Here is a 230,686-nt window from a genome sequence, read left to right on the forward strand (position 1 = left end):
CGAGAAGTATACCGATACCCCGGCGGGCGCTGCGCTGGTGAGCGCGGGTCCGAAGCTGTAGGTAAAAGCAAAAAGGCAACGAAAGTTGCCTTTTTTAATGTTTCCTCCCTCTCCCCGTGGGTGTACAGTCCGGGGACATGGTAGACAGGTGTTCGGGGACATGGTGAACACTTTTTAACATCCTTTACCCATGGTGATCGACTTTTTCTTCAGGTCGATCACCCCCACTTTCGTGCTGTACCACCACACTTCATAGCAGCCGTCATCCTGCGTCTCCCTCAGCCCGACCCGTTCTCCCCTGAACGCCTTGCCTGCGCTCAGACTGACACCCTGTATGCTCAGCTTTCCGCTGACATCCACTTTCCTGACCTTCACCCCTTCATCGTATTCAGGTGGCGTTACGCTGCCGCTGTACTTCCGGGCAGACGGCTGATAACGCGAGGCCGGTACCGCCATATCCAGCGCCTCGTGCGGGCGTTCAAGGTTGTACACCGTGCGCCAGTGATCGAAAGCGCGCTGCAGCTCTCCGCTGTCCGCGAACCATTTTCCCTGCAGCACTTCCGCCTTCAGGCTGCGGTGAAAACGCTCCAGCTTGCCCTGCGTCTGCGGATGATAAGGCCGGGAGTGCCCCACCCGGATACCGTGGCGCATCAGCCACAGCTCCAGCGCCGTCCAGGTGCCGGTGGTGTCGCCCCACGGTGAGCCGTTGTCCATCGTCATCCTGTCCGGCAGGCCGTAGCGTTCAAACGCGCTGACCAGCTGCTGCTGCACGGTCTCGCGCCGTTCATCGGTACAGTGCGCCAGGCACAGGGAAAAACGGGAGTGGTCGTCCAGCAGGGTGAGCGGATGGCAGCGGCCACCGCCAAAGGGAAAGTGGCCCTTAAAATCCATCTGCCAGAGCCGGTTCGGCGCGTCATGTTCGAAGCGTCCCGTAGCCGGAACGCCCGGTGATGCGCCCGGCAGCAGACCGTGACGGGCCATCAGATTATGGACGGTGCTGAAGGCGGGCATACGGTGCCCCTGGTCTTCAAGCCAGCGCTTAATCTTGCGGGCGCCCCAGCGTTGATGACGGTCATGCGCCATGCGCAGCAGGGCCGTGATGTCGTCAGATGAGCGGTTCGGGGAATGATGAGGTGCGCGGGAGCGGTCCTGAAGACCGGAGGCACCTTCCTCAGCCCAGCGCTGAAGCCACTTGTAGCCGGTGGCAGGAGAAATGCCGAACTGACGGCAGAGGAAACGGATGTTCGCCCCGTCCTGCGAGGCGAACAGTACAAACTCGGTACGTAATGACATGGTATCTCTCGCATCCCAGGGCATAAGTGACTCCATAAACGGGTTCTTATGCCTCAGTTGTAAGTGTCTACCATGTCCCCGAACAAGTGTTCACTATGTCCCCGGACCGTACAGTGGGAGAGGGCCGGGGTGAGGGCATCAGACCGCACTATCCCTCTTTCACCTGCCCCCGCGTCACCGGAACCGGCAACCAGGCGCGAATGCTCAACCCGCCTCGCTCGCTGGTACCAATCTCCAGCAACCCATTATGGTTATCCACAATACGCTGCACAATCGCCAGGCCTAAGCCCGTACCGCTGGTGCTGCGCGCGCTATCGCCGCGTACAAATGGCTGGAACAGATGCTTACGCTGCTCGGGCTTAATGCCCGGGCCGTCGTCTTCCACCTGGAACCAGGCGCGGTTGAGTTCAGACCCGCTGCTAACCTTAATCCAGCCGTTACCGTAGCGCGCCGCGTTAACCACCATATTGGCCACCGCACGCTTAATGGAAAGCGGGTGCATACGAACCTGAATTTCACCGTCCTGAAGGTCAGTATCAATTTCACGCTCATAACCACTTTCTGCGGCCACCACTTCGCCCAGCACCGCGTTCAGATCGGCCATTTCCATCGGCATCTCCTGACCGGTGCGCAGGTAGTCGATGAACTGCTCGATGATGGCGTTACACTCTTCGATGTCCTTGTTAATAGACTCGGCGAGATAACCGTCCTCTTCACCCATCATCTCCGTCGCCAGACGAATACGCGTTAGCGGAGTGCGCAGGTCATGACTGACGCCGGCCATCAGCAGCGTACGGTCATCCGCCAGCTGCTTAACGCCTGCCGCCATATGATTAAACGCGCGCGTTACTGAACGCACTTCAGAGGCACCATATTCACGCAGTGGAGGAGGAATAATGCCTTTACCGACCTGCAGCGCCGCGTGCTCCAGGTCGACCAGCGGTCGGTTCTGGATACGGATAAACAGCCACGCGCCGCCTATCGCCAGCAGCATAATGGCAAGGGTGTAGCGGAACAGCGGCGAGAAATCGCCCTGATGGATTTCAGTCAGCGGAACGCGTACCCAGATATTGGGTGACAGCCAGGTTTTCAGCCAGACGACGGGCGAGCTTTTGTTGACCTCGACGCGCACTTCCGTCGGGCCACCCAGCTGCTGCGCCATCTGCTGGCTGAGGAATTCATAGTGCTGCGCCCAGCGCAGGCCAGCATCTTCCGCCGCTTCATTGGAGTAAAGCGAAATGCCCAGTTCACGGTAGATTTCACGGCGAAATGCCGGGGGAACAACCAGCTGCGTGCCGTCCTCCAGCTGCAGCTTATCGGTCATCAGCATACGCACTTCGTAGGCCAGGACCTTATTAAACTGCTGGAGGCTCGGCAGAATCGCAAAGTTCAACACCACCAGGTAGGTCGTCACCAGGCTGACGAACAGCAGGGTGACGATCAGTAAGAGGGTGCGGGCAAACGAGCTTCGCGGCGAGAAGCGCATTCGCCTCATGCTTTAGAGCCGTCCGGAACGAACACGTAGCCCAGACCCCATACGGTCTGAATATAACGAGGATGCGCCGGATCTTCTTCCACCATGCGGCGCAGGCGGGAGATCTGCACGTCGATGGAGCGTTCCATTGCGGAGTATTCGCGACCGCGAGCCAGGTTCATCAGCTTGTCGCGGGAAAGCGGCTCGCGCGGATGGCTGACCAGCGCTTTCAGTACGGCAAACTCGCCGCTGGTGAGCGGCATTGGCTCATCTTCACGGAACATCTCGCGCGTGCCGAGGTTCAGCTTGAACTTGCCGAAGGCAATCACCGCCTCTTCCTGGGACGGCGCGCCCGGCAGTTCATTCGCCTGACGGCGCAGCACGGCACGAATACGCGCCAGCAGCTCGCGCGGGTTAAACGGTTTTGGAATGTAGTCATCAGCGCCGATTTCGAGGCCCACGATACGGTCAACTTCTTCGCCCTTCGCCGTCACCATAATGATCGGCATCGGGTTGCTCTGGCTGCGCAGACGGCGGCAGATAGAAAGCCCGTCTTCACCCGGCAGCATCAGGTCGAGAACCATCAGATGGAAAGATTCGCGGGTCAGCAGACGGTCCATCTGCTCAGCGTTCGCGACGCTACGAACCTGGAAGCCCTGCTCGGTCAGATAACGCTCAAGCAGCGCGCGCAGGCGCATGTCGTCATCCACGACCAGAATTTTGTAGTTTTCTTGCATTGTGTGTACTCCCAAAGGTTCGGATAGTCTTTGTAACAGCGTATTCTAAAAAAGTGCACGTATTCGACCAGTTAATTCTGGTATAAATTCTAGTCGAAATTGTTACAAAGCATATTTAACAGCAGCTTATCTGTTCATTTCATCACATAAATCATTATTAATCTTGTCTGTTACACTGTGCGCTACGTATTGTGCGCAAAGACAGTTAACCGGCATTAAAGGCTGCACCATGAAAACGCCCCTGATCACCCGCGAAGGGTACGAGAAGCTCAAAAAAGAGATGGATTACCTGTGGCGCGAAGAGCGTCCTGAAGTGACCAAAAAGGTGACCTGGGCCGCCAGCCTGGGCGATCGCAGCGAGAACGCGGACTACCAGTACAACAAAAAGCGGCTGCGCGAAATTGACCGCCGGGTACGCTATCTGACGAAGTGTCTTGAGAATCTAAAAATCGTCGATTACTCCCCGCAGCAGGAGGGCAAAGTGTTCTTCGGCGCGTGGGTGGAGATTGAAAACGACGATGGTGACACCCTGCGTTTTCGCATCGTCGGTTACGATGAAATTTTTGGTCGTAAAGATTACATTTCTATCGACTCCCCGATGGCTCGCGCGCTGCTGAAAAAGGAAGTGGGCGATTTAGCCGTCGTGCAGACCCCAGCCGGTGAAGCCAGCTGGTACGTCAATGAGATCGTCTACGTAAAATAGTCCGAGAGCGCCCTCCCCGGCTGGCATTTTGCCGTGTCAGCCCGTATAACTATCCCCTGATTTTTGACCCACAAGATGATAAAGCCATGATGAAAGATTCGCTCTGCCGCATTATTGCGGGTGAACTTCAGGCCAGAGCCGAACAGGTAGAAGCTGCCGTTCGCCTGCTTGATGAAGGGAACACCGTGCCGTTTATTGCACGTTATCGTAAGGAAGTCACAGGCGGTCTGGATGACACGCAGCTGCGTAACCTGGAGACCCGCCTGGGCTATCTGCGCGAGCTGGAAGAACGTCGTCAGGCGATCCTCAAATCCATCGGCGAACAGGGCAAGCTGACCAGCGAGCTGGAAAGCGCCATTAACGGCACCCTGAGCAAAACCGAACTCGAAGATCTCTATCTGCCGTATAAACCGAAGCGCCGTACCCGCGGGCAGATTGCGATTGAGGCGGGGCTTGAGCCGCTGGCAGAGCTGCTGTGGAATGAGCCATCTCACGACCCGGAAACCGAAGCGGCGAAATTCGTCGACGCCGACAAAGGTGTCGCTGACACCAAGGCCGCTCTGGACGGCGCGCGCTACATCCTGATGGAGCGCTTCGCGGAAGACGCCGCCCTGCTGGCCAAAGTGCGTGATTATCTGTGGAAGAACGCCCACATCGTCTCTACCGTCGTCGCGGGCAAAGAGGAAGAAGGCGCGAAGTTCCGCGACTACTTCGATCACCACGAACCGATTTCCACCACCCCTTCCCACCGCGTGCTGGCAATGTTCCGCGGCCGCAACGAAGGCGTGCTGCAGCTCTCCCTGAACGCCGACCCGCAGTTTGACGAGCCGCCGAAAGAGAGCCACTGCGAGCAGATTATCATCGACCATCTCGGCCTGCGCCTGAACAACGCCCCGGCGGACAGCTGGCGTAAAGGCGTGGTGAGCTGGACGTGGCGCATCAAGGTGCTGATGCACCTGGAAACCGAGCTGATGGGCACCGTGCGCGAGCGTGCCGAAGACGAAGCGATCAACGTCTTCGCCCGTAACCTGCACGACCTGCTGATGGCTGCCCCTGCCGGCCTACGCGCGACCATGGGTCTCGATCCGGGTCTGCGTACCGGCGTGAAGGTGGCGGTCGTTGACGGCACCGGCAAGCTGGTCGCCACTGATACCATTTACCCGCACACCGGCCAGGCAGCGAAAGCCGCCGTCGTGGTGGCGGCGCTGTGCGAGAAGTACAACGTGGAGCTGGTTGCCATCGGTAACGGCACCGCATCACGCGAAACCGAGCGTTTCTACCTCGACGTGCAGAAGCAGTTCCCGAAAGTGACGGCACAGAAAGTGATCGTCAGCGAAGCGGGCGCATCGGTCTATTCCGCCTCTGAGCTGGCGGCGCAGGAATTCCCTGACCTGGACGTTTCCCTGCGCGGCGCGGTCTCCATCGCCCGTCGTCTGCAGGATCCGCTGGCGGAGCTGGTGAAGATCGATCCGAAATCCATTGGCGTGGGCCAGTATCAGCACGACGTGAGCCAGACGCAGCTGGCGCGCAAGCTGGACGCGGTTGTGGAAGACTGCGTAAACGCCGTCGGCGTGGACCTGAACACCGCCTCCGTTCCCCTGCTGACCCGCGTGGCGGGCTTAACCCGCATGATGGCACAGAACATCGTCGCCTGGCGCGATGAGAACGGCCAGTTCCAGAACCGTCAGCAGCTGCTTAAAGTGAGCCGTCTGGGGCCGAAAGCGTTTGAGCAGTGCGCGGGCTTCCTGCGCATCAACCACGGCGATAACCCGTTGGATGCCTCTACCGTTCACCCGGAAGCGTATCCAGTGGTGGAACGCATCCTGGCCGCCACCCAGCAGGCGCTGAAGGATCTCATGGGCGACAGCAGCGCTCTGCGTAACCTGAAAGCCGTTGATTTCACCGACGACAAATTTGGTGTACCAACCGTTACCGACATTATCAAAGAGCTGGAAAAACCGGGCCGCGATCCGCGTCCTGAGTTCAAAACGGCGACCTTTGCTGACGGCATCGAGACCATGAACGATCTGCTGCCGGGCATGGTGCTGGAAGGCGCGGTGACCAACGTCACCAACTTCGGCGCGTTTGTGGATATCGGCGTGCACCAGGACGGTCTGGTGCATATCTCTTCCCTTGCCGACAAGTTCGTTGAAGACCCGCACACCGTGGTCAAAGCGGGCGACATCGTGAAGGTGAAAGTGCTGGAGGTGGATCTGCAGCGCAAGCGTATCGCCCTGACCATGCGTCTGGATGAGCAGCCGGGCGACACCAGCGCGCGCCGTGGCGGCAACGGCGGAGGCCGCGAGCAGCAGCGTCCGGCCACGAAAGCCACAAAACCGCGCGGGCGTGACGCGCAACCTGCGGGCAACAGCGCGATGATGGACGCGCTGGCGGCGGCGATGGGTAAGAAACGCTAAGGTAACCCCCCTCACCCTCTCCCCAAAGGGGAGAGGGTGAGGGGAATAAAATCATCTCGAAATATATGAAACCGATTGCACACCCATATTTAAACCGCTATTTATCACTCCATTAACAAATACGCTTTTTATTCCTTCCCGGGTAATTCTGCAAATATTGAGCAAGGTCAATCAGACCGCAAATTAATACGATTAACAACATCCCGTCACATTTTTATTATTGCTGATAAAAACTATTCTCATTATCATCGCAGTGTAGATTATTTAACCTCTCGTGGAATCAGGCATTATGCAATTCACTCCAGACAGTGCATGGAAAATTACCGGTTTTACCCGCGAAATTAGCCCGGCCTATCGACAGAAGCTGCTGTCACTTGGCATGCTGCCCGGCTCATCATTCCAGGTCGTGCGTGTGGCGCCGTTGGGCGATCCTGTTCATATCGAAACCCGGCGCGTAAATCTGGTTCTGCGCAAAAAAGACCTCGCATTAATTGAAGTTGAATCTTTATCCCGTTAACAAGCCAGCGGTTTCGGTGGGTCTAATACAATGAAAAAATTAACTATTGGCTTAATTGGCAATCCTAATTCCGGCAAGACAACCTTATTTAATCAGTTAACCGGCGCGCGCCAGCGCGTGGGAAATTGGGCAGGCGTAACGGTTGAACGTAAAGAAGGCCAGTTCGCGACAACGGACAATCAGGTTACCCTGGTTGACCTTCCCGGAACCTACTCCTTAACCACGATTTCATCCCAGACTTCGCTCGATGAGCAAATTGCCTGCCACTACATTCTAGGCGGCGACGCGGATCTGCTGATCAACGTGGTCGACGCTTCGAACCTCGAGCGAAACCTTTACCTGACGCTACAGCTGCTGGAGCTGGGGATCCCCTGCATCGTGGCGCTCAACATGCTCGACATTGCGGAAAAACAAAAGCTGCGCATCGACGTCGATGCGCTCTCCGCGCGCCTGGGCTGTCCGGTGGTTCCGCTGGTTTCGACCCGCGCTCGCGGTATCGACGCCCTGAAGCTGGCGATTGACCGCCACGCGGGAAACCGCGACGTTGAGCTGGTGCACTACGCCCAGCCGCTGCTGCGCGAAGCCGAACGGCTGGCGCAGGAGATGGACAGCAGCATGCCTGCAAAACAGCGCCTGTGGCTCGGCCTGCAGATGCTGGAAGGGGATATCTACAGCCGCGCCTATGCCGGACATGCGGCGGATAAACTGGACGTGGCCCTCGCCCGTCTCAGCGACGAGCTGGACGATCCGGCGCTGCACATCGCCGATGCGCGTTATCAGGCCATTGCGTCAATTTGCGACGTGGTCAGCAACGCCCTTACCGCAGAGCCCAGCCGCTTTACGGCGGCGGTGGATAAGATTGTGCTCAACCGCTTCCTCGGTTTGCCCATCTTCCTGCTGGTGATGTACGTGATGTTCCTGCTCGCGATTAACATCGGTGGCGCGCTGCAGCCGATTTTTGACGCCGGTTCTGTCGCGGTCTTCGTACACGGTATTCAGTGGGTAGGTTACACCCTGCACTTCCCGGAATGGCTGACCATCTTCCTTGCCCAGGGGATTGGCGGCGGTATCAACACCGTGCTGCCGCTGGTACCGCAGATCGGCATGATGTATCTGTTCCTCTCGTTCCTCGAAGATTCCGGCTACATGGCGCGCGCCGCCTTCGTGATGGACCGCCTGATGCAGGCGCTGGGGCTGCCGGGCAAATCGTTCGTTCCGCTGATCGTCGGCTTCGGCTGTAACGTGCCGTCGGTAATGGGCGCGCGCACCCTGGATGCACCGCGTGAACGACTGATGACCATTATGATGGCGCCGTTTATGTCCTGCGGCGCGCGTCTGGCAATCTTTGCCGTCTTCGCGGCAGCCTTCTTTGGCCAGCAGGGCGCGCTGGCGGTCTTCTCGCTGTACGTGCTGGGCATCGTGATGGCGATCCTGACCGGCTTAATGCTCAAGCACACCATCATGCGCGGTGAAGCGTCACCGTTTGTAATGGAGCTTCCGGTCTATCACGTCCCGCATCTGAAAAGCCTGGCGATCCAGACCTGGCAGCGCCTGAAAGGCTTTGTGCTGCGCGCCGGTAAGGTGATTGTTATTGTCAGTATTTTCCTGAGCGCGCTGAACAGCTTCACCCTCACCGGTCAGGCGGCAGATAACATCAACGACTCTGCCCTCGCCTCCGTCAGCCGCGTCATCACGCCGGTCTTCAAACCGATTGGCGTGCAGGAGGATAACTGGCAGGCGACCGTGGGCCTGTTCACCGGTGCGATGGCGAAAGAGGTGGTCGTCGGGACCCTGAACACGCTCTACACCGCAGAGAACATTCAGGAGCAGGAATTTAACCCGGCGGAGTTCCACCTCGGTGACGAACTGCTGGGGGCCGTAGAGGAGACCTGGCAGAGCCTGAAAGACACCTTCAGCCTGAGCGTGCTGGCTAACCCGATTGAGGCCAGCAAAGGCGATGGCGAAATGGCGACCGGTGCCATGGGCGTGATGGGCGAGAAGTTTGGCAGCGCGTCAGCGGCCTACAGCTATCTCATCTTCGTTCTGCTCTATATTCCGTGCATCTCGGTGATGGGGGCGATTGCCCGTGAGTCCAGCCGCGGCTGGATGGGCTTCTCCATTCTGTGGGGGCTGAATATCGCCTACTCGCTGGCGACGCTGTTTTACCAGACCGTTAACTTCAGCCAGCACCCGCGCTACAGCCTGGTCTGCATCCTGGCGGTCATCCTGTTTAACGTGATTGTGATTGGCCTGCTGCGCCGGGCGCGAAGCCGCGTTGATATCAACCTGCTGGCGACGCGTAAAACCCCGGCCACCTGCTGCAACAGCCCGGCTGGCGACTGTCACTAAGGGAAAAAACAGATGGCATCGTTGATTCAGGTTCGTAACTTACTGGCATTGCAGGGACGCATGGAGGCAAAACAGCTCAGCCTTAGCCTGCATACCCCGCAGCCGATGATCGATGCCATGCTGGAGCGCCTGGAAGCCATGGGTAAAGCCGTGCGGATTCAGGAAGAAGCAGAGGGTTGCCTCTCCGGCAGTTGTAAAAGCTGTCCGGAAGGAAAGGCCTGTCTCAGGGAGTGGTGGGCACTGCGCTAATAAAGCCGGGCATTGGTGCCCGGCTTTATCGTATTACTTATAGACGTCCGCAGTAGCGCGTACGTTTTTGGTATATTTCTCAGCGCTGGTAATCACGTAGTAAGTGCCGCCAAGCTCATCCGCTTTCTTAGACAGCTCACGTTTCGCGTCCATCGGCGCAGTGGTGTCAGACGTAGAAATCTCACCAATTTTCGTCAGATTCATCCCGGCAACCTTATCTTTTTCCAGCTCTTTTGCCGCAAAGGCGCCAAATGACAATGACCCAATAACCAGAGAAGTGACAATACCCGTAACAAGTTTCATAGCCTGACTCTCCATAGGATTGTTGTTTTGATTATCGTAGGCAGAACAACCGCAACGACATCTGGAGTATGGTTGCGGTGTGTAACTTTTTCCAGGCAGGATAGAAAATAATCAGTCTAAACGTTGACTTAACGCAACCAACGCTGAACAAAATTCCGTCGGATGAGAGATAAACGGCGCATGCGCGGCTTTTGCTATGACATGTGATTCGCTGTCCGGCCAGAGGGAATCCAGAAGTGGGATCACTTTGCGCGGCACCAGCCCGTCGAGATAGCCATAGATGCGCAGGTGCGGCATGCTCAGCCCGGCCAGCGGCTCGCGCAGATCGGCCGTTTTCAGGATCTCAAGACCGCCGTTAAGCACCTCGACGTCCGGCATCGGCAGGGAGAGCACCACCTGCTTTAACGCTCTGGCATCCTGACGCGCGGTTTCGGTGCCCATCGTCTGCAAGGCGAGGAATCGCTCGACGGTCCGCTGGAAATCGTCGCTCAGCTGCTGCTGGAAGCCCGCCAGAACGTCAGGTTTGATGCCGGGCCACGCCTCTTGCGCGCTAAAGCATGGCGACGAGGCCACGGTGACCAGCGCCCTAACGCGCTCGGGCCAGGAGAGCGCAATCTGGCTTGCCACCAGCCCGCCCAGACTCCAGCCCAGCCAGATGGCATTTTGCGGCGCGGCGTCTACAACGTGCTGCGCCATTTCATCAAGCGACATCGCGCCAAAGCCACGGCTGCGACCATAGCCCGGCAGATCAACCAGATGTAACGTAAATTGCGAGGCAAGTTCCTCGCTTATGCAATGCCACACTTCCGCATTCAGGCCCCATCCGTGCAGCAGCACAAGATGGCAATTTCCTGTCCCTACGGTCTGCCACCACAGCGTCTTCATCAGTTACTGTTCTCTTTTTTCACATGGAGGTTGCACATGCTAACAGTGCCTGGCTTGTGCTGGCTATGCAAAATGCCGCTTGCCCTCAGCGTGTGGGGCGTCTGTTCCGTCTGCACGCGTTCGCTGGAAAGGCGTATCACAACCTGCCCGCAATGTGGTTTACCGGCGGCGAACCGCGATTTGCCCTGCGGCCGCTGCCTGAAAAAATCCCCGCCGTGGAGCGCGCTGGTGACCGTGGATGATTATGTTCCGCCGCTGAGCGGGCTTATTCACGCCCTGAAGTTTTCCGGCCAGAGTTCGCTGGCGCAGCCCCTTGCCCGCCTGCTTTTACTGGCCGTTTTACAGGCGCGACGAACCCGCGCTTTGCCGAAAATCGACATGGTGATGAATGTCCCCTTATACCGACGCCGGCACTGGCGGCGCGGCTATAATCAAAGCGACCTGCTCTGCCGACCGCTCGCCCGGTGGCTGGGTTGTCGCTACGATGCCAGCGCGATTACCCGCGTTCATGCCACCGCCATCCAGCATCAGCTCAACGCCAGGCTTCGCAAAAGGAACCTGAAAAACGCCTTTCGCCTTGAATTGCCGGTCCACGGCCTCCATATCGCCATCGTGGATGACGTCGTCACCACAGGCAGTACCGTTGCTGAACTTTCCCGACTGCTTTTGCAAAGCGGCGCCGCGTCGGTTCAGGTATGGTGTCTGTGCCGTACCTTGTAGCCCTTCTTCAATGGGCGTATGATTATACCCAGGTAATTTAGTCAACTATTAGGCCAAAGCTATGATCCGTATTTCCGATTCTGCACAAGCGCACTTTGCCAAACTGCTGGCAAATCAGGAAGAAGGGACGCAGATCCGCGTGTTTGTGATCAATCCAGGCACTCCGAATGCAGAATGTGGTGTCTCTTATTGTCCTCCGGACGCTGTGGAAGCAACTGACACTGCCCTTAAATTTGAACAGCTCACCGCTTACGTCGATGAACTGAGCGCGCCGTATCTTGAAGATGCGGAAATCGACTTTGTCACCGACCAGCTGGGTTCTCAGCTGACCCTGAAAGCGCCAAACGCCAAAATGCGTAAAGTCTCTGACGATGCGCCGCTGATGGAGCGCGTCGAGTATCTGCTGCAGTCCCAGATCAACCCACAACTGGCCGGCCACGGCGGTCGCGTTTCTCTGATGGAAATCACGGAAGACGGCCTGGCGATCCTGCAGTTTGGCGGCGGCTGTAACGGTTGCTCCATGGTCGACGTGACCCTGAAAGAAGGGATCGAGAAGCAGCTGCTGAACGAATTCCCGGAACTGAAAGGCGTGCGCGACCTGACAGAGCACCAGCGCGGCGAGCACTCTTACTACTAATTCAGTACCCGTCTGTATTGCCCGGTGGCGCTGCGCTTACCGGGCCTGACTCCCTTGCCTTCCCCCCTCTATATGTTGACCTGCGTCTCATAATTCAAATTTTGCCTCACCGGGTGATTCTCAACCACGATATGTTACCCGTATCATTCTCGTGGGCACTCAACACCCTTATAACAGCCGACTAAACTTAACTGTTTCGCAGGCATCAGTATGAGTGCCGTTAACCACTCTGTTCCCAGTTGGGACAACCGGAATTTGTCGTTGAAACAATGACGTTACCCATAACAATTCAAAGGCCAGGTAAATCATGCCATTAGTCATCGTTGCTATCGGTGTTGTGTTATTACTGCTCTTGATGATCCGCTTCAAAATGAACGGATTTATCGCTCTGGTTCTGGTGGCACTTGCAGTCGGTCTGATGCAGGGGATGCCGCTGGTTAAAGTTATCAACTCTATCAAAGCCGGTGTCGGCGGCACGCTCGGCAGCCTGGCGCTGATCATGGGCTTCGGCGCCATGCTCGGTAAAATGCTGGCGGACTGCGGGGGCGCGCAGCGTATTGCCACCACCCTGATTGCCAAATTCGGTAAACAGCACATCCAGTGGGCGGTGGTGTTAACCGGTTTTACCGTCGGTTTCGCGCTGTTCTATGAAGTGGGCTTCGTGCTGATGCTGCCGTTGGTGTTCACCATCGCCGCCGCGGCCAACATCCCGCTGCTGTTCGTGGGTGTGCCAATGGCTGCTGCGCTGTCCGTGACCCACGGCTTCCTGCCACCGCACCCGGGTCCAACCGCCATCGCCACCATCTTCCACGCCGATATGGGTAAAACCCTGCTGTTCGGTACGATTCTGGCGATCCCGACCGTAATTCTGGCAGGCCCGGTGTATGCCCGTTTCCTGAAAGGCATTGATAAGCCTATTCCGGAAGGTCTGTACAGCGCCAAAACCTTCACTGAAGAAGAGATGCCAGGCTTTGGCGTCAGCGTCTGGACCTCGCTGGTACCGGTGATCCTGATGGCAATGCGCGCCGTGGCGGAGATGATCCTGCCGAAAGGCCACGCTTTCCTGGCCGTTGCCGAGTTCCTCGGCGACCCGGTGATGGCAACGCTGATTGCGGTATTGATTGCGATGTTCACCTTCGGCCTGAACCGTGGCCGCTCCATGGATCAGATCAACGACACGCTGACCTCGTCCATCAAAATCATTGCCATGATGCTGCTGATTATCGGTGGTGGCGGTGCGTTCAAGCAGGTGCTGGTCGACAGCGGCGTGGACAAATACATCGCTTCCATGATGCATGAAACCAATATCTCTCCAATCCTGATGGCGTGGTCTATTGCTGCCGTGCTGCGTATCGCGCTGGGTTCTGCAACCGTTGCGGCGATTACAGCGGGCGGTATCGTTGCGCCGCTGATTGCCACCACGGGCGTCAGCCCTGAGCTGATGGTTATTGCGGTAGGCTCCGGCAGCGTGATTTTCTCTCACGTGAACGATCCGGGCTTCTGGCTGTTCAAGGAGTACTTCAACCTGACCATCGGTGAGACCATCAAGTCCTGGTCAATGCTGGAAACCATTATTTCGGTCTGCGGCCTGGTAGGGTGTCTGCTGTTGAATATGGCTCTCTGACTCTCCTGCTCGATCGGTTCCCTCTCCCCTTTGGGGAGAGGGCTAGGGTGAGGGGCAAATTACGACTTCTTACCCACCGCCCTTCTGCGCTTATCCAAATCTTTAATCAGCCTGTTCACTCCGCCATCGGCAAACATCGTCTCAAGCGTTGTGGACAGCTTGCGGCGCCAGTTCTTGTACTGATAGCTGGTGCCCGGAACGTTCACCGGCTCCGCCATATCAATCCAGTCTTCCGGCTGCAGGCCGAGCAAAGCGCTGTTGCTGTCGGCAATATAGCGCTGCAGGCCACGATTGAGCGTTGGGGTCATTGCCATCAGCGACGCCTTATGTCCGGCACGCTTGGGCAGACAGCCATGCTTGTGCAGCGCATCCAGCAGCCCCTGCTTCGCCAGCTCGCGGTCCTGATACAGCCCGCGCAGAACCTCTTCATCTGGATAGAGGCCCAGCGTTTTGCCGAGGGTCAGATCGCCGCTTTCCCAGTAGCCTCTGAGCGTAGGAAGATCATGCGTCGTCGCGACTGCCATTGACTGTTCAGGGTACGCTTTCGGCGCGCGGAAGGTTTTCTCATGGTCGTTTTCAAAATAGAGCACTTTGTAGGAATAAACCCCGCTGTCGCGGAGCTTGCTGACAATTTCCACCGGTACGGTACCGAGATCTTCACCGATCACCATGCACTGATGACGTTTACTCTCCAGGGCCAGGATCGACAGCAGATCGTCCACCGGATACTGCACGTACGCCCCGTGATCGGCCGTTTCACCGTACGGGATCCACCACAGGCGCAGCACGGACATCACGTGGTCGATGCGCAGCGCCCCGCAGTTCTGCATGTTCGCGCGCAGCAGGTCGATAAACGGCTCGTAGGCGCGCGCCGCCATCACGTGCGGATCCATCGGCGGCAGGCCCCAGTTCTGACCGAGCGGGCCGAGGATATCCGGCGGCGCGCCGACGGATGCTTTCAGGCAGTAAAGCTCACGGTCACACCAGGTTTCCGCGCCGCCTTCCGCCACGCCCACGGCCAGATCGCGATACAGGCCGATCGGCATCTTATAGCCCTGGCTCACCTGCCAGCAGGCGGCAAACTGGCTGTACGCCAGCCACTGCAGCCACAGGTAGAAGTCCACCTCGTCGGCATGATTTTTACAGAAGGCTTTGACTTCAGGGGTATCCACGGTCTGATACGCTTCCGGCCAGACCGGCCAGCCCCAGCGCATTTCGTCCTCTTTCACCTGATACGCGTGCAGCGCATCAAATGCCGCCTGCCAGTAGAGGCTTTCACCTTCCTGCATCACGAACTGGCGGAAGGCCGCCATCTGCTCGTCGTCGCGCTTCGCAAAGCCTTTCCACGCCAGGCGCAGAGCCGCCATCTTCAGCGCGGTCACGGAGGCATAATCTACCCAGTCCGCATCGCGGGCCTGCTTCAGCAGCTGCTGGGTGGTCTCAAGCTTCCACCACGCCTGTGCCTCTTTGCTGTTTTTGAAATCGTCTAACGCGTTAACGTCGATGTAAATCACGTTCAGCCAGCGTCGGGAAGACGGGCTGTACGGGCTCGCGCTTTCCGGGTTGGCCGGATAGAGCGCGTGGATCGGGTTGAGGCCGATAAACGCGCCGCCGCGCTCACCAACAGATGCCAGCATCTTTTTCAGATCGCCAAAATCGCCGATGCCCCAGTTGCTGTCTGAACGCAGCGTATAGAGCTGCACGCAGGCGCCCCACAGTTTTTTGCCTTCGAGCAGCGCCTGCGGCTCATAGCAGCGTTTTGGCGCGACGATCACCCGGCAGTGAAAACGCTGTTCGTCCTGGGTGAGCGTCAGGCTGTGGTAGCCCTCCGGCAGCTTTGCCGGAAGGTTTAACGTTTTGCCGCCGGTGGCGTGGCCTTTATGCTGATGCCCCTCTTCGGTGGTGAGCAGCCAGCTATACTCGCCGCGCCCCTCCACCGCCAGCGGCATCTTTTTGCCTGCGGTAAAGACCTTCACGTTTGGCACCGGAGCAACCGACGCGTTCGCGTCGGTTTTGTGCATGGCATCCAGCAAACGTCTTTTGGTGTCCGCACCAATAGACTGCGGTTTGCCGTGCGCATTGATGTAACTGAGGCTAATTCCCGCCGCCTGCGCGGCACTGTCCAGACGTTTACTCTCCATCGCGCTTCCTTAGCGTTTTGCCTGCCAGATACGGGCCTGATAATCACGGATTGAGCGGTCAGAGCTGAACATGCCGCAGCGCGCGGTGTTCAGAATGCACGCCCGGGTCCACGCTTCCTGGTCGCGGTACAGCACGTCGACCTGTTTCTGCGCTTCAACGTAGGCCGTGAAGTCCGCCATCACCAGGTACGGGTCGCCGCCGTGTTTGTCCATGCTGTGCAGCATCTGGTCAAACGCGTGCTTGTCGCCATCGCTGTATTTGCCGCTTTCCAGCTCCTTCAGCACCGCATCCAGCACTTTGTCTTTTTTACGCCATTTCACCGGGTCGTAGCCTTTGGCCTTGATGGCTTTCACTTCTTCAACAGTATGGCCGAAGATAAAGATGTTCTCTTCACCGACCTTCTCGGCGATTTCGACATTCGCACCATCCAGCGTGCCGACGGTCAGCGCGCCGTTGAGCGCCAGCTTCATGTTGCCGGTACCGGACGCTTCTTTTCCTGCGGTCGAGATCTGCTCGGAGATATCCGCCGCCGGGATCAGCATTTCCGCCGCCGAGACGCAGTAATCCGGCAGGAACACGACCTTCAGCTTGTCGCCCACTTTCGGATCGCTGTTGATCGCCGCCGCCACTTTATTGATGGCGAGGATAATGTTTTTCGCCAGGTAGTAGCCCGGCGCCGCCTTCGCACCGAACAGGAACACGCGCGGCACGCGGTCGGCCTGCGGGTTCTCGCGGATCTCTTTGTACAGCGCCAGAATATGCAGCAGGTTCAGGTGCTGACGCTTGTACTCGTGCAGGCGTTTGATCTGGATATCGAAAATGGCGTTCGGGTTGATCTCAATCCCGGTACGCATTTTCACAAACTCCGCCAGGCGAACCTTGTTCTCCAGCTTGATCGCGCGGTACTGCTCGCGGAATTTCGCATCGTCGGCGTATTTTTCCAGGTTAATCAGCTGGTCCAGATCGTTGGCCCACTCTTTCTTCAGGGTCTTATCCAGCAGGCCGGCCAGCAGCGGATTGCACTGCTTGATCCAGCGACGCGGCGTAATGCCGTTGGTCACGTTGTGGAACTTGGTCGGCCACAGCTGGTGATATTCCGGGAACAGATCTTTCACCACCAGATCGGAGTGCAGCGCCGCCACGCCGTTAACGGCAAAGCCGCTCACCACGCACATGTTCGCCATACGCACCTGTTTGTCGTGCACCACCGCCAGCTTCGCCCAGACGGCTTTGTCGGCCGGCCAGGTTTTCTCCACCAGCGTTTTGAACTGGTCGTTAATCTTGTTGATGATCTGCATGTGGCGCGGCAGCAGCGTTTTCACCAGCTTCTCATCCCAGCACTCGAGCGCTTCCGGCATCAGGGTGTGGTTGGTATAGGCGAAGGTGCGGCTGGTGATGGCCCAGGCGTCGTCCCAGCTCAGCTGATGCTCGTCAATCAGCACGCGCAGCAGTTCCGGGATGGCAATAGTCGGGTGCGTGTCGTTAAGCTGAATGACTTCGAAGTCCGGCAGCTGCGCCAGCTTGCGGCCCGCCAGGTGATGGCGACGCAGAATGTCCGCCACGGAGCAGGCGCACTGGAAGTACTGCTGCATCAGGCGCAGCTTTTTGCCCGCCAGATGGTTATCGTTCGGATAGAGGACTTTGGTCAGCTTCTCGGCGTCGATGCCCTGCTGCTCGGCACGCAGGAAATCGCCGTCGTTGAATTTGGTCAGGTTGAACGGATGCGCGTGCTTCGCCTGCCACAGGCGCAGCGGCTGCGCCACGCCGTTACGGTAGCCGAGCACCGGCAGATCCCAGGCTTCACCGGTAATAGTGAACGCCGGTTCCCAGAGCCCCTGCTTCGTCACTTTCCCGCCGATGCCGACCTGCACGTCCAGCTGCGCGTTGTGGCGGAACCACGGGTAGGTATTGCGATGCCAGTCGTCCGGCGCTTCCATCTGGTGGCCGTCGGCAAACGACTGGCGGAACAGGCCGTACTGGTAGTTCAGGCCATAGCCAATCGCCGACTGGCCGACCGTTGCCATAGAGTCAAGGAAACAGGCCGCCAGACGCCCCAGTCCGCCGTTGCCCAGCGCCGGGTCGATCTCTTCTTCCAGCAGGTCGGTCAGGTTAATGTCGTGCTCTTTCAGCACATCACCCACCTCCTGATACCAGCCAAGGTTCAGCAGGTTGTTGCCGGTCAGGCGGCCAATCAGGAACTCCATCGAGATATAGTTAACGTGACGCTGGCCTTTGACGGGCTTCGCCACGGGCTGAGCATCCAGCTGCTCTGCGAGCGCCCCGCTCACCGCCTGCCACCACTGGTGAGGCGTCATCTCGTTTGCAGCATGAAGGCCAAAACGCTGCCACTGACGCGTCAGGGCAGCCTGGAATTGAGCTTTGTTGAAGGTAGGCTGTGACATAGGGGATCGGCATCCTTTAGAAAGAAAACACAAGTTGGCGCTAGTGTGCCTGGCTCATTTCACCTCTTCCTCCTCCCGTGGGGGATTAGACAGGGAGGAGTAGCGGGGATGAGCGTAAAAGTGTGATCGAGGCCACTCTGAGAGCATAGCTGGAGTGTGCCCGGAAGATAAAAAAGTAACCGGGGAGAATGTCAAAGTAATGAAATGCGGTTTTGGATGAAATTAATTCATGCGGAAATGATTGCTTACGGAGAATAATATTTCAGCAATCGGGTCCTGCCTAAGGAGATTATTAATCTCACTCAACTTTACCCGAAGTTTATTAAATTCGATGTCATTATACCTTTCTGAAACCAGTTTCAGCCCAGCCTCGTGACATCCATACAAGCCAGCATTGACGCGGCATCAAAGCCTTTTCAAAAAAGTTCCAGTACTGACCGGAATGTTTTGTGACAGAGTGCAAATTCAGAGCCACAAAAGCCAGACATAACTTGCAATAGTTCTCTTTCTGACCGACCTTATAGCTATTAATTACGAAGCGCAAAAAAAATAAATTCTCTCGTTCCCCACAGTGAAGTGAAACCTATGTTGATTCCGTCAAAATTAAGTCGCCCGGTTCGTCTTGACCATACAGTGGTCCGCGAGCGTCTGCTGGCTAAACTTTCCGGCGCGCATAATTTCCGACTGGCGCTGGTTACGAGCCCTGCAGGTTATGGAAAAACAACGCTCATTTCACAATGGGCCGCAGGTAAGAGCGATCTTGGCTGGTACTCCCTCGACGAGGGCGATAACCAGCAAGAGCGTTTTGCCAGCTATCTGATTGCCGCTATTCAACAGGCAACTAACGGACACTGCGTCGCCAGCGAGGCGATGGTGCAAAAGCGCCAGTACGCCAGCCTGTCCTCCCTTTTCTCTCAGCTGTTTATCGAACTGGCCGAATGGCATCGCCCGCTGTACGTGGTGATTGATGACTATCATCTGATCACGAACCCGGTTATCCATGAGTCGATGCGCTTCTTCCTGCGCCACCAGCCGGAAAACCTGACCCTGGTCGTGCTGTCACGCAACCTGCCGCAGCTCGGTATTGCCAACCTGCGCGTGCGCGATCAGCTTCTGGAAGTGGGCAGCCAGCAGCTGGCCTTTACCCACCAGGAAGCGAAACAGTTCTTTGACTGCCGCCTGACCTCACCCATTGAGGCCTCCGAAAGCAGCCGCTTGTGTGATGATGTCGCGGGCTGGGCCACGGCGCTACAGCTGATTGCCCTTTCTGCCCGGCAAAACAACAGCCCGACGCACCAGTCTGCGCGCCGTCTGGCCGGCATCAACGCCAGCCATCTTTCGGATTACCTGGTGGATGAGGTGCTGAACAGCGTCGATCCCTCCACCCGCAATTTCCTGCTGAAAAGCTCCCTGCTGCGCTCCATGAACGACGCGCTGATTGTGCGCGTAACAGGCTGTGAGAACGGTCAGCTGCAGCTGGAAGAGATTGAACGTCAGGGCCTGTTCCTGACGCGCATGGACGACCCCGGCGAGTGGTTCAGCTATCACCCGCTGTTTGGCAGCTTCCTGCGCCAGCGCTGCCAGTGGGAGCTGGCAACGGAATTGCCGGAAATCCACCGCGCCGCCGCCGAAAGCTGGATGGCGCAAGGCTTCCCGAGCGAGGCCATTCACCACGCGCTTGCCGCCGGTGACGCCAGCATGCTGCGCGATATCCTGCTTAACCACGCGTGGGGGCTGTTTAACCACAGCGAACTGACGCTGCTGGAAGAGTCGTTGAAAGCCCTGCCGTGGGAGAGCCTGCTGGAGAACCCGCGCCTGGTGCTGCTCCAGGCCTGGCTGATGCAGAGCCAGCACCGCTACAGCGAAGTGAATACCCTGCTGGCGCGCGCCGAGCAGGAGATGGAAAGCGAAATGGATATCACCCTCCACGGCGAATTTAACGCCCTGCGGGCGCAGGTCGCGATTAACGACGGCGATGCGGATGAAGCGGAACGGCTGGCGATGGTCGCGCTGGATGAACTGCCGCTGGCGAATTTCTACAGCCGGATTGTGGCTACCTCGGTGCACGGCGAAGTGCTGCACTGCAAGGGCGAACTGACGCGTTCCCTTTCGCTGATGCAGCAAACCGAGCAGATGGCGCGCCGCCATGATGTGTGGCACTACGCCCTGTGGAGCCTGATCCAGCAAAGCGAGATTTTATTCGCACAGGGGTTCCTGCAGGCCGCCTGGGAAAATCAGGAAAAAGCGTTCCAGCTGATTCGTGAACAGCACCTGGAACAGCTGCCGATGCACGAGTTCCTGTTGCGTATTCGCGCTCAACTGCTGTGGGCATGGTCGCGTCTGGATGAAGCAGAAAGCTGCGCCCGTCAGGGTGTGAACGTGCTCTCTGGCTTCCAGCCTCAGCAGCAATTGCAGTGTCTGGCCCTGCTGGTGCAGTGCTCGCTGGCGCGTGGCGATCTGGATAACGCCCGCAATCACCTTAACCGTCTGGAAAACCTGCTCGGCAACGGTCAGTACCACAGCGACTGGGTATCGAACGCCGACAAGGTTCGGGTGATTTACTGGCAGATGACGGGGGACAAAAAATCCGCCGCCAACTGGCTGCGCCAGACGCCTAAACCGGAATTTGCCAATAACCACTTCCTGCAAAGCCAGTGGCGCAACATCGCCCGCGTGCAGATCCTGCTGGGTGACTTTGAGCCTGCCGAAATTGTGCTGGAAGAGTTAAACGAAAACGCCCGCAGCCTGCGTCTGATGAGCGACCTGAACCGCAACCTGCTGCTGCTCAACCAGCTTTACTGGCAGGCGGGCCGCAAAAATGACGCCCAGCGCGTGCTGCTGGAAGCCTTGCAGCTGGCGAACCGCACCGGGTTTATTAGCCACTTCGTGATTGAAGGTGAAGTGATGGCGCAGCAGCTGCGCCAGCTGATTCAGCTCAACACGCTGCCGGAGCTGGATCAGCATCGCGCCCAGCGAATCCTGCGCGAGATTAATCAGCACCATCGCCACAAGTTTGCGCATTTCGACGAGAACTTTGTTGAACGCCTGCTGAACCACCCGGAAGTGCCGGAGCTTATTCGCACCAGCCCGCTCACCCAGCGCGAATGGCAGGTGCTGGGGCTGATCTATTCAGGCTATAGCAACGAGCAGATTGCCGGTGAGCTGGCGGTGGCGGCAACCACCATCAAAACGCACATTCGCAATCTGTATCAGAAGCTGGGCGTGGCGCACCGTCAGGACGCGGTGCAGCATGCGCAGCAGCTGTTGAAGATGATGGGGTACGGAGTTTAGTTTTGTGCGGCCTGATGCCCTCACCCCGGCCCTCTCCCACAGGGAGAGGGAGAACAATTTGTAGGTCGGGTAAGCGCAGCGCCACCCGACACAGCCGCTAGCACAATTCCAGCTGCAAATTATTATCCTTAATCACCTGCATCACGCCCGCCGGTGGCATCACGTCGGTATAGACCGCATCCACCATGCTGATGCTGCCCATGTTCACCATCGCGTTACGGCCAAACTTCGAATGGTCCACCACCAGCATCACGTGGCGCGAGTTCTCAATAATCGCGCGCTTGGTGCGCACCTCGTGATAATCAAACTCCAGCAGTGAGCCGTCGGCGTCGATGCCGCTGATCCCCAGGATGCCGAAGTCGAGGCGGAACTGAGAGATAAAGTCGAGCGTCGCTTCGCCAATAATTCCGCCGTCGCGGCTGCGCAGTTCGCCGCCCGCGAGGATGATGCGGAAATCATCTTTCTGCATCAACGTGTTGGCGACGTTCAGGTTATTGGTCACCACGCGCAGGTTTTCGTGATCCAGCAGCGCATGAGCAACCGCTTCCGGCGTGGTGCCGATGTCAATAAACAGCGTCGCACCGTTCGGGATTTGGCTCGCCACTTTACGCGCAATGCGCTCTTTCTCTGCCGTCTGCGTGGCTTTACGGTCGTGCCAGGAGGTGTTGACCGAGCTGGACGGCAGCGCCGCGCCGCCGTGGTGGCGCAAAATACGGTTCTGATCGGCCAGATCGTTCAGGTCACGACGGATGGTTTGCGGGCTGACGGCAAACTGCTCGACCAGCTCTTCGGTGCTGACGTATCCCTGTTTTTTGACCAGTTCGATAATGGCGTCATGACGTTGTGTTTGTTTCATCAATTATCCCTGAGAATTATGTTCGTTTTCGCGCATGGAGCGTGTCGGCAAGCGCCATTGCAAGACCAACGGCGAGGCCGGTGACGTGCGCACCATTGGCGATAGACATACCAAACAGATCAAACCATCCGGCAATTAGCCATATTAACGCAAAGGCTATTAATCCGCGTTGTAAATAGATGCCGCTTTCCGGGTCGCGCTCCCCGCGAAGCCAGACGTAGCCCATCAAAGCGTAGACGACACCCGACAGCCCGCCGAACCACGGGCCGCTGAATTTATGCTGTACATAGCCGCTCAGCAGGGCGCTGATTACGGTGATGACAATCAGCTTGCCGCTGCCGAGCCGCTTCTCAACGATACCGCCGAGATACCACCACCACAGCAGGTTAAAGAGGATATGCATCACCGAGAAATGCATCAGCGCGTGGGTAAAGTAGCGCCAGACGTCAAAATCCAGCGACGGATCATACGGCCACGCCAGCGCGATCATCACGCTCTGGTCGCCCACCACGTTCATAATAATGAAGACGATAATGCAGGCTGCCATCAGCAGCAGCGTAAACGGGCCCGCGCGCTCGCGAATCGTGGCAAGGAAGGGAAAGCGGCTGTAATGCAGTCCGCTGCCGGTCTGCCCGGATTGCCAGCTGGCCGCCAGATAGCGCGGGTCGCCGGGGTTCTCAAGGAAACGCGCCAGCTCCTCGTTGACCCGCCCTGCCTGGCTCTCATCGGCCAGCCAGACGTCGGTCTGAGTATGTTGCTGAATGGTCAGAATAACGCCCTGCGTCGCCATATAGTCGACAAACGCCTGGGCGACGCGCGGGTTGGTAAAAGAGGTGATCATCAACATGGGCAGCGGTCGCTTATTTCCACACAAAAGGGGACAGTATAGCGGGATTAGCGCTCAAACGCGTATTCCACTTCTGCCGGGAAATGACGATGCCAGGCATCAAAGCCGCCGTCGACGCTGTATACCGCGTCATAGCCTTGCTGAATCAGATACTGCGCCGCGCCTTTGCTGCTGTTGCCGTGGTAGCACATGACCATAACGGGCGTTTCGAAGTCGTTATCGCGCATAAACGCGCCCAGCGTGTCGTTGGTCAGATGAAACGCGCCCGGCGTGTGGCCCATAGCAAAACTCTGCGGGTCGCGAATGTCCACCAGCACCGCTTTTCCCTGGTGCATCTTCTGGTGGGCTTCTTCTACGTTAATACATTCAAACTGATCCATGGTGTTCTCTTTACAGTGGTCAACGACAAGATTTTACCCCGTAGTGTACGTCCTGGCGGCGGGTAAACGCCATTATGTTATCCATATCACTCTAAATTGTTTTTTTGATGTTACCAAAAGCGCGTTCCTTTGCTATTATGAGCGATATCGAACATTTTTGAGCTTTAACGAAAGTGCATGAGGGTGTTATGGAAACCAAAGATCTGATTGTGATAGGCGGTGGCATCAACGGTGCCGGTATTGCGGTTGATGCCGCAGGACGCGGTTTATCCGTGCTGATGCTGGAAGCTAACGATCTCGCCTGCGCGACGTCGTCCGCCAGCTCCAAGCTGATCCACGGTGGCCTGCGCTACCTGGAACACTACGAATTCCGCCTGGTCAGCGAAGCGCTGGCCGAACGCGAAGTGCTGCTGAAAATGGCCCCGCATCTGGCGATCCCGATGCGCTTCCGCCTGCCGCACCGTCCGCACCTGCGTCCGGCGTGGATGATCCGCATCGGCCTGTTTATGTACGATCATCTGGGCAAACGCACCAGCCTGCCGGGTTCGAACGGTTTGCGTTTTGGCTCAGAATCGGTCCTTAAGCCGGAAATCGTGCGCGGTTTCGAATATTCAGACTGCTGGGTGGACGATGCGCGTCTGGTTCTGGCGAATGCGCAGATGGTCGAGAAGAAAGGTGGCGAGGTGAAAACCCGGACCCGCGCGACCGCCGCCCGTCGTGAAAACGGCCTGTGGATTGTGGAAGCGGAAGACGTGGATACCGGCGAGAAGTTCAGCTGGAAGGCGCGCGGCCTGGTGAACGCCACCGGCCCGTGGGTGAAGCAGTTCTTCGACGACGGCATGCACCTGCCTTCGCCGTACGGCATCCGCCTGATCAAAGGCAGCCACATTGTGGTGCCGCGCGTGCATACCCAGAAGCAGGCTTATATCCTGCAAAACGAAGATAAACGCATCGTGTTTGTGATCCCGTGGATGGACGAATTCTCCATCATCGGCACCACCGACGTGGAGTACAAGGGCGATCCGAAGAACGTCGAGATCGACGAGAGCGAAGTGAACTACCTGTTGAAAGTGTATAACGCGCACTTTAAGAAACAGCTGTCGCGCGACGACGTGGTCTGGACCTACTCTGGCGTGCGTCCGCTGTGCGATGACGAGTCTGACTCACCGCAGGCCATCACCCGCGACTACACGCTTGATATCCACGACGTAGACGGTCAGGCACCGCTGCTGTCGGTGTTTGGCGGCAAGCTGACTACCTACCGCAAGCTGGCCGAGCACGCGCTGGAAAAACTGGCGCCGTACTACAAAGGTATTGGCCCGGCGTGGACCAAAGAGGCAGTGCTGCCCGGCGGAGATATTGGCGGAAACCGCGACGATTACGCCGCGAAGCTGCGCCGTCGCTTCCCGTTCATTACCGAAGGGATGGCGCGCCACTACGCCCGCACCTACGGCAGCAATACCGAGCTGTTCCTGGGCGACGCGAAATCGCTTGCCGATCTGGGTGAACATTTCGGCCACGAGCTGTACGAGGCCGAGCTGCGCTACCTGGTTGAGCACGAGTGGGTTCGCCGCCTTGAAGATGCCATCTGGCGTCGTACCAAAGAAGGGATGTGGCTTAACGCCGAGCAGCAGTCTCGCGTGGCGCAGTGGCTGCAGCAGCATGCGGGGAAGCGTGAGCTGTCGCTGGCGTCGTGATGTAAAAAGCCCGGTGGCGCCACCGGGCTTTGTTTTTACAACCGCACCGGATCAATATGCCAGATGTTCTCGGCATACTCCTTGATGGTCCTGTCAGACGAGAAATACCCCATGTTGGCGATGTTGTGCATCGCCGCGCTGGTCCACTTCTCCTGCTGACGGTACAGCTCGTCAACTTTATCCTGGCAGTCCACGTAGCTGCGATAATCCGCCAGCACCTGATAGTGGTCGCCAAAGTTAATCAGCGAATCCACCAGATCGCGATAGCGGCCCGGCTCGTCGGGGCTGAACACACCGGTCGCAATCTGCGTCAGGACCTGACGTAGCTCTTCATCCCCTTCATAGAACTCACGCGGGGAGTAGCCTTTCCTGCGCAGCGCCTCCACTTCTTCGGTGGTATTGCCGAAGATAAAGATATTCTCTTCCCCTACGTGCTCCAGCATCTCGACGTTCGCCCCGTCCAGGGTGCCGATGGTCAGCGCGCCGTTGAGGGCAAACTTCATGTTGCTGGTGCCGGACGCTTCCGTCCCCGCCGTGGAGATCTGCTCGGAGAGATCTGCCGCCGGGATGATCAGCTGCGCTAGGCTGACGCTGTAGTTCGGGATGAATACCACCTTCAGCTTGTCGCCAATCTCCGGATCCTGGTTCACCACCTTCGCCACATCGTTGATCAGGTGAATAATGTGCTTCGCCATGTAGTAGGCGGAAGCCGCCTTACCGGCGAAGATCTTCACGCGCGGCACCCACTCTGCGGTTGGATCGGCCTTAATGCGGTTGTAGTGAGTGATCACGTGTAGCACGTTCATCAGCTGACGCTTGTACTCGTGGATGCGCTTAATCTGCACGTCAAACAGCGCTTTCGGGTTTGCGACCACGTTGAGGTGCATCGCCAGCCAGACCGCCAGACGTTTCTTGTTCAGCAGCTTGGCTTCCCGCACGGCCTTGTTCACCGTCGGGAAATCAATATGCTGCTTAAGCTCGCTCAGTTGGCTCAAATCGGTGCGCCAGGTGCGGCCGATATTCTCATCCAGCACGTCAGAGAGCGGCTGGTTGGCCAGCGCCAGCCAGCGGCGCGGCGTAACGCCGTTGGTGACGTTGCAGAAGCGCGTCGGGAAGATCTTCGCGAAGTCCGCAAACAGGGACTGCACCATCAGGTTCGAGTGCAGCTCGGACACGCCGTTGACCTTGTGGCTGATGACAACCGCCAGCCAGGCCATGCGCACGCGACGACCGTTGGATTCATCAATGATCGAGGCACGGCTCAGCAGCCCGGTATCGTTCGGGTACTGCTCCTGCAGCGTCTTGAGGAAGTAGTCGTTGATCTCGAAGATGATTTGCAGGTGGCGCGGCAGAATTTTGCCGAGCATGTCCACCGGCCAGGTCTCCAGCGCTTCGCTCATCAGGGTGTGGTTGGTGTAGGAGAACACCTGGCACGTCACCTCAAACGCGTCGTCCCAACTGAACTTGTGCTCGTCGATCAGCAGGCGCATCAGCTCGGGAATGGAGAGCACCGGATGGGTGTCGTTAAGGTGAATCGCGGTTTTCTCCGCCAGGTTGGCGTAGGTTTTGTGCAGCTGATGGTGGCGGCTGAGGATGTCCTGAATCGTCGCGGAGACGAGGAAATACTCCTGACGCAGGCGCAGCTCGCGCCCGGAGTAGGTTGAGTCATCCGGGTACAGCACGCGGGAGACGTTCTCGGAGTGGTTTTTATCTTCCACCGCCGCAAAGTAGTCGCCCTGGTTAAATTTACCGAGGTTGATTTCGCTACTCGCCTGGGCGTTCCACAGGCGCAGCGTATTGGTCGCATCGGTGTCATAGCCGGGGATGATCTGATCATAGGCCACGGCGAGGATCTCTTCGGTTTCCACCCAGCGGGACTTTTTCCCTTCCTGCTGAATGCGTCCGCCAAAGCGCACCTTGTAGCGCGTGTTGTGGCGCTTGAACTCCCACGGGTTGCCGTATTCCAGCCAGTAGTCCGGGGACTCTTTCTGGCGGCCATCAACGATGTTCTGCTTGAACATGCCGTAGTCGTAGCGAATACCGTAGCCGCGCCCCGGCAGCGCCAGCGTTGCCAGCGAGTCTAGGAAGCAGGCGGCAAGACGGCCGAGACCGCCGTTACCCAGCCCCGGGTCGTTCTCTTCGTCAATCAGCTCTTCTAAATCCAGCCCCATCTCTTCCAGCGCGGTTTTGACGTCGTCGTAGATACCGAGCGACAGCAGCGCGTTGGAGAGGGTGCGGCCAATCAAAAATTCCATCGACAGGTAGTAAACCTGCCGCGTCTCCTGCGAAAGCTGGGCGCGGTTAGAGCGCAGCCAGCGTTCGACCATGCGGTCACGCACCGCAAAAAGGGTGGCGTTCAGCCACTCGTGCTTGTTGGCGATGACCGGATCTTTCCCGATGGTAAACATCAGCTTGTAGGCGATGGAATGCTTTAACGCCTCAACGCTGAGCGTGGGGGAAGAGTAGCTAAATGGAGCGTTCATATCAGTAACTTCGCCTCGTTACATCAAGCGTTGATAAAGGTCGCGGTACGACTGCGCCGCAACGTGCCAGCTAAAGTCCATGGACATCGCCTGACGCTGTACGTAACGCCACAGGGATGGACGGGACCACAAGACGAACGCACGCCGGATCGCCCGAAGCAGCGACCAGGCATTACTGTCCTCAAAAACAAACCCGCTGGCGATGCCGTCCGCCAGGTTTTCGAGAGAGCTATCCGATACCGTATCCGCCAGCCCGCCCGTGCGGCGCACCAGCGGCAGCGTGCCGTATTTCAGGCCGTAGAGCTGCGTCAGGCCGCAGGGTTCGAAACGGCTCGGCACCAGAATCACGTCCGCGCCGCCCATAATGCGGTGCGAGAACGCTTCGTGATAGCCAATCTGCACGCCCACCTGCCCCGGATGTTCCGCGGCGGCGGCGAGGAAACCTTCCTGCAGCACCGGGTCGCCCGCGCCGAGCAGCGCCAGCTGTCCGCCCTGCTCCAGTAAACCGGGCAGCGCCTCCAGCACCAGATCCAGCCCTTTCTGGCTGGTCAGGCGGCTGACCACCGCAAACAGCGGCACCTTGTCGTTGACCTTCAGCCCCATCGCAATTTGCAGCTGGCGTTTGTTTTCGGCTTTATCTTCCACCGAGTCGCGGCCATAGCGCGCGGCCAGCAGGAGATCGGTTTCAGGGCTCCAGATCTGCTCATCCACGCCGTTCAGAATGCCCGACAGGCGGCCTTCACGATGGCGCTGCTGCAGCAGCCCTTCCAGACCGTAGCCAAACTCCGGCTGGGTAATTTCACGCGCGTAGGTGGGGCTCACCGCCGTGATGTGGTCGGCGTAGTACAGCCCGGCCTTCAGGAACGAAATTTGCCCGTTGAACTCCAGCCCGTGCATGTTATAGAACGACCATGGCAGATCGATGTCATTCATATGATGCGCATAGTACATGCCCTGATACGCCAGGTTGTGCACCGTAAACACCGATTTTGCCGGATGCCCTTTTGCCGCCAGATACGCTGGCGCCAGCCCGGCGTGCCAGTCGTGCGCGTGGACCACATCCGGACGCCAGAATGGATCCAGCCCGACGGCCATCTCCGCCCCCACCCAGCCGAGCAGCGCAAAGCGCAGCACGTTGTCGGTATAGGCGAACAGGTTGGTATCGTGATACGGGCTGCCCGGACGGTCGTACAGGTGCGGCGCGTCGATCAGGTAGATCCCTACGCCGTTGTAGTGCCCAAACAGCAGGGTGATGCGTCCGGCAAACGTTTCACGGCGGGTCACGACCTTTGCATCAGGTATGCCGCGCCGGATATCCGGGAAGGCGGGCAGCAGGACACGGGTATCGACTCCACCGGCGATTTGCGCCGCGGGTAATGCACCAAGAACATCCGCCAGGCCGCCCGTTTTTAACAACGGGAACATCTCAGAACATACGTGTAAAACCTGCATCATCGCTCCTGTTTGATCTGCAGCTTCCGCAACATTTCCCGTGTGACTAACACGATCCCCTCTTCAGAACGGTAGAAGCGACGCGCATCTTCTTCCGCGTTTTCACCAATCACCATTCCCTCAGGAATGACGCAGGCGCGGTCGATCACGCAGCGACGCAGACGACACGAACGCCCTACCCAGACATCCGGCAGCAGAACCGCCGAATCGATATTACAGAATGAGTTTATACGCACGCGCGGGAACAGCACGGACTGCACCACCACCGAACCGGAGATGATGCACCCGCCGGAGACCAGCGAGTTCAGGGTCATGCCGTGGCTGCCGGAGCGGTCCTGCACGAACTTCGCCGGCGGCAGGGATTCCATATGGGTACGAATCGGCCAGTTCTGGTCGTACATATCCAGTTCAGGCGTCACGGACGCCAGATCGAGGTTGGCTTTCCAGTACGCTTCCAGGGTTCCCACATCGCGCCAGTAAGGCTCCGCATTCGGGTCGGACTGCACGCAGGACAATGGGAAAGGATGTGCATAGGCCATGCCAGCTTTGGTAATTTTCGGGATGATGTCTTTACCGAAGTCGTGGCTGGAGCTTTCGTCTTTGTCGTCTTCTTCGAGCAGCTCATAAAGATAATCTGCATCAAAGACATAGATCCCCATGCTGGCGAGCGATTTGGTGTCATCGCCTGGCATGGTTGGCGGGTTTGCCGGTTTTTCAACGAAGTCGATAATCTTGTCGTCCGCATCCACGTGCATCACGCCAAACGCCGTCGCCTCGGCAACGGGCACCGGCAGACACGCCACGGTGCAGCGCGCCCCTTTTTCGACGTGGTCGATCAGCATGTGCGAGTAATCCTGCTTGTAGATGTGGTCACCCGCGAGGATCACGATATATTCCGCGCTGTAGCGGCGAATAATGTCGAGGTTTTGGGTCACCGCATCCGCCGTGCCGCGGTACCAGTTTTCCCCGTGAACGCGCTGCTGCGCCGGGAGCAGATCGACAAACTCGTTCATCTCTTCGCTGAAGAATGACCAGCCGCGCTGAATGTGCTGCACCAGGGTGTGCGACTGATACTGCGTAATGACGCCAATGCGGCGAATGCCCGAGTTCAGGCAGTTGGAGAGTGCAAAATCGATAATACGGAACTTACCACCAAAGTGAACGGCCGGCTTGGCGCGCTTGATGGTCAAATCTTTCAGACGGGTACCACGCCCGCCCGCAAGTATCAGGGCAACGGTTTTTAATGGTAGCTGGCGCGCCAACATTAACGGATCGTTCTTCTCTAATCTAACCATGACTAACTCCTTTTTTATCATCTTTGGAATACGCACACTCCGTGCGCAGGCCCGTGCCAGACAGCCATTACTACCGGATTATCCGCTCCGGCAAAGGGGGGAACAGCTCGCCACTCCCCGTCAGGTAAAAAAATCTCTGCGACGTCGTCCGTCGCGTTCAGCGTCACCAGCCACTTATCCGAAAGCAGGATTTGCAGGCAGGTGATGCCGTGTTGCCACTCTTGCGCGCTCAACGGCTGCGCGTCTTTATTCAGCCAGCTAACGTTGCCGTCGCCCTCTTCCCACCAGCTGTCGGCGGTAAGGGCGGGGATCTGCTGGCGAAGGTGGATCAGCGCCGCGGTGAAATGGGTCAACCCGCTGTTCGCTTCCCCCCAGTCGAGCCAGGTTAAGGTATTGTCCTGGCAATAGGCGTTGTTATTGCCGTGCTGGCTGTGGCCGTGCTCGTCGCCCGCCAGCAGCATCGGTGTGCCCTGAGACAGCAAAAGCGTCGTCAGCAGCGCATGAACGCTGGCGCGTCGCCGCTCGATCACATCCAGACTTCCGCCTAACCCTTCTATACCATGATTGAAGCTATGGTTATTGTTAGTGCCATCGCGATTCTCTTCGCCGTTGGCCTCATTGTGTTTCTGATTGAAACAAACGCAGTCGCGCAGCGTAAAACCGTCATGCGCCGTCACCAGGTTGATGGTGGCCGACGGACGTTTTCCGTCGCGCTTAAAGAGATCGCTGGAGCCGGCAAAGCGTCCGGCGAACTCGCCCAGCGACAGATCGCGCGCCAGCCAGAAGCGGCGGATGGCATCGCGGTAGTGGTCGTTCCACTCGGCAAACAGCGGCGGGAAGTTCCCCACCTGATAACCGCCTTCACCGATGTCCCACGGCTCTGCGATGAGCTTCACCGTTGAGAGCACCGGGCAGTTTTTTATCGCCTCAAACAGCGGCGCCTGCTGGCTAAATGCTGGAGTGCGCCCCATCACGGGCGCCAGGTCGAAACGAAAACCGTCCACGTGGAACGTTTCAACCCAGTATTTCAGGCACTCGTACGCGTAATGCGTGACCGCCGGATGGCTGAGGTTGAGGGTGTTACCGCACCCGGTCCAGTTCTCGTAATCGCCATCTTCCCTGATCCAATAATAGCTACGGTTATCGATTCCGCGCTGTGAGAGCGTCGGGCCGTCAAGATCGCTTTCCGCACTGTGGTTCAGCACCACGTCCAGAATGACCTCAATGCCCGCGGCGTGGAGCGCCTTCACCGCGTCGCGAAACTCGTCCCGCGCTTTCTCCGGATGCACCGCGTAGCGCGGGTCGAGAGCGAACATCGCCAGCGGGTTGTAGCCCCAGTAGTTGCTTAACCCAAGACGCTGAAGACGCGGCTCGCTGGCGAAATGCGCCACCGGAAGCAGCTCCAGCGCGGTGATGCCCAAATGCTTCAGGTAAGCGACCATGGTCGGATGCCCCAGCGCTTTGTAGGTGCCGCGCATCTCTTTGGGGATCGACGGGTGCAGGTAGGTCAGCCCTTTGACGTGCGCTTCATAGATGACGGTGTTACCCCACGGCGTGCACGGCGGGGCATCGTCTTCCCAGTCGTAGAGATCGTGCACCACCGCGCTTTTCGGCGCGACGGGCGCGCTGTCGCGGTGGTCCGGTTCGCCGTAGCCGACGTGGAACAGCGGGTCGTCTTTAAACTCGCCGTCCACGCGGCGCGCGCACGGGTCAATCAGCAGCTTCGCCGGGTTAAACCAGTGCCCCTGAGAAGGCTCCCACGGGCCGTGTACGCGAAAACCGTAGTGCATTCCCGGACGCCCGCCGGACAGGTAACCGTGCCAGATGTCTCCCGTGCGGGACGGTAAATCGTAACGGTGCTCGTTACCCTCCCCGTCAAACACGCAGAGCTCCACCCGCTCCGCGTGAGCAGAAAAGAGCGTGAAGTTCACCCCCTTTCCGTCAAAACTCGCGCCGAGCGGTTCGGGTTTACCTGCCGTAAGCTGCGTCATTCTCCCTCCCGCATCAGCCAGATGGTGCCAAGCGGCGGCAGCGTCAGGCTCAGGGAGTTTGGACGCCCGTGGCTTTCAATCGCATCGCTCTGCACCAGCCCGCCATTACCGGCGTTACTGCCGTGGTAATGCATGGAATCGGTATTCAGGATCTCGCGCCATTTGCCCGGCTGGTTAATGCCGAAGCGGTAGTGTTCGCGCGGCACCGGCGTGAAGTTGCTGGCGACGATAATCTCGTTGCCCGCTTTATCGCGACGTGCAAAGACAAACACCGAGCGCTCGTGGTCGTCCACCACCAGCCACTCAAAGCCGTACGGGTCGAAGTCCAGCTCGTGTAGCGCTTTGTGGTGGCGGTAGGTCAGGTTCAGGTCGCGCACCAGACGCTGTACGCCGTGGTGCCAGTTGTCGCCGCCCTCCAGCAGATGCCAGTCGAGGCTGGTGTCGTGGTTCCACTCGCGACCCTGGGCGAACTCATTGCCCATAAACAGCAGCTTTTTGCCCGGGAAGGCAAACATCCAGCCGTAGTAGGCGCGCAGGTTGGCAAACTTCTGCCACGCGTCGCCCGGCATGCGGTCGAGAATGGATTTTTTGCCGTGCACCACTTCATCATGCGACAGCGGCAGCATGAAGTTTTCGGTGTAGTTGTAGAGCAGCCCGAAGGTGAGCTTATCGTGGTGATACTGACGATAAACCGGGTCGAGCTTCATGTAGTCGAGCGTGTCGTGCATCCAGCCCAGGTTCCACTTGTACCAGAACCCCAGGCCGCCTGATGACGGAGGGCGGGAGACGCCCGCAAAGTCCGTCGACTCTTCCGCCATGGTCACGGCGCCTTCCACCTGCTCGCCAATGATGCGGTTGGTGTTGCGCAGAAATTCAATCGCTTCGAGGTTTTCACGGCCGCCATACTCGTTCGGGATCCACTCTCCCTCTTTGCGGCTGTAGTCGCGGTAGATCATCGAGGCCACCGCATCCACGCGCAGGGCATCAATGCCGAAGCGTTCGATCCAGTACAGCGCATTCCCCACCAGGTAATTCGACACTTCACGGCGACCGTAGTTGTAGATCAGCGTGTTCCAGTCCTGGTGATAGCCTTCGCGCGGGTCGCTGTGCTCGTACAGCTTCGTGCCGTCGAACTCTGCCAGCGCAAAATCGTCCGACGGGAAATGGCCCGGGACCCAGTCGAGGATCACATTCAGCCCGGCGGCGTGCGCGGCATCAATGAAATAGCGGAAATCATCGCGCGTGCCGAAGCGCCGCGTGGGCGCATACAGCCCGGTGGGCTGATAGCCCCAGCTGCCGTCGAACGGGTGCTCGTTAACCGGCAGCAGTTCGAGGTGGGTAAAGCCCATCCATTTGGCGTACGGCACCAGCTGGTCGGCGAGCTCCCGGTAGCTGAGCCAGAAGTTGTTATCGGTGTGGCGGCGCCAGGAGCCGAGATGCACTTCGTAAACGGAGATCGGCGCATCAAAGCGGTTGGCCTGCTTGCGCTCCTCGGTCTGAACGACCTTCTCCGGCAGGCCGCAGATCAGCGATGCGGTATCCGGGCGCATCTGCGCCTCGAAGGCGTACGGGTCGGCTTTAATGCGCAGCTTGCCGTGCGCGTCGATCATCTCAAATTTGTAGAGCTGGCCGTTATGCGCCCCGGGGATAAACAGCTCCCAGATGCCCGTCTCACGGCGCAGGCGCATCGGGTGGCGGCGACCGTCCCAGTAGTTGAACTGCCCAACGACGGAGACGCGCTGGGCGTTTGGCGCCCATACGGCAAAGCGCGTGCCGGTGATACCGTCCATGGTATCCGCATGGGCACCCAGCGTTTCGTAGGGGCGTAAATGGGTCCCTTCGGACAGCAGCCAGGCATCCATCTCTTTTAAGAGCGGCCCAAAGCTGTAGGGATCGTCAATCAGGTTTTGCTGGCCGTGCCAGATAACGGCAAGCTGATAGCGAAAGGGGTTTTTACGGCGGGGCATGACGCCCGAGAAGAAGCCGCGCGAGTCGAGGCATTCCAGATTACCCACCTTGCGGCCGGTTTTGGGTTCGATAACCCACACTTCTGTCGCATCCGGCAACAGCGCCCGAACTTCCAGTCCGGCCTCTGTACGGTGCATCCCTAGCACAGAAAAGGGGTCGGCAAAATGACCCGCAATAAGCGCATTAATCACGTCTCTCGAAATACGATCGGACATGGTATTCATCCTGTTTTTTTATGTCGCCCTTTTTACGCGCTCCGGGACGACTTTTAATGTGACCTAAACGGTGCAGTTGATCCTCTCTGCTCCGCCCTACCCTCAGGTGAGAAATAAATCTTCCTTAAAGCATAGCCAACGTCGTGGTTCCTCCTGATAAAAAATAAGACATCTGCGTTTTACTCCATGTAGTACGCAAAAAAGGGGGTGACAATCACCCCCCGTGTTTAACAAATTATTACGCCAGCTGGCGCAGCATGCGGCGCAGCGGCTCGGCGGCCCCCCACAGGAGCTGGTCGCCGACGGTGAACGCGGAGAGATACTCCGGCCCCATGTTCAGCTTGCGCAGGCGGCCAACCGGCGTGGTCAGCGTGCCGGTAACGGCAGCCGGGGTCAGTTCACGCATGGTGATATCGCGATCGTTTGGTACCACTTTCGCCCACGGGTTGTGCGCGGCCAGCAGCTCTTCCACGGTCGGAATAGACACATCTTTTTTCAGTTTAATGGTGAAGGCCTGGCTGTGGCAGCGCAGCGCGCCGATACGCACGCACAGACCGTCAACCGGAATGGTATTCGCGGTGGCGAGAATTTTGTTGGTCTCCGCCTGGCCCTTCCACTCTTCGCGGGTCTGGCCGTTATCCAGCTGTTTGTCGATCCACGGGATCAGACCGCCGGCCAGCGGTACGCCGAAGTTATCCACCGGCAGCTCGCCGCTGCGGGTCAGCTGAGTGACTTTGCGCTCGATGTCGAGGATGGCGGACGCCGGGTTTGCCAGCTCGGTCGCGACGCTTTGGTGCAGCTGGCCCATCTGGGTCAGCAGCTCGCGCATGTGGCGCGCGCCGCCGCCGGACGCGGCCTGGTAGGTCGCCACGGAGACCCACTCCACCAGGTCCTGCGCGAACAGGCCGCCGAGTGACATCAGCATCAGGCTGACGGTGCAGTTGCCGCCAACAAAGGTTTTCACGCCGTTGTTCAGGCCGTCGGTGATGACGTCCTGGTTAACCGTGTCGAGAATAATGATGGCATCGTCTTTCATGCGCAGTGAAGAGGCCGCGTCAATCCAGTAGCCCTGCCAGCCGCTTTCACGCAGCTTTGGATAGATTTCGTTGGTATAATCGCCGCCCTGGCAGGTCACAATAATGTCGAGTGCCTTCAGCGCTTCCAGATCGTAAGCGTCCTGCAACGTGCCTGTGGTACCACCAAAGGACGGAGCAGCCTGGCCGAGCTGGGAAGTGGAGAAGAAGACCGGGCGGATAGCGTCGAAATCGCGCTCTTCAACCATGCGTTGCATGAGTACAGAGCCGACCATACCGCGCCAGCCGATGAAACCAACGTTTTTCATAGCATTTTTTTCCTGCTGAGGGTGTGTGCTGATTGTGCAAGCCAGTATTGAACTGGGATATGCTTCACATTACAAAATGCTGCCAAAGTCGCAAGCGAAATTAATCGATGATTGCCCGGCAATCAGAAATACAGCTAATTATCATAATAACCATAGAGAGTTTCAGGGATAATTTACATGAGTGAAATCATTTCAGCAGCGGTTTTATTGATCCTGATAATGGATCCACTGGGCAACCTGCCCATCTTCATGTCGGTGCTGAAGCACACCGAGCCGAAGCGCCGCCGGGCGATCATGATCCGCGAGCTGCTTATTGCCCTGCTGGTGATGTTTATCTTCCTGTTTGCCGGTGAAAAAATCCTCGCGTTCCTGAACCTGCGCGCCGAAACGGTCTCTATTTCCGGCGGGATTATTCTCTTCCTGATTGCCATTAAGATGATCTTCCCGAGCGCCGAAGGCAGCAGCAGCGGCCTGCCCGCGGGCGAAGAGCCGTTTATCGTGCCGCTGGCGATTCCCCTCGTCGCGGGGCCAACCATTCTGGCGACGCTGATGCTGCTGTCGCATCAGTATCCGAATCAGATGAGCCATCTGGTGATTGCCCTGCTGATTGCCTGGGGCGGAACATTTATTATTCTGCTACAGTCGTCGCTGTTCCTGCGCCTGCTTGGTGAGAAAGGGGTGAACGCGCTGGAGCGTCTGATGGGGCTGATTCTGGTAATGATGGCGACGCAGATGTTCCTGGACGGCATCCGGGCGTGGATGAAAGGCTAGCAAGGTAAAAGCAAAATGGCCACTGCGTGGCCATTTTTAGTGTTTGCCCCCTCTCCCCGTGGGCTGAGGGTTCCCCAGTAATTTTTAAGCAGAAGCATTAACGTTGTTTCAGAACGATTTAAGGCTTTCTGCGATGCTCTGGTCCGGCTGTAAATCGCTGAGGCGTTTCCTGAAGGCCGGGGCGAGGCGCATGGATGCGCCGAGAGGGCGGGCTTTACAGGGATGTTACCTCCGCCCGTCCCCGATAAGCCGAAAGGAATTAGCCGAAGGTACCGCGTAGCGGCGATTTACCGCCGGGAGCCCGGGTAGCCAGGGCGGTGGCGATTGAGCCGCCCTGGCACGTTCACCGAAACAGCATTTACAGAGTAGCAAGGAACATAAAGTGAACGGAATGACCACCACTGCCGTATGTTCCCCTCACCCTCAACCTCTCCCCAAAGAAGTGAGGGCCACTCAGCAATGGTTAACCCTTACGAATCAAATACCGGTACGGCAGCGTTTCCGTCTGCTGTGCCACCAGTTCATGCTCCATAAAGGTACAAAAACCGGGAATATCGCGCGTGGTGGCCGGATCGTCGGCAATAATCAGCAGCGTTTCACCGGTCTGCATGTTACGCACGGTCTTACGTACCATCATTACCGGCTCCGGGCAGCGAAGGCCCTGGGCATCAAGGGTGTGGTCTGGGCTGGAAAACAGGTCGGTCATGATCTTCTCGGTCAGATAAAAACGGCAGTAGTTTACGCCCCGGCGCGGGCAATGCAAACCAGGTTAACGATTGCGCAAAAACTAACCATTGCAAAGTCCAGCCAAAGCAGTATCATGCTGCGGTTTTTATTGGGTTCCCTCACCCCAACGTATAAAAAGGTCACAATATGACGCAGTTCTCTGAATCACAGCGCGTAAAAGCGTTGTTCTGGCTTTCGCTTTTCCATTTGCTGGTGATCACCTCCAGCAACTACCTGGTGCAGCTCCCGATCTCCATTTTTGGTTTTCATACCACCTGGGGCGCATTCAGCTTTCCGTTTATTTTCCTCGCCACCGATCTGACCGTGCGTATCTTCGGCGCACCGCTGGCACGCCGCATTATCTTTGCGGTCATGCTTCCGGCGCTGTTCATCTCGTACGTGATCTCCTCCCTGTTTTACATGGGAAGCTGGCAAGGCTTTGAGGCGCTGACACACTTCAACCTGTTTGTCGCCCGTATCGCCGCGGCAAGCTTTATGGCCTACGCGCTGGGGCAGATCCTCGACGTGCACGTGTTTAACCGCCTGCGTCAGAATCACCGCTGGTGGATGGCGCCGACCGCGTCCACGCTGTTCGGCAACGTGAGCGATACGCTGGCCTTCTTCTTCATCGCCTTCTGGCGCAGCCCGGATGCCTTTATGGCCGAGCACTGGATGGAGATCGCGCTGGTGGACTACTGCTTCAAGGTGCTCATCAGCATTGTTTTCTTCCTGCCGATGTACGGCGTGCTGCTGAATATGCTGCTGAAAAGGCTGGCAGATAAATCTGAAATCACGGCATTGCAGGCTGGTTAAGGGTTCGCTTTATCAGTTGTGATAAGATGGGTGAATGAGCCGCTATGGCCGTTTATCGAAAGGAAGAAGTCAATGCGCAATCTGGTTAAATATGTCGGGATTGGCCTGCTGGTTGTGGGTCTTGCAGCCTGTGATAACAGCGACACGAAAACGCCTGCTCAGGGCGCATCCGCAGAAAGCAACGCGACCGGTCAGCCGGTGAATCTGATGGATGGCAAACTCAGTTTCTCTCTGCCAGCCGATATGACTGACCAGAGCGGCAAGCTGGGCACCCAGGCGAATAACATGCATGTTTACTCCGACGCAACCGGCCAGAAAGCGGTCATTGTGATTGTGGGCGACGACACCAGCGAAGACCTGGCCGTCCTGTCCAAACGTCTGGAAGATCAGCAGCGCGGCCGCGACCCGCAGCTGCAGGTGGTAACCAATAAATCCATCGAGCTGAAAGGCCATAAGCTGCAGCAGCTGGACAGCATCATCTCCGCAAAGGGCCAGACCGCCTGGTCTTCTGTGGTGCTGGGCAAGGTTGATAACAAACTGCTGACCCTGCAGATCACCCTGCCAGCGGAAGATCAGCAGAAAGCGCAGACGGCTGCTGAAAACATCATTAACACCATCGTGATCCAGTAACCCTTCACGACGATGACGTGGCCTCCGGTGCCTGCACCGGGGGCCATTTTTTTAGCCGCCACGTCAGCAGCAGGGCAATTATCACCAGACCCGCCGCGGCAAGATAGATCACCGGTACCCCCGCCCAGGCCATCACCAGCCCCGCCAGCGGCCCGGTTATGCCTAAAGACATATCCATAAATACCGTATAGGTCGCCAGCGCCGCCCCCTGGTTCTGCTGCGGCACCGCTTTAACCGCCACCACGCCCAGTGCCGGGAAGACCAGAGAGAAACCGGCTCCCGCCAGGAAGACGCCAATTTTCGCCATCCAGGGCGCGCTGGCGATGCCGGTTAACAGCAGCCCGACAATCTCTACCGTAAAGCAAATCATCGCCACGTTCAGCCCGCCCAGACGGTTGATACCGTTCGGGAAAAGCAGGCGTGCGCCAACAAACGCACCGCTGAAGAGGGTTAACGCAAAGGCCGCGCCCTCCCAGCCTTTGGCGTCATAAAACAGGGTAATGAAGGTCGCAATGACGCCGAAGCCGGTGGTCGCCAGGGCCAGCGCCATGCCGTACGGCCAGACGCGCCCCAGCACGGCCCGAAACGGCAGCGGCTTGCCCTTGCTGGCCTTCACCTTCGGGCGCGGCAGCGCAAACAGTATCGCCACAAGCGCGACCGTTATAATGGTCAGCGACAGTCCATACAGACCGCCAAAGGTGTAACAGGCCACGCCAAGCGGCGCGCCGAGCGCCATCGCCCCGTAGGTGACGATCCCGTTCCACGAGATAACCCGGCCAATGTGTGGTGCACCGACAACCCCCACACCCCATAGCGTCGAGCCGGTTCCTGCCAGGCTTTGCCCAATCCCGAGAATGACGCGGCCCAGGCAAAGCAGCGCCAGGCTGACCAGCGGCCAGTGGCTGGTAGCGGCAGCCAACAGGTAGCTCAGACCACTGAGGAAACAGCCGCACAATCCCACTACCACAATGCTTTTGGGACCGAACAGGTCGGCGTAGCGCCCGGCGTGCGGGCGGCTAAGGAGCGTGGCGAAATACTGGAGGCTGATGACCAGCCCCGCCCAGAACGCGCTAAAACCCATCACGTCATGGACGTAGCCCGGCAGAACCGCCAGCGGCAGGCCGATCGTTAAATAGCTGGCAAAGTTGAAGATAACGACGGAAACAATGCGCAGATTGAGGCGCAATCCGCTCAGCGCCGGTTCGGCGGCAGGTTCTGGCATGGGGTTCTACCTGAATTTTTTGCAACAGTGTTTCACTATTACCACGGAGCAATAAGAAAATCAGCCCCGACTTTCAGATTATCGGTGCCAGACGAAGCGGCCCTAAGGCACTACACTTATCGGGTCATCTTATTAAGGAACGCGCATGTTAGCTCCCCAGCCCGATAAAGCAGGACTCCACATCTTATTAAAACTCGCCTGTCTGGTGGTTATCCTTGCGGGTATACATGCTGCCGCTGACATTATCGTCCAGCTCCTGCTGGCGCTCTTTTTTGCCATTGTCCTCAATCCGCTGGTGACCTGGTTTTTACGCCGGGGCGTGAGCCGCCCGGTGGCCATCACCATCGTGGTTATCGTGATGCTGATTGGCCTGACGGCGCTCTTCGGCGTACTGGCGGCATCGCTGAGCGAATTCTCCACCATGTTGCCGCAGTACAATAAAGAGCTGACACGTAAAATCGTCGCGCTGCAGGAGATGATGCCCTTTCTTAACCTGCATATTTCGCCAGAACGGATGCTGCGCAGGATGGATTCCGAGAAGGTCATGACTTACGCCACCACGCTGATGACCGGTCTTTCCGGCGCGATGGCCAGCATTTTGCTGCTGGTCATGACGGTGGTGTTTATGCTGTTCGAAGTGCGCCATGTTCCGTATAAGCTGCGCTTTGCTTTAAATAACCCGCAAATACACATTGCCGGCCTACACCGCGCCTTAAAGGGCGTCTCCAAATATCTGGCGCTGAAAACGCTGCTAAGCGTCTGGACCGGGATTATTGTCTGGCTGGGGCTGATGCTGATGGATGTTCAGTTCGCGCTGATGTGGGGGGTGCTGGCGTTTCTGCTGAACTACGTGCCGAATATTGGCGCGGTGCTTTCCGCCGTGCCGCCGATGATTCAGGCGTTTCTGTTTAACGGTTTCTACGAATGTATGCTGGTCGGGGCGCTGTTCCTCGTCGTGCATATGGTGCTGGGCAACATTCTTGAACCGCGCATGATGGGGCATCGGCTGGGCATGTCGACGCTGGTCGTCTTTTTATCCTTACTCGTGTGGGGATGGCTGCTGGGCCCTGTCGGCATGCTGCTGTCGGTCCCGCTGACCAGCGTATGTAAAATCTGGATGGAAACCACCAAAGGGGGCAGCAAGCTGGCGATCCTGCTTGGGCCGGGGCGGCCGAAAAGCCGGTTGCCGGGGTAACGTATCTGTCTGTGTAAACGGGTTTTATACCGTCAAATACCGCGACGCTCACCGTCGCGGTATTTTTATTTGCGTTAAGGCTTATTCCTTCCGTTTTTTATCAACTCATCCAGATTTCGCTTAAATGCAACACCCCTTAAATCAAATTAAAAAAAACGGAATGATTAATTATTTTGCGTGATATTATACCCCGCCTTAGCGACGACGTAATGTAAACATTAATATTGATTAAAAACACACCTGACTTAATCCCTAAGCCTGGTGATGCTTATTTGTAAAAAACACTACCTTTAATTGTTATTATTTATATGGAGTTGTTGATGAAAAAGCTCGTTAAATGGTGCGCTGCCGCCGTATTCGTTGGCGCACTGGCTGGCTGTGCGCGTACCGCCCCTATTGCTCAGGTTCACTCTGTCGTGAGCGCGGGTCATACTGCCGATCAGGTGAAAACAGCCATTTTGAAAGCAGGCCAGAAGCGTGACTGGATCATGACGGAAGCGGGCCCGGGCGTGATTAAGGGCCGTCTGCAGGCACGCGATCACTCGGTCCAGGTGCGTATTCCCTACTCTGCGACAAGTTATTCAATTAATTACGAAAGCAGCCTGAACCTGAAAGCGGCAGACGGTAAAATTCACAAAAATTATAACCGCTGGGTGAACAACCTCGACCACGATATTCAGCTGAACCTTTCTGCGGGTGCCGCGCTGTAATATTTTTCTAAAGTCGGGCCGGACATGGCCCGATAACCTCATTTCTTACCCTGAAAGGTTACGCAACAATGTACGAAAAGGACACGCTCAGCGCGCTGGATGCCATTACCGAAGCGCAACGCATCGCTTTTGCGCCGATGTTATTTCAGACCGCGCTTTGTCTGCGTAACTCGGGCGTTCTCGCCTGGCTCGATAAACAGGGTAATAAGGGGGCGAGCCTCGACGAAATAACCGAAAACAGTACCCTGAGCAGTTATGCCGTCAGCGTATTGTTAGATATGGGATTAAGCGGGCGGATAATTACTTATAAAGAAGGTCGTTATTTCCTGGCGAAAGTGGGCCATTTCTTACTCCACGATCCCATGACCCGCGTTAATATGGATTTCACGCAGGACGTCTGTTACCAGGGGTTATTTTATCTGGCCGATGCCCTGCAGAAAGAAAAACCGACTGGATTATCCGTGTTTGGCGACTGGCCAACCATCTATCCGGCTTTATCCCAGCTTCCTGCCCCGGCAAAAGAGAGCTGGTTTGCCTTCGATCATTACTATTCCGATGCCGCTTTTGACGCTGCGTTGCCATATATATTCGCAAGCTCGCCGACAAAATTGTACGATGTGGGCGGAAATACAGGTAAATGGTCGTTACGCTGCTGCCGCTATGACGACAATGTTGCCGTGACGATCCTCGATCTCCCGCAGCAGATAGCGCTGGCGCAGGAAAACATCGAAAAAGCAGGTTTTTCTCATCGTATTGGATTCCATGCTGTCGATATGCTTAGTCCGTCGGCATTGCCGGGAGATGCCGACGTCTGGTGGATGAGCCAGTTCCTCGACTGTTTCTCTCCGGATCAGATTGTCGCCATGCTGACGCGCGTCGCAGAGGTCATGAAGCCTGGCGCACGGTTGTGCATCATGGAGCTTTTCTGGGATGCCCAGAAATATGAAGCGGCGGCTTTCAGCCTGAATGCCACCTCGCTCTATTTCACCTGTATGGCGAATGGCAATAGCCGGTTTTACAGCGTAGAGAAGTTTTATCACTACCTGGAAAGGGCGGGCTTCAGCATAGCACAGCGGCTGGATAACCTTGGGGTAGGTCATACCCTGTTAATTTGCACCAAACGTGAACAATAGCGCAGCCTGGCTGCCCTTTGAATACGGTATTCCGCGGACGCGCGTAGATGAAATTTTCACTGAACATTATTGACTGGCAGGCAAGAGCGCCAGGACTAAGCGATGCCGCAGAGTGGCAGGCGTGGTCGCGCCTGCAGTCGACCATCGACCCGACTGCTCCTTTACCCCGCCTGACCGCGTTACCCATGATGACCGCGCGCCGCCTTAACTCAGGCAGTAAGCTGGCGGTAGATATTGGTCTTGCCATGCTGCAAAGCCACGCCATAGACGCCGTCGTCTATTCCAGCCGCCACGGCGAGCTGGAGCGCAATTACCGTATTCTGCATACGCTGGCGACCGGGCAGGCCGTCTCGCCTACCGACTTCGCCATGTCCGTGCACAATTCCGCGGTGGGCAATCTCACGATCGCCGCTCGCCAGCCTGTTGTCTCATCATCCATTTCCGCCGGGCTGGACACCTTCCAGCAGGCCCTGTGTGAAGTGCTGAGCCTGCTGCATGCGGGCTACTCCCGCGTCCTGCTGGTGGATTTTGACGGCGCGCTGCCGGAATTTTACCATCCGGCGTTACCGCCGCAGATGCCTACCTGGCCGTACGCGGTGGCGCTGGTGATTGAAGCCGGCAGCGAATGGCAGTGCGAAACCCGCAGCGGCAGCACGGGCGAGGAAGCCGCCCTGCCGCAAAGCCTGATGTTCCTGCAACGCTATCTCCGCGAGGAACGGCAGTTTGTGGTGCCCGGCGAACGTTTCCTGTGGCAGTGGGCGCGCCAATGAACCGCCTGACCGCCCGGATCAACTGGCTATGGCGTCTGGTCATGACCGGATTCTGCTTCGTGCTGTTTGGCGCGGGCGGGCTGCTGTTGTCGCTGGTCTGGTTCAACCTGCTGCTGATTGCCCAGCGCGATCGCGCCAAACGCCGTCGCCTGGCGCGCCGCAGCATCGCGGCCAGCTTCCGCTTCTTCTTAACCGTTGCCCGCGGCACCGGGGTGCTGGACTATCGCATCCACAATCTTGATGCTCTGCGCGGCGATCGGGGCTGCCTGGTAGTGGCTAACCACCCTACGTTAATTGACTACGTGATTCTGGCGTCGGTAATGCCCGAAACCGACTGTCTGGTGAAAAGCGCGTTACTGCGCAATCCGTTTGTCAGCGGCGTTATCCGCGCGGCGGATTATCTAATTAACAGCGAGGCCGAGCCTCTACTCGCCGCCAGCCAGCAGCGTCTGGCCCAGGGCGACACGCTGTTAATCTTCCCGGAAGGGACGCGTACCCGCCCAGGTGAGGCAATGTCCCTCCAGCGCGGCGCGGCAAATATCGCCGTACGCTGCGGCAGCGATCTGCGGATCGTACTCATCCACTGCAGCGAGCACCTGCTGGATAAAAAAAGCCGCTGGTATGATGTACCGCCCGCAAAACCTGTCTTTACCGTCGATGTGCGCGATCGCGTGAACATCGACGAATTTTACGATGCAAGGCAACAAGAACCGGCACTGGCGGCAAGGCAGTTAAACCGGCACCTGCAGCATCGATTAACATCAGGCCTTCAATCTTTGTCAGGAATTAATGATGCAAGCGCTTTATCTTGAAATTAAGAATCTCATTATCACCACGCTGAATCTGGACGAGCTTACCGCAGAGGATATTGATACCGATGCCGCGCTGTTTGGCGACGGGCTGGGTCTCGACTCTATCGACGCGCTGGAGCTGGGTCTGGCGGTGAAAAACCAGTATGGCGTGGTGCTTTCTGCCGAAAGCGAAGAGATGCGCCAGCACTTCTTTTCCGTCGCCACCCTGGCGTCCTTTATCCACGCCCAACGCGCCTGAGATGTGAACTATGACCGAACAAGAAACCATTTATCAGGAAGTCTGCGGCCTTCTGACCAAACTCTTTGAAATCGACCCGCAGGACATTACGCCCGAAGCCCGTCTTTACGAAGACCTGGAGCTGGACAGCATTGACGCGGTGGACATGATTGTCCATCTGCAGAAGAAAACCGGTAAGAAAATCAAGCCGGAAACCTTCAAATCGGTTCGTACCGTTCAGGATGTGGTAGACGCCGTCGAACAGCTGCTGCGCGAAGAGTAAGACACCGTGCGTGGTGGACGGACGTTCCCGGTCATCCCACTTCTGACGGGGCTGATGCTGCTGGCGTGGCCCTTCCTGATTGGATTTGGGCTGACGCATAACAGCCTGCCGTGGCTGCTGCCGGTGATGGCGCTGCTGTTGCTGCTGCGGCTGCGTCAGGCGCGGCGTAACACCGGCCCGATGCGGTATGTGGTGCAGTGCGTGGCGCTGGCGGGGATCGCGCTCTGCGCGGCAAGCTACCTGCTGAAAACCCACCAGTGGCTGCTGTTTTACCCTGTGGTCGTTAATCTTGTAATGCTCGCCGTGTTCGGCGGTTCGCTCTGGACAGCGATGCCGCTGGTCGAACGCCTGGCGCGCCTGCGAGAGCCAAATTTGCCGCCGGAGGGCGTGCGCTATACCCGCAGAGTGACCCTCGTCTGGTGCGGATTTTTCATCGGCAACGGGGCGATGGCGCTGTATACCGTCCTGCACGGCGACATGCACCTGTGGACGCTGTGGAACGGTATGGTGGCTTACATCCTGATGGGGACGCTGATGGCGGCAGAGTGGCTGGTGCGCCAGCGGGTGATAAAAAAAGAGATGCAGAATGACTAACCCCCTTCCGCTGGGCCAGTGGTTAAACGCGCCCCGCCCTGACGACACGCCCGTCGCCTGGCTCGACGATCGTACCTGGACGCTGGGCCAGTTGCGCCACGACGTGACGTTACTGGTCGACACCCTGCGTCAGCAGGAAGGCGAGCGCTGGGCGCTGTGCTTTGAAAACAGCTACCTGTTTATCGTTGCGCTGCTGGCCTCGCTGCATGCTGGTAAAACGCCGGTCATTCCTGGCCATAGCCGCGTTTCGCTGCTTGAGGAGCAGCAGCCGCTGTTTAGCGGCGTCCTGAGCGATCGGTCCCTCGATATTGACGGGCAGCTGATTGTGGTAGCCTCCCGCCACCAGACGATCGCCCGCTGGGTACCCCTGCCGGAGATTAACGAAAGCCGCTTCGTCGAGCTGTTCACCTCCGGCTCCACGGGAACGCCGCGCCGGGTGGTTAAGCATATCGTCAGCCTGGATCGCGAAGCCCGCCTGCTGGCTGACCGCTTCGGCGAACGCCTGGCTGGCTGTAGCGTTGTGGCCTCCGTCGTCCCGCAACATCTCTATGGCCTGACATTTCGCATCGTACTGCCGATGGCGATGGGCCTGCCGCTGCATGCCGCGATGCTCTACTACGCAGAGCAGCTGGCCGCCCTTCCTCATGACCGGCATTACCTGTTCATCAGCAGCCCGGCGTTCCTGAAGCGCCTGGATACCGAACTGGCCGCGCCGCCCGTCAGGATGCTGATTTCCGCGGGCGGAATGCTGCCCTGGCGTGACGTCTCCACCACGGTTGGCTGGCTTAACATCTGGCCGGACGAAATTTATGGCAGCACCGAAACCGGGATCCTCGCCTGGCGCCATCGCGTGGAAGATAACCTGCCGTGGCTACCCTTCCCCGGCGTAAACTTCCATCAGGAAGATGACGCCTGCCGCGTCACTTCGCCACTTATCCATGAGGCTGAAGGACTCCAGCTGGACGATATCCTCCACTTCGACAGTGCGGGGCTGTTTAGCATCGCCGGTCGTCGCGGGCGGGTGGTCAAAATTGAAGAAAAGCGCATCTCGCTTAACGAGATCGAGCGTCGCCTGCTGGAGCTCGACGGCGTTTGCGAGGCGGCTGCGCTGCCGGTTACGCGCGGGGGCCGTCAGGGGATTGGCGTCCTGCTGGTGCTGGATGAGGCGGTTCGTCAGCGCTGGCATCTGCAGGATAAAAAAGCGCAGGAGTTCGCCTGGCGACGCGCCCTGCTGCCGTGGCTTGAGCCGGTCGCCGTTCCACGCTACTGGCGCATTGTCGATGAGATGCCGGTAAACAGTATGAACAAGCGTGTCTATGCGCAGTTAGAGGAGTTATTTCATGAAAATTCATGAAATCGAGCGCCATCAGGCACAGCCGGAGAAGCTGGAGATCGTGTTGCATCTCGACGCCTCTCTGTTCTGGTTTCAGGGCCATTTTGCCGTACAGCCGCTGCTGCCCGGCGTTGCGCAGCTTGACTGGGTGATGCACTACGCAACGACCTTACTGGCACCGGGCTACCGCTTTCACAGCATTCAAAACGTGAAGTTCCAGGCGCCTCTGCTGCCGGAAACCACGGTGACGCTGGTGCTTGAGTGGCATGCCGGGCGCAAACTGCTGACCTTCAGCTACCTGCGTCATGACGGAGCTGAACGCCATACCGCCAGCAGCGGGAAAATTCGTCTATGTCAGTAACCTTCCGCCCCTGCGTGCTGATCCCGTGCTACAACCACGGCGCCACAATGGCCAGCGTGCTGTCGCGCCTCTCGCCGTTTGGCCTGCCGTGCCTGGTGGTGGATGACGGCAGCGAAGCCGCCACCCGCCAGGAGCTTGAGCGGCTGACGGCGGAGCAGCCGCAGATGACGCTGGTCCGTCTGGCGCAAAACGCCGGCAAAGGTGCCGCGGTCATCAGGGGGCTGGAGGAGTGCGCGCGTGCGGGCTATACCCACGCCCTGCAGGTGGACGCGGACGGCCAGCACGCCATCGAAGATATTCCCAAAATGCTGGCGCTGGCGGAGCGCCACCCGGACGCGCTGATTTCCGGCCAGCCCGTTTACGATGATTCTATCCCGCGCTCGCGGCTCTACGGGCGCTGGGTCACCCACGTCTGGGTATGGATTGAGACCTTATCCCTGCAGCTTAAAGACAGTATGTGCGGCTTTCGGGTCTACCCGGTCTCGCCCACGCTGCGGCTCGCCGCGCGTGAAACGCTCGGTAAACGGATGGACTTTGACACCGAAGTAATGGTCCGTCTCTACTGGCAGGGCAACACCAGCGTCTTTCTGCCCACCCGCGTGACCTATCCGCAGGACGGGTTGTCTCACTTCGACGCGTTGAAAGATAACGTGCGGATCTCCCTGATGCATACCCGGCTGTTCTTCGGCATGCTGCCCCGCATTCCCGGCCTGCTCTTCCGTCGACGCGGCCAGCACTGGGCGCAGCAGGACGAGGTTAAAGGCCTGTGGGGCATGCGCCTGATGCTGCGCGTCTGGCAGCTGCTGGGTCGGCGGGCGTTTACCGTGCTGCTGTGGCCGGTGATCGGCGTCTACTGGCTGATCGCGCGTCCGGCGCGGCAGGCTTCGCGGCAGTGGATTGCACGCGTGAAGCAGGTGCTGATGCAGCGGAACATGCCTGTTCCAGAACAGCTCAACAGCTTTTTCCATTTCATGCGCTTCGGCAACGCGATGCTGGACAAAGTCGCCAGCTGGCGCGGCGAGCTGAAGTTTAAGCGCGACGTGGTCTTTGCTCCCGGCGCGAGCGAAACGCTTAATATCGCGGCGCCGCAGGGCAAGCTGCTGCTGGCCTCGCATCTTGGCGACGTAGAAGCCTGCCGGGCGCTGGCCCAGCTGGACGGCAGCAAAACCATCAACGCCCTGGTCTTCAGCGAGAACGCCCGGCGTTTTAAGCAAATTATGAGCGAAATGGCGCCCCAGGCCGGCGTGAATTTGATGTCGGTCACCGACATCGGCCCGGACACCGCCATTGCCATCAAAGAGAAGCTTGAGCGCGGAGAATGGGTCGCGATCGTGGGCGACCGCATCGCCGTCAACCCGCAGCGTGGCGGCGAGTGGCGGGTGATCTGGAGCCCGTTCATGGGCCAGCCCGCACCGTTCCCTCAGGGGCCGTTTATCCTGGCCTCCATCCTGCGCTGTCCGGTGGTGTTGATTTTCGCCCTGCGCCAGCAGGGTAAGCTCGTCCTGCACAGCGAGCCGTTTGCCGACCCGCTGATCCTGCCGCGCGGGGAACGCCAGCAGGCGCTGCAGGCTACCGTCGATCGCTACGCGCAGCGGCTGGAGCATTACGCCCTGATGTCGCCGCTCGACTGGTTTAATTTTTTCGATTTCTGGCATCTGCCAGAGTCCAGAGAGAAGGAGTAAAGGGTGCTGACCGATCCCCGCTTTACGACTGAAGTTGAGATCACCGTTCCGTTCCACGACGTCGATATGATGGGCGTGGTCTGGCACGGCAACTATTTCCGCTACTTTGAGATCGCCCGCGAGGCGCTGCTCAATCAGTTTGACTATGGCTATCGCCAGATGAAAGCCTCCGGCTACGTCTGGCCCGTTGTCGACACGCGGGTGAAATACCGCGATGCGGTGACCTTTGAGCAGCGCATTCGCGTTCGCGCGCAGATTGAAGAGTATGAAAACCGCCTGCGCATTGCCTATCAAATTTTCGATGCGCAAACCGGCAAACGCACCACCACCGGCTACACCATCCAGGTAGCGGTAGAAGAAGCCACCCGCGAAATGTGCTTTGTCAGTCCGGCAGTACTGTTTGAACGTATGGGAGTCACGCCATGAAATGGTTGCCTTTGCTGACGCTGCTCGTCAGCCCGCTGGTCAGCGCCGTGACGCTGGATGAACTGCAGCAGCGTTTCACCGAGCAGCCCGTGGTGCGCGCGCACTTCGAACAGGTCCGCACGATAAAAGATATGCCGCAGCCGCTGCGCTCGCAGGGCGAGATGCTGATCGCCCGCGACAGCGGCCTGCTGTGGGATCAAAAAGCGCCGTTTCCGATGACGCTGCTGCTGGACGACAAGCGGATGGTACAGGCGATCAACGGCCAGCCGCCGCAGACCATCACCGCCGACAATAATCCGCAGATGTTCCAGTTCAACCACCTGCTGCGGGCCCTGTTCCAGGCCGACCGCAAGGTGCTGGAAGAGAACTTCCGCATCGATTTTAAAGACCTGGGCGCGGGCCGCTGGTCGCTGGTGCTTACCCCAAAAACGACGCCGCTGGACAAGATTTTCGCCACCCTCGATCTGGGCGGCGCGACCTATCTTGAGACGATCCGCCTGAACGACAGGCAGGGCGACCGTACCGATATCGCCCTTTCAAACCACCAATTGACGCCCGCCAGCCTGACCGATGACGAACGCCAACGCTTTGCCGCACCGTAAATCCCTGCGCCCGGCGCTGCTGTGGGCCACGGTATGTCTGGTTATGCTGGGCGTGCTGCTGTCGCTGCTGCCCGGCGCGCGGCTGAACAGCAGCGTGCTGGCCATGCTGCCGAAGCAGACGCTGGGGGCGATCCCTCCGGCGCTCAACGACGGGTTTATGCAGCGTCTCGACCGCCAGCTGGTCTGGCTGGTCAGCCCCGGCAAAGAACCCGATCCGCGCGTGGCGCAGCAGTGGCTTGAACTGCTGCACAGCAGCGACGCGCTCCGCGAGGTCAAAGGCCCGATGGACGCCGCCGGGCAAAAGGCCTGGGGAGAGTTCTTCTGGCAGCACCGCAACGGGCTGATTGATCCGGCCACCCGCGCCCGCCTGCAAAACGGCGGAGAAGCGCAGGCGCAGTGGATTTTATCCCAGCTCTACTCCGCCTTCTCCGGCGTCAGCGGTAAAGAGCTGCAAAACGATCCGCTGATGCTGATGCGCGGCTCGCAGCTCGCCCTGGCGCAAAACGGCCAGAAGCTGCGGCTGATGGACGGCTGGCTGGTCACGCAAGATGAAGCGGGAAACTACTGGTATCTGCTGCACGGCGAACTGGCGGGCTCGTCATTTGATATGCAGCAGACCCACCGGCTCGTGACGACGCTTAATGCGCTGCAACAGACGCTGAAAGCGCGTTACCCGCAGGCGCAGCTGCTTTCGCGCGGGACGGTGTTCTACAGCGATTATGCCAGCCAGCAGGCTAAACGCGACGTCTCAACGCTGGGCATCGCCACCCTGCTTGGGGTGTTCCTGCTGATCGTGGCGGTGTTCCGCTCTCTGCGCCCGCTGCTGCTGAGCGTGCTCTCCATTGCCATCGGCGCGCTGGCGGGCACGGCGGTGACGCTGCTGCTCTTTGGCGAACTGCACCTGATGACGCTGGTGATGAGCATGAGCATCATCGGTATTTCGGCCGACTATACGCTTTACTACCTGACCGAACGGATGGTGCACGGCGCGGAGCTCTCTCCCTGGCAAAGCCTGGCCAAAGTGCGCAATGCGCTGCTGCTGGCGCTGCTGACGACCGTCGCCGCCTACCTGATTATGATGCTGGCCCCCTTCCCCGGGATCCGCCAGATGGCGGTATTTGCCGCGACGGGGCTGAGCGCCTCCTGCCTGACGGTGATTTTCTGGCATCCGTGGCTGTGCCGGGGTTTGCCGGTGCGCCCGGTTCCCTTTATGGTCCTGATGTTGCGCTGGCTGGCCGCCTGGCGACGCAGTAAAAAACTGTCCGTTGGTCTGCCCGTCGCGCTGGCGCTGCTCTCCGCCGTGGGAATGAGCACCCTGAAGGTGGACGACGACATCGCCCAGCTGCAGGCGCTGCCGAAAGATATTCTGGCGCAGGAGAAAACCATTACCGCCCTGACCGGCCAAAGCGTCGATCAGAAATGGTTTGTGGTGCACGGCGCTTCGCCCCAGCAAACGCTGGAGCGGCTGGAAGCCTTTACTCCCGCGCTGGCCGGGGCGCAAAAAGCGGGAGATCTCACCCGCTGGCGCACCCTGCCACTGAACTCGCTGGCCCGCCAGAAAAGCGACCTTGCGCTGCTGCGGGACGCCGCGCCTGCGGTGACGAACGTGCTGAAAAGCGCAGGGCTTAACGCCGTTTCCCCCAATCTGGACGCCATGCCGGTCAGCGTGGACGCGTGGCTTGAAAGTCCGGCCAGTGAGGGCTGGCGTCTGCTCTGGCTGACCCTGCCGGGCGGGGAAAGCGGCGTGCTCGTGCCGGTGGATGGCGCAAAAAACAGCGCGGCACTCGGTGAGCTGGCCGCGCGCCATGACGGCGTCGTCTGGGTGGACCGCAAGGCCAGCTTTGACAGCCTGTTTGCCCTCTACCGCACGCTGCTGACGGGGCTACTGTTTGCGGCGCTGGCGGTGATTGCCTGCGGGGCGATGCTGCGCCTCGGCTGGCGCAAAGGGCTGATAAGCCTGGTGCCGTCCGCACTGTCGCTGAGCTGCGGGCTGGCCGCGCTGGCCGCAACGGGCCACCCGGTAAATCTGTTTTCACTGCTGGCGCTGGTACTGGTGCTCGGCATTGGCATTAACTACACGCTGTTCTTCAGCAACCCGCGCGGTACGCCGCTGACTTCGATGCTGGCGATTACCCTGGCCATGATGACCACCCTGCTGACGCTGGGCATGCTCGTCTTCAGCGCCACCCAGGCCATCAGCAGCTTTGGTATTGTGCTGGTGAGCGGTATTTTCACCGCCTTCCTGCTGGCACCGCTGGCGATGCCGGATAAGAAAGAGAGAAAACGTAAATGAACGCTGTTTATCGCGCCGTCGCGCTGGCCGCGGCGCTGCTGCTGGCAGGCTGCAGCCATTCGACCGATACCAAAGAGACGCGGCCTCAGGCCTGGCTTCAGCCTGGCACCAAAGTCACTCTGCCGCCGCCCGGCATCAGCCCGGCGGTAAGCTCCCAGCAGCTGCTGACCGGCAGCTTTAACGGGCAAACGCAGTCCCTGCTGGTGATGCTCAACGCGGATGCGCATAAGGTCACGCTGGCCGGCCTCTCTTCCGTGGGCATTCGCCTGTTCCTGGCAACGTACGACGAGAGCGGTATTCATACCGAGCAGTCGATCGTCGTGCCGCAGCTGCCGCCCGCCAGCCAGGTGCTGGCCGACGTGATGCTCAGCCACTGGCCGATTAGCGCCTGGCAGCCGCAGTTGCCGAAGGGCTGGACGTTAACGGACAATGGCGATCGGCGCGAGCTGCGTAACGCCAGCGGCAAGCTGGTGACGGAGATTGTCTACCTCCAGCGCAAAGGCAAGCGCGAGCCGATCAGCATCGAGCAACACGTATTCAAATACCACATCACCATTCAATATCTGGGTGACTGAGATGATTTATATATCCGCTGTTGGCATGGTCAACGCGCTGGGCAACTCGCCTGATGAAATTGCCGCCAGCCTGGCTGCGGGCGTGGCGCCGGGCATGCACGCCCGGACCGGCTGGCTGCAGGGAATGCCCGAAGCGGTACTGGGCGGGGTGGAAGGCGAACTGCCGCTCATCCCGGACACCTTCTCTGCACACCGCACCCGCAACAACCAGCTGCTGCTGGCCGCGCTGGCGCAGATTCAGCCCGCCGTTGACGAGGCCATCGCCCGCGTTGGTCGCGACCGGGTGGCCGTGGTGCTGGGAACCAGCACCTCCGGGCTGGATGAAGGCGATGAGCACGTGCGTCTGATGACCGACGGCGAGACCAGCACGCGCTGGCAGTATCCGCAGCAGGAGCTGGGCGATCCGTCCCGCTTTCTCGCCAACTGGCTGCAGCTTGAAGGCCCGGCTTATACGATCTCCACCGCCTGCTCCTCCAGCGCGCGGGCGATGATCGGCGGCAAACGCCTGATCGAAGCCGGGCTGGTGGATATCGCCATTGTCGGCGGAGCAGACACCCTGAGCCGGATGCCCGTGAACGGCTTTAACAGTCTTGAATCCTTCTCCCCCACGCTCTGCGAGCCGTTTGGCCGGGACCGCCGGGGGATCACCATCGGTGAAGCGGCGGCGCTGATGGTATTAAGCCGGGAGCCCGCGGACGTGGCGCTGCTCGGCACGGGCGAATCCAGCGATGCGTACCATATTTCCGCCCCGCATCCGCAGGGCGACGGGGCGATAAGGGCTATCACTCAGGCGCTCAGCGAAGCGGGCATGCAGCCGGACGACATCGGCTACATCAACCTGCACGGCACCGCCACGCCGCTCAACGATCAGATTGAATCACAGGTGGTTCACGATCTCTTCGGGGAAAGCGTGCCGTGCAGTTCAACCAAACACCTTACCGGCCACACGCTGGGCGCTGCCGGCATTACCGAAGCGGCTTTGAGCTGGCTTATCCTGACGCGCGATCTGCCCTTGCCGCCGCAGGATTTTTCCCGCTACGCTCCGGACGAGACGCTGGTGTCGTGCGGCCTGCTGCACCAGCGCACCGCCCTGAAAAAGCCGGTGATTTTGTCTAACTCGTTCGCGTTTGGCGGCAATAACGCCAGCATTCTGCTGGGGAGAACGTCATGAGCTATCTATCACCCGAAGCCTATTTGCCGCACGATGCGCCCATGATGCTGCTGGGGTCCGTTGAAAATGTGACGGATGACATGGCGGTCTGCCGCGTGGCGGTTGACAGGCAAAGCGTGCTGGCGCCGTTTCTCAATGCCGATGGCGACCTGCCGGGCTGGTACGCGCTCGAGCTAATGGCGCAGACCGTTGGCGTCTGGTCGGGCTGGCATCGTCAGCAGCAGGGGCAGGGACATATCGCGCTGGGCATGGTGCTCGGCGCGCGCGAGCTGGTCTGCGCCAGCGGGCGTTTCGCCAAAGGCTTAACGCTGGACATTACCGTTAAGCTGCTGATGCAGGACGAACGCTTCGGCAGTTTTGAATGCACGATTTGCGCAGGTGAAGAGACGCTGGCCACGGGCCGGGTCAATACCTTCCAGCCGAGTGCAGAAGAATTAACATCGCTTTTTAATCAGGGATCCCACGCATGAGTCGTTCCGTACTGGTCACAGGGGCCAGCAAAGGCATTGGTCGCGCCATCGCCCGCCAGCTTGCCGCTGACGGGTTTACCGTCGGCGTGCATTACCATCGTGATGCCGCAGGCGCGCAGGAGACGCTGGACGCCATCACGCAGGCGGGCGGCAGCGGCCGTTTACTCTCGTTTGACGTAGGCAACCGCGAGCAGTGCCGTGAAGTGCTTGAGCAGGAAATTGATGCCCATGGCGCATGGTATGGCGTGGTCAGCAACGCCGGAATTACCCGCGACGGTGCCTTTCCGGCACTGAGTGAAGACGACTGGGACAGCGTGATCCACACCAATCTCGACAGTTTTTATAACGTCATACACCCCTGCATTATGCCCATGATCGGCACCCGTCAGGGCGGGCGCATTATTACCTTATCCTCCGTCTCCGGCGTGATGGGCAACCGCGGCCAGGTGAACTACAGCGCGGCCAAAGCGGGCATTATCGGTGCCACCAAAGCGCTGGCGATCGAGCTGGCAAAACGCAAAATCACCGTGAACTGCATTGCGCCAGGGCTGATTGATACCGGCATGATTGAGATGGAGGAGGCCGCGCTGAAGGAAGCGATGTCCATCATCCCAATGAAACGTATGGGCCAGGCTGAGGAGGTCGCCGGGCTGGCAAGCTATCTGATGTCGGATATCGCGGGCTATGTCACCCGCCAGGTCATTTCGATTAACGGAGGAATGCTATGACGCGTCGCGTGGTGATTACGGGCATGGGCGGCGTCACCGCCTTTGGCGAGAACTGGCAGTCCGTTTCCAGCCGGCTGCTGGCGTATGAAAACGCCGTGCGTAAAATGCCGGAATGGCAGGTTTATGATGGCCTGCACACCCTGCTGGGCGCGCCGATCGACGATTTCGCGCTGCCGGAACACTATACCCGCAAACGTATTCGCGCTATGGGCCGCGTGTCGCTGATGTCGACCCGCGCCACCGAGCTGGCGCTGGAGCAGGCGGGGCTGATTGGCGAAGCGGTGCTCACCAACGGGCAAACCGGCATCGCCTACGGTTCTTCGACAGGCAGCACCGGCCCGGTCAGCGAATTCGCGACCATGCTTACCGAAAAGCACACCAATAACATCACCGGGACAACCTACGTCCAGATGATGCCGCACACCACCGCGGTGAATACCGGCCTGTTCTTTGGACTACGTGGCCGCGTGATCCCAACGTCGAGCGCCTGTACCTCCGGCAGCCAGGCGATTGGCTACGCCTGGGAGGCAATTCGCCACGGGTATCAGACCGTGATGGTCGCGGGGGGCGCGGAAGAGCTTTGTCCGTCTGAAGCGGCGGTGTTTGACACGCTGTTTGCCACCAGCCAGCGCAACGACGAACCCAAAACCACCCCCTCGCCGTTCGATACGCAGCGCGATGGTCTGGTGATTGGGGAAGGCGCAGGCACCCTGATTCTGGAGGAGCTGGAGCACGCCAGAGCGCGCGGGGCCACCATCTACGGTGAGATCGTGGGCTTTGCCACCAACTGTGACGCGGCCCATATCACCCAGCCGCAGCGTGACACCATGCAGATATGCATGGAGCAGTCGCTGGCGATGGCGGGGTTAAGCGCCCGGGATATGGGGTATATCTCCGCGCACGGTACCGCCACCGACCGCGGCGATATCGCCGAAAGCCAGGCCACGGCCGCCATCTACGGTGACAGCGTGCCGGTTTCTTCGCTGAAGAGCTATTTTGGCCACACGCTGGGGGCCTGCGGCGCGCTGGAAGCGTGGATGAGCCTGCAGATGATGCGCGAAGGCTGGTTTGCCCCGACGCTCAATTTAACGCAGCCGGATGAGCAATGCGGGGCTTTAGATTATATTATGGGAGAAGCCCGTCAGATTGACTGCGAGTATCTGCAGAGCAATAACTTCGCGTTTGGCGGCATCAATACCTCGATTATCATTAAACGCTGGGCGTAACTATGTACCGGTTTGTACTGGGAAAAATTTCCACCCTTTGCGCGGACCCGCTGGCGTCAACGCTTGCAGATAAGGCACCTCAGGGTGCACGACAGGCCTCCTGGCTGGCTGGCCGGACGCTGCTCGCCAGAACATTATCCCCTCACCCGCTCCCCGACATCATTTACGGCGAGCAGGGGAAGCCGGCTTTTGCGAAGGGGGATCCGCTGTGGTTCAACCTGAGCCATAGCGGTGATGATATCGCCCTGCTGATGAGCGATGAAGGCGAAGTGGGCTGCGATATCGAAGTGATTCGCCCCCGCAAGAACTGGCAGGCGCTGGCCAACGCCGTTTTCAGCCTGACAGAGCATGACGAGCTGGAGCGTGAAGCGCCCGAGGAACAGCTTTCTGCCTTCTGGCGTATCTGGACGCGCAAAGAAGCGATTGTGAAACAGCGCGGCGGCAGCGCCTGGCAGATTGTCAGCATCGACAGCACGGCGCAGTCGCACTCGGTCAGCCAGCTGCAGCTCGGTTCTCTGAGCCTTGCCGTCTGTACCTCGACCCCTTACACCCTGACCGCCGAGTCGATTATTCACGTCGGGGCAGGAAAATCACCAGTACACCCAGCATAATCAACGCGACGCCCAGCAGCCCATGCCAGGAGAAGTGCTCCCCCCAGCCGGGCAGCAGGATTGCCGCGCCCCACACCAGGATATAGCTGAGGCTCAGCAAGGCATACGCTTTGCTGAGCGCCATGCGATGCAGCGCCAGATACCAGCAGCCCATGGAGGCAACGTATCCCGTTAACCCCAGCAGCAGCGCGCCCGTGCCGGACGAAACGTGCCACAGCGAGGAGATAAACGTCAGAAAATCGCTGACCGGCGGCAGAGCCTGCATGGCATCGCGCAGCAACAGCTGTGCGGCGCTGACTAACAGCACGCTGCATAACGCCCAGAACGCGCCTTTCACAGGCTTCCTCCCAGCACGATAATCCCCATGATAATGAACCCGACCCCCAGCCAGTGGTGCATAGCAACGTGCTCGCGCCAGAAGACCTTCGCCGCAAGCGTCACCCAGACAAAATTGAGGCTCAGCATAGGGTAAGCTACGCCGACGGGCAGGCGCTGCAGCACCACCAGCCAGACCAGCATTCCGCAGCCCAGCGCCAGCATCGCCAGGCCAAGCCACCGCATGATGTGCGCGCCACGCCGTCCGCCTTTCGCCGGACGGGTAGCCTGTTTCTGGCACAGCTGTCCCGCGCAGCTCAGCAGGCTTGCCAGTATGAGCCAGGTCCAGGTCATCACTTCGGCAGATACTCCAGCAGGGCCAGACGCCCCTGGATATAGAGATTGTCCGGCTGCGGTAAATTCGCCTCTGCAATATCGTCACGTTTAGACATCAGCATCACCAGCGACACGCTTCCCTGCTTACGATGCGTTGCCAGCCACTGCGCGAAGTCGTCTTCACTGACAAAGCGATCTTTCGCATCGGGATAATCCAGCCCGTAGCGCAGCTCGCCGCTCTGAGCAAACAGCGTGATGTCACTGCGCTTCAGCTCCCACGCCAGGCCCGCGGCCACGCCAACGTTATTGGTCAGCACAAAGCGGCTGCCCTGTAGCGGCTCGCGCACGGTATCAACCAGCGACTGCGGCTGTTTGGAATCCACCACCAGGTTCGGAATGGCAAAACCAATCAACAACGCCAGGCCCGCAGGACACAGCGCCGCCAGCCACCAGCGCCGCTGGCTCTGCCGCAGCGTAAACCAGCCTACCGCGCCCCAGATAAGGAACGCCACCACCGCGCAGAAGACTTTATACAGTTCGACCGACGTCCAGACCGGATGCTTAGCCAGCCCCCACGGCGAGACCACCAGCGCCGCCACCACGCCGATAGCGCCAAACGCCAGATTAATGCCGCCGTTAATGCGTAACGCTCTGGCCCCTTTTTCCGCCGCGAGGCAGGCATAGCGCGCCATCAGGATAGCCAGCGGGGCAAAACAGGGCAGGATATAGGTCGGCAGCTTGCCTTTAGCGATGCTGAAAAACAGCAGCGGCATCACCACCCAACCCAGCAGGTAGAACCCGCCGCCCGCGTTTTGTCTGTCATTCCAGCCAAGACGCAGCGCGCCTGGCAGCAGCGCCAGCCACGGCAGGCTGCCCGCGAGCAGGAACGGCAGGTAATACCAGAACGGAGCTTTATGCTGCGCGTCGCTCTGGGCAAAACGCTGAATATGCTCAACCCAGAAGAAGTAGCGCCAGAAATCAGGCTCGCGGTGCGCAATGGCCAGCCCCCACGGCAGAACAATCAGCACGCAGCTCAGGACCGCGAGCCAGCCAAAAATCAGCACCTCTTTCCAGCGCTTTTGGGCAATCACCCACGGCAGCACGCCGATCACCGGTACCGCCAGCGCCAGGAAGCCTTTGGTCATCACCCCCATCCCGCAGGCCAGCCCAAGCAGCACATAGCCGCCCGCTTTTCCGGCCACGGTGCGCGCCTGTGAGGCGAGCCAGAAGCTGCACATCGCCGCCACCAGCCAGAGGGTGACGATGGGGTCCAGCACCGCATAGGTGCCGATGCCATACACCAGGAACAGAGTCAGGAAGATCAGGCCGGAGAAAATGGCCGTACGCTTATCCCGCCAGAGTCGCCAGGCCATCCAGATCACCAGCAGCGCCGCGAGTCCGGTGGAGAAGATCGACCCGGCGCGTACGGCAAAGTTCGTGTGCCCGAACAGCCATTGTCCGATAGTGTTGATCCAGTAGCCGGCAATCGGCTTTTCAAAGTAGCGCAGCCCGAGGAAATGCGGGACAACCCAGTCACCCGATGCCAGCATTTCGCGGCTGATTTCCGCATAGCGCGTTTCATCAGGCTGCCAAAGCAGGCGAATATCGACCGGAATGAAGTAATAAACGATAAACAGTGCGAAAAGCGCTACGCCATAACGGGCTGTTTTCATGGAGCCGGACTCACGGTTTGTTGATAGGCAAGCCAGCCTTCCCGGCCAGCCAGTTCATTACGGACCACCTTGCCCACGGGCAGGGTGCTGAGGTCGTCCGGCAGCAGCTCGCTCATCGGACAGAACGCAATGCCTTCCCGGGCGGCCATGGTCAGCAGTTCGTCGAAATCATGCTGATACGCAATCCCTTCCACTTCGGCATGGATGGTATAGACCGGCGTTCCGGCGTCACGATGGATGCGGTCCAGAATGTAGCGATTAAATGCTTCCGCCTTCACCTCGCGCCCCACCACTTCATCCCACGTAGGAAGCGTGACCGGAATTTGCACCGTACCGTAGCGATTTTCGCCCAACAGCGGCAAAAATGGCCCGGTTCCACGACAGTCGCTGTTGTAGCGAAACGCGAAATGCTCTTTGGCTTTGACCACCCGCTGGTCGGCACGCCATCCCGCCACGGCGGAGCAGCGCACGGGCTGACCGATGATGGCCTCAAGTTCCAGCATTCCACGCTCGACCTCACGGGACAGGCGCGGGATATCCCAGACGCCCGCCCACGCCTGCCAGGCGTGATGATCCCAGGCATGCAGGCCGACCTCGTGTTGCTGCGCCGCCGCGCGGATAACCGCTTCATTACCCGCGCCGATGCGTCTGCCGGGCCAGGCGGTGCCGGCCAGCAAAATATCCCAGCCGTAGAGGGATGCCGCGCGCGAGCGCAGCATTTTGAACAGAAATGCCGGTTTAACCAGACGCCATAAATGGCGTCCCATGTTGTCAGGCCCCACGCTGAAGAAAATGCTGGCACGCACGCCGTGCCTTCTCAGCAGTTCCAGCAGTCTGGGCACGCCGTCACGCGTTCCCCTGAAGGTGTCGACATCAATGCGTAAACCGACTTTTTTCATGAGGCCTGTTCCGATAGCTCCACGGTGCGCAGGAAGAAGTCGAGCGTTTCATCAATGGTCTGCTCCATCTTCACCGTCGGCGTCCAGTTCAGGCAGCGCTTCGCGTTGCGGATGCTTGGCTTACGGTGCTCGACGTCCTGGTAGCCCTTACCGTAGTAGCTGCTGCTTTCCACTTCGCGGAAACCGGCAAACGGCGGGAAGCGATCGCGCAGCGGGTGGCGCTCAAAGCTGGCCAGCAGCATCTCTGCCAGCTCGCGAATGCTCGCCTCGTTTTCCGGGTTACCGATGTTAATGATCTCACCGTTGCAGCGGTTATCTTTGTTCTCAATGATGCGGAACAGGGCTTCGATACCGTCGCTGATGTCCGTAAAGCAGCGTTTCTGGCTCCCACCTTCAATCAGCTTGATAGGCGAGCCTTCGACCAGGTTCAGGATCAGCTGAGTGATCGCGCGGGAGCTGCCGATTCGCGCCGCGTTCAGGTTATCCAGACGCGGACCCATCCAGTTAAACGGACGGAACAGGGTAAAGCGCAGACCCTCTTTCTCGCCGTAGGCCCAAATCACGCGGTCCAGCAGCTGCTTGGAGACAGAGTAGATCCAGCGCTGCTTGTTGATCGGCCCGACCACCAGGCTGGAGGCATCCTCATCGAAGTTTTTGTCGGTACACATGCCGTACACTTCAGAGGTGGACGGGAAGATGATGCGCTTGTCGTATTTCACGCAGTCGCGGATGATCTTCAGGTTCTCTTCGAAATCCAGCTCGAACACGCGCAGCGGGTTACGGGTGTACTCGATTGGCGTGGCGATGGCGACCAGCGGCAGAACCACGTCGCATTTTTTAATGTGATATTCGATCCACTCGGAGTGAATGCTGATATCCCCTTCCACAAAGTGGAAGCGCGGGTTGTTGAGGAAACGGCTGATGGCGTCAGAGCCGATATCCAAACCGTAAATCTCGTAGTTATCGTCTTTGAGCAGACGTTCGGTCAGGTGGTTCCCGATAAAGCCGTTCACGCCGAGGATCAGCACGCGCGTGCGGCGCTTGATGGCAACCACCGGCGCGCTGGTGATCAGCGCCCCAGCCACCAGCCCCAGAGACTGCGCCAGCTGCGTGCCCTGAACGTACAGGCCGTTGTCGGTCTGCCCGGTGACGATCTCCAGCGCCTGCTCGCCGCAGCTCACAATCAGCGGGGAGACGGAGACGACGGTGCCCGGCTTAGCGGCCGGGATATCGTCACGCACGCGGGATTTCCAGACGATAAATTTGCTTACGCCCGCAAAGCTGTACGCGCCCGGCCACGGGTCGGTCACGGCGCGCACCAGGTTGTGCAGCTGGCGGGCGGGTTTATTCCAGTCCAGGCGACCATCTTCCGGCGCGCGGCGGCCAAAGCAGCTGGCCTTGCTTTCGTCCTGCTCGGTCTCGCTGAAGGTGCCGTTGAGGATGGCTGGCAGCGCGTCACGCAGCAGGCTTTGCGCCGCGGTGCAGAGTTTATGATGCAGCTCAAGCGCGGTTTCATCCGCGTCGATTGCCACGCGCTGCTGGGCGACGATGGCCCCGGCATCTGCGCGGCGCACCATGCGGTGCAGCGTCACGCCCGTTTCCGTTTCGCCGTTGACCAGCACCCAGTTCAGCGGCGCGCGGCCACGGTAGGCGGGCAGCAGAGAGCCGTGAAGGTTAAACGCCCCTTTTGCGGCCAGGCCTAAGATCTCGTCGCAGATCAGGTTGCGATAGTAGAACGAGAAGATGACATCAGGTGCGAGCGCGCGGATGCGATCCACCCACAGCGGGTGGTTGACGTCGTCCGGAGCATACACCGGAATACCGCGCTCGGCGGCGATACGCGCCACGGAGCCGAAGAAGTGATTCTCTCCCGCCGCGTCCGGATGGGTAAAGATTGCAGCAATGTCATAGCCCGCTTCCAGCAGGGCCAGCGTGCCCGCGCACCCCATATCGTGATAGGCAAATACAACGGCTTTCATGGGTGGTTTTCCTCTTGAGATGCTTTGTGTTCCTGACGGACAACACGTTGAATAAAGTAGCGCGGACGTGCGCGAACATCGTTATAGATACGGCCTATGTATTCACCGAGCAGGCCCATTCCGACGAACTGGGCGCCGATGAACATAAACAGCACGGCAAAAAGCATGAAGACCCCTTCCGCCGCCCACTGCGGGCCAAAGACCAGCCTCAGCACCACCAGCAGGACGGACAGCGTAAAGCCGGCCAGGGCGATGATGCTGCCGAACACGCTCAGCAGGCGCAGCGGCGTGGTGGTCAGGCAGGTGACGAGGTCGTACATCAGATTGATGAGACGCATAAAGCTGTACTTCGATTCCCCGTGCTCGCGCTCGGCGTGCAGGACCGGAATTTCCGTTGCCTTGCGGGCAAAGGTGTTGGCGAGGATCGGAATAAAGGTGCTGCGCTCATGGCAGTGCAGCATGGCGTCGACAATATGGCGGCGGTAGGCGCGCAGCATGCAGCCGTAATCGCCCATTGCTTTACCGGTGGTGCGCTGAATAAGGCGGTTGATGGTGCGTGACGCCAGCTTGCGGAACAGGCTGTCCTGGCGGTTCTGACGCACCGTGCCGACCACGTCATAGCCTTCATCGGCTTTCGCCACCAGGCGCGGGATCTCCTCCGGCGGGTTTTGCAGATCCGCGTCCAGGGTGATAATCAGATCGCCCGTAACGTGGCTGAACCCGGCCATAATGGCGGAGTGCTGGCCATAGTTACGGTTGAGCAGCACGGCGACAATATGGCTGCCTTCGGCCTGGGCGGCTTCGGTCAGCATCAGCGCGGAATCATCACTGCTGCCGTCGTCCACCAGCAGAATTTCATAGGCTTTGCCCAGCGTATCGCAGGCTGCCGTGGTGCGGCGGATCAGCTCGGGCAGGCTCTCCTGCTCGTTATAAACTGGGATGACCACAGAAACTTTTTGTACAGGCGGTGCGCTGAACATATCAATGTCCTGCAAGCTGATGGAGCGCGGTAATGACGCGGGTTGTGTCGTCATGAGTCATGTCCGGGAAAAGAGGGAGAGAACAAATACGCGCGCTGTTCCATTCCGAATTCGGAAGAGATACATCAGGAAAACGCTCGCGGTAGTATTTTTGGGTGTGCGCCGCGCGGAAATGAAGGCCGGTGCCGATGCCTTGCTCCTTCAGCGCCGCCATCAGGTTGTCGCGTGAGATCCCGCAGCGCGCTTCATCAACGCGAATAATAAACAGGTGCCAGGCGTGAACGTGCGGCCATGACGGAATGCTCAGCGGCTGGAACGGCGTATCGGCAAGCTCGCGCAGGTAGCGTTGCGCGATTGCCTCGCGGCGTAGGTTGGCCTCTTTCAGCTTGCCCAGCTGTACCAGCGCCAGCGCGGCGTTGATATCTGCGAGGTTGTACTTAAAGCCCGGGGAGATCACTTCGGCCTGCGGCGCGCGGCCGTGCGTCTGGCGGTCATAGGCATCCACGCCCAGGCCGTGGAATTTCAGGCTGCGGATCCGCGCGGCAAGCCGGGCGTTATCCGTGACGACTAAACCACCTTCCGCGCAGGTCATGTTTTTGATGGCGTGGAAGGAAAAAATCGCCGTGCCTTTCCAGCCCACGTGACGGTTCTTGTAGTACGTTCCGGCGGCATGGGCCGCGTCTTCAATCACCGGAATACCGTGACGCTCACCGACGGCATGAATGGCGTCGATATCACACGGCGCGCCGGCGTAATGCACGGGAATAATCGCTTTGGTACGCGGGGTAATGGCGGCTTCAACCGCTTCCGGCGTCACCATCAATGTCTCTTTGTCCACATCGATCATGACCGGCGTGGCGCCCAGCAGCACGATCATATTCAGCGTGGAGACCCAGGTTTGGGAGGGGGTAATGACCTCATCGCCCGGACCAATATCCAGCGCCATCAGCGTGACGTGCATGCCCGCCGTCGCCGAGCAGACGGCAATCGCGTGCTGGTTCCCCGTCAGCTGACAAAATGCCGCTTCAAGTTCCTGATTTTTAGGCCCTGTGGTGATCCAGCCGGAGGTTATAACCTCCTGCAACGCCGCTAATTCCTCACTGCCCATCGACGGGCGGGAAAAAGGCAAAAAATCACTCATCATTAATTTCCTTGCAATAAGAATGGCACGCGCTTGATATTAACCAATTACTTTTTCGTTTATTTCAACGAACCATAAACTCATATCAAGGTATCGTTCATTTCTTAGGGAAAAATTAAGATGCGTAATTAAGATGTAACTAAATCAATATTAATTCATTTATAAACAATAGCTTATGTAATTAAGAATTATTTATTTCGTGATCAAACTCAATTTTTACAAAATGTTATTTTAAACCAAACATCAACAAACAAAAAAAATCCCGGTTATTTCTTTAAAAGCAGAAATAACCGGGAACTTTTCTTTTTAGTTAATTGTCGCGCTTATTTTAAGTTATCGGGAAAGTTTTTCGGTAACTCGCTGGCCGCGCAGGCAATCACGCTTTCGTTGTTCGCACCGCAGTCGCGTACAAAGGTGATGGTGGCAAATTCGTCAATCACTTCTGTTGGATATGCCGGCCCCGCATCGCGATAGCTGTTCATCAGCGGAATATGGTCGTTCTGGAAGCAGACGGTTTTTTCCGGGTTGTTCATGACCCAACGCGGGAAGAAGATGGTGCCGTGGAACAGTTTGTCGCCCAGGTTCACAATCAGGCTAACGTCCGTACCGGTTGGCTCGGTCCAGGAGATTTTATAGATGCTCTCCCCTACCCGCACGATGTAAGCCTGCTGATCTTTAACCCAACGGTTCGCCACCAGACCGCTGTGAATACGGTAGTCGAGAGTAGTCTCGTTTTTGACGTAAATTTCGTAATTCCAGCCGTTGTCATAGGTATAAACCAGATGTTTGCCAACGAAGCCGCTTAAGTCGTGTTTGTCTAATGTGTTCATAAGATGTCTCCTTCGTTTTGATGAGACGATCTTAAGCCTTCAAAAAATGAATGAATAACGCTATGTTTTAATCAAATTCATCCAAATTTTAGATAAATTATGCACAAGACGACGCTGGAACAGTGGGCTTTACTGGAAAAAGTGGTGGATGCGGGCAGCTTTGCCAAAGCTGCGGAAGAAACCCACCGCAGTCAGTCCTCGGTGAGCTATAACCTGTCGCTGCTGCAGGAGCGGCTGGGCGTGGCGCTGCTGGCGCCGGAGGGGCGCAGGGCGGTGTTGACCCCGGCCGGTGAACTGCTTCTCGGCCAGGTGAAACCGCTGCTGAAAGCGTTTTCGTATGTCGAGACGCGCGCGGCGACCCTTCGTAACGGGATGCGCACGCGGCTGGACCTGGTGGTGGACTCGATTTTCCCACGCCGCCGCCTGTTCGCCATTCTGCGTCAGTTCCAGCAGCAGTATCCGCAAACTCAGGTCCGCCTCACGGAGGTGCTGGAAAATACCCGCGCCGATGCCATGAACAACGAGGCCGATGTGATGGTTTTAACCCGCCGCCAGGACATTACCGGGCTCGGCGAATGGCTGATGAACATTGACTTTGTCGCCGTGGCGCATCACCGGCATCCCCTCTTTAGCCTCGACGCGCCGCTGAATGATGAGATGCTGCGCCCGTGGCCGCTAATCCAGATTGCGGACAGCCAGAACGCCGCGCGGGCTGCCGGCGAGTCGTGGACGTTCTCGACCATCGACGCTGCCATAGAGGCGGTCGTCTCGCAGGTCGGCTACGGCTGGCTGCCAGAGGAACGCATTCAGCCCCAGCTGGAACAAGGCGTACTGAAACTCCTCCCGCTGAGCCACGGCGTTCGTCGGGCCACGCCGCTGCATCTGATCGTGAAGCGCACCCTCGCCCCGCTGGATGAGCAGGTTGAAACCCTGCTGCGCCTTTTTAGCCAGGAGCCCTCATCATCACCTGCTACGCTTTAAGGTCCGAACGTTAAAACGATAAGGAGCTGATGATGAAAATCGACTTTGCGGGGAAAGTGGCCTTGGTCACCGCCTCAACCGGCGGGATCGGGTTTGCCATTGCCAGAGGCCTGGCAGAAAGCGGCGCGGAAGTGATCGTTAATGGCCGCAGCACCGACTCGGTGAACAAAGGTATTCAGCAGCTACAGCAGGTTGTGCCTGGCGTGCAGGTGCGTGCCGCCATTGCCGATCTCAGCACCGCGGAAGGGGTTGAATCGCTGCTGAAGGTCGCAAGCGACGTCGATATTCTGGTGAACAACGCCGGGATTTACGGCCCGCAGGATTTCTATGGCACCGACGATGAAACCTGGGAGCGCTACTGGCAGACCAACGTGATGTCCGGCGTGCGCCTCTCCCGCGCCCTGCTGCCGGGCATGGTGAAAAAAGGCTGGGGCCGCGTGGTGTTTATCTCCTCCGAGTCAGCCTGCAATATCCCGGCAGACATGATCCACTACGGGGTGACCAAAACGGCACAGCTTTCGCTGGCGCGCGGGCTGGCGAAGTTCGTGGCGGGAAGCGGCGTGACGGTGAACAGCGTGCTGCCGGGCCCGACGATGTCCGACGGTTTCGCTGAAATGATGAAAGATGAGATCGAGAAAACCGGTAAATCGCTGGAGCAGCTGGCGAAAGAATTTGTCATGACCAACCGCCCCAGCTCGGTTATCCAGCGCGCCGCCACCGTTGAAGAGGTGGCTAATATGGTGATTTATGTCTGTTCGACGCAGGCCTCCGCCACCTCGGGCGCGGCATTGCGCGTCGATGGTGGCGTGGTGGATGACATTATTTAATGTCGTCAGGCAGCGCTGCCCGCGACACGACGGGCGGTAATGTAACGATCCTGCCAGTAGTCATCAGTCAGGGTTGATACCGTTACGCCCTGGCTGCTGGAGGCATGAATAAACTGGCTGTTACCGATATACACGCCAACGTGCCTGCGGTTCGGGCCCGTCTGGAAGAAGACCAAATCTCCCGCCTTCAGACGGTATTGCGCTACCTGTACACCGCGATGGATCTGCTCGCTCGTCGTGCGCGGCAGATAAAGATGCGCCGCATCGCTGAACAGATGCTGCATAAGCGCGGAGCAATCCACTCCGCGGTGCGTGGTGCCGCCCCACTGATAGTGAGTCCCTTTCCATTTCTGGTATTGATCCAGTATCCGGGAGCGGAGTGGGCCTGTCTCCTGGTGAAGCAGGGCCGACTTCACCGGCGATTCCGCAAATGTGCTATCGGCGGAGATCATCGATGCGGGCAACTGAAAACTCAGTGCGGAAAACGAAGCAAAACTTAACGTGAGGATTGAAATAAGCGATCTGAATGTCATATCTAAACAGGAGCTAAGAGTGAATTTATCCTTACCTGTGGGGGCCAACGTTCCCCCGAAATATCTTTCGATGTGGCGATAATATAGACTGCTCACTTTTTCACCAATCATTATTGAGGCCAAAATTGGACTCACTTTCAGATCGCAAGATTGAGAAAAAAAAGGGTGGTGATGTAAGGACTGTTCAGATAAAGCAGGTAAACTGATCGACAGAATGTGTAATTCAGCTAAGACGTATTTATGACCAATATGATTGCCGACGAGACGGTGGCGAAATCCAGCGTGCTCTCTGTCTTTGACTTTGACGGGACGCTCACGCACCACGACAGCTTTATCCCTTTCCTGCGTTTTGCCTTTGGGAAACGCTACTTTGCGGGTCGTCTGGTGCGCATGGCGCTGCCCACGCTCCACTGCGTGCGCCGCAAGCTGACGCGTGATGAGCTGAAGGAAGTGCTGATTAAAACGTTCCTGACGGGCGTGGACGAACACTGGCTACGCCAGCAGGCGGAAGGCTTTTGCGAAAAATACTGGAACAAGCTGATGCGCCCCGAAGGGGTTCTGGCGGTGGCGGCTGAGGTAAATTCCGGCGCGGAAGTGACGATCTGCTCTGCGTCGCCGGCGCTGGTGCTCCAGCCGTGGGCGGACAGGCTCGGCATTAAGCTGATTGGCACGCAGCTGGAAGTGAAGGACGGCAAGCTGACGGGACGCATTACGGGCAATAACTGCCGCTGCGCCCAGAAAGTGGCGAGGCTGGAGAAGGTGTATGGCGATCTGAACGACTATCATCTGCGAGCCTGGGGCGACACCCGCGGCGACCACGAACTGCTGGCCGCGGCGCAGGATCCACACTGGCGGCACTTCCATCACCCACGCAAGCGCCGGAATTCACCGATTAAGGGTTAGGTGCGGTCTGTTGCCCTCACCCCAGCCCTCTCCCACAGGGAGAGGGAGAAAAGCGGTGCATCAGGCCTCACGTTTCCCCGGGAACATCACGCTCGCAATAATCCCCAGCGCCAGCACACCTAACACCACAAACAGGCTGGCCGTCGCGCCAATGCTGTAACCGTGGTGCCAGAAGTGATCGGTCGCATTCAGACCCAGCTTGAACGCCACGAAGAACAGCAGCAGCACCACCGCTTTCTCCAGGTGCACTAGATACTGCTTGAGTGCTTCCAGCACAAAGTAGAGGGTACGCAGGCCGAGAATGGCGAACATCATGGCGCTGTAGATAATCAGCGGCTCGCGGCTTACCGCAATAATCGCCGGTACGGAGTCAAACGCGAACATCACGTCAGAGAGTTCCACCACCGCCACGCAGAGCAGCAGCGGCGTTGCATAGCGCTTCGCCTTCTTCACGCGGCCAACCGTTACGTCCTGGTTTTCCGGCTTTTCAAGCTCCGCATCCACCTCTTTCTGCGTCAGGATAAACGCGTTGCTGCTGATTTTGGGCCAGACGGGATAGAAGCGTTTCACCAGGCGATAGGCAAGGTGACCCGAGTAATCTTCCACTTCGTCACTCTCTTCATTGCGCTTGAGCATCATCACCGCCGTCCAGCCGACGACCAGCGCAAAAATAACCTCCACGTACGGCCCCAGGCTCAGCAGGCTGGTGCCGATCGCCACGAAAATACCGCGGAAGACAATCGCCCCCAGCACGCCCCAGTAGAGCACACGGTGACGGTACTTATCCGGCACGCCGAACCAGGCAAAGATCGCCATCATCACGAACAGGTTATCGATGGAGAGCACCTCTTCCAGCGCGTAACCGGTGAGGAACAGGCTCGCCATCTCGGCGCCGTGGTGGATGTACAGAAAACCGGCGAAGGCCATCGCCATCGAGAACCAGAAAACGGACCACATGGCCGCACTTTTCAGCGAAACAGGTTTATCGTGACGGTGCATGAAGAGGTCGATAAACATCGCCCCAACGGCCATCACCACAAAGACAACAACGGTTTCAGTCGGAAAACCGAGATGAGCAGAAGCCATGAATCTATCCTTAACCTTCATCTGCGCGCTGGCAGAGGCAACGTTTGCAACAAAAAAAAGAAAACGCCCGTATCACCGGGCAAGAGAATAATAATAACACTTCTTGACGCCAGCCCGGCAATGTAAATGTGATGTTAAAAGTGCCAGGATTTCTCTTACGTCTTCCGGGAAGGCAACGTGTTCTTCCGGAGATTATTCTTTCATTATTATGAAAGTTTTATTATCTGAGCTGAACCTGACATACGGCAAGTAGTAAATAAGCCGTAAAATTCTCACACTGAATTGCTGATAAAACCCTGATAAAAACAACCTAACTCATTGATTTTAAAACAACCAAAGACAAATCATAACGTTCTCACTTTATTTTTTTTAAACGCTTGTTAACCTGACCCAGAAAAATATTCAGACTTCTTGTGATGGAAGTTTTTCACATGGACTGGTAAGCGATGATGAATATCCACCTTAATGTTTCATATTAGCGGAATATCCACATCCCGTGACCACAACAACGCTTTCGAGTGACTAACCCGAAATAATACTGTTCTACCTTTTACACACTGAGGAATATTTTAAAAAATGAATAAATCCGTTATTACCATGGGATTTTTATTGGCTGCAATTGCCAGTCCTTCCAGCCATGCAGCGCCAGGTAAAGGCGCAGGGACCATTGAATTCACGGGTATGATTACCGCGAGCACCTGTGATGTCGATATTAACGGCCAGGGGGGGAACCCAACGATCGATATGGGTACCATCTCGTCTTCAGCATTTAAAGAAAAAGGTGACGTTGCGGGTATTCACCGTATCCAGATAGAACTGTCTAACTGCGATACCGCCGTCCTTAAATCAGCCGGAGCACGATTTGGCGGTGCCTATGATGCTAATGATAATAATCTGCTCGCGCTTAAAACCGGTGGCGACGCCGCAACGGGTTTGGGTATTGAATTCCTGAATGAAGATGGAACATCGTTAAAACTGGGCGACAACCCGAATAAATTTGTTCCTATTACCGGTGATGGCACCTCGGGGGCAGCCACCCTGCTGTATTCAGCCCGTTATAAAGCATCCCTGGATGCTGTGACCGCCGGTAAGGCAGATGCGGTTGCGGATTACACCATTATCTATAAATAAATCATTCAAATCAGTTCCGGGCAATGAATAACAGCCCGGAACGCAAGGACGTTTTATGTTAAGGAAACGCTATCTGACGCTGCTGGCTCTGCTCTTTGGCTCTTGTATGTCACACGCCAGTGTGACCTTATCTAATACGCGGGTGGTATATCATGCGGACAAGAAAGAGAGCAATATTACAGTCAGAAATAATACTGCCAGCCCGTTCCTGGTACAGAGCTGGGTACAGGGCAAAGATTCACAGGGCACCAAAGCCCCGTTTATTGTGACGCCACCGCTTTTTCGCATGGATGCAGGTAAGTCCAACGCGCTACGTATTATTTATGACGGCGCGCCTTTACCGCAGGATCGCGAGTCGCTTTTCTGGATCAACGTAAAATCGATCCCCTCCTCTTCCAGAGAGGATATTAATAAACTGCAGATAGCGGTAAATACCCGGATCAAATTATTTTATCGTCCGTCAAATTTAATGGATGAACCCACGGATATTAGTAAGAATGTGCAATGGTCTGTTAAAAATAACGAACTCATTGTACGCAACAACTCGTCTTATTACATTTCCTTTGCGGAGGTGAAGATCAATAACAAAGCATGGTCAGAGATTGACATGCTCGCGCCTAAAAGCAGCACAACATTCACGCTCAGGAACACGCTTTTGAAAAACAATGCCACCGTACAATGGAAATATATCAATGATTACGGCGGCAACAGCCAGTTAATCACACAAAAAATAGAATAACGATTTTAAAACAATAACCTCACAGGGGTATTTTTTCATGACTATATTTTGGGGCATTCGTCCAGCGCTTTGCTTTGCCTGGATATTACCCAGCGCATTATACGCCAGTGATTACTTCGACCCGGCCTTTCTGGAAACGGGTGGCGCGCCGCGTACCGCCGTCGATCTTTCTCTCTTTGAGAACAAAGAGAGCCAGACACCCGGCGTTTATCGTGTTGACCTGTTTATTAACAATAAAATGTTCGACACGCGCGATATCACGTTTCGACTCGAAGAGAACGCGCAGCATAAAAATATCCTCGCACCGTGCCTCAGCGAGGAGACGCTCCAGTCGTTTGGTGTTAAAACGGCGGCATTCCCGTTGCTCCGGGACGATACCCAGGGCTGCGCGAATCTGTCGGCGATCCCTCTCGCAAGCAGCGAATTTGACTTCAGCGAGCAGGCGTTAAGGCTCAGCATTCCCCAGGCGGCCCTGGACAGCCACGCTCACGGCTACATCGATCCTGCGCGTCGGGAACAGGGTATTCCAGGCCTGATGCTCAGCTACAACTACAGCGGCGCCACGTGGACCTCGCACAACGGGACGGGAACCGATAGCCAGTACCTCAGCCTGCGTCCGGGACTGAACGTTGGACCCTGGCGTTTACGCAATTTCTCGACCTGGAGTAACAGCCAGGGACAAGCTGGGCGCTGGGAATCGGTTTATACCTATCTGCAGCGTGATATCAGCACCCTGAATAGCCAGCTGATTGTCGGAGATAACAGTTCTACCGCAGAAGTCTTTGATAGCACCCCGTTTCGCGGCGTTCAGCTTTACTCGGATGAACAGATGCTTCCGGGCAGCCTGCGAGGCTATGCGCCGGTGATCCGCGGTATTGCTCGTACTAATGCCCAGATCACTATTTTTCAGAACGGCTACAGCATTTATCAAAGCTATGTCCCGCCCGGTGAATTTGTCATCAACGATCTTTACCTCGGCAGCAGCGGCGAGCTGAAAGTTGTGGTGAAAGAGGCGGATGGCAGCGAACAAGTCTCTTTAGTGCCTTACGCGTCGTTAGCGGTTATGCAGCGGGAAGGGCAATACAAATATGAAGTCATTAGCGGCAGCTATCGTTCCAGCAGCAGCGATGCTGAGAGTGCCCTGTTTTCACAAGGGAGCCTGATTTACGGTCTGCCGTGGGAAACCTCGATATACGGAGGCATGCAGGCCGCCAGTCAATATCAGTCCCTGCTTTTTGGCATGGGTAAAAACATGGGCGATTTTGGCGCACTGTCATTTGATATTACCCAGGCCTGGGCCACCACTAAACAGGCAGAGAAAAACCGGGGACAGTCGCTACGCCTGCGCTATAACAAAAATCTGCTGTCTACCGGCACTAACGTTGCGATTGCGGGCTATCGCTACTCGACGTCCGATTTCTACACGCTCGGTGAAACCCTGAGCAGCTATCACTCGCAACCCTCGCGCCTGGATCGACGCCGTAGCCGTACAGAACTGACGCTAAACCAAAACCTGGGAGAAAACCTCGGCTATCTCTCCGCCATGCTGGTCAGCGAGGACTACCACACGAGCCAAAAACGCACGACCTCCGCCACGCTGGGCTATGGCAACAGCTGGAACGGGATCAGCTATAGCCTGAATTACAACCACTATCTGAACGTGACAAAAGAGGATAACCAGCGTCTCTATAACCAGGACAATCTGTTCAGCCTGAGCGTGAGCGTCCCTCTGGACAAATGGCTCCGCTCCACACGTGCCGGTTACACCTTCTCTGCGGCGGAAAAACGCTCGCCAGGCCACAGTGTTTCCCTGAGCGGCAGCGCCCTTGAGGACAATAACCTGAACTGGAGCGTACAGCAGAATATTAACCCAGGGAGCCAGGCAAACAGCAGCGATGCCTCGCTTAGCTATAACGGACGCTATGCGCAGGTTGGCGCCGGGTATGGCTATAGCCGGGACGCGCAGCGGCTGAATTACAGCCTGCGCGGGGGCGTGCTGGTTCATCCTCATGGCGTCACGCTGGCGCAGTCGCTGGGTGAAACGGTCGCTCTGGTTGAAGCGCCGGATGCCGCAGGTGTCAGCGTCCGTAACCACACTGGCGTGCGCACCGACCCCTGGGGCTATGCGGTGGTGCCTTACCTGACACCTTATCAGGAGAGCAATATCCAGCTTCGTCCCGATACATTACCTGACGATGTCGAGCTGGAAAGTAACAGCCATAAAGTCGTTCCCACCCGGGGGGCTATCGTTCGGGCACGTTTCACCACGGCGGTGGGTAAACGCCTGATGATGACGCTGAAAGATGCGCAGGGCAAACCCGTTCCGTTCGGTGCCATTGTTTCTCAGAATACAACCACCAGCATTGTGGGTGATGAAGGCAGCGTATTCCTCACCGGGATGGCAGAAAAAGGGACGTTAGACGTGAGCTGGGGTAAGAAACCCGATCAGCGTTGCCAGGTTCACTATCAGCTTTCTGGCAAGGAACCCACGATTAGCGGAATTGTGCAGTTAACGCAGACCTGCAAATCATCCGTTAATAAATAAAGGAATTAAAAATGAAAAAATTAACGTTACTCGCGTGCCTGGCAGCAGGGGGATTGATGGGCGCGCCAGCTTATGCTGATGTTGTAGGAAGCTGCTGGCCGACATCAACCGTATCTGGCCAGGCGCACAAGTTTGATATTATCGAAAACCTTACTGCTGACGACGTACCCGGCACAACCCAATCCACATGGAATAATAAAGGTAATTTTAATGGTATCTGCCTCTGTCAGGACTCCAGCGTGCCAGAAAGTATCTTATTTCGATTTACCAGTACGAAACTGGGCACAGGAGGCGGCAAACGTAACGCAGACTTTATCTATTATCCTCTGGATGCGGAAAAGGGTATTAATATCGGTATAAATGTCGTTCTTGGTGGCGAGGATGAATTGCGGTATATCCCGGTTGATTTGAGTAATACCGCCGGTGTTGATAATGGACGTCCTGCGACAAATAACTGTGATGATAAAAACGACCATACTCTGTTCGCAACCGGCTCCAGCGGGACTGTCTCTCTGGAATTAACTAAACCGCTTCCTTCAGGCCGCATTGATATTCCTATGCAGGAATTAGTGACCATTTTTGCCAAAAAACAGACGGGGAGTTATGACACCTCCAGACCTTTTGTCACACTTAATTTCCAACTGTCAATTGATATTCCACCACAATGCATGATTAATGACGGGCAAACCATCAAGGTCCCGTTTGGCAGTATTACCGCGAATGAATTTAAGCCCGAGGCCACCGGTAAGCAAAAAAGCGTGGATATTCGTGTGACTTGCAAAAATCCTGAAGATGAAAGCAAGGTGAGTATTAAGTTCCGCGCGTCCGATTTTAATGGCTCTGGTTTTATCAAGACCCATAATGATGAAGGTGAGCGCAATGATTTAGGGATAAAACTTGAACACAACGGGAATAAAATTGATGGCAACAGTTCGGCCGTACCAACGCAGGAGGGGAATGTCACTATTATAGCAACACCTGTCCAACAAGGAGAAAAGTCTCCACAACCGGGAAAATTTGAAGCCACATCCACGCTGGATTTCGAGTTTAAATAAAGAAAAAACTTAATACAGCGTAGAAACCTCTTATTTCCCGGCAACACATAGCGCTATACAAATGAGTTGCCGGGTATGAAAAATGGATTTGTATAAGGATATATACTATGAAACTCAAAACGAAAACGCGTGTAGCGCTTTGCGTTGCAGCTTTATCAGGTACTGGTATCACGGCATCACAGGTTATCGCCAGCGATATCGAGCCTTATTCTGTCCCTGTATCTATTAAGGGTGAAAAAGAAAAAGACTATTTCGGTATGACGATGACCACGATCGGTAAGTTTTCCGATAAGGACAATGGTTCGCATATCGCGGGTGAAGATATTGTCATTACGGCCCCCTGGGGGGATGGCGCAAAAGGGATCGCGTACGTCATTTTCGGGACTTCCGGTGGGAAACCCATGCAGCAAGTCAATAACGTAGGTGAATTCGATCCGCAAAACGCGCTTAAAATTATCCACAGCAATAAAGCGAATAAGCCTGGCTCAGTGACGACAAAATGGATGGGCGTCGCGGTACGTAAAATAGGTGATATTAACGGCGATGGATATGATGATTTAGTCATCGCCTCCCACTGGCATGATCAGGTCTATATTATCTGGGGCGGACCGCATCACCGTACCGGCGCGCGTCTTTCTAATCAGATTGACCTCAATGATATCGACAACGGCGACGCTCGCCTGGGTATTCGCATCCGTACGGTGAATTCTTCAGGCAATGCGAATACCGGCGGCTGGTTTGGCGCCGCGGTAGGCCCAATTAAATATAAAAATTCTGCCGTGGCTAACAAGATGGTCGATCTTGCTATCGGCGATATCGAAGGCACGGGCGGACGCGGCGGCGCCATCATTATCTACGGCGCTCAAAAGCCAGGCGATCAGTGGCAAAACATTGATATTAAGCGCAACAACCTGGGCGACTGGGAGATCCCTGCCGCGACCGGTGCCTATATTCGTCCGCAGATGACCGCCACCAACGGTCCGGATAAACCCCTTAACTACAACCTTGGGCAGCAGATCAGCGATGTCGGGGATATTAACGGCGACGGCTTCAGTGATTACCTGATCGTCGACCCGGAATCGGTCAATGAAGGCCGTAAATCAGAGAACAGCGGCACTGATGGACGCGGCACGGCCTATCTCGTCTACGGCAGCAGCTTCAACCAGGGGAATCTCGACATCGCCTCGCTAAACTCGACGCAGGCAACCCGCATTCACGGTATGGGGGCGGCTTTCCTGGGTGGTCAGTCCGGCGGAGGTGAAGGAAGTAACGATCATAGCGCGTATACGCAGGATAAGCCCAATAACGGCACCATTACGCCACTAGGTAATTTCCTGAATGCTCACGCTAACGCTTTTGCGATTAGCGCCCCTGCCGACATGGGTATTGATAAAAAACGTTCCGGGCTGGTCTGGATTATTAAAGGTAAGGCCGACGGCAGTAAGCTGCCATCGTCTCTGTTCCTCGATGCGGCGCACACCCGGCTGAACTACAACAAAACATTTAGCGTACACGATGGCTATGCTATTTACGCCGACAGGCCTGGCAGCAAGCTGGCAGGGTTCGGGAACAGCATTCTCGGTAATGTGGACTTGAACGGCGACGGTAAAAAAGACCTGGTGATCGGCGATCCGAATGCGGTGAACGGCAGCGGCACGCAGGTGGGTGCCGTGTATGTCATCAACGGCGGTAAAAGCCTGGATGACTACGCTGACGATGAAGAAGGCATGATCAATATTAATACGCTGGTGAGAGAAGGCGTTGCGAAAGTCTACTGGGGTAAAAATCAGTATGAAAAATTCGGCGCGTCCATTGCGGCCGGGAGCTTCAATGGCTTCACTCAGGACAGTCTCGCCATTGGTTCTTACCGTGATAACACCTGGACGGGTAAGGTCACCTTCCGCATTGCGGATTACGCGATACCGGATTAATGCTTACATCATCTGAATGGGCAACACCGCCGGGGAGGAGACTCCCCGGCAATTTATTGCGCATTTTGCAGCGCCTGCGCGCACGCCCAGGCGCTCGACCACGCCCACTGGAAATTGTACCCGCCGAGCCAGCCGGTTACGTCCATTACTTCGCCAATAAAGTAGAGCCCCGGCACGTTGCGCGCTTCCATCGTGCGAGAGGAGAGCTCATTCGTGTCGACACCGCCCAGCGTCACTTCCGCCGTGCGATACCCCTCGGTACCGTTTGGCTGTACGCGCCAGTTCGTTAGCGTATTCACCAACGTCTCCTGCTCGCGGCTGTTAAGCTGCTTGAGCGACACGTCGGGGATCTGCCCCAGCCCCTGCAAACACTCCACCAGACGCTTCGGCAGCTGCATCGCCAGGGTATTTTTCAGGCTCTGATTCGGGTGTGCGGTGCGCTGTTCGTTGAGGAACGCGTCCAGATCGCTGTCCGGCAGCAGATTCACCGAGACAAATTCCCCCGGCTGCCAGTAGCTGGAGATTTGCAGGACCGCCGGGCCGGAGAGACCGCGGTGGGTAAAGAGCAGGTTTTCGCGGAATACCGTCCCGTCTTCGGCGGTAATGACGGAGGGAACAGAGACGCCGGACAGCGTCTGAAGCTGTTCCAGCAGCGGCTTATGCAGCGTGAACGGCACCAGCCCGGCGCGGGTTGGCAGCACCTTCAGGCCAAACTGCTCGGCAATCTTGTAGCCGAACGGTGACGCGCCCAGCCCGGGCATCGACAGACCGCCGCTGGCGATCACCAGGTTATCGGCGCTGACGGTGTCACCATTCAACTGCAGCGTGTACCCCTGCTCGTCGCGGGCCACCTCCAGCACTTCAGTGCGCAGGCGCATCACTACCCCGCCCTTTTCGCACTCGGCCACCAGCATATCGACAATCTGTTGCGCGGAGTCGTCGCAGAACAGTTGCCCGAGCGTCTTTTCATGCCACGCGATGCCATGCTTACCCACCAGGTCGATAAAGTCCCACTGGGTGTAACGCGCCAGCGCAGATTTGCAAAAATGGCGGTTCTGGCTCAAATAGGCCGCGGGTTCGACATAAAGATTGGTGAAGTTGCAGCGCCCGCCGCCTGACATCAGGATCTTGCGGCCTGGCTTTTTTCCGTTGTCCAGCAACAGCACGCGACGACCCGCCTGTCCGGCCATCGCCGCACAAAACATACCCGCCGCACCGGCGCCAATAACCACGGCATCAAACCTTTCCACGTCAAAACCCTCTTCGTTAACTGCCGCGGATTGTAAAGTTTCCTCTGTGGTCACACCAGCGTAAAAAGATATTACAAAGCCATTCCATTGAAATTTAACGATTATCCTTTCAGGCACTTTTCCCAAATCAGGTGGTATGTCAAAAAAAGTCTATATTTCACTTTGCCCGTTGCGCATTTGTCCTGGATAATGCGCCGCGTTCATGTCCTCAAAATGGCGTAACGTCCTATGCTACATTTGTTTGCCGGCCTGGATTTACATACCGGGCTTTTACTATTGCTTGCTCTGGTTTTTGTACTGTTTTACGAAGCGATCAACGGCTTCCACGACACTGCAAACGCAGTAGCAACGGTTATCTACACTCGCGCAATGCGATCGCAGCTTGCGGTTGTTATGGCGGCGGTATTTAACTTTTTTGGTGTCCTCCTGGGCGGACTGAGCGTTGCGTATGCGATCGTGCATATGCTGCCAACGGATCTGCTGCTTAACGTGAGTTCCGGTCATGGCCTCGCCATGGTGTTCTCAATGCTGCTTGCTGCCATTATCTGGAACCTCGGTACCTGGTATTTTGGCCTGCCTGCATCCAGCTCTCACACCCTCATCGGCGCGATTATCGGTATCGGGTTAACCAACGCCCTGATGACCGGGACATCGGTTGTTGATGCGCTGAATCTGCCTAAAGTACTGGGCATTTTCGCTTCTCTCATCGTCTCCCCTATCGTGGGTCTGGTGGTTGCGGGTGGATTGATTTTCATCCTGCGTCGCTACTGGAGCAACACGAAGAAACGCGCGCGTATCCACCTGACGCCAGCAGAGCGTGAGAAGAAAGACGGCAAGAAAAAGCCGCCGTTCTGGACGCGTATCGCCCTGATCATTTCTGCTATCGGCGTGGCCTTCTCTCATGGTGCCAACGACGGGCAGAAAGGCATTGGTCTGGTGATGCTGGTTCTGATCGGTGTCGCACCGGCGGGCTTCGTGGTGAATATGAACGCCTCGGGTTACGAAATCACCCGTACCCGTGATGCGGTCAACAACGTTGAAACCTATTTCCAGCAGCACCCTGAGCTGCTGAAAAAAGCGACCGGCGTTGACCAGCTGATCCCTTCTCCGGAAGCCGGTGCCACTACCGCGCCTGGCGAATTCCACTGCCATCCGGCTAACGCGATTAACGCGCTGGAACGTGCCAAAGGTATGCTGGGCAACATCGAAAGCTACGATAAACTGGCCGTTGAACAGCGTGGTCAGCTGCGTCGTATCATGCTCTGTATCTCCGACGTGACCGATAAAGTCGCGAAGCTGCCAGAGGTGAATGGTGACGACAAGCGTCTGCTGAAGAAACTGAAAAGCGATATGCTCAATACCATTGAGTACGCGCCAATCTGGATCATCATGGCCGTCGCGCTGGCGCTGGGTATCGGTACGATGATTGGCTGGCGTCGTGTGGCGACCACCATCGGCGAGAAGATCGGTAAGAAAGGCATGACCTATGCGCAGGGTATGTCCGCGCAGATGACGGCGGCAGTGTCTATCGGTCTGGCGAGCTACACCGGTATGCCGGTATCCACCACCCACGTACTCTCCTCGTCCGTGGCAGGTACCATGATTGTTGACGGCGGCGGTCTGCAGCGCAAAACCGTGACCAACATTCTGATGGCCTGGGTGTTTACGCTTCCGGCTTCTATCCTGCTGTCAGGCGGGTTGTACTGGATTTCGCTGAAGCTGATTTAATTGGCTGAAGGCGACAAAAAGCGGGTCAGGAAACTGACCCGCTTTTTTTATGCTCAGTGCCAAATCATCAACGCAATCATACTGACCACGACCAGCCCACACAGGGCGCTGGTTAAAATGAACTGACGACGCAGACGCTCGCAGCGACGGATAAACTCTTCATCGTGATGATCGCGGTAGCGCTGGTAGTAGATATACCCCACCAGACGCATCTGCTTGCTGGGCTGTCCATGCGAGGTGAAGAACCCTCCACCGTCCACATACTGATACAGCAACGGATCGCAACCACGAAGTACCACTAACAGCGCACGTAACGATGAGAAGTAGCGCGCCATATTCACTATGCAAACTACGCATAACGCCCAAAACAATGCGACGGTGCTAATCATACATCCTCCCCGGCGTCCGCCCACGAAGCAAGGCTCCTGAGCTACCGCACCCCAATGCCCTGACAGACAGTTCAGTGAAAGAATGACTAAAAGTCGATCCGGTTCGCGTTTTAATATCCGAACGGCTCATTAAATAGTGTAGGAGATCCGTTAATTTTTTTGCCACAAGGTTAATCGTTATCAACACCAAAGCTTGAAAAATATGTTTAACTGGGCCGTAATGAAAGCATCAGACGACGGCTTTCCCATTTAGTCATCGATAACTTAAGGAAGGAGTAACACTATGGCTTACAAACACATTCTTATCGCGGTAGATCTCTCCCCGGAGAGCAAAGTGCTGGTTGATAAAGCGGTATCTATGGCACGTCCCTACAACGCGAAAGTCTCCCTGATTCACGTTGATGTGAATTACTCCGACCTCTACACCGGTCTGATCGACGTCAATCTGGGCGATATGCAGAAACGCATCTCTGAAGAAACGCATCACGCGCTGAGCGAGCTCTCCACCAACGCGGGCTATCCGATCACCGAAACCCTGAGCGGCAGCGGCGACCTGGGTCAGGTGCTGGTTGATGCGATTAAGAAATACGATATGGATCTGGTGGTATGCGGTCACCATCAGGACTTCTGGAGCAAGCTGATGTCTTCAGCACGCCAGCTGATTAACACCGTTCACGTGGACATGCTGATTGTTCCGCTGCGCGACGAAGAAGACGAGTAAGTGCAAAAAAAGCGGCACTGAAAGTAGGCCGGGTAAGGCGAAGCCGCCACCCGGCTTTTTTTATTCCGGCGTACCCGAATAAATATCAAACCGATGCCCTTTCGTGGTCACCGCGTTGGTCGTAGCAACGTCCGCCAGCGGCGGCGCGTAATCCGGACGCTTCACCACCACCCGCTTCGTCGCGAGCTGACGAGCCGGCTCCAGCAGGCCGTCTGCGTCTAAATCCGGCCCCACCAGCGACTGAAATACCCGCATCTCTTTCTTCACCAGCGCGCTTTTCTGCTTATGCGGGAACATCGGGTCGAGGTAGACAACCTGCGGACGCGGGGTGATGTCCGTCAGCGCCGTCAGGCTTGACGCGTGGATAAGCTGCAAACGCTCCTGCAGCCACGGGCCGATTTCCGGGTCCGCATAGCCTCGCGTCAGCCCGTCGTCGAGCAGCGCGGCAACAACCGGATTACGCTCCAGCATCCGCACCCGGCAGCCCACCGACGCCAGCACAAACGCATCGCGTCCCAGCCCCGCCGTGGCGTCCACCACGTCCGGGAGATAGCTCCCCTTAATGCCGACCGCTTTGGCCACCGCTTCGCCGCGACCGCCGCCGAACTTACGCCGGTGCGCCATCGCGCCACCGACAAAATCGACAAAAATCCCGCCGAGCTTCGGCTCGTCGCGCTTGCGAAGCTCCAGATGTTCCGGCGTCATCACCAGCGCCATCAGGTTCTCTTCATCGTGCTCCAGTCCCCAGCGGGCCGCCAGAACAGATAAGGCGCCGTCTCCGGCGCCCGTTTCATCCACTAAGCAGATCTTCACGTAACAATCAGCCTTTGATCCCGTAATGCTCAAGCATCGCATCCAGCTGCGGCTCGCGGCCACGGAAGCGTTTGAACAGCACCATTGGCTCTTCAGAACCGCCGCGGGTCAGGATGCTGTCAAGGAACGACTGGCCGGTTTCGCGGTTGAAGATCCCCTCTTCCTCGAAGCGAGAGAAAGCATCCGCCGCCAGCACGTCGGCCCACAGGTAGCTGTAATAGCCCGCCGCGTAGCCGCCCGCGAAAATGTGGCTGAAAGCATGCGGGAAGCGGCCCCAGGTTGGTCCAGGAATAACGGCAACCTGCTTTTTAATCTCGGCCAGGGTTTCAAGGATTTTCGCACCCTGCTCCGGGCTGAACTCCGCATGCAGACGGAAGTCGAACAGGCCGAACTCCAGCTGGCGCAGAATGAACATCGCCGCCTGGTAGTTCTTCGCCGCCAGCATTTTATCCAGCAATTCTTTCGGCAGCGGTTCGCCGGTCTCATAGTGGCCGGAAATAAACGCCAGCGCGTCCGGCTCCCAGCACCAGTTTTCCATAAACTGGCTTGGCAGCTCGACCGCATCCCATGGCACCCCGCTGATACCGGCGACGCCGGCGGTTTCGATGCGGGTCAGCATGTGGTGCAGGCCGTGACCAAACTCGTGGAACAGGGTGATCACTTCGTCGTGGGTGAACAGCGCAGGTTTGCCGCTTACCGGACGGTTGAAGTTACAGGTCAGATAGGCGACCGGTTTTTGCAGGGAACCGTCTGCTTTACGCATCTGGCCCACGCAGTCGTCCATCCACGCCCCGCCGCGCTTGTTCTCACGCGCGTAGAGATCGAGGTAGAAGCTGCCGCGCAGTTCGTTTTTCTCGTCATACAGTTCGAAGAAGCGCACGTCCGGATGCCAGACGTCGATATCGGTACGCTCTTTGGCGGTGATGCCATAGATGCGCTTCACCACTTCAAACAGGCCGTTGACGGCTTTGTTTTCCGGGAAGTACGGGCGCAGCTGTTCGTCGCTGATGCTGTAGAGGTGCTGCTTCTGTTTTTCGCTGTAGTACGCGATATCCCACGGCTGCAGCTCGTCCACGCCAAACTCCGCTTTCGCGAAGGCGCGCAGCTGGGCCAGCTCTTTCTCACCCTGAGGACGGGCGCGTTTCGCCAGATCGGTCAGGAAGTCGAGCACCTGCTGCGGGTTCTCGGCCATTTTGGTGGCGAGGGATTTATCCGCGTAGCTGTCGAAGCCCAGCAACTGAGCCAGCTCGTGACGCAGGGCGAGGATTTCCGCCATCACCGGGCTGTTATCCCATTTGCCCGCGTTTGGCCCCTGATCGGAGGCGCGGGTACTGTAGGCGCGGTACATCTCTTCACGCAGGGCCTGGTTGTCGCAGTAGGTCATCACCGGCAGATAGCTCGGGATATCCAGCGTTAACAGGAAGCCTTCCTGCTCTTTCGCTTCGGCCTGGGCTTTCGCCGCCGCCAGGGCGCTTTCCGGCATACCCGCCAGCTCTGCTTCGTCGGTAATCAGCTTCGTCCAGCCCATGGTGGCGTCAAGGACGTTATTGCTGTACTGGTTACCCAGTTCGGACAGGCGCGCAGCGATTTCACCGTAGCGAACCTGCTTCTCTTTTGGCAGACCGATACCGGACAGTTCGAAATCACGCAGGGCGTTATCGACCGATTTTTTCTGCGCCGTGTTCAGTTCGGCATAATGGTCGCCGTCGCGCAGGTCGCGGTAGGCTTTGTAGAGCCCTTCGTGCTGGCCGACCCAGGTGCTGTACTCAGAGAGCAGCGGCAGGGTTTGTTCGTAGGCTTCACGCAGTTCCGGGCTGTTTTTCACCGAGTTCAGATGGCTCACCGGGGAGAAGATACGCCCCAGCACGTCGTCCACTTCGGCCAGCGGCTGACACAGATTCTCCCAGGTGTACGGCGCGCCCTGCGCAACCACGCTTTCTACCGCCGCGCGGCAGTTGTCCAGCGACTGGGTAACGGCTGGAACCACATGCTCAGGGAGGATTTTAGAAAACGGTGGCAACGAAAAAGGCGTCAGTAATGGATTGGTCATAAACGCTGTCCTGTTGAAATAGGTGAATGAAGCGCGCATCCGGCGCTGTGCATATTGTTTTCAGTAATGGGGTTAAGTGTAGAGGATTTCAATAGCTGCGCTTACCGGGCCTGCGGGTAATCTGTGCCGTTCTGCTGTAAACTGTGGCAAATCGTCAATTCAGCGGAATACCATTACCCATGCTCAGTTATCGCCACAGCTTCCACGCTGGCAACCATGCCGACGTCCTCAAACACACCGTTCAGAGCCTGATCATTGAATCGCTTAAAGAGAAAGAGAAGCCGTTTCTCTATCTGGACACCCATGCGGGCGCGGGCCGTTATCAGCTGAGCGGCGAGCATGCCGAGCGTACCGGCGAATACCTTGAGGGCATCGCCCGCATCTGGCAGCAGGACGACCTGCCCGCCGAGCTGGAGCCTTACATTGGCGTGGTGAATCACTTCAACCGCAACGGCCAGCTGCGCTACTACCCTGGTTCACCGCTGATTGCCCGCCAGCTGCTGCGCGAGCAGGACAGCCTCCAGCTGACCGAACTGCACCCGAGCGACTTCCCGCTGCTACGTTCGGAATTCCAGAAAGATAACCGCGCCCGCGTCGACAAAGCCGACGGCTACCAGCAACTGAAAGCCAAGCTGCCGCCGGTTTCCCGTCGCGGCCTGGTGCTGATCGACCCACCGTACGAAATCAAAACCGACTATCAGGCGGTAGTGACCGGCATCAACGAAGGCTACAAACGTTTTGCGACCGGAACCTATGCCCTGTGGTACCCGGTGGTGCTGCGCGCGCAGATTAAGCGCATGATCAAAGATCTGGAGGCGACCGGCATTCGTAAAATCCTGCAGATTGAGCTGGCGGTACGCCCGGACAGCGACCAGCGCGGCATGACCGCTTCCGGCATGATCGTCATTAACCCGCCGTGGAAGCTGGAAGCGCAGATGAACAACGTGCTGCCGTGGCTGCACAAAAAGCTGGTGCCAGCCGGAACGGGCCACGCCACCGTCAGTTGGATCGTGCCGGAGTAATTGCAGCCATCGGTGGAAACTATTGATTTCAGGTATACAATCGCGGCAATTCACGATTAAGGACAAAAGCTATGACTAAGCATTATGACTACATCGCAATCGGCGGCGGCAGCGGCGGCATCGCCTCCATCAACCGCGCGGCCATGTACGGCCAGAAATGTGCGCTGATTGAAGCCAAAGCGCTGGGCGGCACCTGCGTGAACGTGGGTTGTGTACCGAAAAAGGTGATGTGGCACGCGGCGCAAATTCGTGAAGCGATCCATATGTACGGTCCGGACTACGGCTTTGACACCACCATCAACAATTTCGACTGGGACAAGCTGATCGCCAGCCGTACCGCCTACATCGACCGCATTCACACCTCGTACGACAACGTGCTGGGCAAAAATAACGTCGACGTGATTCATGGCTTCGCCCGCTTTGTGGACGCGAAAACGATCGAAGTGAACGGCGAGACGATCACCGCCGATCATATCCTGATCGCCACCGGCGGCCGTCCGAGCCACCCGAATATTCCGGGCGCGGAATACGGTATCGACTCCGACGGCTTCTTCGAGCTGCCTGCCTTGCCTGAGCGCGTTGCCGTGGTGGGCGCGGGCTACATCGCGGTTGAGCTGGCTGGCGTGATTAACGGCCTGGGTGCAGAAGCGCACCTGTTCGTGCGTAAACACGCACCGCTGCGCAGCTTTGACCCGCTGATCGTCGATACGCTGGTTGAAGTGATGAACACCGAAGGCCCAACCCTGCACACCAACGCCGTGCCAAAAGCGGTCGTTAAAAACACGGACGGCAGCCTGACCCTTGAGCTGGAAGATGGCCGCAGCCAGACCGTTGATTGCCTGATCTGGGCGATTGGCCGTGAACCGGCGAACGACAGCTTTAACCTGGCGGTGACCGGCGTGAAAACCGACGAAAAAGGCTACATCGTCGTCGATAAGTTCCAGAATACCAGCGTACCGGGCATTTACGCCGTCGGTGATAACACCGGTGCGGTTGAGCTGACGCCGGTGGCCGTTGCGGCAGGCCGTCGTCTCTCCGAGCGTCTGTTCAACAACAAGCCGGACGAGCATCTGGACTACAGCAACATCCCGACCGTGGTCTTTAGTCACCCGCCAATCGGCACCGTCGGCTTAACCGAGCCGCAGGCCCGTGAGCAGTACGGCGACGACCAGGTGAAAGTGTATAAATCCGCATTCACCGCGATGTATACCGCCGTCACCTCTCACCGTCAGCCGTGCCGCATGAAGCTGGTCTGCGTGGGCCCGGAAGAGAAGATTGTCGGTATCCACGGCATCGGCTTCGGCATGGATGAGATCCTGCAGGGCTTTGCGGTGGCGCTGAAGATGGGTGCGACCAAGAAAGACTTCGACAACACCGTGGCGATCCACCCGACGGCGGCGGAAGAGTTTGTCACCATGCGATAATGCAGAAGCCCCTCTCCGGAGGGGCTTTTTTTATTCACATACATAAATCGTTGCAAAACGAATGCTCCGAAAAGAGTGATCTACCGCACATATCCCTCCACATCTACCGAAGCGAATGTCTACGCTTATAGGACGCCCGGAGAAACCTGTCTTCAGAACACATAACCGGAGGTCCCTATCACCATGTTCAACCAGAAACTACAGGCTACCGAGAACATCGAATTCGAGATTGCAGAAGAGCTGCGCTACGAGACCGATCCCTGCGAGTTAAAACTGGATGAGATGATTGAGGCGGAGCCGGAACCCGAAATGATCGAGGGTCTACCCGCCTCCGATGCCCTGACGCCCGCCGATCGCTACCTTGAACTGTTCGAACATGTCCAGTCGACGCGGCTGTTTGCGGACAGCAAAACCTTCCCCGACTGCGCGCCGAAGATGGATCCGCTGGATATTCTGATCCGCTACCGTAAGGTCAGACGGCACCGGGATTTCGACCTGCGCCAGTTCGTTGAGAACCACTTCTGGCTGCCTGAAACCTACAGCACGGAATATGTCTCCGACCCCGGACTGTCGCTGAAAGAGCACATTGATAGCCTGTGGCCCGTCCTGACGCGCGAACCGCAGGACCATATTCCCTGGTCGTCCCTGCTGGCGCTGCCGCAGGCCTATATCGTGCCCGGCGGGCGATTCAGCGAGACCTATTACTGGGATTCGTACTTCTCCATGCTGGGGCTGGCGGAAAGTGGCCGTAACGATCTGCTGAAGTGCATGGCGGATAACTTCGCGTGGCTGATCGAACGCTACGGCCATATCCCTAACGGCAACCGCACCTATTATCTCAGCCGCTCGCAGCCGCCGGTCTTTGCCCTGATGGTGGAGCTGTTTGAAGAGGACGGCGTACGCGGTGCGAAGCGCTACCTCGACCACCTCAAAATGGAGCACGCCTTCTGGATGGACGGCGCGGAGTCGCTCCTGCTTAATCAGGCCTACCGCAGCGCGGTGCGCATGCCGGACGGTTCATTGCTGAACCGCTACTGGGACGACCGTGACACCCCGCGCGACGAATCGTGGATTGAAGACGTGGAAACCGCCCGCCACTCGGGCCGTCCGCCGAATGAGGTCTATCGCGATCTGCGTGCGGGAGCAGCGTCTGGCTGGGATTACTCCTCCCGCTGGCTGCGCGATCCGGCGCGGCTCGCCAGCATTCGCACGACGCAGTTTATCCCCATCGATTTGAACGCCTTCCTGTTTAAGCTGGAGAGTGCGATTGCCAATATCTCGGCGTCGAAAGGGGATAAAGAGACGGCCGAGCTGTTCCGCCAGAAGGCCACCGATCGCCGCGCGGCGGTGAACCGCTATCTGTGGGACGAGGAGAGTGGCTGTTACCGCGATTACGACTGGCGACGCGAGCAGATGGCGCTGTTTTCTGCCGCCAGCATTGTGCCGCTGTATGTTGGAATGGCGACGCACGAGCAGGCAGAACGTTTATCTGACGCGGTAAAAGCGCGTCTGCTGACGCCGGGTGGGATTCTGGCAACCGAGTACGAAACCGGCGAGCAGTGGGATAAACCCAACGGCTGGGCGCCGCTGCAGTGGATGGCGATTCAGGGGTTCAAGCAGTACGGCAACGACTCGCTGGGGGATGAAATCGCCTGGAGCTGGCTGCATACGGTGAACCACTTCTACAAGACGCACCACAAGCTGATTGAGAAGTACCACATCGCCAGCAGTACGCCGCGCGAAGGGGGCGGCGGGGAGTATCCGCTACAGGATGGCTTCGGCTGGACGAACGGCGTGGTGCGACGGTTGATTGGCTTGTATGGGGAGCCTTGAGAGGGGTGCGATCTGGCCCCTCTCCCCTCCGGGGAGAGGGGGAAAACTTTAGCGAATCACCTCATAAATGGCGGTCTGAATAGACTGCCATTTTTTCGTGGTGGCATCCGGCTGTGACTGCGCGCGTCGCGTTGCCATCTCAAGATCGTGCTTCTGGCGCTTCACCACGGCCGGCACGGTGCAGAACGCTTTCAGATACTCTTTACGTATTGACGTCAGGGACTCGCCGTTTGACATGGCGTGGCTGAGCGTATTGATGAAACGACGACACGGCTTCTCTTCTGCCATGTTCTGCCGATAGCGCAGCATAAGCTCCAGAACGTCGTCATAGCCTGCCGACATCGCCTCTTCGGTCCATGACAGCTTCCAGTCCATCCCACCCTGCAAAAAGAGCAGCGCCACGCGGGTATCGTTGCGGTTAATCGCCGAACGGAAATTACTCTCGTCCCAGGTCACCCCCATGCGCGTCAGCGTCTCGCGCGAGGAAGGGGTTTCGCGCATCTCCTGCGGCGGAGCCGCCGCTTGCGCCGTATTTTCGGCCGCAGGCTGCGGTTTGCTGCTGGTCACCAGCCAGAAGCCGCCTACCACGATGGCAATCACCATCACGCCGACCGCTCCCCATAGCGCACCGGAGATAAGCTGCTCACGCTGTTCGGGCGTGCGCGGGGCGCGCTGGGTCGGCTTTTCAATCGTGTCGCGGACTTCAAACAGATCCCCACCGGTAACCCGATCCATTTTTTGCGCCTTTTCCCAGAACGCGTGCAGCTCGCTGGCATCCACCGCCATGAATCCGGCCGGGTTGACGCGCGTTCTCCCCTCCTCAAACGCGCGTTGAACCGGACGGGAGATCTGCATGTAGTAGTTATCCAGCAGCTGAATTTGCGCCGAACTTAACGTTTTCTGCACCGTAATGCTGTTGCGGATTTGCCGGATGTCGTCAAGGAAGGTTTGCAGCGTTTTGCGCGGCTCCACCAGGAGCGTCAGCATGGACGGGTCGTTAAACAGCGAGGCGTAATAACGGCTGAACTCTTTTTTATCCACCAGCATTTGCGCCAGTTCACTGAACATCATGCCGCTCAGGACATCGTTGATTTCGCCATGCTTCAGCCAGCGCCGTACGCGGTCAGCGTTAAATAAGGTTTTAAGATGATTATTGAGCCGCACCTGATCGGGCCAGGCCTGCTGAATGAGGCCTTTAATCATTAACTCAATTGCGCGTACCTGCTTGTGCGCCTGCTGTTGCTGGAGTTCGCTTCCCGGGGCCAGCTCGGTGCTGTAGGTCAGAAGCGGCTGCTGCAGACGAAGATGTTCCAGCGTAGTCACAAACCGCATCGCCGCAATAAGCTGGTTTTCACTGACATCCTGCCCGCTTTCGTACTGCGGGACGCGCTGCTGCAGCAGGCGCAGCTGCAGCGTAAATTCCGACATCTCGGCATCATTCAGGTTAAGCTTCTTCGCAACCGTAGCCCATCCCCCGAGCCCTAAACGCGCGCTGTCCAGCTGTTCCAGAAACCAGCGTGGATCTTTTCCCTCAGAAACATGTACATTCAGAAGAAGCAAGATTTCCACCGACGCCTGGCGAATGACCGCCAGACAGTGTTCAAACTGTTCGCGGATATGATGTGATGTGCTGAGAGTCATTGTTTTCCTTAAGCGACAGCGAAGACATCCGGAATGGGCACTAACGGCCGTTTTTCTTTTTATTTATACGCGCTTAACCATACCTGACTTTCTGTTGAAATAAAGTGACAACCCTAAAATCATTTAAAATGCTTCAGGAGAATCTTAATGCCAGTTTTAATGACCTCACGCCTGAACTGCTCACCCCTGCAGGAGCAAGACTGGCCCTTTTTTCTGGCGTTGCAGCAACACCCCGAAGTCATGCGCTTTGTGGCGGAGAACCGCCCCGTCGCAGCGATCCGGGAGGCGTTTGATTCGCGCCTGACGCCCTGGACGCCAGGCAGCGCGCACTGGCTGTGCCTCGTCGTACGTGATGCCCTCTCACAGGCCCCGCTGGGCGTTACCGGGTATATTCATCGGGAAGAAGATTGCGCCGAAGTGGGCTTTCTTTTTGCCCCCGAGGCGCAGGGCAAAGGTTACGGCTTCGAAACCCTGCAGGCGCTTTGCGATTACGCCTTTCATCAGGGCGGTATTCGTCGGCTCACCGCCACCGTCACCGCGGGAAACGTCGCCTCCAGGCGCCTGCTGGAAAAAGCCCGCTTCCAGCTGGAAGGCGAGCTACGTGAAAGCTATTACCTTTCCGGTCGCTTTCAAAATGACTGGTTATTTGGGTTATTACGGCAGGAATACCTGAACAATAATTCCTGATCAACAGCCATTTGGCGGATATTGCTCGTACCGCGATTCCTCTACAGTATCGCCATTAAGAGGAAACGAATATGAACGGTCATGCGCTAAATATATCTTCTGCCGCCATAGAATTAATAAAGAAACATCAAGGGCTTTCACTGGAGAAATATCGTGATGAAAAGGGTGTATGGGTTATCGGCTATGGGCATGTGATCCGCGAACGGGAAAATTTTCACGGCCTTATCACGCCTCTTCAGGCGGAATATTTACTCCATGAAGATATTCAGCTGTGTGAAACGCTGCTGCGGGAAAAGTGTATACATTCATTAACCCAGCAGCAGCATGACGCGCTGGTACTGATGATACTGAGTTTCGGCGTGACGTCTTCACTCCCGAAAGCGCTGCTTCAGGCCGTCGCCCGGGTGTAGTACATGGCTGCCTGGGTTCGGTTTTTTACCTCCAGCCGGCGAAAAAGCGCTTCCAGATGCGCTTTTACCGTGGCCGCACTGATGTTGAGATTGCGACCAATTTCTTTGTTTGATTCGCCCGCCGCCAGCAGCTTCAGCACCTCACGCTGACGCTCGCTTAAGGAAAGTAACGCCTGCGCTGACGATTGCTGGCTGACCCACTCAGCGGGAAAGCAGACCATCCCTCTGGACACGGAATCCAGCACGGCGGCAAACCGCTCAGGGTTAGCGTTACGGGGGATAATAGCCATCACGTTTCGCTGCATGAGTTGTTCAACCCATCGGGTCTCTTTTTTTGCCAGAACCATCATCACCCGTACCGACGGGAAGCGATGCATAATTTCATCCAGGAAAGAACTCCCCTCATCCTGAATTAAATTGCCGTCAATCATGACGATAGCAGACGGTGACGCGGATATTTGCGTCCATAAATCGTCTGCCTGACAAGCCCCCGTTATATTTATTTCAGGAATTAATTTCTGCAAACCGTGTATCGCTCCATGAATAAATATCGACTGCCTGTCAAACATGATTACTCGCATCGTATTTCTCCCTCTGAGAATAGCGAAGGGGGATTCTACATAGGCGCTATTTAAGAAAAAACTCAATGAATGGAGAGGTTACAAATCCGCCAGTGGTTTTTATATTTACCCGCATTTTGACACATTCATTTTAAGGATTTCCTTAAGGGGTTCCCTCCCCTTAACATCAGTCATCACAGGAACATACCGCCTGATACTTCAATACGTTGCGCGTTCATCCAGCCAAGCTTATCGCTAAGCAGCGCCGCAATGGCATCCCCGATATCGTCCGGCAAACCTACCCGCCCCAGCGCCGTCTGCGACGCCAGCATCTGGTTAAGCTGCGCATTGTCGCGCACGCGCCCACCGCCAAAGTCGGTTTCGATCGCGCCTGGTGCGATAATATTGACGGAGATACCGCGCGCTCCAAGCTCCTTCGCCTGATAGCGGGTAAGCACTTCCATCGCCCCTTTCATGGCCGCGTAGGTTCCTGAGCCTGGCTGGGTGAAGCGGGCCAGTCCGCTGGAGACATTGAGGATCCGCCCCCCGTCGTTAAGCAGAGGCAGCAGGCGCTGCGTCAGGAAGAAAGGCCCTTTGAAGTGAATGTTCAGCGCCTCATCAAACTGGGCTTCCGTCGTTTCGGTATAGGGTGCGTATAAACCCGTTCCGGCATTGTTCAATAAATAATCAAATGTTTCGCGCTGCCAGACGCTCTTCAGGATCTCCTGAAGCTGTTGAGCAAAATTTTCGAAACTGGCGATATCCCCGACGTTGAGCTTTAATGCCGCCGCCTTGACGCCTTTTTCCTGAATTTCGCGCACAACTTCCAGCGCTTCCTGCTGGCTACGATTGTAGGTCAGGATAATTCCCGTGCCGTCTGCAGCCAGCTTTAACGCAGCGTTTTTACCTAAGCCGCGGCTACCACCCGTCACTAATGCGATACGTTCAGTCATCATAAACCTCGTTTTGGCTGTTATGGAGATTGAGAAAGAGCTTATTAGGTGATAGAAGATCAATAAAGATGGGTAATAACGCTTCACTGTTTCAGTGCAAACAACAATGAGCTTCATCTATGGATAAAATTCACGCAATGCAGCTGTTTGTTCGCGTCGCGGAACTGGAGAGTTTTTCCCGCGCGGCAGAGACATTAACGCTGCCTAAAGGCAGCGTTTCCCGACAAATTCAGGCACTGGAAAACCGGCTTGGCACCCAGCTACTGCACCGTACCACGCGCCGCGTCAGCCTGACGCAGGACGGCATGGTCTATTACGAACGGGCAAAAGATCTGCTGGCGAACCTGGATGAGCTGGACGGTATGTTTCAGCACGATCCCTCCAGCATCAGCGGAAGGCTGCGCGTGGATATGCCCGTTGGCGTTGCTCGAAATGTCGTCATCCCCAAACTGCCTGCGTTTTTACAGCAGTATCCGGGTATCGAACTGGAGCTCAGCAGCAGCGATCGTCTGGTGGATGTGGTCCGGGAAGGGTTTGATTGCGTCGTCCGCGTGGGTTCCCTGAAGGACTCAGGGCTGATAGCCCGTCCGCTGGGCAAGCTGTCGGTGATCAACTGCGCCAGCCCGGATTATCTGGCGCGTTTTGGCTACCCTGACACGCTGGACGATTTAGGCTCGCACGCCGTGATTCATTATGCCGCGATGCTGGGAAGCCGCCCTCAGGGCTTTGAATTTTATAACGGTAGCACGACGCAGTGGATAAAAACGGGCGGGGTGCTAACCGTCAACAGCACGGAAACTTACCAGGCCGCCTGCCTTGCCGGGCTGGGGATCATTCAGGCCCCGCGCGTTGGGGTGCGTGACCTGCTGCGCGCAAAGAAACTGATTGAGATCCTCCCGCAGTATCGCGCGGAACCGATGCCTGTCTCCCTGATTTACCCCCACCGGCGCAACCTCTCTCGCCGGGTTCACCTGTTTATGGAGTGGCTAACCGAACTCACAAAAGCTTACGTGGACTAGTCGCAAGCTATAATTCAATAACATCCAGCCAAACGAAAAAGGAAAAGACGCGTGACGCCGGAAAATAACCCGCAACGACCCACCCAACATTTAGATTATGAACCCATCAAGAAGATGGAAACCGAGCCGGAAGAGGCTAAAGCCCCTGGTACAGCCAGCAAGGCGCTGGGCACCGTCACCAGCCTGGCGGAGAGAATTCAGCAGTTTCCCATGGTTGCGCATCTTATACGTGCGACCGAGCGCTTTAATGACCGCATGGGGAACCAGTTCGGTGCCGCGATCACCTATTTTTCGTTCCTGTCGATGATCCCCATCCTGATGGTGTCGTTTGCTGCGGCCGGTTTTGTACTCGCGTCACATCCAACGCTGCTGCAGGATATTTTCAATAAGATCCTGAATAACGTCAGTGACCCGACCCTCGCCACCACGCTGAAAAGCACGATTAACACCGCCGTTCAGCAGCGCACCACCGTCGGGATCGTCGGTTTGCTCATCGCCCTTTACTCCGGCGTTAACTGGATGGGCAACCTCCGCGAAGCTATTCGCGCCCAGTCGCGCGAGGTGTGGGAGCGTAAACCGCAGGATCAGGAGAAAATTTGGGTTAAATATTTCCGCGACTTTATTTCGCTGATTGGCCTGCTTATCGCGCTCGTCGTCACGCTCTCCATTACCTCCGTGGCGGGCTCCGCGCAGCAGATGATTATTTCTGCGCTCTATCTTGATTACATCGAATGGCTGAAGCCCGCCTGGCGCGGCATCGGACTGGCGATTTCTATCTTCGCCAACTACCTGCTGTTCTTCTGGATTTTCTGGCGCTTGCCTCGGCATCGTCCACGTAAGAAGGCGCTGCTCCGCGGCACATTGATTGCGGCGATCGGCTTTGAAGTGATTAAGATCGTGATGACTTACACGCTGCCGTCACTGGTGAAATCCCCGTCCGGCGCGGCATTTGGCTCGGTGCTCGGGCTGATGGCGTTCTTCTACTTCTTCGCGCGTTTAACCCTGTTCTGCGCGGCGTGGATTGCCACCGCCGAGTACAAAGGCGACACGCGAATGCCCGGAAAAATACATCGTTAATTCCGCTCTCGGGCTGATATTTCAGCCCGACTCATCATTTCAGCATATAAATCCAGTCCGTAACTTTTATTTAACCGAAAACCAGTTTTATCCACCAATATTTAAAAAACGTGAAGCATTTCATGGAAGCATTTTGGCTGGCCTGAACATTATCCGCTTTTTGTTGATTTTATAATCAGGAAGCTATTTTGTTACAGATTGAAATGTCGCTTTTGCTGTGCGTAATATGGCCTTTCGTTCGACAAAAAATAAGAAAATATTATGCAATCAACAGCCACAACACTCGACTCTGGTGCGGAAAACGTCCCGGTAAACTCGCGCAATAAAGTTGTCGTCGCATCGCTGATTGGCACCGCCATTGAGTTCTTCGACTTTTACATTTACGCCACCGCAGCGGTCATCGTTTTCCCGCATATTTTCTTCCCGCAGGGAGACCCGACGGCGGCGACGCTACAGTCTCTGGCGACCTTTGCTATTGCGTTTGTGGCGCGTCCGATTGGCTCCGCGCTGTTTGGACACTTCGGCGATCGTATTGGGCGCAAGGTCACCCTGGTGGCCTCGCTGCTGACGATGGGCATCTCCACCGTGGCGATCGGCCTGCTGCCGACCTACGAAACCATCGGCATTCTGGCGCCGGTCCTGCTGGCGCTGGCGCGTTTTGGTCAGGGTCTGGGGCTGGGCGGTGAATGGGGTGGCGCGGCGCTGCTGGCGACCGAGAACGCCCCGCCGCGTAAACGCGCGCTGTACGGTTCATTCCCGCAGCTTGGCGCGCCGATTGGCTTCTTCTTTGCCAACGGGACCTTCCTGCTGCTCTCCTGGCTGCTGACGGATGAACAGTTCATGAGCTGGGGCTGGCGTATCCCGTTTGTCTTCTCGGCCGTGCTGGTGCTGATTGGCCTGTATGTGCGTGTTTCCCTGCATGAGACGCCGGTGTTCGCAAAAGTAGCCGCGGCGAAAAAACAGGTAAAAGTGCCGCTGGGCACCCTGCTGACCAAACACGTGCGCGTGACCGTGCTGGGCACGTTTATCATGCTGGCGACCTACACGCTGTTCTACATCATGACGGTGTACTCCATGACCTACAGTACCGCCGCCGCGCCGGTTGGGCTGGGCCTGCCGCGTAACGAAGTGCTGTGGATGCTGATGATGGCGGTGATTGGGTTTGGCGTGATGGTACCGATTGCCGGCCTGCTGGCGGATAAGTTTGGTCGTCGTGCGAGCATGATTACGATCACCACGCTGATCATTCTGTTTGCTCTGTTCGTCTTCCCGCCGCTGCTGAGTTCAGGTAGCCCGGCGCTGGTGATGGCGTACCTGCTGATTGGCCTGAGCCTGATGGGGCTGACCTTCGGCCCGATGGGCGCGCTGCTGCCGGAGCTGTTCCCGACGGAAGTGCGTTATACCGGCGCGTCGTTCTCCTATAACGTCTCGTCTATTCTGGGCGCGTCCGTGGCACCGTATATCGCCACCTGGCTGCAGGCAAATTATGGTCTGTTCTACGTGGGCGTTTATCTGGCGGCCATGGCGGCGCTGACGTTGATTGCGCTGCTGCTGACGCATGAGACTAAGCATCAGGCGCTGTAAGCTAATGCCGGGTGGCGGCTACGCCTTACCCGGCAATAACAAACCGCACCTTACTTCTTCATCTGCGACAAAATCGTCCGGCATTGATTCGCCTCGCCTTCTGACGGCGAAATCAACGCCAGCAGCGCAGCGGCCGGGGTGACCAACGTCGCGAGGGCTGCGGCCACCGCGCCACGCGCAATCAGCGGCCCGGGCTTGACGCCCGCCTGCGGATTTTTGAAGGTCCCACGCACGTAAAGCGGCGAGCGCAGGGTAATAATACGAATCCCCTTACTTTCCGGATCGATGGTCAAATCCAGCTGTTCGGAGGCCATGCTGGCGGTACCGGTCACGTTAATCACCGCGTTTTCCGTGTCGAAGGCAAAAATCTGCGGACGCGCCACGCCGTTAACCAGATCCACATTCGCCGCCGCGCAGTTCACCCGCACCTCGTCATCGCCAAAGATTTGCCCGATGATAAAGTTACCGACGTTCAGCCCCAGGATCTCCATCAGGTTGCGGCTGACCAGACCGTCGTTCATTAGCAGTTTCAGGTTACCGTTGCCGCTGCCCAGCAGTGCCGCCACGGAATTCCCCACCCCGCGAATGTCCGCATCGCCGTTCATTTCACCGAGGGTTTTCTGCATCAGCTCCACGTTCGGCATCAGCTCTTTCAGCTTCAATCGACGCGCCTGGATCTCCGCCCGCCCCTGCATCGGCTTTTTATCGCCTTCCAGGTGAATGTTGGAGGAAATCGTCCCGCCCGCCATGCCAAACTTCAGCGGCTGCAGGCGCAGGTCGGCATTTTTCAGGATGATATGCGTCGAGAGATCGCTCAGCGGCAGCGTGCTGCCATGCTCAATCTTGCGCCCTTTGAAGCGCACATCTGCGTCCATCACGTCCCACTTATCGGTTTCAAAGCGATCGTAAGGCAGCACTTTTCCCGCAGGCTGAACGTCCTTTTTGACCTCTTTTGACTTTGTCCCTTTACCCGAATCCACGCCTATCAGCGGGCCAAGATCGGCCAGACGCAGCTGGCGGGATTCGACATCCCCTTCCAGTTTTGGCCGTGGTTTTCCGGTGGTGTAGGTCAGCGTGCCGTGAATATCGCTGTCGCCGATGCGGCCGTTGAAATCCCGGTAGTCAAAAACGGACGATTTTTCGGTATCAATTTTGGCAACCAAATGCCCGTCCGTTTCGAACGGCGGGGTATCCGGCAGCAGTACGCCGGTCAGTTCATACAGTTCGCCAAGCGAGTCACCGGCGAACTTGAGCTGCAGGTCGACGCCCCCCATGTTCATCGGGTCGTTGACCGTCCCCACAAACGCCACGCGCGTATTCCCCGAGCGGAAATCCGCCTGCACCGGGAATGGCGTGCCTTCGCTCCGGAGCGCCAGCATGCCGCCGATTTTCCCTTTCCCGTTAAGCGGCTGACCGTTGTAGCGCCCTTTTGCCGTCAGGCCGAAGACATAATCACCCGCTTTGGCGCTATCGCCTTTCGCTTTATTGCCCGTGACTTCGCTAAACGGCAGCGGTTTACCCAGCGGATCGACCAGGATCTCCACGTCTGCCTTGCTGACCTTATCGTCGATGGCGATCCGCCCGCGATCGAAAAGAATATTGTCCAGACGGAATGACCACGAAGAGGGCTGGGCATTCGGATCTTTTTCGCCGTCGCTGGCAAGGTTAAACGTCCAGTTATTGTTTTTTTCTGAGAGGCGGATCAGGCGCGCATCGGGCTGCTGGAGCTTGATCCACGGTAGATAGACGGTTTTGGTCAGGAGCGCTAGCGGCGCCAGCGTGGCTTCCACGCGCGGCAGATGCACCATGGTCACTTCGGGGATATCCGGCGGGTTGCCGAGAATAATGTCGTCGGCGTGGACGTGCGGCCAGGGGATCCAGCTTCGCCAGCCGGTCTCCTCTTTCTGACGTTCCCATACCACACCCAGATCGCCACGAATGGCGAAGGGACGGTTCAGCTCAGTTGAGACTTTCTGGTTGATGGTCGGCTTAAGGCGGTTCCAGTCAAACGTCGCGATAATGATGACGACGATCGCGATCAACAACAAGAAAATCCCTGTAATCCAGGAAATGACCCTGGTTGTTTTTGTCATTGTTATCCCCTTTCCTGATGACCTTTCCTGTAAAACTATAGTCCAGACAAAGGGAAACGGGGCTATCAGAGGGTCGTTCTGGCGCTTTCGAGGAGATCCATCGGCACGGGGCGAGAGAGGAAATAGCCTTGCGCCGCCGCTGCGGGAGAGTTTTGCACATCACGCCACTCTTCCAGCGTTTCCACGCCTTCAACGATCACCCCCTGGCAATAGCGATTCATCAACTGCAATAACAGCGTAAACAGATTCCGCCCTTCCGGGGTCTGGCGCAGCATGATGAACAGATCGCGAGCCACCTTGATGTAGTCATAGCGCACTTCGCTGAGGGCCGAGAAGTTCGCCATACCGGTGCCAAAGTCATCCAGCCACAGCGGGCCAAATTCACACATTGAAGCAAACGAGGAATCCTGCGGCAGGCGCACGTGCTCCACCAGCTCAAAGCGCAGCCACGGCAGGGTGGCGATCAGCTCCTGCAGCTTCGCGTTCTGACGCAGTGCCAGCAGAGTTGGGCCATCCACGTTCACCGAGGCGAGGATCGTATGCTGCTCGAAAAAGGCCTGTTTCGTCGCCAGCATACGGAGCTGCTCTTCCAGCACGTCCAGACGCTGGCGAACGGCAACTTCGGCAAAATAGCGATCCGGCGCGATGCGCTGAGTAGGGTTTGAGGGATGCGTAACGACGGTCAAAATCTCAATTGCCATCAGCCGACCGTCCGTTCGATAGATCGGCTGCCAGGTGTACGCGCGCTCACATTGCAGCCAGTAGCGATGCTCCTGCAAGTTCTCAATACTTGCCTCAGGCGTAGTGCTCAGCCGCTGGATAACCTGCTCTGACTTCATTTCAGATGTCCTGTTGTTGGGATAGCCTTTCTGGACTCGTCACAGGATTATCGGCGCGATAATTGAGAACTTTATGTTCAATTCACCGTGAAAATGAAATTAAGATGACAGAAATTTGCCGGAACACGCGCTGGCTCAAATAAAATAATGGAACACCGTTTTAATATAGTTGACCATCTAATTCACTCGGCGCACACTGCTGAAAATTCTTCTGTTCAGGTTCACGACTATGTCCAAAAAAATTGCCGTGATTGGCGAATGCATGATTGAGCTGTCACAAAAAGGCGCGGAAGTCAGCCGCGGATTTGGTGGCGATACGTTAAACACCTCGGTTTACATTGCCCGTCAGGTTGCGCCTGAGGCACTCACCGTGAACTACGTCACCGCCCTTGGTACGGACAGCTTCAGCCAGCAGATGCTGGAAGCCTGGCAAAGTGAGCATGTTGACACCTCGCTGATCCAGCGTATGGAAAACCGCCTGCCTGGACTGTACTACATCGAAACTGACAGCACCGGCGAACGCACGTTTTATTACTGGCGTAACGAAGCCGCGGCCAAATTCTGGCTGGAGAGCGACGCCGCTGCGGCCATCTGCGAAGAGCTGGCGACGTTTGACTATCTCTATCTGAGCGGCATTAGCCTGGCGATTTTAAGCCCGACCAGCCGCGAAAAGCTGCTCTCGCTGCTGCGCGAATGCCGCGCCAACGGCGGGAAGGTGATTTTTGATAACAACTACCGCCCGCGCCTGTGGGCCAGCCGCGAAGAGACGCAGCAGGTTTATCAGCAGATGCTGCAGTGCACGGACATCGCCTTCCTGACGCTCGATGATGAAGACGCCCTGTGGGGTGAAAAGCCGGTTGAGGACGTAATTGCCCGCACGCAGGCGGCCGGCGTGAGCGAAGTGGTGATTAAGCGCGGCGCGGAGTCGTGCCTGGTCGCGATTGCGGGTGAAGCGGTGGTTGAGGTCCCTGCGGTGAAGCTGGCCAAAGAGAAAGTGATTGATACCACTGCGGCGGGGGATTCCTTCAGCGCGGGCTACCTGGCGGTACGCCTGACGGGGGGAACGCCGGAAGCGGCGGCACAGCGTGGGCACCTGACGGCCAGCACCGTGATTCAGTATCGCGGGGCGATTATTCCGCGCGAGGCGATGCCTGTTTAGTTTCCCCTAACCCTCTCCCCATGTACGGTCCGGGGACATAGTGAACACTTGTTCGGGGACATGGTAGACACTTACAACTGAGGCATAAGAACCCGTTTATGGAGTCACTTATGCCCTGGGATGCGAGAGATACCATGTCATTACGTACCGAGTTTGTACTGTTCGCCTCGCAGGACGGGGCGAACATCCGTTTCCTCTGCCGTCAGTTCGGCATTTCTCCTGCCACCGGCTACAAGTGGCTTCAGCGCTGGGCTGAGGAAGGTGCCTCCGGTCTTCAGGACCGCTCCCGCGCACCTCATCATTCCCCGAACCGCTCATCTGACGACATCACGGCCCTGCTGCGCATGGCGCATGACCGTCATCAACGCTGGGGCGCCCGCAAGATTAAGCGCTGGCTTGAAGACCAGGGGCACCGTATGCCCGCCTTCAGCACCGTCCATAATCTGATGGCCCGTCACGGTCTGCTGCCGGGCGCATCACCGGGCGTTCCGGCTACGGGACGCTTCGAACATGACGCGCCGAACCGGCTCTGGCAGATGGATTTTAAGGGCCACTTTCCCTTTGGCGGTGGCCGCTGCCATCCGCTCACCCTGCTGGACGACCACTCCCGTTTTTCCCTGTGCCTGGCACACTGTACCGATGAACGGCGCGAGACCGTGCAGCAGCAGCTGGTCAGCGCGTTTGAACGCTACGGCCTGCCGGACAGGATGACGATGGACAACGGCTCACCGTGGGGCGACACCACCGGCACCTGGACGGCGCTGGAGCTGTGGCTGATGCGCCACGGTATCCGGGTGGGGCACTCCCGGCCTTATCATCCGCAGACGCAGGGCAAGCTGGAGCGTTTTCACCGCAGCCTGAAGGCGGAAGTGCTGCAGGGAAAATGGTTCGCGGACAGCGGAGAGCTGCAGCGCGCTTTCGATCACTGGCGCACGGTGTACAACCTTGAACGCCCGCACGAGGCGCTGGATATGGCGGTACCGGCCTCGCGTTATCAGCCGTCTGCCCGGAAGTACAGCGGCAGCGTAACGCCACCTGAATACGATGAAGGGGTGAAGGTCAGGAAAGTGGATGTCAGCGGAAAGCTGAGCATACAGGGTGTCAGTCTGAGCGCAGGCAAGGCGTTCAGGGGAGAACGGGTCGGGCTGAGGGAGACGCAGGATGACGGCTGCTATGAAGTGTGGTGGTACAGCACGAAAGTGGGGGTGATCGACCTGAAGAAAAAGTCGATCACCATGGGTAAAGGATGTTAAAAAGTGTTCACCATGTCCCCGAACACCTGTCTACCATGTCCCCGGACTGTACACCCCAAACGGGAGAGGGTCAGCGTGAGGGGGTTACTGCCCCTGCGGAATATCCGTCGCGTCCTGGTGTAGATCATCAGCCGTTGCAGCCTGCGCCGGCTGCGACGCGGTGGCCATAATGGAATCCCAGGTCTTCTGAAGCTCCTTCATGTCATATTCCGGCTCGCCTTTCGGCTGCAGAAGGATCAACGCCATATCCTGCGACAGCTGCTGACGTAAATCCTGATTCAGCATATTCACAGTCAGACCGTTCAGGAAGTCCTGACGCAGCTTCTGGTACTGCTCAGGCGCAATGTCGACAACCTGATTCTGCAGGGAGCGAATCCGCTGGCTGATCAGAATGTCGGTATCGGCGCGAGCGTAGGTGGCAAAAAGCTTCTGCAGCTCCAGTTTTTTCTGGGCCAGCAGCGCGTTGAACTCCTCTTCAGAGAGCCCCTCTTTACGTACTTTTTCCAGCTCTTTCGCCACCACACCCAGGTTCGCATTCAGTTTATCGCCCGGCGATTCAACGTTAATGGCACATTGCGCACGCTGGAACAGCACGCGGCAGTCAAAGCCAAGGCCAATGTTCTTCACGTTGTTTTTGCTGAGCGTCTGCTGAACGTGCCAGAACAACGCTTCACGCGCCAGATCGGCACGCCAGTAGCGCAGCAGCGCCGCAGACTCGCGAATAGGCTGCCAGGCGTTATCCCACATCACGGAGAGCCTGTCCTGGCGCACGGTGTCCGTCATAATGCTGACAGGCTCGGCGCGCAGCGGAGAGAGCGTCGGGACAGGGGCTGGCGTTTCGCGTTTGCCCTTCAGATCGCCAAACGCTTTGTTGATCTGCTCAACCACCGCGCGGCTATCCACATTGCCGACGACGATCAGCGTCATCGCGTCCGGGGTGTACCATTTCTGGTAGAACGATTTTACCTGTTCGACGTCCACCGGCTGCTTCAGCGGCTCTGCCGGATCGTGCCCCAGCAACGTTGAGCCTTTCAGACGGTAACGCCACCAGCCCTCTTTGGTATCCGCAGGCCAGGTCGCCACCATGTCGCCGTTGCTCAACGCATAGTTCACGGTATCCGGCGTAATCGCCAGGTTGCCAGAGGCATCGGAGAGATAGGTAAGGGCTTCTTTAAGCAGGTCGTTACGGTTATTTGGCAGGCTCAGGTTAAACATGGTGTAGTCATAGGAGACCACAGCCGGAGGAAGGGGGCGTTTCGGATCGATGGCCTGTTGCCACAGCGAACGCACCTGTACTGCCTGCAAGCTGCCGCTCTGCGTGAGCGCCAGACGGGGAATAAAATGGCTAAAACCGGTTTGCTGAGTGCTTTCCGTAAGGGAGCCGGTATTTACGGACAGACGGATTTCAATACGATCGCTGGGACGCTGTGGAGTAGATAACACCTGCCACTGAAAACCGTTCGCTAGCGTGCCTTGTTGCCAGGCCGGGTCTGGCTGGAGCGCATCTGCCTGCACATAACTGGCTGCTGCCATCATCAGCAAACCGCCGGTTAAGAGTCGAATTTTTGTGCCCTGCATGTGAACCCCTGATCAACATTCCTGGTTAAAAAGAGTGTCTCGCGACGCGCTGCACTCTAAAAGATGACGATGAAAACACGTCGATTAGACCGCGCGTTCGGCAAAACGTCACGGTCCGAAGTGAAATATACCCAAAAAAAATCTTGTCGAATTATGACAGGTATGAACAGTTATTATGCGCAGGAGCCCGCATCCCGACAAGGGAATGCGGGCAATTGTGACAAGATTAGGAGGTTAAACCAGGATTTTTGCTATCAGACGCGCGATTATTCAGCGTATCGTTGAGCTTCTTGTGATCCAGCTCTTTCACCCATTTCGCGACCACCACCGTGGCCACGCCGTTACCCACCAGGTTGGTAAGGGCACGCGCCTCAGACATAAAGCGGTCAATACCAAGAATGAGTGCCAGACCCGCCACCGGCAGATGCCCCACCGCAGAAATGGTGGCCGCCAGCACGATAAAGCCGCTGCCCGTCACGCCCGCCGCCCCTTTAGACGACAGCAAGAGCACCACCAGCAAGGTGATTTGATGGAAAATATCCATATGGCTGTTGGTCGCCTGGGCGATAAACACGGCCGCCATCGTCAGGTATATCGAGGTACCGTCAAGGTTGAAGGAGTACCCCGTCGGGATCACCAGGCCGACCACCGATTTACGGCACCCGAGCTTTTCCATCTTGTCGAGCATACGCGGCAGCGCCGATTCTGAAGAGGAGGTCCCCAGAACAATCAGCAGCTCTTCACGGATGTAGCGGATGAATTTGAAAATGCTGAAGCCTGTCGCACGGGCGATGGAGCCCAGCACCACCACCACGAAAAGAATACAGGTGATGTAGAAGCAGATGATCAGCTGACCCAGCTGCACCAGCGTGCCAACGCCATACTTGCCGATGGTGAAGGCCATCGCACCGAAGGCACCGATCGGCGCCAGGCGCATGATCATATTGATGATGCCGAAGATGACCTGCGAGAAGCTTTCAATCACGTTGAAGATAAGCTGGCCTTTGCTGCCCAGACGGTGCAGGGCGAAGCCAAACATCACGGCAAACAGCAACACCTGCAGAATGTTTCCGCTGGCGAAGGCGCCGATGACGCTGCCAGGGATGACGTCCAGCAGGAAGGCCACCACGCCCTGATCCTTCGCCTGTTCGGCATAGACCGCAACCGCTTTGGCATCCAGCGTAGAGGGATCAACGTTCATACCCGCGCCAGGCTGTACCACGTTGACGATGACCAGACCAATAATCAGCGCAAGGGTACTGACCACTTCAAAGTAGAGAAGCGCCACTGCACCGGTACGGCCCACCGCCTTCATGCTTTCCATGCCAGCGATGCCCGTTACCACCGTACAGAAGATCACCGGGGCGATGACCATTTTAATGAGCTTAACGAACGCGTCGCCAAGCGGTTTCATTTGCGCGCCCAGCTCCGGGTAATAGTGACCCAGCAGAATACCGATGGCGATGGCTGTCAGGACCTGGAAATAAAGACTTTTGAAGAGTGAGGTTTTCATAGGGTGTCCTTGGGAAGAAAAACCACAGGCTTTGTAAGGTTATGGTTAACCTGCGGCTCTAAAATAACACCCGTATAACAGGACAGAAATAAACCCGGTTCAAATTTGAAACACAAATGTTAAGAACTTTGAACTGGCTCGCACAAGCCAGCAACAAAATTACACTTTTGCGTTATGGTCAGCGCCAGAAAGGTATCGCTGCTCGAAGACATCCGGCGGCACTGCGGGGGCAAAAAGGTAGCCCTGGCCGCTCTCGACGCCCGCCTCTGCCAGCCAGACGCGTTGCGCTTCGGTTTCAATCCCCTCGGCAATAAGGTGCACCTTGAGGCTGCGCGCCATCTGGACGATGGCCTGCACCATGCTGCTGTCCTCCGGCAGCCCGTCGACAAACGATTTATCGATTTTGAGCACGTCCACCGGCAGGGCTTTCATGTGCTGAAGCTGGCGCAGCCCGGCGTACCCCATACCAAAATCGTCCAGCGCGATGCGAATGCCGGCATTGCGCAGCGGCTTCAGGATGGCCACCGCGTCGTTAGGATCGTCAATGCGCCGGCTCTCCGTCACTTCCAGCGTCAGCGTATCAGGCTTTATCCGGTAGCGGTGGATCAGCTCCAGCATCTCGGAGACCATCGTCGGATGCATAAGCTGCAGGGCAGACAAGTTGACCGACAGCGGCAGCGTTACGCCGCGCTCCTGCCAGGCGGCAAGCTGGCGGCAGGACTCCTCCAGTACCCAATAGCCAACGGTGACCATCAGGCCGCAGGATTCGATGCGCTCAATCAGCCCCTCCGGCAGCTCCCAGGAGCCATCCGGCTGCTGCAGGCGGAGCAGCGCCTCGGCGCTTTTCACTTCCCCGGTCTGTAAATTCACCTGCGGCTGTAGCCAGAGGGCGAACTGACGGTTATCCAGCGCGGTCAGGATATCGCTCTCTTCCGTCAGGCGCTGCTGCGCCTTTTCCATCTGCTCCGGGTCGAAGAACTGGATCTGATTTTTCCCTTTGCGCCGGGCGGTAAACGCCGCCGAGAACGCGCGGCGGTACAGCTGCTCCGCCGTTAAATCACCGTAGTACATGGCGATACCGATACTGGCGCTCGGACGAAGCTGGATGCCCTGCACGGGCAGCCGCTCATTTATGACAGTGAGTACTTGCTGACCTAATGTGATGGCGTGCCACGGCTCTTTCACGCCGTTGGCAATCACCACCAGGTCGTAACCGCTGACCTGGGTCAGCACCATGCGCGGGGCAAGGACAGACTTCACCTTTTCCACCAGCGTCAGCAGCAGCATTTCACGCTGGCTCTCCTTGAGCACGCCCGCCGTGTCCTGCAGGGTTTCACAGGCAATCACCATCAGCGCCGTGGTTTGCTGCCGCGCAACGGTCTGCTCCAGCATTGCCATCAGAAACGCTTTATTAGGTAGCTCCGACACCGGGAAGCGCGTGGCGCTGTTGTTTAGCTCATCCTGATGACGCTGGATGCGCTGCTGGTTGAGGTTGTAGCTGCGCACCAGCATACCGATCTCATCGTCTTGGTGCAGACGCGGCAGCTCAAGCTGGTGCCCCAGTTGATCCTGCGGCGAAAGCCCATTCAGCTCGCGGGCGATACGGCGCAGCGGGTGAACAATGAGGCGGTTTATACACCACGTCAGCGCTACGCTGATGATCAGGGTCATAAGTAAGCAAGTGGTCACTAACGTAACCACCCAACTCATGACGAATTTATACATCCTGTACGAGTCCGCCTGCAGAACCAGGTAGGCCAATGGCTGCGGATTGGCAGGACGTTCCAGCGAATAGAGAGGCAGAGAAATTTGCACCGGCAGCTCAAACAGGCGCATCACCATCATCGGGACGGGACGCTCCGGGATAAAACTCATCCGCAACGCCTGGAACTGGTTGGGTAAGACGACATCGGCGCGGCTAACGACGCCGGCGGGCTGAATGCGTTTTAAGATGGTTTCCGCTTCGGGAATGTCCCCTTTCAGGATCGAGGCGGAGAGCGGGCCGCGCACCGAGCGGGCGATACTTTCTAACTGCGAAGCCGTGTTATAGCGATTCTGCTGTACGGAATGAAACAGCAAAATTACGCAGAAGAGCAGTACAAACAGCATAGTGACGGCAGAGACCATCGCCATTTGTTTGATCGTTAAGGAACGGCTGACACGCAAAATGACTCTCCACAAAACTCGAAGCGCAGGGCGCGCCAGGGTGTAAACCTGGCGCGCCTGAGTATACCCGATTGCCGCGCTATTAAGAGAGACTTACAAATGGATTAAGGAAAATCCGATTACCAGTCCGCATAAGGAATAAGCGGCTGCGGCGGTAAGTCCATATCGCCCTGCCAGCCTGCAGCAGAGTAGCGCACATAAATTAGCGCATGGCTTGGGGTGTAATCTTTCGCTTCCTGAATATCCACGCCCATGCCCACAAACCAGTTGGAGGTGACCCGGCGTTCGATAATTGCCCGCGCGGTATAACCCGTCCCGGAGGAGGAGCTGCCGGTTTCCATCGCGCCACGGTCGGTATAGCGGCCTGGCTCATCAGTCGGGATCAGGCTCTGGATCGGGTAACGTAGCTCGTCTTTGGTTTTGGAGTGGGACCAGGACACCGAGCCACCCAGCTCCCAGGACCAGTTTTCCGTACGCTTACGCCAGGTCACCGGCAGCGCGAAGGAGACATACTCCTGCGGGCTGTAGTAGCCGCCCTGACCGAGGGAATAGCCGCTCAGATCCTTATCGTAGTGCCAGAGCATATTGGAGACGCCGACCGTCAGGCGCTCGTTGTTTTTATTAATGAGCTTGTAGTAATAACCCGTCATCCAGCGGACGCGCCAGTTATCTTCCACATTTTTACCGGTCAGCGTTTCCGCGTTCAGGCTTGACCAGACGCCGTTCGCCTCGCCTTTGTCATAGCTGATGCTTACCCCGCCGCCCGTCGCGCGCACGCCGCCCCAGGTGGTGCCGGTATTGGTATCTTTTTGCCCGGCGAACGCCAGCAGAGAGCTGGAGATAGGCCGACGATGGGCGTTGACGGTATAGCCGATGGGGCCTAAATCGCTGCTGTAGCTGATACCGCCCACCACGTCGACGACGTCAAAGCCCATTGGCGTGGTACCAATATCCATCGCCCAGGTTTTATTCTGCCAGCCAACGGCTACGCTGGCACCGCTGTCGCTCTGGCTGGTGTTGCCGCTACACGGCGTGTCGTAGCAGGTCCCCCATTTAGGGTCGTAAGTTCCGTTATTGTTATCAAAGGTGCCGGCGTCCATGTTGACCAGATCGCTTCTGAAGAACATGCGCCCGTCAGAGAGCGGGGCGTCCACCTGGAGCATGGTGGTATGCGCTTTCAGGTCGGAATAGCCGCCCGTGCCGCTGGAGCCCCAGTAGTCGTGCTGCAGCGTGACGTTAACATCCTGCTGACGGTACAAATCACCGGCGTCACTGCGCACGCCGCGCTTCAGCCAGTCATCTTTTTCATCGTTGCGCGTCAGACGGGTGAAACTGTCATTGTCCACCGGACGCGTCGTGGTGATGCCGGACGACACCATCGCATCTTTATACGTCTCCAGCGCCTGCTGCGGCTGGCCGTTTTGCGTCTGGAAGCGAGCAGCATCACGCAGCACCAGCGCGCTTTCCATGGAGGCGGGCTGCGATTTGGCCTGCGGAATGATTTTGCTGAAGGTCTGTTCTGCGGCAGCAGAATCGCCCAGACCTGCCTGCGCCATCGCGATCCGGCGCTGCATATTGAGCGACAGCGGCTGGCCGTTTTGCGCGGCGGGCAGTTTCGCGAGCTCCGCACGGGCGGCATCTTTGTTACCTTCCGCGCTGTAAATTTCGGTCAGACCGAGGATCGCGTCTTCGTTCTGCGGCTCACGCTGCAGGACGGCGCTGTACGTCGTTTTCGCCGCGTTCAGATCGCCACGCTGCTGGGCCCAGTCCGCCAGCGTCAGGTCAATACGCGTGGAGACAGGCTGCTGACGCAGAAGATTTTCCGCCTCCTGCTCTTTGCCGCTGTCGCGCAGGCGGTTGGCGGTTTCCAGCACCTGATTGCTTTGCAGACGGTCGGCAAGCTCCTGAATATTGCCGTTCCACTGGCTGCGCGGCAGGGTATTCAGATGCGCCAGCGCGGCCCGGTCCTGATCGTTTCCGGACAGGTAGAGCCCGTTGGCATACACCTGCTCCGGGTCAGACGGTTTCTGGCTGGCAAGCTGGCGCATCAGGGTATCCGCCTGGCTGCGCTGGCCCGCGCTGTAGAGATCGCGCGAGAGACGATACGTTATCCAGACGTCACCGGGCGAGAGTGCCAGACGGCGACGCTGAATTTCTGCCGCCTGAGCGTATTTCCCCTGACTCTCCAGCTGTTCTGCCTGGGCGGAAAGCTGCTCGTTAGTCAGGCTACGCTCAATATCATCAATACTCCGGCGCTGGCTGGCGGAGAGAGACTGGATAAACTGCGAGGCTTTCTCCGGGGACTGCGCGCGGTAAACATTGGCAAGGCCTCGAACCGCATTGCTGTTGCTGCTGTCCATACGTAACGCCTGGCGGTAATAACGCTCCGCCGCGTCGTTATCTTTACGCGCGGCGGCAGCATCTCCCAGCCCCAGCACCGCATAGCTGTCGGTATTGTCGACGTTGCGCGCCTGCTGATAGTAACGCTCCGCCTGCGCCGGGTTATTCGCCTTCAGCGCCGCATCCCCCTGCTGGATCAGCAGCCAGTAGCGGTTAACCTTCAGCAAGCTGTCCCATTTCCCGCGGTTATCGCTCTGCGGATCGAGGGCAATCGCCTTTTCAAACTGTGCCACCGCGCGGGCGCGGTCGCCTTTCTGGGAATAGGCCTGCCCAAGGGCACCCACCGCTTCACTGTCGGCATGGTTGGCGCTGACGGCTTTTTGCAACTCCGCCACCGCCTTACTCCCCTGCCCGGCATCCACTGCGGCCAGCCCTTCCGCTTTCGCGCGGAACGCCGGGTCAGCGAGCTGCTTTTGCTGCGCCTCAAGCTGGGCGCGCGCCGCCGCGACGCTATCGCCGTCGCTGAAGACGGTCAGGTATTTTTGCAGCGCGGTGACGCTGGCGCTGCTGGCAGGCTGGTCCTTGATCTGCTCATACCACATGTCAGAGGCCTGGCCGCGGCCGCCGGTGGATTTAGCCATCTCCTGCAGCACCGCAAAGCCTTCATCACGGCGTCCGCTCTGGAACAGAAGCTGGGCCAGCGTCGTCTGGAGCTGGGTATTCCCGGGGCTGCTGCTGTTTATTTTTTTCAGCTGGTTGATGGCCGAAGCGCGACGGGCAGGATCTTTCGCCACCACATTCCAGTATTCCGTCGCCACGTCGCCGCCCGGCGGGTTGCCGTCAAAGAGCTTGTCATAGGCGGCAATCGCCTCCTGCGTGTGCCCTGTCGTAGCGAGCAAGCGCGCTTGCTGAAGCTGCTGGCGGCCATCCGGGGTGGAAAGCAGCATGGTATTGCGTGAGGACTGGTACGCGCCGGAGTCAGGGGCGATCCCCTTCAGGCGGTCCAGCTCTTTTTGCGCTCCGGCGTTATCGCCCTGGCGCAGCAGGTAGCGAAAGCGGGCGGCAATGACGTCAGGGTTGTTCGGATCGATCAGCTCAAGACGGTAGAGCGACTGACGAACCAAATCCTCGCGATGGGTCGATTCGCCCAGCCGAACCTGCTCCAGCAGCTGTTTCTGCTGCGGAGAGTTAACGGCCTGCGCCAGCGGCATCAGTGCCAGCCCAAGCGATAGAGTGAGTAGATTTACTGTGAACTTGCGCATTCCTGGCCCCAATCCGGTATTAATTCACCCTTAGCGGTGAAGCGAAAACGATGCTGATCCCATCCCTGACCAAAAAGAGTCAATACATAGCTGTAGTAGGCATTGTTATCGGGAAAATGATCTGCCACGCGCTGGCGCTGAACCGCCTGGGCATCGCGCTCCTGTAAAAACGGCAGCATCGCGGCAGAGAACCCGACCGGGCCATTGCCGGTGTGTTTACCCGTCGCCACATCCACTTTCTCCGGCGGCACGCCCTGTTTGATTGTCTTTGCCGCCATCGGCTGGAAGCGCGTCAGCAGCCGGGCTTTTTGAGGATCTTTATCGCTCATCATGCCCACCCAAAGATAGACACGGATGGCGTCATAGCCCCCTTCCAGCGTTTTATCCTGCTGTAGCTGCCAGCCTTTGTTTTTCTGATACTGCACCCAGTTCGGCGAGAATCCCTTCGGCGCGCTTTCCAGCAGCAGCCGCAGATTGGTTTCACGCAGCGTGGTCCACGGGGCACCGTAGCGGGTGAAATAGCTCGCTAACTGTGGAGGAAGGTAGCTGGGGTTAAAGCGCCAGGTGTTTTCTTCGGCAAAACCGACTTTACCGGGAAGCAGCATTGAGCCGAGCCCCGGCACTTTCACCACTTCCTCGCTGGCAATGCGTTTTAGCAGTGCCTTGCCCGTTTGGGTATAGTCCGGGTCTTTCCATAACCGGCCCGCTTCGAGCAGCGACCAGGCAATCCAGACATCGGCATCTGAGGCGGAGTTGGTATCAATCACTCCCCAGTTTTCTTTGCCTTTCTGCCCCCAGAGCCAGGCAGGCAGACGATCGTTGAGATTGCCGCTGGCGAGGTTATCGCGCGTCCACGTCAGCAGCTGGTCAAACGCCTTGCGATCGTTAGCGGCCAGGGCAAAGAACAACGCATAGCTTTGCCCTTCCGACGTTGTAATTTTGCGCGTGTCGCTCGGATCGATGACGCGCCCGCCCTCGCTGATGTAATCCTTTTTAAACTGCTCCCAGGCAGGCCAGGTACAGGCGGCGCGAAGAGGGATCGCCGCCAGCATCAACGCTGCGACTACACACCAGCGAAAGGCTTTCATCACGTCTTACTCATCCGGGTTAAGGCGACGACGGCTGATGATGCGCAGCAGACGCCACAGCACCCATGCCAGCAAGACCACGCTGACCGCAGCCAGGATGGCGAGCAGAACCGGATGGTTCGACAGCGCATACCACAGGCGCTCGAACCACGGCAGATGGCCGACGTAATACACATCACCCACGCGCAGGCTGTTGACACCGGACTCGCGGATCACCGACACAGAACCAAACATCGCGGCACGTTTGCCGCTGTCGTTCATCGCGGTATTCAGCAGCTCATAGCCGCGCGGGCTGTCCGCCAGCAGGGCTATCACGCTGCGCTGATCGTTGTAAGGAGACTGGAAGCCCACCACCGCAGCCATCGCCCCCTGAGAGGTTACGGCCGTCTGCGCGCTGGCCTTACGGTCGTTCACGTCCGGCATAATGCTTGGGAACTCGGTCTGGCGAAGCGGCGTGTTAACCCACGACTCGGTGGCTTTCACCAGCAGGTCGATACGTTTTTCATCCTTCAGCTTGTCCGGGATGGTGCCGATCACCATGATATCCGCATCTTTGTTCTGGATCTGACTGCCATCGTCCGTCAACGTGACGTTAACTGCCGGTAATCCGGTTTGCGCGCCTACGGTTGCCATGGTGTCGAGCAGGGTCGTCACCTGGCCTTCGTTTGGCGCTTTTGGCATCACCACAATGGATTCAGAGAGATCGGCCATGCGGCTGAACGGGAAGCCCGCGTTAGCAAAGGCACGCAGATCCGGCATCGCCAGGAAATGGTAGTACTTCGAGAAGTCGATGGTGGACTCATCGCCGATCACAACGTGGTTTTGTACCGGCTGGAAGGTGATGCAGTTATCCACCGAACCGCCAGGCATCGGGTTCATGTACTGGAAATCAAAACGCAGCTGGTTGATCGCGCCAAGCTTCAGCGCCGGAATAGAGACGTCCGTTTTTCCGTCCAGCAGCCCCTGCAGCACCGGCAGGCGGAGCATCAGACGGTTAGTGTCCTGGGTACTTTGCAGGCTGAACGATTGCAGGAACTGGTTGTTCAGGCTGATATCCATGCGCGAGCTGTCTTTCGTCGCCGGCGCGGTATAGCGGTAGTTGAGATTGATATCAATGCCGTTGGTGCGCAGCAGGTACAGATCCGGCGGCAGGTTCAGCGACAGGCTAATCGGCGATGGCTCCAGCCCGGACGCCTGCAGCTGCTCTTCATAGGTTTTTAGTTCACCAAACGTCACGGCGCGGTCGGTACGCACCCAGTTTGGCGCGTCATAAGGTTTACGCGCCAGCAGCGGCTTAACTTCGTCCACCACCACGCTGTTGCCGCGGAAAAGGACGTTGCCCTGAGCAATCGCCTTCGCGGCCTGGACCAGATCTTTATCATCACGACCAAAGACCACCAGCAGCTTCACGTACGGGTTATCCGGGTGGCTTACCATCTCAATGGTTGGCGCTTTGACTTCCGGGTGGTCGCGCAGGAAGCCCGGACGCTTCGCGTTGGTTGCAAAGACAATCGCGTTCCTGTCCGGCATTTTGTCATACATCACCGGGAAGTTCTGACCGCGCCAGCCGGAGCGGGAGCCAAACCAGGAGGCCACAATGGTCGCCGCCAGCTGCTCGGTCACGTCAGGGGACGATGCAAACACCATCGGCAGCGTGAGCGGACGGTTATCACGCGGGTCGAAGAACGGAACCGGGAACGCCGACAGATCGTTTTTCAGCGCCAGCGGCTGGTAGGTCATCTGCAGCGAGGAGTTACGCCCGACGTCCAGCCACAGCGTGTTGCTGGCGGGGTTTTCGCAGACATCGCGGTAGTGACCAACAAACTCCAGACGGATACGGTTAAAGTCGGTGATGAACAGCGGGTTAATCGGCACCTGCGCCTGTGTTTTCTTACCCAGCTGCTCTTTGGTCACCGGCAGAACGTCCATCAGTTCATCGTTCAGGTAGACCTTCAGCTGAGACTGCGTCGGCAGCAGGGATGGCGACGGGGTGTATTCAAGGTTCAGTACCGCATTTGAAACAACCTCATCGCTGCGCATACCAAATTCAATGCTGCCGTTAGGGTTGACGCCGCGCAGCACCATGCTGCCCGGCGGCGGCGCAATTTGCGCGAAGGTCAGCTTCACGTCCCGCGACGGCACATTATCTGCGACAACGGGCGCGTTAGCCCCCCGCACGCCCGGCATCACCTGCCCGATGACCGGATTCACGGCCGGCAGGGTGTTCCCCTCCGTTGGCTGGTTCGGAATGATGTTTTCTGTTTGACCGGGTGCCGCCGTAACAACCGGATCGGTTGCCTGCGCGACGACAGGTACCGTCGGCGCAGGCGTCGCCGCTGCGTTACCGGGTGCTGCGTTAGCCATTGTTGCGGGAAGTGCACTCACTCCCATTGCCACTGCACATAACCAGGAAAGTTTTGTTTTCATCGCGTTATCATCATTGTTGAGCCATAACCGGGTCCGCCTGCTTCGTCTCATCCCGCTCGGGACGACGAGGAATGAACGACACGACCCAGGAAACCAGCGAAGTAAGTGACCGGAAAATTAATTTCACCGACGACGGGGCAAATTCTGCAAGGTGACGATAGCCACGGAACCCCAGCTTCAGAATATCCAGCAGGCTTTCCAGTGGTTTATCTTCCGGGAAGCTGTCCTGCCAGAGAGCCCATGTATCCGCACGGGCAAACGTACACTGCACAAAATCAATGTGTTGCTTTTTGGTCAACGGCATCAGCTGCAGACCCACTTCACTGCCTGCCACACGCACAACCTGCGTCGGGAAGACATACTCCTGCTGACCGCGCTTAAGCAGCAGGTTAACCTTCTGCCCTTCCAGCACTTTCGCCTGGCCGTTGATTTTGATCCCCAGGCCACCGTCAGAGAAGTCGTGCACCGTACAGGAGAAGAGGTGACCATCTTCACGGGCGATTGCCGCAGGCATGCAGATTTCAACGCGATGCGCGCGACGAACCTGTTTACTCTCTACCGATACCGCCACCGCGCCGCCGAGGATAATCAGGTTGTAGAACACCCAGGCCATACTGACGAAGACGGTCAGGATTTCGTTTTCCGGGCCGTAGAAGTAGCGCCAGATACCGGCTATCACGCCGACAATATTCAGCAGCACGAGGAAGATATACGGGCGGGAGATCACCCAGTCGACGTACTCCTCTTCCACCAGACCGCCCTTCGCGGTGACGTTGAATTTCCCTTTGTGCGGGTTAATCAGCGCGACCATCGTCGGCGGCGCGATGTACCACGCCAGCACCGTTTCGTAGATTTCACTCCAGAAGGAGTGCCGGTATTTGCCCTGAATCTTCGAGTTCGTCAGGCTCGCGTGGATCATGTGCGGCAGAACGAACAGCGCAATCATCAGCGCGGGGGCGTAAATGATATAGGCGTGAAGGAGCAGGAACGCCAGCGGCGCGGTCAGGAAGATCAGCCGCGGGATGCCGGACAAGAAGTGGAACATGGCGTTGACGTAGCAGAGACGTTGCGCCAGCTTGAGCCCTTTGCCTATCAGCGGGTTATCGAGGCGGAAAATCTGCACCATGCCGCGCGCCCAGCGAATACGCTGACCAATGTGTGCGGAGAGTGATTCCGTCGCCAGACCGGCGGCCTGAGGAATACGCATGTAGGCAGAGGTATAGCCCCGTCGGTGCAGGCGCAGCGAGGTATGCGCATCTTCCGTTACCGTTTCAACGGCAATTCCGCCAATTTCATCCAGCGGCTTACGGCGGATAACCGCACACGAGCCGCAGAAGAAGGTGGCATCCCACATGTCGTTCCCGTCCTGCACCAGCCCATAGAACAGCGTGCCTTCGTTCGGGGTTTTGCGGAAGCGGCCAAGGTTACGTTCAAACGGGTCCGGCGAGAAGAAGTGGTGCGGCGTCTGCATCATCGCCAGCTCTTTCTCTTTCAGGAACCAGCCCATGGTCATCTGCAGGAACGAGCGCGTCGGCACGTGGTCACAGTCAAAAATCGAGACGAACTCCCCGGAGGCATACTTCAGGGCGTTGTTGATATTCCCGGCCTTCGCGTGCTCGTGAGTCGGGCGGGCGATGTACTCAACGCCGACCTCTTCCGCAAACTGGCGAAACGCCGGACGGTTGCCGTCATCCAGGATCCAGACTTTGAGCTTATCTTTCGGCCAGTCGATGCCCAGCGCGGCATAGATAGTGTTTTTCACCACGCTCAGGTCTTCGTTGTAGGTCGGGACGAAGAGATCGACGGTCGGCCACTGCGTGGTGTCTTTAGGCAGCGGAACCGGCTGGCGGTTGAGCGGCCAGATCACCTGGAAATAGCCTAGCACCAGCACAATCCACGCGTAGGTCTCAGCAAACAGCAGCACCAGACCGCACACCAGGCTGACCGGGTCGTCCCAGTTCAGCGTTGAGGTGTAACGCCACCAGATGTAGCGGCAGGAAACCGTCAGCGACAGCACAATCAGCATCAGCGCCGAGAAGCGGCCCGGAATACGACGAACCAGCAACGCCACGCCCCACAGCAGGATCAGGAAGATGAACTGCGCCAGCGGGTTGAAAGGTTGCGTAATACAGACCAGCGCCAGAATGAGCGAGAACACGACAATCACGCCGAGAATAAAACGCCGCAAGCCTGGGTGGAGATGCCCAAGCTCTTTATGGTTATCCAGATGGCTGGTCTTATCGCTGACGCTAGCGGGCAGTTTATCCAGCCACTGGTGATAGCGTTCACGTAACTGCTGTACGCGGGAATAGCTGCGCCAGTGCGGCGTTATTTTCTCCGTTCGGGATGACGATATTGCCAGCCAGACGGCCTGAATAAGATAGCGCGCCGGGTCCAAAGGCCGTGGTCGGTCGGGGTTAATGTGTGGGTATAATTCGCCGTGACGCGCACGGATGCGCTGCCAGCGCGGGTGCTCGAGTGGAATGAACGTCCAGGCCAGAATCAGCCAGAAACAGCCGAGCGCGGCGCTGAATGCCGGAGCACCATGCCGGCGAAAGTGCCGGTAATGGTCGCTCAAACGCGAACTGACCGGCGGGATGAGAAGCCAGCTGGCGAGTCGACTCATACCGAACTCCCAGCAGGCTCCGCCTTGCTGGCGAAGTTCAGCAGACACCAGTTCGCCAACGTCAGGATCTCTTCTGCTGCCAGCGAGTCGCTGCGGTATTCGCCCAGCGGCTGCTTGGAGGCGAGGCATTCCGCCATCCCCTCATCCCGATGAATCACAATGGGAAGCAGGCGGCGCTGGCTTTGCAGCCACACCTGATAGAGGTCGTCCTGGATTTGGCTACCGATACGTAAATCGTTAATCAGGAGATGTGCGTTCTGAGGCAGCCCCTGCTGATGCAGGCGAATATGGCAGTTCGCATCGACGTTCACCACGGAAAGTACATGATCGCACTGGGCGATGAGCTGCCGGGTCAGCGTCCCGGCGCCGTGCGGCAGATCCAGCAGGATCCACTGGTAGTGCCCCTTTTCTTTCAGGCTCTGCAGCGCAAGCGTGAACTGCGAAAACAGACGCTGATAGGCGGCTTCATTCTCGCGTTCTGTGGTGGTCAGTTGGCCAAAAGGCAGTAAATCCAGCTGGGAGGTATAGCGTAGCCCCGCATCCCGCCAGTCTTTGTCATCAAGCAGCGCGCGGGCCCAGCCCTCTTCGCGAGTGAAATCGACGTTGAACGACATACGCAGCAAATTATCGGCGCAGGCGTCAATCACCAGCACCGATTCACCTAAAAGCTGTAATGACCACGCCAGCGCCGCGGTAACAGATGTGGTACCCACACCGCCACGGACGCCCTGTAATCCGAGTATGGCCATCAATGGCTCCCTTAATGTTGATGGGCGAATTCAGCTAATAACGGCCAGCGTTTAATAGCAGCAGCCAACTGTTCCCGCTGGGAAATATCGGTGTAATCTATTTCAGGTAGAGAAAAGGCCTGCGCCAGCGCCAGAAAATCGTTTTGGAATGTGTAACCCAGAGTCGAGTCGACTGGGGTTGCAGGTTCGTTATTGTCCATTCTTATTCCATCCCTTTGAGGAAAATCGCACGCTCGGAAGTTGCGGGGCATCCTGCCCTGACAAATTTCATTTACATGCTAAATCTGATGTTCTTTAATTTCAATGTTAGGTTTATTTCTACGCTTTCGCTAGTAAACTGAGATACAGGCAAATTAGACGAAAAGAGGGACATCGTGGACTCCATATTTTCTATTGGCATCCAGTCATTATGGGACGAATTGAGCCACATGCCAGTCGGTGGAGTCTGGTGGATTAATACGGATCGTAATGAAGACGCTATCAGCCTGGTAAACCAGACAATTGCCGCTCAGGATAAGGATTCCCGCGTGGCCGTCATTAGCATGGGCGAAGAGCCGAAGAAAATAATTACGCTCGAAAGCGACAGCGGCCCCCAGAAAGTACGTTTGTTTTCTATGTCAGCGGAAGCGGATAGTCTATACTTTTTGTCCCGCGACGTTCAGTGCTCTATTGACCCGGATCACTATTTAGTGATTCTTAAATGTGCAAATAACATACTGCAAAATATTCCTGCTGAAAAACTGCTGTCGTGGCTGGAAAAAATCAATAAATGGGCAAAGTTTCAAAATTGCACGCTATTGGTCGTCAACCCCGGCAGTAATAACGACAAGCTGTTCTCACTTTTGATGGGCGAATATCGCTCCCTGTTCGGGCTGGCAAGTCTTCGTGACCAGGCAGGCAGCTATCTCTACGATATTGCCTTCTGGTGCAATGAAAAGGGCGTGAGCGCCAGGCAACAGCTGACTCTTAAACATATTGAGGGGAAATGGCACCTGGCACAGCAGGAAGAAACCGTGGTGCAGCCGCGCAGCGATGAAAAGCGCATCCTGAGCCATATTGCGGTTTTAGAGGGCGCGCCCGCGCTTTCGGAAAACTGGTCACTGTTTGAGTCTAACGAAGCGCTTTTTCATGAAGCCCGCACCACCCAGGCAGCCACCCTCGTTTTCTCGTTGATGCAGAATAATCAGATTGAAACGCTGGCGAGACAAATTCACACCCTGCGCCGCCAGCGCGGCAGCGCGTTAAAAATTGTGGTGCGCGAAAATAATACCAGCCTGCGCGCTACCGATGAGCGTCTGCTTCTGGGCTGCGGGGCAAATATGGTTATCCCCTGGAATGCGCCACTGTCACGCTGCCTGACGCTTATTGAAAGCGTTCAGGGTCAGCAGTTCAGCCGCCATGTCCCGGAAGATATCTCCACGCTGCTCTCCATGACCCAGCCGATGAAGCTGCGTGGCTACCAGAAATGGGATACGTTCTGCGATGCCGTCGGCAACATGATGAGCAACACGTTACTTCCGGCGGACGGGAAAGGGGTTATGGTTGCTCTGCGGCCGGTCCCGGGCATTCGCGTTGAGCAGGCACTCACCCTGTGTCGCCCGAACCGTACAGGGGACATCATGACCATTGGCGACAATCGCCTGGTGCTGTTTTTGTCGTTTTGCCGGGTCAACGATCTTGATACCGCGCTTAACCACATCTTCCCCCTGCCTACCGGGGATATTTTCTCGAACCGTATGATTTGGTTCGAAGATAATGCTATCAGCGCAGAGCTGGTGCAAATGCGCGCTCTCCAGCCTGAACAATGGGTTAAACCGCTCGCAATCACGAGCGATGTAAAACCGCTCCTCAATGCCAGACATGACGGACATGTCTGGCGTCGGGTTCCGGAACCCCTTCGCTTATTAACTGAGAACGGGGAGAACGCACCATCATGAATATCAGCGATATCATCCAACTGGTCGTATTCTGCGCGCTGATCTTTTTCCCGCTTGGCTACTATGCACGCCATTCCATACGCCGTATCCGTGATACGGCCAGAGTGATGTTTGTAAAACCTCGCTATGTAAAACCAGCCGGAACACTGACACGGGCATCACACGTCAAGGCAGACCGTAAACATGACTAATTCTTCCTATACCGCTTCGTCACCCTCGCCGCTCTGGCAATACTGGCGCGGCCTTTCCGGCTGGAACTTCTACTTTCTGGTGAAGTTTGGCCTGCTTTGGGCAGGTTATCTGAATTTCCATCCCCTGCTTAACCTGGTGTTTATGGCCTTCCTGCTGATGCCTCTGCCGAACATCAGGCTGCATCGTTTACGCCATTGGGTGGCCATCCCCATCGGCTTTGCGCTGTTCTGGCACGATACCTGGCTGCCTGGTCCGGAAAGCATAATGAGCCAGGGATCGCAGGTCGCGGGCTTCAGCGCAGACTATATGCTTGACCTGGTTGAGCGTTTCATTAACTGGCAGATGATTGGCGCCGTCTTTGTCCTGCTGGTTGCCTGGCTGTTCCTGTCTCAGTGGATCCGCGTCACGGTGTTTGTCGTCGCCATTATGATCTGGCTTAACGTGCTGACGCTGGCGGGGCCAAGCTTTTCGCTGTGGCCTGCCGGCCAGCCGACGACAACGGTGACCACGACGGGAGGAAGCGCAGCGGCTACCGTTACAACGGCAGGCGATACGCCGGTGGTGGGCGATATTCCAACGCAGACTGCACCGCCGACCTCCACCAATCTTAATGCCTGGCTCTCCAGCTTCTATACCGCTGAAGATAAGCGACAGACGAAATTCCCGGATGCGCTGCCAGCCGATGCACAGCCGTTTGAGCTGCTGGTGATTAACATCTGTTCCCTCTCCTGGGCCGACGTGGATGCCGCCGGTTTGATGTCTCACCCGCTGTGGTCCCACTTTGACATCCAGTTTAAAGATTTTAACTCTGCCACCTCATACAGCGGCCCGGCGGCAATCCGCCTGCTGCGAGCAAGCTGCGGTCAGGCATCGCATAAAAACCTGTATCAGCCCGCTGGCAACCAGTGTTATTTGTTCGATAATCTCGCGAAGCTGGGCTTTACGCAGCACCTGATGCTGGGGCATAACGGTCAGTTCGGTAACTTCCTGAAAGAGGTACGTGAACAGGGTGGCATGCAGGCGCCACTGATGGATCAAACCGGTCTTCCCGTTACGCTGCTGGGCTTCGATGGCTCGCCGGTTTATGACGATACCGCCGTGCTGCAGCGCTGGCTGCAGACCATCGAAAAAGACAGTAATCCGCGCAGTGCAACGTTCTATAACACCCTGCCGCTTCACGACGGTAACCACTTCCCGGGGGTGAGTAAAACGGCGGATTACAAAGTGCGGGCGCAGAAATTCTTCGACGAGCTGGACGCGTTCTTCACGGAGCTGGAAAAATCTGGCCGTAAAGTGATGGTGGTCGTGGTACCTGAGCACGGTGGCGCGCTGAAAGGCGACAGAATGCAGGTATCCGGCCTGCGCGATATCCCAAGCCCGTCCATTACCAACGTGCCTGCAGGCATTAAATTCTTTGGTATGAAGGCACCGCACCAGGGCACACCAATTGAGATTACCCAGCCAAGCAGCTATCTGGCGATTTCAGAACTGGTTGCCCGCGCCGTTGACGGGAAGCTGTTTGTGGAAGATAGCGTTAACTGGGATCAGCTCACCAGCAACCTGCCGCAAACGGCTGAAGTCTCCGAGAACGCCAACGCGGTAGTGATTCAGTATCAGAACAAACCGTACGTTCGCCTGAACGGCGGGGACTGGGTACCGTATCCGCAGTAACTGATTTCCCCCTCTTCCCACAGGGGAGAGGGGATAGTCAGTGCGTCATTATTGCGCTGAAATCCACATCCGCATTTTCAGACTTGCCGAATAGTCGTCGTCTTTAGAGGTGATTTCGGGCTCTCCGGAAGGCTGCCCCATCGTTAAATGCCAGGGTAGCGCAGACGGATTGTCGCATCGTTTACTCCATCCGGTTATTCGGCGCTTCGCAGGGAAATCTCACCGCCCACCCAGGGCTTGATCGCGCCATCCTGTTCCAGAAGCAGCGCGCCCTGTGCGTCAATACCGCGGGAAATGCCGTAAATCTCTTTATCACCAATCAGCAGCTTCACCGGACGGTTGATGAAGTTATCCAGCTTTTCCCAACGAGACAGGAACGGTGCCAGGCCTTCCTGTTCAAAAAGCGTGAGTGAGCTGCGCAGCTCTTTAATCATGCGCACGGCAAGGGTGTTACGATCGATGACAATCCCCGCCTCCTGGAGATTGGTCCAGGCCTGATTCACCACGTCGTTTTGGACAGTACGCATCACCATATTGAGGCCCGCGCCAATAACAATTTGCGCCGCATCACCGGTTTTTCCCGTCAGTTCGACCAGAATACCGGCAAGTTTACGATCGTTAAGGTACAGATCGTTTGGCCACTTAACGCGGACCCGATCGGCACCCAGATCGTGCAGCACTTCCGCCATGACGATACCAATGACCAGACTCAGGCCAATGGCTGCGGCAGGCCCCTGCTCCAGACGCCAGTACATGGACAGATAGAGATTGGCGCCAAATGGCGAGAACCATTTGCGACCGCGACGGCCACGACCGGCCTGCTGGTATTCAGCAACACAGGCATCGCCGGACGAGAGTTCGCTCAGCCGATCCATAAGGTACTGGTTCGTCGAATCAATCACCGGCAGCACCGCAACGTTGCCGTGTCCAAGCTGGCTGCGGATGACGTCTTCATTCAGCAATTGAATTGGCTCCGGCAGGCTGTAGCCTTTTCCCGGCACCGTGAACACATCGACGCCCCAGTCGCGAAGCGTCTGGATATGCTTGTTAATGCCGGCACGGCTCATGCCCAGTTGCTCGCCCAGCTGTTCACCAGAGTGAAACTCCCCGTCAGCAAGGATGCTAATCAGGGTTAACGGAATAGTATTGTCCTTCACGCAATGGTCTCCACGGCATTCACTTCACCTGTGCGGCCAATGAAGCGGACTTCTGGCTCCAGCCAGACGTTAAACTTTTCGCCCACACGTTGACGAACATAATGCGCCAGCTGTACAACATCATCGCTGGTCGCATCGCATTGATTAATCAGTACCAGAGCCTGCTGCTGGTGAACGGCAGCGCCACCTACGGACGTGCCTTTTAACTGGCATTGATCGATCAGCCAGCCAGCGGCCAGCTTCACGCTGCCATCTGCCTGAGGATAATGTGGCGCAGTGGGCCATCCTTCAAGAAAGGCTTTTGCATTTTCGCTGCTAATAACCGGATTTTTGAAGAAGCTTCCTGCATTTCCGTTTACTTTCGGATCGGGAAGTTTGGTCATTCGCATATGGCAAACTGAGTCAAATACGTCGCGGGGAGTGACGGTTGCCGGATCGAGACGCGTTAAATCGCCATAGGTCAGCACCGGCTGCCAGTTCTTTGGCAGACGCAGACCCACGGCGACAATCACGTAGCGATCCTGATATTCATGCTTGAAGATACTGTCACGATAGCCAAACCGACACTGTTCTGCCGTTAAGCGCTTAGCCGTTCCGGTCGCCAGTTCGATGCAGTCGACATATTCACAGACATCTTTCAGTTCGATGCCGTAGGCACCGATGTTTTGGATGGGTGACGATCCGGCGCAGCCTGGTATAAGCGCCAGGTTTTCCAGACCCGGCATCCCTTTTTCGAGGGTAAATTGCACCAGCTGATGCCAGTTTTCTCCGGCCCCCACGTGCAGATGCCAGCTATCGGCGCGCTCTTCCACACCAATGCCCATGATGCGGTTAACGATCACCGTTCCCGCGAAATCGTCGAGAAACAGGACATTACTTCCTTCGCCCAGAATCAGTACGGGTTCGTTATTTTCTGTTGCGCTTTGCCATGCATCCAGCAGCTGCTGTGCAGTATCGGCACGTACAATTTGATTAGCATTACGTTGAATGCCAAAGGTATTCCAGGGCTTAAGGGAGTGGTTCATAGACGCTATCCTGATGCAAAAACGCAGGTAGTTTACCGTATAAGCAGGGCGTTGGGGGATCTGTTTGTGCAGCGCAGAAACGCAAAAAGGCCATCCTTTCGGATGGCCTCTTCACTTATTTGATGCCTGGCAGTTCCCTACTCTCACATGGGGAGACCCCACACTACCATCGGCGCTACGGCGTTTCACTTCTGAGTTCGGCATGGGGTCAGGTGGGACCACCGCGCTAAAGCCGCCAGGCAAATTCTGTTTAATCTGTATCAGGCTGAAAATCTGTCTCTCACCGCCAAAACATCTTCGGCGTTGTAAGGTTAAGCCTCACGGTTCATTAGTACCGGTTAGCTCAACGCATCGCTGCGCTTACACACCCGGCCTATCAACGTCGTCGTCTTCAACGTTCCTTCAGGAGACTTAAAGTCTCAGGGAGAACTCATCTCGGGGCAAGTTTCGTGCTTAGATGCTTTCAGCACTTATCTCTTCCGCATTTAGCTACCGGGCAGTGCCATTGGCATGACAACCCGAACACCAGTGATGCGTCCACTCCGGTCCTCTCGTACTAGGAGCAGCCCCCCTCAATTCTCCAGCGCCCACGGCAGATAGGGACCGAACTGTCTCACGACGTTCTAAACCCAGCTCGCGTACCACTTTAAATGGCGAACAGCCATACCCTTGGGACCTACTTCAGCCCCAGGATGTGATGAGCCGACATCGAGGTGCCAAACACCGCCGTCGATATGAACTCTTGGGCGGTATCAGCCTGTTATCCCCGGAGTACCTTTTATCCGTTGAGCGATGGCCCTTCCATTCAGAACCACCGGATCACTATGACCTGCTTTCGCACCTGCTCGAGCCGTCACTCTCGCAGTCAAGCTAGCTTATGCCATTGCACTAACCTCCTGATGTCCGACCAGGATTAGCTAACCTTCGTGCTCCTCCGTTACTCTTTGGGAGGAGACCGCCCCAGTCAAACTACCCACCAGACACTGTCCGCAACCCGGATCACGGGTCCACGTTAGAACACCAGCCATTAAAGGGTGGTATTTCAAGGACGGCTCCACGCAGACTGGCGTCCACGCTTCAAAGCCTCCCACCTATCCTACACATCAAGGACCAGTGTTCAGTGTCAAGCTATAGTAAAGGTTCACGGGGTCTTTCCGTCTTGCCGCGGGTACACTGCATCTTCACAGCGAGTTCAATTTCACTGAGTCTCGGGTGGAGACAGCCTGGCCATCATTACGCCATTCGTGCAGGTCGGAACTTACCCGACAAGGAATTTCGCTACCTTAGGACCGTTATAGTTACGGCCGCCGTTTACCGGGGCTTCGATCAAGAGCTTCGCGTTGCCGCTAACCCCATCAATTAACCTTCCGGCACCGGGCAGGCGTCACACCGTATACGTCCACTTTCGTGTTTGCACAGTGCTGTGTTTTTAATAAACAGTTGCAGCCAGCTGGTATCTTCGACTGATTTCAGCTCCGTCCGCAGGGACTTCACCTACATATCAGCGTGCCTTCTCCCGAAGTTACGGCACCATTTTGCCTAGTTCCTTCACCCGAGTTCTCTCAAGCGCCTTGGTATTCTCTACCTGACCACCTGTGTCGGTTTGGGGTACGATTTCGTGTTACCTGATGCTTAGAGGCTTTTCCTGGAAGCAGGGCATTTATCACTTCAGCACCATAGTGCCTCGTCATCACGCCTCAGTGTTAAAGTGAACCGGATTTGCCTGGAACACACACCTACACGCTTAAACCGGGACAACCGTCGCCCGGCTGACATAGCCTTCTCCGTCCCCCCTTCGCAGTAACACCAAGTACAGGAATATTAACCTGTTTCCCATCGACTACGCCTTTCGGCCTCGCCTTAGGGGTCGACTCACCCTGCCCCGATTAACGTTGGACAGGAACCCTTGGTCTTCCGGCGAGCGGGCTTTTCACCCGCTTTATCGTTACTTATGTCAGCATTCGCACTTCTGATACCTCCAGCAACCCTCACAGGCCACCTTCAACGGCTTACAGAACGCTCCCCTACCCAACAACGCATAAGCGTCGCTGCCGCAGCTTCGGTGCATGGTTTAGCCCCGTTACATCTTCCGCGCAGGCCGACTCGACCAGTGAGCTATTACGCTTTCTTTAAATGATGGCTGCTTCTAAGCCAACATCCTGGCTGTCTGTGCCTTCCCACATCGTTTCCCACTTAACCATGACTTTGGGACCTTAGCTGGCGGTCTGGGTTGTTTCCCTCTTCACGACGGACGTTAGCACCCGCCGTGTGTCTCCCGTGATAACATTCTTCGGTATTCGTAGTTTGCATCGGGTTGGTAAGCCGGGATGGCCCCCTAGCCGAAACAGTGCTCTACCCCCGAAGATGAGTTCACGAGGCGCTACCTAAATAGCTTTCGGGGAGAACCAGCTATCTCCCGGTTTGATTGGCCTTTCACCCCCAGCCACAGGTCATCCGCTAATTTTTCAACATTAGTCGGTTCGGTCCTCCAGTTAGTGTTACCCAACCTTCAACCTGCCCATGGCTAGATCACCGGGTTTCGGGTCTATACCCTGCAACTTAACGCCCAGTTAAGACTCGGTTTCCCTGCGGCTCCCCTATACGGTTAACCTTGCTACAGAATATAAGTCGCTGACCCATTATACAAAAGGTACGCAGTCACACCACGAAGGTGCTCCCACTGCTTGTACGTACACGGTTTCAGGTTCTTTTTCACTCCCCTCGCCGGGGTTCTTTTCGCCTTTCCCTCACGGTACTGGTTCACTATCGGTCAGTCAGGAGTATTTAGCCTTGGAGGATGGTCCCCCCATATTCAGACAGGATACCACGTGTCCCGCCCTACTCTTCGAGTTCACAGCAAGTGTGCTTTCGTGTACGGGACTATCACCCTGTACCGTCGGACTTTCCAGACCGTTCCACTAACACACAAGCTGATTCAGACTCCGGGCTGCTCCCCGTTCGCTCGCCGCTACTGGGGGAATCTCGGTTGATTTCTTTTCCTCGGGGTACTTAGATGTTTCAGTTCCCCCGGTTCGCCTCGTTAACCTATGTATTCAGTTAACGATAGTGTGACGAATCACACTGGGTTTCCCCATTCGGACATCGACGGGTCAAAGGTTCATATCACCTCGCCGTCGCTTTTCGCAGATTAGCACGTCCTTCATCGCCTCTGACTGCCAGGGCATCCACCGTGTACGCTTAGTCGCTTAACCTCACAACCCGAAGATGTTTCACTTCTGATTGCGAAAATTTGAGAGACTCGAACACACCATTAAAGATGTGTCGTTTCAATTTTCAGCTTGATCCAGATTTTTAAAGAGCAAAACTTCGCAGTGCACCTTTTCAGGTTCACTCTGAAGTTTTCTTGTGTTCGCAGTAAAAGATGGTGGAGCTATGCGGGATCGAACCGCAGACCTCCTGCGTGCAAAGCAGGCGCTCTCCCAGCTGAGCTATAGCCCCATCGTTTTGCCAACCTCTTCAAATTTGCTTCGCAAATTTGGTAGGCCTGAGTGGACTTGAACCACCGACCTCACCCTTATCAGGGGTGCGCTCTAACCACCTGAGCTACAAGCCTGTAGAGGTTTTTTACTGCTGTTTTTCATCAGACAATCTGTGTGGACACTACAAAGGCAGGTTCTTTAAGGTAAGGAGGTGATCCAACCGCAGGTTCCCCTACGGTTACCTTGTTACGACTTCACCCCAGTCATGAATCACAAAGTGGTAAGCGCCCTCCCGAAGGTTAAGCTACCTACTTCTTTTGCAACCCACTCCCATGGTGTGACGGGCGGTGTGTACAAGGCCCGGGAACGTATTCACCGTGGCATTCTGATCCACGATTACTAGCGATTCCGACTTCATGGAGTCGAGTTGCAGACTCCAATCCGGACTACGACGCACTTTATGAGGTCCGCTTGCTCTCGCGAGGTCGCTTCTCTTTGTATGCGCCATTGTAGCACGTGTGTAGCCCTACTCGTAAGGGCCATGATGACTTGACGTCATCCCCACCTTCCTCCAGTTTATCACTGGCAGTCTCCTTTGAGTTCCCGGCCTAACCGCTGGCAACAAAGGATAAGGGTTGCGCTCGTTGCGGGACTTAACCCAACATTTCACAACACGAGCTGACGACAGCCATGCAGCACCTGTCTCAGAGTTCCCGAAGGCACCAAAGCATCTCTGCTAAGTTCTCTGGATGTCAAGAGTAGGTAAGGTTCTTCGCGTTGCATCGAATTAAACCACATGCTCCACCGCTTGTGCGGGCCCCCGTCAATTCATTTGAGTTTTAACCTTGCGGCCGTACTCCCCAGGCGGTCGACTTAACGCGTTAGCTCCGGAAGCCACGCCTCAAGGGCACAACCTCCAAGTCGACATCGTTTACGGCGTGGACTACCAGGGTATCTAATCCTGTTTGCTCCCCACGCTTTCGCACCTGAGCGTCAGTCTTTGTCCAGGGGGCCGCCTTCGCCACCGGTATTCCTCCAGATCTCTACGCATTTCACCGCTACACCTGGAATTCTACCCCCCTCTACAAGACTCTAGCCTGCCAGTTTCGAATGCAGTTCCCAGGTTGAGCCCGGGGATTTCACATCCGACTTGACAGACCGCCTGCGTGCGCTTTACGCCCAGTAATTCCGATTAACGCTTGCACCCTCCGTATTACCGCGGCTGCTGGCACGGAGTTAGCCGGTGCTTCTTCTGCGGGTAACGTCAATCGGTGAGGTTATTAACCTCACCGCCTTCCTCCCCGCTGAAAGTACTTTACAACCCGAAGGCCTTCTTCATACACGCGGCATGGCTGCATCAGGCTTGCGCCCATTGTGCAATATTCCCCACTGCTGCCTCCCGTAGGAGTCTGGACCGTGTCTCAGTTCCAGTGTGGCTGGTCATCCTCTCAGACCAGCTAGGGATCGTCGCCTAGGTGAGCCGTTACCCCACCTACTAGCTAATCCCATCTGGGCACATCTGATGGCAAGAGGCCCGAAGGTCCCCCTCTTTGGTCTTGCGACGTTATGCGGTATTAGCTACCGTTTCCAGTAGTTATCCCCCTCCATCAGGCAGTTTCCCAGACATTACTCACCCGTCCGCCACTCGTCACCCGAGAGCAAGCTCTCTGTGCTACCGTTCGACTTGCATGTGTTAGGCCTGCCGCCAGCGTTCAATCTGAGCCATGATCAAACTCTTCAATTTAAGTTTGATGCTCGTGAATTAAACTTCGTAATGAATTACGTATGTTCACTCAGAGACTTGGTATTCATTTTTCGTCTTGCGACGTTAAGAATCCATGTCACTTTGAGTGCCCACACAGATTGTCTGATAAATTGTTAAAGAGCAGTGCCGCTTCGTTTTCGCTGCGGCGCGGGGTGTGCATATTACGCTTTCCCGCTTCAGAGTCAAGCGTTTATTTTGCTTTTCTCTGCTGACCCGGCGGCGTGTGTGCCGTTGTTCCGTGTCAGTGGAGGCGCATTATAGGGAGTTATTCTGAAGTGACAAGCACAAAATACAAAAAACTTTTCGTTCGCTCACTTTTCAAACTTAACGCTTATTTAAGTCGCGAATCGCCCGCTAAATGGGCAATTTCCCGCGCAAAACTGGCCACCTGCGACCAGTCGGTATAAACCACTTCTTTACGCGTATCGGTTTCGCCACCCGTCATCTTCATTATCAGGCGAATCATGAAGCGGTCATACCAGCGGTAGCGAGGATAGCGCAGCGCACCGGCAAAGACGGCGCACAGGTCTGGCTGCCACGGCGAGCCGAGCAAAAACTTGCGCGTGTAGCTGTTGGTCTGCGGCGTACGCTTCTCAGCTTTACGGGCAACCAGATTGACCGAGTAAAACGCGCCCGGCAATGTGTTGAGTACCGCCGTATGCTTTTTCACAAAGCGATCCAGCGCCGGATGGAAGTGTCCGTAACGAATGGAGGCCCCAATCACCACGCGATCATACTCCTGCCAGGCAATCTCCTCCGCGCGATTCAGGTTCACCACATCTGAGTAAATGCCCAGCTCTTTTAATTCCGATGCCAGATAAGCGGCAATCTCACGCGTTTGTCCGTCTCGCGTAGAGAAAAGAATCAGTGTTTTCATCAACGGCTCCTTATTCGCGCCAGAATGTTGGGGTGAACAGCACCAGCAGCGTAAAGACCTCAAGACGACCAAACAGCATATTGGCAATAAGGATCCATTTCGCAACCGGGTTCATGCTGGCAAAGTTATCCGCCACAACCCCCAGCCCAGGCCCGAGGTTGTTCAGTGTTGCGACGACGGACGCAAAGGCGGAGAAATCATCCACTCCCGTCGCGATGATCGCCAGCATGCTGACGATAAAGACCAGCGCATACGCCGAGAAGAACCCCCACACCGCTTCGAGGATACGTTCCGGCAGCGCGCGGTTCCCCAGCTTAATGCTGTAAACCGCATTCGGGTGGACCAGACGCTTCAGCTCACGGTTTCCCTGCTTGAACAGCAGCAGAATACGAATCACCTTCAGACCACCGCCCGTCGACCCGGCGCAGCCGCCGATAAACGCGGAGCACAGCAGAAGTACCGGCAGGAACAGCGGCCAGCGCGCGATGCTGTCCGTGGTAAACCCGGCGGTCGTCGCCATCGACACCACCTGGAAAAACGCCTGATTGAGCGTGGTCAGCGCCGAGTTGTAAACATCATGGAACCACAGCACCAGGGTGCAGATGACGACCAGGGTAAGCTGGACGCCAATGAACATGCGGAACTCAGGATCGCGCCAGTACACCTTCAGACTACGCCCGCTCAGTAAAGAGAAGTGCAGGCCGTAGTTACAGCCGGAGATCAGCAGGAAAATCGCAATGATGGTGTTAATCGTTGGGCTGTCGAAGTACCCCACGCTGGCATCGTGGGTGGAGAACCCGCCGATAGCAATTGTCGCAAAGCTGTGCCCGATAGCATCGAAGGCAGGCATCCCGGCAAACCACAGCGCCAGCGCGCAGGCTACCGTCAGCAGAACATAAATCAGCCACAGGGTTTTCGCCGTCTCGGCAATACGTGGACGCATCTTGTTGTCTTTCAGCGGCCCCGGCATTTCAGCCCTGTACAGCTGCATCCCCCCGACGCCCAGAATCGGCAGGATGGCCACCGCCAGGACGATGATCCCCATCCCCCCGAACCACTGCAGCATCTGACGATAAAAGAGAATAGCGTGGGGTAACGAATCCAGCCCCACCAGCGTCGTCGCACCGGTGGTCGTTAAACCAGAAAACGATTCAAAAAAGGCATCCGTGATGCTGAGGTTAGGCTGCTCAGAGAAGATAAAGGGCAGCGAACCGACGCTTCCCAGCACCGTCCAGAACAGGACCACAATCAGAAAGCCTTCGCGAGATTTCAGTTCACCTTTCTGACGACGGTTCGGCCACCACAGCAGCGAGCCGATCGCCAGCGCGACAAAGAAGGTCTGGGTAAAAGCCCGCCCCGCGCCGTCCCGGTAGATAAGCGCCACCAGTCCAGGGAGAATCATCGTCCCCGAAAAGAGTATGACCAGCAGTCCAACGATTCGGGTTATGGCACGAAAATGCATCTCTGCCGCTTCCTTTGGTATTCAAAAAAGTGAGGTGGGGATTATTCTTCAATCGGCAGCAATTGCAACGAACCACGACTAAAATCAGCCAGTTTTGCTGAAAAAGCAGCCAGTTCTGCCTGAGGAAGCGCCACGCGTAATTGCACCATTGCCTGGTAATCACTGTGCGCAATCACGCCGTTAAATTGTTTGAGCAGTGTTTCAATGCCCGATAGCTGAGCGTAATCGCACAATAAAGTATATTCGGTGAGCGGCGTTTTGCGGGTGGTCGTCAGGATATTCAGTGCCTGCTGAACGCCGCCGCCATACGCTTTTACCAGCCCACCCGTACCTAACAGGATGCCGCCGTAGTAGCGCACCACCACGGCGGTAATTTCACCCACGCCGCTGCCCATCAGCTGGGAGAGCATGGGTTTACCGGCTGTGCCCGCCGGTTCACCGTCGTCTGAAAAACCGAGCTGTTGCGAATCGTCCGGTGGCCCTGCCACCCACGCCACGCAGTGGTGACGTGCGTCAGGGTGCTCCGCGCGAACGGACTCGACAAACGCTTTCGCCGCCTCTACGCCGTCGGTGTGCGCCAGCAGCGTAATAAAGCGGCTTTTCTTGATTTCCTCAACAAAGGTGACCGGTTCAGCCGGTATCAGCCAGCTTTCCATCAGGCCAGCTTCAGGTCTCGCGTCATATTCTCGATACCGTTCTCGTGAACCACCACGTTATCTTCGATACGAATGCCGCCAAACGGCTTCAGCGCGTCAATTTTTTCCCAGTTGAAGTGCTTGCTGAACTGCCCTTCACGCCACGGCGCCAGCAGGGATTCGATAAAGTAGATCCCCGGTTCAATCGTCAGCACCATGCGCGGCTCCAGGATACGAGTGCAGCGCAGGTAAGGATATTTAGACGGTGCCGCCAGGTGCGTACCGGTATCATCCTGCATAAAGCCCGCAACGTCGTGAACCTGCAGGCCCAGCGGGTGGCCGATACCGTGCGGCATGAATGGTCCGGTCAGGTCGTTCTCGACCATCGCCTCTTCGCTCATGTCTTTCACAATCTGATGCTTACGCAGCAGTTTAGCAATGCGCTGATGGAACTGGATGTGGTAATCCACGTAGCTGGTTCCGGCCTTCATGGTGCCAATCAATGCCAGCTGTTCGTCGTTTACGTCCTTAATAAGCTGCGCAAAATCGGTATCCGCATTCGCCGCCCAGGTGCGAGTCAGATCGGCCGCATAGCCGTTGTACTCTGCGCCTGCGTCCAGCAGGAAGCTGCGCATCTCAGACGGAACCTGATGATCCAGTTTGGTGTAGTGGAGAACAGACGCATGCTCATTCAGCGCGACGATGTTGCTGTACGGTACGTCGGTGTCACGATGACCGGTTGCAGTCAGGTAGGCCAGGTTGATGTCGAACTCGCTCATGCCTGACTGGAACGCTTCGTGCGCGGCGCGGTGGCCATTCACCGCCGTTTTTTGCGCTTCACGCATGCAGTAGAGTTCATAGTCGGTTTTATACGCGCGGTAATAGTGCAGGTAATCCAGCACGCCTTTCGGATTGAGTTTGTCTGCCGGAATATCCAGACCGAGCGCACGTTCAGGTACAGGGCCAATGTAGCCGATGTTGCCGCGCGCCGCTGGCAGCTGGCTGCCAATGCCGTCCGCTTTTGGCAGGGCGATCACCTCAATTTCTTCGGTCCAGAAAGAGGTCGGCAGCGGTTCAACGTTGTGCCAGTAATCAACCGGCAGGTAGAACCACAGTTTCGGCTTGTTCACGCCGTCCACCAGCAGCCAGCAATTCGGAACCTGTGTCACCGGCACCCAGGCTTTAAACTGCGGGTTAACCTTAAACGGATAGGCGTGGTCATCAAGAAAAGTATTCATCAGCTCGCCGGAGTGGATCAGGAGGGCATCCAGCTTGAAGCGGGCCAGTACATCGCGGGTACGTTCCTGTAGGGTAACGATATGATTTTTATAAAGCGAAGCCAGTGAGTCCATCATTCTTCCTTTCGTTTTTTTGACCTCAAGTCATCGCATCTTAGCACACCTCACTCCGGCTGCGTGATTTCCACCGACCGTGATCAACGCAGCAATTTCTTAATGAGTAATTTGCATTTTATTAACATAAATTCCACACTCCGTCTCATCTGGTATGACCAGATCCACTTGCTGGATTCAGGAGACTGACATGCTTTACAAAGGCGACACCCTGTACCTCAACTGGCTGGAAGATGGCATTGCCGAACTGGTGTTCGATGCCCCCGGCTCAGTGAATAAGCTTGATACCGCGACGGTGGCCAGTCTTGGCCAGGCGCTGGAAGTACTTGAAAAGCAATCTGAATTAAAAGGGCTGCTGCTGCGTTCTAACAAAGCGGCCTTTATTGTCGGTGCCGATATCACCGAATTCCTCTCGCTGTTCCAGGTTCCGGAAGAACAGCTGAGCCAGTGGCTGCACTTTGCCAACAGCGTCTTTAATCGTCTGGAAGATCTGCCTGTTCCAACGATCTCTGCCGTGAACGGCTACGCGCTGGGCGGCGGCTGCGAGTGCGTGCTGGCGACCGACTACCGTCTGGCGACGCCGGACCTGCGTATCGGCCTGCCGGAAACCAAGCTGGGCATCATGCCGGGCTTTGGCGGTTCCGTGCGTATGCCGCGCATGCTGGGCGCCGACAGCGCCCTGGAAATCATTGCCGCCGGTAAAGACGTGGGTGCAGAACAGGCGCAGAAAATCGGCCTGGTCGACGGCGTCGTGAAACCAGAGAAGCTGGTTGAAGGTGCACTCGCTATTCTGCGTCAGGCGATTAACGGCGACCTCGACTGGAAAGCCAAACGCCAGCCGAAGCTGGAACCGTTAAAGCTTAGCAAGATTGAAGCCACCATGAGCTTCACCATCGCCAAAGGCATGGTGATGCAGACGGCGGGTAAACACTACCCGGCGCCAATCACGGCGGTGAAAACCATTGAAGCGGCAGCCCGCTTTGGCCGCGACGAAGCCCTGAAGCTGGAAAACCAGAGCTTTGTTCCACTGGCGCACACCAATGAAGCCCGCGCGCTGGTTGGCATCTTCCTCAACGATCAGTTCGTGAAGGGCAAAGCCAAACAGCTGACCAAAAACGTTGAGACGCCAAAACATGCGGCGGTACTCGGCGCCGGTATCATGGGCGGCGGCATCGCTTACCAATCGGCCTGGAAAGGCGTGCCGGTAGTGATGAAAGACATCAACGAGAAATCTCTGACGCTGGGCATGACCGAAGCCGCCAAGCTGCTGAATAAACAGCTTGAGCGCGGAAAAATTGACGGGCTGAAGCTCGCAGGCGTGATCTCAACCATCCAGCCTGTGCTGGAATACAGCGGCTTCGACCGTGTGGACGTGGTGGTTGAAGCGGTCGTTGAGAACCCGAAAGTCAAAAAAGCGGTGCTGGCGGAAACGGAAGACAAGGTTCGCCCGGACGCCGTCCTGGCCTCAAACACCTCCACCATCCCCATCAGCGAACTGGCGAGCGTGCTGAAGCGTCCGGAAAACTTCTGCGGAATGCACTTCTTCAACCCGGTACACCGTATGCCACTGGTCGAAGTGATCCGTGGAGAAAAAACCTCTGACGAAACCATCGCTAAAGTCGTGGCGTGGGCAAGCAAGATGGGTAAAACGCCGATCGTCGTTAATGACTGCCCAGGCTTCTTCGTCAACCGCGTGCTGTTCCCGTACTTCGCCGGCTTCAGCCAACTACTGCGCGACGGCGCGGACTTCCGCAAAATCGACAAAGTAATGGAAAAACAGTTCGGCTGGCCGATGGGCCCGGCGTATCTGCTGGACGTCGTCGGCATTGATACCGCCCACCACGCGCAGGCCGTCATGGCGGCGGGCTTCCCGCAGCGCATGCAGAAAGATTATCGCGATGCCATTGACGCCCTCTTTGACGCCAACCGCTTCGGACAGAAAAACGGCCTGGGCTTCTGGCGTTATAAAGAAGACAGCAAAGGCAAACCAAAGAAAGAAGAAGATGCGGCGGTGGATGGCCTGCTGGCCGACGTATGCCAGCCGAAACGCGACTTCACCGACGACGAAATTATTGCCCGCATGATGATTCCGATGATCAACGAAGTGGTCCGTTGCCTGGAAGAAGGCATTATCGCCAGCCCGGCAGAAGCGGATATGGCGTTGGTATACGGCCTGGGCTTCCCTCCGTTCCACGGCGGCGCGTTCCGCTGGCTGGATACGCTCGGCAGCGCCCGCTATCTCGATATGGCGCAGCAGTATCAGCACCTCGGCCCGCTTTATGAAGTGCCGGAAGGGCTGCGTAACAAAGCGCGCCATAACGAACCCTACTATCCAGCAGTTGAGCCAGCCCGTCCGGTTGGCGCGCTGAAAACGGCTTAAGGAGTCACAATGGAAAAGGTTGTCATTGTTGATGCGATTCGCACCCCGATGGGCCGTTCAAAAGGCGGTGCGTTCCGTAACGTGCGAGCGGAAGATCTCTCCGCGCACCTGATGCGTAGCCTGCTGGCGCGTAACCCGGCGCTGGACCCAGCAGCGCTCGACGATATCTACTGGGGCTGCGTGCAGCAAACGCTGGAGCAGGGATTCAACATCGCCCGCAACGCGTCGCTGCTGGCGGAGATCCCGCATTCGGTTCCGGCCGTTACCGTCAACCGCCTGTGCGGTTCGTCGATGCAGGCCCTGCACGACGCGGCGCGCATGATCATGACCGGCGATGCGCAGGCCTGTCTGGTCGGCGGCGTTGAACACATGGGCCATGTGCCGATGAACCACGGGGTCGATTTCCATCCGGGCATGAGCCGCAACGTGGCGAAAGCCGCAGGCATGATGGGCCTTACCGCCGAGATGCTCTCCCGCCTGCACGGCATCAGTCGTGAAATGCAGGATGCTTTTGCCGCGCGCTCTCACGCCCGCGCCTGGGCCGCCACGCAGTCCGGTGCCTTCAAGAATGAGATCATCCCGACCGGGGGCCACGATGCAGACGGCGTACTGAAGCAGTTCAGCTACGACGAAGTCATTCGTCCGGAAACGACGGTCGAAGCGCTTTCTACCCTGCGTCCGGCATTTGATCCGGTCACCGGTACGGTAACGGCAGGGACGTCGTCGGCGCTGTCCGACGGTGCCGCCGCGATGCTGGTGATGAGCGAAAGCCGCGCCCGCGAATTGGGCCTGACGCCACGCGCTCGCGTGCGTTCGATGGCGGTGGTGGGCTGCGATCCTTCAATCATGGGTTACGGCCCGGTTCCGGCCTCGAAGCTGGCGCTGAAAAAAGCGGGCTTAACTGCCAGCGATATCGATCTGTTCGAGATGAACGAAGCGTTTGCCGCGCAGATCCTGCCGTGCATTAAAGATCTGGGGCTGATGGAGCAGATCGACGAGAAGATTAACCTCAACGGCGGCGCGATCGCCCTCGGTCACCCGCTGGGCTGTTCCGGGGCGCGTATCAGCACGACGCTGATTAACCTGATGGAACGCAAAGATGCCCAGTTTGGTCTGGCAACGATGTGTATCGGCCTGGGTCAGGGTATCGCGACGGTGTTTGAGAGAGTGTAAGTAAGGAAAAGTATCTCAAAGCCAATGACGTCAGAACAAGGCGGCAAGCGAGCGAATCCCGATGAGCTTACATTAGTAAGTGATTCGGGTGAACGAGCGCAGCCAACGCAGTTATGGCGTCATTGGCGAAGAGAGACAGTTTAGTTGCCGTTCTTCCCGCCTGTCAGGGGCGGGTTTTTTATTTAAATGAAGGCAAACGCATCGCCAAACAGGCGATCTTCACGCGCATCGCGTTCGTTACAGAACAGGTCGCGGGCAATTTTCGCCATCTCGAAACGGCCTGCAATGTAGATATCATGTCCCGCCAGCGTGCCGTGATCCTGCAGTACCGCCGTCAGCACCGTCCCGCTACGTCCACGCCAGCCCTCTTCCGGCTGCTCGACCACTGGCTCAATGCGCAGGTTAGGATGGTTAACGCTCAGCGCTTCCAGTTCAGACAGGTCGTACAGGTGCTTCTCTTCACGGCCGCCCCAGTAGATGGTGATGTCACGGTCTGGATTACGCGCCAGCGCGGTCAACAGAATAGAGCGCACATAGGAGAAGCCCGTACCGCCCGCGATCAGAATCAGCGGACGGTCTTCGTCATCACGCAACCACGCGTCGCCGTGAGGAATGTCGACCACAATCTCACGCTCTTTCAGGATGCGGTCCATCACGGCCATCGCGTACAGGTTAAGCTCAGACGCACCAATATGCAGCTCAATAAATTCCTGCTCTGCTGGCGTAGAGGCCATAGAGAAAGGACGCTTATCACGCTCATCCATCACCACCATCAGGTACTGGCCGGCACGGAATGAGAATGCCGCTTCAGGAACCAAACGGACGCGATATACGGTGTCGGTAATAGCATCTACCGACGTCACTTTACAGCTTAAGGTTGTCATTCGCTCTCTCTGTCGGGAAGTCTATAGGGCTTAACGGTCAGCTCAGGGTTTACCGTTATTCATTATGGCCAGTTCGTCCCAGATCGCGTCAATTCGCGCGGTCACAGCAGGATCTTTTTTGATCGGGCGACCCCATTCACGGTCGGTTTCGCCAGGCCATTTATTTGTGGCATCCAGTCCCATCTTTGAGCCAAGACCGGAAACCGGCGAGGCAAAATCCAGATAATCTATCGGCGTATTTTCGACTAACACCGTATCACGCGCAGGATCCATTCGCGTGGTTATCGCCCAGATAACGTCGTTCCAGTCACGGGCGTTAACGTCATCATCGCAGACAATAACAAATTTGGTATACATAAACTGGCGCAGGAAAGACCATACGCCCATCATCACGCGTTTAGCATGTCCGGGATACTGCTTCTTCATCGTGACCACCGCCATGCGATACGAGCATCCTTCAGGCGGCAGATAAAAATCAACGATTTCCGGGAACTGCTTTTGCAGGATCGGCACAAATACTTCGTTCAGCGCCACGCCGAGCACCGCCGGTTCATCCGGTGGGCGGCCAGTATAGGTGGAGTGATAAATCGCATCTTCACGCTGAGTAACATGCGTGACGGTAAACACCGGGAAGTTATCCACTTCGTTGTAATAGCCGGTATGGTCGCCGTATGGGCCTTCTGGCGCCATTTCACCCTGCTCAATGTAACCTTCCAGCACAATTTCGGCGCTGGCCGGCACTTCGAGATCGTTGGAGATACACTTCACGACCTCGGTTTTAGTCCCGCGCAGCAGGCCAGCAAACGCATATTCAGAGAGCGTATCCGGTACGGGCGTGACCGCCCCCAGAATGGTGGCCGGATCGGCACCTAACGCGACAGACACCGGGAACCGTTCACCCGGATGTGCAGCACACCACTCCTGGAAATCCAGCGCGCCGCCGCGGTGCGACAGCCAGCGCATGATGAGCTTATTCTTGCCAATCAGCTGCTGGCGATAAATACCGAGGTTTTGCCGCTCTTTATGCGGTCCGCGCGTCACGGTGAGGCCCCAGGTGATCAGCGGCGCAGCATCTTCAGGCCAGCACTGCATGATAGGGATTTTGGTGAGATCCACCGCATCGCCTTCCAGCACTTTCTGCTGACACGGCGCGCCGCGCAGGCGTTTGGTGGGCATGTTCAACACCTGCTTAAACTGCGGCAGCTTATCGAACAGATCGCGGAAACCTTTCGGTGGCTCAGGCTCTTTCAGAAATGCCAGCAGTTTCCCCACTTCACGCAGCGCGGTAACGTCTTCCTGCCCCATTCCCAGCGCGACACGACGCGGGGTGCCAAACAGGTTGCACAGCACCGGCATTGAATAACCTTTTGGATTTTCAAACAGTAATGCAGGGCCACCGGCACGCAGGGTGCGGTCAGCAATTTCTGTCATTTCCAGATAAGGATCAACAGGAAGTGTAATGCGTTTCAGTTCACCCTGCTTTTCCAGCAGCGTCAGGAAGTCGCGGAGATCGTGGTATTTCATGCAGTTAGTCATGGCCTCTCTGTAAGCGCTTCATTATACGGCGTAAGCCTGCTTGATGCTGTAATTTTGTTAAATTAGCGTGAACTTATCCGCTGTGTTCGAATTTCCCCCATTATAATCAACTTAGCGATCCCTCCAGGGTTTTGATATGCTTGCGCCCCGAACTAAGGGAAAGAGTGATTATGCAGGCCTGGTATTTACTGTATTGCAAACGCGGGCAACTTCAGCGCGCGCAGGAACATCTTGAACGTCAGTCTGTAAATTGTCTGACACCCGTGATCACGCTTGAAAAAATGCAGCGCGGGAAGCGCACAACCGTCAGTGAGCCTTTATTCCCGAACTATCTGTTCGTGGAGTTCGACCCTGAGGTGATCCACACCACTACCATCAGCGCAACGCGCGGCGTCAGCCACTTCGTTCGTTTTGGTGCCCACCCGGCAACCGTTCCGTCGACCGTCATTCATCAGCTGTCTGTTTATCAACAGCCTGAAGGGATCACCGACCCGGAAACCCCTTACGCGGGCGATAGCGTCGTCATTACCGAAGGCGCATTCGAAGGCCTGCAGGCGATTTTCGCCGAGCCGGACGGTGAAGCGCGCTCCATGCTGTTGCTCAATCTGCTGAACAAGCAGGTGCTGCAGAGCGTGAAAAACACCGACTTCCGCAAAGTTTAAACGTTTATCCCGAACAGGCGACGCACGTTGTCATCCGTCTGCGCGGAAAGCCAGTGCGGATCCTCTCCGCGCCAGTGCGCTACGCGCTCAACTATGTGCCCCAACAAGGCGGGCTCGTTTCGCCGCGATGCCGGTTTGGGATTCATATCTCGCGGCAGCAGGTATGGCGCATCGGTTTCAAGAAGCAAACGGTCTGCCGGGATTATCGGCAGCAGCTCGCGAAGCTCAAGCCCGCGGCGCTCATCACACACCCAACCGGTGATCCCCAGATACAAACCGCGGTTCAGGCAATCCTGCGCTTCCTGGCGAGACCCGGTGAAGCAGTGGAGCACTGCGCCGGGCAGTTTATCCAGCCACGGGTCCAGCAGTGCGAGAAAACGTTCATGCGCATCGCGACAGTGCATAAAGACGGGCATTTCAAGCTCTGCCGCCAGCGCAAGCTGGGCAGTGAACGCCTTTTCCTGTTCTTCAGGCGTGGAGAAGTTGCGGTTAAAATCGAGCCCGCACTCGCCAATAGCCACCACCTCTGCCGTTTTTGCCAGCGTGCGCAGGGTTTCTGCGCACTCCGCCGTCCACTGGCTGCTGTCATGAGGGTGGACGCCGGCGGTTGACCAGCAGTGTTGATAGCGTTGCGCCAGCAGCAGCGCCTGCTCGCTCTCATGCAGGTTGGTCCCGGTCAGGAGCAGCCCTTTTACGCCAGCCTCAAAAGCACGCGCAACCACCTCGTCACGATCTTTCGCAAACTGCGAGCTGGTCAGGTTGAGTCCGATATCAAACATGCTATTCCCCATAGAACAACCGCCCTGACGGGCGGCTGGTTTTACTCTTCAGTGGTCTTTTCGGACGCATCGTCTTCATCGTCCGACCGGCGTCCTTTTCCCACGTAGAAACGCGAGAAGAATACGCCAACCTCAAACAGGCAGTACATCGGTATTGCCAGCAACGTTTGTGAGAAGACGTCCGGCGGCGTCAGCAGCATGCCGACTACGAAGGCGCCCACCAGAATATAGGGACGCTTCTTACGCAGGTCATCAGGGGTGGTTACCCCAACCCAGCAGAGCAGCACAATGGCCACCGGCACTTCAAACGCCACGCCGAACGCCATAAACAGCGCCATCACAAAGCTGAGGTAGCTGGCGATATCCGTCGATACCTGAACCCCTTCCGGCGCGGTATGCGTCAGGAAGCCAAAGGCCAGGGGGAAGACAACGAAGTAGGCAAACGCCATGCCGATATAGAACAGCAGCGAACTGGAGACCAGCAGCGGGATCACCAGTTTACGTTCGTGCCTGTACAGTGCTGGCGCCACAAATGCCCATACCTGATAAAGGATAACGGGTGCAGACGCAATCAACGACACCCAGAAGGTGAGCTTAATCGGGGTGAAAAACGGTGATGCAACGTCTGTTGCAATCATCGTTGCCCCCAGCGGCATCTGCTTGATCAGCGGCGCAGAAACCACCTGATAAATATCGTTGGCGAAATAGACCAGGCACAGGAATATGAGGAATACCGCAATAATGCAGTTTAACAGGCGCTTACGCAGCTCAATCAGGTGCGCAATAAGCGGTTGAGTATCATCTACTGCCATAGTTACGCTTTATCACTCGACGAGGGGGATGATTCGGAAACGGGCGCGGCGGGTTTCGCTTCAGCCGCTTTTACCACCGGCTCTTCCGGCTGCGCCTGTTTTTTCAGTTCAGTTTCCTGCGGCGTTTGTTCAGGCGCTGCGGCCTGGTGCTCCGCACTCGCTGGCGTCACGCCCTCACGCTGCGCTTCGCTGTCCTTCACCACCGGGTTATGAATAGTGTTCGCTTCATCGCTCGCTTTTTCAGGATCGTTAACGCTGTAAGAACGCTTCATGGATTCCGCCGCTTCGCGCAGCTCATCCATTGAGGCTTTCAGTTCCGGCGTCAGGTTATCCATGCTCGCCTTCTCAACCTTTTTCAGGCTTTCCTGAAACTCCTGCAGCTTAAGTTCCTGCGCCAGCTCGTTCTGAACGGTCGAAGCCAGCGATCTTAGCGCTCGAACCCAGCCCACGACGGTTTTCACCGCTACCGGCAGACGTTGCGGCCCCAGCACGATCAGACCAATCACAAAGACCAGCAGCAGCTCACTAAAACCAATGTCGAACACGACTTACACCTGCTCTTTATCGTGGCGTTTAGCGTCTTCCTTTTTGGCATCTTCTTGCTTATCGGAGATGGATTTAGCAGTAAAGTCAGCGTCCTGGCTGGTTTTATCCTGCTTGCTCTCATCATCGCTCATTGCTTTCTTGAAGCCTTTGATAGACGCGCCCAGATCGGAACCAATAGAACCGAGCTTTTTGGTGCCAAACAGCAGCACAACGATGACGGCAATAATGACTAATTGCCAGATACTGATACCACCCATACATATTCCTCAGGGATAGATGATTAATTGGTCAGGTCGCATTATACGTATGCGACCTGTCGATGGCGATGCAAACTCAGCGCGTTTTTCTCCATCCTGCAAGCCAGACAACAACCCCGCCAGCCATCAGCCAGGCGGGCATCATCTGCCAGTCAGGACGGTTGATCAGCAGCAACGTACCGCTCAGCAGCAGCGTTGCGCCAATGCCAAAGAGGTAGCGTGACTGTCCCTGGCGCACACGGCTGGACTGAAGCTCGCGGGCGATTTTATCCATGCTGTGCTGAAGATTCTTGCTCTGACGCAAACTGTCGTAAACCAGTTCAGGAATTTCAGGCATTTTTTCGATCCAGAACGGTCCTTTCTCTTTCAGCGAACGCACCAGCGCTGGAAGGCCAACCTGATCCTTAATCCAGGATTCCAGGAAAGGTTTAGCCGTCTTCCACAAGTCTAACTGAGGATAGAGTTGTCGACCTACACCTTCAACGTAAAGTAATGTTTTCTGAAGTAAAACTAACTGTGGCTGAACTTCCATATTAAAGCGGCGGGCCGTATTGAACAGGTTTAACAGCACGTGTCCAAAAGAGATCTCTGCCAGCGGTTTTTCAAAAATCGGTTCGCAAACGGTACGGATAGCAAACTCGAACTCTTCAACGTTGGTGTCTGGCGGAACCCAGCCGGAATCCACATGCAGCTCGGCCACCTTACGGTAGTCGCGGTTGAAGAAGGCGATGAAGTTCTCAGCCAGATAACGTTTATCTTCTTTATTCAGCGAGCCCACAATTCCGCAGTCGATACCGATGTATTTCGGATCCTCAGGATGCTCATAGCTCACGAAGATATTGCCCGGATGCATGTCCGCATGGAAAAAACTGTCGCGGAATACTTGGGTAAAGAAGACCTGCACGCCACGTTCGGCCAGCAGCTTCATGTTCGTTCCCTGCTTCTCCAGGGCCACCACATCCGAAACCGGAATACCGTAGATGCGCTCCATGACCATCATGTTCTGGCTGCAATAGTCTGAATAGACTTCAGGCACGTAGAGCATCGGGCTGTTTTCAAAATTGCGGCGCAGCTGAATGGCGTTTGCCGATTCTCGCAACAGATTAAGCTCATCAATCAGCGTTTTTTCATATTCCCGCACCACTTCCATCGGGCGCAATCGACGGCCGTCCGGCAGCAGACGCGGAACCCAGCGCGCCAGACGATAAATTAGCTTCATATCGGCTTTGATAATCGGCAGGATATCCGGGCGGATCACCTTGATCACCACCTCTTTGCCGTTCTCTTTCAGACGCGCAGTGTGCACCTGAGCGATAGAAGCCGACGCCAGCGGTTCTATTTCGAAATCGTCAAACCAGGTTTCAACGGGAAGGTTACCCATCGCCTCCTCGATCTGTTTCTTCGCTCTCACCCCGTCAAACGGGGCGACACGGTCCTGCAGCATCGCCAGTTCATCGGCAATGTGCGGCGGGAAGAGATCGCGGCGGGTTGAGAGCATCTGTCCGAACTTAATCCATACCGGGCCGAGCTCCTGCAGTGCCAGACGCAGGCGTTCACCCAGCGGCTGACCTTTATGTCGATTTGGCATCCAGAACAGCGTCCGCCGCCAGATCCTGAGCGGCAGCGTGATACGCATTTTGGGGATGAGCTCGTCGAGCCCGTAACTCAAAAAGGTGTGAATGATAAAATAGAGGCGCCGAATTTCACCAGGCGTCATTTGCCCTCCAGTTTTTCCAGCCGTTTGCTTAGGGCATCAACCGCACGTTCAACCGCGGCCGTCTCTTCTGCGAACCACGCAACTTCCAGCGGCCCGGGCGCCATGCGCCACTCTTCGGTCAGCACTTCCGCGGCATAACGCTGTTGGCGTTGCAGATTTTTGCGCAGGAACGCCGTGCCGCCATGAATAACTTTCCCGATCCCTTCAGCGGCGATGTCGCCAATAAAAGGCGCCAGCAGCTCTGCCGGGTCAAACTCAGCCAGATCGCTGAGCGCAACGAAGTTCTGCACGACCTGGATGTCGCCTTCCACTTCCAGCTCACCGCTGCGGATAAGCGCCGTTAATTGCTGGCGATCGCGCAGTTTTGGCAGCACGCTCATATGGGTAATGACCGAGCAATCAGCTTCACCTTCCCACTCACCCAGAACGTCAAGCTGACGTTCGCTGAAAACCAGCACGAGCGGCGTCGAGAACTCTTTTAACACAATGCGCAGTACCTTCCCGTTTAGCCGCTGACGTGCGGCTTTCAGCGCCGGAGCGCGATACAGGAAGGCATTCAGCACATTCTCGATGCCTGCGGTGACTAAGGGTTTAAAGGGCACGGGACACCTCCACTCAGAATTTGTAACCGCGATGCAGCGCGACGACACCCGCCGTCATGTTGAAGTACTCAACGTTCTCAAATTCCGCATCCTGCATCATGGCTTTTAAGGTGTCCTGATCCGGATGCATGCGAATTGATTCCGCAAGATAGCGATAGCTTTCCGCGTCGTTTGCCACCAGTTCGCCAATACGCGGCAGCACGTGGAAGGAATAGGCGTCGTAGGCTTTGCTCAGCGGGTCGATAATCGGTTTAGAGAACTCGAGCACCAGCAGGCGTCCACCCGGCTTCAGCACGCGGTACATGGAACGCAGTGCTTTTTCTTTATCGGTGACGTTACGCAGACCGAAGGAAATCGTGATGCAGTCAAAAGTATTGTCCGGGAACGGCAGCGCTTCGGCGTTGGCCTGCACGTATTCCACGTTACCCACCACGCCGATGTTACGCAGCTTTTCGCGTCCCATTTTAAGCATGGAGTCATTAATATCAGCCAATACAACGCGACCGGTTTCGCCCACCAGACGGGAGAATTTCGCCGTCAGATCGCCCGTACCGCCAGCCAGATCGAGAACCGTTTGTCCACGACGCACACCGCTGCAGTCGATGGTGAAGCGCTTCCACAAGCGATGAATGCCGAACGACATCAAGTCATTCATCACATCGTACTTCGCCGCCACGGAATGAAATACGTGGGCCACCATGTCAGCTTTCTGCGCTTTGGCTACAGTCTGAAAGCCAAAGTGCGTCGTGTCTTGTGAATCGTCAACCATCTCAGAGCCTGCTAATCAGTCAAATGTTCGTGAAGTGTAACAGATTGGGCGCAATTGCCCTACGATTCAACCATCGCGAAAGAAACGCGCTGGCTGCTCGTCTGGCGATAAATCCGCCGCTAAATCGTTGTCCTGGTTGGGGGTATTTTGTTCATCCCCGCCCTCACGCAGTCGGAACTCTTCGTCCTGGGCTGTCGCCTGTTCGACCAATTCCGGATTAATCTCGCGTTTAACCTCCACTCCCAGGTTGCGGAATGCTTCAGCCTGCGCAAGCAGGTTGCCACGCCCGGAGGAGAGCTTTTTCATCGCCTGGCGGTAGTTATCCTGCGCACGATCCAGGCTTTGCCCGACGGAGGACATGTCGTCCACGAAGAGGCGCATTTTGTCGTACAGCTTGCTGGCGCGGTCGGCAATCTGCTGCGCGTTACGGCTCTGGTGCTCATAGCGCCACAGGTTAGCAATGGTGCGTAAGGCCACCAGCAGCGTGGTGGGGCTGACCAGCATAATGTTATTTTTCAGCGCTTCGGTGATCAGTTCGGGCTGTCTGTCGAGCGCCAGCAAAAACGCGGGTTCGACCGGGATAAACATCAGCACGTAGTCCAGCGAGCGCAGCCCCGGCAGCTGCTGATAATCTTTTCTGCCCAGCAGGCGAATATGGTTACGCACGGAGGCAATGTGCTCCTGCAGCGCCGATTCGCGCGTATAGTCATCTTCAGCGTTGAAGTAGCGCTCATAGGCCACCAGCGTCATTTTGGCGTCAATGACCACATCTTTGCCCTGCGGCAGACGCACAATCACATCCGGCTGCATTCGCGAGCGGGCATCGTTTTCGATACTCACCTGCGTTTCGTATTCATACCCTTCCCGCAGGCCAGAGGCCTCCAGCACGCGGGTGAGCACCACTTCCCCCCAGTTACCCTGGGTTTTGTTATCGCCTTTCAGCGCCCGCGTCAGGTTGACCGCCTCCTGCGCCATCTGGGCATTCAGCTGTTGAAGATTGCGGATCTCATGCGCCAGCGTGTGGCGTTCGCGGGCTTCCTGACCAAAGCTGTCCTGTACCTGACGGCGAAAGCCGTCCAGCTGTTCGCGCAGCGGCGTCAGCAGGCTGTTCAGGCTCTGGCGATTTTGCTCATCAACGCGGCGGTTGCTGTGCTCGAAAATGCGGTTGGCGAGGTTCTCGAACTGCTCGCTGAGGCGCTGCTCGCTGTTGATCATCTGGCGGATTTTGTCTTCGGCATGCAGCTGGGTGGATTCAAGGCGGGTAGTCACTTCGCGGAGATCGGCCTCCAGCGAGGTGTTGATGTCGCGCAGATTACGCAGTTCGTTATTGAGCAGTTCACACTCGTCGCGCCAGTGGTCGCTTAGGGCAAGCTGCTGTTTTGCGGCGCTTAAATCGGCGACGATCTCTTCGCGTTCAGCCAGTTGCTCGGCCTTCTGCTGTGCATGCTGATAGCTGGATATCAGCCAGCCTATTGCCACGCCAGCCAGCGCAATTACCGCATAAATCAGGATTGAGATATCCACAATGCCCCCTGCATCAACGTATTACCCGCACAAAATAAGATTGTGCTGTATAAACGTCCAGTTTGAAAGGGTTTTCCTGCGAGGCGCTACGCAAAAAATAAAGGCCGAACGCGTCGGCCTTTTATCTCAGAGAGGAGGACTAGATCAGGCGGCGAGCCGCTTCAACCACGATTTTCACCGCGTGACTTTCGGTCTGCTTCATGGTTTCGGCGTTTGGGATCTCCTGCTGGGTGCGGTTGACGATAACGCCCGCCACCATACCGGCACGCAGACCCTGGCTTGCGCACATGGTCAGCAGCGTTGCGGATTCCATCTCGTAGTTCATCACGCCCATAGACTGCCACTCTTCCATTGAGCCTTTGAAGCGGCTCACTACGCGGCCTGAGAAGGTGTCGTAACGCTCCTGGCCCGGATAGAAGGTATCAGAAGAGGCAGTTACGCCCACGTGAGTGGTTGCGCCCACGGATTTCGCCGCTTCAACCAGCGCGGTGGTGCACTCGAAGTCAGCCACTGCCGGGAATTCCATCGGTGCAAAGTGCAGGCTTGCGCCGTCCAGACGCACGGATGCGGTCGTCACCAGCACGTCGCCCACGTTAATGTGCGGCTGAATCGCGCCGGTGGTGCCGATACGCAGGAAAGTACGAATGCCCAGCTGCGCCAGCTCTTCCACGGCAATAGAGGTAGACGGGCCACCGATACCGGTAGAGCACACAATCACCGCTTTGCCATCCAGCTCTGCGCGCCAGGTGGTGAATTCACGATGGGCAGCCAGCTTGACCGGCTTATCCATCAGCGCGGCGATCTTTTCCACACGCTCTGGGTCGCCAGGGACGATAGCGAGCGTAGCCCCTTGTAAATCGTTTTTAGTGAGGCCGAGATGAAAAACATCAGACTTAGACATAGGTGACTCCTCTGTGGGTCGGTTAGTCAGAAGAAGTAAAACGGTACTTTACAGAAGCGGTAAGCATAATTTCGTGACGCACCTCACCATGAATGAAAATGATTGCATTGAATTTCCATCAAAAAGTGATTCACATCACATTAACAAGTTATATCGTCGGGTGCTGCACAAAAGATAGACCGTTTAAGGCACTGTGAGTTGTTAACCTGGTGTCTATATTTACCTTTGCGCTAACTCATTGGTACGGAGAATGCCATGACTGAAAAAACCGGATTTGCACCTGCTGCGGCTCCGCATGCTTCAACTATCGTCTCAACCTCAGAAGAGGCCATTACGGCAGGCGAGACCTCCATCCCCTCTCAGGGGGAAAATATGCCTGCATATCACGCGCGGCCAAAGTCAGCAGACGGCCCGCTGCCCATCGTGATTGTGGTTCAGGAGATTTTCGGCGTTCACGAACATATTCGCGACCTCTGCCGCCGCCTGGCGCTGGAGGGTTATCTGGCCGTTGCGCCAGAGCTCTACTTCCGTCAGGGCGATCCGAATGACTACAGTGATATCCCGACGCTGTTCAGCAACCTGGTCAGCAAAGTGCCGGACGCGCAGGTGCTGGCAGACCTCGACCACGTCGCCAGCTGGGCGGCGCGCAACGGCGGCGACCCGCACCGCTTAATGGTCACCGGTTTCTGCTGGGGTGGACGCATTAGCTGGCTGTATGCCGCGCATAACCCGCAGCTGAAAGCCGCCGTTGCCTGGTACGGCAAACTGGTGGGCGAAAAGACGCTGAACTCACCGAAGCATCCGGTTGATATCGCTACCGATCTCAATGCCCCGGTGTTAGGGCTATATGGTGGCCAGGATACCGGCATTCCGCTTGATACCGTCGAGACGATGCGCCACGCGCTGCGGGCGGCGAACGCGAAGGCCGAAATCGTGGTGTATCCCGATGCCGGACACGCGTTTAATGCCGATTATCGTCCGAGCTATCACGCGGAATCCGCGAAAGATGGCTGGCAGAGAATGCTGGCATGGTTTAGCCAGTACGGTGGGAAGAAAGCATAAAAAAAGCCCGGTGGCGACTGCGCCTTACCGGGCCTGCGCGTCATCAAGCCTGACGTAAGTTCTGCGCCGCCTTCACCATGTTGGCGAGCGCCGCACGCGTCTCCGGCCAGCCGCGGGTTTTCAGGCCGCAGTCCGGGTTTACCCACAGGCGTTCCGCCGGGATGCGCTGAGCGGCTTTTTTAAGCAGCGCCTCAATCCACTCCACGCTCGGCACGTTCGGAGAGTGAATGTCGTACACGCCCGGCCCAATTTCGTTCGGGTAGTCGAACTCTTCAAACGACTCCAGCAGCTCCATGTCTGAACGCGAGGTCTCGATGGTGATCACGTCTGCATCCAGCGCGGCAATCGAATCCATGATGTCGTTAAATTCGCAGTAACACATATGGGTGTGGATCTGGGTGTCGTCCTTCGCCACTGCGGCGTTGATGCGGAATGCTTCCACGCCCCACTGCAGGTAAGCATCCCAGTCGCTGCGGCGCAGCGGCAAACCTTCGCGCAGCGCCGGTTCGTCAATCTGGATGATGCCAATCCCCGCCGCCTCCAGATCCGCCACTTCATCACGCAGCGCCAGGGCGATCTGTTTGGCGATGGTTTCACGGGTCACGTCTTCGCGCGGGAACGACCAGCAGAGAATGGTCACCGGGCCGGTCAGCATACCTTTTACCGGCTTGTCGGTCAGGGACTGGGCGTACTTCGCCCACTCCACCGTGATCGGTTCCGGGCGGCTGACGTCGCCAATGACCACCGGCGGCTTTACGCAGCGGGAGCCGTAGCTCTGCACCCAGCCGTTCTGGGTAAAGACGAAGCCGTCCAGGTGTTCACCGAAGTATTCCACCATGTCGTTACGCTCGGCTTCGCCGTGCACCAGCACGTCCAGCCCGAGGCGTTCCTGCTCGATAATCGCCTGCTTGATGTGTTCCGCAATGCCGGTGCGGTAATGATTCGCGTCCAGATTGCCCTTTTTGAAGTCCAGACGCAGGCCGCGGATCTCGGTAGTTTGCGGGAATGAACCGATGGTCGTGGTCGGCCACGCGGGAAGATTGAAGCGGGCGCGCTGGGCTTCGGCACGTACCTCGTACGGGCTCTGACGCTGGCTGTCCCGGGCGGTGATGGCCGCCAGACGTTTTTCTACCGCCGGGTTGTGCACGCGAGCCGAGTGACGACGCGCCTGAATCGGTGCGCTCCAGTCGGTAATCGCCGCCGTGTCGCCGCTGTTGAGCGCGTCGCGCAGCAGTGCCAGCTCTTCACATTTTTGCAGGGCGAAGGCAAACCAGCTTTTCACTTCAGGGTCGAGACGGGTCTCCACGCTCAGATCGATCGGACTGTGCAGCAGCGAGCAAGATGAAGCCACCCATAGCTCACGTTTGCCGACGATGTCTTTAATTTGGGCGTATTTCTCGGTCAGATCGGCGCGCCAGACGTTACGGCCGTTGACCAGACCGGCGGAGAGCAACCACTCCTCAGGCAGGCGCTTGTGCAGCTCTGCGACATCGTCCTTACCGTGAACCAGGTCAACGTGCAAGCCCTGAACCGGCAGCGCGGTGATAGTGCCGAGGTTCGGCGTCACGCCCTCGAAATAGGTGGTCAGCAGCAGCTTCACCTGTCCGGCGAGCGCGTCATACGCCGGTTTGAAGGCATCGAGCCACTCCTGCGGCAGCTCCAGCACCAGCGCGGGTTCGTCGATTTGCACCCACTGAATGCCGCGCTTGCCCAGCTCAATCAGCACCTGCTTATAGACCGGCAGAATATCGTTCAGCAGGCTGAGGCGGTCAAATTGTTCGCCCTTCACTTTACCCAGCCACAGGTAGGTTACCGGCCCCAGCAATACGGGCTTCACCTGGTGGCCCAGCGCCAGCGCTTCATCCACTTCGTCCAGAAGCTGCGTCCAGGCCAGCGTAAACTGCTGACCTTTGACGAACTCCGGCACCATATAGTGATAGTTGGTGTTAAACCACTTGGTCATTTCCGCCGCTGCCGCTGGCTCACCCGTTGGCGCGCGGCCACGGCCGATGCGGAACAGGGTGTCGATATCCACCGATCCATCTTTGTTCTGATGACGAGCCGGCACGTTGCCCAGCAGCAGGCTGGTCGTCAGAACATGGTCGTACCAGGCGAAATCGCCCACCGGCAGCAGGTCAATACCCGCCAGTTTTTGCTGATCCCAGTGACGGGCGCGCAGCTCCCGCCCCACCGCCAGCAGTTCTTCAAGGGAGGCGTTGCCCGCCCAGTAGCTTTCTTGCGCTTTTTTCAGCTCGCGACGCAGGCCAACGCGAGGAAAACCGAGAGTGTGAGTGCGGATTGTCATGGTATGCCCCTTGTGAAATTTGTTATTTAGACGTCCAGATGTTTACACATCTATAATTGGCAGGTACTGTATATTCCTCAAGCGCAAAATGTTCATGGCGGAGTGAAGGACTTTCATGATCGAGATTAAACACCTGAAAACGCTACAAGCGTTGCGGAACTGCGGTTCGCTCGCGGCGGCGGCGGCCACGCTGCACCAGACCCAGTCCGCCCTTTCTCACCAGTTCAGCGATCTGGAACAACGCCTCGGATTTCGTCTTTTTGTGCGTAAGAGCCAGCCTTTGCGCTTTACGCCGCAGGGTGAAATTCTTCTTCAACTGGCGAATCAGGTACTGCCGCAGATCGCCAGCGCGCTGCAGGCGTGTAACGAGCCGCAGCAGACCAAACTGCGGATCGCCATTGAGTGCCACAGCTGTATTCAGTGGCTGACCCCCGCGCTTGAGAACTTCCGCCAGAAGTGGCCGCAAGTGGAAATGGACTTTAAATCCGGCGTGACGTTCGACCCGCAGCCCTCGCTCCAGCAGGGCGAGCTGGATCTGGTGATGACGTCCGACATCCTGCCGCGCAGCGGCCTGCACTATTCGCCGATGTTCGATTTTGAGGTGCGTCTGGTGCTGGCGCCGGACCATCCGCTGGCGGCCAAAACGCGCATTACGCCGGAAGATCTGGCGACAGAAACGCTGCTGATTTACCCGGTTCAGCGCAGCCGCCTGGATATCTGGCGTCATTTCCTGCAGCCGGCAGGCATCAGCCCGCAGCTGAAAAGCGTGGATAACACCCTGCTGCTGATCCAGATGGTGGCGGCCAGCATGGGTATCGCGGCGCTGCCGCACTGGGTGGTGGAGAGCTTTGAACGCCAGGGTCTGGTGGTCACCAAAACCCTGGGGGAAGGACTGTGGAGCCGGCTGTACGCCGCCGTGCGCGATGGCGAGCAGCGTCAGCCGGTTACGGAGGCGTTTATTCGCTCAGCGCGGAACCACGCGTGCGACCATCTTCCGTTTGTGCGGAGCGCGGAGCGACCCAGCGGCGATGGACCCACAGTGAAGCCAGGATCACCGCCCCCCCAATAAGGAAGCTCGGCCAGTGCGGCTGTTCCTGCCAGATGGCAAGGTTCACCAGCAGCCCCGCCGGGACGTGCACGTTGTTCATGATCCCCAGCGTACCGGCGTCTACCTGCGTAGCGCCGTAGTTCCACATAAAGTACCCCAGGCCCGATGCCACCACGCCCAGCCAGACCAGAACGCTCCACTGCACGGTGGTGGTCGGCAGCTTTTGCGGGTTGCCGAGCATAAACCACGCCGCCACCGCGACGATCGCCGCGCCCATATAGAACCACGCAAACGCGTTGTGCTGCGGCATCGGGCGGGTTTCCATCAGGCGTTTGTAGCCCACCATACCAATGGCAAAGCTGATGTTGGCAAGCTGGACGAACATCAGCCCTGTCCAGAAGTGATCGCTCACTTTGTCGTAGCGAATGATCGCCGCGCCAATAACCGCCAGCGCGGCGCTCAGCAGATATCCCCAGCGCAGACGGCGCCTGCTGAGCAGGTCGTAGATCAGGGTGATATAGAGCGGCGTCAGCACGGTAAAGAGCAGGAATTCGGAGACGGACAGGTAGACGTAAGCCCGGAAGCTGAACAAATACATGATGCCAAGCTGCATCGCGCCCACCAGCATGTACAGCAGAATGGTTTTCAGCGATTGCCCGCGCGTGCGCAGGAACGGCAGAAACACCAACGCCGCCAGCCCCACGCGCATCAGCACCGAGAAGTAACTGTCGACCGAACCGGCAAGGTATTCGCCAATCAGGCTAAAGGAGAAGGCCCACAGGATAGTGGTGATAATGAGTAGCGCCACAATGCTTGTCTCTCAGAAAGAAGGACAGGCATTGTAGCGAACTCTTTAGTTGACAACTGAACAATAAACAACCGAATGAAGATTATTCAAGGAACAGTTTGCGCAGGTATTTCGGTACCGCGTTGTCTGCGTTGGTGCCGATGACTTCCAGCTCCGGATGCAGATCCTTCAGACGTTGGTGCGCGTTTTCCATGATGCAGCCTTTGCCCGCCATAGAGAGCATCTCGGCATCGTTCATGCCGTCGCCAAAGGCGATACAGTCTTTAAGCGCGAAGCCCAGACGTTTCGCAACCGCTTCGAGCGCGTGACCTTTAGAAACGCCGCCCGCCATCACTTCCAGACAGGTCAGGGTGGAGAAGCTCACGTTGACGCGATCGCCCCAGCGGGCGTTGATCGCCTGCTCAAGCGGCAGCAGCTCTTCGTGGCTGTCGCAGGTAAAGAACACCTTGCTGATCCCCTCTGGATCCAGCAGGCCCGGCTCATACAGGGAGTAGTTGAATACCGCTTCCTTGAAGAAACGCATTTCATCCGGGCGGTGGCGGTTCATGAACCATTCGTCGTCACGGTATACGTTGGTGACGATAGCCGGATTGTTATGCACCACGCCGAAGAGATCGGCGGCAATATCGCGATCCAGGTTATGGGTGAAGATCAGGTTGCCGTCGGTATCATGCACGCGCGCACCGTTGGAGGTGATCATGTACGACTTGATCTCCAGATTATCGCGGATCTGCCCCACGTCCACGTGGTGGCGGCCGGTAGCGAACACAAAGTTCACGCCACGGGCGGTCAGAAGCTTTAAGGTCTCTTTCGCATAAGGCGACAGGGTGTGGTCGGGGGAAAGCAGCGTGCCATCTAAATCAGATGCAACAACCTGGTACATAGGAAAATTTAACCTCAATAGAAAATCAGTTATGCCGGTCGAAAAACTCGACGATGGCGTTAAGCGCGACTGAGCGCATAGCGTCCTTTTCAAAAAGGATCTCATGGTACGCGCCGTTGATGACCAGCGGTTTACCCCCTTCACAAGGGTGACCGGCGGCAGCGCGCAATTCACAATAGCGGTCATGCATGCGGTTATCCACCACACGCTCTTCTTCCGCCTGAATCAGAAGCGTCGGCGTGTCATCATCGCCTACGCCTGCCAGCACCTGCTCACCGGCCAGAATACCCTCACGCACCCAGTGCCAGGTCGGGCCGCCGACGCGCAAGCGCGGTTCATCGGCATAAAAGCGCAGGTTGCGGCGATAGCGCTGCCGACTGTGGGTTAAGACGTTGATGGCGAACGGCAATGCGCGCCAGCGTCCGGTTCCGATGGCATAGCCTTCACGAATGCGCTGATGGCCCTCAGCCCAGTCGAGAAGATGACGCACCATCCAGTCGGGAAAACGAATGACAATACCGTACATCGGCGCGGTGAGCGCAATGGCGTCGCACTGGTGCTCATACCGCTGCAAAAACAGCGTCGAAATGGCGCCGCCCATGGAGTGCGCAAGGATGTACCGCTTGCGCCAGGGGCCGGGCTGAACTTCCTGCTGCCAGAACGCGGCAAAATCGTCGACATAATCGCTGAAGTGATCCACATGCCCGCGGTGCGTATCCGGCAGCATGCGCCCTGACAGCCCCTGTCCACGGTGGTCGATGATCAGCACGTCAAACCCCATGTTGACCAGGTCGTAGGCCAGTTCGGCATATTTAACGTAGCTTTCGATACGCCCGGGGCAGACCACGATCACCCGGTCATTTTTTTCATTGCGGAAGCGAACGAAGCGCACCGGGATGCCACCGACGCCCGTAAACTCGTCTTCCTCACGCTGCCGCCAGAAATCTGTCAGCGGCCCCATTGAGAAAGCAGCAAACGCGTTTTCTCGTGTTTCCCAGTCCTTTTTCTGCTGAAACATTGGGTTTCCACTCACGTAATCCAGGGAATATCGTTTTTTTTCGTCACTGGTCACAAAATGACTCAACAATAGCGTATTGTGGCATAAAAATAGACGGTTCGGGAGCTTCAAATGACCTTCGAGTGGTGGTTCGCCTACCTGCTGACATCAATCATCCTTAGCCTTTCGCCCGGCTCTGGTGCCATTAACACTATGACCACTTCCATCAACCACGGCTATCGCGGTGCGGCGGCGTCCATTGCCGGTTTACAGACCGGGCTCGGCATTCATATTGTGCTGGTGGGGATTGGTCTGGGGACGCTGTTCTCTCGTTCGGTGCTGGCGTTTGAAGTGCTGAAGTGGGCCGGTGCGGCGTATCTGATTTGGCTCGGTATCCAGCAGTGGCGCGCGGCAGGCTCGATTGACCTGAATACGCTCTCCAGGACGCAAACGCGCGGCCATCTGTTTAAGCGCGCGGTGTTCGTGAACCTGACGAACCCGAAAAGCATCGTGTTCCTCGCCGCCCTGTTCCCACAGTTTATCGTGCCACATCAGCCCCAGGTGATGCAGTATGTGGTGCTGGGCGCGACAACCATCATCGTCGATATCATCGTGATGATTGGTTACGCGACGCTGGCGCAGCGGATAGCGGCGTGGATCAAAGGGCCTAAGCATATGAAGGCCCTGAATAAAGTCTTTGGTTCGCTGTTTATGCTGGTTGGCGCGCTGCTTGCGTCAGCGCGTCATGCTTAGCGAGAAATGATGAGATGAATGCCGAAGCCGGCGAACAGCGCGCCGGCAAAGCCGTCGATCCACTTCGCGATGCGCTGATAGCCGCGGCGCATCGCCGGTAAGGCGAACAGGCTGGCAACAATAGTGAACCAGGCGAACGTCTCAACAACGATCAGCAGGAAGATCCCCCAGCGCGCGCCTGCGCCGACGCTGTCACCCACAAACAGCGAGAACACGGATCCGAAATAGATAATTGCTTTCGGGTTTGCCAGGTTAGTCAGGAGCCCTTTTAAAAAGCTGCGGCCGCCCGTTGCCAGCTCTACCTTTGGCTCTTCCGGTTTTTTCTCTTCTTTCTTCAGCGCCCCGCGCAACATCTGGTAGCCCATCCAGCACAGGTACAGCCCGCCGCCAACCATAATGATGTTATGCAGCCACGCCATCTTCGCCAGGATCAGGTTCAGACCGAGCAGCGCGACCGCCGCCCAGACCATAACGCCCATGGTAATACCGAGCACGCCCATCATCGCCTCTTTGCGGGAGCGGCTGACGGCGGTTTGCGACACGAAGAAAAAGTCTGGGCCAGGGCTCATCAGCGCAACGATGTGCACTAACGCCACGGTGAGAAATAGCATTAACATAATTAGCTCGCGGGGAAATAATTCAGTGAGTCATCATCCTGGCACTTTTTCGCCCGTCTGACTACTCCTCATCATCACCATCGGCGTGAGAGCGGATAAGCGCCATAAACTCTTTACCGAAGCGCTCCAGCTTGCGCGTCCCCACGCCGTTAACGCTGAGCATTTCGCTGGCGCTGAGCGGCATCTGCTCGGCCATCTCAATCAGCGTCGCGTCGTTGAACACCACGTATGGCGGGATGTTCTCTTCGTCAGCGATAGCTTTACGCAGCTTGCGAAGCTTGGCAAACAGCTTGCGGTCATAGTTACCGCCGTAGGATTTCTGCATCACGCGCGGCTTGAGGGCGACCACGCGCGGCACGGCGAGCTTGAGCTCAACGTCACCGCGCAGCACCGGACGCGCTGCTTCGGTCAGCTGTAGCGCGGAGTGTTGAGCAATGTTCTGCGTGGCAAAGCCGAGGTGGATCAGCTGACGAATAATGCTGACCCAGTGCTCGTGGCTCTGGTCTTTACCGATGCCGTAAACCGGCAGCTTGTCGTGCCCCATGTCGCGGATACGCTGGTTATTGGCACCGCGCAGTACTTCCACTACGTAGCCCATCCCGAAGCGTTGATTCACGCGGTAAATGGTCGAGAGCGCTTTGCGCGCGTCCATCAGGCCATCGTACTGCTTTGGCGGATCCAGGCAGATATCGCAGTTGCCGCACGGTTCCTGTCGCCCTTCACCAAAGTAGTTGAGCAGCACCAGACGGCGGCAGGTTTGCGCTTCAGCGAAGGCACCCATCGCGTTGAGCTTGTGGCGCTCGATGTCCTGGAGTTGTCCCTGCGGCTTCTCTTCCAGACAGCGGCGCAGCCACGCCATATCGGCCGGATCGTAAAACAGCATCGCTTCCGCAGGCAGGCCGTCACGCCCGGCGCGGCCGGTCTCCTGATAGTAAGATTCGATATTGCGTGGAATGTCGAAGTGCACCACAAAGCGAACGTTGGGCTTGTTGATGCCCATCCCGAACGCCACCGTCGCGACGACGATTTGCAGGTCGTCGCGCTGGAATTTCTCCTGCACGTCGGCGCGGATGTGGTTCTCCAGCCCGGCGTGATATGCGGCGGCGCTAAAGCCACGGTTTTGCAGACGCGCGGCGGTGTCTTCCACCTTCGCGCGGCTGTTGCAGTAGATGATGCCGGACTTGCCGCGCTGCTCCTGAACGTAGCGTAAGAGCTGGTCCAACGGCTTGAATTTTTCCATCAGCATGTAGCGGATGTTCGGGCGGTCGAAGCTGCTGACCTGAATATACGGGTCGTTCAGCCCCAGCAGGCGAACAATGTCCAGACGCGTGGTGTCGTCCGCCGTGGCGGTAAGCGCCATAAACGGCAGTTCAGGGAAGCGCTGACGCAGCTGGCCGAGGGCAGCGTATTCCGGACGGAAATCGTGTCCCCACTGGGAGATACAGTGCGCTTCATCCACCGCCAGCAGGACCGGGTTCCAGTGCGCGAGATGGTCGAGGAAGTTATCGAGCATCAGGCGCTCTGGCGCGATATACAGCAGGCGGATCTGCCCGGTGCGGCATCCGGCCATCACCTCTTGCTGCTGCTCGCGGGTTTGGGTCGAGTTCAGGCAGGCCGCCGCCACGCCGTTGGCGAGCAGCTGGTCGACCTGGTCTTTCATCAGGGAAATGAGAGGCGATACCACGACCGTCAGGCCGTTAAGCACCAGCGCGGGCACCTGATAACAGAGGGATTTACCGCCGCCGGTCGGCATCACCACCAGGCAATCGCGGCCTTCCAGCACGGTTTCAATGATGGTTTCCTGGCCGGGGCGGAACTGCTGGTAGCCAAAGGTTTCATGCAAAACCTGTTTAGCCAGCGACTCCTGATTCAATACTTCCGCCTGCGCCACGTTAACCCCATTTGCGAAAAATAAAACAGGCGCTATTTTCAGCGCCTGAGAGAGAAACTTCAACGTTTAACGCAAAAACATTCGAGCAGCTTAGAGAATATCGTTCAGCATTACGCCCACGCCAACGCGAGTCTGATTGAAGTTGTAATCGATCAGCGACTCGCCGTAGCCGCTATACACCTGGGTATAGAGACGCACGTGCTTCGTCACCGGGTAGCTCAGACCGAGCTCCGCACCGCCGTAGCCGGTGTTCCAGTTGTACTGGCCTTTCGCGCTCAGCACGGCATCACCTAACTGGTAGCCGACCTTGAGCTGGTAGTAGCCCATATATTTGGTGATATCCGGGTTGTCATCGGTGCTGCCGAGCACATACCACGGCTTCACTTCCACCATCCAGTTACCGTTCTGCGCCATCAGGCGCGTATAGGCGCGGTTCCAGCTACGGGAGGTTGGATCGGAACGTCCGTTAGAATCATGGTTAAAGCCCACTTCGACGTCGCGCAGCGTCCAGCCAGCAAATTCATAATCCGTTGCGAAGCCGAGGAAAAGCTGCGGCTCATAGTTGGTTTCACGGAACGGTGAAGATTCGCCGCTGTTGGAGAGCTGCCACCAGGATTTCTGCGTATAAGAGGCACCGAGCACCGAGTTTGGCCCCAGAATACCGCGCCAGAACGGGAACGCGAGGCTAAGCTGGAACTTCACCTCATCCTTACGCGCATTATCAGACCAGTTATAGGAGCTTATTGCCTCTTTGTTGAGATCGCTGGTTTGGGTATAAATCACGTAGTTCGTGTCATACGGGTAGAGCGTGAACGGATTGTCATGCTCCTGCAGCATATTGGCGATAATGCTGCCCTTAACGGCAGGTTTATCATGGACTTCTTTAATCGTCGCTTCCTGCGCATATGCTGTGAGGGGCAGCGCAACCGCCGCCAGTAACCAGGCCAGATACGTCCGCATCGGTGGTGTTCTCCTGCAAAGAGTAAAATTACCTGAATAGTTATGAGGCGAACATTCTACAGACTTCTGCGATAACTGCTGCATCCTCGTTTCTGAAAGTGGAATTCCTTATTGCTGAAGCATAAAATCAACATTTCATTAACAATAAGGATGTAATGTCTCATGTCAGCCATGCTTACCGCCGAAGAAGTGTTAAAACTCGTGGGCGAGATTTTTGTTTACCATATGCCGTTTAACCGTGCACTGGGTCTTGAGCTGGAGCGTTACGAGAAAGAGTTTGCCCAGCTGAGTTTCAACAACCAGCCGATGATGGTGGGTAACTGGGCGCAAAGTATTCTGCACGGCGGGGTGATTGCCTCCGCGCTGGACGTGGCGGCAGGCCTGGTCTGCGTGGGCAGTACGCTGACGCGCCATGACACCATCAACGAAGATGAACTCCGCCAGCGTCTGGCGCGCATGGGCACCATTGATTTACGCGTCGACTATCTTCGCCCGGGGCGCGGAAACCGCTTTACCTGTACCAGCAGCCTGCTGCGTGCCGGGAATAAAGTTGCCGTTGCCCGCGTTGAGCTGCATAACGAGGAGCAGGTTTATATCGCCAGCGCAACCGCCACTTATATGGTGGGTTGAGGCGGCAAATTCGGGTAAAATTGATTCACTTTTTTGTCACGGATTTTCCCGATGGATGCTAAACAGACGCGGCAGGGCGTTTTACTCGCCCTTGCCGCTTATTTTATTTGGGGTATCGCCCCGGCGTATTTCAAATTTATCGCTTATGTTCCGGCCGACGAGATCCTCACTCACCGCGTCATCTGGTCGTTTTTCTTTATGATCGCGCTGATGAGCATCAGCCGTCAGTGGTCCGGCGTCAAAACGCTGCTGCAAACCCCTAAAAAGGTCTTCCTGCTGGCGCTTTCTGCGGTGCTGATTGGCGGCAACTGGCTGCTGTTTATCTGGGCGGTGAATAACCACCACATGCTCGAAGCGAGCCTGGGGTACTTCATTAACCCGCTGGTGAATATCGTGCTGGGGATGATTTTCCTCGGCGAACGCTTCCGCCGGATGCAGTGGGTGGCGGTGATTCTCGCCTTCTGCGGCGTGCTGGTGCAGCTGTGGACGTTTGGCTCGCTGCCGGTTATCGCCCTCGGTCTGGCGTTCAGCTTTGCTTTTTACGGCCTGGTACGTAAGAAAATCGCGGTGGAAGCGCAAACCGGGATGCTGTTTGAAACCCTGTGGCTGCTGCCGGTGGCGGCGATCTATCTGTTCGGTATCGCCGACAGCGCCACCAGCCATATGGGCAGCAACCCGTGGTCGCTGAACCTGATGCTGATGGCGGCGGGCGTAGTGACCACCATTCCGCTGCTGTGCTTCACCGGTGCGGCAACGCGCCTGCGCCTCTCCACGCTGGGCTTCTTCCAGTACATTGGCCCGACGCTGATGTTCCTGCTGGCGGTGGTGTTTTACGGCGAAGTGCCGGGTGCGGATAAGATGGTGACCTTCGCCTTTATCTGGGTGGCGCTGGCGATTTTCGTCGCCGATGCGATTTATACCCAGCGCAGAACCCGCAGAGGAATGTAGGTGTTTTGTAGGGCGGGTAAGCGCAGCGCCACCCGCCAGATTTTACAGCCAGTTCCGACGCTTAAAGTACAGATACGGCGCCAGCCCGGCGAGGATCATAAAGATAATCGCCCCCGGGTAGCCAAAGCTCCACTTCAGCTCCGGCATAAACTCGAAGTTCATCCCGTAGCTGGACGCCACCAGCGTCGGCGGCAGGAACACCACGGACACTACCGAGAAGATCTTGATGATGCGGTTCTGCTCGATGTTGATAAAGCCCATCGCCGCCTGCATCAGGAAGTTCACCTTCTGGAACAGGGATTCGTTGTGCGGCAGCAGGGATTCGATATCGCGTAAGATCTCACGCGCTTGCTCCAGCTGACCGCCCGGCAGACGCGCCTTGCGCACCAGGAAGTTCAGCGCACGCTGGGTATCCATCAGACACAAGCGCACCTTCCAGCCGATATCTTCCAGCTCTGCCAGCGTCGAAAGCGCTTCGTCGTACTCATCCCCCTGATGGCCTTCCATGATCACGCGGCTCAGCTTTTCCAGATCGCTGTAGATATTTTCAATTTCGTCCGCCAGCTGTTCAATTTTAGTTTCGAACAGATCGAGCAGCAGCTCGTAAGCGTTGCCGTCCACCATCGCCTGGCTGCGGGCGCGCATGCGGTAGAGACGGAATGCCGGCAGTTCGCGTTCACGCAGAGTAAACAGACGACCGTCGCGAATGGTAAACGCCACGGTGGAGTTGCCCGCGTGATCTTCCGCATCTTCAAAGAAGAAGAAGGAGTGAATGTGCAGGCCGTCTTCATCTTCAAAGAAACGCGCGGAGGCTTCGATGTCTTCCAGTTCCGGGCGGGTTGCCAGGCTTTGCCCCAGCTCAGATTGTACGCGAAGGCGTTCATCGTCGTCCGGCTCGACCAGATCCACCCATACGGCATCAATGAGGGGCTGTGACTCTTCGGCTTCAAGCCGAGTCAGTCGGTTATTTTCGAGTTGAAATGCGCTCAACATGACCGGGACTCCCAATGCAAAAAATATCGGACAGTTCGGTGGGCACACAGAAACAAATTGGGTTTCAGACCATTAAACAGCCTGACTCAGCGCGACGGGAATAATGCAGTCGCTGACAACCACTAAGGCCATCAGCATGAGGAGATAGCCTTAGGAGTTGTTCCTGGATGACAGGGAATTGAGCCAGTATCTACTGGGTGTGTCCAAGGCGAATGTCCTCTTAGCGTAATCGTGCGCGCATGTTACGCCAGCAGTAACTGTGGCGTCAACACGCAACGGAACGCTGAAGGGCATTAATTGACCTTCACTGTATAAGGCTAGCAGATTATTACAAAATAATGATATTTTTCTGAATGTTAGACTGTTTCCAGCTTCGCGTAGGCCGCCACCAGCCATTTGATCCCCTGCCCCTGGAACGCCACCTGCAGGCGGCTGTGCTCGCCGCTGCCTTCCAGATTCACAATGGTGCCTTCGCCAAACTTAGAATGGCGCACGCGCTGGCCCAGCTTGTAGCCGGTGTCGGTTTCAGAGATCGGCGAGCCCATGCGCGGATGGCTAACCGGACGGCTGATGCTGGCGCGCAGACGCACCTCTTCCACGCACTCTTCCGGCAGTTCGCCGATGAAGCGCGACGGACGGTGATAGACCTCTTTACCGTACAGGCGGCGGGTTTCAGCGTAGGTTAGCGTCAGCTTCTGCATCGCTCGCGTCACGCCCACATAAGCCAGACGACGTTCTTCTTCCAGACGCCCGCCTTCATCCAACGACATCTGGCTTGGGAACATGCCCTCTTCCATGCCGACGATAAACACCTGCGGGAACTCCAGACCTTTGGCGGAGTGCAGGGTCATCAGCTGAACCGCGTCCTGCCAGGTGTCCGCCTGCCCTTCACCCGCTTCCAGCGCGGCGTGAGAGAGGAACGCCTGCAGCGGCATCAGGTCTTCGTCTTCTTCGTTGTAGCTGAACTGGCGCGTTGCCGTGACCAGTTCCTCTAAGTTCTCAATACGGGTCTGCCCCTTTTCGCCTTTTTCCTGCTCGTACATGGTACGCAGCCCGGAGTCTTTAATCACCCGGTCGGTCTGCACGTGCAGCGGCATGTCGGCGGTTTCCTGCGCCAGGGCATCAATTAATTCCAGGAAGCGCTGGAGCGCGCTGGCGGCGCGTCCGGCGAGGGCTTTTTCCTGCAGCAGCTCGCGGCACGCCTGCCACAGCGTCAGCTGGCGATCGCGCGAGGCCTGACGCACCACGTCCAGCGTACGGTCGCCAATCCCGCGGGTCGGCGTGTTCACCACGCGCTCAAACGCCGCGTCGTCGTTGCGGTTGGCGATCAGGCGCAGATACGAAAGCGCATCTTTGATCTCCTGACGTTCGAAGAATCGCATGCCGCCGTAAATGCGGTACGGCATGCTCACCTGCAGCAGCGCCTCTTCCAGCACGCGCGACTGGGCGTTGCTGCGGTAGAGAATGGCGCACTGCTCCAGCGCGCCGCCGTTGTCCTGCCAGGTTTTGATGCGGTTCACCACGAAGCGCGCTTCGTCGAGCTCGTTGAAGGCGCAGTAAATCGAGATCGGTTCGCCGTCGATGCCGTCGGTCCACAGCTTTTTGCCCAGACGCCCGTTGTTGTTCTCAATCAGGGCGTTGGCCGCGCTCAGGATGTTGCTGGTTGAGCGATAGTTCTGCTCCAGACGGATGGTTTGCGCGCCGGGAAAATCGTTGAGGAAGCGCTGGATGTTCTCCACCTGCGCGCCGCGCCAGCCGTAGATCGACTGGTCGTCATCGCCCACGATCATCACCTTGCCGGTATCTCCGGCCAGCAGACGGATCCACGCGTACTGGATGTTGTTGGTATCCTGGAATTCGTCCACCAGGATATTGGTAAAGCGTTCACGGTAGTGCTGCAGGATGTGCGGTTTGTTGAGCCACAATTCGTGGGCGCGCAGCAGCAGCTCGGCGAAATCCACCAGGCCGGCGCGGTCGCACGCTTCCTGATAGGCCTTATAGACGTTCTGCCAGGTCTGCTCGACCGGGTTACCGAAGCTCTGAATGTGGTGCGGGCGCAGACCTTCGTCTTTCTGACCGTTGATGTACCACATCGCCTGACGCGGCGGCCACTGCTTCTCGTCGAGGTTCATCGCCTTGATCAGGCGCTTCAGCAGGCGGAGCTGATCTTCGCTGTCGAGGATCTGGAAATCCTGCGGCAGGTTAGCGTCCATATGGTGCGCGCGCAGCAGACGGTGCGCCAGGCCGTGGAAGGTGCCAACCCACATGCCGCCCTGGCTGGTGCCCATCAGTTGGGCGATACGGTGACGCATCTCCGCCGCCGCCTTGTTGGTAAACGTCACGGCCATAATCGAGTACGGTGAGCAGTTTTCCACGCTCTGCAGCCAGGCGATACGGTGAACCAGCACGCGTGTCTTACCACTCCCCGCCCCAGCCAGAACCAGCAGGTTGGTGCGCGAGGCGGCAACCGCGTCACGCTGTTTGTCATTAAGGCTGTCGAGCAGGTAAGAAACGTCCATTGGCACCGTCACGTCATGTCGGGCAGGCAAATGTTTCCACTCGCCAAAACCCTGTTAATTTATACAGAACAATTGATGATTATATCAGCGTCGTGAGGGATGCCAACCGCGAAATTTCCACGTGCGGCAGAAGACGGCTGGCTGTTGCGGTCATCAGCTCCGCATTTTCTGGCTTGATCCAGCAGGCCTGCATGCCGCAGCGGATGGCACCGGCCACGTCTGTGGTCAGATCGTCGCCCACGTGAAGAATGTTACCGAGCGGCAAATTCAGTTTTTCCGCTGCCAGGTGATACATGTCGCTGAACGGCTTCGCACGCCCGTGCGGACCCGCGCGCAGCACGAATTCAAAATAATCGCTGAGGCCAAACAGCTCCGGCTGGGCATTGCCGTTGGTGATGGCCACCAGCGGCCACTTTTCGGCAAGCTTCGCCAGCGTGTCGTGGGTTTCCTGTGGCACGTCGATGCGGCTGCGCCATTTGGCGAAGTTTTCCATTGCCGCTTCGGCACCGACGGCGGCATCCTGTGCGCTCAGACCCGCGTTCAGCATCGCCTGCTCAACCGCGCGACGACGCCATTCGGTCACGTCGTGGTAAATGTCCGGCTCGGTCTCCCGCAGGGACTGACGCAGCTTCTGGAAGTCCTTGTTCTGCATCGCCTTCAGCGCGGGATGGTAGTTCTGCACAAACGCCAGCGACTCCTGCTCGGTACGCAAGATCACCTCGCGGTTGTCATAAAGGGTGTCATCAAGGTCAAACGTCAGGGCTGAGATCTGACCGAGTGGGCGGTAAAAACGCATTATTTCCCCCGTTTGGCGCGTGGATGCGCCGCGTCATACACCGAGGCAAGGTGTTGGAAGTCTAAGTGGGTATAAATTTGTGTTGTCGACAGATTCGCGTGGCCAAGCAGTTCCTGTACGCCACGCAGATCGCCGCTCGATTCCAGCATGTGTGTCGCAAAGGAGTGGCGCAGCTTGTGGGGATGCACGTGGCTGTTCAGCCCCTGCTTGATGCCCCACTCCGCAAAGCGCTTCTGCACGTTACGCGCGGAGATCCGCTTGCCGAGCTTTGATAAAAACAGCGCATCCTCTTCCGCGCCAAACAGGCCGCGCAGATCCAGCCAGTGCTCAATCCAGGAGACGGCGTTGCGGCCAATCGGCAGGCGGCGCTCTTTGCTGCCCTTGCCCATCACCCACACTTCGCCGGATTCCAGATCGAGATGCTTTAAGTCGAGGTTCACCAGTTCGGAGAGACGCAGGCCCGCGCCGTACATCACCTCCAGCATCGCGCGGTCGCGCACGGCGAGCGGATCGTTTAGATCGATATCCAGCAGGCGGTTTACGTCGTCGACGTCGATATTTTTCGGCAGATGGCGCGGGGCTTTTGGCGTGGCGATCCCTTTTGCCGGGTTAGCTTTCAGCTTGCCCTGGCTGACCAGCCAGTCGAAGAAGCTGCGCAGGGCAGAGAGCCGGAGCGCAAGGCTCGCCGGGCTAAGATTTTTTTTACGGCTACGCACGACGAACCCGCGTACCGTGGCGGCGTCACATTGTTGCCAGCTTTTCAGGCCGATTTCTTCGGCAATCTGCATGATGGCATCAAGCTGACGCTGATAGTTAAGCAGCGTGATGGGGCTGAGCTGACGCTCAACGCCCAGATAGCGCAGAAACCGCGAGACGTCAGTGGCGAGCAGTCCGTCCGTCATACGCGTTCAATCCAGCGCTCCAGCAGCTCGGGCAGCATCAGGGCGATCTCCTGCAGCAGGTGCGTGGCTTGCCCCTGCTCATAGTGGTGCGCGTCGCGGCTGGTAAATAATATTACCCCCAGGTCGCCATCGCGCCCCATCAGCGACATCGCCACCGAGCCAATCGCTTTGGCTTCCGGCAGCACCACCAGCAACTCAGGTCCGTTCAGCGGCCCCAGATAGTGATGCTCATGACCCAGGCGCTGAATGCGCAGCGGCTCAAACGCCTGACGGCTGAGCGCCAGATGGGTGAACCCCGACGGTGCGCCAATGCGCCAGCGATCAGGGAACAGACGAATCGTTGCGCCCGCCAGCCCCAGCTCGCGCGCCCAGCGGTGGAAGCGGCTGAGAAACTCTTCAAGGCTGTGCGCCGAGGCCAGACGCGCCTGCAGGTGCAGAAGGCGATAGAACAGGCTTTCGTTGGTGCTGGCCTGCTCCATCAGCAGCGTCATGTTCTCTTCAAGCTGGTTGATGTGGTTACGCGAGCGCGCCATGTGCCATTCGACCAGCGACACGGTCCCGCGAACCGGATGCGGCACGCGCATTCGTTCGACGACGCGTGCATTGCGAATAAAAAACTCAGGATTGTTCAGCAGATAATCAACAACAGCGCTGTCGTCCAGTTCCGTAACTGTTTCCTGCAGTTCTTCCCCTGGTTGTTTCATAGATGGATAAACCCGTCATAAACATGTGTCGCCGGGCCAGTCATGTACAGTGGATGACCCGCTCCTTTCCAGGCGATATCAAGACGACCGCCCGGTAATTCCACGCGAACCTCTTCTGCCAGTAACCCCTGGGAGATACCGACGGCCACCGCCGCACAGGCGCCGCTTCCGCAGGCCTGGGTTTCGCCCGCGCCGCGCTCGTAAACCCGCAGACGGATGTGTTCACGCTTCACCACCTGCATAAAGCCGATGTTCGCCCGCTCCGGGAACCGCTCGTGGCTCTCCAGAACCGGACCGAGCGTTTCGACCGCCGCGGTTTCCACGTCATCCACCTGAATCACGCAGTGCGGGTTACCCATCGAGACAACGCCGCACAATACTGTCTGCTCGGCCGCCCGCATAATATAGGTCTTTTCCGCTTTGTTTGCGCGAAACGGCACGGCGGAAGGCTCGAAGTTAGGCTCACCCATATTGACGCGCACCAGCTCATCGTCGGTAACGCTGAGCACCATACGACCGTTGGCGGTACTGACGCGGATATCGCGCTTATTGGTGAGCCCTTTCAGGCGGACAAAGCGGGCGAAACAGCGCGCGCCATTGCCGCACTGGTTAACCTCACTGCCGTCAGCGTTGAAAATACGGTAGTGGAAATCGAGGTCAGGATCGTAGGGCGGCTCAACCACCAGCAGCTGATCGAACCCCACGCCCACGTGCCGATCCGCCAGGCGGCGGATCAGTTCCGGGGAGAAAAACACATTCTGCGTTACCGCGTCGACGACCATAAAATCGTTGCCAAGGCCATGCATTTTAGAGAACTGCATCATTTGCTCCATTGCGCGGGTACAGAACGTTGTCGTCAGAGGTTAACCTGAGTCGGACCGCCGTTATCGCCACGATCGTTAGTCTTTGGCGTGGAAGACTCGATGCCGCTGTTAACCGGTTTTGTCGGCGGCGGCGCGGTTTTATCCGCAGGCGGGAAGTAGAGTGGTCCCTTCAGTCCGCAGCCGGTCAGGCTAAACAGCGTGATGAGAACGGCAAGCGTTCGGAAAGCGTTTTTCATTATAAAGTTGCCCGTAAGTTCAAATCTGTTTCTATCATCGCAGGAGAAGACACAAAAGCAAGAGTTTGCCGCTTTCCTGCAACGGGAATTATTTAGCGTTATACTGCCGCCATCACGAAAAACAGGAACAAAACCATGAACGACAGTGAATTCCATCGCCTTGCCGACACCCTGTGGATGACCATCGAAGAACGTATCGACGACTGGGACGGCGACAGCGATATCGATTGTGAAATCAACGGCGGCATTCTGACCCTGAGCTTCGAAAACGGCAGCAAAATTATTATTAACCGTCAGGAGCCGCTTCACCAGGTGTGGCTGGCGGCCAAACAGGGCGGCTATCACTTTGATTTGAAGGGTGACGAGTGGGTTTGCGATCGCAGCGGCGAAACGTTCTGGGATCTGCTGGAACAGGCGGCGACCGCGCAGGCGGGCGAGAACGTGAGTTTCAGGTAGTTTTGTTGCCCGGTGGCGGCTACGCCTTACCGGGCGAAAAGCCTCAGGAAAAATACTGCTGCAACAGCGGTGCGGTATCCTGATTCGCAGGCGCCGCAGGGGTAATCGCCTGCGTACGGAACGGGATCACCTGCGCTCGGCCATCCACGTTCACAATCTGGTAGAACTGCGGCAGGTTGAAGTTGATAAAGCTGGAACCGTAGGTGAAACGGTCATGCGAGGAAGAGTAGAAGCGGCTGACGTCGCGCACCAGCTCCTCTTTGCTGCCTTCACAGTGGTGATACACCTCGGCGCGGTTGGTCTCATCCAGAATGTAGATGTTGAACCCGGCATCGTCGCCCGACTCTTCAAAGAAGAACTGAATAATCCCTTCACTGGCAAAGCCATCCACCACCTGCGGCAGCTTGACGTGGTTGGTTTCCACTTGAACCGACAGGCCGTGCAGCTTGTTGTGTGAAATCGCGCCGTAGAACTCGATAGCGTTTTCCAGCTTCTGCACCGACACGTTCAGACGCTCGAAGAACAGGCCCCACGTCTGCCCGGAGACGCGCAGCGCTTTAAAGCGCCCGGTTTCCTGGCGGGTGCTGGAGAGGCGCAGTTCGATGCATTCAGACACCAGCTGCTGCACGCGGGTACGAATTAAACCGCGAAGGTGCTGGCTGTAGCAGAACACTTCGACGCTGTCCGGCGGCGCGGCGTCCTGGTGCATCTTGCCGAGAATGGTTTTCAGCGCTTCAATCATCGCCTGCTCGCCGTTGAAGTGCAGGGTACGCACTTCGTTCCACGAGTTGCGGTACAGCAGGTCTACGCTGCCCACCAGGCAGTTTTGCTGCTCGCCAAAGCTGAAGACGTCCAGCTTGCGGAAGTCAAAATGGACCACCTGATTGCGGAAGGCCGCCGTCGGGTCGTATTCCAGGTTAACGATGATTGCCAGGTGACGGATCTCGCACGGGCTGTAGAGCGCTTTTGGCGTCGGCGCAGGCAGACGCAGCGGGAAGTGGTGCGAGACATCCGCCACCATCTCCTGCAGCTTAGCGAGATCGACCACCTCGTTGCCTTTGATAAACAGGCGCGTGCGCGAGGTCAGCAGGCCGTTAAACCAGGCCCACGCCACCAGCTTGTTCAGATAGCGGTTATATTCCAGCGGCTGATGGCTGATAATCGAATCCATGCTTGGCGCACGGTTGTACAGATACCACCCGGTGCGGTTTGCGCGGCCCGGCGGCACATAGATAAAGGTCAGGTTTGGTTCAGACAGGTCGGGCGAAATCTGCGGGTTAACCAGGGTCACTTTGCCCGGCAGCGCTTCAAACGCGGCGTACAGCTTACGGGTTAACACCCCGATATCCTGCGGGCTGGCGGAAACGCTAAGGTTATTGCGGCGCGCAAAACGGATCAGGTTACGGTAGCTTTGCATCATCGCGTCGAGCAGTTCGTTGTGCGCTTCACGCACCTGATCGATTTTCCAGTTGGCCCGGTTGTCGAGCATGGACAGACGCGCTTCGTCCCATCCCCACTCTTTTACTAACTGACTGACCACTTCACGACGCCAGCCCACGCAGGCGCGCTCGCGGCTCAGCTTTTCACAGACCTTGAGATAGAAACATCGACGCACCAGGTCAAGACGCGTGGCGTCATCAATGGCTTTCAGGTATTCGGTAACGCGCTCCAGCATCATGCAGTAGGCGTCGAGCCCGTAGGAGACAATTTCGCCATCGTGCAGGCGCTGCTTGATATCTTTCGCCAGCAGGCGCGGCGTAGGGTATTCCCACGAGTAGGCTTCAAGCAGCAGGGTTTTCAGCACCGCTTTGTACGGTGAATCAATGCTCTTGTAGAGCTGCCAGAGGCTTGCGCCAAAGTACTCTTCGGCGGACAGGGAGCTGAGGCCGCCCAGATCCAGCCATTCGTTTGGCGTCAGTACGCCCTGCGCGTAAAGCGACATGACGTAGTCGTCGTAATGCTCTTCTTCTTCGCACGGGACCATATTCCACAGAATACGCTTCCCGGCCAGACGAACGGCAGTACGGTAAAATTCATCCAGCAACAGGATGTGCTGAGTCGAGCCGCAGTCCTCACCACCCAGACTGCCGCTTTCATTATGGCGGAAACGGTTTTCATCAATCAGGAAGAAGCTCACTTCCACGCCAAGCGAGGCCGCCCAGCTCTCCAGCAGGCTGCATTTACGCTGCAGCAGCTGGCGCTCTTCATTGTCGAGCCAGGATTGATGGCAGACCCAGATATCCAGGTCCGAAGAACAGCTCTGCCCTACCGATGAGGTGCTCCCCATCGAGTAAACGCCGGTAATCGGCAGTTCACCTTTCGGAGAAACCTGAGGCGGCATGCCGCGGTAGAGTTCCAGCTCGTTCAGATAATGCTGTTGGGTTTCATCAGGCGTGAAGAGGCAAATGCCCTGGGGAACGTTACCATCAAGGTAGCCAGGCATTAGCGGGTGGTGATAGTGCAATAATGTCGGCAGCAGACTGTATACCTGCTGGAAAGCAGGGCCCATGGCAGCAAGCGCGCGATCCACACGCAGTTGATTTATGGCATCCAGTCTCTGTTTCAGAGTCTCAATATAGAGGTACAAGACGTATCGCCTGATGTTTCCGGGTGTCGTAAGCTATTCAAAACACGAATAACAGCGAGCCCGCAGTATTTCAAAAAGATAACCGTTACCCTTTTTTCGCCCTTGTCATTATGGTGGTACCGACGAAAAAATGGTCTAAAACGTGATCAATTTAACACCTTGCCGATTGACCGTAAAGAAAGATGAGCTACATACAAGTGTAGCACCGTTCTGTACGTGTAAATTCCTGAATACGGCTATGGCTGACGAATACGCCGCCTTGTCCCTCTCACGCTTCATCAACCGTAAAACTGCCATCCCAGAGTCAACAATGTTAGGATGGTTAGCGATTGATAATGACGGTAACAAGCATGTTAGACAATGTTTTGAGAATTGCCACACGCCAAAGCCCTCTCGCGCTCTGGCAGGCACATTATGTTAAGCAGCGCCTTGAAGCCTGCCACAGTGGATTGCGCGTCGAGCTGGTGCCGATGGTCACGCGCGGTGACGTGATTCTGGATACGCCGCTGGCGAAAGTGGGCGGCAAGGGCCTGTTTGTCAAAGAGCTGGAACTGGCATTGCTTGAGAACCGCGCCGATATCGCCGTACATTCGATGAAAGACGTGCCCGTCGAGTTCCCGGAAGGGCTGGGGCTGGTGACCATCTGCGAGCGCGAAGATCCGCGTGACGCGTTTGTCTCGAACCACTATGACTCGCTCGACGCGCTGCCGGCGGGTAGCGTGGTTGGCACGTCCAGTTTACGCCGTCAGTGTCAGCTGGCGGAGCGTCGTCCTGACCTTATCATCCGCTCGCTGCGCGGTAACGTTGGCACGCGTCTGGGCAAGCTGGATAACGGCGATTACGATGCCATTATTCTTGCGGTTGCAGGCCTGAAGCGCCTGGGGCTGGAGGAACGCATTCGCGTGGCGTTGCCGCCAGAGCTGTCGCTGCCGGCCGTCGGCCAGGGCGCCGTCGGCATTGAGTGCCGTCTGGACGATGCGCGCACCCGCGAGCTGCTCGCTCCGCTGAACCATGACGAGACCGCAACCCGCGTAAAAGCCGAGCGGGCGATGAATACTCGCCTCGAAGGCGGGTGTCAGGTGCCGATTGGCAGCTATGCTGAATTAACAGACGGTGAACTGTGGCTGCGTGCGCTGGTGGGCGCGCCGGACGGTTCACAGATGGTGCGCGGCGAACGTCGCGGCAAGCCGCAGGATGCCGAAGCGCTTGGCGTGTCGCTGGCGGAAGAGCTGCTGAATAACGGCGCGCGTGAAATTCTGGCCGAGGTCTATAACGGAGAACCCCCTGCATGAGTATTCTTGTCACCCGCCCTTCTCCCGCAGGAGAGCAGTTAGTGAGCCGTCTGCGCGCACTGGGGCAGGTGGCCTGGAGTTTTCCGCTCATTGAATTCTCCCCCGGTCGGGAGCTCTCTGCGCTCGCCGACCAGATGAATACCCTGCAGGAAGGCGACCTGCTGTTTGCGCTATCGCAGCATGCCGTGGAATTTGCCCATGCGCAGCTGCAACAGGCGGGGACACGCTGGCCGACCGCTCCGCGCTATTTCGCTATCGGCAGAACCACCGCGCTGGCCTTACATACCGTGAGTGGAACAGACGTTCGCTACCCGTTGGATCGGGAAATCAGCGAAGTCTTGCTACAATTACCTGAATTACAAACTATTGCCGGAAAGCGCGCTCTCATTTTGCGCGGCAACGGTGGCCGCGAACTGCTGGGTGAAACGCTGCGGGAACGCGGGGCTGACGTCACGTTTGTTGAGTGCTACCAGCGCTGTGCGAAACACTACGACGGTGCAGAAGAGGCGATGCGCTGGCACGCGCGCGGTATTAATACGCTGGTGGTCACCAGCGGTGAAATGTTACAACAGCTTTGGTCGCTGATACCGCGTTGGTATCGCGAAAACTGGTTACTCCGCTGTCGGCTTCTGGTCGTCAGTGAGCGTCTGGCGAACCTCGCCCGGGAACTGGGCTGGCAGGATATTCGGATCGCTGATAACGCCGACAACGATGCGCTGCTGCGCGCATTACAATAACTCTCAAATGGGAAGCCATAATGACGGAACACGAAAAATCCTCCGCCGTGGTTGAAGAGACCAGGGAGACTGTGGAGACAACGCCACAGCCAGAGACGACTGAGAAAACCGCTGAGAAGAAAAACGGCAGCAATAAAACCAGCCTCGCGCTGAGCGCGATTGCCATCGCCATTGCGCTGGCAGCAGGCGTCGGCCTGTATGGTCTGGTAAAGCAACAGAGTGCTAACCAGACGGCCACCAGCGATACGCTGGTCAATCAGCTTACCTCCCTGCAAAAAGCGCAGGAAACGCAGAAAACCGAGCTGGAAGCGGTGATTAAGCAGCAGGCCGCCGCGCTTGCCGAGGCGAACAGCAAACAGGAAGAGCTGACCAAACAGCTGGGCGAAGTACAGCAGAAAGTCGCCACCATCTCCGGCACCGATGCCAAAACCTGGCTGCTCTCGCAGGCCGATTTCCTCGTCAAACTCGCCGGGCGTAAGCTGTGGAGCGATCAGGACGTGACCACCGCCGCCGCGCTGCTGAAAAGCGCCGATGCGAGCCTGGCCGACATGAACGATCCGAGCCTCATTACCGCGCGCCGTGCGATTACCGAAGATATCGCCAGCCTCTCCGCCGTTTCACAGGTAGATTACGACGGCATTATCCTCAAGGTGAACCAGCTTTCGAATCAAATAGATAACCTGCAGCTGGCGGATAACAATGACGACGACTCCCCGATGGACTCTGACGGTACCGAGCTGTCCAGCTCCCTGAGCGAATGGCGCATAAACCTGCAGAAAAGCTGGCAGAACTTTATGGACAGCTTCATCACCATCCGCCGTCGCGATGAAACCGCCGTACCGCTGTTAGCGCCGAATCAGGATATCTATCTGCGCGAAAACATCCGTTCCCGCCTGCTGGTCGCGGCGCAGGCCGTGCCGCGCCATCAGGAAGAAACGTACAAACAGGCGCTGGATAACGTCTCGACGTGGGTACGCGCCTACTACAACACCGATGATGCAACGACCACCGCCTTCCTCGAAGATATCGACAAGCTGAGCCAGCAGAACATCACCATGAACGTGCCGGATAAACTGGCCAGCCAGCCGATTCTGGAGAAGCTGATGCAGACGCGCGTGCGTAACCTGCTGGCGCAGCCGGGCGTTCCGGCCGGGCAGACCGGCACAGCGGCGGCACCAGCGCCTGAAAGCGCGCCACAGGGAGAGTAATGATGCTAAAAGTCCTTTTACTCTTCATCCTGCTGATCGCCGGGATCGTCCTGGGCCCGATGCTTGCGGGTCATCAGGGATACGTCCTGATCCAGACCGATAACTACAACATTGAAACCAGCGTAACGGGTCTGGCGATCGTTCTGATCCTCGGCGTCGTGGTCCTGCTTGCCGTTGAATGGATCCTGCGCCGTATTTTCCGCACCGGTGCCCATACCCGCGGCTGGTTCGTTGGCCGTAAGCGCCGCCGCGCCCGTAAGCAAACGGAACAGGCACTGCTAAAGCTGGCCGAAGGCGATTACCAGCAGGTTGAAAAGCTGATGTCGAAAAACGCCGACCACGCTGAACAGCCGGTGGTGAACTATCTTCTGGCCGCCGAAGCGGCGCAGCAGCGCGGTGATGAAGCCCGCGCTAACCAGCATCTGGAACGCGCGTCAGAACTGGCGTCTGGCGACCCGATCCCCGTGGAAATTACCCGCGTACGCCTGCAGCTCGCGCGCAATGAGAACCACGCGGCGCGCCACGGCATTGACCGTCTGCTGGAAATCGCACCGCGTCATCCGGAAGTCCTGCGCCTTGCGGAGCAGGCCTATATTCGTACCGGAGCGTGGGGCTCGTTGCTGGACATCATTCCGTCGATGGCGAAGGCCGAGGTGGGTGATGATGAACATCGTGATGAACTTCAGCGTCTGGCATGGATTGGCCTGATGGATCAGGCGCGCGCCGACCTGGGCAGCGAAGGCCTGAAAACCTGGTGGAAGAATCAGAGCCGGAAAACGCGCCAGCAGGTCCCCCTGCAGGTGGCCATGGCGGAACATCTTATTGAATGTGACGATCATGACACCGCCCAGGAGATCCTCCTCGACGGCCTGAAGCGCCAGTACGACGATCGCCTGGTCATGGTGATCCCGCGCCTGAAAACCAATAACCCTGAGCAGGTCGAAAAAGTGCTGCGCCAGCAGATCAAAACCGTCGGTGATCGTCCGCTGCTGTGGAGTACCCTGGGCCAGTCGCTGATGAAGCACGGCGAATGGCAAGAGGCGAGCCTGGCCTTCCGTGCGGCACTGAAACAGCGTCCGGACGCGTTTGACTACGCGTGGCTTGCCGATACGCTGGACAAACAGCATAAGCCAGAAGAGGCGGCCGCCATGCGGCGCGATGGGCTATTGCTGACGCTGCAAAATAACGGTAACCCGCAATAAATAAAAAAGGAGGCCAGACGGCCTCCTTTTTTTATCGCCTTTCTCCTGCTACATTCTTTACACCCACATCTGCAAACGAACCCGCCAATGTAACGAAGTCTTTTCATTAACCTTTTTTCACACACGCGCACTTTCTGCTGCGTGGATTAAATCGTTTTTGAAAGGAAATCTTCATGAACTCGCTTTTGTATGCGCTTATTGAAGCGCTGCGCTGCCACCGCTGGCTGCGCCTGCTTGCCTGTGCTTTTATCTTTTCTTCGCTGGGAAATGGTCTAACCCAGGTCGTGGTCTTTGGTTTACTGTTAGCGTGGTCGGCCCCGCCCGCCCTGCTCACCCTCGCTTTTCTTTTCGCAACGGTTCCGGGATTCATCGGCAGCGCGATCGGCGAAAAGCTGTGCTCGCGCTATTCTCCAGTATTCCTGCTGATACTGACCGAGGGGCTGGGATTGCTCGCCCTGCTCTTCCCCCTGCTCGGTGCGGGTTATCACAGTATTGCCTCGCTACTCGCCGTGCAATCCACCGAAGCGCTGCTCAGCGGGATGAGCTGGCCCGCGCTGACATTGCTCTTTAAACGCGGACTTAGCGAAACAGAGCTGCCTGCTGCGACCTGTCTGGAAAATGTGATTTTTGCTTCTCAGGTGTTATTAGGTACTGGACTGGGCGTGCTGCTGTTTCAGAAGACATCCGTGTTTACCCTGCTGGCCATTGATGCCGCCAGTTTTCTCGGGTCGCTGCTGCTGCTGTGGCTGGCTGGGCGGCGGTTTTCTGCGCCATTGCTACCTCTCCCCGGTGAAGAGGCAGCCCCCGCGCCACTGCGCTGGCGGACGTTGACCGTTCGGCAAAAGCGCAGCCTGCTCATTTTGCCGGCGCTGGCGGCCGTCGGCTCACCGGCTATGGCGCTACTTCCGGCCCTGGCGCAGCAGCTCCATCCTCAGGATGCGGCGGGCCTTGCTCTGCCTCTGCTTTTCGCAAGGAGCATGGGGCAACTTTGCGGCCCCATGCTGCTAAAAAAGAGAGCCTGACGCGCTTTGCCGTCCACACGCCGCGAATCATCGTTTGTCTCGGTATTTTTCTTGCCGCTTATGGAATGCTGCCGTTGTTGTCCGGGTGGATGGCATGTGCGCTGGGGATGATCTTTATCGCGCATCTGGCCTCAAACGTTCTCTTCGCAGCCGGTACGTTTGGCGTACTCAGCAGTTTTCATATCACGCAAACCGCGTCAGCCAGCGGTAAAGCCTGGCGCTGGCAAACGCTCAGCGCCTCGCTTTTCACCGGCATTACAGCGATGGTGGCTGTTGGGCTTGGCTCAGTGCTGGCGCTCTATACGGTCTCGTCAGCCGCCCTGCTGTTGGTCGCCCTGATCATGCGTGGGTATCGGGAATAAGACATAAAAAAAACGCCTGCTATAAAAGCAGGCGTTAAAACAGGTCTGTAAGACAACATATTTGGTGCTTCACTCAACGTTATGTCCATGGTGTCTGATGAGGCCGAAGCGACATCTGTCAGTGGACGATAAGCACCGTAAATGGCTCTGCGTCATTCCTGAGTTTATGAGGCACTAAGGCGAACATAAGAGATGGAATGAGCATCTACGCGTATATTATTGCACGTTACGTGCCAGATTTACACGCAGAACTTTTACATGGCGCAACATTTTAAGATAAAAGGAAATTATGCTGTTAAGTAGCCTCTGAAGCTTCATAGCGTATCGGCAAAAGCAGAAATATGTCGCCAGGAAGTGACAGTAAATCCCATAAATAATTATTTATCTTATTTTCAATGGCTTGCATGTCACTGAATCGCGACAATGATACAGGGTACTTTCTGGAGATAACGACAGGGGAGAAAACTTACAGAAAACAAAAAACCCCGCCGAAGCGGGGTTCAAAATTGGTCGGCGAGAGAGGATTCGAACCTCCGACCCACTGGTCCCAAACCAGTTGCGCTACCAAGCTGCGCTACTCGCCGATGTACTGCTTTTTTGAATTTTTAGTTCAATTCATTTAAAAAGTCGTGGTGCGAGGGGGGGACTCGAACCCCCACATCCTAAGGACACTAACACCTGAAGCTAGCGCGTCTACCAATTCCGCCACCTTCGCAATTCACAACTCTTTCAATAATGGGGTGGCTAATGGGATTCGAACCCACGACAACTGGAATCACAATCCAGGGCTCTACCAACTGAGCTATAGCCACCACTGTATTCTTTCACGCGGTACTGACTACTTCTCAGACCACCGCAGCTCTAGCGCCGGGAACTAAAATGGCGCGCCCGACAGGATTCGAACCTGAGACCTCTGCCTCCGGAGGGCAGCGCTCTATCCAGCTGAGCTACGGGCGCTTAGCGCCGTTGCGGGGCTGGATATTACGTACCTCCGTCCCCGCTGTCTAGTGCTTTTTTGAAAAAAATGCGCGTTTGGTTATGGTTTGCACATTTTGCCGCTTATTCCTCCACTTTCTGCGTAGTGGCACGGCGACCCAGGCCAAAAAGCTTATACGCGACCGTCACTGCCGCCAGGAAGATCAGCCCGACAAACAGCGACATGCGGGTATCTTCATTAAAGTACATTCCAATTAATACGCAAATCAGGAACGCCATCGTCAAATAGTTCGCATACGGGAAAAGGATCGAGCGGAACGGATGGCTGGCGATCGCTTTTTTATGCGCATGGCGAAAACGCAGCTGGCTGATGAGGATAACAAACCACGGCACCATGCCCGGCAGCACGCTGGCGCTGTAGACATAAACAAACACGCGCTGCGGATTAGGGATGATGTAATTCAGGCAGGAGCCAATCAGCAGGATGACAATGGAGACCGCGACGCCCGCTACCGGCACGCCAGCACGTGAGACTTTACTCATTGCCGCAGGCAGCTGGTTATTTTTCGAGAGCGCGTAGAGCATACGGCCACAGCTGTACATCCCGCTGTTACAGCCTGAAAGCGCTGCCGTCAGGACCACAAAGTTGATGATACCCGCTGCTGCTGTAATCCCAATCTTCGCAAAGGTTAATACGAACGGGCTCCCCGTCGTGCCGATTTCGTTCCACGGGAAGATGGTCACAATAACGAAGATTGCGCCCACGTAGAAAATCAGGATGCGCCACAGCACTTTGCCCACCGCGCTACGCAGCGTAACCTGCGGGTTTTTCGCTTCCCCGGCGGTAATCCCGATCAGTTCCACGCCCTGATACGAGGCCACAACAATACACAGCGCCGTCAGGAAGCCCTTCCAGCCGCCGGCGAAGAAGCCGCCGTGTTCAGTCAGGTTGCCAAAGCCGATGGCGTGTCCGCCGTTGCCAAAGCCATAGAAAATAACGCCCAGGCCAATAACAATCATCACGATGATGGTGGTTACTTTGATCATCGCAAACCAGAACTCGATTTCACCGTAAAGGCGCACGGCGGCCAGGTTTGCCAGCGCCACCAGCCCCACGGCAATGAGTGCCGGTATCCACTGGACCATGTCCGGGAACCAGAACTGGACATAAACCCCTATGGCGGTGATTTCAGAGATGCCCACCGCCATCCACATAAACCAGTATGACCAGGCCGTCAGGTAGCCGAAGAACGGGCTCATATAACGGTGTGCGTAAACGGCGAAGGAACCGGTCACCGGCTCCAGAAAGAGCATTTCGCCCATTGAGCGCATGATGAAGAAAACAAACAGCCCGGCGATGATATACGCCAGTAATACGGAAGGGCCTGCCCATTTGAGGGTGCTTGCGGAGCCCATAAACAGGCCAACGCCGATAGTGCCGCCCAGCGCTATCAGTTCGATATGACGAGCTTCCAGCCCACGCTGTAGCTCCGGTTGTTTCTCTGCCATAGATCCTCGATTGTGTTTGCTGTTTCCCGGCTTAATACCGGTTATTGTTTTTTAGGGGTACTAAAATACGGTGCGAATGGTTTCTTAAAATCGGCCAAATGGCAAACGATGCATTAAAAAAATGAATGCATTGCACAAATTATCAGCAGTTTTGCAGGTGAGTTGCAGCGCGAACAGCATATCGCGCTACATTTTGATTACATTTTACCGGTATAGTGCCAGGTGAGGTAGCGAAGCAGTCGAATCTGTCGTTTAATGCGGGTGGGTTGGGAGAGCAGGCGGTAGAGCCACTCCAGCCCCATATTTTGCCAAATCTTCGGCGCGCGCTTCACGTGGCCGGTAAAGACATCGTAGGTGCCGCCGACGCCCATATAAAGCGCATCCGGGCTGACCATGCGGCAGTCGCGCATCAGGATCTCCTGGCGCGGGGACCCCATCGCCACGGTGACGATTTTTGCCCCACTGTCGCGCACGCGGGCAAACAAAGCCTGGTGGTCTTCAGGCTTGAAGTAACCATTCTGGCTACCAACAATATTAACATTCCATTGACGACGCAGTTTCTCTTCAGTCTCGGCCAGCACCTCAGGCTTACCGCCAATCAGGAACACCGGCGTGCCCTCCGCGCCAGCGCGAGCCATAAGCTGCTCCCAGAGATCGGCACCCGCCACGCGAGATACATTAGCGTCAGGATATTTTTTACGGATAGAGCGGACCACGCTGATTCCGTCCGCGTATTTAAATTCAGCCGCTTCTATCAGGCTTTTGACTTCGGCGTTATCTTCCACCGCCAGCATCTTTTCCGCATTGATAGCGACCAGCGTACCGGATTTCATCTGCCCGTCGGCGAACAGAAAATCCAGCGCGTGCTGCATGTCGCGCCAGCCAATCAGCTGCAAACCACGAAGCGCATAGCGCGGTGCAGAAGTTTTATCAGTCATTACTTTCCCTACTCAGACTTGCGACAGCGTTGTGCTGCCCTGTGGCTCGCGCTTGTGCACAAGCCCTGCGCTGTCGAACAGCCAGTACAACAGTTTGGCCAGTAACAGGCAGATGCCAAAAACGACCATGAAGAACACCACGCGCGAAACGAACGAGTCCAGCCCCTCGCGCGCCAGAACGATCATATTGAAAATGGCACCAAAGCAGAAACTGTGCAAAATGGCCGCTTTATAGCGGTTGGTCTCTTCGTTACCGCGCACGTAAAGCCAGTCAAACCACTTAATAATCAACCCTACGACAAACGCGCCCGGCAGGATAAACCAGCCTCCCCCCATCACCACCAGGGAACCAATCAAGGTTGGCGAGATCGCCAGGCCCGAATGGTTGTTCAGCACTTCCCAGGTAAAATAGTTCGCGGTATTGAGTACTACGCCAGGGCGGTCCGGCCAGAGCCAGCTCGGGATAAAGACGTAGAAATCGCGCACAATCGGCGCCAGCCCCTGGAAATCAATCTTGTCGTAGTTTTGCAGCAACAATGCCAGGTTTTCCCACGGCGAGAAGGTGTCGCGCGTCAGGTAGAGGAACGTGTAAAACGCCTCGTCGCCCGCCACGTTCATCCCGTAGCGCTTCAGCGCCAGCCAGAACATCCCCACAATGCCAAATACCCCTGCCGCAACCAGCATCCACAGCGAGATCCAGCCGCGGATGATGCCGATGAACAGGAAGATAGCGAAAGCGATGATAATGTTGGCACGCGTACCGCCCACGATCATGTAGGTCAGGATACCGAACGCAACCGTACTGACCAGGAAGAACAGCCATGCCTTGCTGTCCTGGCGAAGGAAGAAGATCACCAGCATCGCCGGGATGAAGAAATAGAAGAATCGCTTAAGCGCCACGCCTGAGACTTCAGCCGAAAAAATCTGGCTGTAGGAGTGGAGCTTAAACAGCAGGAAGCCGTTATGCATGAAGAAGATGCCGACGCTGACCAGGGCGATGGTCATGAGCATCACCCACGTCAGATGGGTCTCCACCCGGTTCATGGTAAAGAGCGCCCGACGCGGGGCAGCGGTCTGCGCTGGTCGCAGACGCGTTTTATAGGTGACGTAGTAAACACCATAGAAGCAGGTCGCCGCCAGCAGGGCCTGGAGAAGAATTTCCGGCGGCGCGACGCTCACGTCAAAACGGAAGACCAGAATGCTGGTCAGCGGGAAGCCGAAGAAGAAGGTCAGCAGAAACAGCAACGAGAAGAATACGTTAAAGTTGAAGCGCACCCGGCGGAACTCAAACCAGGTGAGCGTGGCGATAAATAGCGTGCTCAGAAGCCAGACAACCAGTAAGCCGCTAAACTGCAACTGACTCATGCGTTGTCTCCTGAAGCGATACGCAGCGCGCTGTGCCACGGCGTGAGGTAATTCGGGCTGAAAAAGTCGATGCTATTTTTATCCACCAGCGTGAGCTGGCGTTGTGCTTCACGTACCACTTCGACATTCAGCGCGTCTGAGGTGAACAACACCGGAATATGCTGCTCGGCCATGTCCTGCCAGAACGGGTTTTCACGATTAAGCACGCACGGTACACCCGCCTGAATCAGCAGACACAGCGTACCAATCCCCTGCTGGCGAGCAAAGATGAAATAGCCCAGATCACATTTTCGCAGCAGCGCAAGATAGTCATCAAACTCCAGCTTTTCGCTGAGAATGTGCAGATTTTCTTCGCTGAATAACGCAAGCCCCTGCTGGCGAACCTCATCAATGTAGGCGTCGTTGTTGGCCGGATAACCCATCGGCACCACCACGTTCACCGTGTCGCCAAACTGCTGGTGTACTGCCCGGAGCGCGGCGACATGTTCGTTACTGCGGTCGCCGGAATTCCCCACCAGCACCGTCAGCTTGCCTTCGCGAACCGCGTCATTCGCCATGGTGTTCAGCGCCGGATCCATACGGGTTGGGAAATAGAGTAGCTCACCGCGCACGTTAGGGTGCTGCTTCGCAAAATAATTCAGATCGCCACGGGTGGCAAAAACGCGGCCCACCCTTCCCTGCGCCATGCGACGCAGCGGATAGAAAAGACGGAATTTCCAGCCGCGCGAGACTTCGTAGAGATCGGCTCCCCAGATATGCCAGCTGCACTGGGAGGGTTTAATTCCCCCGCTGAGCAGAGCCAGCCACAGGCCGGTATTGAACTGCCCGTGGAAAAAGAAACGTTGCTCACGATCCGCTTTGGCTTTGGCAATAACCGCCTTCGCCAGGGTAGCTTTATCCGGCCAGAAGGTGATTGTCAGCGCCGGAAACGCCGCGCTCAGGCCATTATCCTGACCTGCAACCATAAACTCGCGCGCATCAGGATTGCCCGATGCCAGCTCGTCGTTGAAGAACCGCAAAACGGTCTGGTTATGGTGTGGGATATCCGATCCCAGGATGTGAATCAGTGCAGTCATGCGCGTTTACGCCACAATAAAAATACGCCGCAGCAGGCAGCGAAATAAACGATATAGGTTGCCATGTAGGCCTGAGCCGCCCCCAGCGCACCGTGCGCGGGTATCAGCCAGTGCGAAAATGCTGTCAGCAATGCAAACTGGCTAACCTCCGCGAGGATATACAGCCGCAGCGAGGCTTTCGCAATCACCAGATAGCCGAAAACGTAAGCACCCACTTTCAGCACATCACCCACCAGTTGCCAGGCAAAAAGATCGCGCATGGCGGTAAACTTCGCCGAGAACAGCAGCCAGATGGCGACATCACGCAATAACCAGACGGTCAAACTGGCCGCCGCCACTGCGGGTAATACAAAACGCAGGGAGCGGAAAATTTCGCGGGTAATATCCTGCCTGGACGTCAGACGCGATAAGGTTGGCAGCAAATAAACGCTAAAGGAAGCCGTTATAAACTGGAGGTAAGCATCGGAAATACTGCTTACGCCCTGCCAGATCCCTACCTCATCCCAGCTGTAATGCGCCGCCAGCAGGTTTCGCATCATCACGTAGGCCACCGGCAGCGTGACGGAAGTAATGAGCGCCATCAGGGTAAATTTACCCAGCTGGCTGGCAAGCACCTTGTCCCATTGCGGTTTCAGGTAGCTCAGAGGGATAACGCCCTGGCGCATCAGCATGAACGCCGCAGGCACAACAACCAGTGCCGGAACCAGCGCCAGCCCAAGCAGTGCGCCTTCATAGCCACCCAGGCGGTAGCAGAAATAATAGGCAATCACGCCGATGACGCTACCCAGGATGAGCGCAAGCGCGTTCCCGGCAGCATCGCGAAAACCTTTCATCAGCGCCAGCAGCAGGTTGGCCCAGGCAATGCCCATCTGGACCAGCGCGACCAGACGCACCAGCCCCTGGTAATGGGTGTGCCCGAACAATCCCTGGCTAATGGGCGCTGCGGCCAGCAGAAACACAATCGCCAGCAGGGTCGAAAAGCCCGTGACCATTGCCGACGCGGTGCCCACTACCCTGCGAAGCTGGGCCGCATCATCATGATACTGAGCAACGTATTTGGTTACGCCGTTGAAGATTCCGGCACCGGCCAGCACCCCAAGGACGGTAACAAGCTGGCGGAAGTTGCCCGCCAGCCCGACGCCTGAGGGGCCGAATGAGACGGCCAGCAGCTTGACGACCAGCAGTCCGGCACCAATTTTTACAAGCGTGGACGCGGCGGTCCACACCGATGCTTTTGCCAGAGACATATCAGCCGAAATAGCTCAGAAGGGTATTGATCACCGTACGCTGGTTAACTGGCGCGAGGTTGAAGAACAGTGGCAGGCGAAGCAAACGCTCACTTTCTTTCGTGGTGTAACGGTCTTCACCTGCGAACATCCCAAACGCTTCGCCCGCCGGGCTGGAGTGCAGCGGAATATAGTGAAAGACCGCCATAATTTCGGCTTCTTTAAGCCAGGCGATGAGCTGGCTGCGATCGTCGTTATCGCGCAGCTTGATGTAAAACATGTGGGCGTTGTGGACGCAATCGGCCGGAATGGTTGGCAGCTCAATGCGACCGGCTTTTGCCAGCGGCTCAAGCGCATCGTAATAGGTTTGCCACAGGGACAGGCGCTGGAGATTAATTCGCTCTGCCGCTTCCAGCTGTGCCCACAGGTACGCTGCCTGCAGGTCGGCCATCAGATAGCTTGAGCCGATATCGCGCCAGGTGTACTTATCAACCTGACCGCGGAAGAATTGGCTGCGGTTGGTGCCTTTTTCACGGATCACTTCCGCACGCTCAACCAGGGCACGATCGTTAATCAGCGTCGCACCGCCCTCACCGCCGGCAGTGTAGTTTTTCGTTTCGTGGAAGCTGAAGCAGCCGATGTGGCCGATAGTGCCCAGCGCGCGCCCCTTGTAGGTGGACATCACGCCCTGCGCGGCATCTTCTACCACAAACAGGTTGTGCTTTTTGGCGATTGCCATGATGGTGTCCATTTCACAGGCCACGCCCGCGTAGTGAACTGGCACAATCGCACGTGTTTTGTCGGTGATCGCCGCTTCTATCAGCGTCTCATCAATGTTCATGGTGTCCGGGCGGATATCCACAAAGACGATTTTCGCTCCGCGCAGGACAAATGCATTCGCGGTAGAGACGAAGGTATAGCTCGGCATGATCACTTCATCACCGGGCTGGATATCCAGCAGCAGGGCCGCCATTTCCAGCGATGCCGTGCAGGACGGGGTCAGCAGCACTTTAGCACTGCGAAAACGCTGCTCCATCCACTGCTGACAGCGACGGGTAAAACCGCCGTCACCGCAGAGTTTGCCGCTGCCCATGGCAGACTGCATATAGTCGAGCTCGGTTCCCACGACGGGTGGTGCGTTAAATGGAATCATCTTGTCACCTGTATAACCAGTAGGCGGTGGCGTCGATGTTGGCACCACTCGCAATGTAACGTTTAAGCGCGGCGGTGTTGCCCACCTGGGTCGCCACCCGCAGCGTCTCAACCTGCTGCAGCTGCGCCCAGTGCAGCGCCGCCTGCATGAGTTTCTCTCCCATGCCGCGCCCGGCTAATAAGCCAATACGCGCCTCGCGCTCGTTAAGCTTGCGCAGCGAGACAAATCCCTGAATCTGGCCGTTCGCTGCACGGAAAATCAGGCAGACGTGGTCAAAGGTACCTTTGACCGCATTCTCTACCCACTGGGCATAGAAACGTCCGCTATCGTCAGGCGCATACCAGGGCGTGCGAAAGCGGCTTTGCGCAAACGCCCGGGCCGCCATCTGGCGCAGCACAGGAATGTCCTGTTCCGTTGCAATTTCCGCGCCGGACGCATCGTGCCGGGTGAGGGTGATGGAAAGGTCTACCTCGCCTTCAACCAGTTGAAAACCGTGTTGCTGGAGCGCGTCAAGCAGGTCGGCACGGTCCGCCGGGATCTTAGCCTGCACGCGCTGCCAGGCGCTGAAGTCCACTTCCTGCAGGGCGGGCGCATTCTCGCGCCAGCGGACTATCGCCGAGGGGCGGGCAAAAAATGCGCTTTCCCACTCAAGGGATTCCAGCACGCCGTGGAGTGCACTCAACGCCAGACGCCTTTGGTATCAACCACATACTGTTGACGCACCGCGTCACCAGGCGTGGCTTTAAACTCTTTATGGTCCACCAGCAGCACCAGCACGTCCGCCGTCGCCAGCGCGTCATTGAGTGCCGTCAGCGTGCAGTGCCCCGCCAGTTTTGCCGGCAGTTCATGAATATTTGGCTCGACCACCAGCGTTTCGCCCTTATGCCATTCGGCAATCATCTCAGCAATTTCCATCGCCGGGCTTTCGCGCAGATCGTCAATATTGGGTTTGAATGCCAGACCAAAGCAGGCAATTTTCAGCTCGCTGGCGCGCTTGCCGCTCTCTGCCAGACAATCCGCTACCGTCGCTTTAACCTGGTTGAGCACCCAGTGAGGTTTGCTATCGTTCACTTCACGCGCGGTGCGAATCAGGCGCGCCTGCGCCGGGTTCTGCGCCACGATAAACCACGGGTCGACGGCGATACAGTGACCGCCCACCCCTGGGCCAGGCTGGAGAATGTTGACGCGCGGATGGCGATTCGCCAGGCGGATTAACTCCCAGACGTTAATCCCCTGATCGGCACAGATCAGCGACAGTTCGTTTGCGAAGGCGATGTTAACGTCACGGAAGCTGTTTTCCGTCAGCTTGCACATCTCGGCGGTGCGGGAGTTGGTTACCACGCATTCGCCTTCCAGGAAAATCTTGTACAGCGCGCTGGCGCGTTCAGAACAGACCGGCGTCATGCCGCCTATCACCCGGTCGTTTTTAATCAGTTCGACCATCACCTGCCCCGGCAGCACGCGCTCCGGGCAGTAGGCGATGTTGATATCCGCCTGCTCACCGGCCTGCTGCGGGAAGCGTAAATCAGGACGCGCATCGGCCAGCCACTGCGCCATCTGCTCGGTAGCGCCGACGGGAGAAGTCGACTCCAGAATTACCAGCGCCCCTTTCTTCAGCACGGGGGCAATAGATTTTGCCGCCGCCTCGACGTAGACCATATCGGGCTCGTGGTCGCCTTTAAAGGGCGTTGGAACGGCAATCAGGTAGGCATCCGCTTCCACTGGCGTCGTGCTGGCGCGCAGGAAGCCGCCATCAACCGCCTCTTTCACCACGCGGTCAAGATCGGGCTCCACAATATGAATTTCGCCACGATTAATGGTTTCTACCGCACGTGCGTTGATATCCACACCAACAACCTGCTTTTGACGGGAGGCGAATGCCGCCGCAGTAGGCAGGCCAATGTAGCCAAGACCAATGACAGAGATGGTAGTAAAACTCATAGCGATACCCGATTGTGTTTAAGTGCTTGCAAAATACGGCCACAAGCCTGCCCATCTCCGTAGGGATTGTGGGCCCGGCTCATCGCCTGATACGCTTCATCGTCGTGTAGCAGCCGCGTGACCTCTTCGACGATGAGCTGTGCGTTGGTGCCGACAAGACGCACTGTCCCGGCTTTAACCGCTTCCGGACGTTCAGTGGTTTCACGCATCACCAGCACCGGCTTGCCAAGAGAGGGCGCTTCTTCCTGAATCCCACCGGAATCGGTGAGGATCAGCCAGGCGTGGTTCATCAGCCAGACAAACGGCATGTAGTCCTGCGGTTCAATCAGCAGGACGTTTTCGACGTGGCCCAGGATGCGGTTGACCGGCTCGCTGACGTTAGGGTTAAGGTGTACCGGATAGACAATTTGCACATCGTCGTTCTGCGCGGCGATTTCAGCCAGCGCGTGACAGATTTGCTCAAAGCCCCGACCAAAGCTTTCGCGACGGTGGCCAGTGACCAGAATGGTTTTTTTGCCGTTATTCAGGAAAGGATAGCGGGCAGCGAGTTCTTTCTGCAGATCGCTGTTTGCCAGCACGCGATCGCGTACCCAAATCAACGCGTCAATGACCGTATTGCCGGTAACAAAGATGTTGTTATCGGCGACATTTTCACGCAGCAGGTTCTGGCGAGAGTTCTCGGTTGGCGCAAAATGGTACATCGCCAGATGCCCGGTAAGCGTACGGTTGGCCTCTTCCGGCCATGGAGAATAAAGATTGCCGGTGCGCAGGCCCGCTTCAACATGGCCGACGGGAATACGCTGGTAAAACGCGGCCAGGCTTGTTGCCATCGTCGTCGTGGTATCCCCGTGCACCAGCACGACGTCGGGCTTGAATGACTCCAGGATCGGCTTGAGATCCTGCAGAATGCGGCAGGTTATTTCCGTCAATCCCTGTCCCGGCTTCATAATATTAAGGTCGTAATCCGGGACGATGGAAAAGAGGGTTAGGACCTGATCGAGCATCTCACGGTGCTGGGCCGTGACGCAGACCTTCGCTTCAATATCAGGATCGCTGGCCAGCGCATGAACCAGAGGCGCCATCTTAATGGCCTCCGGCCTGGTGCCAAATACGGTAAGTACTTTCACATCGATTCTCTTCGATTAGGCGATGAAGGCCGCAGCCTTCATCGTAAACGGCGTTCTTAGTTTGTACGACGACGCGTTAACGCCACGCCAGCACCAACGAGTGCGCCCACAATCCCCCACATGATCATCAGGAATGCGCGGCGCGGACTATCGCGTTTTACAGGTTCTTCAGGCGTTCTCAAATAACGATAGGTCTGAAAACGCGGATCCAGCGATGGGCCGACATTAAGCGTATTGAGCATCGCGCGATTTTGGTCGTAATCGAGGTCAAAATCAGGCCCAACGGCCTGCAGGTTTTCCAGACGCGCCTGCAGCATAGGACGACCAAGAAGGAACATTTCAGAATCAGGCAATTCATCAGCCGGAACATCCGTCTCAGTGCGGGAAATGTTGTGCTGTTCCGCAATTTTCAGCGCCTGCTGAATGTTATGCACGCGGCGCGCAAAAATGGCGTTTGCCACCTCTTCCTGACGTTTGACCTGCGCCTTCATCTGGATAGTGCGCGCTGCCCAGGCGCCTTTAAGCTCTTCATTCAGATGGCTGGCGGCACGCTGGCTGGCAAACGCGACGTACTGGCGCAACAGGTTGTTTGCATCCGGCGCGGTTTCGGCAATCAGCTTGACGCTGTCGTTGACGTTACGCAGCACGTCGCCTGGCATGAACTGAATATTGTTAATCAGATCGTCCAGCAGCGCGGCATCGGCTTTGGTGTTATCAACCCGACGCTGCTTGAAGTAATCCGTCTGGGACCAGAAATCGCGGCGCGTATCCCACGAGGCCAGCTGCATCACAAACTCTTTGTAGGCCTCATCCATAACGGAAGCCTGGTCCGGGGTGGCAAGGCTGGCTTTAATATCCAGGTTTCGCAGGAACTGCTGCTGGGAGTAGTACCCCCCGAGCATGTTAACCGTGGGTCTGTCCGTGATTGCCGTGGCGCTCCACTCCTGTTTTGCAAAGAACGTGTAGGCTAGCGCTAACAATGCAAACCCCAGCGCGATCCCCACAATCCAAAGTTTGCCTGCCCATAACACGCGAAACAAACCCCGAATGTCCAGTTCATTCTCTGTTACCACTGATTTCGCTCCCGCCAACGGTTGAGTCATCATAGTCCCGGTTTTACTTAGTTAATGTTGTGTTTTTGCTACTGTTACGTCGCATCCTGCGCTTAATACGTTTAATGAATCGCGCCACCTTCCATGCGCGCTTAATGCAGTAGCCGTAGAGAGAAAATGCTAGCAAGAACAATACCAACATGGCCCACTCAGGCACAAAGTGCGTATATTCCGCCGTCACGCCAATCCCCGCTAGAATAGCAGCCGCCAGCGTAATAAGCACAAATGCCTGCCGGGAAGTGAATCCGGCTCGCATGATCAAATGATGAATGTGCTGACGGTCAGCAGAGAATGGACTCATTCCTTTACGCAGGCGGCGATACATAATCGCAACCATATCCATTAAGGGGATGGCAATAATCCATAGCGCCGTTACCGGGCTGATGGGATGCACATCGCCCTGAGTAGTTTCCAGCAAGATCCAAATGACGGTAAAGCCGATAAGCGTGCTACCCGCATCGCCCATGAAGACTTTATAGCGTCGGCCCAATGCGCCGAGATTTAACAGGATATAAGGCAGGATGGCAGCAATCATGGCGAAACACCACATAGCAAGGCTATATTGCCCATCGAACCATAAAATGAAACCAATGGCGGCAAATGAGACGCAGGACAGGCCACCAAGCAAACCATCAATACCGTCAACCATGTTGAACGCGTTAATCGCCACCCACACGGCAAAAAGTGTCAGGAAATAGCCGAATGGGCCGAGTTCCATCTCCCAGGCCCCGAAAATATAGCCCAGGCTACTCAGGTGCAACTTAGCAAACACCATCATTGCAATAGCGACAGCTGCCTGAACGAAAGCGCGGATTTTGACGCTGATGTCGTATCTATCGTCCAGCGCACCAATCACAACAAGAACTGTTGAGCATATGAGATAAAGCCTGGCATGCGGAATATAGTAATCTGCAATAGCAAAAGTGAAGCAGATCCCCGCAAAAACAGAGATGCCACCGACCAGAGGGATCATGCCTTGATGACGTTTACGGAAGTTGGGTTTATCCACTAAGCCCAGATATTTTGCAACCTTACGTGCCAGAAACAAAAAGCAGGTGGTAAACAAGAAAATACTGGTTAGTTCAGTAAACGTATCAAGTAGGTTCACAATGGATGTTCTCAACAAATGTTAGTCAAGGAAGTATAACCATCAAGGGGCCGCGCCTGAAGTTATAAAGCAAACCTCTTACAATTCCATTTGTTTATTATTCAAGCTATTAATGTTTTTACTGTGCGAATTATCTTATTGTCGCACTGACCGGTCAAAATTGGGAGTAGGCGATACTAGCGTATAGTCCATAAAAGAAAAACGCCACGTAAAAACGTGGCGTTCGCTGGCTTTATTTACGTTACGAGCGCTTCATCATGTCGAAGAAATCGTCGTTGGTTTTGGTCATCGCCAGTTTGTTAATGAGGAACTCCATCGCGTCAATTTCACCCATTGGATGGATGATTTTGCGCAGGATCCACATTTTCTGCAGCTCTTCCTGCGTGGTGAGCAGCTCTTCCTTACGGGTACCGGAACGGTTGTAATCGATAGCCGGGAAGACGCGTTTTTCAGCGATCTTACGAGAGAGGTGCAGTTCCATGTTACCTGTACCTTTAAACTCTTCGTAGATAACCTCGTCCATTTTGGAGCCGGTATCGATCAGCGCCGTTGCGATGATGGTCAGGCTACCGCCCTCTTCCACGTTACGTGCCGCACCGAAGAAGCGTTTTGGACGGTGCAGGGCGTTAGCGTCCACACCACCGGTCAACACTTTACCGGAAGCTGGCACCACGGTGTTGTAGGCACGCGCCAGACGGGTGATAGAGTCAAGCAGGATGATCACGTCTTTCTTGTGCTCTACCAGGCGTTTCGCCTTCTCGATAACCATTTCCGCAACCTGAACGTGGCGAGATGCTGGCTCGTCGAAGGTAGAAGCAACCACTTCACCTTTAACCAGACGCTGCATCTCGGTCACTTCTTCCGGACGTTCGTCAATCAGCAGCACCATCAGCACGCAGTCTGGGTGGTTGTAGGCAATGCTCTGCGCGATGTTCTGCAGCAGCATGGTTTTACCCGCTTTCGGCGGGGCCACAATCAGACCACGCTGGCCGCGACCGATTGGCGATGCCAGATCCAGGACGCGCGCGGTTAAGTCTTCGGTAGAACCGTTACCACGCTCCATGCGCAGGCGAGAGTTCGCGTGCAGAGGCGTTAAGTTCTCAAAGAGGATCTTGTTACGCGAGTTTTCTGGTTTATCGAAGTTAACTTCATTGACTTTCAACAGCGCAAAGTAGCGTTCACCCTCTTTAGGAGGACGAATCTTACCTGAAATGGTGTCACCAGTGCGGAGGTTGAAACGGCGGATTTGGCTGGGGGATACGTAGATGTCGTCAGGGCCGGCGAGGTAGGAGCTGTCTGCAGAGCGGAGGAAACCAAATCCGTCTTGCAATATCTCCAGCACACCGTCGCCAAAGATATCTTCGCCACTCTTAGCGTGCTGCTTCAGGATGGCGAAAATGATGTCCTGCTTGCGCATACGAGCCTGGTTTTCCAGTCCCATATTTTCGCCGAGAGTGATCAGCTCAGAAACCGGCGTATTCTTTAATTCGGTAAGATTCATAATGGTGTGGGTTCTTAAACTCGGAGTGATTCTCGAACTTAATGTTGTGAATGGTATGGCAGGGTCATCCATGCCTGTTTAGCGGCCATCACCTCATGTCTGTTCGCTGTCTGGTCACAGGGAAAGAACGCAGAACTGAAACGACAAGACGGATTGAGTGACAAGCCCGGAATTTAGCCACTTCACGCATTGTTCATGTCAACAAAGGGAAGTATCGGGTAAAACAAGATTCAAACAATAGATATGTTTAAAACGAAGTCATAGCTAACTTAGCACGACTTCAGCCGGGCGTCCAGAGTTCCACATCATTTAGCCGGGGGCTCTGGACGCACAGCGGAGAAACCTTACGCCAGGTTAGCGTCCAGGAACTCTTTCAGCTGACCTTTGGACAGGGCGCCCACTTTGGTCGCCGCCACTTCGCCGTTTTTGAACAGCAGAAGGGTCGGGATGCCACGGATACCGTATTTCGGTGCGGTGCCCGGGTTCTGGTCGATGTTCAGCTTGGCAACCGTCAGTTTGCCCTGATATTCGTCAGCGATCTCATCCAGAATCGGGGCGATCATTTTGCAAGGACCACACCATTCAGCCCAGAAATCGACGAGGATCAGCCCGTCAGCCTTAAGTACGTCCGTGTCAAAACTGTCGTCAGTCAGGTGAATAATTTTATCGCTCATATATAACTCCACAGGAATAAGCCTGGTACGTTGGTTTTGTCTCCACCAACGACGTGTTGATGTCGCATTAACCAACTAAAGGTTGACTTTATTTCACCGGATACGCTTTCGTAAAGCAATAGTAAGCTGATATTCTACCACACTATGAGCAAAACACATTTAACAGAACAGAAGTTTTCCGACTTCGCCCTGCACCCAAAAGTGATCGAAGCCCTTGAAACAAAAGGGTTTCATAACTGCACGCCCATTCAGGCTCTCGCCCTGCCGCTGACGCTGGCCGGTCGCGATGTTGCAGGGCAGGCGCAAACCGGTACCGGCAAAACGATGGCGTTTTTAACGTCAACGTTCCATTATTTACTTTCTCACCCAGCGATTGCAGACCGCAAAGTTAACCAGCCGCGCGCGCTAATTATGGCCCCGACGCGAGAACTGGCGGTACAGATCCATGCAGACGCTGAACCCCTGGCACAGGCTACTGGCCTGAAGCTTGGCCTGGCCTATGGCGGCGACGGCTACGATAAGCAGCTGAAAGTGCTGGAAAGCGGCGTGGATATCCTGATTGGTACCACTGGCCGTCTTATCGACTACGCCAAACAGAACCATATCAACCTCGGCGCCATCCAGGTTGTGGTGCTTGATGAAGCTGACCGCATGTACGATCTGGGCTTCATTAAAGATATCCGCTGGCTGTTCCGCCGCATGCCGCCGGCAAATCAGCGCCTGAACATGCTGTTCTCTGCCACCCTTTCTTATCGCGTACGCGAACTGGCGTTCGAGCAGATGAACAACGCCGAGTATGTGGAAGTGGAGCCGGAGCAGAAAACGGGCCACCGCATTAAAGAAGAGCTCTTCTATCCTTCCAATGAAGAGAAAATGCGTCTGCTGCAAACGTTGATCGAAGAAGAGTGGCCCGATCGCGCCATTATCTTCGCGAACACTAAACACCGCTGTGAAGACATCTGGGGCCATCTGGCTGCCGACGGTCACCGTGTTGGCCTGTTGACCGGCGACGTGGCGCAGAAAAAACGCCTTCGTATCCTCGACGAGTTCACCCGTGGCGATCTTGATATTCTGGTCGCAACCGATGTGGCGGCACGTGGTTTACACATTCCAGCCGTGACGCACGTCTTTAACTACGATCTGCCAGACGACTGCGAAGACTACGTACACCGTATCGGTCGTACTGGTCGTGCGGGCGCAAGCGGTCACTCGATTAGCCTTGCGTGTGAAGAGTATGCGCTGAATCTTCCAGCCATTGAGACCTACATCGGTCACTCTATTCCGCAGAGTAAATACAATCCGGAAGCGCTGTTAAGCGAACTGCCGCCGCCTAAGCGTCTTTCCCGCCCGCGCTCCGGCAATGGTCCGCGTCGTTCAGGCGGCGCACCGCGTAATCGTCGTCGTTCAGGTTAATACATTATGCTCAGCTCCACCTCGCTCTATGCGGCAATTGATCTCGGTTCGAATAGTTTTCATATGCTGGTTGTGCGTGAGGTGGCGGGAAGCATACAAACGCTGACGCGCATTAAGCGCAAGGTCCGCCTCGCGGCGGGCCTGAGCAGCGATAATTACCTCTCACCTGAAGCCATGGAACGTGGCTGGCAGTGCCTGCGGCTCTTTGCTGAGCGTCTGCAGGATATCCCGCATGCTCAAATCACCGTTGTCGCCACAGCGACGCTCAGACTGGCGGTTAACGCCGTAGATTTTATTGCCAAAGCGCAGGAAATTCTGGGGTGTCCGGTTCAGGTTATCAGCGGTGAAGAAGAAGCACGCCTGATCTACCAGGGCGTTGCCCACACCACCGGGGGTGACGATCGCCGTCTGGTGGTGGATATCGGCGGTGCCAGTACCGAACTGGTAACCGGCACCGGCGCGCAGGCGACGTCGCTGTTCAGCCTGTCGATGGGCTGCGTAACCTGGCTTGAACGTTACTTTACTGACCGGAATCTGGGTAAAGAGAACTTCGACGAGGCGGAAAACGCCGCGCGCGCAGTGCTACGCCCGGTAATGGACGAACTGCGCTATCACGGCTGGAAAGTCTGCGTCGGGGCTTCGGGTACCGTGCAGGCCCTGCAGGAAATCATGATGGCGCAGGGCATGGACGAGCGGATCACGCTTGCCAAACTTCAGCAGCTTAAACAGCGTGCCATTCAGTGCGGACGTCTGGAAGAGCTGGAAATTGAAGGCCTGACGCTGGAACGTGCCCTGGTTTTCCCAAGCGGACTGGCCATTCTGATCGCCATATTCACCGAACTGAATATCCAGTGTATGACTCTGGCCGGCGGCGCACTGCGCGAAGGTCTGGTCTACGGGATGCTGCATCTGTCGGTGGATCAGGACATCCGCAACCGTACGCTGCGCAACGTCCAGCGTCGTTTTCTGGTTGATATCGATCAGGCTGGCCGCGTATCACAGCTGGCATCACGCTTTGCCGACCAGGTCGCTAACGCCTGGGATCTTGATCATCTGAGCCGCGATTTATTGCTGAGCGCCTGTGCGCTGCACGAGGTGGGGCTCAGTATAGATTTTAAGCAGGCACCTGCTCACGCAGCGTATCTGGTGCGCAACCTGGATTTGCCGGGCTACACGCCCGCACAGAAAAAGCTGCTGGCAACGCTACTGCTAAACCAGACCAACGCCGTCGATCTCTCCTCTTTGCATCAGCAAAATGCCGTACCGCCGCGCGTGGCCGAGCATCTGTGTCGCCTGCTGCGTCTGGCAATTCTGTTTGCCAGCCGCCGCCGCGATGATTTGTTACCCGCCATTAATCTGCTAGCCGATGATGAGAAGCTGACGCTGACGCTGCCGGAAAACTGGATTGAGAATCACCCGCTTGGGGCAGAGATGATCGATCAGGAGTGCCAGTGGCAGAGCTATGTGCACTGGGTGCTTGAGGTGAAGTAATACGCTGAACACTGCTGGGTGGCGGCTTCGCCTTACCCGGCCTACTCATCATTATCCCTTCTCTTTGGCTTTTGCCAGCATGGCGCGAATGTTCGCCACGTTAGCCTGCCCTTTGTGCATCCGCTCTTCCGCGGTAATCACTTTGCGCTCCTGTTCCCAGATCAGATCGTCCTGCGGCAGTTCCAGCAGGAAACGGCTGGGTTCCGGGCGCACGAGTTCACCGTACTGACGGCGCTCTTTACAGAGCGTGAACGTCAGCTCCTTTTGCGCGCGGGTGATCCCCACGTAGGCCAGACGGCGCTCCTCGTCGACATTATCTTCATCAATGCTGCTCTGGTGCGGCAATAAACCTTCTTCCATACCGACCAGATACACATACGGGAACTCCAGCCCTTTTGACGCATGCAGCGTCATCAGCTGAACCTGGTCGGCCTCTTCTTCGCTCTCGCCGCGCTCCATCATGTCGCGCAGGGTAAAGCGGGTGACCACCTGCGTTAACGTCATCGGCTCATCTATCTCAGAGCCTTCCAGCATTTCGGTCATCCAGCTAAAAAGCTGGTTAACGTTTTTCATACGCATTTCTGCCGCTTTCGGGCTGGCAGAGGTTTCGTACAGCCAGGATTCGTAGTCAATGCCGTGGATCAGATCGCGTACCGCCGCCACGGGCTCGCGCTCAGCCAGGCGCTGCACTTCACCCAGCCAGTGGGTGAAGCGGGTTAAATTATCATACCCGCGCCCCGTCAGCGTCTGGCTCAGCCCCATATCAAAGCTGGCGGTAAACAGGCTCTTATTGCGGGTCATCGCCCATTCGCCCAGCTTTTGCAGCGTCGCCGGACCAATCTCGCGCTTTGGTGTATTCACGATGCGCAGAAACGCGCTGTCGTCATCCGGGTTCGTAAGCACGCGCAGATAGGCCAGCAGATCTTTAATTTCTGGCCGCGAGAAGAACGAAGTGCCGCCGGAAATTTTGTACGGAATGCGGTTCTGCATCAGCATCTTTTCAAAGACGCGCGACTGGTGATTGCCGCGATAGAGGATCGCGTAATCCTTGTATTCGGTTTTATTGACGAAGTGGTGGGCGATCAGTTCGCCCGTCACGCGCTCCGCCTCATGCTCTTCATTATTGGCGCTGAGCACCTTCAGCTCCGTACCGTAGCCAAGTTCGGAGAAGAGACGCTTTTCAAAAACGTGCGGGTTATTGGCAATCAGGATGTTTGCCGCCTTCAGGATGCGCCCGGAGGAACGGTAGTTCTGCTCCAGCTTAATCACCTGCAGCGCGGGGAAATCTTTGCTCAGAAGCACCAGGTTTTGCGGGCGTGCGCCGCGCCAGGAGTAAATTGACTGGTCATCATCGCCAACCACGGTGAAGCGCGCGCGCTGCCCCACCAGCAGCTTCACCAGCTCGTACTGGCTGGTGTTGGTGTCCTGATATTCATCCACCAGCAGGTAGCGGATTTTATTCTGCCAGCGCTCGCGCACCTCTTCATTTCGCTGTAAAAGCAGCGTCGGCAAGAGGATCAGATCGTCGAAGTCCAGCACGTTGCACGCTTTCATGTGCGCGTCGTACAGACCATAGCAGTGGGCAAAGATCCGATCCCGTTCGCCTTTGGCGATCGCCGCAGCCTGGGCCGGGGTCATCAGATCGTTTTTCCAGTTTGAGATCGTTGAGATCAGCTGCTGCAACAGCACCTTATCATCCTCGATCAGCCCCTCGGTGAGCTCTTTGAGCAACGCCACCTGGTCGGTGTCATCGAACAGCGAAAAGTTGGATTTCATCCCCAGCGCGGCGTATTCACGTTTAATGATATCCAGCCCCAGCGTGTGGAAGGTAGAGATCATCAGCCCGCGCGCCTCTTTGCGCCCCAGCGTCTGGCCAACACGCTCTTTCATCTCGCGCGCCGCTTTGTTGGTAAAGGTAACCGCCGCAATGTGGCGGGCCTGATAGCCGCAGCCGCGGATCAGGTGCGCAATCTTATTGGTGATGACGCGCGTTTTACCGGATCCTGCGCCCGCCAGCACCAGACACGGTCCGGTTACAAATTCGACGGCTTGTTGTTGTCCGGGATTTAGACGCATAAATGATCGCTCAATGAAAGTCAGGAGGGGAGAATAACAGCGTGGTAGTATAGCGAGCCTAATCCATACCACTCAAGGCACGATCATGGCAAAAACAGCAGCAGCACTGCATATTCTTGTTAAAGAAGAGAAACTGGCTCTGGATCTTCTGGAGCAGATCAAAAACGGCGCCGACTTCGGCAAGCTGGCGAAGAAGCACTCTATTTGCCCGTCAGGCAAGCGTGGCGGCGATTTAGGCGAATTCCGTCAGGGCCAGATGGTTCCGGCGTTCGATAAAGTGGTCTTCTCCTGCCCGGTGCTGGAGCCAACCGGTCCGCTGCATACCCAGTTCGGTTATCACATTATTAAAGTGCTGTATCGCAAATAAAAAAGCCGGGTGGCGGCTGCGCCTTACCCGGCCTACATCTTACGTTTTTGTAGGTCGGGTAAGCGAAGCGCCACCCGACAAGGTTGTTAACCTGCTACAGCAATACGTTTCATATCGGTCATGTAGCCACGCAGTTTGTGGCCCACTTTCTCGATCTGGTGGCTGCGAATCGCTTCGTTTACGTCGCGCAGCTGCGCGTTATCCACGGCACCTTCCGCAATCGCTTTGCCCAGATCGCCCGTCTGCAGTGTGGTCATGAACTCTTTCAGCAGCGGTACGCAGGCATAAGAGAACAGATAGTTACCGTATTCTGCGGTATCAGAGATAACCACGTTCATTTCGTACAGACGCTTACGGGCGATGGTGTTCGCGATCAGCGGCAGCTCGTGCAGAGATTCGTAGTACGCAGACTCTTCGATGATGCCGGAATCCACCATAGTTTCGAACGCCAGCTCAACGCCTGCTTTCACCATCGCAATCATCAGTACGCCTTTATCGAAGTACTCCTGCTCGCCGATTTTACCTTCATACTGAGGCGCGGTTTCGAACGCGGTTTTACCGGTCTCTTCACGCCAGGTCAGCAGTTTCTTGTCGTCGTTGGCCCAGTCCGCCATCATGCCGGAAGAGAATTCGCCGGAGATGATGTCGTCCATATGTTTCAGGAACAGCGGCGCCATAATGGTTTTCAGCTGTTCAGACAACGCGTAAGCACGCAGTTTTGCCGGGTTGGACAGGCGGTCCATCATCAGCGTAATGCCGCCCTGCTTCAGCGCTTCGGTGATGGTTTCCCAGCCGAACTGAATCAGTTTTTCTGCGTATGCCGGGTCGGTACCTTCTTCCACCAGCTTGTCGAAGCAAAGCAGAGAACCCGCCTGCAGCATGCCGCACAGAATGGTCTGCTCGCCCATCAGGTCAGATTTCACTTCCGCAACGAAGGAAGATTCCAGCACGCCAGCGCGGTGACCGCCGGTCGCCGCAGCCCAGGCTTTGGCAATCGCCATGCCTTCGCCTTTCGGATCGTTTTCCGGGTGAACTGCGATAAGCGTCGGCACGCCGAAGCCACGCTTGTACTCTTCACGCACTTCGGTACCCGGGCACTTCGGCGCCACCATCACTACGGTGATGTCTTTACGGATCTGCTCGCCCACTTCAACGATGTTGAAGCCGTGGGAGTAACCCAGCGCGGCGCCGTCTTTCATCAGCGGCTGTACGGAACGCACCACGTCAGAGTGCTGCTTGTCCGGCGTCAGGTTAACGACCAGGTCCGCCTGCGGGATCAGCTCTTCATAGGTACCCACTTTGAAGCCGTTTTCAGTCGCTTTACGCCATGAAGCGCGCTTCTCGGCAATCGCTTCTTTACGCAGGGCGTAAGAGATATCCAGACCGGAGTCACGCATGTTCAGGCCCTGGTTCAGACCCTGGGCGCCACCAGCCGACGATGACCACTTTTTTACCCTGAAGGTAGCTTGCGCCATCGGCAAATTCATCGCGCGCCATGAAGCGGCATTTGCCCAGCTGCGCCAGCTGCTGGCGCAAGTTCAGTGTATTAAAGTAGTTAGCCATGGGTGATACCTCGTGATGTTGTGTGTCTTATTGTTCGGGTCGCGTTTCAGCGAGAATGTACCCACATTACAACAGGAAATTTATTGCGGAAATTGATATATTCACAACGTCACATTGCAATTTTTGCAATGTAAAAAGAGGGAGTGGAATCGGTGGATTTACGCGATCTAAAAATGTTCCTGCACCTGGCGGAAAGCCGTCACTTTGGCCGCAGCGCCCGGGCGATGCACGTCAGCCCGTCCACGCTTTCGCGCCAGATCCAGCGCCTTGAGGAAGACCTCGGCCAGCCGCTTTTCGTGCGCGATAACCGTACCGTTACCCTCACGGAAGCGGGCGAAGAGCTGCGCATTTTTGCCCAGCAGACGCTGTTACAGTACCAGCAGCTGCGGCACTCTATTGATCAGCAGGGGCCATCACTCTCCGGTGAGCTGCATATTTTTTGCTCCGTGACCGCCGCCTACAGCCATCTGCCCCCCATCCTTGACCGCTTCCGCGCAGCGCATCCGTCGGTTGAAATTAAGCTCACCACCGGCGACGCCGCCGACGCAATGGAAAAAGTGGTGACCGGCGAAGCGGATCTGGCCATTGCCGGAAAACCCGAAACCCTGCCGGGCGCGGTGGCGTTCTCGATGCTGGAGAATCTGGCGGTGGTGCTGATTGCCCCGGCGCTGCCCTGCCCGGTGCGTAATCAGGTATCGGTAGAAAAACCGGACTGGTCGACGGTGCCGTTTATCATGGCCGATCAGGGGCCGGTGCGCCGCCGCATCGAGCTGTGGTTCCGCCGTCAGAAAATCAGCAATCCGTCGATTTACGCCACCGTTAGCGGTCATGAGGCGATGGTGTCGATGGTGGCGCTCGGCTGCGGCGTGGCGCTGCTGCCGGAAGTGGTGCTGGAAAACAGCCCGGAACCGGTGCGCAACCGCGTGATGATTTTAGAACGCAGCGACGAGAAGACGCCGTTTGAGCTAGGCGTGTGCGCACAAAAAAAGCGGCTGCATGAGCCGCTTATTGATGCGTTCTGGACGATATTGCCGAACCACTAGCCAGCCAGAAAGAACCTGAACGCCGGGTTATGGGTTTCGTCGTGGCACTCATAGCCCAGCTCGTTCAGCCGCGTTTCGAAATCCGGCTCGTGCTCGCCCAGCTCGAACGCCGCCAGCACGCGCCCGTAGTCGGTGCCGTGGCTGCGGTAGTGGAACAGAGAAATGTTCCAGTGCGTGCCCAACGTGTGCAGGAACTTGAGCAACGCGCCCGGTGATTCCGGGAACTCGAAGCTGAACAGGCGTTCCTGGAGCGGCTTTGAGGGACGACCGCCAACCATGTAACGCACGTGCAGCTTCGCCATTTCATCGTCGGACAGATCGACCACGCTGTAGCCGCCATCGTGCAGCAGGCTGAGGATCTCTTTACGTTCCTCCACGCCCCGGCTCAGACGCACGCCGACAAAAATGCAGGCATCTTTCGCATCGGCAAAGCGGTAGTTGAACTCCGTTACCGAACGTCCCCCCAGAAGCTGGCAGAACTTGAGGAAGCTGCCCTTCTCTTCCGGGATGGTCACCGCCAGCAGCGCTTCACGCTGTTCGCCCAACTCGCAGCGCTCGGAAACGTAGCGCAGGCCGTGGAAGTTCACGTTCGCACCAGAGAGCACGTGCGCCAGCCGCTCGCCGCGAATGTTGTGCTGGGCGATGTATTTTTTCATCCCCGCCAGCGCCAGCGCGCCGGACGGCTCCGCCACCGCACGTACATCTTCGAACAGATCTTTCATTGCCGCGCAAATGGCGTCGCTGTCGACGGTGACGATATCGTCCAGATACTCCTGGCACAGACGGAACGTTTCATCGCCAATGCGCTTCACCGCCACGCCCTCGGCAAACAGCCCAACGCGCGGCAGGTCTACCGGATGACCGGCGTCCAGCGCCGCCTTCAGGCAGGCAGAGTCTTCCGCCTCAACGGCGATGACTTTGATCTGCGGCATAAGCTGTTTAATCAGCACCGCCACGCCTGCCGCAAGCCCGCCGCCGCCCACCGGGACGAAGACGCGGTCGAGATGGGCATCCTGCTGCAACAGCTCAAGCGCCAGCGTGCCCTGCCCGGCAATCACCATCGGGTGATCGAACGGCGGCACCCAGGTAAAGCCCTGCTGCTGCGCCAGCTCAATCGCTTTGGCTTTGGCTTCGTCAAAATTCGCGCCGTGGAGCAGCACTTCTCCGCCAAAACCGCGCACCGCGTCGACTTTGATGTCGGCGGTAGCAACCGGCATCACGATCAGCGCTTTCAGACCCAGACGGGCCGAGGAGAAGGCAACGCCCTGGGCGTGGTTGCCCGCCGACGCGGTAATGACGCCGCGCGCTTTCTGCTCATCCGTCAGCCCGGCCATCATCGCGTAGGCACCGCGCAGCTTGAAGCTGTGCACCGGCTGGCGGTCTTCGCGCTTAACCAGAATGACGTTGTCGAGGCGCGAGGAGAGTTTTTCCATTTTTTGCAGGGGCGTGACCTGCACAGCTTCATAGACCGGCGCGCGTAGCACCGCTCTCAGGTATTCCGCCCCCTCAGGGGCGGCGGATAAGGGTTGTGACTCGGCCATCATTAGCCCCCAAGTTTAGATTTATCGCGCACCGCGCCTTTATCTGCACTGGTTGCAAGGCTCGCGTAGGCGCGCAGGGCGAAGGAGACTTCACGCTGGCGATCTTTCGGCGTCCAGGCTTTGTCGCCGCGGGCTTCCTGCGCTTCACGACGGGCCGCAATCTCCTGGTCGCTCAGCTTGAGCTGAATGCCGCGATTCGGAATGTCGATTTCAATCAGATCGCCATCTTCGATGATCGCGATGTTGCCGCCGCTTGCCGCTTCCGGGGAGACGTGGCCGATGGAGAGACCAGACGTGCCGCCGGAGAAACGACCGTCGGTGATCAGCGCGCAGGCTTTACCGAGGCCCATCGATTTCAGGAAGGTGGTTGGGTAGAGCATCTCCTGCATGCCCGGGCCGCCTTTCGGCCCTTCGTAGCGAATGACAACCACGTCGCCTTCCACCACTTTGCCGCCGAGAATCGCGTCTACCGCTTCATCCTGGCTTTCGTACACTTTCGCCGGACCGGTGAATTTCAGGATACTGTCATCCACGCCTGCGGTTTTCACGATGCAGCCGTTTTCCGCAAAGTTACCGTACAGCACCGCCAGACCGCCGTCTTTGCTGTAGGCGTGCTCCAGCGAGCGGATGCAGCCTTCAGCACGGTCGTCATCCAGCGTGTCCCAGCGGCAATCCTGCGAGAACGCCTGGGTGGTGCGAATACCGGCCGGACCGGCGCGGAACATCTTTTTCACCGCGTCGTCTTTGGTCAGCATCACGTCGTATTGATCCAGCGATTCCGGCAGCGTCAGGCCAAGCACGTTTTTCACGTCGCGGTTCAGCAGCCCGGCGCGATCCAGCTCGCCCAGGATACCGATGACGCCACCCGCACGGTGCACGTCTTCCATGTGGTACTTCTGGGTACTCGGCGCGACTTTACACAGCTGCGGCACTTTGCGGGAGAGCTTGTCGATGTCGCTCATGGTGAAGTCGATTTCGGCTTCCTGCGCGGCGGCCAGCAGGTGCAGAACGGTGTTGGTGGAGCCGCCCATGGCGATATCCAGCGTCATGGCGTTTTCGAACGCCGCTTTACTGGCGATATTGCGCGGCAGCGCGCTGGCATCGTCCTGCTCGTAGTAGCGTTTGGTCAGCTCAACGATACGTTTACCGGCGTTGAGGAACAGCTGCTTACGGTCGGCGTGGGTCGCCAGCAGCGAGCCGTTGCCCGGCTGGGAAAGGCCCAGCGCTTCGGTCAGGCAGTTCATGGAGTTGGCCGTGAACATGCCGGAACAGGAGCCGCAGGTCGGGCACGCGGAGCGTTCCACCTGATCGCTCTGTTCGTCAGAGACTTTCGGGTCTGCACCCTGGATCATCGCATCGACCAGGTCGAGCTTGATGATTTTGTCGGAGAGCTTGGTTTTACCCGCCTCCATCGGACCGCCGGAGACGAAGATCACCGGAATGTTCAGACGCAGGGAGGCCATCAGCATCCCCGGGGTGATTTTGTCGCAGTTGGAGATACAGACCATCGCATCGGCGCAGTGGGCGTTGACCATATACTCCACCGAGTCGGCGATCAGCTCGCGCGACGGCAGTGAATAGAGCATTCCCCCGTGGCCCATTGCGATACCGTCATCCACCGCAATGGTGTTGAACTCTTTCGCCACGCCGCCGGAGGCTTCGATTTGCTCGGCAACCAGCTTACCGAGATCGCGCAGATGCACGTGGCCCGGTACAAACTGGGTGAAGGAGTTCACCACGGCGATAATCGGCTTGCCGAAATCGGCGTCGGTCATTCCGGTGGCGCGCCACAGTGCGCGGGCACCCGCCATGTTACGGCCGTGGGTGGTGGTGGCTGAACGATACTTAGGCATGCTTTATTGACTCCCGTCTGACTATTTAATGGGACGGTGCGTGCCGTCCCACATTTATATTTAGTGATTAACCTGATCCAACCAGCCGTATTTGTCTTCTGTTTCGCCGGTGAAGAGGCCAAAGAACGCCTGCTGAATGCGCTTGGTGACCGGGCCACAGCGGCCTTCGCCCACCTGGATACCGTCTACGCTGCGAACCGGCGTGATTTCAGCCGCGGTACCGGACATGAACACTTCGTCTGCCAGGTAGAGGGATTCGCGGGACAGCACCTGCTCGCGCACTTCGATACCCAGATCTTTCGCCAGCTTGATGATCGCATCACGGGTGATGCCCGGCAGCGCGGAAGAGGTGAACGGCGGGGTAAACAGAATGCCGTCTTTTACTTCAAACAGGTTTTCGCCCGCGCCTTCTGAGATGTAGCCGTTCACGTCGAGGGCGATGCCTTCCTGATAGCCGTGGCGGCGCGCTTCGCTGCCGACCAGCAGTGAGGAGAGGTAGTTACCGCCCGCTTTAGCGGCGGTCGGGATGGTGTTTGGCGCCACGCGGTTCCAGGAAGAAACCATTGCGTCGATCCCCTGATCCAGTGCTTCTGCGCCCAGGTAGGCGCCCCACGGGAACGCAGCAATGATCACATCGGTGTTGTAACCGGCCGGCGGGTTCACGCCCATGCCCACGTCACCCACGAAGACCAGCGGACGAATATAGGCGCTGGTCAGTTTGTTCTGGCGAATCACTTCGCGGCAGGCTTCCATCAGCTCATCAACGCTTTGAGAGACCGGGAAACGATAAATTTTGGCTGAGTCATGCAGACGCTGCATGTGTTCGCGATGGCGGAACACCACTGGCCCTTTGTGAGAATCGTAGCAACGGATGCCTTCAAACACGGAGGTACCGTAGTGCAGCGCATGGGACATCACGTGAACTTTCGCGTCTTCCCAGCGAACCATCTCACCATTGAACCAAATGTAATCAGCTTTTTTTGTCGTCATTTTTTCGTCCTGTCACGCTCAAGCGCGGATTTGTTGTGATGTGGTTGTGCTCTGGCAGATGGCAACATGGGCAACGTCTACCAGCTTTGATAACTGACTAAACAGTAAGTCGACCGGCCGCGGGCTGGCAACGGTTAATTCGATACTGATGTTCTGGGCGTCGGTGGCCGTTTCCATATTCATAGAGCAAATCTGAAAGCCACGGTGGCGAACCACGCGCAATACGCGTTCTAACGTTTCCGGGTTGAAGCGAGCCTGCACGGCGACCTGATGTTGCATCATGATAATTTCTCCAGCATTTGTGAGTTACTGGCACCGGGCGGTACCAACGGCCAGACGTTCTCAAGCTCGTCGATTGAGACATGAAGCAGGTATGGCCCTTCGCTTGACAGCATGGTGTCGAGTGCCGCTTCAACCTGGTCTTTACGGGTGATGTGCTGGCCAGGAATGCCGAAGGCGCTGGCCAGGGTGAGGAAATCGGGGTTATCGGTCAGGGTTGTTTCGCTGTAACGCTCCTGGAAGAACAGCTGCTGCCACTGGCGAACCATCCCTAAACGCTGGTTATCGAGCAACACGATCTTCAGCGGTAACTGCTTGCGCTTCACGGTGCCGAGCTCCTGAACGTTCATCATGAAGGAGCCGTCACCGGAGATACAGATCACGGTATCGTTCGGGCGGGCCACCTGTGCGCCAACGGCTGCCGGCAGGCCAAAGCCCATCGTGCCTAAGCCGCTGGAGGTGATGAAGTTCTCCGGGCGGGTGTAGGTCATGTGCTGGGCTGACCACATCTGATGCTGGCCCACATCCGTCGTCACCACGCTGTCGGCGGGTTTACGGTCGGACAACTGCTTCAACAGCAGCGGCGCATAGATGGCATCGCCTGGGTGATCGTAACGCCAGGCATGCTCAGCGCGCATGTCTGCGGTGTGCTGACGCCATGCGTTGATATCCAGCGGCTGCTCCAGCGCCGGTAACAGCGCGTTAAGATCGCCCTGCAACGCCACGTGCGCCTGACGCAGTTTGTTCATCTCCGCCGGGTCGATATCCATATGGATCACTTTGGCATTCGGCGCGAAGGTATTCAGCTTGCCGGTGACGCGGTCATCGAAACGGGCGCCTGCGACGATAAGCAAGTCGCACTCTTGCACCGCCAGGTTTGCCGCTTTAGTGCCGTGCATTCCCAGCATGCCGAGGTAGTACGGGTAGTCCGCGTCTACCGCACCCAGACCTTTCAGGGTGCAGGTGGCGGGCATTTGCGTGGTTGCAAGGAACGCGCGAAGCGCCGGAACAGCCTGCGCCATCCCCACCCCGCCGCCGACGTACAGCATCGGCTGCTTCGCCTGCGCCATCATCTGACGCGCCTCTTCAACCTCTGCATGCGGAAACGCATCGTCGCTTTTCACGGTGGAGAAATGCGGCTCCAGATCGCCAGGTGCAACCTGGATATCTTTCGGGATATCTACCAGAACCGGGCCAGGACGGCCAGAACTGGCAACCTCGAACGCTTCGGCCATCACGCGCGGCAGCTCTTCGAGGGACTGAACGAGGAAGCTGTGCTTGGTGCAAGCCAGCGATAAGCCGAGGACGTCTACTTCCTGGAAGGCATCGGTGCCGATGAACGGAGAGGCCACCTGACCGGTAATCGCCACGACAGGAACGGAATCGAGCAGCGCGTCAGCCAGGCCGGTGATCAGGTTCGTTGCGCCCGGACCTGAGGTCGCCATGCACACACCGGTTTTACCGGTCGCGCGGGCATAACCAATGGCTGCCATCGCTGCGCCCTGCTCGTGCCGGCACAAGAGGTGTTCCACGCCGCCGTCATACAGTGCATCGTAAATCGGCATAATTGCGCCACCCGGATAACCGAATACGGTTTCGACTCCCTGCGCGCGCAACGCATGTACTACCCATTGTGCCCCATTCATAGTTAGTTCCCCGTCATAAATCTGGAGAAACAGAATTTTGTGCTAGTCGTCATTCTCTGCTCCTCATTTAAGTTTTTTAGTCATAAAAAAACCCCCGGACCTTTCGGTGCGGGGGTCTTAGTTCGTTAAGGCTTGATTTCTAAGCCTTTCCTCGTCCAAGTGCAGCCCCGCACGGTGGGATAATAATCACCACCACGCTAATCACGACCAGGCTAATCACTCGTAGAAGGGCTGTCATTTTCAGTTCTTTTTGCATCTTGTTCGAAGGAATACCTAAAGAGTTATCACAGTTTTTAAATCAAACACAAGATTTATTTATGAAGGATTTGGTTAGCAAGCGAACCAAATTTCATGAACGCATTGTTTTATATGAGGAAATTTGGAAGTGAATATTTTTCATTTTTTTATTGCAGATCTAACCCTTAAAGCGCGTCTTTTTACATTTTGCGAGTGTGCTTCCACGGTGATGCAATGGTTTCAATGCACCCTGAAAATCTCTGAACAGGCGGCGTAAATACGTAAAAAGAGGCTAAACAGAGAAAACAGGCACTGGCATAGTCAGACCAGGAGGTAGTACAAATGTCACTGTCAGTTGTTTATACGCGAGCAGCTCTCGGGGTAAAGGCTCCGCTTATTTCCGTAGAGGTTCATTTGAGTAATGGGCTGCCCGGACTCACGCTTGTCGGGTTACCTGAAACCACGGTTAAAGAGGCCAGGGATCGCGTTCGTAGCGCAATAATAAACAGCGGTTATACCTTCCCCGCAAAGAAGATCACCATCAACCTTGCTCCCGCCGACCTGCCCAAAGAGGGTGGGCGATACGATTTACCTATCGCAATTGCGCTTCTCGCGGCTTCTGAGCAGCTTAATACGACCAGGCTAGGCTCGTATGAGTTCGTGGGTGAACTCGCGCTCACAGGCGCACTGAGAGGCGTTCCCGGTGCGATATCGGGAGCGCTGGAAGCCATACGTGCAGGGCGGCAAATCGTTGTGGCCAATGAAAACGCATCAGAAGTGAGTCTTATTGCAGAAAAGGGATGTCTCATCGCCGGGCATCTTCAGGAAGTGTGCGCCTGGCTGGAAGGCCGCCATGAACTGTCCGAGCCGGAAGAGTACGACGAGGCTATAGCGGATGCGCCAGAAGACCTCAGCGAGATCATGGGACAGGAGCAAGGGAAACGGTCGCTGGAGATTACGGCAGCGGGTGGGCACAATCTCCTGCTGATTGGCCCGCCGGGTACGGGCAAAACCATGCTGGCAAGCAGGCTAAGCGGATTGCTCCCGCCGCTTAATAACCATGAAGCGCTGGAAAGCGCTGCCATCTATAGCCTGATCGGTTCGACGTCGTTGCACAAACAGTGGCGTCGACGTCCCTTTCGTTCCCCGCATCATAGCGCGTCACTGACGGCAATGGTCGGTGGTGGGTCTATTCCGGGGCCGGGTGAGATCTCGCTGGCACACAATGGCATTCTGTTTCTCGATGAGCTGCCTGAGTTTGAGCGCCGCGTGCTGGATGCGCTGAGGGAGCCCATTGAATCCGGTGAGATAAATATTTCACGCACGCGAGCCAAAATAAGCTATCCCGCCCGTTTTCAGCTCGTGGCGGCGATGAACCCCAGTCCGACGGGGCATTATCAGGGCAACCATAACCGCTGTACGCCAGAGCAGACGCTGCGCTATCTGGGAAAGCTGTCTGGCCCGTTTCTCGACCGTTTCGATTTATCACTGGAAATCCCCCTTCCGCCGCCGGGCCTGCTCAGGCAGACGGATAAACTGGGTGAAAGCTCCGCGCATGTTCGCGAGCGGGTTATCGCGGCACAGGCGAGACAGTATGCCCGTCAAAACAGGCTGAATGCACGACTGGATAATGCAGGGATCCGACAGTTTTGTTCTCTTAACGTTGAAGATGCGGCTTGGCTGGAGGAGACGTTGACGCGCTTTGGGCTTTCCATACGTGCGTGGCAGCGCTTGTTAAAAGTAGCCAGAACCATTGCGGACGTGGAGGGCTGTACTGATATTGCGAGGAAACACTTGCAGGAAGCGCTGAGCTATCGGGCGATCGATCGTTTGCTTTTGCATCTGCAAAAGTTACTGGCATAAAAAAAGGGGCCGTAGCCCCTTTTTTTATTAGTCGTCAGACTCGGTGTAGTCTTCTGCACCTTCCATCTGCGGTTTACCGCCAGACAGCGTATGGAAACGTTTTGGACGCTTAATGCGAGCCATGTACTTGATCCATACACGTTCTGCTTCAGACTGCGGCTCACGCTCACCACGGCACACTGAGACAAACTGTTTTTCATCTTCAGTTGCAGGCTCACGTTTACCCAGATCCAGCTCGTTAAAGGCATAACCATGACGCTCAAGCAGCTGCGCCTCTTTGATGGTGAAATCGCCGTGACGAGAGAACCCGCGCGGATAATGTTTATTGTCGAAAAAACGATTAGTCGTCGTAAAGCTTTCCGCCATCCTACACGCTCCTAATTCTTTGGCCGAGCTATTTATGGCGCGGAGTATTAGTTACGCTTGACAGAGTGTAAAACAAAACATTTAAATCATAACGACAAATTATTTTGCGGAGAAAGATGTGGATACGGAATTGCTAAAAACTTTCCTTGAAGTGAGTAGAACGCGTCACTTCGGGCGAGCCGCTGAAGCCCTTTACCTGACGCAGTCAGCAGTCAGTTTTCGTATTCGACAGCTGGAAAATCAACTGGGTGTGAATCTTTTTACCCGCCATCGCAACAATATCCGCCTCACGCCTGCCGGTGAAAAACTGCTTCCGTATGCGGAGACATTGATGAATACCTGGCAGGCAGCGCGCAAAGAGGTTGCGCATACGTCGAGGCACAACGAGTTCTCGATAGGGGCCAGCGCATCTCTGTGGGAATGCATGCTCAGTCAGTGGCTTACCCGGCTATATCACTCCCATGGGCATTTACAATTTGAAGCCAGAATTGCGCAACGTCAGTCGCTAGTTAAGCAACTTCATGAGCGTCAGTTGGATCTGCTGATCACTACAGAAGCCCCCAAGATGGACGAATTTAGCAGCCAGATTGTTGGACAGTTCGGTCTGGCTCTTTATGCTTCTGAACCTTCAAAGATGAAAGCAGACCTGACCTATTTGCGGCTGGAGTGGGGACCTGATTTTCAGCAACATGAGACGGGATTGATCGCACCTGATGATGTTCCACAGTTAACAACCAGTTCTGCCGAGATTGCCTGTCAGCAACTCCCCTTGCTGAAGGGTTGCACCTGGTTACCAGTCCGTTGGGCAGATACCAAGCCTGGACTGCATACCGTGGTGGATTCCACTACCCTTTCGCGGCCGCTGTATGCGATTTGGCTGCAAAATAGCGACAAGCAATCGCAAATAAAAGATCTATTAAAAATCAATGTAATGGATTGATGCTGAGGCCAGCAGGGACGCTGGCTGCATTTAAGAATGCTGAAATTTCACCGGGTTTCAGGCAAAAAAAAATCCTTTGCCGAAGCAAAGGATTCTATATGGCAGGGGCGGAGAGACTCGAACTCGCGACACCCGGTTTTGGAGACCGGTGCTCTACCAACTGAGCTACGCCCCTAAAGTTTTTTGCCATTAAGCCTGCCATTACTGGCAGGCTTAACGTCTTAATAAGTGGCGGAACGGACGGGACTCGAACCCGCGACCCCCTGCGTGACAGGCAGGTATTCTAACCGACTGAACTACCGCTCCACCGAAGACTGCTTGTAACCACCGGATTAATGCACCGGCTTACTACTTAATTTGATGCCTGGCAGTTCCCTACTCTCACATGGGGAGACCCCACACTACCATCGGCGCTACGGCGTTTCACTTCTGAGTTCGGCATGGGGTCAGGTGGGACCACCGCGCTAAAGCCGCCAGGCAAATTCTGTTAATCTGTATCAGGCTGAAAATCGTCTCTCTCACCGCCAAAACACCTTCGGCGTTGTAAGGTTAAGCCTCACGGTTCATTAGTACCGGTTAGCTCAACGCATCGCTGCGCTTACACACCCGGCCTATCAACGTCGTCGTCTTCAACGTTCCTTCAGGAGACTTATAGTCTCAGGGAGAACTCATCTCGGGGCAAGTTTCGTGCTTAGATGCTTTCAGCACTTATCTCTTCCGCATTTAGCTACCGGGCAGTGCCATTGGCATGACAACCCGAACACCAGTGATGCGTCCACTCCGGTCCTCTCGTACTAGGAGCAGCCCCCCTCAATTCTCCAGCGCCCACGGCAGATAGGGACCGAACTGTCTCACGACGTTCTAAACCCAGCTCGCGTACCACTTTAAATGGCGAACAGCCATACCCTTGGGACCTACTTCAGCCCCAGGATGTGATGAGCCGACATCGAGGTGCCAAACACCGCCGTCGATATGAACTCTTGGGCGGTATCAGCCTGTTATCCCCGGAGTACCTTTTATCCGTTGAGCGATGGCCCTTCCATTCAGAACCACCGGATCACTATGACCTGCTTTCGCACCTGCTCGAGCCGTCACTCTCGCAGTCAAGCTAGCTTATGCCATTGCACTAACCTCCTGATGTCCGACCAGGATTAGCTAACCTTCGTGCTCCTCCGTTACTCTTTGGGAGGAGACCGCCCCAGTCAAACTACCCACCAGACACTGTCCGCAACCCGGATTACGGGTCCACGTTAGAACACCAGCCATTAAAGGGTGGTATTTCAAGGACGGCTCCACGCAGACTGGCGTCCACGCTTCAAAGCCTCCCACCTATCCTACACATCAAGGACCAGTGTTCAGTGTCAAGCTATAGTAAAGGTTCACGGGGTCTTTCCGTCTTGCCGCGGGTACACTGCATCTTCACAGCGAGTTCAATTTCACTGAGTCTCGGGTGGAGACAGCCTGGCCATCATTACGCCATTCGTGCAGGTCGGAACTTACCCGACAAGGAATTTCGCTACCTTAGGACCGTTATAGTTACGGCCGCCGTTTACCGGGGCTTCGATCAAGAGCTTCGCGTTGCCGCTAACCCCATCAATTAACCTTCCGGCACCGGGCAGGCGTCACACCGTATACGTCCACTTTCGTGTTTGCACAGTGCTGTGTTTTTAATAAACAGTTGCAGCCAGCTGGTATCTTCGACTGATTTCAGCTCCGTCCGCAGGGACTTCACCTACATATCAGCGTGCCTTCTCCCGAAGTTACGGCACCATTTTGCCTAGTTCCTTCACCCGAGTTCTCTCAAGCGCCTTGGTATTCTCTACCTGACCACCTGTGTCGGTTTGGGGTACGATTTCGTGTTACCTGATGCTTAGAGGCTTTTCCTGGAAGCAGGGCATTTATCACTTCAGCACCGTAGTGCCTCGTCATCACGCCTCAGTGTTAAAGTGAACCGGATTTGCCTGGAACACACACCTACACGCTTAAACCGGGACAACCGTCGCCCGGCTGACATAGCCTTCTCCGTCCCCCCTTCGCAGTAACACCAAGTACAGGAATATTAACCTGTTTCCCATCGACTACGCCTTTCGGCCTCGCCTTAGGGGTCGACTCACCCTGCCCCGATTAACGTTGGACAGGAACCCTTGGTCTTCCGGCGAGCGGGCTTTTCACCCGCTTTATCGTTACTTATGTCAGCATTCGCACTTCTGATACCTCCAGCATGCCTCACAGCACACCTTCAACGGCTTACAGAACGCTCCCCTACCCAACAACACATAGTGTCGCTGCCGCAGCTTCGGTGCATGGTTTAGCCCCGTTACATCTTCCGCGCAGGCCGACTCGACCAGTGAGCTATTACGCTTTCTTTAAATGATGGCTGCTTCTAAGCCAACATCCTGGCTGTCTGTGCCTTCCCACATCGTTTCCCACTTAACCATGACTTTGGGACCTTAGCTGGCGGTCTGGGTTGTTTCCCTCTTCACGACGGACGTTAGCACCCGCCGTGTGTCTCCCGTGATAACATTCTTCGGTATTCGTAGTTTGCATCGGGTTGGTAAGCCGGGATGGCCCCCTAGCCGAAACAGTGCTCTACCCCCGAAGATGAATTCACGAGGCGCTACCTAAATAGCTTTCGGGGAGAACCAGCTATCTCCCGGTTTGATTGGCCTTTCACCCCCAGCCACAGGTCATCCGCTAATTTTTCAACATTAGTCGGTTCGGTCCTCCAGTTAGTGTTACCCAACCTTCAACCTGCCCATGGCTAGATCACCGGGTTTCGGGTCTATACCCTGCAACTTAACGCCCAGTTAAGACTCGGTTTCCCTGCGGCTCCCCTATACGGTTAACCTTGCTACAGAATATAAGTCGCTGACCCATTATACAAAAGGTACGCAGTCACACCACGAAGGTGCTCCCACTGCTTGTACGTACACGGTTTCAGGTTCTTTTTCACTCCCCTCGCCGGGGTTCTTTTCGCCTTTCCCTCACGGTACTGGTTCACTATCGGTCAGTCAGGAGTATTTAGCCTTGGAGGATGGTCCCCCCATATTCAGACAGGATACCACGTGTCCCGCCCTACTCTTCGAGTTCACAACCTGTGCATTTTCGTGTACGGGACTGTCACCCTGTACCGTGCGACTTTCCAGACGCTTCCACTAACACACAAGCTGATTCAGACTCCGGGCTGCTCCCCGTTCGCTCGCCGCTACTGGGGGAATCTCGGTTGATTTCTTTTCCTCGGGGTACTTAGATGTTTCAGTTCCCCCGGTTCGCCTCGTTAACCTATGTATTCAGTTAACGATAGTGTGACGAATCACACTGGGTTTCCCCATTCGGACATCGACGGGTCAAAGGTTCATATCACCTCGCCGTCGCTTTTCGCAGATTAGCACGTCCTTCATCGCCTCTGACTGCCAGGGCATCCACCGTGTACGCTTAGTCGCTTAACCTCACAACCCGAAGATGTTTCACTTCTGATTGCGAAAATTTGAGAGACTCGAACACACCATTAAAGATGTGTCGTTTCAATTTTCAGCTTGATCCAGATTTTTAAAGAGCAAAACTTCGCAGTGCACCTTTTCAGGTTCACTCTGAAGTTTTCTTGTGTTCGCAGTAAAAGATGGTGGAGCTATGCGGGATCGAACCGCAGACCTCCTGCGTGCAAAGCAGGCGCTCTCCCAGCTGAGCTATAGCCCCATCGTTTTGCCAACCTCTTCAAATTTGCTTCGCAAATTTGGTAGGCCTGAGTGGACTTGAACCACCGACCTCACCCTTATCAGGGGTGCGCTCTAACCACCTGAGCTACAAGCCTGTAGAGGTTTTTTACTGCTGTTTTTCATCAGACAATCTGTGTGAGCACTGCAAAGGCAGGTTCTTTAAGGTAAGGAGGTGATCCAACCGCAGGTTCCCCTACGGTTACCTTGTTACGACTTCACCCCAGTCATGAATCACAAAGTGGTAAGCGCCCTCCCGAAGGTTAAGCTACCTACTTCTTTTGCAACCCACTCCCATGGTGTGACGGGCGGTGTGTACAAGGCCCGGGAACGTATTCACCGTGGCATTCTGATCCACGATTACTAGCGATTCCGACTTCATGGAGTCGAGTTGCAGACTCCAATCCGGACTACGACGCACTTTATGAGGTCCGCTTGCTCTCGCGAGGTCGCTTCTCTTTGTATGCGCCATTGTAGCACGTGTGTAGCCCTACTCGTAAGGGCCATGATGACTTGACGTCATCCCCACCTTCCTCCAGTTTATCACTGGCAGTCTCCTTTGAGTTCCCGGCCTAACCGCTGGCAACAAAGGATAAGGGTTGCGCTCGTTGCGGGACTTAACCCAACATTTCACAACACGAGCTGACGACAGCCATGCAGCACCTGTCTCAGAGTTCCCGAAGGCACCAAAGCATCTCTGCTAAGTTCTCTGGATGTCAAGAGTAGGTAAGGTTCTTCGCGTTGCATCGAATTAAACCACATGCTCCACCGCTTGTGCGGGCCCCCGTCAATTCATTTGAGTTTTAACCTTGCGGCCGTACTCCCCAGGCGGTCGACTTAACGCGTTAGCTCCGGAAGCCACGCCTCAAGGGCACAACCTCCAAGTCGACATCGTTTACGGCGTGGACTACCAGGGTATCTAATCCTGTTTGCTCCCCACGCTTTCGCACCTGAGCGTCAGTCTTTGTCCAGGGGGCCGCCTTCGCCACCGGTATTCCTCCAGATCTCTACGCATTTCACCGCTACACCTGGAATTCTACCCCCCTCTACAAGACTCTAGCCTGCCAGTTTCGAATGCAGTTCCCAGGTTGAGCCCGGGGATTTCACATCCGACTTGACAGACCGCCTGCGTGCGCTTTACGCCCAGTAATTCCGATTAACGCTTGCACCCTCCGTATTACCGCGGCTGCTGGCACGGAGTTAGCCGGTGCTTCTTCTGCGGGTAACGTCAATCGACAAGGTTATTAACCTTATCGCCTTCCTCCCCGCTGAAAGTACTTTACAACCCGAAGGCCTTCTTCATACACGCGGCATGGCTGCATCAGGCTTGCGCCCATTGTGCAATATTCCCCACTGCTGCCTCCCGTAGGAGTCTGGACCGTGTCTCAGTTCCAGTGTGGCTGGTCATCCTCTCAGACCAGCTAGGGATCGTCGCCTAGGTGAGCCGTTACCCCACCTACTAGCTAATCCCATCTGGGCACATCTGATGGCAAGAGGCCCGAAGGTCCCCCTCTTTGGTCTTGCGACGTTATGCGGTATTAGCTACCGTTTCCAGTAGTTATCCCCCTCCATCAGGCAGTTTCCCAGACATTACTCACCCGTCCGCCACTCGTCACCCGAGAGCAAGCTCTCTGTGCTACCGTTCGACTTGCATGTGTTAGGCCTGCCGCCAGCGTTCAATCTGAGCCATGATCAAACTCTTCAATTTAAGTTTGATGCTCGTGAATTAAACTTCGTAATGAATTACGTATGTTCACTCAGAGACTTGGTATTCATTTATTGTCCGAAGACATTAAGAATCCATGTCACTTTGAGTGCCCACACAGATTGTCTGATAAATTGTTAAAGAGCAGTTGCAACGCGGCTTTCAGCTCACCGTTGCGAGGTCCCGTATATTACGTTTTCCTCATTCAGAGTCAAGCGATTATTTTCACTTTTCTCTGTTGGCGTTCATCTCTGAACCCCGCTAACCCGGCGGCCTGTAAGCCGTTGTTCCGTGTCAGTGGAGGCGCATTATAGGGAGTTCTCAGACGTTGACAACCCCTCTTTTAAAAAAAACTTTCAACCGTCTCTTTTTTGCTCAAAACCGTGCTACAGCGCCAGTTTTTCGAGCGTTTCAAAGCCATAACGGCGTAAAACGGGTAAAAGTTGCTCAGTCTCTTTCGTGATAGCCATGCAAAATGCGATATTTGCATCGGTAGATTTCGCATCCGGCGCTTCATGCTCCAGCAGCCAGGCCGTACGACGGGCGATCGCCGCACCAGAATCCACCAGCCGCGTCCCCTCCGGAAGCACTTCTAATAGCTCTTCCTGCAAGAGAGGGAAGTGGGTGCAGCCCAGCACAACCGTATCCGGTGGTTCGGGCATCCGCAGCCACGGACGAAGAATACGACGCAGCTCTTCGAGCGATACCGTCTCGCCGTGCAGTTTCGCTTCCGCCATCTCCACCAGCTCTGCGGAGCCAAGCATTGCAATCTGGCATTCGTTAGCAAAACGGTCGATCAGCTCGCGGGTATAAGGACGCTTCACCGTGCCACGCGTGGCAAGCAAGCCCACGATACCGTTCGCCGTCAGGCGCGCGGCAGGCTTTATGGCAGGAACAACGCCCACAACCGGGAACTGGAATTTCTCACGCAGGGCGGGAAGAGAAACGGTGCTCGCCGTATTACAGGCAATGACCGCCAGCGCAAGGGGATAGCGCTTTTGTACCGCGGTGACGATTTCAACCACGCGCTCAACGATAAAGTCCTCACTCTTCTCCCCATACGGAAAAGCGACGTTATCGAAGGCGTAGATGTAATGGAGATCCGGCAGGAGATGCCGAATCTCATCGTAGACCGAAAGCCCACCGACGCCGGAATCAAACACCAGCACGGTAGGGCGCGGATTAGAAGGTGTAGCTGCCAGACAAGGTGTATTCCCGTCCTGCAGTTTGGTAGCCATAAACTGTCTCGTAATCTTTATCGAACAGGTTGGCTATTTTACCACGAACTGTGAGGTGTGAGGTGACCGGATATGAAACTGCGACATCCCACAGGCTCACACCGCCCATTTTCACTTTTTCTGACGGATAAGAACCAAAATCGGTGTCGTAACGCGTGCCGAGATAATGATACGTCAGGCTCCAGTCGAAATCATAGATCTGCGTATCGAGCTGATATTTCACCTGCTGCTTAGCACGACGGTCCAGAAGTTCGTTGGTCGCCGCATTGCGGGCATCCACATAGTCGTAACCAACGGTATGCGTCAACGGACCTGTATCAAACGACGCCGTCGCTTCCACACCCTTAATGCGTGCTTTGCCGACGTTGTAATATTCCTGAAGGTTATTATTGAAGTCGATGAGATTATCAACGTCATTACGATAGCCGGACACGCGCCAGCTCACGCCTGCCGTCAGGCCTTCAAACGCCCCTTCCCACTGCTTGCTCTCTTCTGGATCAAGATGGTCATTGCCATAGAAGCCATAGAGTTGACCCAGATTCGGGGCCTTATAGGCCGTACCATAAGAAGCAATGAAGCGGTAACCGTCCACGAACTCCCACGCTGCACTGCTTTGCCAGGTGCCATGGCGACCAAACTGAGAGTTGTCATCGCTGCGAACCGCCCCTTCCAGAGTGAAATCGCCCAGCTGCTGCAGCCCGGTCAGGTAGACGCCGGTGTTGCGCAGGTCGTAGCCGTTGGTCACGTAGTTTGTACCCGGCTCGGTGCTCTGCTTCTGCCAGTCAACGCCCGCACCAATGTTCCCGTGCCCCACATCAACGGAGTTGAGCCACTGAACGTTGTACTGTTTGATTTCATCCAGCGTGGCCGTCGAATCGTAACGGCCCAAATTAGGGTCGTAGTTATAGTCTTTGCTGTGGCTATAGCTGGTGAGCAGCTGTGAATGGAATATATCCTCGTTGAAGCGTAATCCTGCGTCCCAGGTCTGGCTATAGAGCTGGCGGGTATCGACCAGAACGTCAGGGGTAAATGAGCTGTAGTAACCGTCATAGGCCGTACGGTTGCTGTAGCCAAAGCCGCGAACAAATCCGCTCCACTGGTCTGAGAATGCGTGATCCAGTGCGCCGTAGAGCGTTTTATTCATAAATCCGTCGCGATCGGTCTGGGCAAGGCCACCATTGTTGCCGTCCGCAACCACATCGAAACCTTTGGTATAGGTGTAATCCCCCGCCAGCGTGACGCGCGTGCTGTCGCCCAGCGTTTGCTGGGTACTGCCGCCATAATTCTGGTAACCGTGCGACCCTACGCCGGCATTCAGCGTCGTACCGTCCTTCGTGCGGGTGGTAATAATGTTGACTACACCGCCAATCGCATCCGAGCCGTATACCGCCGAACGCGGTCCACGCACATATTCGATACGCTGCACCAGGGAGATCGGGAACTGGCTGAGATCGGACGACCCCGTGACGCCCGCCTGGTTAAGGCGGATGCCGTCAACGAGAATCAGGACATGGCTGGAGTTGGTGCCACGGATAAAGAGAGAAGAGAGTTGCCCCATCCCGCCATTTTGCGCCGTATCCACGCCGGGCAGGCGACGCATAACGTCCAGCACCGAGGTTGATTGCCAGCGGTCAATATCGGCACGCGTAACCACCGACGTTGCTGCCAGAATAGTTTTTTCAGGTTGTTCAAAACGATTTGCCGTCACCACCAACGAGTCAGCGCTATCCTGCGCCCAGCCCGAAAATGCCGTGACGGACAGCGCCGTCAACAGCGATACTTTTTTAATCATTGTTAAAGCATCCACAATATAAGAAGGATGCCGCAGGCCTCATCTATAGCACGCGATGATGAAACCAAATGCGACGTGATCCCGGCAGGTCTTCGGGCTAGGTGGCGTTATACGGATGAAGACTTCCCATTTTCACAGTGTCTACAGCTCTCATCCCGCCAGTCTTTACCGCTGCGCGTCAGCTCCAGATTTTCACTGGATTCCCTTTTCACTCTCAGGAGACCGGAAACAGAATGCTACAATTAGACACGTATAGATGTCCAGACAGCTATTGGCCATTAAATCTGGACATCCCCTGAACAATCCCTACAATCCCCGCGTAATTCTTTATCACTCAGGACGCATCATGACCCCAGAACACCTCCCGACAGAACAGTACGACGCGCAGCTGGCCGAGAAAGTTGTCCGCCTGCAAAGTATGATGACGCCTTTCAACGCGCCCGTTCCCGAGGTGTTCCGCTCCCCTGTCAGCCACTACCGCATGCGCGCCGAGTTCCGCATCTGGCATGACGGCGACGACCTGTACCACATCATTTTCGATCAGCAGACCAAATCGCGCATTCGCGTGGACAGCTTCCCGGCAGCGAGCGAGCTTATCAACCAGCTGATGACGCTGATCATTGAAGGCGTGCGCAACAATCCGGTGCTGCGCAACAAGCTGTTCCAGATTGACTATCTGACCACGCAAAGCAATCAGGCGATTGTCTCTCTGCTGTACCACAAAGCGCTGACCGACGAATGGCGCGAGCAGGCCGAAGCCCTGCGCGATGCGCTGCGTGCGCAGAACATCAACGTGCACCTGATTGGCCGCGCGACCAAAACCAAAATTATGCTGGATCAGGATTACGTCGACGAGCGTCTGCCGGTGGCGGGTAAAGAGATGGTTTACCGTCAGGTGGAGAACAGCTTCACCCAGCCGAATGCCGCGATGAACGTGCAGATGCTGGAGTGGGCGCTGAAGGCGACGGAAGGGTCTAAGGGCGATCTGCTTGAACTGTACTGCGGTAACGGCAACTTCTCGCTGGCGCTGGCGCGTAACTTCGAACGCGTGCTGGCAACGGAAATCGCCAAGCCGTCGGTAGCGGCCGCGCAGTACAACATCGCCGCTAACCATATCGATAACGTGCAGATCATTCGCATGGCGGCAGAAGAGTTCACCCAGGCCATGAACGGTGTACGCCAGTTTAACCGCCTGGAAGGGATCGATTTGAAGAGCTATCAGTGTGAGACGATTTTTGTCGACCCGCCGCGCAGTGGCCTGGACAGCGAAACCGAGAAGATGGTGCAGGCGTACCCGCGTATTTTGTACATCTCCTGTAACCCGGAGACGCTGTGCAAGAATCTGGAAACATTAAGCCAGACGCACAAGGTTGAACGTCTGGCGCTGTTCGATCAGTTCCCGTATACACACCATATGGAGTGCGGTGTACTGCTCACGGCGAAGTAACTAGCCGGCGTTTTTGGCAGGTGGCGCTTCGCTTACCTGCCCTACTCAGACCCCATTACTCTGGCAGTTGACTCTTGCGGCTACGCATGCGCGAGCCAATCCAGAACACCAGCGCCACGGACAGTACCGCAGGGAAGAAGTTAGAGCCGATATCCGGATACTCCGCGCGCACCACGGTGCTATACAGCAATACGCCCAGAATAAAACAGGCAGCGGCCAGCCCCGGTAACCCGACCGGCATCGTACGGTTCAGGTAACGCTGATGCAGGCAGTAGACCGTCAGCACCAGCGCAATAAGTGGGAAAATCGAAAATGGCACGATGGAGCTAAAAATAGCGGCAAACGTGCCATTAATGGATAAGCCAGCGATCAATGCCAGCAACAGCGTCCCTTTATCCTGACCTGACTGTTTCATTACTCACCTTCACTCTTCGGTTTGATGTGCCAGTTTCTCTTGTTCACGGCGATACCAGTAGTACGCGCCTTTGGAGATCATCCTGAGCTGCAATACCAGTCGCTCTTCAAGCTGCTTGCGTTGTTCAATGCTGACGTCCAGCGCTTCGGCACCCGCGCTGAACACAATCGTCACCATCGCCTCGGCCTGTGCTTCAGTAAAGGCACGCGGCATATGGTTTTCGAGTTCAAGATAGTCGGCAAGTTCCGCGATGAAGTGCTGAATTTCCCGCGCGACGGCGGCACGAAACGCTGCCGATGTGCCCGAACGCTCGCGCAAAAGCAGACGAAACGCGTTGGGGTTATTGCCGATAAATTCCATAAACGTCGACACGGAGGTGCGGATCACGCTGCCGCCTTTGGCGATACGCTGACGCGCCTGGCGCATCAGCTGGCGCAGCATCAAACCGCTCTCGTCGACCATGGTCAGGCCCAGTTCATCCACATCACGGAAGTGACGATAGAAGGACGTTGGCGCAATCCCGGCCTCGCGTGCGACTTCGCGCAGGCTCAAACTGGCAAAACTCCGCTCAGCACTCAGTTGACTGAATGCGGCTTCCACCAGCGAACGCCGGGTTTTCTCTTTTTGTTGTGCTCTTACGCCCATCACGATAGTTGAATCCTTCCAAAGGCCTGATGGCACTATACCAGAGAATAAAATTAATCTGTTTGCTCAGCTTTGTGAATGATTGTTTACGTGCGGTTTGTGCTCCACTGCCGGAAAAAAGCACAACGATAATTGGGTTACCCTGGCAATGATGTTATGATTCTGTTGCTTTTATGTATAAGAACAGGTAAGCCTTGCCATGCCACATTCCTACGATTACGACGCAATAGTTATTGGTTCCGGCCCCGGCGGCGAAGGTGCTGCTATGGGTCTGGTGAAACAGGGAGCCAGAGTAGCGGTCATCGAGCGCTACCATAATGTCGGCGGCGGTTGCACCCACTGGGGCACCATCCCTTCGAAAGCCCTCCGCCACGCCGTTAGCCGCATTATCGAATTTAACCAGAACCCTCTTTACAGCGACCACTCCCGACTTCTTCGTTCCTCCTTTGCCGACATCCTGAATCACGCGGATACCGTCATTAACCAGCAGACGCGCATGCGTCAGGGCTTTTATGAGCGTAACCATTGTGAAATCCTGCAGGGCAACGCGCATTTTGTGGATGAACACACCCTGGCACTCGAATGCCACGACGGTTCGATTGAGACAATCACCGCTGAAAAATTTGTTATTGCCTGCGGTTCACGCCCTTACCATCCGGCCGACGTCGACTTCTCACACCCGCGCGTCTACGACAGCGACTCCATTCTGAGCCTGCACCATGAACCCCGCCACGTCATTATCTATGGCGCAGGGGTCATCGGCTGCGAATACGCGTCGATCTTCCGCGGAATGGATGTCAAAGTTGACCTGATTAACACCCGCGACCGCCTGCTGGCGTTCCTCGATCAGGAAATGTCAGACTCCCTCTCCTATCACTTCTGGAACAGCGGCGTGGTGATTCGCCACAACGAAGAGTACGAGAAAATAGAAGGCTGCGATGACGGTGTGATCATGCACCTGAAGTCCGGTAAGAAGCTGAAAGCCGACTGCCTGCTGTACGCCAACGGCCGTACCGGCAATACCGATTCACTGCGGCTGGAAAATATCGGGCTTGAAACAGACAGCCGCGGTCAGCTGAAGGTCAACAGCATGTATCAGACCGCGCTGCCGCACGTATACGCGGTGGGCGACGTAATTGGCTACCCGAGCCTGGCCTCCGCCGCTTACGATCAGGGCCGCATTGCCGCTCAGGCGCTGGTGAAAGGCGAAGCGACGGCGCATCTGATCGAGGATATCCCGACGGGGATCTACACCATTCCGGAAATCAGTTCCGTGGGGAAAACCGAACAGCAGCTGACGTCAATGAAGGTGCCTTACGAGGTGGGTCGCGCGCAGTTTAAACATCTGGCGCGGGCGCAGATCGTGGGGATGAGCGTAGGTACGCTGAAAATTCTGTTCCATCGCGAGACGAAAGAGATCCTCGGGATTCACTGCTTTGGTGAACGCGCGGCGGAAATCATTCATATCGGTCAGGCAATCATGGAGCAGAAAGGCGGTGGTAACACCATTGAGTACTTCGTTAACACCACCTTTAACTACCCGACCATGGCAGAAGCCTATCGGGTAGCCGCGCTGAACGGCTTAAACCGCCTGTTTTAACGCGCTGTCGAAATGGCCATCCATCGCACCGCGGATGGCCTCTGCCAGCTGCTCATAGCGGCTGCGCAGCGGTGACCCTGGACGATACACCAGGCCGATCGTGCGACGCGGCTCCGGCTTAATGCACGGCAGGTACACCACGCCATCACGCTTACGCTCGCGCGGCACGGCCAGCGCAGGCAGCAACGTAATACCGCTTCCCGCCGCCACCATATTACGCAGCGTTTCCAGACTGGTTGCGCGGAAGTGGGTATCTTCGTCAGCGCCCGCTTCGAAGCAGAAGCCCATCGCCTGATCGCGCAGGCAGTGACCGTCTTCCAGCATCAGCAGCTTTTCACCGGCCAGATCGGCCATCGGCACGCGATCGCGGTTCGCCCACGGGTGATCTTCATAGATCGCCAGCATCATCGGCTCATCGAACAGCGGTACTTCAATAAACGCTTCGCTCTCTTTTACCAGCGCCAGAATGGCGCAGTCGAGCTTGCCGCTGTCCAGCTGCGCCAGCAGCTGATGGGTTTGCGCTTCGTGCAGGTACATTTCGAGTTTCGGGAACGTCTGGTGCAGCATCGGAATGATGTGCGGTAACAGGTACGGGCCAACGGTTGGGATCAGGCCAATATGCAGCGGGCCGGACATGGCCTCTCCCTGCTGGCTTGCCATTTCCTTGAGCACTTTGACCTCGCGCAGCACGGTGCGCGCCTGATCCACCAGCAGAAGACCGGCCTGGGTGAACAGCACCTTACGGCTGGTGCGCTCCAGCAGCATCACGCCCAGCTCGTCTTCCAGCTTGCGGATCTGCCCGCTCAGCGTCGGCTGGCTGACGTGGCAGGAATCTGCCGCGCGGCGAAAGTGACGATGCTCGGCTAACGCTACCAGGTATTCAAGATCACGAATATTCATTATTCATCCTCCGTCGCCACGATAGTTCATGGCGATAGATAGCATAGCAATGAACGATTATCCCTATCAAGCATTCTGTTGAATAATACGCCACATAGACGAGGCGGCCGTGTTTGACCCTTGACGTCCCCGCACCGTCAGCGAGTTTCTCTCAAAACTCGAACAACTAAAGCCAACGTGAACTTTTGCGGACCCCGTGGTCCGCTTTTTTTTTGCGTAAAAAAGCCCGGCACCAAGCCAGGCTCCGTTTTTCTCCCTCTCCCTGTGGGAGAGGGCCGGGGTGAGGGCACCAGCCCGCACGGTTCAAATCAGGCGGTTTTTCGCATCCGCAATTGCCTGCGCTACCTGCTTCGGCGACACGCCGCCTTTCGCCGCACGTTTATCCAGGCAGGACTGCAGCGCCAGAATCGGGTACACATCCTCCCCGATCGCCGCGCTGAATTTTTGCAGGTCGGCAAGCGCCAGCTCTTCAAGGGCTTTACCCTGACGAATCGCTTCCACTACCGCTTCGCCCACAATATGGTGCGCTTCACGGAACGGTACGCCCTTCGCGACAAGGTAGTCCGCCAGTTCGGTAGAGTTGGCATAGCCCTGCTGCGCCGCTTCCTGGCAGCGCGGACGTTTCACCTGAATGCCGTCCAGCACCAGCGCGCCCATGTGCAGACAGTCCAGCCAGGTGTCGAGCGCGTCGAACAGCCCTTCCTTGTCTTCCTGCATATCTTTGTTATACGCCAGCGGCAGCCCTTTCAGGGTCATCATCATGCCGGTCAGCGCGCCCTGCACGCGACCGCACTTGCCGCGGATCAGCTCCAGCGCGTCCGGGTTTTTCTTCTGCGGCATCAGGGATGAGCCTGAGGTCACGCGGTCGGACAGCTCAACGAAGCCCGCTTCGCCGGAGTTAAAGAAGATCAGGTCTTCGGCAAAGCGCGAAAGATGCACCATCCCGATAGAGGCATTGGAGAGCAGCTCCAGCACGTGGTCACGGTCAGATACGCTGTCCAGGCTGTTGCGGGTGGCGGAAGCAAAGCCCAGCCATCCTGCCAGCTGCTCGCGGTCGATTTCATACGCCGTACCGGCCAGCGCGCCGCTGCCCAGCGGGCTGACGTCCAGACGCTTCAGGGTATCCTGCAGACGGCTTTCGTCACGCGCCAGCATCTCAACGTAGGCCAGACACCAGTGCGCAAAGGTCACCGGCTGCGCACGCTGCAGGTGGGTATAACCCGGCATCACCGCGTCCTGATTGTTCTGCGCGGTCTCTACCAGCGCACTTTGAAGCTGACGGTTGGCCGCCAGCAGTTCGCCAACGGTCTCTTTACACCACAGCTTCAGGTCGGTGGCGACCTGGTCGTTACGGCTACGGCCGGTGTGCAGCTTTTTACCCAGCTGGCCGACCTTGTCGATCAGCTTGCCTTCCACCCAGCTGTGAATATCTTCGGCATCGCTCTGCAGGATTTGCTGCGGATCCAGACGCACCTCTTCCAGCAGGTTGTTCAGCGCCTCTTCCAGCTGCTGCTGTTCGTCTGCGGTCAGTACGCCAACGGTCACCAGCGCTTTGGACCAGGCCACAGAGCCGACAATATCCTGTTCGGCCAGGCGGTAGTCGAAGCGCAAAGAGTCGTTGAACTGTTTGAACCGTTGATCCGCTGCCTGTGTAAAACGCCCACCCCAAAGTGCCATAACATCGTTCCTTTATTCGTTAGTTCCGCCGGGTGCGCTTCGCTTACCCCGGCCTACGGTCATTCAATAAAAAACTTACGCCAGAATACGCGTGCCAATCGGCGTGCCGTTAAACAGCGCCGGGAGCTGCTCCGCGTGACGCCAGGAGGCGATATCCACCGGGCGGCCCAGCGTGCGCGCCGCATCCAGCGCGGCGTTCACTTTGACGATCATGCCGTCGGTAATAATGCCCTGAGCGATCAGCTGCTCGGCTTTGGCGGCGGTCATTTCCGCTATGCGCTGGCCTTTACCGTCGAGAATGCCGCTCACGTCGGAGAGCAGGATCAGGTCCGCGCCCAGCGTGGCCGCCAGCGCGGTTGCCGCCTGGTCCGCGTTAACGTTCATCAGCTCGCCCTCTTCGGTCACGCCGATAGAGCTCACCACCGGCAGGAAACCGCCTTCCAGCAGGGTGTTAATCAGCTTAGGCGAACCTGGCTGCGCCAGTCCAACATGGCCGAGCTCTTCGTCGAGCTGGGTCACTTTTACGCTGTCACCGTCGCCCAGGTAGAGGCCAACGGACGCAATATGGTGTTTCTTCGCCCATGCCAGCAGCGTTTTGTTCGCCGTGCCCGCCAGCGCGCCGGTAATGATGTCAATCTGGTCAGCAGGCGTGACGCGCAGGCCATTTTTCTTTTTCACCGGCAGATTCAGCCCTTTCATCAGCTCATCCACCACGCAGCCGCCGCCGTGCACAATCACCAGCGGACGCTGGTGCGATTCGCGATAGTTCACCAGCGCGGTAAACAGGCGCTCCAGCGCTTCTTCGCTGTCCAGCAGTACACCACCGAGTTTGATAATTAATGGGTTCATCATCACACCTTAAATAAGAGCCTGCGTTTCAGGGAAGCCGAAACGAATATTTGCACACTGCATTGCCTGTGCGGCAGCGCCTTTGAGTAAGTTATCTTCTGCGGCGACCACAATCAGATGCTCGCCCTGTACGGCAAAGCCGATATCGCAGAACGGCAGGCCAACCACGTTTTTGAGCGCCGGCACGCCTTTGTCGTACAGACGCACCAGCGGTTTATCCGCATACGCCTGCGTGAAGGCCTCGCTCACCTGCTCTTTCGTCACGCCCGGCTTCAGGCGGCAGGTAATGGTTTCGAGGATCCCGCGCGGGAAGCTGCCCAGGTGCGGGGTGAAGATCACCTCCGCGCCCAGATGGGTGGTGATTTCAGGATGATGGCGGTGATTAAACACGCCATACGGCTGAAGGCTCACTTCGCAGAAGCTGTTGGAGATAGCGGCCTTGCGCCCCGCACCGCTCACGCCGCTGGTGGCGTTGATCACCGGCCACTGGCTCAGATCCAGCAGACCGGCGTCGATCAGCGGCTTCAGGGAGAGCTGCGCCGCCGTCGGGTAGCAGCCCGGAACGGCAATCAGGTCCGCTTCTTTCAGTTTATCCGCACTCCACTCCGCCAGGCCGTACACCGCTTTTTCAAGCAGATCCGGATGCTGATGAGTGAAGCCGTAATATTTTTCGTAGAACGCGCCGTCGTTAACGCGGAACGCGCCGGAGAGGTCAAACACCACGCAGCCGGCCGCCAGGAACTGCGGCGCAAGGTCGTGGCTGACCTCGTGCGCGGTGGCTAAAAACACCACGTCGACGCCGTCGGTAAACTCGCTGATGTCAGACATCGGCTGCAGCGGCAGATCGACCATGCCCTTAAGCTGCGGATGCAAATCGGAAATTAACTTTCCTGCATCATTGCTTTGCGCTGACACGGTCAAAGCGGTTATGGTCATATGAGGGTGGCGATTTACGTAGCTTACAAGCTCTGCGCCCGCATAACCGCTAGCGCCTACAATCAGCGTATTCAACATCGGGTTCCTTTATGCTCAACGTTAATGTATTTTTATTCACATTTATTGCATGAATATTGATACTATCACGACTTAAGGTGTGTCAACAATGAAAATGAACTTACCGCCATTTATCGAGATCTACCGCGCCCTGATTGCCACACCGTCCATCAGTGCGACCGAAGAAGCGCTGGATCAGAGCAATGAGTCTTTAATCAATCTGCTGGCGGGTTGGTTTAGCGATCTTGGGTTTAACGTTGAGGTTCAGCCCGTCCCCGGTACTCGCCACAAATTTAACCTGCTCGCCAGCACCGGAACCGGCGCGGGCGGCCTGCTGCTGGCCGGCCATACTGACACCGTACCGTTTGACGATGGCCGCTGGACGCGCGATCCGTTCACCCTGACCGAGCATGACAACAAGCTCTACGGTCTGGGCACCGCCGACATGAAAGGCTTCTTCGCCTTTATCCTCGACGCGCTGCGTGACGTGGACGTGACGAAGCTGAAAAAACCGCTCTACATTCTGGCAACCGCCGATGAAGAGACCAGCATGGCGGGCGCACGTTATTTCTCTGAAAACACGTCGATTCGTCCGGACTGCGCGATCATCGGTGAACCGACCTCTCTGCAGCCGATCCGCGCACACAAAGGCCATATTTCTACCGCGGTGCGCGTGCTGGGCCAGTCCGGTCACTCCAGCGATCCGGCGCGCGGCGTGAACGCCATTGAGCTGATGCACGACGCCATTGGCCGCATTATGACCCTGCGCGACGACCTGAAAGAGCGGTATCACTACGAGGCATTCACCGTGCCGTATCCGACGCTGAACCTCGGTAGCCTGCACGGCGGCGATGCGTCCAACCGCATCTGCGCCTGCTGCGAACTGCATATGGATATCCGTCCGCTGCCGGGCATGACGCTGAGCGATCTGGATGGCCTGCTGAACGAAGCGCTGGCCCCGGTGAGCGAGCGCTGGCCGGGACGCCTGACGGTCTCCGAACTGCATCCGCCAATCCCGGGCTACGAATGCCCGCCAGACCACCAGCTGGTTCAGGTGGTGGAAAAACTGCTCGGCGAGAAAACCGACGTGGTGAACTACTGCACCGAAGCGCCTTTTATTCAAACGCTTTGCCCGACGCTGGTCCTCGGCCCTGGCTCCATTAATCAGGCCCACCAGCCGGATGAATATCTGGAAACCCGCTTCATCAAGCCCACCCGCGAGCTGATTACCCAGGTTGTGCATCACTTCTGCTGGCATTAAAACCGCACCGAAAAGTCCCCTCTCCCCGTGGGAGAGGGTTAGGGTGAGGGCAACAAATCGCATGATCACCGTCACATTTCCATAAGCATCTCTTATCTGACGCAATGCGAATTAAATTTCGTAAATTGCCCGCATTTATTCGTTTGCTGAACCGTTTTCGCAGCAATTGACGACGGGGGTTTTACGTGGCTTTATAAAGGGAGATGACAAAATAATGTCCAGAAGATTTTCGCCTGGGCATAAACAAAAATGATGGGGTGACTGGGTTTTTATGAACGAACAATATTCCGCGTTGCGTAGTAATGTCAGCATGCTCGGCAAAGTGCTTGGAGATACCATCAAAGACGCGCTGGGGGAGAACATCCTCGACCGCGTTGAAACCATCCGCAAGCTGTCTAAATCTTCCCGTGCCGGTAACGAGGCCAGTCGTCAGGAGCTGCTCACCACCTTGCAGAACCTCTCTAACGATGAGCTGCTGCCCGTTGCCCGCGCCTTCAGCCAGTTCCTGAACCTGGCAAACACCGCTGAGCAATACCACAGCATTTCGCCAAACGGCGAAGCGGCCAGCAACCCGGAAGTCATTGCCCGCACCCTTCGTAAACTGAAAGACCAGCCAGACCTCAACGAAGCCACCATCAAAAAAGCGGTGGAGTCCCTTTCGCTGGAGCTGGTGCTGACCGCACACCCAACCGAAATCACCCGTCGTACGCTGATCCACAAGATGGTGGAAGTAAACAGCTGCCTGAAGCAGCTGGATAACAAAGACATTGCCGACTACGAGCGCAACCAGCTGATGCGCCGTCTGCGCCAGCTGATTGCCCAGTCCTGGCATACCGATGAAATTCGTAAGCATCGCCCAAGCCCGGTCGACGAAGCCAAATGGGGCTTTGCGGTGGTGGAAAACAGCCTGTGGGAAGGGGTACCAAACTACTTGCGCGAGCTGAACGAACAGCTGGAAGAAAACCTGGGCTATCGTCTGCCGGTAGACTTTGTGCCGGTGCGCTTCACCTCCTGGATGGGCGGTGACCGCGACGGCAACCCGAACGTGACCGCGGAAATCACCCGTCACGTCCTGCTGCTGAGCCGCTGGAAAGCGACCGACCTGTTCCTGAAGGATATTCAGGTGCTGATCTCCGAGCTGTCGATGGTTGAAGCGACGCCGGAACTGCGCGCGCTGGCCGGTGAAGAAGGTGCCAGCGAGCCATACCGTTTCCTGATGAAAAAGCTGCGCGGTCAGCTGATGGCCACCCAGGCGTGGCTGGAAGCGCGCCTTAAAGGCCAGCGCCTGCCGAAGCCGGAAGGTCTGCTGAGCCAGAACGAACAGCTCTGGGAGCCGCTGTACGCCTGCTATAAATCACTCCAGGCCTGCGGGATGGGCATCATCGCCAACGGCGAACTGCTCGATACCCTGCGCCGCGTGAAGTGTTTCGGCGTACCGCTGGTGCGTATCGACGTGCGTCAGGAAAGTACCCGTCATACCGAAGCGCTGGGCGAGCTGACCCGCTATCTCGGCATCGGCGACTATGAAAGCTGGTCAGAAGCCGACAAGCAGGCGTTCCTGATCCGCGAATTGAACTCCAAGCGCCCTCTGCTGCCGCGCAACTGGGAGCCAAGCAACGACACCCGCGAGGTGCTCAACACCTGTAAAGCGATCGTCGATGCGCCGAAAGGATCGGTGGCCGCCTACGTGATCTCTATGGCGAAAACCCCGTCCGACGTGCTGGGCGTTCATCTTCTGCTGAAAGAAGCGGGCATCGACTACGCCCTGCCAGTCGCCCCGCTGTTTGAGACCCTCGACGACCTGAACAACGCCAACGACGTCATGACCCAGCTGCTTAACATCGACTGGTATCGCGGCTTTATTCAGGGCAAGCAGATGGTGATGATTGGCTATTCCGACTCCGCGAAAGATGCGGGCGTGATGGCGGCGTCCTGGGCGCAGTATCAGGCTCAGGATGCGCTGATCAAAACCTGCGAGAAAGCCGGTATCGAGCTGACCCTGTTCCACGGTCGTGGCGGTTCCATTGGCCGCGGTGGCGCACCTGCTCACGCAGCGCTGCTCTCTCAACCGCCGGGAAGCCTGAAAGGCGGCCTGCGCGTGACCGAGCAGGGCGAGATGATCCGCTTCAAGTACGGCCTGCCGGAAGTGACCATTAGCAGCCTGTCGCTCTATACCAGCGCGATCCTGGAAGCCAACCTGCTGCCACCGCCGGAGCCAAAAGAATCCTGGTGCCGCATCATGGACGAGCTGTCAGACATCTCCTGCGACCTGTACCGCGGCTACGTGCGTGAAAACAAAGATTTTGTCCCTTACTTCCGCTCGGCCACGCCTGAACAGGAGCTGGGTAAACTGCCGCTGGGCTCGCGTCCTGCAAAGCGTCGCCCGACCGGTGGCGTTGAATCCCTGCGCGCCATTCCATGGATCTTCGCCTGGACGCAGAACCGCCTGATGCTGCCCGCCTGGCTGGGTGCCGGTGCCGCGCTGCAAAAAGTGGTGGAAGACGGCAAACAGAACGAACTGGAAACCATGTGCCGCGACTGGCCCTTCTTCTCTACCCG

The 230,686-nt window shown here is 56.8% G+C and carries 189 protein-coding genes, 10 tRNA genes, 6 rRNA genes, 2 pseudogenes and 1 riboswitch (2 of these 208 running past the window's edge); of the genes and pseudogenes, 81 read left to right on the forward strand and 126 right to left on the reverse strand.

Annotated elements, in window-relative coordinates; all coding sequences use genetic code 11:
* A protein-coding gene (gene pckA / locus ACMGGH_RS03660) for a phosphoenolpyruvate carboxykinase (ATP) (protein WP_028014671.1) crosses the window boundary here: on the forward strand, positions 1-61 show its final stretch. 1,559 nt of this gene lie to the left of the window's left edge; 61 of the gene's 1,620 nt are visible here — the last part of the coding sequence; the start codon falls outside the window, past its left edge; it ends in the stop codon at positions 59-61.
* A 113-nt stretch (positions 62-174) separates the two neighbouring features.
* On the opposite strand, the gene ACMGGH_RS03665 is transcribed toward pckA, so the two are convergent.
* From ACMGGH_RS03665 to ompR, 3 genes are all read right to left on the reverse strand, one after another.
* Positions 175-1,317, reverse strand: coding sequence for an IS481 family transposase (locus ACMGGH_RS03665; RefSeq protein WP_420299056.1), 1,143 nt, complete (start codon positions 1,315-1,317; stop codon positions 175-177).
* 124 nt (positions 1,318-1,441) lie between these two features.
* Positions 1,442-2,788, reverse strand: a complete 1,347-nt coding sequence (gene envZ, locus ACMGGH_RS03670) for a two-component system sensor histidine kinase EnvZ (RefSeq protein WP_028014672.1) — start codon at positions 2,786-2,788, stop codon at positions 1,442-1,444.
* Positions 2,785-3,504: a two-component system response regulator OmpR gene (gene ompR / locus ACMGGH_RS03675; RefSeq protein WP_001157751.1), complete on the reverse strand. Its 720-nt coding sequence runs from the start codon at positions 3,502-3,504 to the stop codon at positions 2,785-2,787. The genes envZ and ompR overlap by 4 nt, the downstream gene beginning before the upstream one ends.
* 229 nt (positions 3,505-3,733) lie before the next feature.
* Here ompR and greB point away from each other — a divergent pair, with 229 nt between their 5' ends.
* The 5 genes from greB (at position 3,734) to feoC (ending at position 9,739) form a co-directional block, all read left to right on the forward strand.
* The gene (greB, locus tag ACMGGH_RS03680) at positions 3,734-4,207 is read left to right on the forward strand and encodes a transcription elongation factor GreB (RefSeq protein WP_014885539.1); all 474 of its coding nucleotides are present in this window, start codon (positions 3,734-3,736) and stop codon (positions 4,205-4,207) included.
* An 86-nt stretch (positions 4,208-4,293) separates the two neighbouring features.
* Positions 4,294-6,624 carry a Tex family protein gene (locus ACMGGH_RS03685; protein ID WP_232949149.1) on the forward strand — a complete coding sequence of 777 codons (2,331 nt, stop codon included), beginning with the start codon at positions 4,294-4,296 and terminating at the stop codon, positions 6,622-6,624.
* Positions 6,625-6,913: 289 nt separating this feature from the next.
* Positions 6,914-7,141: a ferrous iron transporter A gene (gene feoA / locus ACMGGH_RS03690; protein ID WP_006177893.1), complete on the forward strand. Its 228-nt coding sequence runs from the start codon at positions 6,914-6,916 to the stop codon at positions 7,139-7,141.
* A gap of 30 nt (positions 7,142-7,171) precedes the next feature.
* Complete coding sequence (feoB, locus tag ACMGGH_RS03695) at positions 7,172-9,490, forward strand: Fe(2+) transporter permease subunit FeoB (RefSeq protein ID WP_232949148.1); 2,319 nt, start codon at positions 7,172-7,174, stop codon at positions 9,488-9,490.
* Positions 9,491-9,502: 12 nt separating this feature from the next.
* Positions 9,503-9,739: a [Fe-S]-dependent transcriptional repressor FeoC gene (gene feoC, locus ACMGGH_RS03700; protein ID WP_045259363.1), complete on the forward strand. Its 237-nt coding sequence runs from the start codon at positions 9,503-9,505 to the stop codon at positions 9,737-9,739.
* A gap of 33 nt (positions 9,740-9,772) precedes the next feature.
* Here feoC and ACMGGH_RS03705 read toward each other — a convergent pair whose 3' ends face one another.
* Together ACMGGH_RS03705 and bioH are read right to left on the reverse strand one after the other, a co-directional pair.
* Entirely contained in the window at positions 9,773-10,042 is a 270-nt protein-coding gene (locus ACMGGH_RS03705) for a YdgH/BhsA/McbA-like domain containing protein (protein ID WP_045259364.1), read from the reverse strand.
* A gap of 111 nt (positions 10,043-10,153) precedes the next feature.
* On the reverse strand, positions 10,154-10,927 hold the full coding sequence (bioH, locus tag ACMGGH_RS03710; protein ID WP_045630304.1) for a pimeloyl-ACP methyl ester esterase BioH: 774 nt from the start codon (positions 10,925-10,927) through the stop codon (positions 10,154-10,156).
* 36 nt (positions 10,928-10,963) lie between these two features.
* Here bioH and gntX point away from each other — a divergent pair, with 36 nt between their 5' ends.
* The 3 genes from gntX to gntT all read left to right on the forward strand — a co-directional run bounded on the left by gntX (position 10,964) and on the right by gntT (position 13,908).
* The gene (gene gntX / locus ACMGGH_RS03715; RefSeq protein ID WP_192971943.1) at positions 10,964-11,647 is read left to right on the forward strand and encodes a DNA utilization protein GntX; all 684 of its coding nucleotides are present in this window, start codon (positions 10,964-10,966) and stop codon (positions 11,645-11,647) included.
* Between the two features lie 61 nt (positions 11,648-11,708).
* On the forward strand, positions 11,709-12,284 hold the full coding sequence (nfuA, locus tag ACMGGH_RS03720) for a Fe-S biogenesis protein NfuA (RefSeq protein ID WP_003861601.1): 576 nt from the start codon (positions 11,709-11,711) through the stop codon (positions 12,282-12,284).
* Positions 12,285-12,591: 307 nt separating this feature from the next.
* Positions 12,592-13,908 (forward strand): gluconate transporter, encoded by a 1,317-nt coding sequence (gene gntT / locus ACMGGH_RS03725; RefSeq protein ID WP_232949147.1) that lies wholly within the window; start codon positions 12,592-12,594, stop codon positions 13,906-13,908.
* Between the two features lie 59 nt (positions 13,909-13,967).
* Here the strand turns inward: gntT and malQ are convergent, their stop codons facing one another.
* Both malQ and malP read right to left on the reverse strand, forming a co-directional pair.
* Complete coding sequence (gene malQ / locus ACMGGH_RS03730) at positions 13,968-16,049, reverse strand: 4-alpha-glucanotransferase (RefSeq protein ID WP_232949146.1); 2,082 nt, start codon at positions 16,047-16,049, stop codon at positions 13,968-13,970.
* Between the two features lie 9 nt (positions 16,050-16,058).
* Positions 16,059-18,452: a maltodextrin phosphorylase gene (gene malP, locus ACMGGH_RS03735; RefSeq protein ID WP_232949145.1), complete on the reverse strand. Its 2,394-nt coding sequence runs from the start codon at positions 18,450-18,452 to the stop codon at positions 16,059-16,061.
* A 585-nt stretch (positions 18,453-19,037) separates the two neighbouring features.
* Here malP and malT point away from each other — a divergent pair.
* A complete protein-coding gene (gene malT, locus ACMGGH_RS03740) occupies positions 19,038-21,743 on the forward strand; it encodes an HTH-type transcriptional regulator MalT (protein WP_047367202.1) in 2,706 nt (901 codons plus the stop codon).
* Positions 21,744-21,840: 97 nt separating this feature from the next.
* Here the strand turns inward: malT and ACMGGH_RS03745 are convergent, their stop codons facing one another.
* From ACMGGH_RS03745 to glpE, 3 genes are read right to left on the reverse strand one after another with little or no spacing between them, the layout of a single operon-like run.
* On the reverse strand, positions 21,841-22,599 hold the full coding sequence (locus ACMGGH_RS03745; RefSeq protein ID WP_100171208.1) for a DeoR/GlpR family transcriptional regulator: 759 nt from the start codon (positions 22,597-22,599) through the stop codon (positions 21,841-21,843).
* 16 nt (positions 22,600-22,615) lie between these two features.
* Entirely contained in the window at positions 22,616-23,446 is an 831-nt protein-coding gene (gene glpG / locus ACMGGH_RS03750; protein WP_045259371.1) for a rhomboid family intramembrane serine protease GlpG, read from the reverse strand.
* A gap of 47 nt (positions 23,447-23,493) precedes the next feature.
* On the reverse strand, positions 23,494-23,826 hold the full coding sequence (gene glpE, locus ACMGGH_RS03755) for a thiosulfate sulfurtransferase GlpE (protein WP_028014686.1): 333 nt from the start codon (positions 23,824-23,826) through the stop codon (positions 23,494-23,496).
* Between the two features lie 188 nt (positions 23,827-24,014).
* Here glpE and glpD point away from each other — a divergent pair, with 188 nt between their 5' ends.
* Positions 24,015-25,523, forward strand: a complete 1,509-nt coding sequence (gene glpD, locus ACMGGH_RS03760) for a glycerol-3-phosphate dehydrogenase (RefSeq protein ID WP_041911900.1) — start codon at positions 24,015-24,017, stop codon at positions 25,521-25,523.
* A gap of 35 nt (positions 25,524-25,558) precedes the next feature.
* Here glpD and glgP read toward each other — a convergent pair whose 3' ends face one another.
* The 6 genes from glgP to asd form a co-directional block, all read right to left on the reverse strand.
* Complete coding sequence (gene glgP / locus ACMGGH_RS03765) at positions 25,559-28,006, reverse strand: glycogen phosphorylase (protein ID WP_041911899.1); 2,448 nt, start codon at positions 28,004-28,006, stop codon at positions 25,559-25,561.
* 18 nt (positions 28,007-28,024) lie between these two features.
* Positions 28,025-29,458, reverse strand: coding sequence for a glycogen synthase GlgA (gene glgA / locus ACMGGH_RS03770; RefSeq protein ID WP_061096850.1), 1,434 nt, complete (start codon positions 29,456-29,458; stop codon positions 28,025-28,027).
* Positions 29,458-30,753 carry a glucose-1-phosphate adenylyltransferase gene (gene glgC / locus ACMGGH_RS03775; RefSeq protein WP_028014690.1) on the reverse strand — a complete coding sequence of 432 codons (1,296 nt, stop codon included), beginning with the start codon at positions 30,751-30,753 and terminating at the stop codon, positions 29,458-29,460. Before glgC ends, glgA begins: the two co-directional genes overlap by 1 nt.
* Before the next feature lie 17 nt (positions 30,754-30,770).
* Positions 30,771-32,744 carry a glycogen debranching protein GlgX gene (glgX, locus tag ACMGGH_RS03780; RefSeq protein ID WP_232949144.1) on the reverse strand — a complete coding sequence of 658 codons (1,974 nt, stop codon included), beginning with the start codon at positions 32,742-32,744 and terminating at the stop codon, positions 30,771-30,773.
* On the reverse strand, positions 32,741-34,927 hold the full coding sequence (glgB, locus tag ACMGGH_RS03785) for a 1,4-alpha-glucan branching enzyme (RefSeq protein WP_232949143.1): 2,187 nt from the start codon (positions 34,925-34,927) through the stop codon (positions 32,741-32,743). Before glgB ends, glgX begins: the two co-directional genes overlap by 4 nt.
* Positions 34,928-35,165: 238 nt before the next feature.
* Positions 35,166-36,269, reverse strand: coding sequence for an aspartate-semialdehyde dehydrogenase (gene asd, locus ACMGGH_RS03790; protein ID WP_232949142.1), 1,104 nt, complete (start codon positions 36,267-36,269; stop codon positions 35,166-35,168).
* 177 nt (positions 36,270-36,446) lie between these two features.
* Here asd and yhgN point away from each other — a divergent pair, with 177 nt between their 5' ends.
* Complete coding sequence (yhgN, locus tag ACMGGH_RS03795) at positions 36,447-37,040, forward strand: NAAT family transporter YhgN (protein ID WP_003861574.1); 594 nt, start codon at positions 36,447-36,449, stop codon at positions 37,038-37,040.
* A 463-nt stretch (positions 37,041-37,503) separates the two neighbouring features.
* Here the strand turns inward: yhgN and tusA are convergent, their stop codons facing one another.
* A complete protein-coding gene (tusA, locus tag ACMGGH_RS03800; protein WP_032653764.1) occupies positions 37,504-37,746 on the reverse strand; it encodes a sulfurtransferase TusA in 243 nt (80 codons plus the stop codon).
* A 167-nt stretch (positions 37,747-37,913) separates the two neighbouring features.
* Between tusA and ACMGGH_RS03805 the strand changes: the two genes are divergently transcribed.
* Both ACMGGH_RS03805 and ACMGGH_RS03810 read left to right on the forward strand, forming a co-directional pair.
* Positions 37,914-38,579 (forward strand): 7-cyano-7-deazaguanine/7-aminomethyl-7-deazaguanine transporter, encoded by a 666-nt coding sequence (locus tag ACMGGH_RS03805; RefSeq protein WP_028014693.1) that lies wholly within the window; start codon positions 37,914-37,916, stop codon positions 38,577-38,579.
* Positions 38,580-38,651: 72 nt separating this feature from the next.
* The gene (locus ACMGGH_RS03810) at positions 38,652-39,209 is read left to right on the forward strand and encodes a DcrB family lipoprotein (protein ID WP_028014694.1); all 558 of its coding nucleotides are present in this window, start codon (positions 38,652-38,654) and stop codon (positions 39,207-39,209) included.
* A gap of 4 nt (positions 39,210-39,213) precedes the next feature.
* On the opposite strand, the gene ACMGGH_RS03815 is transcribed toward ACMGGH_RS03810, so the two are convergent.
* On the reverse strand, positions 39,214-40,431 hold the full coding sequence (locus tag ACMGGH_RS03815; RefSeq protein ID WP_232949141.1) for an MFS transporter: 1,218 nt from the start codon (positions 40,429-40,431) through the stop codon (positions 39,214-39,216).
* 145 nt (positions 40,432-40,576) lie between these two features.
* Here ACMGGH_RS03815 and ACMGGH_RS03820 point away from each other — a divergent pair, with 145 nt between their 5' ends.
* The 20 genes from ACMGGH_RS03820 to acpT all read left to right on the forward strand — a co-directional run bounded on the left by ACMGGH_RS03820 (position 40,577) and on the right by acpT (position 57,623).
* Positions 40,577-41,626 carry an AI-2E family transporter gene (locus ACMGGH_RS03820; RefSeq protein WP_028014696.1) on the forward strand — a complete coding sequence of 350 codons (1,050 nt, stop codon included), beginning with the start codon at positions 40,577-40,579 and terminating at the stop codon, positions 41,624-41,626.
* A gap of 320 nt (positions 41,627-41,946) precedes the next feature.
* On the forward strand, positions 41,947-42,336 hold the full coding sequence (locus tag ACMGGH_RS03825; protein WP_048957384.1) for a hypothetical protein: 390 nt from the start codon (positions 41,947-41,949) through the stop codon (positions 42,334-42,336).
* 68 nt (positions 42,337-42,404) lie between these two features.
* The gene (locus ACMGGH_RS03830) at positions 42,405-43,469 is read left to right on the forward strand and encodes a class I SAM-dependent methyltransferase (protein ID WP_232949140.1); all 1,065 of its coding nucleotides are present in this window, start codon (positions 42,405-42,407) and stop codon (positions 43,467-43,469) included.
* Between the two features lie 47 nt (positions 43,470-43,516).
* A complete protein-coding gene (locus ACMGGH_RS03835) occupies positions 43,517-44,239 on the forward strand; it encodes a beta-ketoacyl synthase chain length factor (RefSeq protein WP_232949139.1) in 723 nt (240 codons plus the stop codon).
* The gene (locus ACMGGH_RS03840) at positions 44,236-45,051 is read left to right on the forward strand and encodes a lysophospholipid acyltransferase family protein (RefSeq protein WP_048960820.1); all 816 of its coding nucleotides are present in this window, start codon (positions 44,236-44,238) and stop codon (positions 45,049-45,051) included. The genes ACMGGH_RS03835 and ACMGGH_RS03840 overlap by 4 nt, the downstream gene beginning before the upstream one ends.
* The gene (locus tag ACMGGH_RS03845) at positions 45,032-45,289 is read left to right on the forward strand and encodes a phosphopantetheine-binding protein (protein ID WP_028014701.1); all 258 of its coding nucleotides are present in this window, start codon (positions 45,032-45,034) and stop codon (positions 45,287-45,289) included. The genes ACMGGH_RS03840 and ACMGGH_RS03845 overlap by 20 nt, the downstream gene beginning before the upstream one ends.
* A 10-nt stretch (positions 45,290-45,299) precedes the next feature.
* The gene (locus tag ACMGGH_RS03850; RefSeq protein ID WP_024908875.1) at positions 45,300-45,551 is read left to right on the forward strand and encodes an acyl carrier protein; all 252 of its coding nucleotides are present in this window, start codon (positions 45,300-45,302) and stop codon (positions 45,549-45,551) included.
* Positions 45,552-45,557: 6 nt separating this feature from the next.
* On the forward strand, positions 45,558-46,145 hold the full coding sequence (locus ACMGGH_RS03855) for a hypothetical protein (protein WP_048960816.1): 588 nt from the start codon (positions 45,558-45,560) through the stop codon (positions 46,143-46,145).
* Positions 46,138-47,499, forward strand: coding sequence for an AMP-dependent synthetase (locus ACMGGH_RS03860; RefSeq protein ID WP_232949138.1), 1,362 nt, complete (start codon positions 46,138-46,140; stop codon positions 47,497-47,499). The genes ACMGGH_RS03855 and ACMGGH_RS03860 overlap by 8 nt, the downstream gene beginning before the upstream one ends.
* Positions 47,486-47,839, forward strand: coding sequence for a hydroxymyristoyl-ACP dehydratase (locus tag ACMGGH_RS03865; RefSeq protein ID WP_028014704.1), 354 nt, complete (start codon positions 47,486-47,488; stop codon positions 47,837-47,839). Before ACMGGH_RS03860 ends, ACMGGH_RS03865 begins: the two co-directional genes overlap by 14 nt.
* The gene (locus ACMGGH_RS03870) at positions 47,830-49,521 is read left to right on the forward strand and encodes a glycosyltransferase family 2 protein (RefSeq protein ID WP_232949137.1); all 1,692 of its coding nucleotides are present in this window, start codon (positions 47,830-47,832) and stop codon (positions 49,519-49,521) included. Before ACMGGH_RS03865 ends, ACMGGH_RS03870 begins: the two co-directional genes overlap by 10 nt.
* Before the next feature lie 3 nt (positions 49,522-49,524).
* On the forward strand, positions 49,525-49,947 hold the full coding sequence (locus ACMGGH_RS03875; protein ID WP_028014706.1) for an acyl-CoA thioesterase: 423 nt from the start codon (positions 49,525-49,527) through the stop codon (positions 49,945-49,947).
* Entirely contained in the window at positions 49,944-50,549 is a 606-nt protein-coding gene (locus ACMGGH_RS03880) for an outer membrane lipoprotein carrier protein LolA (RefSeq protein ID WP_028014707.1), read from the forward strand. Before ACMGGH_RS03875 ends, ACMGGH_RS03880 begins: the two co-directional genes overlap by 4 nt.
* On the forward strand, positions 50,518-52,842 hold the full coding sequence (locus tag ACMGGH_RS03885; protein ID WP_232949136.1) for an MMPL family transporter: 2,325 nt from the start codon (positions 50,518-50,520) through the stop codon (positions 52,840-52,842). Before ACMGGH_RS03880 ends, ACMGGH_RS03885 begins: the two co-directional genes overlap by 32 nt.
* Positions 52,839-53,417, forward strand: a complete 579-nt coding sequence (locus ACMGGH_RS03890) for a DUF3261 domain-containing protein (RefSeq protein WP_028014709.1) — start codon at positions 52,839-52,841, stop codon at positions 53,415-53,417. The genes ACMGGH_RS03885 and ACMGGH_RS03890 overlap by 4 nt, the downstream gene beginning before the upstream one ends.
* A 1-nt stretch (position 53,418) precedes the next feature.
* Entirely contained in the window at positions 53,419-54,588 is a 1,170-nt protein-coding gene (locus tag ACMGGH_RS03895) for a beta-ketoacyl-[acyl-carrier-protein] synthase family protein (protein WP_232949135.1), read from the forward strand.
* Positions 54,585-55,058 (forward strand): 3-hydroxy-fatty acyl-ACP dehydratase, encoded by a 474-nt coding sequence (locus ACMGGH_RS03900; protein WP_224066066.1) that lies wholly within the window; start codon positions 54,585-54,587, stop codon positions 55,056-55,058. Before ACMGGH_RS03895 ends, ACMGGH_RS03900 begins: the two co-directional genes overlap by 4 nt.
* The gene (locus tag ACMGGH_RS03905) at positions 55,055-55,786 is read left to right on the forward strand and encodes a 3-ketoacyl-ACP reductase FabG2 (RefSeq protein ID WP_028014712.1); all 732 of its coding nucleotides are present in this window, start codon (positions 55,055-55,057) and stop codon (positions 55,784-55,786) included. The genes ACMGGH_RS03900 and ACMGGH_RS03905 overlap by 4 nt, the downstream gene beginning before the upstream one ends.
* Entirely contained in the window at positions 55,783-57,012 is a 1,230-nt protein-coding gene (locus ACMGGH_RS03910) for a beta-ketoacyl-ACP synthase (RefSeq protein WP_028014713.1), read from the forward strand. Before ACMGGH_RS03905 ends, ACMGGH_RS03910 begins: the two co-directional genes overlap by 4 nt.
* Before the next feature lie 2 nt (positions 57,013-57,014).
* Positions 57,015-57,623 (forward strand): 4'-phosphopantetheinyl transferase AcpT, encoded by a 609-nt coding sequence (gene acpT, locus ACMGGH_RS03915; protein ID WP_193050673.1) that lies wholly within the window; start codon positions 57,015-57,017, stop codon positions 57,621-57,623.
* Here acpT and arnF read toward each other — a convergent pair.
* The 8 genes from arnF to ACMGGH_RS03955 all read right to left on the reverse strand — a co-directional run bounded on the left by arnF (position 57,580) and on the right by ACMGGH_RS03955 (position 65,776).
* Positions 57,580-57,960 (reverse strand): 4-amino-4-deoxy-L-arabinose-phosphoundecaprenol flippase subunit ArnF, encoded by a 381-nt coding sequence (gene arnF, locus ACMGGH_RS03920; RefSeq protein WP_163333526.1) that lies wholly within the window; start codon positions 57,958-57,960, stop codon positions 57,580-57,582. The two genes, acpT and arnF, sit on opposite strands and share 44 nt — an antisense overlap.
* Positions 57,957-58,292, reverse strand: a complete 336-nt coding sequence (arnE, locus tag ACMGGH_RS03925; protein WP_049138155.1) for a 4-amino-4-deoxy-L-arabinose-phosphoundecaprenol flippase subunit ArnE — start codon at positions 58,290-58,292, stop codon at positions 57,957-57,959. The genes arnF and arnE overlap by 4 nt, the downstream gene beginning before the upstream one ends.
* Positions 58,292-59,947 (reverse strand): lipid IV(A) 4-amino-4-deoxy-L-arabinosyltransferase, encoded by a 1,656-nt coding sequence (gene arnT / locus ACMGGH_RS03930; RefSeq protein WP_232949134.1) that lies wholly within the window; start codon positions 59,945-59,947, stop codon positions 58,292-58,294. The genes arnE and arnT overlap by 1 nt, the downstream gene beginning before the upstream one ends.
* Positions 59,944-60,846: a 4-deoxy-4-formamido-L-arabinose-phosphoundecaprenol deformylase gene (gene arnD / locus ACMGGH_RS03935; RefSeq protein WP_420299068.1), complete on the reverse strand. Its 903-nt coding sequence runs from the start codon at positions 60,844-60,846 to the stop codon at positions 59,944-59,946. The genes arnT and arnD overlap by 4 nt, the downstream gene beginning before the upstream one ends.
* On the reverse strand, positions 60,843-62,825 hold the full coding sequence (gene arnA, locus ACMGGH_RS03940; protein ID WP_041911877.1) for a bifunctional UDP-4-amino-4-deoxy-L-arabinose formyltransferase/UDP-glucuronic acid oxidase ArnA: 1,983 nt from the start codon (positions 62,823-62,825) through the stop codon (positions 60,843-60,845). The genes arnD and arnA overlap by 4 nt, the downstream gene beginning before the upstream one ends.
* On the reverse strand, positions 62,822-63,805 hold the full coding sequence (arnC, locus tag ACMGGH_RS03945) for an undecaprenyl-phosphate 4-deoxy-4-formamido-L-arabinose transferase (RefSeq protein WP_041911876.1): 984 nt from the start codon (positions 63,803-63,805) through the stop codon (positions 62,822-62,824). The genes arnA and arnC overlap by 4 nt, the downstream gene beginning before the upstream one ends.
* Position 63,806: 1 nt before the next feature.
* Complete coding sequence (gene arnB / locus ACMGGH_RS03950) at positions 63,807-64,946, reverse strand: UDP-4-amino-4-deoxy-L-arabinose aminotransferase (protein WP_088205116.1); 1,140 nt, start codon at positions 64,944-64,946, stop codon at positions 63,807-63,809.
* Between the two features lie 323 nt (positions 64,947-65,269).
* Complete coding sequence (locus ACMGGH_RS03955; RefSeq protein WP_232949132.1) at positions 65,270-65,776, reverse strand: phenolic acid decarboxylase; 507 nt, start codon at positions 65,774-65,776, stop codon at positions 65,270-65,272.
* A 99-nt stretch (positions 65,777-65,875) separates the two neighbouring features.
* On the opposite strand from ACMGGH_RS03955, the gene ACMGGH_RS03960 reads away from it, so the two are divergent.
* Together ACMGGH_RS03960 and ACMGGH_RS03965 are read left to right on the forward strand one after the other, a co-directional pair.
* A complete protein-coding gene (locus ACMGGH_RS03960; protein WP_045259394.1) occupies positions 65,876-66,757 on the forward strand; it encodes a LysR family transcriptional regulator in 882 nt (293 codons plus the stop codon).
* A gap of 32 nt (positions 66,758-66,789) precedes the next feature.
* Positions 66,790-67,584, forward strand: coding sequence for an SDR family NAD(P)-dependent oxidoreductase (locus ACMGGH_RS03965; RefSeq protein WP_028014724.1), 795 nt, complete (start codon positions 66,790-66,792; stop codon positions 67,582-67,584).
* Positions 67,585-67,589: 5 nt separating this feature from the next.
* Here ACMGGH_RS03965 and ACMGGH_RS03970 read toward each other — a convergent pair whose 3' ends face one another.
* Entirely contained in the window at positions 67,590-68,117 is a 528-nt protein-coding gene (locus ACMGGH_RS03970) for an NlpC/P60 family protein (RefSeq protein WP_028014725.1), read from the reverse strand.
* Between the two features lie 240 nt (positions 68,118-68,357).
* Between ACMGGH_RS03970 and ACMGGH_RS03975 the strand changes: the two genes are divergently transcribed.
* A complete protein-coding gene (locus tag ACMGGH_RS03975; RefSeq protein ID WP_232949131.1) occupies positions 68,358-69,020 on the forward strand; it encodes an HAD family hydrolase in 663 nt (220 codons plus the stop codon).
* Between the two features lie 60 nt (positions 69,021-69,080).
* Here the strand turns inward: ACMGGH_RS03975 and ACMGGH_RS03980 are convergent, their stop codons facing one another.
* Complete coding sequence (locus tag ACMGGH_RS03980) at positions 69,081-70,106, reverse strand: TerC/Alx family metal homeostasis membrane protein (protein ID WP_028014727.1); 1,026 nt, start codon at positions 70,104-70,106, stop codon at positions 69,081-69,083.
* Between the two features lie 576 nt (positions 70,107-70,682).
* Between ACMGGH_RS03980 and ACMGGH_RS03985 the strand changes: the two genes are divergently transcribed.
* The 5 genes from ACMGGH_RS03985 to ACMGGH_RS04005 all read left to right on the forward strand — a co-directional run bounded on the left by ACMGGH_RS03985 (position 70,683) and on the right by ACMGGH_RS04005 (position 77,507).
* Positions 70,683-71,237: a fimbrial protein gene (locus tag ACMGGH_RS03985; protein ID WP_227442725.1), complete on the forward strand. Its 555-nt coding sequence runs from the start codon at positions 70,683-70,685 to the stop codon at positions 71,235-71,237.
* Between the two features lie 55 nt (positions 71,238-71,292).
* Positions 71,293-71,976 carry a molecular chaperone gene (locus ACMGGH_RS03990; protein WP_232949130.1) on the forward strand — a complete coding sequence of 228 codons (684 nt, stop codon included), beginning with the start codon at positions 71,293-71,295 and terminating at the stop codon, positions 71,974-71,976.
* A 37-nt stretch (positions 71,977-72,013) separates the two neighbouring features.
* Positions 72,014-74,521, forward strand: a complete 2,508-nt coding sequence (locus tag ACMGGH_RS03995; RefSeq protein WP_232949129.1) for a fimbria/pilus outer membrane usher protein — start codon at positions 72,014-72,016, stop codon at positions 74,519-74,521.
* An 11-nt stretch (positions 74,522-74,532) separates the two neighbouring features.
* On the forward strand, positions 74,533-75,576 hold the full coding sequence (locus tag ACMGGH_RS04000; RefSeq protein WP_193052498.1) for a fimbrial protein: 1,044 nt from the start codon (positions 74,533-74,535) through the stop codon (positions 75,574-75,576).
* Between the two features lie 107 nt (positions 75,577-75,683).
* A complete protein-coding gene (locus ACMGGH_RS04005; protein ID WP_232949128.1) occupies positions 75,684-77,507 on the forward strand; it encodes an integrin alpha in 1,824 nt (607 codons plus the stop codon).
* Between the two features lie 53 nt (positions 77,508-77,560).
* Here ACMGGH_RS04005 and ACMGGH_RS04010 read toward each other — a convergent pair whose 3' ends face one another.
* Entirely contained in the window at positions 77,561-78,757 is a 1,197-nt protein-coding gene (locus tag ACMGGH_RS04010; RefSeq protein WP_232949127.1) for an NAD(P)/FAD-dependent oxidoreductase, read from the reverse strand.
* 228 nt (positions 78,758-78,985) lie between these two features.
* On the opposite strand from ACMGGH_RS04010, the gene pitA reads away from it, so the two are divergent.
* Positions 78,986-80,485 (forward strand): inorganic phosphate transporter PitA, encoded by a 1,500-nt coding sequence (gene pitA / locus ACMGGH_RS04015; RefSeq protein ID WP_028014734.1) that lies wholly within the window; start codon positions 78,986-78,988, stop codon positions 80,483-80,485.
* A 53-nt stretch (positions 80,486-80,538) separates the two neighbouring features.
* Here pitA and uspB read toward each other — a convergent pair whose 3' ends face one another.
* Positions 80,539-80,874 (reverse strand): universal stress protein UspB, encoded by a 336-nt coding sequence (gene uspB / locus ACMGGH_RS04020; RefSeq protein ID WP_003861224.1) that lies wholly within the window; start codon positions 80,872-80,874, stop codon positions 80,539-80,541.
* A 283-nt stretch (positions 80,875-81,157) separates the two neighbouring features.
* Between uspB and uspA the strand changes: the two genes are divergently transcribed.
* Positions 81,158-81,595 (forward strand): universal stress protein UspA, encoded by a 438-nt coding sequence (gene uspA / locus ACMGGH_RS04025; protein WP_003861223.1) that lies wholly within the window; start codon positions 81,158-81,160, stop codon positions 81,593-81,595.
* 60 nt (positions 81,596-81,655) lie between these two features.
* Here the strand turns inward: uspA and rsmJ are convergent, their stop codons facing one another.
* Both rsmJ and prlC read right to left on the reverse strand, forming a co-directional pair.
* The gene (gene rsmJ / locus ACMGGH_RS04030; RefSeq protein WP_032644932.1) at positions 81,656-82,408 is read right to left on the reverse strand and encodes a 16S rRNA (guanine(1516)-N(2))-methyltransferase RsmJ; all 753 of its coding nucleotides are present in this window, start codon (positions 82,406-82,408) and stop codon (positions 81,656-81,658) included.
* A 7-nt stretch (positions 82,409-82,415) separates the two neighbouring features.
* Entirely contained in the window at positions 82,416-84,458 is a 2,043-nt protein-coding gene (gene prlC, locus ACMGGH_RS04035) for an oligopeptidase A (protein ID WP_232949126.1), read from the reverse strand.
* A 179-nt stretch (positions 84,459-84,637) separates the two neighbouring features.
* Between prlC and ACMGGH_RS04040 the strand changes: the two genes are divergently transcribed.
* From ACMGGH_RS04040 to ACMGGH_RS04050, 3 genes are all read left to right on the forward strand, one after another.
* Positions 84,638-85,480 (forward strand): 23S rRNA (adenine(2030)-N(6))-methyltransferase RlmJ, encoded by an 843-nt coding sequence (locus tag ACMGGH_RS04040; RefSeq protein WP_232949125.1) that lies wholly within the window; start codon positions 84,638-84,640, stop codon positions 85,478-85,480.
* A 71-nt stretch (positions 85,481-85,551) separates the two neighbouring features.
* A complete protein-coding gene (gene gorA / locus ACMGGH_RS04045) occupies positions 85,552-86,904 on the forward strand; it encodes a glutathione-disulfide reductase (RefSeq protein WP_049000476.1) in 1,353 nt (450 codons plus the stop codon).
* A gap of 183 nt (positions 86,905-87,087) precedes the next feature.
* A complete protein-coding gene (locus ACMGGH_RS04050; protein ID WP_028014741.1) occupies positions 87,088-88,737 on the forward strand; it encodes an alpha,alpha-trehalase in 1,650 nt (549 codons plus the stop codon).
* A 48-nt stretch (positions 88,738-88,785) separates the two neighbouring features.
* On the opposite strand, the gene ACMGGH_RS04055 is transcribed toward ACMGGH_RS04050, so the two are convergent.
* Complete coding sequence (locus ACMGGH_RS04055) at positions 88,786-90,378, reverse strand: STY4199 family HEPN domain-containing protein (protein WP_041911859.1); 1,593 nt, start codon at positions 90,376-90,378, stop codon at positions 88,786-88,788.
* A gap of 147 nt (positions 90,379-90,525) precedes the next feature.
* Here ACMGGH_RS04055 and ACMGGH_RS04060 point away from each other — a divergent pair, with 147 nt between their 5' ends.
* Both ACMGGH_RS04060 and ACMGGH_RS04065 read left to right on the forward strand, forming a co-directional pair.
* Positions 90,526-91,065, forward strand: a complete 540-nt coding sequence (locus tag ACMGGH_RS04060; RefSeq protein ID WP_232949124.1) for a GNAT family N-acetyltransferase — start codon at positions 90,526-90,528, stop codon at positions 91,063-91,065.
* A 71-nt stretch (positions 91,066-91,136) separates the two neighbouring features.
* Complete coding sequence (locus tag ACMGGH_RS04065; RefSeq protein WP_420299069.1) at positions 91,137-91,475, forward strand: lysozyme; 339 nt, start codon at positions 91,137-91,139, stop codon at positions 91,473-91,475.
* On the opposite strand, the gene ACMGGH_RS04070 is transcribed toward ACMGGH_RS04065, so the two are convergent.
* Both ACMGGH_RS04070 and ACMGGH_RS04075 read right to left on the reverse strand, forming a co-directional pair.
* Entirely contained in the window at positions 91,454-92,056 is a 603-nt protein-coding gene (locus ACMGGH_RS04070; RefSeq protein WP_045259401.1) for a response regulator transcription factor, read from the reverse strand. The two genes, ACMGGH_RS04065 and ACMGGH_RS04070, sit on opposite strands and share 22 nt — an antisense overlap.
* Before the next feature lie 173 nt (positions 92,057-92,229).
* Complete coding sequence (locus ACMGGH_RS04075; RefSeq protein WP_028014746.1) at positions 92,230-92,988, reverse strand: SDR family NAD(P)-dependent oxidoreductase; 759 nt, start codon at positions 92,986-92,988, stop codon at positions 92,230-92,232.
* 119 nt (positions 92,989-93,107) lie between these two features.
* Between ACMGGH_RS04075 and ACMGGH_RS04080 the strand changes: the two genes are divergently transcribed.
* The 3 genes from ACMGGH_RS04080 to ACMGGH_RS04090 all read left to right on the forward strand — a co-directional run bounded on the left by ACMGGH_RS04080 (position 93,108) and on the right by ACMGGH_RS04090 (position 96,668).
* Positions 93,108-94,007 (forward strand): LysR family transcriptional regulator, encoded by a 900-nt coding sequence (locus tag ACMGGH_RS04080; RefSeq protein WP_028014747.1) that lies wholly within the window; start codon positions 93,108-93,110, stop codon positions 94,005-94,007.
* Positions 94,008-94,058: 51 nt separating this feature from the next.
* Positions 94,059-95,084, forward strand: coding sequence for an inner membrane protein YhjD (gene yhjD / locus ACMGGH_RS04085; protein ID WP_232949122.1), 1,026 nt, complete (start codon positions 94,059-94,061; stop codon positions 95,082-95,084).
* A 261-nt stretch (positions 95,085-95,345) separates the two neighbouring features.
* Complete coding sequence (locus tag ACMGGH_RS04090) at positions 95,346-96,668, forward strand: MFS transporter (RefSeq protein WP_028014749.1); 1,323 nt, start codon at positions 95,346-95,348, stop codon at positions 96,666-96,668.
* A gap of 50 nt (positions 96,669-96,718) precedes the next feature.
* On the opposite strand, the gene ACMGGH_RS04095 is transcribed toward ACMGGH_RS04090, so the two are convergent.
* Positions 96,719-98,761 (reverse strand): AsmA family protein, encoded by a 2,043-nt coding sequence (locus ACMGGH_RS04095; protein ID WP_047367228.1) that lies wholly within the window; start codon positions 98,759-98,761, stop codon positions 96,719-96,721.
* A 65-nt stretch (positions 98,762-98,826) separates the two neighbouring features.
* Complete coding sequence (pdeH, locus tag ACMGGH_RS04100; protein ID WP_041911854.1) at positions 98,827-99,600, reverse strand: cyclic-guanylate-specific phosphodiesterase; 774 nt, start codon at positions 99,598-99,600, stop codon at positions 98,827-98,829.
* Positions 99,601-99,829: 229 nt separating this feature from the next.
* Between pdeH and ACMGGH_RS04105 the strand changes: the two genes are divergently transcribed.
* Both ACMGGH_RS04105 and ACMGGH_RS04110 read left to right on the forward strand, forming a co-directional pair.
* The gene (locus ACMGGH_RS04105) at positions 99,830-100,759 is read left to right on the forward strand and encodes a sugar kinase (protein ID WP_193050688.1); all 930 of its coding nucleotides are present in this window, start codon (positions 99,830-99,832) and stop codon (positions 100,757-100,759) included.
* Between the two features lie 110 nt (positions 100,760-100,869).
* Positions 100,870-102,012: an IS481 family transposase gene (locus ACMGGH_RS04110; RefSeq protein WP_420299056.1), complete on the forward strand. Its 1,143-nt coding sequence runs from the start codon at positions 100,870-100,872 to the stop codon at positions 102,010-102,012.
* Between the two features lie 84 nt (positions 102,013-102,096).
* On the opposite strand, the gene ACMGGH_RS04115 is transcribed toward ACMGGH_RS04110, so the two are convergent.
* The 9 genes from ACMGGH_RS04115 to bcsR form a co-directional block, all read right to left on the reverse strand.
* The gene (locus ACMGGH_RS04115; RefSeq protein ID WP_045259406.1) at positions 102,097-103,590 is read right to left on the reverse strand and encodes a M16 family metallopeptidase; all 1,494 of its coding nucleotides are present in this window, start codon (positions 103,588-103,590) and stop codon (positions 102,097-102,099) included.
* Positions 103,591-103,816: 226 nt separating this feature from the next.
* Positions 103,817-105,103: a dicarboxylate/amino acid:cation symporter gene (locus tag ACMGGH_RS04120; RefSeq protein WP_028014754.1), complete on the reverse strand. Its 1,287-nt coding sequence runs from the start codon at positions 105,101-105,103 to the stop codon at positions 103,817-103,819.
* Between the two features lie 159 nt (positions 105,104-105,262).
* Positions 105,263-107,269 (reverse strand): biofilm formation regulator HmsP, encoded by a 2,007-nt coding sequence (hmsP, locus tag ACMGGH_RS04125; protein ID WP_028014755.1) that lies wholly within the window; start codon positions 107,267-107,269, stop codon positions 105,263-105,265.
* 119 nt (positions 107,270-107,388) lie between these two features.
* The gene (bcsC, locus tag ACMGGH_RS04130; protein WP_232949180.1) at positions 107,389-110,871 is read right to left on the reverse strand and encodes a cellulose synthase complex outer membrane protein BcsC; all 3,483 of its coding nucleotides are present in this window, start codon (positions 110,869-110,871) and stop codon (positions 107,389-107,391) included.
* Positions 110,853-111,959, reverse strand: a complete 1,107-nt coding sequence (gene bcsZ / locus ACMGGH_RS04135) for a cellulose synthase complex periplasmic endoglucanase BcsZ (protein WP_232949181.1) — start codon at positions 111,957-111,959, stop codon at positions 110,853-110,855. Before bcsZ ends, bcsC begins: the two co-directional genes overlap by 19 nt.
* A gap of 6 nt (positions 111,960-111,965) precedes the next feature.
* Positions 111,966-114,386 carry a cellulose biosynthesis cyclic di-GMP-binding regulatory protein BcsB gene (gene bcsB / locus ACMGGH_RS04140; RefSeq protein ID WP_126345965.1) on the reverse strand — a complete coding sequence of 807 codons (2,421 nt, stop codon included), beginning with the start codon at positions 114,384-114,386 and terminating at the stop codon, positions 111,966-111,968.
* Between the two features lie 10 nt (positions 114,387-114,396).
* A complete protein-coding gene (gene bcsA, locus ACMGGH_RS04145; RefSeq protein ID WP_028014759.1) occupies positions 114,397-117,012 on the reverse strand; it encodes a UDP-forming cellulose synthase catalytic subunit in 2,616 nt (871 codons plus the stop codon).
* Positions 117,009-117,761 carry a cellulose biosynthesis protein BcsQ gene (gene bcsQ, locus ACMGGH_RS04150; RefSeq protein ID WP_028014760.1) on the reverse strand — a complete coding sequence of 251 codons (753 nt, stop codon included), beginning with the start codon at positions 117,759-117,761 and terminating at the stop codon, positions 117,009-117,011. Before bcsQ ends, bcsA begins: the two co-directional genes overlap by 4 nt.
* An 11-nt stretch (positions 117,762-117,772) precedes the next feature.
* A complete protein-coding gene (gene bcsR, locus ACMGGH_RS04155) occupies positions 117,773-117,961 on the reverse strand; it encodes a cellulose biosynthesis protein BcsR (RefSeq protein WP_028014761.1) in 189 nt (62 codons plus the stop codon).
* A gap of 174 nt (positions 117,962-118,135) precedes the next feature.
* Between bcsR and bcsE the strand changes: the two genes are divergently transcribed.
* The 3 genes from bcsE to bcsG are packed head-to-tail and all read left to right on the forward strand — an operon-like array spanning position 118,136 to position 121,561.
* Positions 118,136-119,698: a cellulose biosynthesis c-di-GMP-binding protein BcsE gene (gene bcsE, locus ACMGGH_RS04160; protein ID WP_048960024.1), complete on the forward strand. Its 1,563-nt coding sequence runs from the start codon at positions 118,136-118,138 to the stop codon at positions 119,696-119,698.
* A complete protein-coding gene (gene bcsF / locus ACMGGH_RS04165; protein ID WP_072201618.1) occupies positions 119,695-119,889 on the forward strand; it encodes a cellulose biosynthesis protein BcsF in 195 nt (64 codons plus the stop codon). The genes bcsE and bcsF overlap by 4 nt, the downstream gene beginning before the upstream one ends.
* Positions 119,882-121,561, forward strand: coding sequence for a cellulose biosynthesis protein BcsG (gene bcsG / locus ACMGGH_RS04170; protein ID WP_126345967.1), 1,680 nt, complete (start codon positions 119,882-119,884; stop codon positions 121,559-121,561). The genes bcsF and bcsG overlap by 8 nt, the downstream gene beginning before the upstream one ends.
* Positions 121,562-121,755: 194 nt before the next feature.
* Here the strand turns inward: bcsG and birA are convergent, their stop codons facing one another.
* The 11 genes from birA to pepQ form a co-directional block, all read right to left on the reverse strand.
* Positions 121,756-122,718 carry a bifunctional biotin--[acetyl-CoA-carboxylase] ligase/biotin operon repressor BirA gene (birA, locus tag ACMGGH_RS04175; RefSeq protein WP_028014765.1) on the reverse strand — a complete coding sequence of 321 codons (963 nt, stop codon included), beginning with the start codon at positions 122,716-122,718 and terminating at the stop codon, positions 121,756-121,758.
* A complete protein-coding gene (murB, locus tag ACMGGH_RS04180; protein ID WP_232949179.1) occupies positions 122,715-123,743 on the reverse strand; it encodes a UDP-N-acetylmuramate dehydrogenase in 1,029 nt (342 codons plus the stop codon). Before murB ends, birA begins: the two co-directional genes overlap by 4 nt.
* Positions 123,744-123,867: 124 nt before the next feature.
* Positions 123,868-123,983, reverse strand: a 5S ribosomal RNA gene (gene rrf, locus ACMGGH_RS04185).
* A gap of 67 nt (positions 123,984-124,050) precedes the next feature.
* Positions 124,051-126,955: ribosomal RNA gene (locus ACMGGH_RS04190) — 23S ribosomal RNA — on the reverse strand.
* Between the two features lie 171 nt (positions 126,956-127,126).
* Positions 127,127-127,202, reverse strand: a tRNA-Ala gene (locus tag ACMGGH_RS04195).
* Positions 127,203-127,240: 38 nt separating this feature from the next.
* Positions 127,241-127,317: transfer RNA gene (locus ACMGGH_RS04200), tRNA-Ile, on the reverse strand.
* Positions 127,318-127,387: 70 nt separating this feature from the next.
* Positions 127,388-128,927, reverse strand: a 16S ribosomal RNA gene (locus ACMGGH_RS04205).
* The 16S, 23S and 5S rRNA genes sit together here with 2 tRNA genes alongside, the layout of an rRNA operon.
* Before the next feature lie 352 nt (positions 128,928-129,279).
* Positions 129,280-129,825, reverse strand: coding sequence for a menaquinone-dependent protoporphyrinogen IX dehydrogenase (gene hemG / locus ACMGGH_RS04210; protein ID WP_028014767.1), 546 nt, complete (start codon positions 129,823-129,825; stop codon positions 129,280-129,282).
* A gap of 10 nt (positions 129,826-129,835) precedes the next feature.
* A complete protein-coding gene (trkH, locus tag ACMGGH_RS04215; RefSeq protein WP_013099227.1) occupies positions 129,836-131,287 on the reverse strand; it encodes a Trk system potassium transporter TrkH in 1,452 nt (483 codons plus the stop codon).
* Between the two features lie 41 nt (positions 131,288-131,328).
* The gene (locus ACMGGH_RS04220) at positions 131,329-131,943 is read right to left on the reverse strand and encodes an IMPACT family protein (protein WP_041911843.1); all 615 of its coding nucleotides are present in this window, start codon (positions 131,941-131,943) and stop codon (positions 131,329-131,331) included.
* Entirely contained in the window at positions 131,943-133,274 is a 1,332-nt protein-coding gene (gene pepQ / locus ACMGGH_RS04225) for a Xaa-Pro dipeptidase (RefSeq protein WP_028014769.1), read from the reverse strand. Before pepQ ends, ACMGGH_RS04220 begins: the two co-directional genes overlap by 1 nt.
* A gap of 190 nt (positions 133,275-133,464) precedes the next feature.
* On the opposite strand from pepQ, the gene fadB reads away from it, so the two are divergent.
* Both fadB and fadA read left to right on the forward strand, forming a co-directional pair.
* Positions 133,465-135,654 carry a fatty acid oxidation complex subunit alpha FadB gene (gene fadB / locus ACMGGH_RS04230; RefSeq protein ID WP_045260977.1) on the forward strand — a complete coding sequence of 730 codons (2,190 nt, stop codon included), beginning with the start codon at positions 133,465-133,467 and terminating at the stop codon, positions 135,652-135,654.
* A gap of 9 nt (positions 135,655-135,663) precedes the next feature.
* The gene (gene fadA, locus ACMGGH_RS04235) at positions 135,664-136,827 is read left to right on the forward strand and encodes an acetyl-CoA C-acyltransferase FadA (RefSeq protein ID WP_063944118.1); all 1,164 of its coding nucleotides are present in this window, start codon (positions 135,664-135,666) and stop codon (positions 136,825-136,827) included.
* 182 nt (positions 136,828-137,009) lie between these two features.
* On the opposite strand, the gene fre is transcribed toward fadA, so the two are convergent.
* Together fre and ubiD are read right to left on the reverse strand one after the other, a co-directional pair.
* Positions 137,010-137,711, reverse strand: a complete 702-nt coding sequence (fre, locus tag ACMGGH_RS04240) for an NAD(P)H-flavin reductase (RefSeq protein ID WP_028014772.1) — start codon at positions 137,709-137,711, stop codon at positions 137,010-137,012.
* Positions 137,712-137,753: 42 nt separating this feature from the next.
* Positions 137,754-139,247: a 4-hydroxy-3-polyprenylbenzoate decarboxylase gene (ubiD, locus tag ACMGGH_RS04245; RefSeq protein WP_028014773.1), complete on the reverse strand. Its 1,494-nt coding sequence runs from the start codon at positions 139,245-139,247 to the stop codon at positions 137,754-137,756.
* Positions 139,248-139,417: 170 nt separating this feature from the next.
* Between ubiD and rfaH the strand changes: the two genes are divergently transcribed.
* Entirely contained in the window at positions 139,418-139,909 is a 492-nt protein-coding gene (gene rfaH / locus ACMGGH_RS04250; protein ID WP_020882871.1) for a transcription/translation regulatory transformer protein RfaH, read from the forward strand.
* Here rfaH and tatD read toward each other — a convergent pair.
* The 9 genes from tatD to udp all read right to left on the reverse strand — a co-directional run bounded on the left by tatD (position 139,906) and on the right by udp (position 147,816).
* The gene (gene tatD / locus ACMGGH_RS04255) at positions 139,906-140,688 is read right to left on the reverse strand and encodes a 3'-5' ssDNA/RNA exonuclease TatD (RefSeq protein ID WP_232949159.1); all 783 of its coding nucleotides are present in this window, start codon (positions 140,686-140,688) and stop codon (positions 139,906-139,908) included. The two genes, rfaH and tatD, sit on opposite strands and share 4 nt — an antisense overlap.
* Before the next feature lie 41 nt (positions 140,689-140,729).
* Positions 140,730-141,500: a Sec-independent protein translocase subunit TatC gene (gene tatC, locus ACMGGH_RS04260; protein ID WP_126818783.1), complete on the reverse strand. Its 771-nt coding sequence runs from the start codon at positions 141,498-141,500 to the stop codon at positions 140,730-140,732.
* Between the two features lie 2 nt (positions 141,501-141,502).
* Positions 141,503-142,045 (reverse strand): Sec-independent protein translocase protein TatB, encoded by a 543-nt coding sequence (tatB, locus tag ACMGGH_RS04265; RefSeq protein WP_028014776.1) that lies wholly within the window; start codon positions 142,043-142,045, stop codon positions 141,503-141,505.
* 3 nt (positions 142,046-142,048) lie between these two features.
* On the reverse strand, positions 142,049-142,303 hold the full coding sequence (gene tatA / locus ACMGGH_RS04270; protein ID WP_013099238.1) for a Sec-independent protein translocase subunit TatA: 255 nt from the start codon (positions 142,301-142,303) through the stop codon (positions 142,049-142,051).
* A gap of 76 nt (positions 142,304-142,379) precedes the next feature.
* A complete protein-coding gene (ubiB, locus tag ACMGGH_RS04275; protein WP_028014777.1) occupies positions 142,380-144,020 on the reverse strand; it encodes a ubiquinone biosynthesis regulatory protein kinase UbiB in 1,641 nt (546 codons plus the stop codon).
* Positions 144,017-144,622, reverse strand: a complete 606-nt coding sequence (gene ubiJ, locus ACMGGH_RS04280; RefSeq protein WP_028014778.1) for a ubiquinone biosynthesis protein UbiJ — start codon at positions 144,620-144,622, stop codon at positions 144,017-144,019. The genes ubiB and ubiJ overlap by 4 nt, the downstream gene beginning before the upstream one ends.
* Before the next feature lie 13 nt (positions 144,623-144,635).
* The gene (gene ubiE / locus ACMGGH_RS04285) at positions 144,636-145,391 is read right to left on the reverse strand and encodes a bifunctional demethylmenaquinone methyltransferase/2-methoxy-6-polyprenyl-1,4-benzoquinol methylase UbiE (RefSeq protein ID WP_028014779.1); all 756 of its coding nucleotides are present in this window, start codon (positions 145,389-145,391) and stop codon (positions 144,636-144,638) included.
* Between the two features lie 66 nt (positions 145,392-145,457).
* A complete protein-coding gene (gene rmuC, locus ACMGGH_RS04290) occupies positions 145,458-146,915 on the reverse strand; it encodes a DNA recombination protein RmuC (RefSeq protein ID WP_232949158.1) in 1,458 nt (485 codons plus the stop codon).
* A gap of 139 nt (positions 146,916-147,054) precedes the next feature.
* The gene (udp, locus tag ACMGGH_RS04295) at positions 147,055-147,816 is read right to left on the reverse strand and encodes a uridine phosphorylase (protein WP_003860792.1); all 762 of its coding nucleotides are present in this window, start codon (positions 147,814-147,816) and stop codon (positions 147,055-147,057) included.
* 255 nt (positions 147,817-148,071) lie between these two features.
* Here udp and ACMGGH_RS04300 point away from each other — a divergent pair, with 255 nt between their 5' ends.
* On the forward strand, positions 148,072-148,878 hold the full coding sequence (locus ACMGGH_RS04300) for a dienelactone hydrolase family protein (protein WP_047366706.1): 807 nt from the start codon (positions 148,072-148,074) through the stop codon (positions 148,876-148,878).
* 43 nt (positions 148,879-148,921) lie between these two features.
* Here ACMGGH_RS04300 and metE read toward each other — a convergent pair whose 3' ends face one another.
* Positions 148,922-151,183 carry a 5-methyltetrahydropteroyltriglutamate--homocysteine S-methyltransferase gene (gene metE, locus ACMGGH_RS04305; RefSeq protein ID WP_232949157.1) on the reverse strand — a complete coding sequence of 754 codons (2,262 nt, stop codon included), beginning with the start codon at positions 151,181-151,183 and terminating at the stop codon, positions 148,922-148,924.
* A gap of 115 nt (positions 151,184-151,298) precedes the next feature.
* Between metE and metR the strand changes: the two genes are divergently transcribed.
* Entirely contained in the window at positions 151,299-152,252 is a 954-nt protein-coding gene (gene metR, locus ACMGGH_RS04310; RefSeq protein ID WP_028014783.1) for an HTH-type transcriptional regulator MetR, read from the forward strand.
* Here the strand turns inward: metR and ACMGGH_RS04315 are convergent.
* The 3 genes from ACMGGH_RS04315 to pldB all read right to left on the reverse strand — a co-directional run bounded on the left by ACMGGH_RS04315 (position 152,140) and on the right by pldB (position 154,940).
* On the reverse strand, positions 152,140-153,039 hold the full coding sequence (locus tag ACMGGH_RS04315; RefSeq protein WP_032644934.1) for a carboxylate/amino acid/amine transporter: 900 nt from the start codon (positions 153,037-153,039) through the stop codon (positions 152,140-152,142). The genes metR and ACMGGH_RS04315 overlap by 113 nt on opposite strands.
* Before the next feature lie 82 nt (positions 153,040-153,121).
* On the reverse strand, positions 153,122-153,922 hold the full coding sequence (yigL, locus tag ACMGGH_RS04320) for a sugar/pyridoxal phosphate phosphatase YigL (protein WP_028014784.1): 801 nt from the start codon (positions 153,920-153,922) through the stop codon (positions 153,122-153,124).
* A 25-nt stretch (positions 153,923-153,947) separates the two neighbouring features.
* Positions 153,948-154,940: a lysophospholipase L2 gene (gene pldB / locus ACMGGH_RS04325; RefSeq protein ID WP_041911835.1), complete on the reverse strand. Its 993-nt coding sequence runs from the start codon at positions 154,938-154,940 to the stop codon at positions 153,948-153,950.
* 111 nt (positions 154,941-155,051) lie between these two features.
* Between pldB and rhtB the strand changes: the two genes are divergently transcribed.
* Positions 155,052-155,672: a homoserine/homoserine lactone efflux protein gene (gene rhtB, locus ACMGGH_RS04330; RefSeq protein ID WP_232949156.1), complete on the forward strand. Its 621-nt coding sequence runs from the start codon at positions 155,052-155,054 to the stop codon at positions 155,670-155,672.
* Here the strand turns inward: rhtB and rhtC are convergent.
* The 3 genes from rhtC to pldA form a co-directional block, all read right to left on the reverse strand.
* Positions 155,669-156,289, reverse strand: a complete 621-nt coding sequence (rhtC, locus tag ACMGGH_RS04335) for a threonine export protein RhtC (protein WP_232949155.1) — start codon at positions 156,287-156,289, stop codon at positions 155,669-155,671. The genes rhtB and rhtC overlap by 4 nt on opposite strands.
* Before the next feature lie 61 nt (positions 156,290-156,350).
* The gene (gene recQ, locus ACMGGH_RS04340) at positions 156,351-158,180 is read right to left on the reverse strand and encodes an ATP-dependent DNA helicase RecQ (RefSeq protein ID WP_032644788.1); all 1,830 of its coding nucleotides are present in this window, start codon (positions 158,178-158,180) and stop codon (positions 156,351-156,353) included.
* Positions 158,181-158,270: 90 nt separating this feature from the next.
* Positions 158,271-159,140, reverse strand: coding sequence for a phospholipase A (pldA, locus tag ACMGGH_RS04345; protein ID WP_028014788.1), 870 nt, complete (start codon positions 159,138-159,140; stop codon positions 158,271-158,273).
* A gap of 162 nt (positions 159,141-159,302) precedes the next feature.
* On the opposite strand from pldA, the gene yigI reads away from it, so the two are divergent.
* Complete coding sequence (gene yigI, locus ACMGGH_RS04350) at positions 159,303-159,770, forward strand: acyl-CoA thioesterase YigI (protein WP_028014789.1); 468 nt, start codon at positions 159,303-159,305, stop codon at positions 159,768-159,770.
* A 51-nt stretch (positions 159,771-159,821) separates the two neighbouring features.
* Positions 159,822-160,718: an EamA family transporter RarD gene (gene rarD / locus ACMGGH_RS04355; RefSeq protein ID WP_048959726.1), complete on the forward strand. Its 897-nt coding sequence runs from the start codon at positions 159,822-159,824 to the stop codon at positions 160,716-160,718.
* A gap of 42 nt (positions 160,719-160,760) precedes the next feature.
* On the opposite strand, the gene corA is transcribed toward rarD, so the two are convergent.
* The 8 genes from corA to lptM all read right to left on the reverse strand — a co-directional run bounded on the left by corA (position 160,761) and on the right by lptM (position 167,692).
* On the reverse strand, positions 160,761-161,711 hold the full coding sequence (corA, locus tag ACMGGH_RS04360; protein ID WP_008501540.1) for a magnesium/cobalt transporter CorA: 951 nt from the start codon (positions 161,709-161,711) through the stop codon (positions 160,761-160,763).
* Positions 161,712-161,861: 150 nt separating this feature from the next.
* Positions 161,862-161,918 carry a YsgD/CorL family protein gene (gene ysgD, locus ACMGGH_RS04365; RefSeq protein ID WP_212743980.1) on the reverse strand — a complete coding sequence of 19 codons (57 nt, stop codon included), beginning with the start codon at positions 161,916-161,918 and terminating at the stop codon, positions 161,862-161,864.
* A 149-nt stretch (positions 161,919-162,067) separates the two neighbouring features.
* Positions 162,068-164,230 carry a DNA helicase II gene (gene uvrD / locus ACMGGH_RS04370; protein WP_232949160.1) on the reverse strand — a complete coding sequence of 721 codons (2,163 nt, stop codon included), beginning with the start codon at positions 164,228-164,230 and terminating at the stop codon, positions 162,068-162,070.
* A 79-nt stretch (positions 164,231-164,309) separates the two neighbouring features.
* Positions 164,310-165,026 carry a 5-amino-6-(5-phospho-D-ribitylamino)uracil phosphatase YigB gene (gene yigB, locus ACMGGH_RS04375; RefSeq protein WP_232949154.1) on the reverse strand — a complete coding sequence of 239 codons (717 nt, stop codon included), beginning with the start codon at positions 165,024-165,026 and terminating at the stop codon, positions 164,310-164,312.
* Positions 165,026-165,928 carry a tyrosine recombinase XerC gene (gene xerC / locus ACMGGH_RS04380; RefSeq protein ID WP_048959724.1) on the reverse strand — a complete coding sequence of 301 codons (903 nt, stop codon included), beginning with the start codon at positions 165,926-165,928 and terminating at the stop codon, positions 165,026-165,028. The genes yigB and xerC overlap by 1 nt, the downstream gene beginning before the upstream one ends.
* Positions 165,925-166,632, reverse strand: a complete 708-nt coding sequence (locus tag ACMGGH_RS04385) for a DUF484 domain-containing protein (protein ID WP_028014794.1) — start codon at positions 166,630-166,632, stop codon at positions 165,925-165,927. Before ACMGGH_RS04385 ends, xerC begins: the two co-directional genes overlap by 4 nt.
* Positions 166,629-167,453 (reverse strand): diaminopimelate epimerase, encoded by an 825-nt coding sequence (gene dapF, locus ACMGGH_RS04390; RefSeq protein WP_041911831.1) that lies wholly within the window; start codon positions 167,451-167,453, stop codon positions 166,629-166,631. Before dapF ends, ACMGGH_RS04385 begins: the two co-directional genes overlap by 4 nt.
* A 35-nt stretch (positions 167,454-167,488) precedes the next feature.
* The gene (lptM, locus tag ACMGGH_RS04395; RefSeq protein WP_041911830.1) at positions 167,489-167,692 is read right to left on the reverse strand and encodes an LPS translocon maturation chaperone LptM; all 204 of its coding nucleotides are present in this window, start codon (positions 167,690-167,692) and stop codon (positions 167,489-167,491) included.
* A gap of 135 nt (positions 167,693-167,827) precedes the next feature.
* On the opposite strand from lptM, the gene cyaY reads away from it, so the two are divergent.
* Positions 167,828-168,148, forward strand: a complete 321-nt coding sequence (gene cyaY, locus ACMGGH_RS04400; RefSeq protein WP_028014797.1) for an iron donor protein CyaY — start codon at positions 167,828-167,830, stop codon at positions 168,146-168,148.
* Between the two features lie 43 nt (positions 168,149-168,191).
* Here cyaY and cyaA read toward each other — a convergent pair whose 3' ends face one another.
* A complete protein-coding gene (gene cyaA, locus ACMGGH_RS04405; RefSeq protein ID WP_048959723.1) occupies positions 168,192-170,735 on the reverse strand; it encodes a class I adenylate cyclase in 2,544 nt (847 codons plus the stop codon).
* Positions 170,736-171,085: 350 nt separating this feature from the next.
* On the opposite strand from cyaA, the gene hemC reads away from it, so the two are divergent.
* The 5 genes and pseudogenes from hemC (at position 171,086) to ACMGGH_RS04430 (ending at position 176,558) form a co-directional block, all read left to right on the forward strand.
* Positions 171,086-172,027 (forward strand): hydroxymethylbilane synthase, encoded by a 942-nt coding sequence (gene hemC / locus ACMGGH_RS04410; RefSeq protein ID WP_032644935.1) that lies wholly within the window; start codon positions 171,086-171,088, stop codon positions 172,025-172,027.
* Positions 172,024-172,764 carry a uroporphyrinogen-III synthase gene (gene hemD, locus ACMGGH_RS04415; RefSeq protein ID WP_045631336.1) on the forward strand — a complete coding sequence of 247 codons (741 nt, stop codon included), beginning with the start codon at positions 172,024-172,026 and terminating at the stop codon, positions 172,762-172,764. The genes hemC and hemD overlap by 4 nt, the downstream gene beginning before the upstream one ends.
* 20 nt (positions 172,765-172,784) lie before the next feature.
* Positions 172,785-173,972 (forward strand): uroporphyrinogen-III C-methyltransferase, encoded by a 1,188-nt coding sequence (hemX, locus tag ACMGGH_RS04420; RefSeq protein WP_041911826.1) that lies wholly within the window; start codon positions 172,785-172,787, stop codon positions 173,970-173,972.
* Positions 173,973-173,974: 2 nt separating this feature from the next.
* Positions 173,975-175,174: a protoheme IX biogenesis protein HemY gene (hemY, locus tag ACMGGH_RS04425; RefSeq protein WP_028014802.1), complete on the forward strand. Its 1,200-nt coding sequence runs from the start codon at positions 173,975-173,977 to the stop codon at positions 175,172-175,174.
* A 173-nt stretch (positions 175,175-175,347) separates the two neighbouring features.
* Positions 175,348-176,558 (forward strand): annotated as a pseudogene (locus ACMGGH_RS04430) (MFS transporter).
* A gap of 507 nt (positions 176,559-177,065) precedes the next feature.
* Here ACMGGH_RS04430 and ACMGGH_RS04435 read toward each other — a convergent pair.
* The 17 genes from ACMGGH_RS04435 to trxA form a co-directional block, all read right to left on the reverse strand.
* A tRNA-Pro gene (locus ACMGGH_RS04435) sits at positions 177,066-177,142 on the reverse strand.
* A gap of 46 nt (positions 177,143-177,188) precedes the next feature.
* Positions 177,189-177,273, reverse strand: a tRNA-Leu gene (locus tag ACMGGH_RS04440).
* 21 nt (positions 177,274-177,294) lie between these two features.
* Positions 177,295-177,370, reverse strand: a tRNA-His gene (locus tag ACMGGH_RS04445).
* Between the two features lie 68 nt (positions 177,371-177,438).
* Positions 177,439-177,515: transfer RNA gene (locus tag ACMGGH_RS04450), tRNA-Arg, on the reverse strand.
* 102 nt (positions 177,516-177,617) lie between these two features.
* The gene (gene thrP / locus ACMGGH_RS04455) at positions 177,618-179,003 is read right to left on the reverse strand and encodes a bifunctional threonine/serine APC transporter ThrP (RefSeq protein ID WP_028014804.1); all 1,386 of its coding nucleotides are present in this window, start codon (positions 179,001-179,003) and stop codon (positions 177,618-177,620) included.
* A 197-nt stretch (positions 179,004-179,200) separates the two neighbouring features.
* Complete coding sequence (wecG, locus tag ACMGGH_RS04460; protein WP_193052954.1) at positions 179,201-179,941, reverse strand: lipopolysaccharide N-acetylmannosaminouronosyltransferase; 741 nt, start codon at positions 179,939-179,941, stop codon at positions 179,201-179,203.
* Positions 179,942-179,953: 12 nt separating this feature from the next.
* Complete coding sequence (gene wzyE, locus ACMGGH_RS04465; protein ID WP_232949152.1) at positions 179,954-181,306, reverse strand: ECA oligosaccharide polymerase; 1,353 nt, start codon at positions 181,304-181,306, stop codon at positions 179,954-179,956.
* The gene (locus ACMGGH_RS04470; RefSeq protein WP_232949151.1) at positions 181,303-182,382 is read right to left on the reverse strand and encodes a TDP-N-acetylfucosamine:lipid II N-acetylfucosaminyltransferase; all 1,080 of its coding nucleotides are present in this window, start codon (positions 182,380-182,382) and stop codon (positions 181,303-181,305) included. The genes wzyE and ACMGGH_RS04470 overlap by 4 nt, the downstream gene beginning before the upstream one ends.
* A complete protein-coding gene (gene wzxE / locus ACMGGH_RS04475) occupies positions 182,379-183,629 on the reverse strand; it encodes a lipid III flippase WzxE (protein ID WP_045260999.1) in 1,251 nt (416 codons plus the stop codon). The genes ACMGGH_RS04470 and wzxE overlap by 4 nt, the downstream gene beginning before the upstream one ends.
* A 1-nt stretch (position 183,630) precedes the next feature.
* Positions 183,631-184,761 carry a dTDP-4-amino-4,6-dideoxygalactose transaminase gene (gene rffA / locus ACMGGH_RS04480; RefSeq protein WP_041911819.1) on the reverse strand — a complete coding sequence of 377 codons (1,131 nt, stop codon included), beginning with the start codon at positions 184,759-184,761 and terminating at the stop codon, positions 183,631-183,633.
* Between the two features lie 4 nt (positions 184,762-184,765).
* Entirely contained in the window at positions 184,766-185,443 is a 678-nt protein-coding gene (gene rffC / locus ACMGGH_RS04485; protein ID WP_049138385.1) for a dTDP-4-amino-4,6-dideoxy-D-galactose acyltransferase, read from the reverse strand.
* Positions 185,440-186,702 (reverse strand): UDP-N-acetyl-D-mannosamine dehydrogenase, encoded by a 1,263-nt coding sequence (gene wecC, locus ACMGGH_RS04490; RefSeq protein WP_232949150.1) that lies wholly within the window; start codon positions 186,700-186,702, stop codon positions 185,440-185,442. Before wecC ends, rffC begins: the two co-directional genes overlap by 4 nt.
* Positions 186,699-187,829, reverse strand: a complete 1,131-nt coding sequence (gene wecB, locus ACMGGH_RS04495; RefSeq protein ID WP_028014812.1) for a non-hydrolyzing UDP-N-acetylglucosamine 2-epimerase — start codon at positions 187,827-187,829, stop codon at positions 186,699-186,701. Before wecB ends, wecC begins: the two co-directional genes overlap by 4 nt.
* 56 nt (positions 187,830-187,885) lie before the next feature.
* A complete protein-coding gene (gene wzzE, locus ACMGGH_RS04500; protein WP_028014813.1) occupies positions 187,886-188,932 on the reverse strand; it encodes an ECA polysaccharide chain length modulation protein in 1,047 nt (348 codons plus the stop codon).
* A 13-nt stretch (positions 188,933-188,945) separates the two neighbouring features.
* Positions 188,946-190,049, reverse strand: a complete 1,104-nt coding sequence (gene wecA / locus ACMGGH_RS04505) for a UDP-N-acetylglucosamine--undecaprenyl-phosphate N-acetylglucosaminephosphotransferase (RefSeq protein ID WP_028014814.1) — start codon at positions 190,047-190,049, stop codon at positions 188,946-188,948.
* 241 nt (positions 190,050-190,290) lie between these two features.
* Entirely contained in the window at positions 190,291-191,550 is a 1,260-nt protein-coding gene (gene rho / locus ACMGGH_RS04510; RefSeq protein ID WP_008501566.1) for a transcription termination factor Rho, read from the reverse strand.
* 344 nt (positions 191,551-191,894) lie between these two features.
* The gene (trxA, locus tag ACMGGH_RS04515; protein ID WP_006179218.1) at positions 191,895-192,224 is read right to left on the reverse strand and encodes a thioredoxin TrxA; all 330 of its coding nucleotides are present in this window, start codon (positions 192,222-192,224) and stop codon (positions 191,895-191,897) included.
* Positions 192,225-192,368: 144 nt separating this feature from the next.
* Between trxA and rhlB the strand changes: the two genes are divergently transcribed.
* A complete protein-coding gene (gene rhlB / locus ACMGGH_RS04520) occupies positions 192,369-193,637 on the forward strand; it encodes an ATP-dependent RNA helicase RhlB (RefSeq protein WP_028014815.1) in 1,269 nt (422 codons plus the stop codon).
* 6 nt (positions 193,638-193,643) lie between these two features.
* On the forward strand, positions 193,644-195,128 hold the full coding sequence (gppA, locus tag ACMGGH_RS04525) for a guanosine-5'-triphosphate,3'-diphosphate diphosphatase (protein WP_041911816.1): 1,485 nt from the start codon (positions 193,644-193,646) through the stop codon (positions 195,126-195,128).
* Positions 195,129-195,179: 51 nt separating this feature from the next.
* Here the strand turns inward: gppA and rep are convergent, their stop codons facing one another.
* The gene (gene rep, locus ACMGGH_RS04530) at positions 195,180-197,204 is read right to left on the reverse strand and encodes a DNA helicase Rep (RefSeq protein WP_028014817.1); all 2,025 of its coding nucleotides are present in this window, start codon (positions 197,202-197,204) and stop codon (positions 195,180-195,182) included.
* A gap of 85 nt (positions 197,205-197,289) precedes the next feature.
* On the opposite strand from rep, the gene ppiC reads away from it, so the two are divergent.
* Positions 197,290-197,571 (forward strand): peptidylprolyl isomerase PpiC, encoded by a 282-nt coding sequence (gene ppiC / locus ACMGGH_RS04535; RefSeq protein WP_004886861.1) that lies wholly within the window; start codon positions 197,290-197,292, stop codon positions 197,569-197,571.
* Positions 197,572-197,657: 86 nt separating this feature from the next.
* On the opposite strand, the pseudogene ilvC reads toward ppiC, so the two are convergent.
* Positions 197,658-199,134: pseudogene (gene ilvC / locus ACMGGH_RS04540) on the reverse strand (ketol-acid reductoisomerase).
* 152 nt (positions 199,135-199,286) lie between these two features.
* On the opposite strand from ilvC, the gene ilvY reads away from it, so the two are divergent.
* The gene (gene ilvY, locus ACMGGH_RS04545) at positions 199,287-200,177 is read left to right on the forward strand and encodes an HTH-type transcriptional activator IlvY (protein ID WP_008501572.1); all 891 of its coding nucleotides are present in this window, start codon (positions 199,287-199,289) and stop codon (positions 200,175-200,177) included.
* Here ilvY and ilvA read toward each other — a convergent pair.
* The 7 genes from ilvA to ilvL all read right to left on the reverse strand — a co-directional run bounded on the left by ilvA (position 200,174) and on the right by ilvL (position 206,724).
* Positions 200,174-201,718 carry a threonine ammonia-lyase, biosynthetic gene (gene ilvA, locus ACMGGH_RS04550; protein ID WP_032660750.1) on the reverse strand — a complete coding sequence of 515 codons (1,545 nt, stop codon included), beginning with the start codon at positions 201,716-201,718 and terminating at the stop codon, positions 200,174-200,176. The two genes, ilvY and ilvA, sit on opposite strands and share 4 nt — an antisense overlap.
* 2 nt (positions 201,719-201,720) lie before the next feature.
* Positions 201,721-203,571 carry a dihydroxy-acid dehydratase gene (ilvD, locus tag ACMGGH_RS04555; protein ID WP_047366694.1) on the reverse strand — a complete coding sequence of 617 codons (1,851 nt, stop codon included), beginning with the start codon at positions 203,569-203,571 and terminating at the stop codon, positions 201,721-201,723.
* Between the two features lie 60 nt (positions 203,572-203,631).
* Complete coding sequence (gene ilvE / locus ACMGGH_RS04560) at positions 203,632-204,561, reverse strand: branched-chain-amino-acid transaminase (RefSeq protein WP_003860182.1); 930 nt, start codon at positions 204,559-204,561, stop codon at positions 203,632-203,634.
* A gap of 18 nt (positions 204,562-204,579) precedes the next feature.
* Entirely contained in the window at positions 204,580-204,843 is a 264-nt protein-coding gene (gene ilvM, locus ACMGGH_RS04565) for an acetolactate synthase 2 small subunit (protein WP_003860184.1), read from the reverse strand.
* Positions 204,840-206,486, reverse strand: a complete 1,647-nt coding sequence (ilvG, locus tag ACMGGH_RS04570) for an acetolactate synthase 2 catalytic subunit (protein ID WP_069733812.1) — start codon at positions 206,484-206,486, stop codon at positions 204,840-204,842. Before ilvG ends, ilvM begins: the two co-directional genes overlap by 4 nt.
* Before the next feature lie 2 nt (positions 206,487-206,488).
* On the reverse strand, positions 206,489-206,539 hold the full coding sequence (ilvX, locus tag ACMGGH_RS04575) for a peptide IlvX (protein WP_166792073.1): 51 nt from the start codon (positions 206,537-206,539) through the stop codon (positions 206,489-206,491).
* Positions 206,540-206,625: 86 nt separating this feature from the next.
* Positions 206,626-206,724 carry an ilv operon leader peptide gene (ilvL, locus tag ACMGGH_RS04580; protein WP_001311244.1) on the reverse strand — a complete coding sequence of 33 codons (99 nt, stop codon included), beginning with the start codon at positions 206,722-206,724 and terminating at the stop codon, positions 206,626-206,628.
* Between the two features lie 341 nt (positions 206,725-207,065).
* Here ilvL and ACMGGH_RS04585 point away from each other — a divergent pair, with 341 nt between their 5' ends.
* Positions 207,066-208,586, forward strand: a complete 1,521-nt coding sequence (locus ACMGGH_RS04585) for a YifB family Mg chelatase-like AAA ATPase (protein WP_049138398.1) — start codon at positions 207,066-207,068, stop codon at positions 208,584-208,586.
* 27 nt (positions 208,587-208,613) lie between these two features.
* On the opposite strand, the gene ACMGGH_RS04590 is transcribed toward ACMGGH_RS04585, so the two are convergent.
* Positions 208,614-208,952, reverse strand: a complete 339-nt coding sequence (locus ACMGGH_RS04590; protein ID WP_008501577.1) for a DUF413 domain-containing protein — start codon at positions 208,950-208,952, stop codon at positions 208,614-208,616.
* A gap of 118 nt (positions 208,953-209,070) precedes the next feature.
* On the opposite strand from ACMGGH_RS04590, the gene hdfR reads away from it, so the two are divergent.
* Positions 209,071-209,892: an HTH-type transcriptional regulator HdfR gene (gene hdfR, locus ACMGGH_RS04595; RefSeq protein WP_028014823.1), complete on the forward strand. Its 822-nt coding sequence runs from the start codon at positions 209,071-209,073 to the stop codon at positions 209,890-209,892.
* Positions 209,893-209,991: 99 nt separating this feature from the next.
* On the opposite strand, the gene ACMGGH_RS04600 is transcribed toward hdfR, so the two are convergent.
* From ACMGGH_RS04600 to btuB, 9 genes are all read right to left on the reverse strand, one after another.
* A tRNA-Trp gene (locus tag ACMGGH_RS04600) sits at positions 209,992-210,067 on the reverse strand.
* 54 nt (positions 210,068-210,121) lie between these two features.
* Positions 210,122-210,198 (reverse strand) — tRNA-Asp (locus ACMGGH_RS04605).
* 56 nt (positions 210,199-210,254) lie between these two features.
* Positions 210,255-210,370, reverse strand: a 5S ribosomal RNA gene (rrf, locus tag ACMGGH_RS04610).
* A gap of 67 nt (positions 210,371-210,437) precedes the next feature.
* A 23S ribosomal RNA gene (locus ACMGGH_RS04615) occupies positions 210,438-213,341 on the reverse strand.
* Between the two features lie 171 nt (positions 213,342-213,512).
* A tRNA-Ala gene (locus tag ACMGGH_RS04620) sits at positions 213,513-213,588 on the reverse strand.
* Positions 213,589-213,626: 38 nt separating this feature from the next.
* Positions 213,627-213,703: transfer RNA gene (locus tag ACMGGH_RS04625), tRNA-Ile, on the reverse strand.
* Positions 213,704-213,773: 70 nt separating this feature from the next.
* Positions 213,774-215,313, reverse strand: a 16S ribosomal RNA gene (locus ACMGGH_RS04630).
* Positions 215,314-215,696: 383 nt separating this feature from the next.
* A complete protein-coding gene (gene murI, locus ACMGGH_RS04635; protein ID WP_028014824.1) occupies positions 215,697-216,548 on the reverse strand; it encodes a glutamate racemase in 852 nt (283 codons plus the stop codon).
* Complete coding sequence (gene btuB, locus ACMGGH_RS04640) at positions 216,493-218,340, reverse strand: TonB-dependent vitamin B12 receptor BtuB (protein ID WP_232949064.1); 1,848 nt, start codon at positions 218,338-218,340, stop codon at positions 216,493-216,495. Before btuB ends, murI begins: the two co-directional genes overlap by 56 nt.
* Before the next feature lie 65 nt (positions 218,341-218,405).
* A riboswitch (cobalamin riboswitch) is annotated at positions 218,406-218,582 on the reverse strand.
* 104 nt (positions 218,583-218,686) lie between these two features.
* Here btuB and trmA point away from each other — a divergent pair.
* On the forward strand, positions 218,687-219,787 hold the full coding sequence (trmA, locus tag ACMGGH_RS04645; RefSeq protein ID WP_045260263.1) for a tRNA (uridine(54)-C5)-methyltransferase TrmA: 1,101 nt from the start codon (positions 218,687-218,689) through the stop codon (positions 219,785-219,787).
* 55 nt (positions 219,788-219,842) lie between these two features.
* On the opposite strand, the gene ACMGGH_RS04650 is transcribed toward trmA, so the two are convergent.
* Both ACMGGH_RS04650 and fabR read right to left on the reverse strand, forming a co-directional pair.
* On the reverse strand, positions 219,843-220,202 hold the full coding sequence (locus ACMGGH_RS04650) for a YijD family membrane protein (protein WP_008501783.1): 360 nt from the start codon (positions 220,200-220,202) through the stop codon (positions 219,843-219,845).
* A gap of 9 nt (positions 220,203-220,211) precedes the next feature.
* Positions 220,212-220,850, reverse strand: a complete 639-nt coding sequence (gene fabR, locus ACMGGH_RS04655) for an HTH-type transcriptional repressor FabR (RefSeq protein ID WP_008501784.1) — start codon at positions 220,848-220,850, stop codon at positions 220,212-220,214.
* A 196-nt stretch (positions 220,851-221,046) separates the two neighbouring features.
* Between fabR and sthA the strand changes: the two genes are divergently transcribed.
* Complete coding sequence (sthA, locus tag ACMGGH_RS04660; RefSeq protein WP_045260262.1) at positions 221,047-222,447, forward strand: Si-specific NAD(P)(+) transhydrogenase; 1,401 nt, start codon at positions 221,047-221,049, stop codon at positions 222,445-222,447.
* Here the strand turns inward: sthA and oxyR are convergent.
* From oxyR to argC, 4 genes are all read right to left on the reverse strand, one after another.
* Positions 222,430-223,347, reverse strand: coding sequence for a DNA-binding transcriptional regulator OxyR (oxyR, locus tag ACMGGH_RS04665; RefSeq protein WP_025758848.1), 918 nt, complete (start codon positions 223,345-223,347; stop codon positions 222,430-222,432). The two genes, sthA and oxyR, sit on opposite strands and share 18 nt — an antisense overlap.
* 303 nt (positions 223,348-223,650) lie before the next feature.
* Positions 223,651-225,024, reverse strand: a complete 1,374-nt coding sequence (gene argH / locus ACMGGH_RS04670; RefSeq protein ID WP_047366806.1) for an argininosuccinate lyase — start codon at positions 225,022-225,024, stop codon at positions 223,651-223,653.
* 75 nt (positions 225,025-225,099) lie between these two features.
* Entirely contained in the window at positions 225,100-225,876 is a 777-nt protein-coding gene (gene argB / locus ACMGGH_RS04675; RefSeq protein WP_098946274.1) for an acetylglutamate kinase, read from the reverse strand.
* 6 nt (positions 225,877-225,882) lie between these two features.
* Positions 225,883-226,887, reverse strand: coding sequence for an N-acetyl-gamma-glutamyl-phosphate reductase (gene argC, locus ACMGGH_RS04680; protein WP_063437473.1), 1,005 nt, complete (start codon positions 226,885-226,887; stop codon positions 225,883-225,885).
* Between the two features lie 88 nt (positions 226,888-226,975).
* On the opposite strand from argC, the gene argE reads away from it, so the two are divergent.
* Together argE and ppc are read left to right on the forward strand one after the other, a co-directional pair.
* Positions 226,976-228,127, forward strand: coding sequence for an acetylornithine deacetylase (argE, locus tag ACMGGH_RS04685; RefSeq protein ID WP_028014830.1), 1,152 nt, complete (start codon positions 226,976-226,978; stop codon positions 228,125-228,127).
* Between the two features lie 271 nt (positions 228,128-228,398).
* On the forward strand, positions 228,399-230,686 hold the 5' portion of the coding sequence (gene ppc, locus ACMGGH_RS04690) for a phosphoenolpyruvate carboxylase (protein ID WP_041911805.1). It continues 364 nt past the right edge of the window; only the first 2,288 of its 2,652 coding nucleotides appear in the window; its start codon is at positions 228,399-228,401; its stop codon lies off the right edge, out of view.

The organism is Enterobacter sp. BNK-16, from assembly GCF_048684955.1.
Taxonomy (GTDB): domain Bacteria; phylum Pseudomonadota; class Gammaproteobacteria; order Enterobacterales; family Enterobacteriaceae; genus Enterobacter; species Enterobacter bugandensis.

Bases quoted from the DNA above. Each gene is read 5' to 3' on its own strand.
- ACMGGH_RS03990 (WP_232949130.1), top strand. From the start codon at position 71,293: ATGTTAAGGAAACGCTATCTGACGCTGCTGGCTCTGCTCTTTGGCTCT.
- rarD (WP_048959726.1), top strand. From the start codon at position 159,822: ATGGATGCTAAACAGACGCGGCAGGGCGTTTTACTCGCCCTTGCCGCT.
- cyaY (WP_028014797.1), top strand. From the start codon at position 167,828: ATGAACGACAGTGAATTCCATCGCCTTGCCGACACCCTGTGGATGACC.
- argB (WP_098946274.1), bottom strand. From the start codon at position 225,876: ATGATGAACCCATTAATTATCAAACTCGGTGGTGTACTGCTGGACAGC.
- ACMGGH_RS04110 (WP_420299056.1), top strand. From the start codon at position 100,870: ATGCCCTGGGATGCGAGAGATACCATGTCATTACGTACCGAGTTTGTA.
- bcsG (WP_126345967.1), top strand. From the start codon at position 119,882: ATGACTAATTCTTCCTATACCGCTTCGTCACCCTCGCCGCTCTGGCAA.
- nfuA (WP_003861601.1), top strand. From the start codon at position 11,709: ATGATCCGTATTTCCGATTCTGCACAAGCGCACTTTGCCAAACTGCTG.
- bcsZ (WP_232949181.1), bottom strand. From the start codon at position 111,959: ATGAAAGCCTTTCGCTGGTGTGTAGTCGCAGCGTTGATGCTGGCGGCG.
- fadA (WP_063944118.1), top strand. From the start codon at position 135,664: ATGGAAAAGGTTGTCATTGTTGATGCGATTCGCACCCCGATGGGCCGT.
- glpD (WP_041911900.1), top strand. From the start codon at position 24,015: ATGGAAACCAAAGATCTGATTGTGATAGGCGGTGGCATCAACGGTGCC.
- arnE (WP_049138155.1), bottom strand. From the start codon at position 58,292: ATGACCTGGACCTGGCTCATACTGGCAAGCCTGCTGAGCTGCGCGGGA.
- hemG (WP_028014767.1), bottom strand. From the start codon at position 129,825: ATGAAAACACTGATTCTTTTCTCTACGCGAGACGGACAAACGCGTGAG.
- ACMGGH_RS04115 (WP_045259406.1), bottom strand. From the start codon at position 103,590: ATGCAGGGCACAAAAATTCGACTCTTAACCGGCGGTTTGCTGATGATG.
- argC (WP_063437473.1), bottom strand. From the start codon at position 226,887: ATGTTGAATACGCTGATTGTAGGCGCTAGCGGTTATGCGGGCGCAGAG.
- bcsC (WP_232949180.1), bottom strand. From the start codon at position 110,871: ATGCGCAAGTTCACAGTAAATCTACTCACTCTATCGCTTGGGCTGGCA.
- uspA (WP_003861223.1), top strand. From the start codon at position 81,158: ATGGCTTACAAACACATTCTTATCGCGGTAGATCTCTCCCCGGAGAGC.
- feoB (WP_232949148.1), top strand. From the start codon at position 7,172: ATGAAAAAATTAACTATTGGCTTAATTGGCAATCCTAATTCCGGCAAG.
- corA (WP_008501540.1), bottom strand. From the start codon at position 161,711: ATGTTGAGCGCATTTCAACTCGAAAATAACCGACTGACTCGGCTTGAA.
- tusA (WP_032653764.1), bottom strand. From the start codon at position 37,746: ATGACCGACCTGTTTTCCAGCCCAGACCACACCCTTGATGCCCAGGGC.
- ACMGGH_RS04050 (WP_028014741.1), top strand. From the start codon at position 87,088: ATGTTCAACCAGAAACTACAGGCTACCGAGAACATCGAATTCGAGATT.
- ACMGGH_RS03685 (WP_232949149.1), top strand. From the start codon at position 4,294: ATGATGAAAGATTCGCTCTGCCGCATTATTGCGGGTGAACTTCAGGCC.
- glgB (WP_232949143.1), bottom strand. From the start codon at position 34,927: ATGTCCGATCGTATTTCGAGAGACGTGATTAATGCGCTTATTGCGGGT.
- bcsR (WP_028014761.1), bottom strand. From the start codon at position 117,961: ATGGACAATAACGAACCTGCAACCCCAGTCGACTCGACTCTGGGTTAC.
- ACMGGH_RS04005 (WP_232949128.1), top strand. From the start codon at position 75,684: ATGAAACTCAAAACGAAAACGCGTGTAGCGCTTTGCGTTGCAGCTTTA.
- ACMGGH_RS03905 (WP_028014712.1), top strand. From the start codon at position 55,055: ATGAGTCGTTCCGTACTGGTCACAGGGGCCAGCAAAGGCATTGGTCGC.
- rep (WP_028014817.1), bottom strand. From the start codon at position 197,204: ATGCGTCTAAATCCCGGACAACAACAAGCCGTCGAATTTGTAACCGGA.
- arnD (WP_420299068.1), bottom strand. From the start codon at position 60,846: ATGAAAAAAGTCGGTTTACGCATTGATGTCGACACCTTCAGGGGAACG.
- ACMGGH_RS04040 (WP_232949125.1), top strand. From the start codon at position 84,638: ATGCTCAGTTATCGCCACAGCTTCCACGCTGGCAACCATGCCGACGTC.
- pdeH (WP_041911854.1), bottom strand. From the start codon at position 99,600: ATGAAGTCAGAGCAGGTTATCCAGCGGCTGAGCACTACGCCTGAGGCA.
- bcsA (WP_028014759.1), bottom strand. From the start codon at position 117,012: ATGAGTCGACTCGCCAGCTGGCTTCTCATCCCGCCGGTCAGTTCGCGT.
- ACMGGH_RS04650 (WP_008501783.1), bottom strand. From the start codon at position 220,202: ATGAAACAGTCAGGTCAGGATAAAGGGACGCTGTTGCTGGCATTGATC.
- glgA (WP_061096850.1), bottom strand. From the start codon at position 29,458: ATGCAGGTTTTACACGTATGTTCTGAGATGTTCCCGTTGTTAAAAACG.
- ACMGGH_RS04095 (WP_047367228.1), bottom strand. From the start codon at position 98,761: ATGACAAAAACAACCAGGGTCATTTCCTGGATTACAGGGATTTTCTTG.
- wzzE (WP_028014813.1), bottom strand. From the start codon at position 188,932: ATGACTCAACCGTTGGCGGGAGCGAAATCAGTGGTAACAGAGAATGAA.
- ACMGGH_RS03815 (WP_232949141.1), bottom strand. From the start codon at position 40,431: ATGCCAGAACCTGCCGCCGAACCGGCGCTGAGCGGATTGCGCCTCAAT.
- ACMGGH_RS03665 (WP_420299056.1), bottom strand. From the start codon at position 1,317: ATGCCCTGGGATGCGAGAGATACCATGTCATTACGTACCGAGTTTGTA.
- dapF (WP_041911831.1), bottom strand. From the start codon at position 167,453: ATGCAGTTCTCTAAAATGCATGGCCTTGGCAACGATTTTATGGTCGTC.
- ACMGGH_RS03805 (WP_028014693.1), top strand. From the start codon at position 37,914: ATGACGCAGTTCTCTGAATCACAGCGCGTAAAAGCGTTGTTCTGGCTT.
- ACMGGH_RS04385 (WP_028014794.1), bottom strand. From the start codon at position 166,632: ATGAAACAACCAGGGGAAGAACTGCAGGAAACAGTTACGGAACTGGAC.
- tatD (WP_232949159.1), bottom strand. From the start codon at position 140,688: ATGTTTGATATCGGACTCAACCTGACCAGCTCGCAGTTTGCGAAAGAT.
- trxA (WP_006179218.1), bottom strand. From the start codon at position 192,224: ATGAGCGATAAAATTATTCACCTGACTGACGACAGTTTTGACACGGAC.
- ACMGGH_RS04090 (WP_028014749.1), top strand. From the start codon at position 95,346: ATGCAATCAACAGCCACAACACTCGACTCTGGTGCGGAAAACGTCCCG.
- greB (WP_014885539.1), top strand. From the start codon at position 3,734: ATGAAAACGCCCCTGATCACCCGCGAAGGGTACGAGAAGCTCAAAAAA.
- fadB (WP_045260977.1), top strand. From the start codon at position 133,465: ATGCTTTACAAAGGCGACACCCTGTACCTCAACTGGCTGGAAGATGGC.
- gntT (WP_232949147.1), top strand. From the start codon at position 12,592: ATGCCATTAGTCATCGTTGCTATCGGTGTTGTGTTATTACTGCTCTTG.
- uspB (WP_003861224.1), bottom strand. From the start codon at position 80,874: ATGATTAGCACCGTCGCATTGTTTTGGGCGTTATGCGTAGTTTGCATA.
- ACMGGH_RS03880 (WP_028014707.1), top strand. From the start codon at position 49,944: ATGAAATGGTTGCCTTTGCTGACGCTGCTCGTCAGCCCGCTGGTCAGC.
- ACMGGH_RS03820 (WP_028014696.1), top strand. From the start codon at position 40,577: ATGTTAGCTCCCCAGCCCGATAAAGCAGGACTCCACATCTTATTAAAA.
- hemY (WP_028014802.1), top strand. From the start codon at position 173,975: ATGCTAAAAGTCCTTTTACTCTTCATCCTGCTGATCGCCGGGATCGTC.
- ACMGGH_RS03970 (WP_028014725.1), bottom strand. From the start codon at position 68,117: ATGACATTCAGATCGCTTATTTCAATCCTCACGTTAAGTTTTGCTTCG.
- ACMGGH_RS03705 (WP_045259364.1), bottom strand. From the start codon at position 10,042: ATGAAACTTGTTACGGGTATTGTCACTTCTCTGGTTATTGGGTCATTG.
- hemD (WP_045631336.1), top strand. From the start codon at position 172,024: ATGAGTATTCTTGTCACCCGCCCTTCTCCCGCAGGAGAGCAGTTAGTG.
- arnA (WP_041911877.1), bottom strand. From the start codon at position 62,825: ATGAAAGCCGTTGTATTTGCCTATCACGATATGGGGTGCGCGGGCACG.
- ACMGGH_RS03900 (WP_224066066.1), top strand. From the start codon at position 54,585: ATGAGCTATCTATCACCCGAAGCCTATTTGCCGCACGATGCGCCCATG.
- arnB (WP_088205116.1), bottom strand. From the start codon at position 64,946: ATGAGTGATTTTTTGCCTTTTTCCCGCCCGTCGATGGGCAGTGAGGAA.
- xerC (WP_048959724.1), bottom strand. From the start codon at position 165,928: ATGACGGACGGACTGCTCGCCACTGACGTCTCGCGGTTTCTGCGCTAT.
- ACMGGH_RS03840 (WP_048960820.1), top strand. From the start codon at position 44,236: ATGAACCGCCTGACCGCCCGGATCAACTGGCTATGGCGTCTGGTCATG.
- ACMGGH_RS04105 (WP_193050688.1), top strand. From the start codon at position 99,830: ATGTCCAAAAAAATTGCCGTGATTGGCGAATGCATGATTGAGCTGTCA.
- ACMGGH_RS03890 (WP_028014709.1), top strand. From the start codon at position 52,839: ATGAACGCTGTTTATCGCGCCGTCGCGCTGGCCGCGGCGCTGCTGCTG.
- ACMGGH_RS04300 (WP_047366706.1), top strand. From the start codon at position 148,072: ATGACTGAAAAAACCGGATTTGCACCTGCTGCGGCTCCGCATGCTTCA.
- bcsB (WP_126345965.1), bottom strand. From the start codon at position 114,386: ATGAAAACAAAACTTTCCTGGTTATGTGCAGTGGCAATGGGAGTGAGT.
- murB (WP_232949179.1), bottom strand. From the start codon at position 123,743: ATGAACCACTCCCTTAAGCCCTGGAATACCTTTGGCATTCAACGTAAT.
- ACMGGH_RS04000 (WP_193052498.1), top strand. From the start codon at position 74,533: ATGAAAAAATTAACGTTACTCGCGTGCCTGGCAGCAGGGGGATTGATG.
- ACMGGH_RS03825 (WP_048957384.1), top strand. From the start codon at position 41,947: ATGAAAAAGCTCGTTAAATGGTGCGCTGCCGCCGTATTCGTTGGCGCA.
- ACMGGH_RS04070 (WP_045259401.1), bottom strand. From the start codon at position 92,056: ATGCGAGTAATCATGTTTGACAGGCAGTCGATATTTATTCATGGAGCG.
- wzxE (WP_045260999.1), bottom strand. From the start codon at position 183,629: ATGTCTCTGGCAAAAGCATCGGTGTGGACCGCCGCGTCCACGCTTGTA.
- yigI (WP_028014789.1), top strand. From the start codon at position 159,303: ATGTCAGCCATGCTTACCGCCGAAGAAGTGTTAAAACTCGTGGGCGAG.
- feoC (WP_045259363.1), top strand. From the start codon at position 9,503: ATGGCATCGTTGATTCAGGTTCGTAACTTACTGGCATTGCAGGGACGC.
- arnC (WP_041911876.1), bottom strand. From the start codon at position 63,805: ATGTTCAGCGCACCGCCTGTACAAAAAGTTTCTGTGGTCATCCCAGTT.
- tatC (WP_126818783.1), bottom strand. From the start codon at position 141,500: ATGGCAGTAGATGATACTCAACCGCTTATTGCGCACCTGATTGAGCTG.
- ubiD (WP_028014773.1), bottom strand. From the start codon at position 139,247: ATGACTAACTGCATGAAATACCACGATCTCCGCGACTTCCTGACGCTG.
- bcsQ (WP_028014760.1), bottom strand. From the start codon at position 117,761: ATGGCCATACTCGGATTACAGGGCGTCCGTGGCGGTGTGGGTACCACA.
- ACMGGH_RS03895 (WP_232949135.1), top strand. From the start codon at position 53,419: ATGATTTATATATCCGCTGTTGGCATGGTCAACGCGCTGGGCAACTCG.
- ACMGGH_RS04075 (WP_028014746.1), bottom strand. From the start codon at position 92,988: ATGACTGAACGTATCGCATTAGTGACGGGTGGTAGCCGCGGCTTAGGT.
- uvrD (WP_232949160.1), bottom strand. From the start codon at position 164,230: ATGGACGTTTCTTACCTGCTCGACAGCCTTAATGACAAACAGCGTGAC.
- ACMGGH_RS03980 (WP_028014727.1), bottom strand. From the start codon at position 70,106: ATGGCTTCTGCTCATCTCGGTTTTCCGACTGAAACCGTTGTTGTCTTT.
- fre (WP_028014772.1), bottom strand. From the start codon at position 137,711: ATGACAACCTTAAGCTGTAAAGTGACGTCGGTAGATGCTATTACCGAC.
- rhlB (WP_028014815.1), top strand. From the start codon at position 192,369: ATGAGCAAAACACATTTAACAGAACAGAAGTTTTCCGACTTCGCCCTG.
- asd (WP_232949142.1), bottom strand. From the start codon at position 36,269: ATGAAAAACGTTGGTTTCATCGGCTGGCGCGGTATGGTCGGCTCTGTA.
- ACMGGH_RS03745 (WP_100171208.1), bottom strand. From the start codon at position 22,599: ATGAAACAAACACAACGTCATGACGCCATTATCGAACTGGTCAAAAAA.
- ilvG (WP_069733812.1), bottom strand. From the start codon at position 206,486: ATGAATGGGGCACAATGGGTAGTACATGCGTTGCGCGCGCAGGGAGTC.
- ACMGGH_RS03850 (WP_024908875.1), top strand. From the start codon at position 45,300: ATGACCGAACAAGAAACCATTTATCAGGAAGTCTGCGGCCTTCTGACC.
- ACMGGH_RS03870 (WP_232949137.1), top strand. From the start codon at position 47,830: ATGTCAGTAACCTTCCGCCCCTGCGTGCTGATCCCGTGCTACAACCAC.
- bioH (WP_045630304.1), bottom strand. From the start codon at position 10,927: ATGAAGACGCTGTGGTGGCAGACCGTAGGGACAGGAAATTGCCATCTT.
- envZ (WP_028014672.1), bottom strand. From the start codon at position 2,788: ATGAGGCGAATGCGCTTCTCGCCGCGAAGCTCGTTTGCCCGCACCCTC.
- ACMGGH_RS04470 (WP_232949151.1), bottom strand. From the start codon at position 182,382: ATGACTGCACTGATTCACATCCTGGGATCGGATATCCCACACCATAAC.
- pldA (WP_028014788.1), bottom strand. From the start codon at position 159,140: ATGCGGACGTATCTGGCCTGGTTACTGGCGGCGGTTGCGCTGCCCCTC.
- rffA (WP_041911819.1), bottom strand. From the start codon at position 184,761: ATGATTCCATTTAACGCACCACCCGTCGTGGGAACCGAGCTCGACTAT.
- ACMGGH_RS04585 (WP_049138398.1), top strand. From the start codon at position 207,066: ATGTCACTGTCAGTTGTTTATACGCGAGCAGCTCTCGGGGTAAAGGCT.
- malT (WP_047367202.1), top strand. From the start codon at position 19,038: ATGTTGATTCCGTCAAAATTAAGTCGCCCGGTTCGTCTTGACCATACA.
- ACMGGH_RS03960 (WP_045259394.1), top strand. From the start codon at position 65,876: ATGCACAAGACGACGCTGGAACAGTGGGCTTTACTGGAAAAAGTGGTG.
- ppiC (WP_004886861.1), top strand. From the start codon at position 197,290: ATGGCAAAAACAGCAGCAGCACTGCATATTCTTGTTAAAGAAGAGAAA.
- ACMGGH_RS03995 (WP_232949129.1), top strand. From the start codon at position 72,014: ATGACTATATTTTGGGGCATTCGTCCAGCGCTTTGCTTTGCCTGGATA.
- btuB (WP_232949064.1), bottom strand. From the start codon at position 218,340: ATGATTAAAAAAGTATCGCTGTTGACGGCGCTGTCCGTCACGGCATTT.
- lptM (WP_041911830.1), bottom strand. From the start codon at position 167,692: ATGAAAAACGCTTTCCGAACGCTTGCCGTTCTCATCACGCTGTTTAGC.
- ACMGGH_RS03835 (WP_232949139.1), top strand. From the start codon at position 43,517: ATGAAATTTTCACTGAACATTATTGACTGGCAGGCAAGAGCGCCAGGA.
- ACMGGH_RS04065 (WP_420299069.1), top strand. From the start codon at position 91,137: ATGAACGGTCATGCGCTAAATATATCTTCTGCCGCCATAGAATTAATA.
- ACMGGH_RS04055 (WP_041911859.1), bottom strand. From the start codon at position 90,378: ATGACTCTCAGCACATCACATCATATCCGCGAACAGTTTGAACACTGT.
- thrP (WP_028014804.1), bottom strand. From the start codon at position 179,003: ATGGCAGAGAAACAACCGGAGCTACAGCGTGGGCTGGAAGCTCGTCAT.
- hemC (WP_032644935.1), top strand. From the start codon at position 171,086: ATGTTAGACAATGTTTTGAGAATTGCCACACGCCAAAGCCCTCTCGCG.
- wecC (WP_232949150.1), bottom strand. From the start codon at position 186,702: ATGAGTTTTACTACCATCTCTGTCATTGGTCTTGGCTACATTGGCCTG.
- wzyE (WP_232949152.1), bottom strand. From the start codon at position 181,306: ATGAGTCAGTTGCAGTTTAGCGGCTTACTGGTTGTCTGGCTTCTGAGC.
- argE (WP_028014830.1), top strand. From the start codon at position 226,976: ATGAAAATGAACTTACCGCCATTTATCGAGATCTACCGCGCCCTGATT.
- trkH (WP_013099227.1), bottom strand. From the start codon at position 131,287: ATGCATTTTCGTGCCATAACCCGAATCGTTGGACTGCTGGTCATACTC.
- malQ (WP_232949146.1), bottom strand. From the start codon at position 16,049: ATGGAGAGTAAACGTCTGGACAGTGCCGCGCAGGCGGCGGGAATTAGC.
- ubiB (WP_028014777.1), bottom strand. From the start codon at position 144,020: ATGACGCCTGGTGAAATTCGGCGCCTCTATTTTATCATTCACACCTTT.
- ilvA (WP_032660750.1), bottom strand. From the start codon at position 201,718: ATGGCCGAGTCACAACCCTTATCCGCCGCCCCTGAGGGGGCGGAATAC.
- ilvD (WP_047366694.1), bottom strand. From the start codon at position 203,571: ATGCCTAAGTATCGTTCAGCCACCACCACCCACGGCCGTAACATGGCG.
- ACMGGH_RS03860 (WP_232949138.1), top strand. From the start codon at position 46,138: ATGACTAACCCCCTTCCGCTGGGCCAGTGGTTAAACGCGCCCCGCCCT.
- metE (WP_232949157.1), bottom strand. From the start codon at position 151,183: ATGACAATCCGCACTCACACTCTCGGTTTTCCTCGCGTTGGCCTGCGT.
- tatA (WP_013099238.1), bottom strand. From the start codon at position 142,303: ATGGGTGGTATCAGTATCTGGCAATTAGTCATTATTGCCGTCATCGTT.
- yigL (WP_028014784.1), bottom strand. From the start codon at position 153,922: ATGTACCAGGTTGTTGCATCTGATTTAGATGGCACGCTGCTTTCCCCC.
- ACMGGH_RS03975 (WP_232949131.1), top strand. From the start codon at position 68,358: ATGACCAATATGATTGCCGACGAGACGGTGGCGAAATCCAGCGTGCTC.
- pepQ (WP_028014769.1), bottom strand. From the start codon at position 133,274: ATGGACTCACTGGCTTCGCTTTATAAAAATCATATCGTTACCCTACAG.
- ACMGGH_RS03845 (WP_028014701.1), top strand. From the start codon at position 45,032: ATGCAAGCGCTTTATCTTGAAATTAAGAATCTCATTATCACCACGCTG.
- bcsF (WP_072201618.1), top strand. From the start codon at position 119,695: ATGAATATCAGCGATATCATCCAACTGGTCGTATTCTGCGCGCTGATC.
- ACMGGH_RS03830 (WP_232949140.1), top strand. From the start codon at position 42,405: ATGTACGAAAAGGACACGCTCAGCGCGCTGGATGCCATTACCGAAGCG.
- malP (WP_232949145.1), bottom strand. From the start codon at position 18,452: ATGTCACAGCCTACCTTCAACAAAGCTCAATTCCAGGCTGCCCTGACG.
- ilvM (WP_003860184.1), bottom strand. From the start codon at position 204,843: ATGATGCAACATCAGGTCGCCGTGCAGGCTCGCTTCAACCCGGAAACG.
- ACMGGH_RS04220 (WP_041911843.1), bottom strand. From the start codon at position 131,943: ATGGAAAGCTGGCTGATACCGGCTGAACCGGTCACCTTTGTTGAGGAA.
- ilvL (WP_001311244.1), bottom strand. From the start codon at position 206,724: ATGACAGCCCTTCTACGAGTGATTAGCCTGGTCGTGATTAGCGTGGTG.
- gorA (WP_049000476.1), top strand. From the start codon at position 85,552: ATGACTAAGCATTATGACTACATCGCAATCGGCGGCGGCAGCGGCGGC.
- glgP (WP_041911899.1), bottom strand. From the start codon at position 28,006: ATGAACGCTCCATTTAGCTACTCTTCCCCCACGCTCAGCGTTGAGGCG.
- murI (WP_028014824.1), bottom strand. From the start codon at position 216,548: ATGGCTACCAAACTGCAGGACGGGAATACACCTTGTCTGGCAGCTACA.
- ilvE (WP_003860182.1), bottom strand. From the start codon at position 204,561: ATGACGACAAAAAAAGCTGATTACATTTGGTTCAATGGTGAGATGGTT.
- ubiE (WP_028014779.1), bottom strand. From the start codon at position 145,391: ATGGTTGACGATTCACAAGACACGACGCACTTTGGCTTTCAGACTGTA.
- arnT (WP_232949134.1), bottom strand. From the start codon at position 59,947: ATGAAAACAGCCCGTTATGGCGTAGCGCTTTTCGCACTGTTTATCGTT.
- argH (WP_047366806.1), bottom strand. From the start codon at position 225,024: ATGGCACTTTGGGGTGGGCGTTTTACACAGGCAGCGGATCAACGGTTC.
- yigB (WP_232949154.1), bottom strand. From the start codon at position 165,026: ATGCGTTTTTACCGCCCACTCGGTCAGATCTCAGCCCTGACGTTTGAC.
- pitA (WP_028014734.1), top strand. From the start codon at position 78,986: ATGCTACATTTGTTTGCCGGCCTGGATTTACATACCGGGCTTTTACTA.
- prlC (WP_232949126.1), bottom strand. From the start codon at position 84,458: ATGACCAATCCATTACTGACGCCTTTTTCGTTGCCACCGTTTTCTAAA.
- acpT (WP_193050673.1), top strand. From the start codon at position 57,015: ATGTACCGGTTTGTACTGGGAAAAATTTCCACCCTTTGCGCGGACCCG.
- sthA (WP_045260262.1), top strand. From the start codon at position 221,047: ATGCCACATTCCTACGATTACGACGCAATAGTTATTGGTTCCGGCCCC.
- glgX (WP_232949144.1), bottom strand. From the start codon at position 32,744: ATGACGCAGCTTACGGCAGGTAAACCCGAACCGCTCGGCGCGAGTTTT.
- ACMGGH_RS03910 (WP_028014713.1), top strand. From the start codon at position 55,783: ATGACGCGTCGCGTGGTGATTACGGGCATGGGCGGCGTCACCGCCTTT.
- pldB (WP_041911835.1), bottom strand. From the start codon at position 154,940: ATGTTTCAGCAGAAAAAGGACTGGGAAACACGAGAAAACGCGTTTGCT.
- trmA (WP_045260263.1), top strand. From the start codon at position 218,687: ATGACCCCAGAACACCTCCCGACAGAACAGTACGACGCGCAGCTGGCC.
- ACMGGH_RS03810 (WP_028014694.1), top strand. From the start codon at position 38,652: ATGCGCAATCTGGTTAAATATGTCGGGATTGGCCTGCTGGTTGTGGGT.
- rhtB (WP_232949156.1), top strand. From the start codon at position 155,052: ATGACCTTCGAGTGGTGGTTCGCCTACCTGCTGACATCAATCATCCTT.
- ACMGGH_RS03985 (WP_227442725.1), top strand. From the start codon at position 70,683: ATGAATAAATCCGTTATTACCATGGGATTTTTATTGGCTGCAATTGCC.
- rhtC (WP_232949155.1), bottom strand. From the start codon at position 156,289: ATGTTAATGCTATTTCTCACCGTGGCGTTAGTGCACATCGTTGCGCTG.
- ompR (WP_001157751.1), bottom strand. From the start codon at position 3,504: ATGCAAGAAAACTACAAAATTCTGGTCGTGGATGACGACATGCGCCTG.
- glgC (WP_028014690.1), bottom strand. From the start codon at position 30,753: ATGGTTAGATTAGAGAAGAACGATCCGTTAATGTTGGCGCGCCAGCTA.
- feoA (WP_006177893.1), top strand. From the start codon at position 6,914: ATGCAATTCACTCCAGACAGTGCATGGAAAATTACCGGTTTTACCCGC.
- ACMGGH_RS03965 (WP_028014724.1), top strand. From the start codon at position 66,790: ATGAAAATCGACTTTGCGGGGAAAGTGGCCTTGGTCACCGCCTCAACC.
- ACMGGH_RS03865 (WP_028014704.1), top strand. From the start codon at position 47,486: ATGAAAATTCATGAAATCGAGCGCCATCAGGCACAGCCGGAGAAGCTG.
- gppA (WP_041911816.1), top strand. From the start codon at position 193,644: ATGCTCAGCTCCACCTCGCTCTATGCGGCAATTGATCTCGGTTCGAAT.
- udp (WP_003860792.1), bottom strand. From the start codon at position 147,816: ATGTCTAAGTCTGATGTTTTTCATCTCGGCCTCACTAAAAACGATTTA.
- yhgN (WP_003861574.1), top strand. From the start codon at position 36,447: ATGAGTGAAATCATTTCAGCAGCGGTTTTATTGATCCTGATAATGGAT.
- oxyR (WP_025758848.1), bottom strand. From the start codon at position 223,347: ATGAATATTCGTGATCTTGAATACCTGGTAGCGTTAGCCGAGCATCGT.
- ACMGGH_RS04590 (WP_008501577.1), bottom strand. From the start codon at position 208,952: ATGGCGGAAAGCTTTACGACGACTAATCGTTTTTTCGACAATAAACAT.
- glpE (WP_028014686.1), bottom strand. From the start codon at position 23,826: ATGGATCAGTTTGAATGTATTAACGTAGAAGAAGCCCACCAGAAGATG.
- ACMGGH_RS04080 (WP_028014747.1), top strand. From the start codon at position 93,108: ATGGATAAAATTCACGCAATGCAGCTGTTTGTTCGCGTCGCGGAACTG.
- ACMGGH_RS03955 (WP_232949132.1), bottom strand. From the start codon at position 65,776: ATGAACACATTAGACAAACACGACTTAAGCGGCTTCGTTGGCAAACAT.
- metR (WP_028014783.1), top strand. From the start codon at position 151,299: ATGATCGAGATTAAACACCTGAAAACGCTACAAGCGTTGCGGAACTGC.
- rho (WP_008501566.1), bottom strand. From the start codon at position 191,550: ATGAATCTTACCGAATTAAAGAATACGCCGGTTTCTGAGCTGATCACT.
- ACMGGH_RS03885 (WP_232949136.1), top strand. From the start codon at position 50,518: ATGACGAACGCCAACGCTTTGCCGCACCGTAAATCCCTGCGCCCGGCG.
- wecG (WP_193052954.1), bottom strand. From the start codon at position 179,941: ATGACTGATAAAACTTCTGCACCGCGCTATGCGCTTCGTGGTTTGCAG.
- hemX (WP_041911826.1), top strand. From the start codon at position 172,785: ATGACGGAACACGAAAAATCCTCCGCCGTGGTTGAAGAGACCAGGGAG.
- gntX (WP_192971943.1), top strand. From the start codon at position 10,964: ATGCTAACAGTGCCTGGCTTGTGCTGGCTATGCAAAATGCCGCTTGCC.
- ACMGGH_RS04060 (WP_232949124.1), top strand. From the start codon at position 90,526: ATGCCAGTTTTAATGACCTCACGCCTGAACTGCTCACCCCTGCAGGAG.
- ACMGGH_RS04120 (WP_028014754.1), bottom strand. From the start codon at position 105,103: ATGAAAACCTCACTCTTCAAAAGTCTTTATTTCCAGGTCCTGACAGCC.
- rfaH (WP_020882871.1), top strand. From the start codon at position 139,418: ATGCAGGCCTGGTATTTACTGTATTGCAAACGCGGGCAACTTCAGCGC.
- glpG (WP_045259371.1), bottom strand. From the start codon at position 23,446: ATGTTGATGATCACCTCTTTTACCAACCCGCGCGTCGCCCAGGCGTTT.